This is a genomic window from Bradyrhizobium sp. 27S5 (assembly GCF_037217225.1).
Lineage (GTDB): Bacteria > Pseudomonadota > Alphaproteobacteria > Rhizobiales > Xanthobacteraceae > Bradyrhizobium > Bradyrhizobium septentrionale.
The window spans coordinates 1,767,558-1,998,243 of record NZ_CP147714.1; the positions used below are offsets into that span (position 1 = coordinate 1,767,558).

At 64.4% G+C, this 230,686-nt stretch carries 204 protein-coding genes, 1 tRNA gene and 3 pseudogenes (2 of these 208 only partly in view); 104 read left to right on the forward strand and 104 right to left on the reverse strand.

Annotation, left to right across the window (positions count from 1 at the left end; all coding sequences use genetic code 11):
- The 3 genes in view from WDM24_RS08425 to WDM24_RS08435 are tightly spaced (at most 38 nt apart) and all read left to right on the forward strand, a layout consistent with a single transcriptional unit that may run on beyond the window.
- Positions 1-397 carry the 3' portion of an acyl-homoserine-lactone synthase gene (locus WDM24_RS08425; protein WP_338830838.1) on the forward strand. The gene continues 260 nt to the left of window position 1, outside the view, so only the last 397 of its 657 coding nucleotides appear in the window; its start codon lies off the left edge, out of view; it ends in the stop codon at positions 395-397.
- Positions 357-1,721, forward strand: coding sequence for a cytochrome P450 (locus tag WDM24_RS08430; protein WP_338830839.1), 1,365 nt, complete (start codon positions 357-359; stop codon positions 1,719-1,721). Before WDM24_RS08425 ends, WDM24_RS08430 begins: the two co-directional genes overlap by 41 nt.
- Before the next feature lie 38 nt (positions 1,722-1,759).
- Positions 1,760-1,978, forward strand: a complete 219-nt coding sequence (locus WDM24_RS08435) for a hypothetical protein (RefSeq protein ID WP_338696560.1) — start codon at positions 1,760-1,762, stop codon at positions 1,976-1,978.
- A gap of 87 nt (positions 1,979-2,065) precedes the next feature.
- On the opposite strand, the gene ybaK is transcribed toward WDM24_RS08435, so the two are convergent.
- Positions 2,066-2,548 carry a Cys-tRNA(Pro) deacylase gene (ybaK, locus tag WDM24_RS08440; protein ID WP_338830840.1) on the reverse strand — a complete coding sequence of 161 codons (483 nt, stop codon included), beginning with the start codon at positions 2,546-2,548 and terminating at the stop codon, positions 2,066-2,068.
- A 37-nt stretch (positions 2,549-2,585) separates the two neighbouring features.
- On the opposite strand from ybaK, the gene WDM24_RS08445 reads away from it, so the two are divergent.
- The 6 genes from WDM24_RS08445 (at position 2,586) to WDM24_RS08470 (ending at position 7,932) form a co-directional block, all read left to right on the forward strand.
- Entirely contained in the window at positions 2,586-2,714 is a 129-nt protein-coding gene (locus tag WDM24_RS08445) for a hypothetical protein (RefSeq protein ID WP_338830841.1), read from the forward strand.
- 181 nt (positions 2,715-2,895) lie between these two features.
- The gene (locus WDM24_RS08450) at positions 2,896-4,188 is read left to right on the forward strand and encodes an adenylosuccinate synthase (protein ID WP_166303015.1); all 1,293 of its coding nucleotides are present in this window, start codon (positions 2,896-2,898) and stop codon (positions 4,186-4,188) included.
- Positions 4,189-4,223: 35 nt separating this feature from the next.
- On the forward strand, positions 4,224-5,801 hold the full coding sequence (locus WDM24_RS08455) for a hypothetical protein (RefSeq protein ID WP_338830842.1): 1,578 nt from the start codon (positions 4,224-4,226) through the stop codon (positions 5,799-5,801).
- Positions 5,802-6,003: 202 nt separating this feature from the next.
- Positions 6,004-6,438: a DUF5413 family protein gene (locus WDM24_RS08460; protein WP_166303019.1), complete on the forward strand. Its 435-nt coding sequence runs from the start codon at positions 6,004-6,006 to the stop codon at positions 6,436-6,438.
- Positions 6,439-6,888: 450 nt separating this feature from the next.
- Complete coding sequence (locus tag WDM24_RS08465) at positions 6,889-7,257, forward strand: cyclic nucleotide-binding domain-containing protein (RefSeq protein ID WP_338830843.1); 369 nt, start codon at positions 6,889-6,891, stop codon at positions 7,255-7,257.
- A gap of 138 nt (positions 7,258-7,395) precedes the next feature.
- Positions 7,396-7,932, forward strand: coding sequence for a DUF4112 domain-containing protein (locus WDM24_RS08470; protein WP_338696571.1), 537 nt, complete (start codon positions 7,396-7,398; stop codon positions 7,930-7,932).
- Between the two features lie 67 nt (positions 7,933-7,999).
- Here the strand turns inward: WDM24_RS08470 and WDM24_RS08475 are convergent, their stop codons facing one another.
- The 6 genes from WDM24_RS08475 to WDM24_RS08500 all read right to left on the reverse strand — a co-directional run bounded on the left by WDM24_RS08475 (position 8,000) and on the right by WDM24_RS08500 (position 12,127).
- Entirely contained in the window at positions 8,000-8,296 is a 297-nt protein-coding gene (locus WDM24_RS08475; RefSeq protein ID WP_166214135.1) for a hypothetical protein, read from the reverse strand.
- 221 nt (positions 8,297-8,517) lie between these two features.
- The gene (locus WDM24_RS08480) at positions 8,518-8,682 is read right to left on the reverse strand and encodes a DUF3309 family protein (RefSeq protein WP_016844323.1); all 165 of its coding nucleotides are present in this window, start codon (positions 8,680-8,682) and stop codon (positions 8,518-8,520) included.
- Positions 8,683-8,918: 236 nt separating this feature from the next.
- A complete protein-coding gene (locus WDM24_RS08485) occupies positions 8,919-9,224 on the reverse strand; it encodes a hypothetical protein (protein WP_051346089.1) in 306 nt (101 codons plus the stop codon).
- A gap of 305 nt (positions 9,225-9,529) precedes the next feature.
- Positions 9,530-9,943 carry a peptide-methionine (R)-S-oxide reductase MsrB gene (gene msrB, locus WDM24_RS08490; RefSeq protein ID WP_338830845.1) on the reverse strand — a complete coding sequence of 138 codons (414 nt, stop codon included), beginning with the start codon at positions 9,941-9,943 and terminating at the stop codon, positions 9,530-9,532.
- Positions 9,944-10,054: 111 nt separating this feature from the next.
- Complete coding sequence (msrA, locus tag WDM24_RS08495; protein WP_338830846.1) at positions 10,055-10,771, reverse strand: peptide-methionine (S)-S-oxide reductase MsrA; 717 nt, start codon at positions 10,769-10,771, stop codon at positions 10,055-10,057.
- A gap of 246 nt (positions 10,772-11,017) precedes the next feature.
- On the reverse strand, positions 11,018-12,127 hold the full coding sequence (locus tag WDM24_RS08500; RefSeq protein ID WP_166303031.1) for an ATP-dependent DNA helicase: 1,110 nt from the start codon (positions 12,125-12,127) through the stop codon (positions 11,018-11,020).
- A 219-nt stretch (positions 12,128-12,346) separates the two neighbouring features.
- Here WDM24_RS08500 and WDM24_RS08505 point away from each other — a divergent pair, with 219 nt between their 5' ends.
- From WDM24_RS08505 to WDM24_RS08535, 7 genes are all read left to right on the forward strand, one after another.
- A complete protein-coding gene (locus WDM24_RS08505) occupies positions 12,347-13,552 on the forward strand; it encodes an LLM class flavin-dependent oxidoreductase (RefSeq protein ID WP_338830847.1) in 1,206 nt (401 codons plus the stop codon).
- A gap of 315 nt (positions 13,553-13,867) precedes the next feature.
- On the forward strand, positions 13,868-14,818 hold the full coding sequence (locus tag WDM24_RS08510; RefSeq protein WP_338830848.1) for a sulfonate ABC transporter substrate-binding protein: 951 nt from the start codon (positions 13,868-13,870) through the stop codon (positions 14,816-14,818).
- Positions 14,819-14,866: 48 nt separating this feature from the next.
- Complete coding sequence (locus WDM24_RS08515) at positions 14,867-15,820, forward strand: sulfonate ABC transporter substrate-binding protein (protein WP_166303037.1); 954 nt, start codon at positions 14,867-14,869, stop codon at positions 15,818-15,820.
- Positions 15,802-16,983, forward strand: a complete 1,182-nt coding sequence (gene ssuD, locus WDM24_RS08520; RefSeq protein WP_338830849.1) for an FMNH2-dependent alkanesulfonate monooxygenase — start codon at positions 15,802-15,804, stop codon at positions 16,981-16,983. The genes WDM24_RS08515 and ssuD overlap by 19 nt, the downstream gene beginning before the upstream one ends.
- The gene (ssuC, locus tag WDM24_RS08525) at positions 16,980-17,786 is read left to right on the forward strand and encodes an aliphatic sulfonate ABC transporter permease SsuC (RefSeq protein ID WP_166303043.1); all 807 of its coding nucleotides are present in this window, start codon (positions 16,980-16,982) and stop codon (positions 17,784-17,786) included. Before ssuD ends, ssuC begins: the two co-directional genes overlap by 4 nt.
- Before the next feature lie 8 nt (positions 17,787-17,794).
- Positions 17,795-18,634 carry an ATP-binding cassette domain-containing protein gene (locus WDM24_RS08530; RefSeq protein WP_338832350.1) on the forward strand — a complete coding sequence of 280 codons (840 nt, stop codon included), beginning with the start codon at positions 17,795-17,797 and terminating at the stop codon, positions 18,632-18,634.
- 7 nt (positions 18,635-18,641) lie between these two features.
- Positions 18,642-19,232 (forward strand): flavin reductase family protein, encoded by a 591-nt coding sequence (locus tag WDM24_RS08535; protein ID WP_338830850.1) that lies wholly within the window; start codon positions 18,642-18,644, stop codon positions 19,230-19,232.
- A 17-nt stretch (positions 19,233-19,249) separates the two neighbouring features.
- Here the strand turns inward: WDM24_RS08535 and WDM24_RS08540 are convergent, their stop codons facing one another.
- Positions 19,250-19,630, reverse strand: a complete 381-nt coding sequence (locus tag WDM24_RS08540; protein WP_166303049.1) for a hypothetical protein — start codon at positions 19,628-19,630, stop codon at positions 19,250-19,252.
- Positions 19,631-19,799: 169 nt separating this feature from the next.
- Between WDM24_RS08540 and WDM24_RS08545 the strand changes: the two genes are divergently transcribed.
- Positions 19,800-19,955 (forward strand): hypothetical protein, encoded by a 156-nt coding sequence (locus WDM24_RS08545; protein ID WP_029079140.1) that lies wholly within the window; start codon positions 19,800-19,802, stop codon positions 19,953-19,955.
- A 42-nt stretch (positions 19,956-19,997) separates the two neighbouring features.
- On the opposite strand, the gene WDM24_RS08550 is transcribed toward WDM24_RS08545, so the two are convergent.
- The 6 genes from WDM24_RS08550 to WDM24_RS08575 form a co-directional block, all read right to left on the reverse strand.
- Positions 19,998-21,383 (reverse strand): sigma-54 interaction domain-containing protein, encoded by a 1,386-nt coding sequence (locus WDM24_RS08550; protein ID WP_166214148.1) that lies wholly within the window; start codon positions 21,381-21,383, stop codon positions 19,998-20,000.
- 55 nt (positions 21,384-21,438) lie between these two features.
- Positions 21,439-21,789, reverse strand: a complete 351-nt coding sequence (gene fliN / locus WDM24_RS08555) for a flagellar motor switch protein FliN (RefSeq protein ID WP_166303052.1) — start codon at positions 21,787-21,789, stop codon at positions 21,439-21,441.
- 20 nt (positions 21,790-21,809) lie between these two features.
- On the reverse strand, positions 21,810-22,433 hold the full coding sequence (locus tag WDM24_RS08560) for a FliH/SctL family protein (protein ID WP_166303055.1): 624 nt from the start codon (positions 22,431-22,433) through the stop codon (positions 21,810-21,812).
- Positions 22,433-23,518 carry a flagellar motor switch protein FliG gene (gene fliG, locus WDM24_RS08565; RefSeq protein ID WP_029079136.1) on the reverse strand — a complete coding sequence of 362 codons (1,086 nt, stop codon included), beginning with the start codon at positions 23,516-23,518 and terminating at the stop codon, positions 22,433-22,435. The genes WDM24_RS08560 and fliG overlap by 1 nt, the downstream gene beginning before the upstream one ends.
- 1 nt (position 23,519) lies before the next feature.
- Entirely contained in the window at positions 23,520-25,148 is a 1,629-nt protein-coding gene (gene fliF, locus WDM24_RS08570; RefSeq protein WP_338696596.1) for a flagellar basal-body MS-ring/collar protein FliF, read from the reverse strand.
- Between the two features lie 173 nt (positions 25,149-25,321).
- Positions 25,322-25,597: a DUF1153 domain-containing protein gene (locus WDM24_RS08575; protein WP_002714638.1), complete on the reverse strand. Its 276-nt coding sequence runs from the start codon at positions 25,595-25,597 to the stop codon at positions 25,322-25,324.
- Between the two features lie 561 nt (positions 25,598-26,158).
- Here WDM24_RS08575 and WDM24_RS08580 point away from each other — a divergent pair.
- On the forward strand, positions 26,159-26,938 hold the full coding sequence (locus tag WDM24_RS08580; protein ID WP_029079134.1) for an alpha/beta fold hydrolase: 780 nt from the start codon (positions 26,159-26,161) through the stop codon (positions 26,936-26,938).
- Between the two features lie 111 nt (positions 26,939-27,049).
- Here the strand turns inward: WDM24_RS08580 and WDM24_RS08585 are convergent, their stop codons facing one another.
- Positions 27,050-28,264, reverse strand: coding sequence for an OpgC domain-containing protein (locus WDM24_RS08585; RefSeq protein WP_338701080.1), 1,215 nt, complete (start codon positions 28,262-28,264; stop codon positions 27,050-27,052).
- A 124-nt stretch (positions 28,265-28,388) separates the two neighbouring features.
- A complete protein-coding gene (locus WDM24_RS08590; protein ID WP_166202918.1) occupies positions 28,389-28,568 on the reverse strand; it encodes a hypothetical protein in 180 nt (59 codons plus the stop codon).
- A gap of 544 nt (positions 28,569-29,112) precedes the next feature.
- Here WDM24_RS08590 and WDM24_RS08595 point away from each other — a divergent pair.
- Entirely contained in the window at positions 29,113-30,090 is a 978-nt protein-coding gene (locus WDM24_RS08595) for a helix-turn-helix transcriptional regulator (protein WP_166303070.1), read from the forward strand.
- Positions 30,091-30,131: 41 nt separating this feature from the next.
- On the opposite strand, the gene WDM24_RS08600 is transcribed toward WDM24_RS08595, so the two are convergent.
- The 4 genes from WDM24_RS08600 to WDM24_RS08615 form a co-directional block, all read right to left on the reverse strand.
- Positions 30,132-30,635, reverse strand: a complete 504-nt coding sequence (locus WDM24_RS08600) for a T6SS effector amidase Tae4 family protein (protein ID WP_166303072.1) — start codon at positions 30,633-30,635, stop codon at positions 30,132-30,134.
- A complete protein-coding gene (locus WDM24_RS08605) occupies positions 30,616-30,927 on the reverse strand; it encodes a hypothetical protein (RefSeq protein ID WP_338830851.1) in 312 nt (103 codons plus the stop codon). The genes WDM24_RS08600 and WDM24_RS08605 overlap by 20 nt, the downstream gene beginning before the upstream one ends.
- A 1,241-nt stretch (positions 30,928-32,168) precedes the next feature.
- The gene (locus WDM24_RS08610) at positions 32,169-32,891 is read right to left on the reverse strand and encodes a flagellar hook assembly protein FlgD (protein WP_166303078.1); all 723 of its coding nucleotides are present in this window, start codon (positions 32,889-32,891) and stop codon (positions 32,169-32,171) included.
- A gap of 10 nt (positions 32,892-32,901) precedes the next feature.
- The gene (locus WDM24_RS08615) at positions 32,902-34,491 is read right to left on the reverse strand and encodes a flagellar hook-length control protein FliK (RefSeq protein ID WP_338830852.1); all 1,590 of its coding nucleotides are present in this window, start codon (positions 34,489-34,491) and stop codon (positions 32,902-32,904) included.
- Between the two features lie 359 nt (positions 34,492-34,850).
- Here WDM24_RS08615 and mnmA point away from each other — a divergent pair, with 359 nt between their 5' ends.
- From mnmA to WDM24_RS08635, 4 genes are all read left to right on the forward strand, one after another.
- Entirely contained in the window at positions 34,851-36,047 is a 1,197-nt protein-coding gene (gene mnmA / locus WDM24_RS08620) for a tRNA 2-thiouridine(34) synthase MnmA (RefSeq protein ID WP_338830853.1), read from the forward strand.
- Positions 36,048-36,071: 24 nt separating this feature from the next.
- Positions 36,072-36,710, forward strand: a complete 639-nt coding sequence (locus WDM24_RS08625; protein ID WP_338830855.1) for a class I SAM-dependent methyltransferase — start codon at positions 36,072-36,074, stop codon at positions 36,708-36,710.
- Between the two features lie 53 nt (positions 36,711-36,763).
- Complete coding sequence (locus WDM24_RS08630) at positions 36,764-37,117, forward strand: hypothetical protein (RefSeq protein WP_338830856.1); 354 nt, start codon at positions 36,764-36,766, stop codon at positions 37,115-37,117.
- A gap of 115 nt (positions 37,118-37,232) precedes the next feature.
- Positions 37,233-37,309: transfer RNA gene (locus tag WDM24_RS08635), tRNA-Met, on the forward strand.
- 128 nt (positions 37,310-37,437) lie between these two features.
- Here WDM24_RS08635 and WDM24_RS08640 read toward each other — a convergent pair.
- From WDM24_RS08640 to mdcA, 7 genes are read right to left on the reverse strand one after another with little or no spacing between them, the layout of a single operon-like run.
- Positions 37,438-38,358 carry an acyltransferase domain-containing protein gene (locus WDM24_RS08640; RefSeq protein WP_338830857.1) on the reverse strand — a complete coding sequence of 307 codons (921 nt, stop codon included), beginning with the start codon at positions 38,356-38,358 and terminating at the stop codon, positions 37,438-37,440.
- A complete protein-coding gene (gene mdcB, locus WDM24_RS08645) occupies positions 38,358-39,206 on the reverse strand; it encodes a triphosphoribosyl-dephospho-CoA synthase MdcB (protein WP_338830859.1) in 849 nt (282 codons plus the stop codon). Before mdcB ends, WDM24_RS08640 begins: the two co-directional genes overlap by 1 nt.
- Entirely contained in the window at positions 39,203-39,850 is a 648-nt protein-coding gene (gene mdcG, locus WDM24_RS08650; RefSeq protein WP_338830860.1) for a malonate decarboxylase holo-[acyl-carrier-protein] synthase, read from the reverse strand. The genes mdcB and mdcG overlap by 4 nt, the downstream gene beginning before the upstream one ends.
- Entirely contained in the window at positions 39,843-40,580 is a 738-nt protein-coding gene (mdcE, locus tag WDM24_RS08655; RefSeq protein ID WP_338830861.1) for a biotin-independent malonate decarboxylase subunit gamma, read from the reverse strand. The genes mdcG and mdcE overlap by 8 nt, the downstream gene beginning before the upstream one ends.
- The gene (locus WDM24_RS08660) at positions 40,567-41,481 is read right to left on the reverse strand and encodes a biotin-independent malonate decarboxylase subunit beta (protein ID WP_338830862.1); all 915 of its coding nucleotides are present in this window, start codon (positions 41,479-41,481) and stop codon (positions 40,567-40,569) included. Before WDM24_RS08660 ends, mdcE begins: the two co-directional genes overlap by 14 nt.
- Complete coding sequence (gene mdcC / locus WDM24_RS08665; RefSeq protein WP_029085582.1) at positions 41,478-41,795, reverse strand: malonate decarboxylase acyl carrier protein; 318 nt, start codon at positions 41,793-41,795, stop codon at positions 41,478-41,480. The genes WDM24_RS08660 and mdcC overlap by 4 nt, the downstream gene beginning before the upstream one ends.
- A 10-nt stretch (positions 41,796-41,805) precedes the next feature.
- Entirely contained in the window at positions 41,806-43,452 is a 1,647-nt protein-coding gene (mdcA, locus tag WDM24_RS08670; RefSeq protein ID WP_338830863.1) for a malonate decarboxylase subunit alpha, read from the reverse strand.
- Positions 43,453-43,645: 193 nt separating this feature from the next.
- On the opposite strand from mdcA, the gene madL reads away from it, so the two are divergent.
- From madL to WDM24_RS08685, 3 genes are read left to right on the forward strand one after another with little or no spacing between them, the layout of a single operon-like run.
- Positions 43,646-44,086 (forward strand): malonate transporter subunit MadL, encoded by a 441-nt coding sequence (madL, locus tag WDM24_RS08675; RefSeq protein WP_338830864.1) that lies wholly within the window; start codon positions 43,646-43,648, stop codon positions 44,084-44,086.
- On the forward strand, positions 44,083-44,844 hold the full coding sequence (madM, locus tag WDM24_RS08680; protein WP_338830865.1) for a malonate transporter subunit MadM: 762 nt from the start codon (positions 44,083-44,085) through the stop codon (positions 44,842-44,844). Before madL ends, madM begins: the two co-directional genes overlap by 4 nt.
- Positions 44,845-44,850: 6 nt before the next feature.
- Positions 44,851-45,567: a GntR family transcriptional regulator gene (locus WDM24_RS08685; RefSeq protein ID WP_338830866.1), complete on the forward strand. Its 717-nt coding sequence runs from the start codon at positions 44,851-44,853 to the stop codon at positions 45,565-45,567.
- A gap of 65 nt (positions 45,568-45,632) precedes the next feature.
- Here the strand turns inward: WDM24_RS08685 and WDM24_RS08690 are convergent, their stop codons facing one another.
- Both WDM24_RS08690 and WDM24_RS08695 read right to left on the reverse strand, forming a co-directional pair.
- A complete protein-coding gene (locus WDM24_RS08690; protein ID WP_166303116.1) occupies positions 45,633-46,055 on the reverse strand; it encodes an SseB family protein in 423 nt (140 codons plus the stop codon).
- 95 nt (positions 46,056-46,150) lie between these two features.
- Complete coding sequence (locus WDM24_RS08695) at positions 46,151-48,028, reverse strand: sigma-54-dependent Fis family transcriptional regulator (RefSeq protein ID WP_338830868.1); 1,878 nt, start codon at positions 48,026-48,028, stop codon at positions 46,151-46,153.
- A gap of 338 nt (positions 48,029-48,366) precedes the next feature.
- On the opposite strand from WDM24_RS08695, the gene WDM24_RS08700 reads away from it, so the two are divergent.
- The 10 genes from WDM24_RS08700 (at position 48,367) to WDM24_RS08745 (ending at position 58,282) form a co-directional block, all read left to right on the forward strand.
- Positions 48,367-49,410: an NAD(P)-dependent alcohol dehydrogenase gene (locus WDM24_RS08700; RefSeq protein WP_338830870.1), complete on the forward strand. Its 1,044-nt coding sequence runs from the start codon at positions 48,367-48,369 to the stop codon at positions 49,408-49,410.
- Positions 49,411-49,467: 57 nt separating this feature from the next.
- Positions 49,468-49,839 (forward strand): hypothetical protein, encoded by a 372-nt coding sequence (locus WDM24_RS08705; RefSeq protein WP_338830871.1) that lies wholly within the window; start codon positions 49,468-49,470, stop codon positions 49,837-49,839.
- Positions 49,840-49,907: 68 nt separating this feature from the next.
- Complete coding sequence (locus WDM24_RS08710; protein WP_338830872.1) at positions 49,908-50,075, forward strand: hypothetical protein; 168 nt, start codon at positions 49,908-49,910, stop codon at positions 50,073-50,075.
- Positions 50,076-50,258: 183 nt separating this feature from the next.
- On the forward strand, positions 50,259-51,929 hold the full coding sequence (locus WDM24_RS08715; protein WP_166214176.1) for an aromatic/alkene/methane monooxygenase hydroxylase/oxygenase subunit alpha: 1,671 nt from the start codon (positions 50,259-50,261) through the stop codon (positions 51,927-51,929).
- A gap of 98 nt (positions 51,930-52,027) precedes the next feature.
- Entirely contained in the window at positions 52,028-53,071 is a 1,044-nt protein-coding gene (locus WDM24_RS08720; RefSeq protein WP_414645701.1) for a 2Fe-2S iron-sulfur cluster-binding protein, read from the forward strand.
- Between the two features lie 49 nt (positions 53,072-53,120).
- The gene (locus tag WDM24_RS08725) at positions 53,121-54,224 is read left to right on the forward strand and encodes an aromatic/alkene monooxygenase hydroxylase subunit beta (protein ID WP_338830873.1); all 1,104 of its coding nucleotides are present in this window, start codon (positions 53,121-53,123) and stop codon (positions 54,222-54,224) included.
- 45 nt (positions 54,225-54,269) lie between these two features.
- Positions 54,270-54,626 (forward strand): MmoB/DmpM family protein, encoded by a 357-nt coding sequence (locus WDM24_RS08730; RefSeq protein ID WP_029085595.1) that lies wholly within the window; start codon positions 54,270-54,272, stop codon positions 54,624-54,626.
- A gap of 112 nt (positions 54,627-54,738) precedes the next feature.
- Entirely contained in the window at positions 54,739-55,782 is a 1,044-nt protein-coding gene (locus WDM24_RS08735) for an amidohydrolase family protein (RefSeq protein WP_338696803.1), read from the forward strand.
- A gap of 95 nt (positions 55,783-55,877) precedes the next feature.
- On the forward strand, positions 55,878-56,576 hold the full coding sequence (locus WDM24_RS08740; protein ID WP_338830874.1) for an iron-sulfur cluster assembly protein: 699 nt from the start codon (positions 55,878-55,880) through the stop codon (positions 56,574-56,576).
- Positions 56,577-56,653: 77 nt separating this feature from the next.
- A complete protein-coding gene (locus WDM24_RS08745) occupies positions 56,654-58,282 on the forward strand; it encodes a molecular chaperone GroEL (protein ID WP_338830875.1) in 1,629 nt (542 codons plus the stop codon).
- Positions 58,283-58,378: 96 nt separating this feature from the next.
- On the opposite strand, the gene WDM24_RS08750 is transcribed toward WDM24_RS08745, so the two are convergent.
- Positions 58,379-60,304, reverse strand: coding sequence for a sigma-54-dependent Fis family transcriptional regulator (locus WDM24_RS08750; RefSeq protein ID WP_338830876.1), 1,926 nt, complete (start codon positions 60,302-60,304; stop codon positions 58,379-58,381).
- A 512-nt stretch (positions 60,305-60,816) separates the two neighbouring features.
- Positions 60,817-61,785, reverse strand: coding sequence for a lipoyl synthase (gene lipA, locus WDM24_RS08755; RefSeq protein ID WP_338830878.1), 969 nt, complete (start codon positions 61,783-61,785; stop codon positions 60,817-60,819).
- Positions 61,786-62,421: 636 nt separating this feature from the next.
- On the opposite strand from lipA, the pseudogene aceE reads away from it, so the two are divergent.
- The 12 genes and pseudogenes from aceE to WDM24_RS08815 all read left to right on the forward strand — a co-directional run bounded on the left by aceE (position 62,422) and on the right by WDM24_RS08815 (position 80,976).
- Positions 62,422-65,102 (forward strand): annotated as a pseudogene (gene aceE / locus WDM24_RS08760) (pyruvate dehydrogenase (acetyl-transferring), homodimeric type).
- Positions 65,103-65,126: 24 nt separating this feature from the next.
- Positions 65,127-66,692: a dihydrolipoyllysine-residue acetyltransferase gene (locus WDM24_RS08765; protein ID WP_338830879.1), complete on the forward strand. Its 1,566-nt coding sequence runs from the start codon at positions 65,127-65,129 to the stop codon at positions 66,690-66,692.
- 17 nt (positions 66,693-66,709) lie between these two features.
- Complete coding sequence (gene lpdA, locus WDM24_RS08770) at positions 66,710-68,455, forward strand: dihydrolipoyl dehydrogenase (RefSeq protein WP_338830880.1); 1,746 nt, start codon at positions 66,710-66,712, stop codon at positions 68,453-68,455.
- 48 nt (positions 68,456-68,503) lie between these two features.
- Positions 68,504-69,838, forward strand: a complete 1,335-nt coding sequence (locus tag WDM24_RS08775; protein ID WP_166303155.1) for a dicarboxylate/amino acid:cation symporter — start codon at positions 68,504-68,506, stop codon at positions 69,836-69,838.
- Between the two features lie 67 nt (positions 69,839-69,905).
- Positions 69,906-71,078: an acetyl-CoA C-acetyltransferase gene (locus tag WDM24_RS08780; protein WP_338830881.1), complete on the forward strand. Its 1,173-nt coding sequence runs from the start codon at positions 69,906-69,908 to the stop codon at positions 71,076-71,078.
- A gap of 64 nt (positions 71,079-71,142) precedes the next feature.
- Complete coding sequence (phbB, locus tag WDM24_RS08785; protein ID WP_338696818.1) at positions 71,143-71,868, forward strand: acetoacetyl-CoA reductase; 726 nt, start codon at positions 71,143-71,145, stop codon at positions 71,866-71,868.
- Positions 71,869-72,008: 140 nt separating this feature from the next.
- Complete coding sequence (locus WDM24_RS08790) at positions 72,009-74,285, forward strand: NADP-dependent malic enzyme (RefSeq protein WP_338830882.1); 2,277 nt, start codon at positions 72,009-72,011, stop codon at positions 74,283-74,285.
- A 49-nt stretch (positions 74,286-74,334) separates the two neighbouring features.
- Positions 74,335-75,657, forward strand: a complete 1,323-nt coding sequence (locus WDM24_RS08795) for an NAD(P)/FAD-dependent oxidoreductase (protein ID WP_338830884.1) — start codon at positions 74,335-74,337, stop codon at positions 75,655-75,657.
- A 29-nt stretch (positions 75,658-75,686) separates the two neighbouring features.
- Positions 75,687-75,842 (forward strand): hypothetical protein, encoded by a 156-nt coding sequence (locus WDM24_RS08800; protein WP_338830885.1) that lies wholly within the window; start codon positions 75,687-75,689, stop codon positions 75,840-75,842.
- Positions 75,835-77,733, forward strand: coding sequence for a sensor histidine kinase (locus tag WDM24_RS08805; RefSeq protein WP_338830886.1), 1,899 nt, complete (start codon positions 75,835-75,837; stop codon positions 77,731-77,733). Before WDM24_RS08800 ends, WDM24_RS08805 begins: the two co-directional genes overlap by 8 nt.
- Complete coding sequence (locus tag WDM24_RS08810; protein WP_338830887.1) at positions 77,723-79,096, forward strand: sigma-54 dependent transcriptional regulator; 1,374 nt, start codon at positions 77,723-77,725, stop codon at positions 79,094-79,096. The genes WDM24_RS08805 and WDM24_RS08810 overlap by 11 nt, the downstream gene beginning before the upstream one ends.
- Before the next feature lie 161 nt (positions 79,097-79,257).
- Complete coding sequence (locus WDM24_RS08815) at positions 79,258-80,976, forward strand: class I poly(R)-hydroxyalkanoic acid synthase (protein WP_338830888.1); 1,719 nt, start codon at positions 79,258-79,260, stop codon at positions 80,974-80,976.
- Between the two features lie 64 nt (positions 80,977-81,040).
- Here the strand turns inward: WDM24_RS08815 and WDM24_RS08820 are convergent, their stop codons facing one another.
- The 3 genes from WDM24_RS08820 to WDM24_RS08830 all read right to left on the reverse strand — a co-directional run bounded on the left by WDM24_RS08820 (position 81,041) and on the right by WDM24_RS08830 (position 84,130).
- Positions 81,041-81,859 (reverse strand): MetQ/NlpA family ABC transporter substrate-binding protein, encoded by an 819-nt coding sequence (locus WDM24_RS08820; RefSeq protein WP_338830889.1) that lies wholly within the window; start codon positions 81,857-81,859, stop codon positions 81,041-81,043.
- Positions 81,860-81,937: 78 nt separating this feature from the next.
- The gene (locus WDM24_RS08825; protein ID WP_338830891.1) at positions 81,938-83,278 is read right to left on the reverse strand and encodes an LLM class flavin-dependent oxidoreductase; all 1,341 of its coding nucleotides are present in this window, start codon (positions 83,276-83,278) and stop codon (positions 81,938-81,940) included.
- Positions 83,279-83,305: 27 nt separating this feature from the next.
- Complete coding sequence (locus tag WDM24_RS08830; RefSeq protein ID WP_338830892.1) at positions 83,306-84,130, reverse strand: class I SAM-dependent methyltransferase; 825 nt, start codon at positions 84,128-84,130, stop codon at positions 83,306-83,308.
- A 398-nt stretch (positions 84,131-84,528) separates the two neighbouring features.
- Here WDM24_RS08830 and WDM24_RS08835 point away from each other — a divergent pair, with 398 nt between their 5' ends.
- From WDM24_RS08835 to WDM24_RS08855, 5 genes are all read left to right on the forward strand, one after another.
- Entirely contained in the window at positions 84,529-85,965 is a 1,437-nt protein-coding gene (locus WDM24_RS08835; RefSeq protein ID WP_338830893.1) for an NAD(P)/FAD-dependent oxidoreductase, read from the forward strand.
- A gap of 101 nt (positions 85,966-86,066) precedes the next feature.
- On the forward strand, positions 86,067-86,996 hold the full coding sequence (locus WDM24_RS08840) for a TauD/TfdA family dioxygenase (RefSeq protein WP_338830894.1): 930 nt from the start codon (positions 86,067-86,069) through the stop codon (positions 86,994-86,996).
- A gap of 27 nt (positions 86,997-87,023) precedes the next feature.
- Complete coding sequence (locus WDM24_RS08845) at positions 87,024-88,079, forward strand: ABC transporter substrate-binding protein (RefSeq protein WP_338830896.1); 1,056 nt, start codon at positions 87,024-87,026, stop codon at positions 88,077-88,079.
- Positions 88,076-88,942: an ABC transporter ATP-binding protein gene (locus tag WDM24_RS08850; RefSeq protein WP_338830897.1), complete on the forward strand. Its 867-nt coding sequence runs from the start codon at positions 88,076-88,078 to the stop codon at positions 88,940-88,942. The genes WDM24_RS08845 and WDM24_RS08850 overlap by 4 nt, the downstream gene beginning before the upstream one ends.
- Positions 88,935-89,804, forward strand: a complete 870-nt coding sequence (locus tag WDM24_RS08855; RefSeq protein WP_175619822.1) for an ABC transporter permease subunit — start codon at positions 88,935-88,937, stop codon at positions 89,802-89,804. The genes WDM24_RS08850 and WDM24_RS08855 overlap by 8 nt, the downstream gene beginning before the upstream one ends.
- Positions 89,805-89,919: 115 nt before the next feature.
- On the opposite strand, the gene epsC is transcribed toward WDM24_RS08855, so the two are convergent.
- Genes epsC through WDM24_RS08870 form a run of 3 tightly spaced genes read right to left on the reverse strand, consistent with a single transcriptional unit; the run spans position 89,920 to position 92,735 of the window.
- Positions 89,920-90,861 carry a serine O-acetyltransferase EpsC gene (epsC, locus tag WDM24_RS08860; protein ID WP_338832352.1) on the reverse strand — a complete coding sequence of 314 codons (942 nt, stop codon included), beginning with the start codon at positions 90,859-90,861 and terminating at the stop codon, positions 89,920-89,922.
- Between the two features lie 30 nt (positions 90,862-90,891).
- On the reverse strand, positions 90,892-91,464 hold the full coding sequence (locus WDM24_RS08865; RefSeq protein WP_338696847.1) for a flavin reductase family protein: 573 nt from the start codon (positions 91,462-91,464) through the stop codon (positions 90,892-90,894).
- A gap of 41 nt (positions 91,465-91,505) precedes the next feature.
- Positions 91,506-92,735 carry an acyl-CoA dehydrogenase family protein gene (locus WDM24_RS08870; RefSeq protein ID WP_338830898.1) on the reverse strand — a complete coding sequence of 410 codons (1,230 nt, stop codon included), beginning with the start codon at positions 92,733-92,735 and terminating at the stop codon, positions 91,506-91,508.
- Here WDM24_RS08870 and WDM24_RS08875 point away from each other — a divergent pair.
- Together WDM24_RS08875 and WDM24_RS08880 are read left to right on the forward strand one after the other, a co-directional pair.
- Entirely contained in the window at positions 92,734-93,012 is a 279-nt protein-coding gene (locus tag WDM24_RS08875; protein WP_338830899.1) for a hypothetical protein, read from the forward strand. The genes WDM24_RS08870 and WDM24_RS08875 overlap by 2 nt on opposite strands.
- On the forward strand, positions 93,009-94,100 hold the full coding sequence (locus WDM24_RS08880; RefSeq protein ID WP_338830900.1) for an LLM class flavin-dependent oxidoreductase: 1,092 nt from the start codon (positions 93,009-93,011) through the stop codon (positions 94,098-94,100). The genes WDM24_RS08875 and WDM24_RS08880 overlap by 4 nt, the downstream gene beginning before the upstream one ends.
- A gap of 5 nt (positions 94,101-94,105) precedes the next feature.
- On the opposite strand, the gene WDM24_RS08885 is transcribed toward WDM24_RS08880, so the two are convergent.
- Positions 94,106-95,446, reverse strand: a complete 1,341-nt coding sequence (locus WDM24_RS08885; RefSeq protein WP_338830901.1) for an LLM class flavin-dependent oxidoreductase — start codon at positions 95,444-95,446, stop codon at positions 94,106-94,108.
- Between the two features lie 315 nt (positions 95,447-95,761).
- On the opposite strand from WDM24_RS08885, the gene WDM24_RS08890 reads away from it, so the two are divergent.
- The 6 genes from WDM24_RS08890 to WDM24_RS08915 all read left to right on the forward strand — a co-directional run bounded on the left by WDM24_RS08890 (position 95,762) and on the right by WDM24_RS08915 (position 101,247).
- Positions 95,762-97,390 carry an FAD-binding protein gene (locus tag WDM24_RS08890; protein WP_338830902.1) on the forward strand — a complete coding sequence of 543 codons (1,629 nt, stop codon included), beginning with the start codon at positions 95,762-95,764 and terminating at the stop codon, positions 97,388-97,390.
- Positions 97,387-97,707: a ferredoxin family protein gene (locus tag WDM24_RS08895; protein ID WP_338696855.1), complete on the forward strand. Its 321-nt coding sequence runs from the start codon at positions 97,387-97,389 to the stop codon at positions 97,705-97,707. Before WDM24_RS08890 ends, WDM24_RS08895 begins: the two co-directional genes overlap by 4 nt.
- 49 nt (positions 97,708-97,756) lie before the next feature.
- Positions 97,757-98,881 carry a methionine ABC transporter ATP-binding protein gene (locus tag WDM24_RS08900; protein WP_338830904.1) on the forward strand — a complete coding sequence of 375 codons (1,125 nt, stop codon included), beginning with the start codon at positions 97,757-97,759 and terminating at the stop codon, positions 98,879-98,881.
- Positions 98,871-99,536 (forward strand): methionine ABC transporter permease, encoded by a 666-nt coding sequence (locus WDM24_RS08905; RefSeq protein WP_338696859.1) that lies wholly within the window; start codon positions 98,871-98,873, stop codon positions 99,534-99,536. Before WDM24_RS08900 ends, WDM24_RS08905 begins: the two co-directional genes overlap by 11 nt.
- 64 nt (positions 99,537-99,600) lie before the next feature.
- Positions 99,601-100,383: a MetQ/NlpA family ABC transporter substrate-binding protein gene (locus WDM24_RS08910; protein ID WP_338830906.1), complete on the forward strand. Its 783-nt coding sequence runs from the start codon at positions 99,601-99,603 to the stop codon at positions 100,381-100,383.
- A gap of 90 nt (positions 100,384-100,473) precedes the next feature.
- Positions 100,474-101,247 carry a MetQ/NlpA family ABC transporter substrate-binding protein gene (locus WDM24_RS08915; RefSeq protein WP_338830908.1) on the forward strand — a complete coding sequence of 258 codons (774 nt, stop codon included), beginning with the start codon at positions 100,474-100,476 and terminating at the stop codon, positions 101,245-101,247.
- Between the two features lie 21 nt (positions 101,248-101,268).
- On the opposite strand, the gene WDM24_RS08920 is transcribed toward WDM24_RS08915, so the two are convergent.
- Positions 101,269-102,672, reverse strand: coding sequence for an LLM class flavin-dependent oxidoreductase (locus WDM24_RS08920; RefSeq protein WP_338830909.1), 1,404 nt, complete (start codon positions 102,670-102,672; stop codon positions 101,269-101,271).
- A gap of 412 nt (positions 102,673-103,084) precedes the next feature.
- Here WDM24_RS08920 and WDM24_RS08925 point away from each other — a divergent pair, with 412 nt between their 5' ends.
- The 8 genes from WDM24_RS08925 to WDM24_RS08960 all read left to right on the forward strand — a co-directional run bounded on the left by WDM24_RS08925 (position 103,085) and on the right by WDM24_RS08960 (position 113,916).
- Positions 103,085-104,410, forward strand: a complete 1,326-nt coding sequence (locus WDM24_RS08925) for an O-acetylhomoserine aminocarboxypropyltransferase/cysteine synthase family protein (protein WP_338830910.1) — start codon at positions 103,085-103,087, stop codon at positions 104,408-104,410.
- 34 nt (positions 104,411-104,444) lie between these two features.
- The gene (locus WDM24_RS08930) at positions 104,445-105,242 is read left to right on the forward strand and encodes a MetQ/NlpA family ABC transporter substrate-binding protein (RefSeq protein ID WP_338830911.1); all 798 of its coding nucleotides are present in this window, start codon (positions 104,445-104,447) and stop codon (positions 105,240-105,242) included.
- Between the two features lie 702 nt (positions 105,243-105,944).
- On the forward strand, positions 105,945-107,009 hold the full coding sequence (locus WDM24_RS08935) for a TAXI family TRAP transporter solute-binding subunit (RefSeq protein WP_338830912.1): 1,065 nt from the start codon (positions 105,945-105,947) through the stop codon (positions 107,007-107,009).
- Entirely contained in the window at positions 107,006-107,620 is a 615-nt protein-coding gene (locus tag WDM24_RS08940) for a hypothetical protein (RefSeq protein WP_338696870.1), read from the forward strand. Before WDM24_RS08935 ends, WDM24_RS08940 begins: the two co-directional genes overlap by 4 nt.
- A gap of 34 nt (positions 107,621-107,654) precedes the next feature.
- Entirely contained in the window at positions 107,655-108,260 is a 606-nt protein-coding gene (locus WDM24_RS08945; protein WP_338696873.1) for a hypothetical protein, read from the forward strand.
- A 100-nt stretch (positions 108,261-108,360) separates the two neighbouring features.
- Positions 108,361-110,694, forward strand: coding sequence for a hypothetical protein (locus tag WDM24_RS08950; protein ID WP_338830913.1), 2,334 nt, complete (start codon positions 108,361-108,363; stop codon positions 110,692-110,694).
- A 283-nt stretch (positions 110,695-110,977) separates the two neighbouring features.
- Positions 110,978-112,654: a polysaccharide biosynthesis/export family protein gene (locus tag WDM24_RS08955; protein WP_338830914.1), complete on the forward strand. Its 1,677-nt coding sequence runs from the start codon at positions 110,978-110,980 to the stop codon at positions 112,652-112,654.
- Positions 112,651-113,916, forward strand: a complete 1,266-nt coding sequence (locus WDM24_RS08960; protein ID WP_338696879.1) for a GNAT family N-acetyltransferase — start codon at positions 112,651-112,653, stop codon at positions 113,914-113,916. The genes WDM24_RS08955 and WDM24_RS08960 overlap by 4 nt, the downstream gene beginning before the upstream one ends.
- Before the next feature lie 134 nt (positions 113,917-114,050).
- Here the strand turns inward: WDM24_RS08960 and WDM24_RS08965 are convergent, their stop codons facing one another.
- The 8 genes from WDM24_RS08965 to WDM24_RS09000 form a co-directional block, all read right to left on the reverse strand.
- Positions 114,051-115,385 (reverse strand): hypothetical protein, encoded by a 1,335-nt coding sequence (locus WDM24_RS08965; protein ID WP_176422232.1) that lies wholly within the window; start codon positions 115,383-115,385, stop codon positions 114,051-114,053.
- Complete coding sequence (locus WDM24_RS08970) at positions 115,376-116,644, reverse strand: glycosyltransferase family 4 protein (RefSeq protein WP_338830915.1); 1,269 nt, start codon at positions 116,642-116,644, stop codon at positions 115,376-115,378. The genes WDM24_RS08965 and WDM24_RS08970 overlap by 10 nt, the downstream gene beginning before the upstream one ends.
- Positions 116,645-116,669: 25 nt before the next feature.
- Positions 116,670-117,428, reverse strand: a complete 759-nt coding sequence (locus WDM24_RS08975) for a hypothetical protein (RefSeq protein ID WP_338830916.1) — start codon at positions 117,426-117,428, stop codon at positions 116,670-116,672.
- A complete protein-coding gene (locus WDM24_RS08980; protein ID WP_338830917.1) occupies positions 117,415-119,379 on the reverse strand; it encodes a hypothetical protein in 1,965 nt (654 codons plus the stop codon). Before WDM24_RS08980 ends, WDM24_RS08975 begins: the two co-directional genes overlap by 14 nt.
- A complete protein-coding gene (locus WDM24_RS08985) occupies positions 119,376-120,530 on the reverse strand; it encodes a glycosyltransferase family 4 protein (RefSeq protein ID WP_338830918.1) in 1,155 nt (384 codons plus the stop codon). Before WDM24_RS08985 ends, WDM24_RS08980 begins: the two co-directional genes overlap by 4 nt.
- A 39-nt stretch (positions 120,531-120,569) precedes the next feature.
- Entirely contained in the window at positions 120,570-121,361 is a 792-nt protein-coding gene (locus WDM24_RS08990; protein WP_338696891.1) for a glycosyltransferase family 2 protein, read from the reverse strand.
- Entirely contained in the window at positions 121,358-122,614 is a 1,257-nt protein-coding gene (locus WDM24_RS08995) for an FAD-dependent oxidoreductase (RefSeq protein WP_338830919.1), read from the reverse strand. The genes WDM24_RS08990 and WDM24_RS08995 overlap by 4 nt, the downstream gene beginning before the upstream one ends.
- Positions 122,615-122,887: 273 nt before the next feature.
- On the reverse strand, positions 122,888-124,438 hold the full coding sequence (locus WDM24_RS09000) for a glucosamine inositolphosphorylceramide transferase family protein (RefSeq protein ID WP_166303249.1): 1,551 nt from the start codon (positions 124,436-124,438) through the stop codon (positions 122,888-122,890).
- Between the two features lie 214 nt (positions 124,439-124,652).
- Between WDM24_RS09000 and WDM24_RS09005 the strand changes: the two genes are divergently transcribed.
- The 8 genes and pseudogenes from WDM24_RS09005 to WDM24_RS09035 all read left to right on the forward strand — a co-directional run bounded on the left by WDM24_RS09005 (position 124,653) and on the right by WDM24_RS09035 (position 136,631).
- Positions 124,653-125,786: a GNAT family N-acetyltransferase gene (locus WDM24_RS09005; protein WP_166303252.1), complete on the forward strand. Its 1,134-nt coding sequence runs from the start codon at positions 124,653-124,655 to the stop codon at positions 125,784-125,786.
- A 338-nt stretch (positions 125,787-126,124) separates the two neighbouring features.
- A complete protein-coding gene (locus WDM24_RS09010; RefSeq protein WP_338830920.1) occupies positions 126,125-127,393 on the forward strand; it encodes a beta-mannosidase in 1,269 nt (422 codons plus the stop codon).
- On the forward strand, positions 127,390-128,394 hold the full coding sequence (locus WDM24_RS09015) for a glycosyltransferase family 2 protein (protein ID WP_338830921.1): 1,005 nt from the start codon (positions 127,390-127,392) through the stop codon (positions 128,392-128,394). The genes WDM24_RS09010 and WDM24_RS09015 overlap by 4 nt, the downstream gene beginning before the upstream one ends.
- Before the next feature lie 45 nt (positions 128,395-128,439).
- Positions 128,440-129,450: a UDP-glucose 4-epimerase GalE gene (gene galE, locus WDM24_RS09020; protein WP_338696901.1), complete on the forward strand. Its 1,011-nt coding sequence runs from the start codon at positions 128,440-128,442 to the stop codon at positions 129,448-129,450.
- Between the two features lie 383 nt (positions 129,451-129,833).
- Positions 129,834-132,356: a glycoside hydrolase family 16 protein gene (locus WDM24_RS09025; protein WP_338830922.1), complete on the forward strand. Its 2,523-nt coding sequence runs from the start codon at positions 129,834-129,836 to the stop codon at positions 132,354-132,356.
- Between the two features lie 163 nt (positions 132,357-132,519).
- Positions 132,520-132,840 (forward strand): annotated as a pseudogene (locus tag WDM24_RS44495) (cysteine peptidase family C39 domain-containing protein); the annotation flags it as partial.
- 201 nt (positions 132,841-133,041) lie between these two features.
- Positions 133,042-135,204: a type I secretion system permease/ATPase gene (locus WDM24_RS09030; RefSeq protein ID WP_414645751.1), complete on the forward strand. Its 2,163-nt coding sequence runs from the start codon at positions 133,042-133,044 to the stop codon at positions 135,202-135,204.
- Positions 135,201-136,631, forward strand: coding sequence for an HlyD family type I secretion periplasmic adaptor subunit (locus tag WDM24_RS09035; RefSeq protein ID WP_338696908.1), 1,431 nt, complete (start codon positions 135,201-135,203; stop codon positions 136,629-136,631). The genes WDM24_RS09030 and WDM24_RS09035 overlap by 4 nt, the downstream gene beginning before the upstream one ends.
- A 131-nt stretch (positions 136,632-136,762) precedes the next feature.
- Here WDM24_RS09035 and WDM24_RS09040 read toward each other — a convergent pair whose 3' ends face one another.
- Positions 136,763-137,680, reverse strand: coding sequence for a response regulator transcription factor (locus WDM24_RS09040; protein WP_338696910.1), 918 nt, complete (start codon positions 137,678-137,680; stop codon positions 136,763-136,765).
- A 419-nt stretch (positions 137,681-138,099) separates the two neighbouring features.
- Here WDM24_RS09040 and WDM24_RS09045 point away from each other — a divergent pair, with 419 nt between their 5' ends.
- A complete protein-coding gene (locus WDM24_RS09045; RefSeq protein WP_338696912.1) occupies positions 138,100-138,732 on the forward strand; it encodes a response regulator transcription factor in 633 nt (210 codons plus the stop codon).
- 119 nt (positions 138,733-138,851) lie between these two features.
- On the opposite strand, the gene pyk is transcribed toward WDM24_RS09045, so the two are convergent.
- From pyk to WDM24_RS09075, 6 genes are all read right to left on the reverse strand, one after another.
- Complete coding sequence (pyk, locus tag WDM24_RS09050) at positions 138,852-140,267, reverse strand: pyruvate kinase (RefSeq protein WP_338830924.1); 1,416 nt, start codon at positions 140,265-140,267, stop codon at positions 138,852-138,854.
- Between the two features lie 3 nt (positions 140,268-140,270).
- Positions 140,271-141,605: a glycerate kinase type-2 family protein gene (locus tag WDM24_RS09055; RefSeq protein WP_414645702.1), complete on the reverse strand. Its 1,335-nt coding sequence runs from the start codon at positions 141,603-141,605 to the stop codon at positions 140,271-140,273.
- Between the two features lie 72 nt (positions 141,606-141,677).
- Positions 141,678-143,039 carry an oxalate/formate MFS antiporter gene (gene oxlT, locus WDM24_RS09060; protein WP_338830925.1) on the reverse strand — a complete coding sequence of 454 codons (1,362 nt, stop codon included), beginning with the start codon at positions 143,037-143,039 and terminating at the stop codon, positions 141,678-141,680.
- Positions 143,040-143,115: 76 nt separating this feature from the next.
- A complete protein-coding gene (locus WDM24_RS09065) occupies positions 143,116-143,898 on the reverse strand; it encodes a fumarylacetoacetate hydrolase family protein (RefSeq protein WP_338830926.1) in 783 nt (260 codons plus the stop codon).
- A gap of 5 nt (positions 143,899-143,903) precedes the next feature.
- Complete coding sequence (locus WDM24_RS09070) at positions 143,904-144,923, reverse strand: 2-dehydropantoate 2-reductase (protein WP_166303278.1); 1,020 nt, start codon at positions 144,921-144,923, stop codon at positions 143,904-143,906.
- Positions 144,924-145,008: 85 nt separating this feature from the next.
- On the reverse strand, positions 145,009-145,425 hold the full coding sequence (locus WDM24_RS09075) for a CBS domain-containing protein (RefSeq protein ID WP_338830927.1): 417 nt from the start codon (positions 145,423-145,425) through the stop codon (positions 145,009-145,011).
- A gap of 238 nt (positions 145,426-145,663) precedes the next feature.
- Between WDM24_RS09075 and WDM24_RS09080 the strand changes: the two genes are divergently transcribed.
- From WDM24_RS09080 to WDM24_RS09100, 5 genes are all read left to right on the forward strand, one after another.
- On the forward strand, positions 145,664-146,512 hold the full coding sequence (locus tag WDM24_RS09080) for an IclR family transcriptional regulator (RefSeq protein WP_338830928.1): 849 nt from the start codon (positions 145,664-145,666) through the stop codon (positions 146,510-146,512).
- Between the two features lie 181 nt (positions 146,513-146,693).
- Positions 146,694-148,481, forward strand: a complete 1,788-nt coding sequence (gene gcl / locus WDM24_RS09085; RefSeq protein WP_029082730.1) for a glyoxylate carboligase — start codon at positions 146,694-146,696, stop codon at positions 148,479-148,481.
- Positions 148,482-148,519: 38 nt separating this feature from the next.
- Positions 148,520-149,305, forward strand: a complete 786-nt coding sequence (gene hyi, locus WDM24_RS09090; protein ID WP_338696927.1) for a hydroxypyruvate isomerase — start codon at positions 148,520-148,522, stop codon at positions 149,303-149,305.
- A 125-nt stretch (positions 149,306-149,430) separates the two neighbouring features.
- Complete coding sequence (locus WDM24_RS09095; RefSeq protein WP_166303287.1) at positions 149,431-150,318, forward strand: 2-hydroxy-3-oxopropionate reductase; 888 nt, start codon at positions 149,431-149,433, stop codon at positions 150,316-150,318.
- A gap of 303 nt (positions 150,319-150,621) precedes the next feature.
- Positions 150,622-151,281, forward strand: coding sequence for a TetR/AcrR family transcriptional regulator (locus tag WDM24_RS09100; RefSeq protein WP_166303289.1), 660 nt, complete (start codon positions 150,622-150,624; stop codon positions 151,279-151,281).
- A gap of 19 nt (positions 151,282-151,300) precedes the next feature.
- Here the strand turns inward: WDM24_RS09100 and paaZ are convergent, their stop codons facing one another.
- The gene (gene paaZ, locus WDM24_RS09105; protein WP_338830929.1) at positions 151,301-153,328 is read right to left on the reverse strand and encodes a phenylacetic acid degradation bifunctional protein PaaZ; all 2,028 of its coding nucleotides are present in this window, start codon (positions 153,326-153,328) and stop codon (positions 151,301-151,303) included.
- A 218-nt stretch (positions 153,329-153,546) separates the two neighbouring features.
- On the reverse strand, positions 153,547-154,338 hold the full coding sequence (gene paaG, locus WDM24_RS09110) for a 2-(1,2-epoxy-1,2-dihydrophenyl)acetyl-CoA isomerase PaaG (RefSeq protein ID WP_338830930.1): 792 nt from the start codon (positions 154,336-154,338) through the stop codon (positions 153,547-153,549).
- A 127-nt stretch (positions 154,339-154,465) separates the two neighbouring features.
- Between paaG and WDM24_RS09115 the strand changes: the two genes are divergently transcribed.
- Complete coding sequence (locus WDM24_RS09115) at positions 154,466-154,648, forward strand: helix-turn-helix domain-containing protein (protein WP_338832354.1); 183 nt, start codon at positions 154,466-154,468, stop codon at positions 154,646-154,648.
- A gap of 369 nt (positions 154,649-155,017) precedes the next feature.
- Positions 155,018-156,136, forward strand: coding sequence for a branched-chain amino acid ABC transporter substrate-binding protein (locus WDM24_RS09120; protein WP_166303297.1), 1,119 nt, complete (start codon positions 155,018-155,020; stop codon positions 156,134-156,136).
- A 98-nt stretch (positions 156,137-156,234) separates the two neighbouring features.
- Here WDM24_RS09120 and WDM24_RS09125 read toward each other — a convergent pair whose 3' ends face one another.
- Positions 156,235-156,642, reverse strand: coding sequence for a GFA family protein (locus tag WDM24_RS09125; protein ID WP_338830931.1), 408 nt, complete (start codon positions 156,640-156,642; stop codon positions 156,235-156,237).
- 44 nt (positions 156,643-156,686) lie between these two features.
- The gene (locus WDM24_RS09130) at positions 156,687-157,265 is read right to left on the reverse strand and encodes a TetR/AcrR family transcriptional regulator (RefSeq protein ID WP_166303300.1); all 579 of its coding nucleotides are present in this window, start codon (positions 157,263-157,265) and stop codon (positions 156,687-156,689) included.
- A gap of 80 nt (positions 157,266-157,345) precedes the next feature.
- Here WDM24_RS09130 and WDM24_RS09135 point away from each other — a divergent pair, with 80 nt between their 5' ends.
- The 4 genes from WDM24_RS09135 (at position 157,346) to WDM24_RS09150 (ending at position 162,171) form a co-directional block, all read left to right on the forward strand.
- The gene (locus WDM24_RS09135; RefSeq protein WP_338830932.1) at positions 157,346-157,660 is read left to right on the forward strand and encodes a monooxygenase; all 315 of its coding nucleotides are present in this window, start codon (positions 157,346-157,348) and stop codon (positions 157,658-157,660) included.
- Between the two features lie 160 nt (positions 157,661-157,820).
- Complete coding sequence (locus WDM24_RS09140; protein WP_338830933.1) at positions 157,821-158,870, forward strand: aldo/keto reductase; 1,050 nt, start codon at positions 157,821-157,823, stop codon at positions 158,868-158,870.
- Positions 158,867-159,721, forward strand: a complete 855-nt coding sequence (locus WDM24_RS09145) for an amidohydrolase family protein (RefSeq protein ID WP_338830934.1) — start codon at positions 158,867-158,869, stop codon at positions 159,719-159,721. Before WDM24_RS09140 ends, WDM24_RS09145 begins: the two co-directional genes overlap by 4 nt.
- 110 nt (positions 159,722-159,831) lie before the next feature.
- Positions 159,832-162,171, forward strand: a complete 2,340-nt coding sequence (locus tag WDM24_RS09150) for a Tex family protein (protein WP_338830935.1) — start codon at positions 159,832-159,834, stop codon at positions 162,169-162,171.
- A gap of 116 nt (positions 162,172-162,287) precedes the next feature.
- On the opposite strand, the gene WDM24_RS09155 is transcribed toward WDM24_RS09150, so the two are convergent.
- A complete protein-coding gene (locus WDM24_RS09155; RefSeq protein ID WP_338830936.1) occupies positions 162,288-162,698 on the reverse strand; it encodes a DUF1127 domain-containing protein in 411 nt (136 codons plus the stop codon).
- Between the two features lie 476 nt (positions 162,699-163,174).
- Between WDM24_RS09155 and WDM24_RS09160 the strand changes: the two genes are divergently transcribed.
- From WDM24_RS09160 to WDM24_RS09170, 3 genes and pseudogenes are all read left to right on the forward strand, one after another.
- Positions 163,175-163,696: a hypothetical protein gene (locus WDM24_RS09160; protein WP_338830937.1), complete on the forward strand. Its 522-nt coding sequence runs from the start codon at positions 163,175-163,177 to the stop codon at positions 163,694-163,696.
- A 147-nt stretch (positions 163,697-163,843) separates the two neighbouring features.
- Positions 163,844-164,536, forward strand: coding sequence for a response regulator transcription factor (locus tag WDM24_RS09165; RefSeq protein WP_338830938.1), 693 nt, complete (start codon positions 163,844-163,846; stop codon positions 164,534-164,536).
- A 427-nt stretch (positions 164,537-164,963) separates the two neighbouring features.
- Positions 164,964-165,899: pseudogene (locus WDM24_RS09170) on the forward strand (sensor histidine kinase); the annotation flags it as partial.
- A 997-nt stretch (positions 165,900-166,896) separates the two neighbouring features.
- Here the strand turns inward: WDM24_RS09170 and WDM24_RS09175 are convergent.
- The 22 genes from WDM24_RS09175 to WDM24_RS09280 form a co-directional block, all read right to left on the reverse strand.
- Positions 166,897-167,523 carry an FMN-dependent NADH-azoreductase gene (locus tag WDM24_RS09175; protein WP_338830940.1) on the reverse strand — a complete coding sequence of 209 codons (627 nt, stop codon included), beginning with the start codon at positions 167,521-167,523 and terminating at the stop codon, positions 166,897-166,899.
- 9 nt (positions 167,524-167,532) lie between these two features.
- Positions 167,533-169,107, reverse strand: a complete 1,575-nt coding sequence (locus WDM24_RS09180; RefSeq protein WP_338830941.1) for an isochorismatase family protein — start codon at positions 169,105-169,107, stop codon at positions 167,533-167,535.
- Positions 169,108-169,125: 18 nt separating this feature from the next.
- Positions 169,126-169,974, reverse strand: coding sequence for an MBL fold metallo-hydrolase (locus WDM24_RS09185; RefSeq protein WP_338696959.1), 849 nt, complete (start codon positions 169,972-169,974; stop codon positions 169,126-169,128).
- A 51-nt stretch (positions 169,975-170,025) separates the two neighbouring features.
- Positions 170,026-170,916, reverse strand: a complete 891-nt coding sequence (locus WDM24_RS09190) for an amidohydrolase family protein (protein WP_338830942.1) — start codon at positions 170,914-170,916, stop codon at positions 170,026-170,028.
- Positions 170,913-172,031, reverse strand: a complete 1,119-nt coding sequence (locus WDM24_RS09195) for a vWA domain-containing protein (RefSeq protein ID WP_338830943.1) — start codon at positions 172,029-172,031, stop codon at positions 170,913-170,915. Before WDM24_RS09195 ends, WDM24_RS09190 begins: the two co-directional genes overlap by 4 nt.
- On the reverse strand, positions 172,028-172,909 hold the full coding sequence (locus tag WDM24_RS09200) for a MoxR family ATPase (RefSeq protein ID WP_338830944.1): 882 nt from the start codon (positions 172,907-172,909) through the stop codon (positions 172,028-172,030). The genes WDM24_RS09195 and WDM24_RS09200 overlap by 4 nt, the downstream gene beginning before the upstream one ends.
- 9 nt (positions 172,910-172,918) lie before the next feature.
- On the reverse strand, positions 172,919-173,941 hold the full coding sequence (locus tag WDM24_RS09205) for a xanthine dehydrogenase family protein molybdopterin-binding subunit (RefSeq protein ID WP_028333322.1): 1,023 nt from the start codon (positions 173,939-173,941) through the stop codon (positions 172,919-172,921).
- 2 nt (positions 173,942-173,943) lie between these two features.
- Positions 173,944-175,536 (reverse strand): xanthine dehydrogenase family protein molybdopterin-binding subunit, encoded by a 1,593-nt coding sequence (locus tag WDM24_RS09210; RefSeq protein WP_338830945.1) that lies wholly within the window; start codon positions 175,534-175,536, stop codon positions 173,944-173,946.
- Between the two features lie 12 nt (positions 175,537-175,548).
- Entirely contained in the window at positions 175,549-176,028 is a 480-nt protein-coding gene (locus WDM24_RS09215; RefSeq protein ID WP_029082752.1) for a (2Fe-2S)-binding protein, read from the reverse strand.
- Between the two features lie 6 nt (positions 176,029-176,034).
- Entirely contained in the window at positions 176,035-176,853 is an 819-nt protein-coding gene (locus tag WDM24_RS09220; RefSeq protein ID WP_338830946.1) for an FAD binding domain-containing protein, read from the reverse strand.
- 15 nt (positions 176,854-176,868) lie between these two features.
- Positions 176,869-177,312, reverse strand: a complete 444-nt coding sequence (locus WDM24_RS09225) for an SRPBCC family protein (RefSeq protein WP_166303346.1) — start codon at positions 177,310-177,312, stop codon at positions 176,869-176,871.
- A 3-nt stretch (positions 177,313-177,315) separates the two neighbouring features.
- Complete coding sequence (locus WDM24_RS09230) at positions 177,316-177,753, reverse strand: SRPBCC family protein (protein WP_338830947.1); 438 nt, start codon at positions 177,751-177,753, stop codon at positions 177,316-177,318.
- A gap of 9 nt (positions 177,754-177,762) precedes the next feature.
- Positions 177,763-180,657 carry a flotillin family protein gene (locus tag WDM24_RS09235; RefSeq protein WP_338830948.1) on the reverse strand — a complete coding sequence of 965 codons (2,895 nt, stop codon included), beginning with the start codon at positions 180,655-180,657 and terminating at the stop codon, positions 177,763-177,765.
- Positions 180,658-180,682: 25 nt separating this feature from the next.
- Positions 180,683-181,516: a phosphoenolpyruvate hydrolase family protein gene (locus WDM24_RS09240; RefSeq protein ID WP_029082757.1), complete on the reverse strand. Its 834-nt coding sequence runs from the start codon at positions 181,514-181,516 to the stop codon at positions 180,683-180,685.
- Between the two features lie 3 nt (positions 181,517-181,519).
- Complete coding sequence (locus WDM24_RS09245) at positions 181,520-183,730, reverse strand: ABC transporter permease (RefSeq protein WP_338830949.1); 2,211 nt, start codon at positions 183,728-183,730, stop codon at positions 181,520-181,522.
- Entirely contained in the window at positions 183,723-184,505 is a 783-nt protein-coding gene (locus tag WDM24_RS09250; RefSeq protein WP_338830950.1) for an ABC transporter ATP-binding protein, read from the reverse strand. Before WDM24_RS09250 ends, WDM24_RS09245 begins: the two co-directional genes overlap by 8 nt.
- A complete protein-coding gene (locus WDM24_RS09255) occupies positions 184,498-185,583 on the reverse strand; it encodes a branched-chain amino acid ABC transporter permease (RefSeq protein ID WP_338830951.1) in 1,086 nt (361 codons plus the stop codon). Before WDM24_RS09255 ends, WDM24_RS09250 begins: the two co-directional genes overlap by 8 nt.
- 1 nt (position 185,584) lies before the next feature.
- Positions 185,585-186,595 carry a branched-chain amino acid ABC transporter permease gene (locus WDM24_RS09260; protein ID WP_338696993.1) on the reverse strand — a complete coding sequence of 337 codons (1,011 nt, stop codon included), beginning with the start codon at positions 186,593-186,595 and terminating at the stop codon, positions 185,585-185,587.
- A 118-nt stretch (positions 186,596-186,713) separates the two neighbouring features.
- On the reverse strand, positions 186,714-187,529 hold the full coding sequence (locus tag WDM24_RS09265; RefSeq protein ID WP_029082762.1) for a helix-turn-helix transcriptional regulator: 816 nt from the start codon (positions 187,527-187,529) through the stop codon (positions 186,714-186,716).
- A gap of 136 nt (positions 187,530-187,665) precedes the next feature.
- Positions 187,666-188,916, reverse strand: coding sequence for an ABC transporter substrate-binding protein (locus WDM24_RS09270; protein WP_338830952.1), 1,251 nt, complete (start codon positions 188,914-188,916; stop codon positions 187,666-187,668).
- Between the two features lie 516 nt (positions 188,917-189,432).
- Positions 189,433-189,702 (reverse strand): DUF1427 family protein, encoded by a 270-nt coding sequence (locus WDM24_RS09275; protein WP_338830953.1) that lies wholly within the window; start codon positions 189,700-189,702, stop codon positions 189,433-189,435.
- A gap of 10 nt (positions 189,703-189,712) precedes the next feature.
- On the reverse strand, positions 189,713-190,681 hold the full coding sequence (locus tag WDM24_RS09280; RefSeq protein ID WP_338830954.1) for a zinc-binding alcohol dehydrogenase family protein: 969 nt from the start codon (positions 190,679-190,681) through the stop codon (positions 189,713-189,715).
- 110 nt (positions 190,682-190,791) lie between these two features.
- Here WDM24_RS09280 and WDM24_RS09285 point away from each other — a divergent pair, with 110 nt between their 5' ends.
- Positions 190,792-191,691, forward strand: coding sequence for a LysR family transcriptional regulator (locus WDM24_RS09285; RefSeq protein WP_338830955.1), 900 nt, complete (start codon positions 190,792-190,794; stop codon positions 191,689-191,691).
- Between the two features lie 76 nt (positions 191,692-191,767).
- Here WDM24_RS09285 and WDM24_RS09290 read toward each other — a convergent pair whose 3' ends face one another.
- The 8 genes from WDM24_RS09290 to tuf form a co-directional block, all read right to left on the reverse strand.
- On the reverse strand, positions 191,768-193,531 hold the full coding sequence (locus WDM24_RS09290; protein ID WP_338830956.1) for an MOSC and FAD-binding oxidoreductase domain-containing protein: 1,764 nt from the start codon (positions 193,529-193,531) through the stop codon (positions 191,768-191,770).
- 71 nt (positions 193,532-193,602) lie between these two features.
- A complete protein-coding gene (locus tag WDM24_RS09295) occupies positions 193,603-194,466 on the reverse strand; it encodes a DUF427 domain-containing protein (RefSeq protein ID WP_338830957.1) in 864 nt (287 codons plus the stop codon).
- Positions 194,467-195,108: 642 nt separating this feature from the next.
- Entirely contained in the window at positions 195,109-195,831 is a 723-nt protein-coding gene (locus WDM24_RS09300) for an SDR family NAD(P)-dependent oxidoreductase (RefSeq protein WP_338830958.1), read from the reverse strand.
- Between the two features lie 109 nt (positions 195,832-195,940).
- Entirely contained in the window at positions 195,941-197,185 is a 1,245-nt protein-coding gene (locus tag WDM24_RS09305; RefSeq protein ID WP_338830959.1) for an acyl-CoA dehydrogenase family protein, read from the reverse strand.
- Between the two features lie 118 nt (positions 197,186-197,303).
- Positions 197,304-198,239: a helix-turn-helix domain-containing protein gene (locus WDM24_RS09310; RefSeq protein ID WP_338830960.1), complete on the reverse strand. Its 936-nt coding sequence runs from the start codon at positions 198,237-198,239 to the stop codon at positions 197,304-197,306.
- 166 nt (positions 198,240-198,405) lie between these two features.
- A complete protein-coding gene (locus tag WDM24_RS09315) occupies positions 198,406-200,679 on the reverse strand; it encodes a TonB-dependent receptor (RefSeq protein ID WP_338830961.1) in 2,274 nt (757 codons plus the stop codon).
- Positions 200,680-200,827: 148 nt separating this feature from the next.
- Positions 200,828-201,199, reverse strand: coding sequence for a DUF2946 family protein (locus WDM24_RS09320; protein WP_338830962.1), 372 nt, complete (start codon positions 201,197-201,199; stop codon positions 200,828-200,830).
- 229 nt (positions 201,200-201,428) lie between these two features.
- Entirely contained in the window at positions 201,429-202,634 is a 1,206-nt protein-coding gene (tuf, locus tag WDM24_RS09325) for an elongation factor Tu (RefSeq protein WP_338830963.1), read from the reverse strand.
- Between the two features lie 361 nt (positions 202,635-202,995).
- Between tuf and WDM24_RS09330 the strand changes: the two genes are divergently transcribed.
- Positions 202,996-203,616 carry a hypothetical protein gene (locus tag WDM24_RS09330; RefSeq protein WP_338832355.1) on the forward strand — a complete coding sequence of 207 codons (621 nt, stop codon included), beginning with the start codon at positions 202,996-202,998 and terminating at the stop codon, positions 203,614-203,616.
- Between the two features lie 88 nt (positions 203,617-203,704).
- Entirely contained in the window at positions 203,705-204,478 is a 774-nt protein-coding gene (locus WDM24_RS09335; RefSeq protein ID WP_338830964.1) for an SDR family NAD(P)-dependent oxidoreductase, read from the forward strand.
- Between the two features lie 237 nt (positions 204,479-204,715).
- On the opposite strand, the gene WDM24_RS09340 is transcribed toward WDM24_RS09335, so the two are convergent.
- The 6 genes from WDM24_RS09340 to WDM24_RS09365 all read right to left on the reverse strand — a co-directional run bounded on the left by WDM24_RS09340 (position 204,716) and on the right by WDM24_RS09365 (position 213,011).
- Positions 204,716-207,199 carry a TonB-dependent receptor gene (locus WDM24_RS09340; RefSeq protein ID WP_338830965.1) on the reverse strand — a complete coding sequence of 828 codons (2,484 nt, stop codon included), beginning with the start codon at positions 207,197-207,199 and terminating at the stop codon, positions 204,716-204,718.
- A 327-nt stretch (positions 207,200-207,526) separates the two neighbouring features.
- Positions 207,527-208,201 (reverse strand): RraA family protein, encoded by a 675-nt coding sequence (locus tag WDM24_RS09345; RefSeq protein WP_166303404.1) that lies wholly within the window; start codon positions 208,199-208,201, stop codon positions 207,527-207,529.
- A gap of 33 nt (positions 208,202-208,234) precedes the next feature.
- Positions 208,235-209,260, reverse strand: a complete 1,026-nt coding sequence (locus tag WDM24_RS09350; protein ID WP_338830966.1) for an amidohydrolase family protein — start codon at positions 209,258-209,260, stop codon at positions 208,235-208,237.
- Between the two features lie 22 nt (positions 209,261-209,282).
- On the reverse strand, positions 209,283-210,611 hold the full coding sequence (locus WDM24_RS09355; protein ID WP_338830967.1) for an MFS transporter: 1,329 nt from the start codon (positions 210,609-210,611) through the stop codon (positions 209,283-209,285).
- A 29-nt stretch (positions 210,612-210,640) separates the two neighbouring features.
- Positions 210,641-211,969, reverse strand: a complete 1,329-nt coding sequence (locus WDM24_RS09360) for an MFS transporter (RefSeq protein WP_166303413.1) — start codon at positions 211,967-211,969, stop codon at positions 210,641-210,643.
- Positions 211,970-212,024: 55 nt separating this feature from the next.
- Positions 212,025-213,011 carry a hydroxyacid dehydrogenase gene (locus WDM24_RS09365; protein WP_338830968.1) on the reverse strand — a complete coding sequence of 329 codons (987 nt, stop codon included), beginning with the start codon at positions 213,009-213,011 and terminating at the stop codon, positions 212,025-212,027.
- 195 nt (positions 213,012-213,206) lie between these two features.
- On the opposite strand from WDM24_RS09365, the gene WDM24_RS09370 reads away from it, so the two are divergent.
- On the forward strand, positions 213,207-214,142 hold the full coding sequence (locus WDM24_RS09370) for a LysR substrate-binding domain-containing protein (RefSeq protein WP_029082783.1): 936 nt from the start codon (positions 213,207-213,209) through the stop codon (positions 214,140-214,142).
- A gap of 233 nt (positions 214,143-214,375) precedes the next feature.
- Positions 214,376-214,726: a hypothetical protein gene (locus WDM24_RS09375; RefSeq protein ID WP_338830969.1), complete on the forward strand. Its 351-nt coding sequence runs from the start codon at positions 214,376-214,378 to the stop codon at positions 214,724-214,726.
- Positions 214,727-214,735: 9 nt separating this feature from the next.
- Here the strand turns inward: WDM24_RS09375 and WDM24_RS09380 are convergent, their stop codons facing one another.
- The 3 genes from WDM24_RS09380 to WDM24_RS09390 all read right to left on the reverse strand — a co-directional run bounded on the left by WDM24_RS09380 (position 214,736) and on the right by WDM24_RS09390 (position 217,193).
- Positions 214,736-215,449: a type 1 glutamine amidotransferase gene (locus WDM24_RS09380; protein ID WP_338830970.1), complete on the reverse strand. Its 714-nt coding sequence runs from the start codon at positions 215,447-215,449 to the stop codon at positions 214,736-214,738.
- 85 nt (positions 215,450-215,534) lie between these two features.
- Complete coding sequence (locus tag WDM24_RS09385; protein WP_338832356.1) at positions 215,535-216,494, reverse strand: hypothetical protein; 960 nt, start codon at positions 216,492-216,494, stop codon at positions 215,535-215,537.
- Between the two features lie 210 nt (positions 216,495-216,704).
- Positions 216,705-217,193, reverse strand: a complete 489-nt coding sequence (locus WDM24_RS09390) for an Lrp/AsnC family transcriptional regulator (protein ID WP_338830971.1) — start codon at positions 217,191-217,193, stop codon at positions 216,705-216,707.
- Positions 217,194-217,319: 126 nt separating this feature from the next.
- Here WDM24_RS09390 and ald point away from each other — a divergent pair, with 126 nt between their 5' ends.
- Complete coding sequence (gene ald / locus WDM24_RS09395; protein WP_338830972.1) at positions 217,320-218,435, forward strand: alanine dehydrogenase; 1,116 nt, start codon at positions 217,320-217,322, stop codon at positions 218,433-218,435.
- Positions 218,436-218,768: 333 nt separating this feature from the next.
- Here the strand turns inward: ald and WDM24_RS09400 are convergent, their stop codons facing one another.
- On the reverse strand, positions 218,769-219,512 hold the full coding sequence (locus WDM24_RS09400) for an IclR family transcriptional regulator (protein WP_338830974.1): 744 nt from the start codon (positions 219,510-219,512) through the stop codon (positions 218,769-218,771).
- Between the two features lie 145 nt (positions 219,513-219,657).
- On the opposite strand from WDM24_RS09400, the gene leuC reads away from it, so the two are divergent.
- The 6 genes from leuC to WDM24_RS09430 are packed head-to-tail and all read left to right on the forward strand — an operon-like array spanning position 219,658 to position 225,604.
- Positions 219,658-221,064 carry a 3-isopropylmalate dehydratase large subunit gene (gene leuC, locus WDM24_RS09405; RefSeq protein ID WP_166303436.1) on the forward strand — a complete coding sequence of 469 codons (1,407 nt, stop codon included), beginning with the start codon at positions 219,658-219,660 and terminating at the stop codon, positions 221,062-221,064.
- Positions 221,064-221,714, forward strand: coding sequence for a 3-isopropylmalate dehydratase small subunit (gene leuD / locus WDM24_RS09410; protein ID WP_338830975.1), 651 nt, complete (start codon positions 221,064-221,066; stop codon positions 221,712-221,714). The genes leuC and leuD overlap by 1 nt, the downstream gene beginning before the upstream one ends.
- On the forward strand, positions 221,711-222,844 hold the full coding sequence (gene leuB, locus WDM24_RS09415) for a 3-isopropylmalate dehydrogenase (RefSeq protein ID WP_338830976.1): 1,134 nt from the start codon (positions 221,711-221,713) through the stop codon (positions 222,842-222,844). The genes leuD and leuB overlap by 4 nt, the downstream gene beginning before the upstream one ends.
- On the forward strand, positions 222,844-223,905 hold the full coding sequence (locus WDM24_RS09420; RefSeq protein WP_338830977.1) for an ABC transporter substrate-binding protein: 1,062 nt from the start codon (positions 222,844-222,846) through the stop codon (positions 223,903-223,905). Before leuB ends, WDM24_RS09420 begins: the two co-directional genes overlap by 1 nt.
- On the forward strand, positions 223,902-224,735 hold the full coding sequence (locus tag WDM24_RS09425; protein ID WP_338830978.1) for an ABC transporter ATP-binding protein: 834 nt from the start codon (positions 223,902-223,904) through the stop codon (positions 224,733-224,735). The genes WDM24_RS09420 and WDM24_RS09425 overlap by 4 nt, the downstream gene beginning before the upstream one ends.
- On the forward strand, positions 224,732-225,604 hold the full coding sequence (locus WDM24_RS09430) for an ABC transporter permease (RefSeq protein WP_338830979.1): 873 nt from the start codon (positions 224,732-224,734) through the stop codon (positions 225,602-225,604). The genes WDM24_RS09425 and WDM24_RS09430 overlap by 4 nt, the downstream gene beginning before the upstream one ends.
- Positions 225,605-225,655: 51 nt before the next feature.
- Here WDM24_RS09430 and WDM24_RS09435 read toward each other — a convergent pair whose 3' ends face one another.
- The 5 genes from WDM24_RS09435 to kdgD all read right to left on the reverse strand — a co-directional run.
- Positions 225,656-225,832, reverse strand: a complete 177-nt coding sequence (locus tag WDM24_RS09435; protein ID WP_165126055.1) for a hypothetical protein — start codon at positions 225,830-225,832, stop codon at positions 225,656-225,658.
- A 131-nt stretch (positions 225,833-225,963) separates the two neighbouring features.
- Positions 225,964-227,505, reverse strand: coding sequence for a galactarate dehydratase (gene garD, locus WDM24_RS09440; RefSeq protein ID WP_338830980.1), 1,542 nt, complete (start codon positions 227,503-227,505; stop codon positions 225,964-225,966).
- Positions 227,506-227,695: 190 nt separating this feature from the next.
- Positions 227,696-229,144, reverse strand: coding sequence for an aldehyde dehydrogenase family protein (locus WDM24_RS09445; RefSeq protein WP_338830982.1), 1,449 nt, complete (start codon positions 229,142-229,144; stop codon positions 227,696-227,698).
- Positions 229,145-229,161: 17 nt separating this feature from the next.
- Complete coding sequence (gene gudD, locus WDM24_RS09450) at positions 229,162-230,517, reverse strand: glucarate dehydratase (protein WP_338830983.1); 1,356 nt, start codon at positions 230,515-230,517, stop codon at positions 229,162-229,164.
- A 58-nt stretch (positions 230,518-230,575) separates the two neighbouring features.
- Positions 230,576-230,686: the final stretch of a 5-dehydro-4-deoxyglucarate dehydratase gene (gene kdgD / locus WDM24_RS09455; protein ID WP_338830984.1), read on the reverse strand. Its footprint extends 831 nt past the window's final position; the window shows 111 of its 942 coding nt (coding positions 832-942); its start codon lies off the right edge, out of view — the gene reads right to left on this strand; the stop codon is at positions 230,576-230,578.

Below are 230,686 nucleotides of genomic sequence, written 5' to 3' on the forward strand. Positions count from 1 at the left end.
CCCGCAGCTTGCGGTGCGCCGCTTTCCGAGCCGCCGCGACGCTTGGGAGATCAGCCGTTTCGGCGTGCTGCCTGGTGTCGCGAGGTCGCAGACTGCACGCGTGAACTACGCGCTGATGTTCCGCTTCGCGGAGCTGCGCGGAGCGAAGGCGCTCGTGGCGCTGGCCGACCTCTCCTATGAGCGTTTTCTCACCCGCATGGACATCCGCACCCGCCGCTACGGCCGGCCGCAGGTGATCGGCAATGATCGCATGGGCCGCCCGCTGACGGCGCTCGCCGGAGAAATCCCGCTTGGTCTTGCCGACAATCCCGGCCTGACCAAATTCCTCGACCTTGGACGGCAATTGGAGATCCACGATGCTTCACATGTTCTCGGACGTTCGAGCATTCCAGCATGATCCGCTGCGTCTGTTGCTGACGCGCGGCAACGAGGCGGAGCGGGGGCTGGTGCCGTTGCGGCTCGGTCCTGCGCCGGTCTTCCTGGTGAACGATCCCGATCTGCTGCGCCCGATCCTCAAGGCGCCGGAGACCGACATCGGAAAGGGCAAGCTGATCAAGAAGCTGACGCCGGTGCTCGGCCGCAGCTCGCTGATGCTGAGCGGCGAGGAGCACAAACGGCGGCGGGTGGTGCTGCAGAAGCACATGGCCAAAGGCAGCGTCGAGAAATTCCTGCCGCATATGTGTGCCGAGATCCGCGCGGTCGGCGCCAGCCTGGCGCGGCTCGGATCGTTCGATCCGCACCACGTCACCGCGATGCTGGCGCTGCGGACGATCTGCGTCGCGATCTTCGGCTCCCAGGTGATGTCGTCTGGCGACGAGGAAGCCCTGGTTCAGGCCGTCGGCGCGATCGAGGACGATCTGGCGGAGGAGATGTTCCGCGCGTTGCCGTTCGGTCCGGTGGCGTGGTACCGCCGCCGCAAGAACCGGGTCTGCGCCAAGCTTGCCATGTCGACGGTGGTGCAGCGGCTGCGCCGCAAGGCGGGCTCGAGCAGCGCGCTGCGCGATCTCGAGGCGCTCGGTCTGAGTGATCGCGATCTCGAGGACGAGATCCTGACATTGCTGCTGGCCGGCCATCACACCACAGGTTCGACTGCGGCATGGATGTTCTACCACATGGCCGCCGATCCCGCGCTGATGGACGACATCGCCGACGAGGCCGCGGAGTGCCTGGGCGACGACGGCGAGCTGCGACTAGACGCGGTGAAGCGCGCCAATCTGAGCGCGACGCTGGTCAAGGAGGTTTGCCGGCTCTATCCCAGCGCCTGGTGGTTCTCGCGTGAGGTGATGCAGCCGGTGGCGATCGGCGGGCACGACCTCAAGGTCGGCACCTCGCTGTTGATCTGCCCCTGGCAATTGCAGCGCGATGGCAGGCATTTCGAGGATCCCCACCGCTTCCTGATGACGCGGCGCTACAACACCGATGCCTACATTCCGTTCGGTGCCGGTCCGCGCGCCTGCGCCGGGATGGGGGTTGCGATGCTGGAGCTGCAATTGCTCGCGCTCGAGATCGCCGCCGCCTATCGGTTCACCGCCGTCACGCCAAATCCGGCGCCGTGGCCGAAAGCGTCGGTGACGCTTATTCCGCCGCCCATGACGATCGACATCGAAGTCCGCGAAGTGCCCTCGCGCATCCTGCGCCTGGGCGAGGAAGCGCAGCACCTGCCCTACATTCCGTCCGCCGCCACGGCGTCCATCAGCACATTACAATCGGTATCCCAATGACAACACACATCACAACGGCCAGCATCGGGCAGAGGGCCATGGATCAAGTGCAAGTGCGCAGTTTGCGCGACGTCATCACGGTGTTGCTCGAGCAGCGCAGCATCGTGAGGGCGGCCGGCGCAACCTTTGCCGCACATTTGCTCGACCTCGCGATCATGCAGCTCCGGCTCAACGTCAACGATATTTCGGCGGAGGAATTGTCCGGCCTGTCCGACCTCGTTGGCGCCGAGTTCGGCAGGGACAAATCCCCGCATTGATCGCACAGAGCGTTTTCAACCGAAAACGATCATGCTCAGAACAAAGAGATAGAGCGGGACGACGTTTCGAAGAAAAGTCATCCCGCTCTAGTCTTGCGTCGCCACCAGCGCCTTCATCGTGGCGCCGGCGGCGAGCGCGGCGTCGTTCGGATCGATCTCGATCTGCAGGCCGCGCTGGCCGCCATTGACGAACACGGTGATGTGGGTGAGGGCGGTCTCGTCGATCGCGGTCGGCACCCGCTTCTTCTGGCCGAACGGGCTGATACCGCCGACATGGTAGCCGGTCAGCCGCTCGGCATCGGCCGGGCGCATCATTTTGGCCGACTTGCCGCCGAGCGCGGCGGCGAGCTTCTTCATGCTGACCTCGCAGTCGGACGGCACCACGGCGCACACCGGCTTGCCGTCGACCTCGGCCATCAGCGTCTTCAGCATCCGGCTCGGCTCGACACCGAGCGCCTCCGCCGCCTGCAGCCCGATGCTCTCAGCGCTGGAATCGTAGACATAGGTGTGGAGCTTGAAGGCAAGGCCTAGCTTCCGCAGCGCCATGGTTGCTGGTGTCGAATTGGGCATGGACCCTGCCGGTTAATCCAGCTGAATGATCGCCGCAATGGCGGCTGCGATCAATCGGCCGATCGTGTCGCACCGGGCCGCGCCAACATTAAATTCCGGCCAGGGCGGCGCCGCCGCGCACGGGGTGGAATTTTTAGGGGATATCAAAGGGTTGTCGTTCGTCTAAAAGGCATAAACGACCCCCTTCTTGCTTGCGAAGCCGGGCCGCTTCCGTTATCCGGTAGGCGCCTTGCGTGCGCACGGCCGGGCGCCGTGATTTGGGCTGGGCATATCATGCAGGATCGCTGTGGGCGGACGCGTTTTCGCCGCGATCATGGTCTGAAACACCTGAAGGGAACATCTTCGAAATGGCCAATGTTGTCGTCGTCGGCGCCCAGTGGGGTGACGAAGGGAAGGGCAAGATCGTCGACTGGTTGTCGGAACAGGCCGACATCGTCGTGCGCTTCCAGGGCGGCCACAATGCCGGCCATACGCTCGTGATCAATGGCGAGACCTACAAGCTGGCGCTGCTGCCGTCCGGCGTGCTGCGCCCGAACAAGCTGGCGGTGATCGGCAATGGCGTGGTGTTCGACCCGCAGGCCTTCCTCGACGAGGTCGCCAAGCTGAGGGGGCAGGGCGTTGCGGTCGGGCCGGACAATCTGCGCATCGCCGAGAACGTCACGCTGATCCTGCCGCTGCATCGCGAACTCGACTCCCTGCGCGAATCCGGCAACGCCATCACCTCGATCGGCACCACCCGCCGCGGCATCGGCCCGGCCTATGAGGACAAGGTCGGCCGCCGCGCCATCCGCCTGATGGACCTCGCCGACCTCGACACCCTGCCGCACAAGATCGAACGCCTGCTGGCGCATCACAATGCGCTGCGCCGCGGCCACAATCTGGAGGAGATCGACGGCAAGGGCATCCTGACCGAGCTGACGGCGATGGCGCCGAAGCTTTTGCCCTATGCCGAGACGGTGTGGCGGCTGCTCGACCTCAAGCGCCGCGAGGGCAAGCGGATCCTGTTCGAGGGCGCGCAGGGCGCGCTGCTCGACGTCGACCACGGCACCTATCCCTATGTGACGTCGTCCAACACGGTGGCGGCGCAGGCCGCGACCGGCACCGGCATGGGCCCGGGCGCGGTCGGCTATGTGCTGGGCATCTGCAAGGCCTACACCACCCGCGTCGGCCAGGGTCCGTTCCCGACCGAGCTGAACGACGAGATCGGCGAGGAAATCGGCCGCCGCGGCAAGGAATTCGGCGTCAATACCGGGCGCAAGCGCCGGGTCGGCTGGTTCGACGCCATGCTGGTGCGACAGACTGTCCGTACCTGCGGAATTGCCGGGCTGGCGCTGACCAAACTCGATATTCTGGACGGGTTCGACAGCATCAAGGTCTGCATCGGCTACAAGCTCGATGGCAGGGAGATCGACCATCTGCCGGCCGGCGAGGGCGCGCAGGCCCGGGTCGAGCCGATCTACGAGATCATCGAGGGCTGGAAGCAGCCGACCGCCAACGCGCGGTCCTGGGCGGACCTGCCGGCCCAGGCCATCAAATACGTTCGCCGGGTCGAGGAACTGGTGGGGTGCCCGGTCACCCTGCTGTCCACCAGCCCGGAGCGTGAAGATACTATTCTGGTACAGAATCCGTTCGAGGCTTAACGGGATATTACCTATATCCCACCAATTGTGTGGAAATGGCTGACTACTACCCGCTGATCGCCCGTGCCATCGCCGGACTGGACCCCAACGCTCCCGGCGAAGCCCGCCGCGCGCTGTACGCGCGGGCGCGGACGGCGTTGATCCAGCAACTCCGTGGCGTGCAGCCGCCGCTCTCGGAGTCCGAGATCACCCGCGAACGGCTGTCGCTGGAAGAGGCGGTTCGCAAGGTCGAGTCCGAGGCCGCGCAGCGCGCCCGCGAGGCCTCCCGCCCCGGTGGCGGTGCCTCCGCCCGCAGCAGCGATACGCTGCGCCGCGCCAATCCCAGGCCGCCCGAGGCCAATTCCGCCGACGCTGCCGCGCGCCCGCGGCCCCCGGCCGACCCCCGTCCGCCGCGCAATTTGCGCCCCGATGCGCCGCCGGCCTCGCCGCGGCCGCAGAACCCGCAGATTCCTCCTAACGTCCCGCCCGGCCTCGATACCCAGCCGCCACAGGCCCGGCCGGGTCCGCCGCGCCGCGGTCCGGAAGGCGCGCAGCCGCTGGTGCCGCCGGCCGCCCCGGGCGTGCGCGGTTTCCGCGACATCACCGCCGACGCCGACGATCTCGGCCGCGCCGCGGCGCAGGCCAGCCGCAACGCGCGCAAGACCTACGCCAACGTGCCGTCGCCCTCGCCGGAATTCGACCGGCTCGAGCCGAGCCTGGAGAACCGCGGCGCCGATCCCGACGCGCCGTATTCCTATGAGGAGTCGGTCGAGGAGCCGGAGCGTTACACCCCGCAGCCGCCGCAGGCGCCGCCGCCGCAACGGTCGCGCATTGGCAATGGCGAGCGCGAGCCGAGCAAGCCGCCGCGCGTCCGGTCGATGTTCCCGTTCAAGACCGCGATCGCGATCGGCATTCTGTTGATCCTGGTCGGCACCGGCATTCTGTTGCGGCAGCAGGTCACCACCTTCGTCAGCAGCCTGTTCAAGTCGTCCGCGCCCGTCGAGGCGCCGAAGGATGCCGCCGCGACGCCTGCGAGCAAGAAGATCACCGACCGCGTCGGCCAGCCCTCGTCGTCGGGCGAGCCGGTCGCTCCGGTGGCGCAGCGCGTGGTGCTCTATGACGAGGACCCGTCGGATCCGAAGGGCAAGCAATATGTCGGCTCGGTGGTCTGGCGCACCGAGCAGATCAAGGGCTCCGGCAACCAGAAGCCCGACATCGCCGTGCGCGCCGACATCGACATCCCCGACCGCAAGTTCAAGATGACGATGTCGTTCCGCCGCAACACCGATTCATCGCTGCCGGCCAGCCATACCGCGGAATTGACCTTCATCCTGCCGCAGGACTTCGCCAATGGCGGCGTCGGCAACGTGCCGGGCATCCTGATGAAGTCCAACGAGCAGGCGCGCGGCACGCCGCTGGCCGGGCTCGCGGTCAAAGTCACCGACGGCTTCTTCCTGGTCGGCCTCTCCAACGTCGACGCCGACCGCTCGCGCAATCTGCAGCTGCTCAAGGAGCGCTCCTGGTTCGACGTGCCGCTGGTCTACACCAACCAGCGCCGCGCCATCATCGCGATCGAAAAGGGCGCCCCCGGCGAGCGGGCCTTCAACGACGCCTTCGCGGCATGGGGTGAGTAGCGGCCTTCGCGCTCACCTCGCTGCTCACGATGTCATCGCCCGGCTCCGTCCGGGCGATTCCGTATCGCAGCGACATCGCGGCGGCCGTCTGTTGCAGCGCATTCGACGTGCAGAGCGCGGAACATTGCCGGGCGTTTTCGATTTTCTCTAGCACCGTCGCGCGACTGCGTTACACTCGCCTGACGTCGGGCAAGGGCACGCCATGAAACGCTATCTGATCTTCGCAGCCATCGGGCCGTTCATCGGCGGCTTCCTGCTGCTGCTCATGACCACCTATCAGTCCGGCTACTGGACCGAGACCAATGGCGGCGAGGTGGCGAAGCTGCTCGTCGTGTTCGTGAAGTCGCTGCAATATAATTATCTGTTCGGCATCGTGCCATCGCTGATGTTCGGCGCGATCGACGACATCCTGATGCATGTCAGGCGGATCGCGCCAACGGTGCGGATGCTGATTGTAGGCGCGGTGGCGTTCGTCGGCGCGGCGCTGATGTACGCCTCGCACGGCTCCGAAAGCGGTGCGGTGCAGTTCATCCTCTACGGGCTGGTCGGCTTCATCCCGGGCGTGATCACGTCCTGGCTGGCGCACAAATATGCCGAAGAGCTCTACCAGCCGGCGACGACGGCAGCCCAGCACTAGGCACGCACTCACAAGCGACAGTGTGCAACGGGAAGGCGGAAGTCGCCGGCTTCGGCGTGATCGACGGCTCGGGACCGAGCGGCGAAATGAGCGCGCCGCAATCGGACAAGGCAGCCGGGTTGAGCGCGCGGCGAGCAACAGATCGCACCGCTACGGTAATCTTATCGGTGCACCAGGCGCCGGTCGCGAGTCGGGCGCGTTGCCCTTCACATAACTGTCATACCGACGTCATCCAAGTGTAGTCCCAATGTCACACGCCCGCGTCGTCCTCATGAGCCGGCGGCTGTGGGGGCGATCGATGAGCGCGTCCATGGCCTCGGTCCTGACCTTGCCGATGGCGGTGCTGATCTCGGGCCTGCCGTACTTTGTTTTCTCGCATTCGTTTTAGCCGGAGCCGCAGACGACCGGGACGTATGAGACCTGCGTCCAGCTTCGGGGAAAGGGTTCATAGTGGTAGATGCAAGCTTTAGCCTTCTGACGGGCAACAATATCGAAACGCGCCTGGTCCGAGCCGGTGGCATCATTTTTCGCGAGGGCGAGCAAGCCAACGAGCTCTTCGTGGTCAAGAGCGGCTACGTGCGCATTCAGGTCGGCAACAAGACCGTCGCGGACCTCGCGGCTGATACGATCTTTGGCGAAATGGCATTGATCGACAACGAGCCAAGGAGCGCGACCGCCACAGCTCTCACCGATGTCGAGCTCGTCCCGGTCTCGGAAAAGCAGTTTCTCTTCCTCGTCAGCCAGACGCCGCATTTTGCCCTGAAGGTGATGAGGACGCTGGCCCACCGACTCAGAACCATGAACAAGGTCGTCGACTAAGCGAGGCGAGCGAAAACCGCTGCTTCCGCCGCCGTTTCGGCGCGCGGTGCTTGATGCGGCCGTGAACGTGACGGAGCCTCAAACGTGACACAGTGGTAATGTGACGCAACTTGAACCGCTTGCCTGCGTTACCATGTGATGGCCATGCCCGAGGACGACATTTTCATGCCCCACGCTGCGCGATCGCGGCCGCCTTTCGGCGGGGCGCAGGCGCGCGGCAAGGTCATCGACCAGGACGGGCGCGAATTCTCCGACGCCACGCTGCATCCGCAGTTCGAGGGTTTCCAGTTCGACTTCCGCAACGCCAGCGCCAATCCGTTCGGCAATCTGACGCGCGAAGAGCGGCTGGCGCGGCTCGAGATGATCGCAAAGCTGCTCGACGTCGCCTTCATCGTGCCGGGCACCAATGTCCGTTACGGCATCGACGGGCTGATCGGCCTGATCCCCGTGGTCGGCGACATCATCACCACCGCGATCTCGCTGTGGCTGGTGCGCGAGGCCCGCTTGCTGGGCGCGCCCTGGCACATCACGGCGCGGATGCTCGCCAATGTCGCGGTCGACGGCGTGATCGGCATGGTGCCGGTGGCGGGCGACGCGTTCGACGTCATGTTCCGCGCCAATATCCGCAATGTGCGGATGCTGCGGCGCTGGCTGGACAAGCAGCCGCGGATCTAACGAACTCCCCAAAACAAAAGCCCCCGGATCGGTCCGAGGGCTTTTCGTTTTAGGAGGAGCGGAAAGGTTACGCGGCGTCGGCGTCGGCGTCGGTCTGGCTGGCGGCGGGGCGCGGACGACGCGGCAGCGGGAAGCCTTCGCTCTCATACAGCGAGCGGATGCCGTTCTGGTCGAAACGGGCTTCCTCGACCTGCAGATAGGCGCCGTTCAGCGAATCCGCCGGCAGCTCTTCCATCGCAAAGCGCACGGCTTCGGCGGCAGTGCCGAAACGGCGATAGGCGAAACCAGCCCGCTTCTTCTTGCGGATGGCGGCAGGAAACAGCTCGGCAGACGTGTTGTAGTTGAACGGACGCAGGGGACGCATGGTCGACGACCTCTTGTGTTCTTGGCGCGATGCGGCGAAAGGGATTTTGGGGACGGCGGCCTACCATCGGCGGCGCGCCGTACGTGTCATTTCGACCCCTAATATAGGCCTCTTTGACAAAAATGCGACCCCAGAAGCGGCCCCGGCAAGGCACATGCTGAATCCGCGCATAGCACGCGATCGGGCTGAATAATCCCTTTCATTTCAGAGTCTTAAGGCTCTCATATCTTGTCGAGCCAGGCCAGGATCGCGACCACGATCAAAATCACCCCGAAAAGGCCCATTCCGGAGTGGCCGAGGCCATAGCCATAGCCGCGGATCCGGCCGCTATAGCCGCCTAGGAGGATAATCAGCAGGAGGATGATGAGGATCAGTCCGAGCGACATGGCGCCCTCCTCAGAATAGGCGGCAGCCGCACGGCGAGACGCCGACGGCCCCGCGAATTCGGAGCAAAGCACATTCCGGCCCGCGAGTCGTTAACTTCAGTCCTCATTCCGGGGCGATGCGCAGCATCGAACCTCAGGTGCGCAATTGCGCACCGGGGAATCTCGATATCCCCCGATGCGCGATTGCGCATCTGAGGTTCAGTCCTGCGGACTGCCCCGGGATGACGGCTTCGCCGTCACTTCTTGCTTTCGTCGATCGGCAGCACCTTCAGCGGGGTCGGATAGGGCTCGACCCGCAGAGAGTCGCTGGCGATCAGGCCGATCTTGTGCAGCGGCGCCTGTTCGAGATCGCCGGCGGCCGACTTGTGCACGGCGTATTGCCAGACGCTCATCGAGCCCTTGGCGACCAGCATCTTGGCGATGCCGCCGGCATTCTGGCCCTCGACCTGCGCGAGATCGGCATCGGTCAGGCCGATGACGATTTCGTCCTTTGAGGTGATGACCTTGAACAGCGAGATCTTGTCGGCGGCGAACGCTGGCATGCTTAAAGTGCTCCCCACGATCAGGCCGGCAAGACCGAGACCCAACAAAAGCTTTCCTGGAATCCGTGACATCAACATTTCCTCATGTTCAGGCGCGCCAAGGCCGCAGCGGCCAAAACAAACCCCGCGCGACCGGTTCTTGGTCGCGCGGGGCGAGGAAATTGTTCGACGTGAGGGCGGGATATTTGCCGAACCCGCTATTGCCATTGCCGGGCTTGACCCGGCAATCCATCGTGAGGAAGGACTCATCCCTTGATGGATGCGCGGGTCAAGCCCGCTCATGACGAGCGGTAGTGACTGACGCGTTACTTCTTCTCGTTCAGCTTCAGCGCCGCCGAGTTGATGCAGTAGCGCAGGCCGGTCGGGCCGGGGCCGTCGTTGAAGACATGGCCGAGATGGCCGTCGCATTTCGAGCACAGCACCTCGGTGCGGATCATGCCGTGGCTGACATCGCGCTCCTCGTCGACATGGCTCTCGATCGCGGGCCTGGAGAAGCTTGGCCAGCCGCAGCCGGAGTCGAACTTCTGGTCGGATTCGAACAGCGTCTGGCCGCAGCCGGCGCAGACATAGGTGCCCTTGCGGGGATCATGCTCGTATTCGCCGGTGAAGGGGCGCTCGGTCGCCTTTTCCCGCAGCACCGCATACTGCATCGGCGTCAATTCCTTGCGCCACTCGGCCTCGCTCTTGTGAACCTTGCCGTCGGTTTTGGTGTCGGACATGGAAACTCCCTTGTTGGTCGTCATTGCGAGCGCAGCGAAGCAATCCAGGGTGAGGGACGCACGATGGATTGCTTCGTCGCTTCGCTCCTCGCAATGACGGAGACTATTCCCTTAGTTGGTGGCCTTGGTGCTGCTTACCAGCGTCGGCTTCTCGATGTAGTTCTCCGCGAAGATCTTCTTCAGGTTCTCGACCTTCGGGATGTCGTTATAGGCAATATAAGGTTGGGTCGGGTGCAGCGTCAGATAGTCCTGATGGTAGCCCTCCGCCGGATAGAACGCCTCCAGCGCGCCGACCTTGGTGACGATCGGCTTCTTGTAGACCTTGGCCGCGTTGAGCTGGGCGATATAGGCGTCCGCGACCTGCTTCTGCTCGTCGCTGGTGGTGAAGATCGCCGAGCGATATTGCGTGCCGGAATCGGGGCCCTGCCGGTTCAACTGGGTCGGGTCGTGCACGACCGAGAAGAAGATCTGCAGGATCTTTCCGTAGGAGATCTTCTGCGGGTCGTATTTGATCTCGACCGATTCCGCGTGGCCGGTCGTGCCGGTCGACACCTTCTCGTAGTCGGCATTCGCCTTGCTGCCGCCGGAGTAGCCGGACACCGCACTGACGATTCCGGCGGTGTGCTGGAACACGCCCTGCACGCCCCAGAAGCAGCCGCCGGCCAGCACCGCGGTCTTGATGCCGGCCTCCGGCGCGCTTGCCGCGGGCGGCGGGATGATCACGGCGTCCTCGGCGGCAAGCGAGGGCGCAACGGCAAAAGCGGCGACGGCCAGCGCGCCGATCGTGGCGGCGCACAGCGAGAGGCGGCTGAGGGAGCTTTTGGGCATGGGTTCCTCGTGGGATCGCAATTGGGGGCCAGTCTAGAGCGGCAGCCGGCATTGGCAAATCGGGCCGGGCTGCTCCGACGCTTCAAAATACGGGTCAGCGCGCGTTTTGTTACGCCGCCGGCCACACGGTTTCGTGAGGGAAAGCTGGTCGAAGAGTGTCATTCCGGGGCGGTCCGCAGGGCCGAACCTCAGATGCGCAATTGCGCACCGCAATTCGATGCTCCGCATCGCCCCGGAATGACTCCGTCACACCACAATGCTCAGCCGCTTCGCAGCCCGCGTGATGCCCGTGTACAGCCACCGCGCGCGCGAATCCTGGAACGCAAAGCTCTCGTCGAACAGCACGACGTCGTCCCATTGCGAGCCCTGCGACTTGTGCACGGTCAGCACATAGCCGTAGTCGAACTCGTCATAGGGCTTGCGCTGCTCCCATGGAACGCCCTCGACGCCGCCGTCGAAGCATTCGCCGCGCACCGAGACTTTTGTGACCTTGTAGCCGAAATCCTCATCCGGCATCACGCGCATGGTGATGATCTTCGATTTCGACTGCGCGCGTGCCTTGACCCGCCACAGCCCGCCGTTGAACAGGCCCTTCTTGCGGTTGTTGCGCAGGCAGACCAGCTTGTCGCCGGCGACGGGGAGCGGGTCCTCGATGTTTTGCCGCTGCCGCACCCGCATGTTGTAGGCGCGGCGGGTGTTGTTGCGGCCGACCAGCACCTGGTCGGCGCGCATCACGCGGTCCGGATCGAGCTCCTTGCGCGACACCACCTCGCTCTCGCCGTGGCGGCCGATCTCGAGCTCGCGGCCCTCGCGGATATCCATCGACATCCGCACGATCGGATCGTCCTGCGCCTGGCGGTGCACCTCGGTCAGCATCGCGTCCGGCTCGGCATCGGTGAAGAAGCCGCCGCCCTGGATCGGCGGCAATTGCGCGGGATCGCCGAGCACCAGCAGTGGGCAGTCGAACGACATCAGATCGCGGCCGAGCTCGGCGTCGACCATCGAGCATTCGTCGATCACGATCAGCTTCGCTTTTGACGCGGGAGCGTCGTCCCAGAGCTCAAAACTCGGCTGCTCGACGCCGGATTCACGGGCGCGATAGATCAGCGAGTGGATCGTGGAGGCGCTGTCGCAGCCCTTGTTGCGCATGACCAGCGCCGCCTTGCCGGTGAAGGCCGCGAATTTCACCTCGCCGTCGACGCCTTCGGCGATGTGGCGGGCGAGCGTGGTCTTGCCGGTTCCGGCATAGCCGAACAGGCGGAACACCGGCGGCGTGGCGCCCTTGCCGGGCTTGGCCTTGAGCCAGTCGGCAACTGCTTTCAGCGCGGAGTCCTGGTGCGGCGTGAAGGTGGTCATGTGGCTTTCGGAGGAATGAGCGCGCGACCGATAGCGCCGCGACTCGTGCCAGCACAAGCTAAACATTCATGCGTTCCGATCAAGCTATCTCCCGCTGCACGGAATTGGAGTTTCGCCCCCGAGGCTGGACTCGGGTCGCGCCGCCACTAGACTGACTGAAAACAACAAGCGGTCGGGACCACAACAAGTGGTCGGGAGCGCGACCTTGGGAGTGACGCCATGAAATTCGGCATCTTTTACGAGCTGCAACTGCCGCGCCCCTGGAATGACGGCGACGAGCTCCGCCTCTACCAGAACGCGCTGACGCAACTCGAGACCGCCGACCGGCTCGGCTACGACTATGCCTGGGTCGTGGAGCATCATTTCCTCGAGGAATATTCGCATTCGCCGGCGCCGGAATCCTTCCTCGCCGCCGCGAGCCAGCGCACCAAAAACATCCGGCTCGGCCACGGCATCTTCCAGCTCACCACCAATCACCCCGCCCGCGTCGCCGAGCGGGTAGCGGTGCTCGATCTGCTCTCTAACGGCCGCTGCGAGTTCGGCATGGGCGAGAGCGCCTCGATCACCGAGCTGACGCCGTTCGGCCGCGACATGGAGACCAAGCGCGAGGTGTTCGAGGAGGCCGTGCAAGCGATCTTCCCGATGTTCACCAAGATCGGCACCGAGCATCACGGCAAGTATTTCGACATCCCGCTGCGCAACGTCGTGCCGAAGCCGATGCAGAAGCCGCATCCGCCGCTCTGGATGGCCTGTTCGCAATTGCCGACCATCGAGCGCGCCGGGCAGAACGGATTTGGCGCGCTCGGCTTCCAGTTCGTCAGCGCCGAGGCGGCGCATGCCTGGGTGCACGCCTATTACAACGCGATCACCAAGCGGCTGAAGAAGCTCGCCGACTACGAGATCAATCCGAACATGGCGCTGGTCTCGTTCTTCATGTGCGCCGAGACCGACGAGGAAGCACGCAAGCGCGCCGATGGCGCGACCTTCTTCCAGTTCGCGCTACGCTATTACGGCCAGGCGCAGAGCCGGCAGCGGCCGGCGCCCGGCACTGTCAACATGTGGGACGAGTACAACAAATGGAAGCGCGAGAACCCGGAGGCGCAGGAGGCCGCGTTGCGCGGCGGCCTGATCGGCTCGCCGGAAACGATCGCCAAGAAGCTGCGGCGCTTCCGCGCCTCGCATATCGATCAAGTGATCCTGCTCAACCAGGCCGGCAAGAACACCCATGAGCACATCTGCGAGTCGCTCGAGCTGTTCGGCAAGGAAGTGATGCCGGAGTTCCAGCACGATCCGGAGCACGATGCCTGGAAGAAGGGCGTGTTGAGTGGTGCGATCCAGCTCGAGGAGATCGACACCCAGGCGTTCTCGGATCGCTATGGCAAACTCGCGGTCAATGTCGCGCCGAAAACCGCCGCCGCGGGCTGATCGATTGCTAGAGCATCGGCTCTGATTGGATCAGAGCCGATGCTCCAGATTCTTGTTGACGCGCTTTCTTCACGCGAACCGGTACCCACTTCGCTCGAAAACGCTCCTGTGCAGCGACCTCGCGATCTCGTGAGGAAAATAATTCGCTACGCGCGCTCCGCGCCTTAAAAGAAACGACCCGCGCGATGCCTGCACCGAAGTGCTGGCATCGCTATTTTTGTGCGGTGCTCGACAGCTTCATTCGTGCGCCCCATCATCCTGACAACGCATGATCGCGCGCTCCGAAGCGCGCTTGATCGTCAGGAGAGTTTTGGAATGAAGCGTCGTGAGTTCCTCCAGCTGTCGCTCGTCACAGCTGCCGCTGCCGCGCTGTCACGGGGTGCGCAGGCCCAGGCGGACGCGAAGGAAATTCGTATCGGCTATCAGAAGAACGGCGTGCTGGTTATCACGCGCCAGCGCGAGGCCCTGGAAAATCATTTCAAGCCGCAGGGCATCAGCGTGAAATGGGTCGAGTTCTCCTCGGGCCCGCCGATGATGGAAGCGATGAATGTCGGCAGCGTCGATTACGGCGCCGTCGGCGATTCCCCGCCGATCTTCGCCCAGGCCGCGGGCGCGGCCATCGTCTATGCCGCGGCCCAGCCGATCATCAATGGTTCAGGCATCCTGGTGCCGCAGAATTCGGCAATCACAGGCATCGCCGATCTCAAGGGCAAGCGCGTCGGCTTCACCAAGGGATCCAGCGCGCATAACGTCGTGATCCAGACGCTGGAGAAAGCCGGGCTGACCTATAACGACATCACCCCGGTCTATCTGACGCCACCGGACGCCGGCCCGGCTTTTGCCAATGGCGGCATCGATGCCTGGGCGATCTGGGATCCGTATTTCGCGATCGCCGAGACCAAGCAGAACGGTCGCATTCTGGTCAAGACTCGCGACATCACCAAGACCAACTCGTTCTACATCGCCAACCGCGACTTCGCCCGAAATCACGGCGCCGTCCTGCAGCAGATCGTCGATGTCACGACGTCGTCGGCGGCGTGGGCGCAGGCGCATCCCGATGAGGTCGCGAAATCCCTGGCCGCCGTCACCGGCGTGCCGCTCGATATCCAGACCATCGCGGCGCGGCGAGCCGGCTTCTCGGTCGGGCCTGTGACTGACGACATCATCGTGACCCAGCAGGGCGTCGCCGACCGCTTCTTCAAGCTCGGCCTGATCCCGAAGCAGATCGCGATCCGCGACATCGTCTGGCGCAATCCCCAGACCTGATCGCTCCTTGGTCAATTCCTTGGTCAATTCAATGCAGAGGACATTCCCATGACGCGTTTATTTCGACGCTGGATTGCTCGCGCAGTGCTGTCGGTCGGCATCGTCGCAGCCAGCGTCGGCGTTTCCTACGGCCAGGACAAGGTCGTCCGCATCGGCTTCCAGAAATACGGCAAGCTGGTGCTGCTGAAGAGCAAGGGCTCGCTCGAGGAGAAGCTGAAATCGGTCGGCTACAAGGTCGTCTGGACCGAGTTTCCGTCGGGTCCGCCGCTGCTCGAAGCGCTCAATGTCGGCGCGATCGATTTCGGCAACACCGGCGAAGCGCCGCCGATCTTCGCGCAGGCCGCCGGTGCGCCGATCCAGTATGTCGCCTATGAGCCGCCGGCGCCGAAGGGTGAGGCGATCCTGGTGCCAAAGGACAGCCCGATCAAATCGGTGGCGGAGCTGAAGGGCAAGAAGGTCGCGCTGAACAAGGGCTCCAACGTCCACTATCTGCTGGTGAAGGCGCTGGAGAAAGCCGGCGTGAAATATTCCGACGTCGAGGTCGCCTATCTCGCGCCCGCCGATGCGCGCGCGGCGTTCGAGCGCGGCGCGGTCGATGCCTGGGTGATCTGGGATCCGTTCCAGGCCGCGGCAGAGGCTGCGACCGGCGCGCGCACGTTGGCCGATGGCACCGGCGTCGTCGCGAACTATCAGTTCTATTTCGCCTCGAAGCAGTTCCTGCACAGCGATCCGAAGATCGTCGAACTGGTGCTGGCGCAGCTCAGCGAGGTCGATGACTGGGCCAAGGGCGATATCCACGCCGTTGCCGAACAGCTGGCGCCGAGCATCGGCCTCTCGGTGCCGGTGGTGGAGGTCGCGCTGAAGCGCCAGTCCTACGGCATCAAGCCGGTCACCGACAGCGTGATCGCGGATCAGCAACAGGTCGCCGACGCGTTCTTCGCGCTCGGCCTGATCCCGAAGCAAATCAAGATTTCCGACGTCGCATGGAGACCGGGCACGTGAGCACCGCAACCAACGCCAATATCCTCTGGTTCCTGCCGACCCACGGCGACAGCCGCTACCTCGGCACGGCGATCGGCGGGCGCGAGGTGAACTTCAACTATCTGCGCCAGATCGCGCAGGCTGCGGATCAACTCGGCTACTACGGCGTGCTGCTGCCGACGGGGCGGAGCTGCGAGGATTCCTGGGTGGTGGCATCGGCCGTCGCGCCCTGGACCGAGCGGTTGCGTTATCTGGTGGCGGTCCGGCCCGGCCTGCAATCGCCGAGCGTCGCCGCCCGCATGACCGCGACGCTGGACCGGCTGTCGAACGGCCGTCTCCTGATCAATGTCGTCACCGGCGGCGATCCGATCGAGAACAAGGGCGACGGCATCTTCCTCGACCACGACGAACGCTACGCGGTGACGCGCGAGTTCCTCAACGTCTACAGCGATCTCTTGGCGGGCAAGACGGTCAATGTCGAGGGCAAGCACATCCGGATCGAGGACGGCCGCTTGCTGTTCAATCCGGTGCAGTCGCCGCGGCCGCCGTTGTATTTTGGCGGCTCGTCGGACGCCGGCATCGACGTCGCGGTCGACACCGTCGACAAATATTTGACCTGGGGCGAGCCGCCGGCGCAGGTCGCCGAGAAGATCGCCAAGGTGAAGGCGGTGGCGGCGCAGCGCGGCCGCAAGCTCTCGTTCGGCATCCGCCTGCATGTCATCGTGCGCGAGACCAATGCGGAGGCGTGGCGCGCCGCCGACGAGCTGATCCAGTACGTCACCGACGACACGGTCGCTGCCGCCCAGAAGATCTTTGCGCGGATGGACTCGGTCGGCCAGCAGCGCATGGCGCAGCTGCATGGCGGCCGCCGCGACCAGCTCGAGATCAGCCCGAACCTCTGGGCCGGCGTCGGCCTGGTGCGCGGCGGGGCCGGCACCGCGCTGGTCGGCGATCCCCAGACGGTCGCCGCGCGGATCAAGGAGTATCAGGACATCGGCGTCGATACCTTCATCATGTCGGGCTACCCGCATCTCGAGGAAGCCTATCGCTTCGCCGAGCTGGTGTTCCCGTTGCTGTCGCTGGCGCAACCCGGCAACGTGACGCCGATCCGCGTCAACACCGGGCCGTTCGGCGAGACTATCGGCAACGACTACCGTCCGCAGAAGCAGGCATCGCAATCATGAGTCTCATCGACAGTCTCCCGCGCGTCGGCGCGCCCAAGCTTCCGAAGGTCGACGGTCTGATCCCCTGGATCGTGCCGCTCGCCATCATCCTGATCTGGCAGCTGGCCTGCGTCACCGGTTTTGTTCCCTCGCGCGTGCTGCCGGCGCCGTCCGACGTCGCACTGGCGGGATGGAAGCTGCTGCTGTCAGGTGAGCTGATCCGCAACATCTGGGTCAGCTTCTGGCGCGCCTCGATCGGATTTGTGATCGGCGGCAGCATCGGCTTCGCCTTCGGGCTCGCCAATGGGCTGTCGCAGCTGTCGGCGAAGCTCACCGACACCACGCTGCAGATGGTGCGCAACATTCCGCATCTGGCGTTGATCCCGCTGGTCATCCTGTGGTTCGGCATCGACGAGTCGGCAAAGCTGTTCCTGGTCGCGCTCGGCGTGTTCTTCCCGATCTATCTCAACACGCTGCACGGCATCCGCACCGTCGACCCGCAGCTGATTGAGATGGGCCGCATCTACGGCATGAGCGACGGCGAGCTGTTCCGCCGGGTGATCTTCCCCGGCGCGCTGCCCTCGATCTTCGTCGGCCTGCGCTTTGCGCTCGGCATCATGTGGCTGACCCTGATCGTCGCCGAGACCATCGCGGCTTCGTCGGGCCTCGGCTACATGGCGATGCAGGCGCGCGAGTTCATGCTGATCGACGTCGTCGTGCTCTCGATCCTGATCTACGCCTTGCTCGGCAAGCTCGCCGACAGCGCCTCGCGGGCGCTGGAGCGGCTGACGCTGTCGTGGCACCCCGCCTTCCAGAAGAAGTGAGAATGAGAATGCAAGAAGCGCTTCGTTTCCAGCCCGTCGACGCCGAGCCGGTCGACCGCGCCGATATCGTCGTGCAGGCACGGCAGCTGCGGCGCGGATCGGAAGGTGCGACCCGCGGTCTGTCGCTGACCATTCGCGGCCTGCGCAAGGCATTCGGCGACAATGAGGTGCTGCGCGGCATCGACCTGCACATCCCGGCCGGCCAGTTCGTCGCGATCGTCGGCCGCAGCGGCTGCGGCAAGAGCACGCTGCTGCGCCTGATCGCCGGCCTCGAGGCGCCGACCGCGGGCAGCATCGCCTTCGGCGAGGAGCCGCGGGCGCAGGACGTCCGCGTCATGTTCCAGGAGCCGCGTCTGCTGCCCTGGGCGCGGGTGCTCTCCAATGTCGAGGTGGGTTTGGGGCGCGAGCGCTCCTCTGCGGACGCGCAGGCGCGCGCCGAGCAGGCGCTGGTCGAGGTCGGCCTCGGCGAGAAGCGCGGGCAGTGGCCGTCGGTGCTTTCGGGCGGCCAGAAGCAGCGCGTAGCGCTGGCTCGGGCGCTGGTCAGCCAGCCGCGCGTGCTGGCGTTCGACGAACCGCTCGGCGCGCTCGACGCGCTGACCCGGATCTCGATGCAGCAATTGCTGGAGCGCGTCTGGCGCGACCAGGGCTTTACCGCGATCCTGGTGACGCATGACGTCGCCGAGGCGGTCGCGCTCGCCGACCGCGTGCTGGTGATCGAGGACGGCCGGATAGCGCAGGACGTCACGATCGACCTGCCGCGGCCGCGCCGGCGGGGCTCGGCCGAACTCGCCGCGCTGGAGGGCGAGATCCTGAAGCATCTGCTCGAAGGCAGCGAAGACACCCTGTGAGGTCGCCATGAATTCCGTCGTCCGCAATGTTTCGATCGAGCCCGCGGTGGCGGCCGCTGAATTCCGCGGCGCGATGCGCCATCTCACCGGCGGCGTCAGCGTCATCACGGCCGGACGGGCTAAGGACATTTCGGGGATGACGGTGACCTCGGTGTCGTCGCTGTCGGTCGAGCCGCCGTCGCTGATCGTCAGCATCAACCGCGCTGCCTCGTCGTGGCCGCTGATCGCGCGCCATGGCGTGTTTGGCGTCAACATCCTCACCGCCGATCAGCTCGAGATCGCCGAGCGCTTCACCGGCAAGGGCGGCCTGAAGGGCGCGGACCGCTTCACTGGCGCCGAATGGACGACGCGCGCCTCCGGCGTTCCGCTGCTGGTCGGCGCGCTTGCCGCTGTTGATTGCGAGGTCGAGGAGATCATCGAACGGCATTCGCACGCGATCGTCATCGGTCGCGTGCTCGACGTGATTGCCTCTGAGCGCACCGCCGCGCTGGCGTACTGGCACGGCGAGTATGTCGCGATCGACAAGGAAGAAGACGCCGCCAGGCTGGCCGAAGTCAGCCTGCCGTCACGTCACGTCCATGCGAGGGGCGTGCGCTAGGGCCCCCAGATCAGGCTTTAGAGGATTGCGGTCAGCGTCGCCGGGCTGTCGATGATCACGGTGCTGCCGCGGACGCCGTACCAGACCGCCTGGACGGTCTGAGCCGCATTGCCGAGCGGGATGCCGACGACCAGCGTGGTCGGAATGCGGCCAAAGCTCGACGGAGTCCCTTCGTTATAGGTAAAGCTCGCGGTAACCGTGGAGACCGCGCCATTGAGGGCGATGCCGAACGTGCCGCCGGGAATATCAGTGCCGGTCGCGTAGGGCATCGGAACATTCAGGATGATGATGGCGGTGGTGCCGACGCCCTCGGGAATCGTCAGGGTGAGGCCTTGGATCGGCGTGAAGGTCGAGGAATTGGTGGACAGGGTGCCGGCGGTCTGCGCGTAAAGGGCCATATCTCTCTCCAGTTGTCAAAGGACGCTAAAACAATAGGAGATTGAGTAAGGCAAATGGCTGCTAGATACAAGAGATGACAGGCGGCGGGGCCGGCGCGGCATGTTGGCCGTGGCGCTTTCTTGATCAGCGCATTAAATGCCGGTCGGATTTCAGAGACGTGACGGTTCGATGAAGCGCGCAGGAACCTGGCTGTTCTATCTCGTCGGTGCAATAGCCGTCGGCTATCTTGCGCTATATGCGTATGCAACCTTTACCGGCCGCGACATCACGCCCGGCGATCCGATCCGAATCTTCCGTAAGCCCGACGCTCCAAGCTACTCGTGACGTGAGGCAATCGCGGCAGGAGGGCCCTGCCGCGTGCGGTCCTCAACCAGCGCTGGCCATCCGCTGATAGTCGGGAGCGCCATTGCCGGCCGGGGTGATCGGGATGCCGCCGTCGGCATATTCGTTGAGCTTGTTGCGCAGCGTGCGGATCGAGATGCCGAGGATGTTGGCGGCATGGGTGCGGTTGCCGAGGCAGTGCTTCAGCGTTTCCAGGATCAAATCGCGCTCGACGTCCGCGACGGTGCGGCCGACTAGCGCGCGGGTGACCTGCTCGGCGGCAAGCGTGGCGTGCGCGACCGCGGGCGCGGTCTTGGCGAGGTCGAGCCGGTCGCCGTCGGGGGTGAGGATCGCCTCAGCACCGATCTCGTCGCCCTGCGCCATCAGGACGGAGCGATGGATGGTGTTCTCGAGCTCGCGGACGTTGCCCTGCCAGCGGTTCGCGGTCAGGACGCGGCGGGCCTCGGTCGAGACCGGGCGGACCGGCAGGCCGTTGGCCTCGGCATATTTCTTGGCGAAGTGCTGCGCCAGTTCGAGGATGTCGGCCGGGCGGTCGCGCAGCGGCGGGATCTTCAAATTGACGACGTTGAGGCGGAACAGCAGGTCCTCGCGGAAAGAGCCTTCGCGCACCGCCTCCGACAGATTGCGGTTCGAGGTTGCGATGATGCGGATGTCGACCGGGACCGGCTTGGTGCCGCCGACGCGGTCGATCACGCGCTCCTGGATCGCGCGCAGCAGCTTCGACTGCAGGCGGACGTCCATCTCGGAGATTTCGTCGAGCAGCAGGGTGCCGCCGGTCGCTTCCTCGAACTTGCCGATGCGGCGCGCCACCGCGCCGGTGAAGGCGCCCTTCTCATGGCCGAACAGCTCGGATTCCAGGAGGTGCTCCGGGATCGCCGCGCAGTTGATCGAGATGAACGGCCGCTTGGCGCGGGCCGAGCGGGAGTGGACATAGCGCGCCAGCACCTCCTTGCCGGTACCGGATTCGCCGGTGATCATGACCGAAGCGTCCGAGCCCGCGATCTGCTGCGCGAGCTTGATCACCCGGCCCATCGCCTCGTCGCGCCAGATCAGGTCGCGGGCGTCGTTGGCGACCGCGGCGAGCACCGCTGCGATCAATTCGGGATCGGGCGGCAGCGGGATGTATTCCTTGGCGCCGGCATGGATCGCGGCGACCGCGGCGCGGGCGTCGTTGGAGATGCCGCAGGCGACGATCGGCACGTGGATGTGCTCGGCCTCGAGCCGCATCACGAGGTCGCGGATGTCGAGGCCGACGTCGACCAGCAGGAGGTCGGCACCCTTGCCGCCGCGCAGCACGTTCATCGCCTGTTCGATGGTTTCGGCGTGGGTCACGGAGGCGCCGTTGTCCATCGCGATCTTGGTCGCGGTCGTGAGCTGGCCCTTCAGGGTGCCAACGATGAGAAGCCGCATGATGATCTCCTGTTCGTCTGGTCGCGCAGGTTCCGCGCGCTACCGTTGGGTCCGTTTAAGAACGTTCAGTCTTGATGATTTCGGTCATGGTCACGCCGAGCTTGTCTTCCACCAGCACCACTTCGCCACGCGCCACCAAGCGGTTGTTGACGTAGATGTCGATCGCCTCGCCGACGCGGCGGTCGAGTTCGAGCACGGTGCCCGGTCCGAGCTTCAGGAGGTCGCCGACGTCCATCTTGGAGCGGCCGAGCACCGCCGAGACCTGCACCGGCACGTCGAACACGGCCTCGAGATCGGCCGCGATGCGCGCGGCATTTTCGTCCTCGTTGTAGCCGATGTCGTCGATCCCGGGCGCGTCGGCGGAATTGAGATCGGGAAGCGGGACGTGGGTGTCGGTGTCGCTCATGGTTCAGCCCTCAATCGCCGTCAGCCGGCCTGGCCGCGGGACGCCAGATAGCGCCCGACGAGTTCGTTGATCTTGCCTTCGATCGCGGCACGTTCCAGCACCACGCCGCCGTCAGCCCATTCTATCCGGCAGTCGCCGGTCGCAATCGTCGGCTCGGCCAGGATCACCAGCCGTCCCTGGAAGCCGCTCTGCGCCGCCATCCGCTCGATATTGTCGTGCGCCGCCTCGTAGAGCGCGTCATTGATGCGGACCACGAGATGCGGCGTCGCCACCAGATGCGAGAAGCAGTCAGAGACCAGCGCGGTGATCTCGCCGAGCGGCTCGCGCGCAACCAGTTCGGTGCAGAGCTTGCGGGCGACTGCGACCGCGACGTCCACGGCCTCGGTCTCCATCCGCGTCTCGATGCCGGCAAAGCGCGCCGCGATGCCCTTGATCGCGGTGCCGATCTCTTCCAGCGCCTGCGCCGCGCGGCGGTCGCTCTCGACCTTGGCCTCGCGTAGCGCAGCTTCATAGCCGGCACGATACGCCCGCGCCTCGGCGTCGGCGACCTTCTGCGCGACCTCGGCCGGGGTCGGCGCGCGCTCGCGGGCGCGGTCCGGCGCCGAGAAATCCGTGTCGAACAGGAATTTCGCGGGCGCGGCCATCAGTACACCAGTTCGTCGTCGGCGCGGTTCTTGGTCAGCGTGATCTCGCCGCGGGCGGCGAGATCCTTGGCGAGGTTGACCAAGAGCGCCTGCGCCTCGTCGACGTCGCGCAGGCGCACCGGACCCATCGCGGCCATGTCGTCCATCAGCATCTTGCCGGCGCGGGAGGACATGTTGCCGAGGAAGAAGCTGCGCACCTCCTCGTTGGCGCTCTTCAGCGCGACGCCGAGCTTGTCCTTGTCGATGTTGCGCATCAGCGTCTGGGCCGAGGCAGCATCGAGCTTGATCAGATCGTCGAAGGTGAACATCAGCGCCTTGATGCGCTCGGCGGATTCGCGGTTTTCCTCTTCCAGCGAGGTGATGAAGCGGGTCTCGGTCTGGCGGTCGAAATTGTTGAAGATCTCGGCCATCACCTCATGGGCGTCGCGGCGGCGGGTCTGCGACAGGTTCGACATGAACTCGGTGCGCAGCGTCTGCTCGACGCGCTCGATGACTTCCTTCTGCACCGCCTCCATCCGCAGCATGCGGCCGACCACGTCGAGCGCGATGTCCTCGGGCAGGATCGCCAGCACGCGGGCGGCGTGCTCCGGCTTCAGCTTCGACAGCACCACGGCGATGGTCTGCGGGTATTCGTTCTTGAGGTAGTTGGCGAGCACCTCTTCCTGCACGTTGGAGAGCTTCTCCCACATGTTGCGGCCGGCGGGGCCGCGGATCTCGTCCATGATGCCGGTGACGCGCTCGGCCGGCAGGTACTGCTGCAGCAGCCGTTCGGTGGCGTCGAAATTGCCCATCAGCGCGCCGGAGGCCGACATCCGCGAGACGAACTCCAGCATCAAATCCTCGACCACGTCGGCCTCGACGGTGCCGAGCGTCGACATGTGGACCGACAGCTCGCGGACCTCCTCGTCGTCGAGCATCGACCAGATCTTGCCGCCATACTGCTCGCCGAGCGCCAGCATCAGGATCGCCGCGCGCTTCGGGCCGGGCAGCGGCTTGCCCTTGGGCCGGGCACTCTGCCGGTTCGCCAGCGTCGACAGGACGGTGGCGATGTCGTTGGCGTTGGTGGTCTGGGGTACTGCGGCCATCTCAGCTCTCTACTGGCTCGCTCAGCCATTGACGGACAATGGAGACGGTTTCGTTCGGATTGCGTTCGGCGAGCTCGCCGACCCGGTGCACGGCCTGGGCGTGGACCTGGCCCTGGATCTGGGCGACGTCGATCAGTTGCGCTGCGCCGCTGCCGCTCGGGATCAGCGCCTGGCCGGTCGTACCGGCGCTCTCGGCATGGGCTTCGGCCATCGCCGGCACACCCGCGCCGATCAGCGCCGGAATGGCGTCGGCGGCGACGATGCGCTTGACCAGGGGGCGGACCACCATGAACAGCACGACGAGGCCCAGCATCATCATCACGCCGAGCTCGATGACGTACATCACGTCATCCTTGGTGAATTGCAACATGCCGAGCAGGCCGGTCGGCTCGGCGATCGGCTGTGTGGCGGGCGGTTCGGCGAAGCGCAGGTTGACGACCTCGACCTGGTCGCCGCGCTTCTGGTCGAAGCCGATCGCGGAGCGGACCAGGGTGGCGATGCGGTCGAGCTGCTCCTTGGTGCGGTCCTGATAGACCATCTCGCCTTTTTCGTTCTTGGAATAGGCGCCGTCGACCAGCACCGCGACCGAGATGCGGTTGACGCGGCCGGCCTCGGTCACCTCGGTCTTGGTGGTGCGGGAAATCTCGTAATTGTTGGTTTCCTCGCTCTTCTTGCTCTGGTCGCGGGCGCGGACGGCGTTGTCCTGGTTCTGGTTGCCCGGCAGCTCGTTGTTGACGGTGACCTGGCCGGAATTGTCGGCGGTGGCGCTGCTTTCCTCGCGGGTCTGGGTCGAGCGCAGCACGCGCCCCTCGGGGTCGAACTTGTCCGAGGTCTGGGTGATCTTGTTGTAGTCGAAGTCGGCGGAGAGCTGGACGCGGGCGCGGCCCGAGCCGACCACCGAGGAGACGATGTCCTCGACCTGCTTGCGCATCCGCTTCTCGAACGCGGCGCGGCGCTCGTCGCCGACCGTGGCGTCGGCATCGGATTGGGCGCCATCGGCCAGCAGCGAGCCGGCCTCGTCGACGATCGAGACCCGCTGCGGCTTCAACCCGTTGACCGCGGAGGCGACGACGTGGCGGATCGCCCGGATCTGCTGCGGCTCCAGCGCGCCGCGCACCCTGAGCACGATCGAGGCCGAGGGTTCCGGCGTTTCGCGCGAGAACAGCGGCTTTTCCGGCAGCACCAGGTGGACGCGCGCGGCCTGGACACGATCGATGGCGCGGATGGTGCGGGCGAGCTCGCCCTCCAGCGCGCGCAGATGATTGATGTTCTGGACGAAGCTCGTGGTGCCCAGGGCGTCCGACTTGTCGAAGATCTCGTAGCCGACGCCGCCGCCCTTGGGCATGCCGCCCTCGGCGAGCTTCATCCGGAGCCGCGTCACCTTGTCCTTCGGCACCATGATCGCGGCGCCGTCATTGCGCAGCTCGAACGGGATCGCCTGGCGCTCCAGCTCCTTGATGATTCCGGAGGAATCCTCGGTCGACAGGTCGGTGAACAGGGTGGTCATCTGCGGCGTGGTGACACGCATGATGACGAAAGCGAAGAAACCGATCAGGGCTGCGGTGACCGCAACCATGGCCCCGAGACGGGCCGCACCAAGACCTCTCAGGAAAGCAACCAGACTTTGCACCAACGGCCCCCAGGGATTCGGCCCAAGCGGGTCCGACTGGGCAAATATTGCCTAGGGTATGGTTTCCATATGGTTAACGAAGGTTAAGAACCGCGGCAAAATCGCGGACATGAAAAAAACCGGCTTCGAAAAGCGAAGCCGGTTTTCGTCAAATGCCACGAGTACGGGCGGATTTACTGCCGGTACTGCTGGATCCGGGTGGTGCGCAGCCCGGCCAGACCATGCTGGTCGATCGAGAACTGCCAGGAAAGGAATTCATCGACGGTCAATGTGTAGCGGCTGCAGGCCTCCTCAAGGGAGAGCAGGCCGCCGCGGACCGCAGCGACGACTTCGGCCTTGCGGCGGATGACCCACCGTTTGGTACCGGGGGCCGGCAAATCCGCAATCGTTAACGGGCTGCCGTCAGGCCCGATGACGTATTTCACCCTCGGGCGATGGGGTTCTGTCATGGCGTACTCACAAACTCTCAACCACTGAACTCGCAAGAGGTAACCTACGCCCACCGGTTTAAAATTTGCCTAAGCCCAAGCGTTCAATACGAATCTCGTTGGACCGGCCGGGAACTGGGGGCGGATCGGGTGCCCGGGGGCCGATTGTTGGCCTGTCATCAGGCTCCGGAGCGAGCGGCACCCCTCTCCCTAACCCTCCTCCACAAGGGGGCGGGAACCCTTCTGACGGTGCGTCCCTTACGTCGCTTACCCGCAATTCCCTCGCATCTCACACGCTGTGCAATGTGAGGTAAGCACACTGCTCAGGCTCCCTGTCCTCTTTGCGGGGGAGGGGTGGGGAGAGGGGGTCCCGGGCGAGATAATCGACGTGAGACTCGCTTCCGCAATCATCTCGCGTGTGACAACATGTGTCGAAAGATTGCCGGACGGCACCTTGGTCAATTTTCCTTGACCAACACGACAGCCCCGCGCCGTAACGACGCGCGACCGCCTGCGTAGGAGAGATTGTCCGTTCACCGCAGGTGGACGCGCCCCTCCACTCACTCGATCCGAGCACTTGTCATGATGATGAACAGACGCACTTTCTCGACCGCCTTGCTTGCCGGCGCCGCGGCTTCGCTGGTGTCCTCGCGCGGTATGGCCGCAACCACGCCGCCGGTGAAGGCGCGCAACGTCGTGCTGGTGCATGGCCTGTTCGCCGACGGCTCCTGCTGGACCGAGGTCATTGCGCGCTTGCAGGCCGCCGGGCTCAATGTGACGTCGGTGCAAAATCCGTTGACCACGCTGCCGGAAGCAGTCGCCTCGGCGCAGCGCGTGCTCGATCGCCAGGACGGCCCGACGGTGCTGGTCGGTCATTCCTTCTCCGGCATGATCGTCACCGAGGCCGGCGTGCATCCGAACGTCTCGGCGCTGGTCTATGTCGCCGCGCGCGCCCCCGATGCGGACGAGGACTATACCGCGTTGGCAAAAACCTATCCGACGCCGCCGGCCAGCGCCGGCATCGTGTTCGATGGCGACGAAGGCCGGCTGTCGGAAGAGGCCTTCCTGCGCGATTTCGCCGGCGACCTGCCGGAAGCGAAAGCAAAGGTGCTCTATGCCGTGCAGCAGCCGTTCCACAAGCAACTGCTGGCCGGCAAGGTCAGCCACGCGGCCTGGCGCAGCAAGCCGAGCTACTACGCCGTCTCGACCGAAGACCGCACCATCAATCCGGATCTCGAACGCTTCATGGCGAAGCGGATGGGCGCCACCACGATCGAGGTGAAGGCGAGCCATCTCGCACTGATCTCGCAGCCCGACGCGATCGCGCGGCTGATCCTCGACGCAGCGGGACAATCGAAGTGAGCGTGGGCGCTAACCGTCCTTCGGAGCGCGCCCGCTTCCCCCACGCGCGATAACGAAAGCAGCCCTGGGGTGTGGCGACGCTCCCAGGGCCGCTTTGCGACTCGGTGCCGCCTAGAGGATGTGCGCGCCATGGCTGTCGAGGATGCCGTGATGGCTCGCGCGTGGAATCAAATCATGCACGACGGCATCGACGTCGACCTGTCGCTTGCGCTTGGTGCTGAGCGCGTTCAGTAGCGTGGCGACGAGGATCATCACCAGGACGCCGGCAAGACTGAGCACGATCTGCATCGAAAGCCGGTTCGAGATGTCGAACAGATCAAACCGGCTGACGAGCGCCAGCAGGACGCCGAGACAATAAATCGGCAGCGAATTCTCGCCACAACACCGCGCGCTGCGTAGAATCGGTGTCGATAGCCCCCGCCAGCCCTCGGGAACCAGCCATAACGCCACGATCGCAAGCGCCAGAAAATGCAGCAGCCGCAACGGACTCAAATTCGATTTGTCCAATGGAAACAATAGATCCGTCAGGGTCGGCGGGACCAGCTTGATGTCCTGGCCCAGCGCAAGGACCAGGCTGAACGCCAGATAGAGAGCAGAAAGAACGAGCGCAGGGCGCGACGTCACCCATCCTCGGATCCTCTTCCTCTCGATGACGTACCACGCGCCCAGCACGACCGGCAGCTGCCACGCCAGCGGATTGAAGAACCAGACGCCATCGGGCCAGGCAGGAACGCTCCAGCCGAAGACGTGCACCAGCACATAAAGCAACAACGAGATGCCAAGCGTCACGTTTGGAGCTCGCAGCAGCAGCCACAACAGCGGCGCGAACAATACGTGACAGATCACAAAGACCGGCAAGACATCGGTATTGACGGGGCGGTACTGCAGGACCGCCGCGTGCGCAAGCGTTGCGCCCGGACGCTCGAACAGAACCCGCGTATTGCTCTCGTCGGCAAGACGATCGCTGCCCGTGAGGTAGACGAGGATGGCGCAAGCGAGCGTAAGCAGCAGAAAGGCGGCATAGATGTCCCATCCCCGCCGCAGCGAACGGCCGATCATGCCGCTCCAGCCGTCACGCTGACGCGCCCTGCCGTAGGCCAGTGCGCAGGTCACGCCCGAGATGAACATGAATATCTCGGCGGCATCGCAAAAGCCGTAGTTGCGCAGTGTCAGCCAACTTCCGACGTTATTTGGAATGTGATCGAGAAAGATCCACCATAACGCGATCCCGCGGCAGACGTCGATGCGCGGGTCGCGGCCGGTCGATCTGAACTCCGGCGGAGTTTCGCCGATCAATCGCTTCGAAGTGTGGGTTCGATCAAGCATTTGTTGATCTGTCTGGCGTGCGCGCACGGCCTGATCGGGCACAGGTCCGTGAGACGATCGGATGCTCCGAGGCGTGCGCGTGCCGGACTAGCCTCCGGTCAACCTATGGGATTGCGCGCTGCAGCTATCCGATGGTTGGCGGCGCTTTCGCCGGCCAGCCACGTTCGTCGGGGCCAGAAGGATCATCGTCCTCCGACGGCGCCAGCAAGGTTCCGCCGATGACCGGTATCAAAAGCTGTTTCCGCATTTCGGCGAGGCGGGCACGGCAGTATTCGTGATAAAGCATGTCGAATATGGTGGACATGATCGAACCCTTTCCTGATCACTAAGGCTGACTTCCCATGTGACAGATTTCGACCATTTCAACCGGGGCCAAAAAACCAACGGTGCCGCCGGCAGTCCAACGAATACTGATAGCGATTTGGCCGGAGCGACCAAACAAAATCGAAACCAGTAGTTCTACAAGGGAGCCTTAGTGCGGCTCCTTAAGCTGGATCAATCGCAAACAGGGTCGTAGGGCTGATTTGCGCTTGCACTCTGCCAGGAATGTTTGAACTGGATCCGATGGCAGCAATCATAAATTGAGCCGTCACGACCGTATCCTCTTAAAGGAGAAAAATCGGCTGCGACTTTCGCGGATATTATACACGTAATATTCTGGCCACTGAGTGAACCAGTTCACACTACTATCAATCACAGGCAAATCAGACTAGCAGACCGATAGCGTGGCTTCTTGGACTCATGCGCACGGATCAAGAGCAGGCCGGTGCGTGAATTGCAAAATGCAGATTCGACGTTGGTGTGCCGCAGTACTTCATTCTGATGTTCTGTGAAGGCTGGAGGTCCCCATGCCTACGGACGCAGCCAATTTCATATCGTATCGATTTTCAACGCGCGATCTTCCGGAGCGGATTCGCATCCCCGCATGGCGCGAGCACTTTGGGCGATGCGTCGTGCATGCAGATATCGAGCCTCTATCGAACGTTCCGTTCGAGGCCGATGCGTCCCTGTATGCGGTTCGGGGTTTGCGTACGCTCGCGCTGAAAGGCACTTCCATGCGTTTCAAGCGCTTGCAAGCGAACCTTGCCGATGGTGATGACTCAATCGGCGTGATCTTCTGCTCTTCCGGCGGAAGCCAGCTGTCGCAGCGCGGCGGGGAAGTTGAAGTTCGCGGCAGCGATGCAATCGCAATTCTGCATTCCGAGCCCGTCAGCGTTACTTATGTCGAGGGATTGCAATTTGGTCTGGCCGTGCCGCGCGAGGTGCTTGCGCAGCGCTTGACTGACGTCGAAAGCCTGGCTATGCGGCCGATTTGGCACCGAACCGAAGCATTCCGGCTGTTCACGGCGTATCTGAAGTCGGTCATTAGGACGAGGGCGCTGTCCGCCCCCAGGCTTCATGATACGGTCGTGACCCACATCCATGATCTCATCGCGCTCGCAATCGGCGAGGGGCCTGCCTTGGGCGAGAGCAGCGCGAGCGCCGTCGTGGCCGCTCGGCACAACGCAGTGCTCGACTACCTGGCCATACACTTTCAGGAGCCCGGGCTCAACGTTCAAACGGTCGCCCGTTGCCAGGGCATTTCACCTCGCTATCTGCAGCGCCTGATGGCGTCATCGGGGTCATCGTTCACCGAGCGCTTGAATGAATTGCGTCTGCAACGGGCGCTCAAATTGCTAACCGAGTCTCACGCCAGCCGTCAGCGAATTTCCGATATCGCGCTGGAGGTCGGTTTCTCGGATGTATCTTATTTCAATCGCCTGTTCCGAACGCGTTTCGGCGATTCGCCGCGTGGCGTCCGCCTCGCCCGAAAGGATTCTCACTGAGCCGATCCAGGCGATCGGCGTGCGGCGTGCGGCGTGCCACGCTACTTGTTCAGGTCCCAGAAAAATACCCTGTCGCTTGTCACTGCCGAATACCAACTGCCAAAGTACATGTCAGCATCGTGTATCTGGCCATTCACCCAGATGTCGGTATGACCGATGTTGCTGGTGTCAGTTGGTTCAAATATGATCACCCCGTTTCGGGCACCGATCTTTGATGTATTCGAAAACATTTCCCCTGAGCCGTACCGGTTATTGAGGTACTGCCGGAAATCGAGGGTGGAAAAAATATACTCCCAGCCATCCTTATCGATGAGAAACCGCACCTTTTTGACGAGTACGCCGCCCTTGCCGTAGTCGCCGTCGCAATTGATGTAGTGACCATCAACGTGGTTGAACGCCCAACACATTTTCGAGACGCACGTATTCTTGTGCCCGGGTTCGTCGTGAAACTTCTTTATGGGACCATTGATCATGGTCTTGAATTCGTCGGTCATGCTTGGGTGGTTAGCCAGCAAAGTGTTGAAGCTAATGTTGACGAAACCCATACTCTTTTCTCCGCAGCGCCGTTGCGCCCGAGCCTTGCAGCTCCGACGGGAAAAATTTGGCTTCTGGGACGACATCTGGAGGCGTCGTCGAAATGATGCATCCTAAAGCCGTGACCGTTACAGTGTCCACCGATGAGGGGCGCGACATCGGGACGCCGCGCCGCATGCCGACAGTCGTTTGGACGCTCAGCGGATAGTTGCCGAAGTCGGCTTCAGGTGAAAAGCAGATGGTGGGCAATGCCTGCCAGAGCACGATCCGGAAAAGTGCGAAGCGGCATTCCGAAAAGATCATGCTTAAACAACGAGCTACAGCGCGATGACGATCTCATAGCGCTGTAGAGGCCGACGGAAGAACTGGCGCCGCTATCGCTAGATCGTTCTTCATTGCGGACGCGGTGTCGGTCGCCAGGAAAGATCGTCGGACCACAGGTAGATCGCGATCGCTGCGAGGCACAGTGCGATGCCGATCCAGAAGATTGGCGAATGGTGGATCGGCCGTCGATGGCCCGGAGCTGGCTTCATTCGATCAACTCATCTCGCGCGGGAGCAGTGAGGTGGCAATCACCCGGAATTGAGAGTGTCGCTCAGGCAGGACGTCCTCCGCAAGACCTTCATCACAGGCACGCCGCCAGCGCGGCTTACATTTGCTGCAACATGCCAAAACGGACGCCAGGCGGCTCCTGCTCCCCGGGCGGCGTCAACCGGAGATGGATTCCGGGCTTCGCCGGTAGGATGAGTGGAGCGCAGCGATACCCAGCATTTTTATCCGCGCGGTGAGATGATGGGGTTTCGCTGCGCTCTACTCATCCTACGATGGACATCGTGATGGTAACCGGTGTTGCCAATTCGACACGACGGGCAACTCAGCAAAACCTGTCAATCCTCTGCAATAAAAATATTTCGGTTTTACGGAATGACAACTCGATGTATGGTTCGCCCGTCTCACCCGATCGAGGGGCGCTTCGCGGTCGTCACGAACGCGGTGTGGGATGCGGTGGACGCCGAGCGTGGTGCTGACGAGAGCGCGCGAAGCGGACGGTGAAGTCGTGTGGTCCTGACGCCCTAGCGGCAGGTGTCTCGTCGCAACACGCGATGGCGTGTTGCGGAGGCGGTGACAAGCAAGCCCGGTCTCGCCGGGGAGAGCACGAAGTAAGCCGTAACCCATCGCGCAGGGAAAGCCGGGTTGTTTCCGGTTACACCTGTGGTCCTACCCCCGAGCTTTCTACCCTTTGCTCGGGGCCCATGGGTGCGATCGGCACCCGGCTTTCCCTGCGCCCTCTGTTCAAGGAGAGGGCGGAACGAGAAGCAAAGGTCGGGCAAATCATGTCGCGAGAATGCGAAGCTGTGTCCCCACCCACACTGTCATCGCCCGGCTCGACCGGGCGATCCAGTACGCCGCGGCCATTCGGCTCAAGCACCGGCGTCTCCGGAATACTGGATCACCCGCTTTCGCGGGTGATGACACCGCGATGCTTGATCGTGAATCGAGAACAATCGCGTCCGTCGGCGCGGCGCAAGTCGGGACGACGTAGCTTAACTGCTGCCGCTCGACGTGCCGCGCACCACGCGCTTGATCTTGTCGGTGGTGTAGGTCTGCCCGCCGATCGAGAGCAGCGGTGGCGAGGCGGTCAGGTCGACGGAGTCGACGACGCCCTGCACTTCGGTGGAAATCGCGAGGTCCTTGCCACTGGAATCCTTGCCGGTGGCGGTCAGCGTGTAGGTGCCGGCCGGCCACTGCGTGCCGTCATTGCCCTTGCCGTCCCAGACGAAGCTGGCGTTGCCCTGCTTCAGGCTGAAATTGCCGGAATAGGCGGTCTGGCCGGTCGAGCTCGTGATCGTGATGGTGGCGCTGGTGGCTTGCGGGGACACCAGATTCCAGGTCGCCGATTTGTCGAACTGCGTCTTGCTGCCGTCGACCGCAACGGTGTTGCCGACATAGACCAGCGCCTGGGTCGACTGCGCGCTCTTCTCGATCTCGATCAGCGACTTCAGCTGGTCGTTGGATTTCAGCTGCTGCTCGACGCCGGCGAACTGCACGAGCTGCTGGGTGAACTGGTTGGTGTCGAGCGGATCGAGCGGGTTCTGGTTCTGCAACTGGGTCGTGAGCAACGTCAGGAAGGTCTGGAAATTGTCGGCAATGCCCTGCGACGACGTCGTCAAGCCGCTGCCGGAGCTGCTACTGCTTCCGGAGCTCGTTCCGTTGCTGGTGCCCGGTGCTGAGACGACGGGCGTCGGCATGGTTGCATCGACTGACATCGTGAACTCCTTACACTCTGATATCGACGCCGCCGAGGGCGCCGGTTGTGCGTCCGTAAGAGCGGCCCGCCACCGCGGCAGGAACGCTGTCCTCCTCGGCGACGATCAAACGGTGGGCGTTCGGATTGGACTGGCCATTGTTGTTCTGGCCCGACTGCGACTGGTCGCGCAGGCTGAACTGCAATCCGCCATTGCCGGTCGAGAGGCCGGCATTGTCGAGCGCGCGCTGCAGCTGGTTGGCGTCCTGGCGCAGCATCGACAGCGTCTCCGGGCGTTCGACGGTGAGATGCGATGTCACCTGCCCGTTGCGATCGACATCGATGCGGACGTCGATGCGGCCGAGCTCGGCGGGGTCGAGCCGGATCTCGAAGCGGCTCTTGCCGCTCTTGGCGGAGGCTGCGATCTGCATCGCAAGCCCGCTGAGCGGCACGGCGGCGCTTTGCGCGGCGTTGGTCGCCGTCAATTGCGCGGTCGCGGACGGCGTCGTCTGCGTGGTCGTCAGTTGCGGCTGGATTGCATTCGCCGCCTGCGCGGAGGGATCGGGCGTGGCGAGCTGGGTCGACGCAGCCGTGTGGCCGCCGACCGGCGGCGTTGGCGCGGCGCTGCCGTCGCCGCTCGCATCGGCCTTGATCGCATCGGCGGCACCGTCGGCAGCCGCCTTCGCCTTGCCGGCGACAGCGGCGGCCGGCGCGGCTGCAGGAACGATGGTCGTCGGCGCAGCCGGTGCGGCGCCGCTGCTGCCCGTGGCTGCGCTGTCCTGGTCCGCAGGTGCCGTGGCGGTCGCGTCCTTTGCGGCCACCTGGACCTTGGCCTGCGTCGTCGTCTTCGTCGGTGTTCCGGCGGCAATTGTTGCAGCGAGCGTCGCGTCGCCGGTCGCTGTCGCTGCGCCCTCGGCCGTTGTTGCATCGGCTGTGGTGATGACTGGAGCCTCGGTCTTGACGCCGGCCGCCTTGGCGACCTTGCCGGCATTCGCCGTCGTGGCCGCCGCCGTTGCGGTGTCGGCGTCGGCAGGCGCACCGCTGCTGCCCGGCGCTCCGGTGCCGGCGATGGCCGCGCTCGCCGCAATCGCCGCGGCCGCGATCGCAAGCGGTGCGGCCGGCTGGTCGGACGGCGTGGTGGCCGTCGCTGCCGGGTCAGCCGCCGGAGCAGCGGTAGCGGCAGCAATCACCGCGGCGGCCGTGGCAGCATTGGATGGATCGGGCTGCGCAACGGCTTGCGTCGTGGCCGGCGCGTCATCGGTGGATGGCGTATCGGTGCTCGCGTCATCCGACTTCGATTTCGACTTGGTCTTGCGCGGCGCGTCGCTGTCGCTGTCGACCTTCTTGTCGTCAGGCGAGCTGCTGGAATCCCGCGTCCCGTCGGGGGCCGTGCTGCTGTCGCGGGACCGCGCATCCGTCGTCGAGGACGAATCGTCGGAGCGGCGCGACGGCGCCGGTTGCGAGTCGTAGCGGCTCGAGTCGTTGCTGGACGAAGTGCTGCTGTCGACCAGCGCGGCAAAGCCGTCATTCCCCGCCTGCGCGGCGGGGTCGGGCCGCGACGACCGCGGCGTCGTGCCCTGAAAAGACCGGCTTGCCAATGCTTCCGACGTGACGCTGACCACTGCCAACCCTCGCAAATGAGACTTCCGGGCTTTTGTCAGCAAGGAGCGGGCCAATCACGGCGTGCAATAAATACTCAGCTATTTCAGATGGTTACGTGTCGCCTTCATGGACTGGAACAGGTTCCCGACGGGTCTCCTTTTTGCCCGGCGGCAAGATTTGCCGTCCGCGCGCGGCAACGCGTCGTTTCCGCCGGATTGCCTCACCGGAATACGGCCTATATTAAAGGTGGCCTCCGACGCGTCCTGAACCGACCGAAGCCGCCGTGGATGCGTTCTAAGGCATTCTGGATAAAAGGCTTTTCCAATTTCGTCTCGGAGTGCGTAAGCTCGCCGCGACACTGCTCAATGACCCCTTGAAGATGCTCAACAGTCTGGATCTCGAAAGCCGCCCTGAAGACACACGGATCGTCGTCGCCATGTCCGGCGGCGTCGACTCGTCGGTGACGGCTGCGCTGTTGAAGTCGCAAGGCTATGACGTGGTCGGGATCACGCTGCAGCTCTACGACCACGGCGCCGCGACCCATCGCAAGGGCGCCTGCTGCGCCGGCCGCGACATCCACGACGCGCGCAATGTCGCCGAGCGGATCGGCATCCCGCATTACGTGCTCGACTATGAAAGCCGGTTCAAGGAATCCGTGATCGACAATTTCGCCGACAGCTACGCGCTCGGCGAGACGCCGGTGCCGTGCATCGAGTGCAACCGTTCGGTCAAGTTCCGCGATCTGCTCGCAACCGCGCGCGAGCTCGGTGCGCAGGCGCTCGCCACCGGACACTATGTCGCCTCGCGCCGGCTGGCCGACGGATCGCGCTCGCTGACTTGCGCGGCGGATGCCGACCGCGACCAGAGCTATTTCCTGTTCGCCACCACGCGCGAGCAGCTCGACTTCCTGCGCTTCCCGCTCGGCGACATGACCAAGCCGCAGACCCGCGAGCTTGCGCGGCGCTTCGATCTCGAGGTCGCCGACAAGCAGGACAGCCAGGACATCTGCTTCGTGCCGACCGGCCGCTACACCGACATCATCGGACGGCTGAAGCCGAATGCGATCGCGCCGGGCGACATCGTCGATCTCGCCGGCAATGTCGTCGGCCAGCACCAGGGCATCGTTCATTTCACCGTCGGCCAGCGCAAGGGCCTCGGCATTGCCTCGGGCAGCCCGCTCTATGTGGTCAAACTCGATGCGGCGACGCGCCGTGTCGTGGTCGGGCCGCGCGAGGCGCTGCGGATGGATCGCATCGCGCTGCGCGACGTCAACTGGATCGGCGACGGCGCGCTGGATCGCGTGATCGGCGAGGGCATCGAGCTGTATGTCCGCGTGCGTTCGACGCGCGCGCCGCAGCCGGCGTGGTTGCGCGCCGCCGATGGCGGCTATGAGGTCGAGCTCGTCGCCGGCGAGGAGGGCGTGTCGCCCGGCCAGGCCTGCGTGTTCTACGACGCAGCCTCTGGGCAGGCGCGCGTGCTCGGCGGTGGCTTCATCAGGAGTGCGAGCGCGAGCCGCGTGGCGCGGGCGGCTGTGCGGGATGCGGCGGCGGCGCTCGCCGATGCGGTTCGCGGATAGACAGAAGAAACGTCGGGGCAGGGAATGGCTGGGGACATCGACCGCGAGGGGGTCGAAAAGGCGTATGGCCGCTGGGCACCGATCTACGATCTGGTGTTCGGCAAGGTGTTCGATCAGGGCCGTCAGTCGACGATTGCGGAAGCCGACCGGATCGGCGGGCGCGTGCTCGATGTCGGCGTCGGCACCGGGCTGTCGCTGTCGGAATATGCGCCCACCACAAAACTGTGCGGCGTCGATATTTCCGAGCCGATGCTGCGGCGGGCGCTTAAGCGCGTGCGCGCGCTGGGCCTCTCCAATGTCGAGACGCTGGCGGTGATGGACGCCAAGAACCTCGCATTCCCGGACTCGTTCTTCGATGCGGTGGTCGCGCAATACGTCATCACCGCGGTACCGGATCCCGAGGCGACGCTGGATGATTTTGTTCGCGTGCTGAAGCCGGGCGGCGAATTGATCCTGGTCAATCACATCGGCGCCGAGAGCGGCCCGCGCCGCATCTTCGAGCTCGCCTTTGCGCCGCTGGCGCGGCGGCTCGGCTGGCGTCCGGAATTCCCGTGGGAGCGGCTGACCGAATGGGCGGCCAAGCATGGCGGCGTCAGTCTCGCGGAGCGTCGGCCGATGCCGCCGATGGGGCACTTCTCGCTGATCCGATTCCGCAAATCGTGAGGCTGCGGCGATTTTCATAGGGAACATCGGCGCGTCGTCACGGTTCTCCCGTCATGAGGATTCGAACGCTCGCCTTATCCTGTGTGCTGATGACGGCACCCGTTGTGGCCGCCGCGCAGGCGCCGCCGACGCCTGCCACGCCGCCGGCGCGGACCGCGCCGCCGGCACCGTCGCGCGCTGCCGTGAATTGCGCGCCGCAACAGCCTTCGCATACCGGCGTGGTGGTTCCGGAGGGAACCACCACCGGCCAGGCGCTGGGCGACAAGCTCGCCAAATCCGACGGCGTGCTGTGCCCGCCGGCCGGCGTCGATCCCGAGATGCGTGCGCCGACCCCGCAAGGCGGCAACACGCCGGTGATTCCACCGCCCGGCAGCCCTGGCGGCGACCCATCGGTGCGGCCGAAATAGCCTCTGTCTGCAATAAGTTGCGACTCTGTCCGCCTTTGCTTGACAGGCGAGCATGCCACTCTTTATATGCCGCCCGTTCGCACCCGCGGCTGCACGCCGACGTTCGCGAGCCCATGGCGGGGTAGCTCAGCTGGTTAGAGCACGGGAATCATAATCCTGGGGTCGGGGGTTCAAGTCCCTCTCCCGCTACCACCTTTCTCCACACACCCGTTGCCCGGTTGGGGTAAGCGGCTTTGCCGAGCAGGGCATTTTGGGCGGCCGCTTCTGCGGCCTCTGCGTCGCCTGCTGTGAGACTCAGCGTCTAAAGTCATGCGTACCGGCTACCTGGAAGCAACCCAGCTTCGCAAGCCGTCGACCGTGTGAAATCCGTCCGTGGCGTAGCACCGAATGGATGGCAGGAAGGCCTGCGCCATCTCTGCAAGCGCATGTCCTGGGCCGAGGTCCAGCACCCTGCTGACTCCCAGCTCCGCGAGGGCTTCCAAGGTCGCTTCCCAGTCGATGGGGCACGCGACCTGACCCGCGAGCTTCGCTGTTGCACTCCCTGCAGAGAAGATGCGCTCGCCGTCGCCCCCGGAAAGCAGGATCAGCTCGCTTGCGACGGGGGCGCGTCTGCTGCCGTCGAGCGCCTGTTGCAGCGGCGCGCAGGCCTGCGCGAGGTGTGACGTGTGCGATGCGATTTTCACGGCGAGAAGGCCGGTGCGCACGGCGCCCTGTCTTGTCGCTTCCCGGCAGAGCTCGATGACGTCCCGCTCTGCGCCTCCGATCACGAACAGGAGGTCGGGGTTCTTGATCGCGATCTCGCAGCGGTGGTGTTCCAGCAGACGTTCGAGCGCGGCCCGGTCGAGCCCGCGGACGTAGCCGAGGCGGCCATCTGGTCCGGCCGCGCGGTCCATCTGGCGCGCGCGAACATCTGTCAGTCGGAGGGCTTCGTCGGCTGTCCATATTCCGGCGATGCTCCAGGCCGCCATCTCACCGACGCTGTAACCTGTGACGGCAGTCTGTTCAGGCAGGAGGTCGGCAATGCAGGCGTGGATCGCGAGCACCGACGTGACAGTCAGGATCTGGCTGACACGGTTGGTGGACAATACGTCCACGCTTTGTGTCCTGACGAGCTGTCGCGGATCCTCGCCGAGACAGGTGGTTGCTGCGTCGAAAACCGGCTTCGCGGCGGGCTGCTCCGCGACCAGATCGAAGATCTTGTCCGAGAGGGTGCCTTGTCCGCCGCAGAGCAGTGCAAGCATCAGCGTTCCAGTCGATCGACGAAGAGGGCCATGGCCAGCAGGTCCGCCGAGCCGCCCGGGCTCAGATTGCGCGCCACGAACGCGTGATGAATGTCGACCGCTCGTCTCCGCCAGCCGGCAGATCCGATGCCTCCTGCAGCCAGAAATGCGGATGCGCTGGCCTGCGCGAAGCTCAATCCCTCCGGTCCGCCCCGATGCAACAGGTTGGTGTCGGTGACGTCGGCGATGAGCGTCATGCATGTCTGAATGCGCACCGCTTCCTCATCATGAAGAACGAGCTTCCGCGCCGCATGCAGCGCGGGAAGGGCGATGTCATACACCGACGGAAAGCCATGGGCGGCTTCCGCCCTGGCGCCGCCGGCGCCGTAGCGCCGCGAGGCGACGGCGCCATGGCTGCGCAGCGATATGGGACCTGAAAGGATGTCTTTGTCCCAGCGCCGCGACACCAGGTCGCCGAGGGATTTGCGGACGCCGAGCGCGCCACGATATCCGGCCGCGGCGCAGAGCAGGCCCAATCCGAAGATCGCGCCACGATGCGTGTTGACGCCGCGGGTCGCAGCGAGCATGGCGCGCTCCGCCGCAACTCCGATCGCGCGCAACCGGTTCATGCCGGCGCCCTCGGCGCCTGCGGCTGCCAGATCGCTGAAGAACGGCTTCAGGGTCTCGGCGCTGCGGCGCAGGAGCTCGGCGTCCATGTCGCCATGCGCGCCATTGTCGACATGGCTGACCAACCCCGGCTTGGGATAGGTCTCGACTTCGAGCTTCAGGCAAGACGATGCCAGATGGCCGAGTTGCTCCGCATCAAGCGCAGATCCCGGCAGCGATTGCCATTTGAGTGCAACGTTCATGACACGTGACCTGCGAGAAAGGCTGCGCGCGTCGTGCTGGTGACCCCAGTCGGGCCTTTCACAAGCACTTCGTCCTGATCAGTGCCGGTCAGTTCGCGCCATTGAACCCCTCCTGCCGGACCGACGATCTCACCGTCCAGCCGCATCGGCGCCCGTTGTGCAATTCGGGCGATGTCGGACGGCAGGGTATCTCCTTGCCTGGCTGCCGACAGCGGCCAGAGCAGATCAAGGTCCGAACTGTTCGAAAGATAGGGAAGGCCGGTGAGATACTGCCAGGCCAGGCTGCCAAAGGTGCGGGTCTCCGGCAAAACTTGGAGGAGCTCGTCGATCGTCTCGCGCCAAGCTGCGGGCGCCGTCGCGGCCGCGTCGGCGAGCAATGGGGGCGGGGCGGATGCGACGATATCGGCCGCGGCGAGCGAGATCGCAATGCGCCGTTTGCCGTGGCTCGGCGGCAGTGGCAGACCGAGCGGAATCATGCCGGCAGTATCGCTGCAAGCCGGCCGGCGAACGATGAGGGGACGGCCGACGTGCGCCCAGCCTGCGACGATCGGCTCGCTGGCGAGTTCGGGATAACGGCTCATCACGGCGGTCCATCCGGATGCCGAGGCCTTCACCATGCTGTGGCGCGCGAGAGCTTCAACCATCTTGCGATCCCCGATGTAAGGCTGCCGCGACAGCAACTCGCCCAGCCAGTTCGGCCGCTTTCCGCCGTCCGCCGCGTTCGGCGCCGAGCCGGCCGCGATCATCGTGTCCTTGCGGCCGTTGCAGCACGGCCGCAAGCTGCGGCGCCAACGGGGCATTTTCGTCCCAGACGACGTGTATGCCGCCGGTCTGCACCATGTTCTCGAGGCCCGGAGCGAACACCGGTGTCGCTTCCGCCTTGGCCTTGAGCACATCGATCGGAAGTTTGGTGACCCGCGCCATCGACGGCAGATCCATCACCGCGGGATGCGCCCCGGGCAGCGCGACCAGCGTGTCGGCGGCAAGCGCCGTCGCGATGAACGCTCCGGCCGCGCTGCCGCCGTAGAGCAGGGCGACGGTGCGGTGGCCTTCCGCTTCCGCCAGCAGCAAGGCTTTGGCGAGATGCGACAGGTATTCGCTGAGGCCGAGCAATTCGTCGCGTCGGCTCATGCGCTGGCTTGAGGAATCCACCAGGAACAGGATCGGAGCCCGATCGCCTGATCTGACGATCTCGATCACGCGTCCTGCGAGCACAATCGCCTCGTCCACGCCGAGCGGCTTTCCCTGCGTGATGCCGAGCACGTGGACCGGCCCTGCACCGGGAAGGACCGCCGTTCCCGCGATCATCGCGGGGGTGACGTCAATATCCATGCCGCTGGGGAACAGGCTCGCCAGAATGTCATCGAGCGTCATCGGCATTCTCCCTGTTGTTTGCCGCGCGAAGGAACGCGTCGGTCGAAAGCGAGGGGATATCGGCCGGCTGACCGACGCCCAGCGCCTGCCAGACCTCGACGGCATCCTTGGACGCGCCGAAACGCTGCAGGCGCCGCTCGAGGCGCTTCTGCTCGGCCTCGAGAACCGCAACGCCGCAATCGCGCCTGATCTTGAGTGCATCGATCGCCGCCTGTCGAAACGCCAGCGCCTCGTCGTCAACGAACGTGTCGGCGCCGCCGATGAGGTAGCGGTGCTTGCCTCCCATCGTGCGCCAGACGAGGGCCCGATCGCGTGAGTCGAATTCCTCGACGCCCTTGTTGGTCTCGATCACCTCGGGGCCGCTGACGCTGATCCGCCCCTGCTCGGAGACGACGAGGCGCGAGCAGCTGCCGGCGATCAGGCTGCCGCCGCCATAGCATCCGGCGCGTCCGCCGATCAGTCCGATCACGCTGACGCCCGCGCGCCGCGCCTCGACCACAGCGCGGATGATTTCCGAGATCGCGAGCTCGCCAGCGTTGGCCTCCTGAAGGCGAACGCCGCCGGTGTCGAACAGGATCAGCACATCCTGGTTCAGTGCGCGTGCCGCGCGCAGCAGGCCCGTGAGCTTGGCGCCGTGGACCTCACCGAAGGCGCCGCCCATGAAGCGACCTTCCTGCGCTGCGACGAGCACCGGCGATCCTTCCAGGCGACCGCGTCCGACGACGATGCCGTCGTCGAACTGCTCCGGCAGGTCGAAGATCGCCAGATGCGGGCTCATCTCGCGCTGCTCGGGACCGATGAATTCGGCAAAGCTGCCGGTATCGACCAGCGCTTCTATGCGCTGCCGGGCGCTCGCCTCGTACCAGCTCAGCGAAACCGTATTGGCTGTGGCCGCTGTCATCGTTCCGGCTCCTCGATCTTGCGGATGCCTTGCGCGAGGCGCAGCGCGACCGTGTCGGGTCGGGCTCCGCCGTCATTGATGGAGATACGTAAGCCACCGGCAGGGCGGCGGGCGACGAAGTCGCGCACGACGGCGTCCCACACCGCGCCGAAGCCGTGGGCCGCGGTCGCGATGTCGATCACGCAGGTGTCGGCCGGCGAAGCGCGTTCCAACAGCACCTCGAGATTGCCGGAGGCGACGACGCCGACGATCGCCTGCATGCGGGTGCCGCCAGCGCGCGTCGGGGCAGATAGTCTGAAGCTGAGCGTTTCCATGCAAAACTCCTCACCAGTTCCGGAAGCGGCTGGGCGGACGGTAGAGGCCGCCGGAAGCCAGCATGAGATCCTTGATCGAGCGGGCCGCCAGCAGGCGCCGGTCCGCGTCGAGCGGATCGATGCCGAGATCTTCAGGGCGCCGGATCACGCCGCGCTGCCTGAGCTGCTCGACGAGGTTCGCATCACGCGCCCGGCCGATGTCGGTGTAGCCAGCAACGCCGCGGATGGCCTGCTCGCGCTCGTCCTTGTTGCGGCACATCAGGAGGTTGGCGATGCCTTCCTCGGTAACGATGTGCGTCACGTCGTCGGAGTAGACCATCACCGGCGCCAGATCGAGGTCGAGTTTGCGCGCCAGTTCAAGCGCATCCAGTTGCTCGACGAAGAGCGGGACATTGCGGTCACCAAAGGTCTCTCCAATCTGCACCACGAGCTTGCGGCCGCGGCGCAGCGCGGGGGAGGAGTCGGGCGCAGCCTCGGCGCCCGCCTTGAGCCAGGGTTCGCTCGGGTGGCGGCGGCCGCGAGGGTCGGAGCCCATGTTGGGCGCGCCGCCGAAGCCTGCGATGCGGCTGGTCGTCACCGTCGAGCTGTGGCCTTCGAGGTCGATTTGAAGCGTCGATCCGATGAACATGTCGCAGGCATAGAGGCCCGCCGTCTGGCAGAAGGCACGGTTGGAGCGCAGCGATCCGTCGGGCCCGGTGAAGAAGATATCGGAGCGCGCGGCGACGTAATCCTCCATGCCGACTTCCGATCCGAAGCAATGGATCTGCTCGACCCATCCGGCTTCGATCGCCGGAATCATCGTGGGATGCGGATTGAGCGCGAAGTGGGTGCAAACCTTGCCCTTGAGGCCGAGCTTCTCGCCATAGGTCGGCAGCAACAACTCGATCGCGGCGGTATTGAAGCCGATTCCGTGATTGAGCCGGCGCACGCCGTAGGGCGCGTAGATTCCCTTGATGGCCAGCATCGCCGTCAGGATCTGGGTTTCAGTGATGGCTGCCGGGTCGCGGGTGAAGAGCGGCTCGACGTAGAACGGTCGGCCAGCTTCGACCACGAAATGCACGAGGTCGCCGGGGATGTCGACGCGCGGGACCTTGTCGACGATCTCGGTGACCTGCGCCACGACGAGACCGTTCTTATAGCTGGTCGCCTCGACCACCGTCGGTGTGTCTTCGGTGTTCGGCCCCGTATAGAGATTGCCGTCCTTGTCGGCGCTTACCGCCGCGATCAAAGCGACGTTCGGCGTCAGATCGATGAAGTAGCGGGCGAACAGCTCGAGATAGGTATGCACGGCGCCGAGTTCGATCTTGCCCCCGAAAAGCATCCGCGCGATGCGGGCCGACTGCGGGCCTGAATAGGAAAAGTCGAGCCGCCGCGCGATTCCCTTTTCGAAGATGTCGAGGTGCGCGGGCAGGACCACGCCCGACTGCACCATGTGCAGGTCGTGGACATCCTGGGGATCGAGGTTCGCGAGCGCCGAGGCGAGGATGTCGGCCTGCTTCTGATTGTCGCCCTCCAGGCACACCCGGTCGCCTGACCGGATCACCGCCTTCAAAAACGCAGGCAGGCTCGGGATCGGGACAATCTTACCCTTTGCGTGCTGTTGACCGGCCGCCAGGCGTTCTCCGAGGGCGGCCTTTTGCATACCCCAATCGCTCATCTCGGCTCCTTGGCATGCGGGATTGGCTTCGATGGACTTCAATGTATGCGTATTGCATTATATTGTCAATCAATGTATACACAGATTTATAAGCGATCGATATTCGCATACATAGGAGGGAATTTAAGATGCGAATGGATACAAGGCGTCCAAGTCAGGGGCATCGCGCCTCATTCTCTGAGTGGAGGCGCCCGTGACCATTTCCGGCGTTGCACTGCTCGCGATTTGCACCCTGCTCGGAGGCCTGTTGGGCGACCTGCTCGGCGTTGCCCTCGGCGTTAAGGCCAATGTCGGCGGCGTCGGCATTGCGATGATGTTCCTGATCGCGGCCCGGCTCTGGCTGGTGCGGCGCGGCCTGCTCAGCCATGGGCTTAAGACCGGCGTCGAGTTCTGGGGCAGCTTCTACATTCCGATCGTGGTCGCGATGGCGGCGCAGCAGAACGTGGTCGCTGCTGCAAAAGGCGGTCCGATCGTCGTCATTGCGGGGATCGGGGCGGTCGCGGTGTGTTTCGCGATGGTGGCCCTGATCGGTCGGTTCAGCGGTCGTGTCGAGACGATGGACGAGATCGAGGCGCGAGAGGCTGAGGTGCTCGCCGCGCCGGTGCCTCACCTCAAGTCCGGGAGGATCGGATGAACATGATGTCTCACGTTCTCACCGCCAATTCGCTGGTGACCGCGTTCGCCGCTGTCGGAATCCTGATGTGGATATCCGGATCAATCTCGAAATATCTCACCTTCGGGCGCATTCACGGCTCGGCGATCGCGATCATGCTGGGTCTCGTGCTGGCCTTTTTCGGAGGCATTTCCACCGGCGGTGAGAAGGGTGTGGCCGACCTGCCGGCGCTCGCCGGGATCGGCCTGATGGGAGGCGCGATGCTCCGAGACTTTGCCATCGTCGCCACTGCCTTCGAGGTCGATGTCGACCAAGCGCGCAAGGCCGGCGTAATCGGTGCGATTGCACTCGGATTGGGAACCGTCGTTCCGTTCATTCTGGGCGTTATCGTCGCCGCGGCGTTTGGCTACACCGACGCCGAATCATTGACGACGATCGGTGCCGGCGCGGTCACCTATATCGTGGGGCCGGTCACGGGGGCGGCGATCGGCGCACCCTCACCGGTCATTGCGCTCTCGATCGCGACCGGTGTATTCAAGGCAGTGATCGTGATGATCGGTACGCCCTTCGTGGCGAAGATGATCGGCCTCGACAATCCGCGCAGCGCAATGGTGTTCGGCGGCTTGATGGGAACGGTCAGCGGCGTTTCCGGAGGGCTTGCGGCAACCGATCGGCGTCTGGTCCCGTATGGCGCGTTGACTGCGACATTTCATACCGGCTTGGGGTGTCTGGTTGCCCCCTCTGTCCTGTATTTCGCAGTGCGCGCGATCACGGGTTAACTGAAAATGGTGAGTTTCTTGAAAGTCGTAGCCGAAGCGGAAGACGATGGTGGCCTGCTTTCCGACCGCATCCGAAACGCGCTCACAGACGAGATAGCATCCGGCGCGCTCGTCGCCGGGGCGGCGTTGGAAGAACAGCAGCTTGCCGATCGCTTTGGGGCTTCCCGGACTCCGGTGCGGGAGGCTCTCCGGCAGCTCGCCGTCAGCGGGTTGGTGGAGGTCCGTGGGCGTCGTGGGGTCGTCGTTGCACGCATGACACCCGAGCGCATCATGGACATGTTCGAGACTAGCGCCGAGGTGGAGGCGATGTGCGTCAGGCTTGCGACCTTTCGCATGACGCCGCTCGAGCGCAGTCACCTGATCGAGCTCCACGACGGATCGCGTGCGATGGTCGAGGCGAACGACGTTGATGCCTATGATGCCTTCAACCGGCAATTCCACGAATGCATCTACCGGGCGACGCACAACTCGTTCCTTGCGGAGCAAGCGCAAGATGTCCGCGCCCGTCTCAGCGCCTTCCGTCGAACTCAATTGCGCCAGGGCGATCGTATTCGGCGGTCTCGCGAGGAGCATGAGGCCATCATGCAGGCGATCGCGGAGGGCGATGGCGATTCAGCATCGCGCAGGATGCGTGCGCACATGCTGAACGCGGCCGCGGCGCTCAGGCGCTACATCGATGATCGCCTCAGGCCCGTTGATCGGCCTGAGCCCGACAACGTCTGACAAGTCCGGCTGTGAACCGCAGTTGATGCAAACCGGATGGGCGCAATGTCGCACGAGCACCGGGCCTATCGCGCGGACTTCATCGCCATGCCAAAGATCTTGCCACTCATGAGGAGAGCGATTTCGGTGGCCGGCAGCGGCTTCTGACATTCGGACAACGGATTGAGCCAGAAATTAGAGTCAGGCAACATTTCGAACAGATTGCGCGCAGCGGCGCCAAGGCACACCTCAGGCTCCTTTATATAGTCGTAGATACGCTTCTTTGAGGTGAAGGTGGGGTGCCATGTCATGTTCTGGAATTCGACCGTTGCGACCTTGATCTCTTCCTGAAATTTGAGCGAGCGACGGCGTCCGGGTTTCATCGGCGCTTCCGGCGTCAGAATGTAAATCTCCGTCTCGAGCAAGGCGCGATAGAATGCGGGAACGATGCTGGCGTCCCTTGCGGCGGCCTGCATCAGGGCTTCGAGACTGTTTTCCGGTTCGAACATGGCGACACTCCCAATTGAACCCGACGAGGGGCTGGACTTCAGCGCCTCCAGTTACAGCCGGATCGAGTCGTCGCGGCGCCTTCGCCGCGATCGTGCTAGTCCTTGTTGCCGCGCAGGGCGCGATAGATCGTATTGCGCGACACGCCAAGGCGGCGCGCGGTCTTGCTGATGTTGTTGCCGGTTTCGGCGTACGCGGTCAGCACATGCGAGCGCTGAATCTCATGCAGATTGGCCTTGAGCCAACCACCCACCGCCTTGCCGGTCAGGCGCTCGCCGCCGGAATGCGCAAGTACGGACTCGACCGATGTCTCGTCGATCAGATCTCCCGGCTCGGCCAGCGACAATCGGGAAAGCACGTTGCGCAGTTCGCGGATGTTTCCATCCCAATCGAGTTCGGCCAAACGATCGATCGCCCCTTCGGTCAAATCCATCAAGGGATCGATCTTGTGGATCAAATGGCGCGCGATCTCGGCGAAATCGGAACGCTCGCGCAAAGGCGGCAACGTCACCTCCAGCGTGTTGAGGCGAAACAGCAAATCCGATCGGAATCGGCCCTTCGCTATCGAGTCGTCGAGATTGGCGTTGGTGGCAGACACCAGGAGAACGTCGACCTGACGTTTGGTGCCGCCGACCGGCCGGACAGTCCAATCGTCCAGAAAGCGCAGCAGCACGGCCTGCAGCGTCACCGGCATGTCGCCGATCTCGTCGAGGAAGAGCGTTCCGCCGTCCGCTTCCTTGAACAGTCCCGCAGCCCCGCCTTTTTTCGCTCCGGTGAAAGCCCCTTCGGCGTAGCCGAACAACTCCGCCTCGATCAGGCTGTCGGGGAGCGCTGCGCAATTCACCGGCACGAAAGCGCCGGTCCGTCCACTGGCGGCATGAGCATGGCGGGCGAGTTGCTCCTTGCCGGTGCCGGTTTCGCCACGGATCAGGATCGGCATCTTGCGGACCGCAGCGACCCCCACCCGTTGGACACCGGAAGCGATCGCCGGATCGGCGGAGACGAACTGGGTGGGGACGTCCTTGGGCGTCGGCGGCCGAGGCCGCGGGATGGCCTGCATCATCGAGAACTGGCGTGCGTTCTCGATTGTTGCGACGAACTGGCTACCGACCTCGTCCTCGAGGCGCTGGCGTTCCTTGCGCCGGCCTTCATCGACAAAGGCGCTGAATTTCGTACGAAAGACGTCGGCGAAGCGACGACCCGGCGAGGCTGGCAGGCCATGCAGCAGGACGCTTGCGGCCCTGTTGGCTGCAAGGATCCTGCCCTCGTTATCGACGGCCAGCAGGCCCGCGCTCAACGTATGCAGATACTCGCCGCGGTTATGGAAAGCGATCAGGATGTTTCCGCGGTGATGCTCGCGGAACAGACCATTCTCGATCTGGGTTGCGGCCATCGCGACGAGCGCCTGGGTATGCGCCTGCCTCGACATGCAATCCGATGACGCGTCCAGTATTCCGGCGAGTTCGCCATCCGGCGCGAAGATTGGCGCCGCGATGCAAGTAAGATTGTTGTAGCGCGAGAAGAAGTGCTCGCCCCCGTGAACGACGATGGCCCGCTTGAGATAGGCGGCGGTGCCGAGGCCGTTGGTGCCGCAGATGGCTTCGGTCCAGATGGTGCCGGGCCGAATGCTCGCGGCGTTCGAGGCATCACTGAAGCTCGAGTCCGAGATGATGTCGAGCAGCAGGCCGTCGGCATTTGCAAAGGCGATCATGAAATTGGAGCCGGCAATCTGCTGATGCAGTGTGTGCATCTCCGCGAGCGCGAGGCCGCGGATCAGTGAACAGCGCTGCTGCTCCTGACGCAGAACTGCGATGCTCACGAACTCGGGCGATGGAGGGCGCAATGTGTCGAGACCAAGCGAAATGCAGCGCATCCAGCTGTCGTAGATGTCGGCTGACAAAAGCTCTGCCGGCGGCGCACCGCGGTGATCGAGCGTCATCCAAGCATTGTCCATGCGTCGGCTGGCGGTCAGCATCCTAGCTCCTCCCGGAGTCGCTGCTTGGCGAATTCCTCTTGGTCGTAGCCCGGTTCGGGTCGTTCTCGCGCGTGGCGCGGTTCTCGCGATCATAGATCAAACAACTGAAAATCCAAATTTCTGCGCACGCGCTGTTGCAGCCGCCAAACTGTTCCGTCTCGGAACAGTCGCGCGCAAAGTCTGCTCCTAGGCGGATCGGCGCGAGCACTCCCGCGACGGCAAGAACAATAGAAAGATCAGGCCGTTGTGCGCTTGGCACAGCCCTTGCTGAACTATCTAGCGGGATGGCGATCGCGTCAGATCGACAGAATAAAAAATTTTGCCGGGGAGGCTGTTCAATGAAAGCGGCGGTGCTTCATGAGTTCGACGAGAAGCTGACGGCGAAGGAGTTCGTCAAATTCCAGGACGTGACTGACCCGAAGATCTCGCGCCCGATGGACGTGATCGTGCGCATCGGCGGTGCCGGTGTCTGTCGTACCGATCTGCACATCGTTGAAGGCATCTGGCGCAGCAAGGTCGACGTCAAGCTTCCATACATCATGGGCCACGAGAACGCCGGCTGGGTCGAAGCGATCGGCCCGGGTGTCGAAGGGGTCAAGGTCGGCGACAGCGTGATTTGCCATCCGCTGGTGACCAGCGGGCATTGTCTCGCATGCCGGCGCGGCGACGACATGCATGCGCTGGACAGCTCGTTTCCCGGTATCAATGCCAATGGCGGCTATGCGCAGTATCTGCTGACGGGGCAGCGCTCTCTGATCAAGCTGCCGAAGTCGCTCGCACCGAAGGATGTTGCTCCCTACACCGATGCCGGGCTGACGGCTTATCGCGCCGCGAAGAAGGCATCCCGCCATCTGCTGCCCGGCGAGTATGTCGCGGTGATCGGCGCCGGTGGGCTGGGTCATATCGGCATCCAGGTTCTCGCAGCGCTCTGCGCGGCAGAAATCATCGTGGTCGATCGCGCCGAACAGTCGCTCGAGCTCGCCAAGAAGTGCGGTGCGCATCATGTCGTGAAGGCAGACGGCAATGAAGTTGAGGCCGTGCTGGCGCTCACCGGCGGGCGCGGCGCGGAGGCAGTGATCGATTTTGTCGGCGAGGGTAACGCTATCGCCAAGGGCCTGTCGATGACGGCGAACGGCGGCTACTACTACATCGTCGGGTATGGCGGGAAGATCGATATCCCGACCATCGACATGATCACGTCGGAAAAGACCATCGTCGGCAACCTGGTCGGCACATATGCCGAGCTGGTCGAGTTGATGGCACTCGCGGATCGCGGCCTCGTCGAACTCCACACCAGGGAATACAGGCTGAGCGAGGCCAATGACGCGCTTCATGATCTGCATCATGGGCGCATTCACGGCCGTGCGGTCCTGATCCCGTAGGGCATGTACCGCGAGATGCGAAGCATCGGACCAGATCATCGAACGAGAGTGGCGCGAGTGACAAAGGACAGCCGACGCCAGCCGCCGATCACCGTCGAGGAAGCTGCTGAATTGCAGCGCGCCCGCGATCGGATGATCGCTCGGGACAGGCTGATCGACGAGATGGTCGATAACAACGAGATGCAAATCAAGAATGAGCATGCGCGCGGCGGAGCCGAAATCGAACTTGCCTGCGCCGTGCGTGGCGCGGCGCGCGCCGAGCCCGGAAGCGACGCGCATGCCGAACTGGAGCGCGCGATCGCGCGCCTGGAGATGCTCCGGGAGGAGCAACGACGCCTGGTGGCCGAGCGTGAATGGCTCAACACGTCCCTGCGTGAGATCGACAGCGGTCCTTCGTCCGGCGACCACCAACGTTCGGGGCACGCATGATGAGCAGGAACAACGCAACCATGATTGCATCAAAGGAACAGCCACACATGTCGTCTCCGCAACCGGACATGAGCGAGGAAGCCAGGTCGAAAGACGCTTTCTTCATTCGGCTGGCCGAGATCACGGAGGCCATGATCGCCGCGCACGGCAAGGATTTCGCCACCGGCGCACTGGTTCTCTCGGCGAAATTCGTCGCCGAAGGAAAACCTCTCATCAAACGAGCCAGCGGAGGGTGACGAGACCGTCAGCGCCGGGAAGCCGGGCTGACGTGAAACGACGAGTCAGCAGATCGATCAATCCATTTAACGGACTCAAAGTGAGTTTTGCGGCCGAGAATTTCAACAGTGCGAACCAGGGGTTTTGACCTGGGATTAAAAGCGAGAATGCCGGAAGCAACGCAACGTTCAAAGGAGCTGGAAATGACTGCAAGTCTGACACTGAACAAGATAACCGCGCAGAAGGGCATCAGCATCGCTGAAGCGGCCAACCGTGTCGCGGACCTTGGCTGGACGCCAAGCTACGTGCAGGAGGCGATGACCTTCCCGACCGACTACAAGATATCGAAGACACCGCGCGACCCGATGAAGCAGGTCCTGCGGTCGTATTTCCCGATGCAGGAAGAAAAGGACAACCGCGTCTATGGTGCGCTGGACGCGGCGTTGCGCGGCGACATGTTCCGCAACGTCGAGCCGCGATGGGTCGAGTGGATGAAGCTGTTCCTGGCGATCATCCCGTTCCCGGAGATCTCGGCGGCGCGTTCGATGGCGATGGTCGGGCGGCTGGCCCCCGGCGAGGAATTGCGCACCGGCTTCACCATGCAGATGGTCGATGAGTTCCGTCACTCGACGATCCAGATGAACCTCAAGAAGTGGTACATGGAGAACTACATCGACCCGGCGGGGTTCGATATCACGGAAGCCGCGTTCGGCAAGTGCTATGCGACCACGATCGGCCGCCAGTTCGCCGAGGGCTTCCTGACCGGTGACGCAATCACCGCGGCCAACGTCTATCTGACGGTCGTCGCGGAAACCGCCTTCACCAATACGCTGTTCGTGGCGATGCCGTCAGAAGCCGCCCGCAACGGCGACTACGCGCTGCCGACGGTGTTCCTGTCGGTTCAGTCGGACGAATCCCGCCATATCGGCAACGGTCACTCGATGCTGATGGCGATGATCAACGATCCGTCGAACCACCAGTTGCTGGAGCGCGACCTGAAATACGCCTTCTGGCAGAATCACGCGATTGTCGATGCCGCGATCGGGACGTTCATCGAGTACGGCACGACCAACCGCGACAAGAACAAGGAGTCCTATGCCGAGCTCTGGCATCGCTGGATCTACGAAGACTATTACCGGACCTACATGTTGCCGCTCGAGAAGTACGGCATCAAGATCCATCACGATGACGTCGCCGCCGCCTGGGATCGGATCGTCAAGAAGAACTATGTCCACAAGACCGCGCAGTTCTTCACGGTCGGCTGGTCGGTGAACTTCTGGCGCATCGAGGCTCAGACCGAGCGGGACTTCGAGTGGTTCGAGCACAAATATCCGGGCTGGTACGCCGAATTCGGCGACTTCTGGAAGTGGCACGCAAAGCTCAGTGTACCCGGCGAAACCAACATCCTCTTCAACAGCGAAGTGGGCTACTCGTACCCGCATCGGTGCTGGAGCTGCATGGTTCCGTGCCTGATCCGTGAAGACTTCGTCTGCGACGAGGTCGACGGCAAGATCTACACCTATTGCTCGGAAGGCTGCCGTTGGACCCACAAGGTGGCGTTCGCCGCTGAATACGAGGGGCGGGCGACGCCGGCCATGGGCCGCTTCAGCGGTCGCCGTGAATGGGAAGATTGCTATCACGGCTGGGATGTCGCCGATGCGATCAAGGATCTCGGTTTTGTCCGGCCTGACGGCAAGACCATGATCGCGCAACCGCATCTGCGCTTCGACGCCAAGGACATGTGGACGCTCGATCACGTGCGCGGACACACGCTCGGCAGTCCGCTGCGTGGCTTCAGGGCACTTTCGCCCGCCGAACGCGAGGTCGCGACGGCCGAGTATCGCAAGGGCTTCAAGATCAATCCCTGCAACTAAAAATGACGACGGGAGGGGCCGCTCCGCGCGGCCTCTCTTGCCGGGGGTCGGCAATCGCTTCGCCGATCGTTCTGTTCAACTGCCATGACAAGGCCGAGATGATGACGGACGTGCGGATTCACAAGGTTCGTTTCGAGCCAGTGGGTATCGAGATGGAAGTGGAGGAGGGCGAGACCGTCCTTGACGCCGCGTTTCGTCAGGGCATCTCGCTGATGCACGGCTGCAAGGAAGGCCAGTGCGGCAGCTGCAAATCGAAACTCGTCGACGGCGACATCGAGCTGCTGAAGTACTCGACCTTCGCCTTACCGGACTACGAGAGCGAGACCGGACATGTGCTGTTGTGCCGTACACACGTCTACAGCGATATCAGTGTCGAACTGCTCAACTATGACGAAGACCTGCTCAGCCGTTCGATCGCGGTGAAGGCATTTGCCGGGCGTGTGGCTGCGATCCACGCGCTGACGTCGGACATCAGGCTGCTGGAGATCGAGATCGAGCGGCCGATGAAGTTCTGGGCCGGTCAGTATGTCGATCTGACGCTTCAGGATGGCACCATTACCCGCGCCTTTTCGATGGCGAATCCGCCCAGCGAGAGCACCCGTCTCTGCTTCATTATCAAGAAATATCCGAACGGGGCGTTTTCGTCCCAGCTTGACGGGAAATTGGGCGTCGATGACGCCGTGACCGCCAAGGGGCCGTATGGCACCTGCTTCCGGCGTGAAGAGCGCCCGGGTCCGATGCTGCTGATCGGCGGCGGCTCGGGGATGTCGCCGCTGTGGTCGATCCTGGCCGATCACATCGGGAGCGGGGAGCAGAGGCCGGTGCGGTTTTTCTACGGAGCCCGCACGCGCGCCGATCTGTTCTACCTCGAGGAGCTGGCAGCTATCGCGGCGCGGCTCGACGACTTCAAATTCGTGCCGGCGCTGTCGCACGCGGAGGCGGATGACGGCTGGGACGGCGAGACCGGGCTGATCCACGAGGTCGTGCTGCGCCATCTGCGCAAGGAGAAATTCAGCGGCGCCATCGACGCGTACGCGTGCGGGCCGACTCCGATGATCGACGCCGTATTGCCCGTCCTTCAAATGAACGGGGTCGAGCCTGACCACATCTACTTCGACAAGTTTACGCCGGCGGTGCGATGACGGCGTTCAAAAGTTCGTCGCAGAACAGAATGGCAAAAGGGAGTGAGCAATGAGCGCGCAAGGAAGCAGAGCAGCAGCGACCAAGCCGGCAGCAATCGTCAAATCCGGGGCGGCGGGGGCCGCAGTGTTCCCGGGCTCCGACAGCCGCAAGTACAACTACTTCGAACCCAAGGGCCGCAAGGCGACCCACTACGAGGACATGACGGTCGACGTTCAGCCGGATCCGGAGCGTTATCTGCTGCAGGACTGGATCATCTCCTTCCCGGACGGAACGCCGACCTATTCCAAGGATTGGACGGCTGCGAAAAGTTCGAACTGGCACAAGTTCCGCGCCGTCGACCAGGAATGGGAGCGCACGCACTATCAGCGCCAGTCGACGATCTGCGGGATGGTGCAGAACACCATCGAGAATGGCCGGAAATCGGGAGCGCCAACCCGCTTCGATCCCGCCTGGGTGAAGATTTTGCAGAACCATCTGGGCGCCTACAAGCATGCCGAGTTCGGCCTCGGCACGTCCACGATGCAGGCGCAGCGTTATGGCTACACGCAGATGGTCAACAATGCGATCCTGACCAACTCGTCCTACAAGCTTCGCTTCGCGCAGGACATCACTCTCTATCTGAGCGAAATCGGCCTCGACCTTCCAGGCTTCGACATTGCCGCCGGCAAGAAGCACTGGCTGGAAGATCCGATCTGGCAGGGCGTGCGCAAGTCGGTTGAGTCGGTGATGGGTTCAAACGACTATCTGGAGCAATATTTTGCGACCAATGTGGTGTTCGAGCCGCTTCTCGGAGAACTCTTCCGCTCAGGCTTCCTGATGCAGGCGGCATCTGCGCAGAACGACTTCATCACTCCGGCTGTCGTCTCCGCCGCGGAAGCCGACTATGAGCGCAATCTCGCCAACACCGTCGAGCTGTTCCACATCCTCGGTACCGATCCCACCTACGGGGCGCAGAACCTCGCGTTGTTCAACAAATGGTTGGCCAAGCATGCCGATCTCGCGCTCGATGCGGCCAATCATCTGCAGCCGATCTGGTCGCAGCCGCGTGTCAAGGTCGCGGCTTTCGCCGACGCGCTGGCGCACGCGAAGAATCGCATCAGGGGCATCGCTGCCGAGCTTGGCCTGACGGTTCCGGCAAATCTCGCGTCGTAGCCAATACTGCTTCACATCTTCACTCAATTCTTCAGGAGCATCGACATGCTGCACGAGAATGACAACATCTTCAAATCGATGAAGGACATCACGTTCGAGGACACGGTGTCGCATCAATGCGGGGTCACCATGAACGACAGTGTCGAGGCGCGCGCCATTGCCGAGGTCATGAGCCGTCACGACCACATCAAGGTGACGTACATGCCGGCGATGATCCGCATCGATGGCGACGGCAAGATGGAATTCAAGATGGACGAGATTTCGGAAGAGCTCGGCCGGGTCATGACCCCGCATCTCTTCGAGATCTCGACCTCGACGCATTACGGCCGCATGGTGATGACGGATGACAACACCGTCATGCTGTTCGGCGACATGAACGAGATGATGAAATACATCGTCTGACGGCCGCCTGCGAACAAACCCTGGCCGGCGCGACGCCGGCCGGGCTCATTCGACGACATCAATCGCGCCGCCTCATAACAACACGCCATCCAGCGGGATCGGGAGAAACGCCATGTACAGGACAGCCAAGGGTGAAGAGATATTTGTCATCGATGGGCATACGCATTTCTGGGATGGAAGTCCGGCAAACCAGAAGAACATCCACGGCAAGCAGTTCATCGACTGCTTCTACGCCTACCACTCGAACCTGAGCCCGCCCTCGGAGAAATGGGAGAAGGAGAAGTTCGAGAAATACGATGCCAAGACAATGTTCGACGACCTGTTCGTCACCGGCTATGACGACATGGCGATCCTGCAACCGACCTACCTCACCGATTTCTACAAGAGTGGTTTCAACACCACCGAACGAAATTCGGCGATGAAGAAGAGCCATCCGGATCGCTTCATCCTGAATGGCGCGTTCGATCCGCGTGACGGCACCAAGGGCCTGGAAGCTCTTCATGCGCTGTCCGAGAAGCACAAACTCAAGGGCGTCAAGCTCTACACCGCGGAATGGCGCGGCGAATCGAAGGGCTACAAGCTGACCGACAAGGCGTCCTACCAGTATCTTGAGGCCGCGCAAAAGCTCGGCATCAAGAACATCCACGTCCACAAGGGGCCGACGATCATCCCGCTCAACCGGGATGCGTTCGATGTGGCCGACATCGATGACGTCGCGACCTCGTTCCAGGACCTGAATTTCATCGTCGAGCATTGCGGCTTGCCGCGGCTTGACGATTTCTGCTGGATCGCGACCCAGGAGACCAACGTTTATGCCGGTCTCGCGGTGGCGCTGCCCTTCATCCATTCGCGGCCGGGTTATTTCGCCCATGTGATTTCCGAACTGTTGTTCTGGGTTGGACCGGACAAGATCCTTTACGGCAGCGATTACGGCATCTGGACGCCGAAATGGCTGATCGACAAGTTCATGGCATTCGAGATCCCGGCCGACGTCACCAAGGAGACCGGTTCGGTGTTGTCGATGGAGGCCAAGACCAAGATTCTCGGCCTCAACGCCGCCCGCATCTACGGCATCGACGTCGAGGCGCAGAAGAAGAAGATCCGGGCCGGCGGCGGTTATGCCCATTTGCCCGAAGCCGTTCACGCGCCGAGGTGATGGTCATGAAGCGTGGCGTTGAGGGGAGGGAGCGGCCGAGAAGCCGCTCGTCGGATGACAGGCAGTCCCAGATATGGGCCTGCTTGCATGGCGTGATGGATCCGGAACTCGACGAGCCCGTCACCGAGTTGAATTTCGTGACCAGGGCCGACGTCGACTCGAAGGACCATGTCCACATCGAGTTTCGCCTGCCGACCTATTGGTGCGCTGCCAATTTCTCATTCCTGATGGCAGACGACATGCGCCGGGCCGTCAGTGCGTTGGACTGGGTCAAGGGCGTCAGCGTGGTCTTGGGTGAGCACATGTATGCCGACAAGATCAATGCGGGCCTCGCCCAGGGGCGCTCGTTCCAGGAAACGTTTGGCGCCGAGGCCGATGGCAGCCTCGATGACCTGCGTCAGACATTCCTCGTCAAGGCGTTCCAGCGCCGCCAGGTTGCACTGCTCAGCCACCTCGTTGCGCTGGGGCAGTCGCCAGCAGAGATCGTGAGCCTGACGTTGAGGGAGCTGGGTTGCCTGCCGCTCGACGATGCAGGTGAGAGGCTGATTCAGCGCTATCTCGAGCGGCGTGCCGTCGTGGGCCCGGCAAGCGGCGATGGGCCTGCCTTTGTCGATGCGAACGGGGCACGGCTAAGCGCCGACAGCCTTGCCGGATACGTATCGAATCTACGGCGCGTCGGCATCAACGCTGAATTCAACGGCGCGCTGTGCCGTGGCCTGCTCGCTGCTCGGTTCGACCTCGAGACACCGTTCGTACCGAAATCGAGGACGATGCCGGCGTCGCCGGGTACGTAACAGGGCCGTGATGCGGGCGCGCAGCATCGAAAACTCGTTCAGACCAGACGACCTCAAGGCAAAGTCGGGGATTTAGAATGCCGAAGATCATGTTGCACGATGAAGCTGCGCGGGCCGCGCTCGGCCGGGGCGTCGCCAAGCTCGCCAAGGCGGTACGCGGTACGCTGGGTCCGAAGGGCATGAACGCGATCATGGACCGACCGATCGGCACGCCTATCGTGTCGCGCGATGGCGTCAGCATTGCCAGCGAAATCGAACTTGAATGCCCGTTTGAGAATATGGGCGCGCAGGTGTTGCGCGAGGTTTCAGCGCGAACCAACGAGGTGGCGGGGGACGGCACCACCACGGCCACGGTGCTCGCCGATGTTCTTGTGCAGGAAGGCCTGAAATGTCTGGCGGCCGGCGCCAATCCGGTCGAGCTGGTTGAAGGGCTGGAACTGGCGGTTACTGAAACCATCACGGCGTTACGACGGTCGGCGAGACCGCTGCAGGGGCCTGCCGGCCTGCGGGCTGTTGCGAGCATTGCCGCCAACGACACAGCGCTTGGCGACATGGTGGGCGAAGCCTTCGAGCGCGCAGGCAATCACGGAATCGTCGCGGTGGAATTCGGCAACACGGTCGAGACGACGCTGGAAATCGTTGAAGGCATGGCCTTCGATCGCGGCTATCTTTCACACCACATGGTCACCGATGTCGAGAAAATGCAGGTGGTTCTCGACAATCCGTTCATCGTGATGACCGATCTCAAGATCCAGGCCGGGGAGCAACTCGCTGGAGTGATCTCGCTCATCGAGAAGAGCGGGCGACCTTTGCTGATCATCGCCGAGGAAGTGGCGCCATCGGTCATCATGCAATTGCTGGCGCGTCGGGAGAAATCCAATTTCAAGGTCGCCGCGATTCATCCGCCGGAGTTCGGCCATTGGCGCAAGGCGATGCTCGAGGATATTGCGATCACGACCGGAGGGCGCGTCATCTCGGCGGATCTGGGCGGAAGGCTCGAGAAGGCGGAGCTGCACGACCTTGGGTCTGCACGCCAGGTACGCATTTCCGCCTCGAAGACCCTGATCACGGCGGGAGGCGGCGATCAGAAGACCATCGCGGCGCGACGCGAGCAGGTGTTGCGCCAATACGATGCCGCTCCCGAAAATATCGAGCGGGACAAGTTCCAGGAGCGCATCGCGAAACTGTCCGGCGGCACGGCGATGATTCTCGCCGGCGGCGCGACGCCGGTCGAGCAAAAACGCCGGACCCAATTGATCGAGGATGCCATCAACGCGACCCGCGCCGCGCTCGAAGAAGGCATTGTGCCGGGCGGCGGAGTGGCCTTGCTCAGGGTCGCTGCAAGGCTCGACGAATTGATCAATCGTCTGGACGGAGGCGCCAGGCAGGGCGCCGAGCTGCTGCAACGCGCGCTCAGTCGGCCGCTGTTCTACATTGCCGCCAATGCCGGCCTGAACGGGGAGGCGGAGGTTGCGAAAGTTGCCAAGGCCAGGAATGGCCACGGGCTCGACGTGCGCAATGGCGCGGCGGTCGATCTTGTCGAAGCTGGCATCATCGACCCGGTCAAGGTTTGCTACAGCGCGGTTCGCAATGCGGCATCGGTGGCTGGACTGATCCTGACGACGCAGACCTTGATCGCCAAGAAGCCGGATGATTACGATCCGACCGCTGGCCCGGCCCGAGGTGGCGGTGCTGAGCTGCTTTGAACGGAACGGATCATCGGTTCGAAGCGACCGGCGCTCCGTCCATAGCCGGGCACGCTGCGATACTCGCAGCATCCGGTGGTTCGAGGCACTATGGCATCACTCGGGCTTCTTCTGCCCGAGAGCGCGATAGATGGTGTTTCTCGAGACGCCGAGACGGCGCGCGGTTTCGCTGACGTTTCCGGCGGTCTCGGTATAGACCACAAGGATTCGCGCGCGATGGATGTCGTGAAGTGATCCGGACTCAGTTCCGGCGGGGTGAACGATGTTCTCCGCGCTTGCTTCGTTGATGGATCCGTCCGCAGCGGCAAGGCTGAATCGCGCCAGAACGTTGCGGAGCTCGCGGACGTTGCCAGGCCAGGGACGTGCAGCGAGATGCGCAATGTCGGTCGGCGTGATCTCGCAAGCCGGGTCGATCGTATTGAGCAGATGGCGAACGATGGCATCAAAGTCGTTACGATCCCGGAGTCGCGGCAGAGTGACCTCGAGCGTATTGAGACGATAGAGCAGGTCGGATCGGAACCGGCCCTCGGCGATGGCCTTGTCCAACCTGGCGTTGGTAGCGGAGATCAGAAAGACATCGACCTTCGATCTGACGCCGCCGACGGGGCGCACGGTCCAGTCGTCGAGCAGGCGCAGAAGCACCGCCTGCAGCGCGACGGGCATGTCGCCGATTTCGTCAAGGAACAGCGTGCCGCCGTCGGCCTCCCTGACCAGTCCAATCGCGCCGCCGCGCCGCGCCCCGGTGAATGCTCCCTCGGCATAGCCAAACAGCTCGCTCTCGATCAGGCTTTCCGGCAGGGCGGCGCAATTCACGGGGATGAACGCGCCGGTTCGCCCACTTGCCATATGGGCGTGGCGGGCAAGCTGCTCCTTGCCGGTTCCGGTCTCGCCGCGGATTAGGATGGGCATCTTGCGTACTGCCGCGGTCTCGACTTGACGGACGATGGCCCGGACCGCGGGGTCGCGCGCAACGAAGCCGGCAGCCGGGCTCTGAAGAGACAGTGGTTCCGGCTTTGAATCCTTTCGGGCAGATGATGAGCTCGCGGTCTCGCGGCCTTCAGATTCGGATCTCGATTTCTGGACGTCGCGATGCGTGATCAACTGGCGTCGTCGCGCATGCAGCACCACAATGGCGCCGATGCCGGAGCGCTCGTTCTCGACGAAGTTGACGCCCGCATTGGGAAGCAACTCCTTCAACCTGCTCGGCCACTCATCGAACGGAACCGTCTTCAAAAAGCGGGTTGGCGCGTCGTTGCGAATGCCGTGGCGATCATGCTGTAGCGCGTTCAGGGCACGCTCGGTGGCGTGGAGGATCAGGCCACGGCGATCAAGCACGATGCATTCATCGTTCGCCCATTGCGATCTCTTGGCGAGAAAGCGGCAAAGCAACTCCTCATGTTCCTGTCGGACCGATTGGGCGAGGACGCTTTCCACGTGATGGCCGACCGCGACGGCCAAGGCCAGGCTCTGCGGATTGAAGGTGCTTGCAGGACCCGAGATATCGACCACGCCAAGCAGTTCGCCATCGGTCGGGTCATGAACCGGGACGGCAGCGCAGGTCCACCGTTGCACCTCCGAGCAGAAATGCTCGGTACCGTGAATTTGCACGGGTTTCGATTCCGCTATCGCGGCGCCAATCGCGTTGGTGCCGATGTCGGCCTCGCTCCAGCGACCTCCGTGTTCGAGATGGACTGCGCGGCCGGCGTCAATGACCCTGTCGTCACCCTGCGTATCGATGATCAGCCCACTCGGATCGGTGAGGATCATGATCGAGTTTGCATCGCGCAGGAATGTTCTTGAATTCTCGAGCGCGCAGCGGGCGGCATGACGGAGCGACGCGTACTTGGAGCGATGACGAAACAGCTCGGCGTCCGCGACGAGTGGCGCTCGCGCACGGTCGACGGTGACGTGATGGTTCCTGGATCGCTGCCACGACGCTGCTACCGATGATCTCAGGTCGGATGACAACGCTCCGCGCTCGACGAACTTCTCCCACGCCGCCAGCACTTCTCGTTGATCCATCCCGGCTCCTCCGACGTGAAAGATGCCGGACCCGCTCATGACGGGCCCTGCGATCATTCACCTGAATGCGGGGGGTGCCTGCCGCAACTGCCGGTTCGCTCACGCAAAGTCCGACGGTAAGACCCTTCCAGGCCGCCGTGACGGCGCCTGAATCGAATTCCCTACCCGTCGCACCCGCAGTGAAGACGATCGCGCCTTCCGATCAAACAACCCTTCAGCGTCCCACGTCCCCAACGTCCCAGGCTTTTCTCCCCAGCCCGTTGACCAGATCAGCCTATATGTTTTGAATGGTTCTAGCAAAGGTGGCGATCGAGGTTCCGCTGGGCCGCGGCTCGACGTGTTCGAAAGTCCGGGCTTAGGACCCGCTGTAGTGCGGCGCAGCATCCGGGAAAAGGCGGTAGCGCTCCCCCGCTGCCAAAAATGTGCGCAAAGGCGCGCTGGGACCTCGCCGCCGACCAGTTGGCGGGAATCCTCCCATCAAATGCGATGCGCCGTTCGATCGCAGCCAGTGGCTAGCGATGTCTGCGCTCACGCAATTTGCGGAAGTCGTCGCCTGCGTGGTGCGAGGAGCGCGTCAGCGGGGTGGCCGAGACCATCAGGAAGCCCTTGGCATACGCGGTCTTCTCATAGGCTTCGAATTCGTCAGGCGGCACGAAGCTGACGACGGGATGGTGCTTGCGCGTCGGTTGGAGATACTGGCCGATGGTCAGGAAATCGACGTCGGCGGAGCGCAGATCGTCCATCAGTTGCAGCACCTCGCTGCGGTCTTCGCCGAGGCCGACCATGATCCCCGACTTGGTGAAGATCCGTGCGTCGAGTTCCTTCACGCGCTGCAGCAGCCGGACCGAATGGAAATAGCGCGCGCCCGGGCGCACCGTCAGATACTTCGACGGCACCGTCTCCAGATTGTGGTTGAACACGTCAGGGCTCGCCGCAACAACGCTTTCGAGCGCGCAACTCTTGCGCAGAAAATCCGGGGTGAGGATTTCGATCGACGTGCCGGGACTGGTTGCGCGAATGGCGGCAATGGTCGCAGCGAAATGGGCGGCGCCGCCGTCGGCCAGATCGTCGCGATCGACCGAGGTGACGACCACGTGCTCCAGTCCCAACTTGGCCACTGCTTCGGCGACCTTGCTGGGCTCATCGGCGTCGAGCGGACCGGGCAGGCCGGTTCGCACATTGCAGAAGGCGCAGGCGCGCGTGCAGGTGTCGCCCATGATCATGAAGGTCGCGTGCTTCTTCGTCCAGCATTCGCCGATGTTGGGACAACCGGCTTCCTCGCAGACGGTCACGAGCTTGTTCTCGCGCACGATGCGCCGCGTCTCGGCCCATTGGGCCGAGCCGGGCGCCTTCACGCGGATCCATGCCGGCTTGCTCTGCAGCGGTGTGTCGGGGCGGTTGGCTTTTTCGGGATGGCGCGGCCTATCGGCCCGCAGCTTCGTGCGCGGATCGTTGTTGAGGAGATCGAGTATCACTGTCATGCGCCCCAACCTCGTGGTGTGCGAGAGCCGACCATGCCAGCGACCCCGCTCAAACCGTGCGACACGTTCCGAATTGCGCATGCCATCGCGCGGTGAGAACGCCGATGCGCGCTTGATCGCAGACATTCAGTCATCGAGGCGAAGCTCGTCAACTTGAATTTGTCGTTCCGCGCTGCTGTCGGTTGGTGACCGCGTGCGGCCTGTGCGGAGAAGCTCTCGCTCCGTGTGCGCAGGGCGGTTTGACGGCATCGTCCCCGATCTTCGGACGCCTCGACCAGCGCAATCCGAGATTTCGGATGACCGCTCCGCCCGGTTTCCCGGAGCGTCAGACGGATCCGACGCCGATGCAGCGGCGGGTGCGTTGGCCTACAGAGCAAAACCAAGCAAACTGAACGACATCCCCGCGATCGCTCGCGCATTTCGCGGTTTGGCACGAATGCTGCTTGGGTACCTGCCAAAAGGAGCAACAGCTCCAGAATATACAGTGCGAGGGGACGTTCAGATGCCAACCAACACTCAGCTCACCACCTAACGCGACCGGGACATCGCCAGTTTTGCATTGCGCGCTTCCGCATGAATGCGGGCCGCAATGAACGCGGGCGTGCGACTTCGGCTTGGCATGCAATGGAGAAGGCAATGACGATGGCGGACGCTCACGATCAGGATCCGCAGGAAACCCGGGACTGGCTTGATGCCTTGTCGGCGGTCCAGGGGCATCGCGGCAATGAACGCGCCGAGTTCGTCGTCAATGCGATGCTGGAGGCGGCGCGCCGCGGCGGCCTTCAGATCGAGCAGTCGCTGACGACGCCCTATTGCAACACAATCACCAGCAGCCGGCGCTGCCCGGCGACCGCGCGATCGAGCACAAGCTTCGCTCCATCATCCGCTGGAACGCCCTTGCGATCATTCTGCGCGCCAACAAGGAAAGCTCGGAGCTCGGCGGCCATATCGCGAGCTTCCAGTCGGCTGCCACACTCTATGACATCGGCTTTGGCCATTTCTGGCACGCGCCGACCGATGCTCATGGCGGCGACCTGATTTTTGTCCAGGGGCACTGCTCGCCCGGCATCTACGCGCGCGCCTTCCTCGAAGGACGATTGAGCGAGGAGCAGCTGCTCAGCTTCAGGCAGGAGACCAGCGGCAAGGGATTGTCGAGCTATCCGCATCCCTGGTTGATGCCGGACTTCTGGCAGTTCCCGACGGTGTCGATGGGGCTCGGGCCCTTGATGGCGATCTATCAGGCGCGCTTCCTGAAATATCTCGAGAACCGCAAGCTGGCCGATACGTCCAACCGCAAGGTCTGGGCGTTCATGGGCGACGGCGAAACCGACGAGCCGGAATCGCTCGGCGCGATCTCGCTCGCCGGCCGCGAGAACCTCGACAATCTGATCTTCGTCATCAATTGCAACCTTCAGCGGCTCGATGGACCCGTACGCGGCAACGGCAAGATTGTGCAGGAGCTCGAAAGCATCTTTCGCGGTGCGGGCTGGAACGTCATCAAGGTGCTGTGGGGCTCGGGGTGGGACCGCCTGCTGCAAAAGGACAAGAGCGGGCTGCTGCTCAGGCTCATGGAGGAATGCGTCGACGGCGAATACCAGGACTTCAAGAGCAAGAGCGGCGCTTACATTCGCGAACACTTCTTCGGCAAGTATGAGGAAACGAAGCAGCTCGTCGCTGATATGAGCGACGACGATATCTGGCAGCTCGCGCGCGGCGGCCATGATCCCGAGAAGGTCTTTGCCGCTTACACCGCGGCCGTGAACCACAAGGGCCAGCCGACGGTCATTCTGCCGAAGACCGTCAAGGGCTACGGCATGGGCGAATCCGGCGAAGGCCAGATGATCGCCCATCAGGCCAAGAAGATGACGCAGGACGCGCTGCGCGGTTTCCGTGACCGCTTCCAGGTGCCGGTCTCCGACGCCGATTTGGCCAAGGTGCCTTTCCTCCGGCTGCCGGAAGATAGCCCGGAAATGAAGTATTTCCGGGCACAGCGCGAAAAGCTCGGCGGCTACCTGCCGCAACGCCGGCGCAAATCCGCGTCCTTGCAAATTCCCCCGCTCTCGACGTTCCAGCGGCTGCTCGAAAACACCGGAGACCGCGAGATCTCGACCACGATGGCGTTCGTGCAGTTGCTCGGCGCCCTCGTGCGCGACAAGGCGATCGGCAAGCACATCGTGCCGATCGTGCCGGACGAATCCCGCACCTTCGGCATGGAGGGTATGTTCCGGCAACTCGGCATCTATTCGTCTGTCGGTCAGCTCTACAGGCCGCAGGATGCCGATCAGCTGATGTACTATCGCGAGGACAAGAGCGGGCAGGTCTTCCAGGAAGGCATCAACGAAGGCGGCGCGATGTCGAGCTGGATTGTCGCCGCGACGTCCTACTCGACCAACAACGTGCCGATGATCCCGTTCTACATCTACTACTCAATGTTTGGCTTGCAGCGGGTCGGCGACCTCGCCTGGCTCGCAGGCGACATGCGCGCCCGGGGCTTCCTGCTCGGCGGCACGGCCGGCCGTACCACGCTGAACGGCGAAGGCCTGCAGCATGAGGACGGCCACAGCCACGTGCTCGCCGCCACCATCCCGAACTGCATCTCCTACGATCCGACCTTCGCCTATGAAGTCGTGACCATCGTCCGCGAAGGCATGCGTCGCATGTATGAGGCGCAGGAGGACGTCTACTACTACATCACCCTGATGAACGAGAATTATCAGCACCCGGCGCTGGCTGACGCAGGCACGGGCGCCGAGGAGGGAATTCTCAAAGGCCTCTACCTCCTGAAGAACGGCGGCGAAACCGCGAAAAAGGGACTGCGCGTCCAGCTCGTCGGCTCGGGCACGATCCTGCGCGAGGTGATCGCGGCGGCCGATCTGCTCAAGGCGGACTTCGGTGTGACCGCGGACGTCTGGAGTGCAACCAGCTTCAACGAACTGCGTCGTGACGGTATGGCGGCGGAACGCTGGAACCTGCTGCATCCGACCGAGCCGCGCCGCAAGAGCTGGGTGGAAGCGCAGCTCGAAGGGCATCCGGGGCCGGTCGTGGCTTCGACCGACTACATGCGCAACTACCCCGACCAGATCCGGGAATATGTGCAGGCGGCCGGCCGCCGCTACGTCGTGCTCGGCACCGACGGGTTCGGCCGCAGCGACTATCGCGTCAAGCTCCGGAAATTCTTCGAGGTCGACCGCCACTATGTCGCCGTCGCGGCACTCAAGGCGCTCGCCGATGAGGGAACGATCAAGCCCGCAATCGTCGCCGAGGCCATCGCCAAATACCAGATCGATGCCGGGCGCGCCGCGCCGTGGACCGTGTGAGGCAGGGGAGCCGAGGGCAGAGCGATGAGTGGTCTGATCGACATCAAGGTTCCCGATATTGGTGACTTCAAGGACGTCCCGGTTATCGAGGTCTTCGTCAAGCCGGGCGACAAGGTGAAGGCCGAGGATCCGCTGGTCGCGCTGGAGTCCGACAAGGCGACCATGGAGGTGCCGTCGCCGCGCGATGGCGTGGTGAAGTCAGTGGTCGTCAAGGTTGGCGACAAGGTAAGCGAAGGCGTGGTGATCGTTAAGTTCGAAGGTGCGGGCGCCGAGCAGGCCGAAACGCGCCCCGTCGTCAGCGCGCCGCCTTCGCCCGTCAGCGCCCCGGCGGGTATCGCCGAGGTCCGTGTCCCCGACATCGGCGACTTCAAGGACGTTCCGGTCATCGAGATCTTCGTCAAGCCCGGCGACAGCGTCAAAGCCGAGGATCCGCTGATCGCGCTCGAGTCGGACAAGGCGACAATGGAAGTGCCGGCGCCGCTCTCGGGCACCGTGCGCGAGATCAGGGTGAAGACCGGTGACAAGGTCAGCGAAGGCGCGATCATTCTCGTGCTCGCGACCAGCGATGCATCCGCCGCGGCCAGCCCTGCCGCGGCTGCGCCGGCACCGGCAGCATCGGCACCCGCCGCTGCCGTGGCGCAGGCCGGCGGGGTCGACGAGAAGGCCTTTGCGCTTGCCTATGCCGGCCCCGCGGTCCGTAAGCTGGCGCGCGAGATGGGTGTCGATCTCGGCAAGGTAAAGGGCTCGGGCAATCATGGCCGCATCCTGCGCGAGGATGTCGAGACCTTTGCCAAGGGCGGAGCATCAGCCGCCAAGCCGCAGGCTGCGGCGGCAAGCGGAGGCGGCGTCGGTGGCATCGACCTGCTGCCCTGGCCCAAGGTCGATTTCGCGAAATTCGGGCCGGTCGAGCGCAAGGAGCTCGGCCGCATCAAGAAGATTTCGGCCGCTAATTTGCACCGCAACTGGGTCGTCATTCCGCACGTCACGACCCATGACGAGGCCGATATCACCGATCTCGAGCAATTCCGGGTGAAGATGAACAAGGAGCTGGAGAAGAGCGGCGTCAAGCTCTCGCTGCTGCCCTTCATGGTGAAGGCGGCGGTCGCGACGCTGCAGAAATTCCCGGAGTTCAATGCCAGTCTCGACGGCGACACGCTGGTCTACAAGAACTACTGGCACATCGGGTTCGCCGCGGACACGCCCAACGGCCTGATGGTGCCGGTGATCCGCGATGCCGACAAGAAATCGGTGCCGGAGATCGCCAACGAGATGAACGCGCTCGCCAAGCTGGCGCGCGAGGGCAAGATCAAGCCGGACCAGATGCAGGGCGGCACCTTCTCGATCTCGTCGCTGGGCGGCATCGGCGGCATCTACTTCACGCCGATCATCAACGCGCCGGAAGTCGCGATCATGGGCGTCTGCAAGGGATACTGGAAGCAGCATTCGCCTGACGGCAAGACCTGGACCTCGCGCCTCACTCTGCCGCTGTCGCTGTCCTGGGATCACCGCGTCATCGACGGTGCGGCCGCCGCACGCTTCAACGTCTACTTCGCCAATGTGCTCGCCGATCTGCGGCGCGTGTTGTTCTGAGATCGGGGGAGAGCAGCATGGCTCAGCAGATCGAAGTGAAGGTGCCCGATATCGGCGACTTCAAGGACGTCGCCGTCATCGAGGTCATGGTGAAGCCCGGCGAGACCGTCGCGGTCGATACCAGCCTGATCATGGTCGAGTCCGACAAGGCGTCGATGGAGATCCCGTCCTCGCACGCCGGCGTCGTCAAGGAGGTCAGGGTCAAGGTCGACGACAAGGTGAGCGAAGGGTCGACGATCCTCGTGCTGGAGACCGCAGGCGCCGCGGCTGCGCCGGCACCCGCGCCCACATCGCAGCCGGCCGCCGCGCCGCCGCCGGTTGCGCCCGCCGCGGCGTCCTATTCCGGCAAGGCTGAGATCGAATGTGACATGCTGGTGCTGGGCGCCGGTCCCGGCGGCTATTCGGCAGCCTTCCGCGCCGCCGATCTCGGCATGAAGACCGTGCTGGTCGAGCGTTACGACACGCTGGGAGGCGTGTGTCTCAATGTCGGCTGTATCCCGAGCAAGGCGCTGCTGCATACGGCGTCCGTCGTCGACGAGGTCAAGCATCTTCCCGACCATGGGATTTCGTTTGGCGCACCGCAGATCGACCTGGGCAAGCTGCTTGCGTTCAAGGACGGCGTGGTCAAGAAGCTGACGGGCGGGCTCGCCGGGATGGCCAAGGCCCGCAAGGTCGAAGTGGTGACCGGCGTCGGCGCGTTCCTCGATCCGCATCATCTCGAGGTCGCCGTGGCGGGCGGCAAGAAGACGATCAGGTTCGCCAAGGCGATCATCGCCGCCGGCAGTCAGGCCGCGAAGCTGCCGTTCCTGCCCGAGGATCCGCGCATCGTCGACTCGACCGGCGCGCTCCAGCTGAAGTCGATCCCGAAGCGCATGCTGGTGATCGGCGGCGGCATCATCGGGCTCGAAATGGCGACGGTCTATTCGACGCTCGGCGCGCGCATCGACGTCGTCGAGATGCTCGACGGACTGATGCAGGGCGCCGACCGGGACCTGGTCAAGGTCTGGGACAAGATGAACGTGGGTCGCTTCGACAAGGTGATGCTGAAGACCAAGACGGTCGGCGCGAAAGCGACCGAGGCCGGGATCGAGGTGAGCTTCGAAGGCGAGCAGGCACCTGCCGGGCCGCAGCTCTATGATCTCGTTCTGGTGTCGGTCGGCCGCAGCCCGAACGGCAAGAAGATCGGCGCCGAGAAGGCCAGTGTCGCGGTGACCGATCGAGGCTTCATCGACGTCGACAGGCAGATGCGCACCAACGTGGCGCACATTTTTGCGATTGGCGACGTCGTCGGGCAGCCGATGCTGGCGCACAAGGCTGTGCATGAGGGTCATGTGGCGGCCGAAGTGGCCCATGGCGAGAAGTCGTATTTCGATGCGCGGCAGATTCCGTCCGTTGCCTACACCGATCCCGAAGTCGCCTGGGCCGGCAGGACCGAGGAGCAGTGCAAGGCCGAGGGCATCAAGTTCGGCAAGGCGGTCTTTCCCTGGGCGGCCTCTGGCCGGGCCATCGCCAACGGACGCGACGAGGGCTTCACCAAGCTGCTGTTCGACACGGCGTCCCATCGGGTGATCGGCGGCGGGATCGTCGGCACGCATGCGGGCGATCTGATCAGCGAGGTCTGCCTTGCGATCGAGATGGGATGCGAGCCGGCGGATATCGGCAAGACCATTCATCCGCACCCGACGCTCGGCGAGTCCATCGGCATGGCGGCGGAGGTCTTTGAGGGCCATTGCACCGATCTGCCGCCACAGAAGAAGAAATGACGTTTGCCTGCCGATACGCAGGCACAGAGAGATCAGGGAGAAGACACAATGTCTGCAGCGACCACTGCGACGTCCGGAACGTTGCCTGTCACGCAGAAGAAGCCGTTTTACCGGATTCTGTACGTTCAGGTGCTCGCGGCGATCGTGCTCGGCGTGATTGTCGGCTGGCTCTGGCCTGATCTCGCCAAGAACGACTGGATCAAGGCGATGGGCGACGGCTTCGTCAAGCTCATCAAGATGGCGATTGCGCCGATCATCTTCTGCACGGTGGTTTCGGGGATCGCCCACATTTCCGAAGTGAAGAAAGTGGGTCGCGTCGCGATCAAGTCGCTGGTCTATTTCGAGGTCGTCTCGACCTTTGCGCTTGCGCTGGGCCTGATCGTCGCCAACGTGCTGCGGCCGGGCGCGGGCTTCCAGGGCCAGTCGAACGCCGCCGCGGTCGCCGGCTATGCCAAGCAGGCGAGCGAGATGAAGTCGGTGGACTTCGTCCTGCACATCATTCCGGACACCGTGGTCGGAGCGTTCGCCCAGGGCGAGATCCTGCAGGTGCTGCTGTTCGCCATCCTGTTCGGCTTCGCGCTGATGGGGCTCGGCGAACGGGCTCACACGGTCCGTTCGATGATCGACGACGTCGCGCATGCGATGTTCGGCGTCATTTCGATCGTCGTCAAGGTCGCGCCGATCGGCGCTTTTGGCGCCATGGCCTACACGATCGGCCGCTACGGTCCCCAGGCGCTCGGCAATCTCGCCGGTCTGATCGCGACCTTCTATCTCACCGCGCTGCTGTTCGTGGTCGTCGGGCTCGGCATCATCGCCCGCATCGCCGGCTTCTCCATCTTCAAGTTCCTCAAATACATCAAGGACGAGCTGCTGATCGTGCTCGGCACGTCATCCTCGGAAAGCGCGCTTCCGCAGCTGATGGAAAAGCTGGAGCGTCTCGGCTGCTCCAAGTCGGTCGTCGGCCTCGTCGTGCCCACCGGCTACTCCTTCAACCTCGACGGCACCAACATCTACATGACCTTGGCGACGCTGTTCATCGCCCAGGCGATGAATGTTGAGCTCAGCTTCGGCGAGCAGATGACGATCCTCATCGTTGCCATGCTGACGTCGAAGGGCGCCTCGGGAATCACGGGCGCCGGCTTCATCACGCTCGCAGGCACGCTTGCGGCAGTCAGGCCGGAGCTGCTTCCCGGCATGGCGATCGTACTCGGCATCGACAAGTTCATGAGCGAATGCCGGGCGCTGACCAATCTGTGCGGCAACGGCGTCGCTTGCGTCGTCGTGGCGTGGTGGGAAGGCGAACTCGACCGCGAGAAGCTGCGCGCCGGACTCGATCGCGACATCGATCCGAGCGACATCGAAGTCGCCGTAACGACAGGCTAGGCGAATACGGAAGGTGGTCGCCGACGATCACCGCCAGTTCATCAGAAATGTATCAAGGGAGTTGGTCATGACGGACGTGGTTGTGGTTTCCGCGGCGCGGACACCGGTGGGCTCCTTCAACGGAGCGTTCGGGGCGATACCCGCTCACGAACTCGGGGCGATCGCGATCAAGGGCGCCCTCGAACGCGCCAAAGTGTCGCCTGAAGACGTCGACGAGGTCATCCTGGGCCAAGTCTTGTCCGGCGGTGAGGGCCAGAACCCGGCGCGGCAGGCCGCGATGGCAGCCGGCATTCCGCAGGAGAAGACGGCGTGGGGCATGAACCAGCTGTGCGGCTCGGGCCTGCGGTCGGTGGCGCTTGGCCTGCAGCAGATCGCCAATGGCGACGCCAGGATCATCGTCGCCGGCGGCATGGAGTCGATGTCGATGGCGCCGCATCTGTCGCATATGCGCGGCGGCACCAAGATGGGCGACGTCAAGTTCGTCGACTCCATGTTGAAGGACGGCCTGCTCGATGCCTTCCACGGTTATCACATGGGAGTCACGGCAGAGAACATCGCCGCCAGATGGCAGATCACGCGGGAGGAGCAGGATGCGTTCGCGACCGGCTCGCAGAACAAGGCCGAGGACGCGCAGAAGGGCGGCCGGTTCAGGGACGAGATCGTTCCGGTCACGGTCAAGACCCGGAAGGGCGATGTCGTCGTCGACCAGGACGAATATATTCGCGTGGGCACGACGCTGGACGCGCTTGCAAAGCTGAAGCCCGCCTTCAACAAGGAAGGCACGGTGACCGCCGGCAACGCCTCGGGTCTCAATGACGGTGCAGCCGCGCTGGTGTTGATGAGCGCCGACGAAGCCAGCAAGCGCGGCCTGACGCCGCTTGCGAAGATCGTCTCGTGGGCCACCGCCGGCGTCGATCCGGCGGTGATGGGCTCGGGGCCAATTCCGGCATCGCGCAAGGCGCTGGAAAAGGCCGGCTGGAAAGTCAAAGACCTCGATCTTGTCGAAGCCAATGAGGCCTTTGCGGCGCAGGCGATCGCCGTCAACAAGGACATGGGCTGGGATCCGTCGATCGTGAACGTGAACGGTGGCGCCATTGCCATCGGCCATCCGATCGGCGCGTCCGGCGCGCGGGTTCTGACGACGCTCTTGTTCGAAATGCAGAAGCGTGGCGCGAAGAAGGGTCTCGCCACGCTGTGTATCGGCGGCGGCATGGGCGTCGCCCTGACGGTCGAGCGCTGAGCGAGGCCGGGCTCACCTCAACAAGGGCCGGCGGGTGCAAATCAATCAAGATCGGGAGGCAATCATGTCCAGAGTTGCAGTGGTGACCGGTGGAACGCGCGGTATCGGCGAGGCGATCTCGATCGCCCTCAAGGCAGCCGGATACAAGGTGGCGGCAAGCTATGCCGGCAATGATGAAGCGGCCGCGAAGTTCAAGACCGAGACCGGCATCAATGTCTACAAATGGGATGTCTCGAACTACGAGGCGTGCGTCGCCGGCCTGAAGCAGGTCGAGGCCGATCTCGGGCCGGTGGAGGTGCTGGTCAACAATGCCGGCATCACCAAGGACGGCATGTTCCACAAGATGACGGCGGAGCAATGGTACGCGGTCATCAACACCAATTTGAACTCGCTGTTCAACATGACGCGGCCGGTGTGGGAAGGGATGCGCGAGCGGAAGTTCGGCCGGGTGATTTGCATCTCCTCGATCAACGGCCAGAAGGGCCAGATGGGCCAGGTCAACTACTCCGCCGCCAAGGCAGGCGACATCGGCTTCGTGAAGGCGCTGGCCCAGGAAGGCGCGCGCGCCGGGATCACGGTGAACGCGATCTGTCCCGGCTATATCGCCACCGAGATGGTCAAGGCGATCAACCCGGAGATCGTGGCCAAGAACATCCTGCCTCAGATTCCGGTCGGCCGCTTGGGTGAACCGCACGAGATCGCGCGCGCGGTACTGTTCCTGGCGTCCGACGATGCCGGCTTCGTCACGGGCTCGACGATCTCGGCGAATGGCGGTCAGCACGTGGTCTGAGCTGTTCCGGCAACGCGCCGCAAGGGTGACGGCGCGTGCGCTCGACGCGGGCCCGCCTGGCGTCAGCCGAGGGCGAAAATGAAAGCGAGGGACAAGCCCATTGCGGCCCCTCGGACGAAGACATCAAGCCGGGGAACATGATGGACCAGGATCTGAAGGAAGCCGCACTCGAATATCATCGCTTGCCGACGCCGGGAAAGATTTCCGTGGTGCCGACCAAGGCGATGGCCACCCAGCGCGATCTGGCGCTGGCGTATTCACCGGGTGTGGCGGAGCCTTGCCTGGTCATCGCCAAGGACCCGCTACAGGCCGATGTGCTGACGGCACGCAGCAATCTCGTCGCCGTCATCACCAACGGCACCGCGGTGCTCGGCCTCGGCAATATCGGCGCGCTGGCCGGCAAACCGGTCATGGAAGGCAAGGCGTGCCTGTTCAAGAAGTTCGCCGGAATCGATGTCTTCGATATCGAGCTCGCCGAGGAAGACCCCGACGCGCTGATCGAGACCATCGCCAGGATGGAGCCGACCTTCGGCGGCATCAACCTGGAGGACATCAAGGCGCCGGAATGCTTCTACATCGAGAAGAAGCTCCGCGAGCGGATGAAGATACCGGTGTTCCACGACGATCAGCACGGCACCGCGATCATCGCGGCCGCAGCGATCCTCAATGGTCTGAAGCTGGTCAAGAAGGACATCGCGGACGTCAAGCTGGTTTGCTCCGGCGCCGGCGCCGCGGCGCTCGCTTGTCTTGATCTGATCGTGAGCCTTGGACTGCGCCGCGAGCGGATCATCGTGACCGATGCCAAGGGTGTCGTGTATGCCGGCCGCGTGGAAAGCATGGACGACAACAAGGCGCGCTATGCCGTGAAAACGGACGCGCGAAAGCTGGACGATATCATTGAAGACGCGGACATCTTCCTCGGCCTGTCGGCCGGCAAGGTGCTGACGCCTGATATGGTCAAGAAGATGGGCCGGGATCCGTTGATCTTCGCGATGGCCAATCCGATTCCCGAGATCATGCCGGAGGATGCGCTGGCGGTTCGTCCCGATGCGATCATCGGCACCGGGCGTTCGGACTACCCCAACCAGATCAACAATGTGCTTTGCTTCCCGTTCATCTTCCGCGGCGCGCTCGACTGCGGGGCGACCACCATCAATGAGGAGATGAAGCTTGCGACGGTCCGCGCGCTCGCGGACCTCGCCATGACGGAGGTTCCGGAAGTCGTTGCCGCCGCCTACAAGGGCGAGGGGCTTCGCTTCGGCCGCGATTACCTCATTCCGAAGCCGTTCGACCCGCGCCTGATCGAGATGATCGCGCCGGCGGTGGCCAGGGCCGCGGCCGACAGCGGCGTCGCCCGACGTCCGATCGCCGATATGGATGCCTATCGCCAGCAGCTGGGCCGGTTCGTCTATCAATCCGGCAACGCGATGCAGCCGGTCTTTTCCGTGGCCAAGGGAAGCGGAAAATCCCTCGTTCTCGCGGAGGGCGAGGATGAGCGCGTGCTGCGCGCGGCGCAGGTCATCGTCGACGAGGGGATCGCCAGGCCGCTGCTGCTTGGCCGGCCGGCGACGATCGACGATCGGATCACGGCATTCGGCCTCCGGCTCAAGCCCGGCACCGACTGCGAGATCATCGATCCGCACGATGCCGAGGTCTACGCCAAATGCGCCGATGTCTACCATCTGCGCAGGAAGCGCGATGGCGTGTCGGCCGCGCTGGCGCTCTCGGAGACGCGGAGCAACGCGACCGTGCTTGCGTCGATCCTGCTCGAACGGGGCATCGGCGACGCTATGCTGTGCGGCGTGATCGGACGGACCGCGGATCACCTGGCTGCGATCCGCAACGTGATCGGAACGCGGGAGAACGTGCGGACACTAGCCGTGATGCAGATGCTCATTCTCCCGCAGCATCAGCTTTTCATTTGCGATACCCACTGCAATCTCAACCCGTCTGCCGAGCAGGTTGCCGACATCGCCTTGCTGGTAGCCGAGGAGGTCAAGCGCTTCGGTATCACGCCGAGGGTGGCGCTGCTGTCGCATTCGAGTTTTGGGAGCTCGGCGGTGCCGGAAGCGCACAAGATGCGGGAGGCGCGTGCGATCATTCGCGGGCGATCGCCCGATCTGGCCGTGGAGGGCGAGATGCGCGGCGATGCGGCGCTTTCGCAGTCCGTGCTCGATCATGAATTCCCCGATTCCGGCTTCGTCGGTCCGGCCAACGTGCTGGTGATGCCCAATTTGGATGCCGCCAACATCTCCTACAATCTGTTGCGGATGGCCGCGGGGCAGGGGCTGACGGTCGGCGGGATTTTGCTTGGCGCGGCAAAGCCGGCGCATATTCTCACGCCATCATCCACTGTCCGCCGCATCGTGAACATGGCTGCAGTCGCCGTCGCGGATGCGGTTTCCGAGCGCGCCTGACCGGAAGGACATGATTGGGCGGACGTGAACGCGATCGGTCGAGGCCATCATGAGTGAGGTGCAATCGGGAAAGCGGCGGGTCGTGATCGTCGGCGGCGGCGCGGGCGGACTGGAGCTCGCGACCCGGCTCGGCGACAAATACGGCCGCAAGGGAAAGCTCGACGTTACGCTGATCGAGCGCAACCGCACCCATGTCTGGAAGCCGAAGCTGCACGAGATCGCGGCCGGCAGCATGGATATCGCCGCCCATGAGGTCGACTATCTCGCGCAATCCTATTGGCACGGCTTTCGCTACCGGATTGGCGAGATGATCGGGATCGACCGGGAGCGGCGCCAGGTGCAGGTGGCGCCGTATCTCGATGCCGAAGGTCGCGAGGTGACGCCGAAGCGCAGCTTCGACTATGACGTCCTTGTCATCGCCGTCGGCAGCCAGAACAACGACTTTGGCACGCCTGGTGTCGTGGATCACGCGATCAAGCTCGAATCGCAGGTCGATGCGAAGCGCTTCCACGAACGCATGGTCAATGCGTGCATCCGCGCCCACGCCCAATCGTCGGCTCTCGCGGAGCACCAGTTGAAAGTCGCAATCATCGGCGCCGGCGCGACCGGAGTCGAGCTTGCGGCGGAGCTGCACCGGACGACGCGGGAGGTGGTGGCCTATGGCCTCGATCAGGTCGATCCGCACAAGGACATCAGGATCACGCTGATTGAAGCCGCGGACCGGGTGCTTCCCGCGCTGCCGGAACGGGTTTCGCAAGAGACGGAGAAACTCCTCGTCAGGCTTGGCGTCGATCTCTTGGTCGGCGCCAAGGTTTCCGAGGTCGGTTGCGACCATGTCAGCCTGACCGACGGCCGGACGATTCCTGCCGAGCTGATCGTCTGGGCCACCGGAGTCAAGGCACCGGATTTCCTGAAGGATATTGCCGGCCTCGAAACCAACCGCATCAATCAGCTGGTGGTGCGGCCGACCCTGCAGACCACGCGCGACGACAACATCTTCGCGATCGGCGACTGTTCGGCCTGCTCATGGGGCGAACGGGGCAATGTGCCGCCCCGCGCCCAGGCGGCGCATCAGCAGGCCTCCCACCTCTATTCCCAGATCCCGCGGCTTCTGCAGGGCGAGGCGCTCAAGGATTATCGTTACCGGGACTTCGGGTCGCTGGTGTCGCTCGGCGAATTCAGCACGGTCGGCTCGATGATGGGCGCGCTGGTGGGTGGCAGCCTTGTCTTCGAGGGGCTGTTCGCGCGGATGATGTACCTATCGCTGTACAAGATGCACGAATACGCCCTGCACGGTCCGGCGAAGGTCGCGCTCGACACGCTGGCCCGCCTGATCACCCGGCGGACCGAACCGCACGTCAAGCTGCATTGATTGCGGTCGCGGAGGAGATCGACGTCGTGATGGACCAGCTCACCGTCTGGCAGGCCGCCAATAGTCCTGCCACGCTCAAGCTCATCCTGATCCAGGTGTGCATGACGCTGCCGGGCATCATCGCCCACACCGGATTTTCCTGTCGCGTATTCCGGGGCAAGACCATAGAGTTGGCCCATGCGTGAGTGGTCGTCCGCAGTGGCCGGCGCGCCCCGCTTTGTGCTGGTTCACAAGATGACGGAGCTTCCATCCCTGGTGAACATCAAGGGGCCTCCCAAAGTCGGTTTGGTGATGCCCATTTCCACGCGGTGGCTGGTTCGCGGCGCGCTTGCCCTTGCGCTGGTCACCGCGGCATCGTGGCTTGGATATGCGATCACGTTTCGCCGCGGGCTCGACCATTTGCACGCCGCGGCGCAGCAGCGGCTGGCGGTCGAGGCCGCCAGGCTCGACGGTTATCTTTCGAGATTCGAATATCTGCCGTCCCTGCTGGAGACGTCACCCAGTGTGTTCCGGCTGCTCGAGGCCCCCAGCGATCCTGCACTGCAGCAAACCGTCAGCCTTTATCTGAAGTCGATCAACCTGCTTGCGGGAGCCGACAACCTCTATGTCCTGGGCGTCTCCGGCGCGACGCTGGCCGCAGCCGATTTCGACCAGCCCGGGACACCCTTCGGCGAAAACCTGTCGTATCGCCCCTATGTGAGCGAAGCACTCGCGAGCGGCCGCGGGGCGTTCTTCGGTATCGGCATCACGACGGCGCGCGCCGGCTACTATCTGTCTTATGCGCTGAAGGTGGGCGGCACGACGAAAGGGGTCGCCACCGTCAAGGTCAATCTGGACTCGTTCGAGCGTGCGTGGCGCAACACCGAAAACGACATCCTTCTGGTCGACGAGCGCAAGGTGACGATCCTTGCCTCGCGCGACGAGTGGCGCTATCGCCCGATGGCGCCGCTGTCGGTCCAGACGCGCGATGACATTGCACGGTCCAAACCCTACGGAAACCACGACCTAGCGCCACTCGGATGGACCTTCGCCGCCCAGTCCGAGAGCGACGCCGCCCGGATCACCACGCAGAACGGAACCGCCTACACGGTCAGCGAGCTTCCGATCAACCGCGGCTTGTGGAACCTGGTCCTTCTCGATGACGAGGCGCCCACACGGCAGATCGCACTCATCATCGGGGGCATATCCGGGCTCGTCGCCATCGTTGCGCTGCTGGCGCTCGGCCTTGTCGAGCAACGCCGGAGAGAGATCAAGCACCGGCTGGCCAGCCAGGCCGCGTTGCAGACGGCCAACGACATGCTCGAAACGAGGGTGCAGGAGCGCACTGCCGAATTGCGGGCCGCGCAAGACGAACTCGTTCACGCCGGCAAGCTGGCCGCGCTCGGCCAGATGTCGGCCGGCATCGTGCACGAACTGAACCAGCCGCTGGCTGCGCTGCAGACTGCTGCCGACAATGCGGTCCTGCTGGTCGACCGCGGGTCGATCGGCGATGCCCGTGGAAACCTTACCCGAATTGGCGAGTTGGTACGCCGGCTCGGACGCCTGACCAGCCAATTGCGGGTTTTCGCATACAAGTCGAGCAGCCCGCTTGATGCGGTCTCCGTCGAACAGGCCGTCGCCGAGGCGCTCAAGATACTCGCCGGGCGCGTCAAGGACGGCGGGGTCGCCGTCGCGACCGATATCGACGCGAAGCTGGCCGTCGTCGCCGATCAAACGCGATTGGAGCAGCTGTTGTGCAACATCGTGGCGAATGCGCTGGATGCGGTGGAGAGCGTCGAACAGAAGTCGATCCTGATCCGGGCGAGCAGGGAGGAGGCGCAGACCGCGCGGTGCCGCATCGCGATCAGCAACAGCGGACCCGCGATCGCGTCCGACGTTCTGCAGCGCATGTTCGAGCCATTCGTGACGACCAAGCCCGCCGGCAAGGGATTGGGTCTCGGCCTGATGCTCTCCAACCACATCGCGCGCTCTTTTGGCGGCGAACTGCGTGCGCGAAACCTGATGCCTGATGGCGCCGAGTTTGTCGTGATTCTTCCATTGGCTGAGATAGCAGAGGCGGCTTCGCATGGGCGATGATCAATCGATCGGCGTGATCTATGTCGAAGACGACGACGACGTTCGGATCGGCGGCGTCCAGGCGCTCGAGCTCGCGGGATTTTCCGTTTCCGGATTTGCCTCGGTCGAGACCGCCAACGGATCCGTTCGTGCCGACATGCCCTTCGTCGTGGTCTGCGATGTACGCCTGCGCGGGCGGAGCGGCTTAGAATGGCTGTCCGATCTGCGTCGACTGGACCAGGATCTGCCGGTGATCCTGATCACCGGTCACGGCGATATTTCAATGGCCGTGCAAGCGATGCGGACCGGCGCCTACGACTTCATCGAGAAGCCGTGCTCCTCGGAGCAGCTGATCTCGGTGGTGCGCCGGGCGGCGGAAAAGCGGCGGCTGACGCTGGAGGTTCGTTCGCTGCGATCGGCCCTGGCCGATCGCCAGGGAATCGAGGCGAGCCTGCAGGGCCGATCGCCGCAGATCCAGGAAGTGCGCCGGCTCGTCTCCACCCTGGCTACGACCAATGTCGACGTCACGATCTATGGTGAAACCGGAACCGGCAAGGACGTGGTCGCGCGCTGCCTGCACAATCACAGCGGTCGCCGCGGCGGCAACTATGTCGCGGTGAATTGCGGCGGCCTTCCAGAATCGCTGGTCGAGAGCGAGCTGTTCGGCCACGAAGTGGGCGCGTTCACTGGTGCCACCCGGCAACGGATCGGAAAGATCGAATATGCCAATGGCGGGACGTTGTTTCTCGACGAGATCGAGAGCATGCCGCTGAGCGTCCAGGTCAAGTTGCTAAGGTCGCTGCAGGACAGATCCATCGAGCGCGTCGGAACCAACAAGCCGATCTCGGTGGATTGCCGGGTCGTGGCCGCGAGCAAGACGAATTTGTTCGAACTGAGCGAAAAGCGGCTGTTTCGTGCCGATCTCTACTATCGCCTCGGCGTCGCATTCATCGAGCTGCCACCGCTGCGCGAGCGGCGGGAGGATATCCCGCTGCTGTTCGAGCATTTCACCCTGGACGCGGCGCGGCGGTTCGAGCGTGATGCGCCGATCCTGGACGAGCAGACCACGTCGCATTTGCTGGCCTATTCATGGCCGGGAAATGTGCGGGAACTTCGCAACGTCGCCGATCGTTTCGTGCTTGGTGTGCTCGACCGCAAGACGATCAACAAGGCGGGCTTCGGTACGTCGGACGTGTCATTGCCGCGGCAATTGGAGAACATCGAGCGATCGATCATCGAGGACGCGCTACGGCGCAAGCAAGGCGACGTCCAGGCGACCGCCGCGCTTCTGAGCATCCCGAAGCAGACGCTGTACGACAAGATCAAGCGCCTTTCCGTCAGTGTCGACGGGATCAGGGAGGGCGCTGTGCGCTCCGGGGCCTGAGACTGCGGTGAGCAATTGCGGCGCCGGGAGCAGCGGAAGTCCGCACCGCGCGGGCGCCCGGATAGATAGCAGGCTCTCGGTGAACGCGAGAGCAAAGGGCGCCGGTAGAAGCTGCCCGAGATCGGAAGCGAACCAGTCAATCTTGGCTAGCGAGGGACGTCATGAATCGACCATTCAACATGCCCGACGAATTTGTCGAGGGTTTCATGAAAGCGGGGGAAAGCCTGTGGCGGTCGCTCGGGTGGGCGACGAACGTCGATCGCGAGGGGGCGAACCTCGGCTCAACCCTGAATTCGTCGGAACGCTTCGCCGAATTGCAGGCGGATCACCTCAGGCGCCTGTACCAGCTCACCGAGCACATCATCAGATCGGCATCCGGGGTGCCGAGCGAAGCGGGCATTGAGCCTGCGCGTGGCGATCGCAGGTTCAACGCCGAGGAATGGCGGGACAACGCGGCCTATAGCGTTTTGAAGCAATGCTATTTGCTGAACGCGCGCTATTGCGTCGACTTCGTCGAAGCGCTCGATCTCGATGAGAAGGAAAAGCATCGCTTGCGCTTCTTCACGCGCCAGCTTGTCGAGGCGATGAGCCCGACCAATTTCATCGCCACCAATCCTGACGTCATCAAGCTTGCGACGGACAGCGAGGGGCAGAGCCTCAAGGCCGGTCTCGACAATTTGATGACCGATCTGGGCAGAGGCAGCCTGACGATCACCGACGAGGAAGCTTTCGAAGTCGGAAAGGACGTCGCCACATCAAGGGGCGCGGTCGTCTTCGAGAACGAGCTGTTTCAGCTCATTCAATATGAACCGGCGACCGCGCAGGTGACGGCGCGTCCGCTGCTGATCGTGCCGCCCTGCATCAACAAGTTCTACATTCTCGACCTCCAGCCGGCCAATTCGTTCGTCCGCTTTGCGGTCGAGCATGGTCTGACTGTTTTCATGGTCTCCTGGCGTAATCCGGATGTCTCATGCGGGCACTTTGCCTGGGACGACTACGTCGAACAGGGCGCCATGCGCGCGATCGAGGTGGCTCGGTCGATCTCCGGTGCCGACAAGGTCAACGTGGTCGGCTGGTGCGTCGGCGGAACCATCCTGTCGTCTGCGCTGGCGATCCTGCGGACGCGGCGTGACGAATCGGTCGCCAGCGCGACATTGCTGACGACGATGCTCGACTTCCGCGAGCCGGGGGACCTCGGCGTGTTCGTGGACGAGGAGGGGGTGCGGCAGCGGGAGCAGACCATCGGCAATGGCGGCATCTACCGCGGCTCGGAGCTCGGCTTTGTATTCCAGACCCTGCGCTCGAAGGAGCTGATCTGGCCGAACGTGATCAACAACTATCTGAAGGGAAAATCGCCTGAGCGTTTCGATCTTCTGTTCTGGAACGCCGACGTGACGAACCTGCCGGGGCCGATGTATTGCTGGTACATCCGGAACATGTACCTGGAGAACAACCTTCGGGAGCCGAACCGCCTGACGATGTGCGGAACGCCAATCGATCTCGGACGGGTCGACCTGCCTGCCTACGTCCTTGCGACCGTTGAGGATCACATCGTGCCTTGGCGATCGGCCTATCGCACCACGGGCCTGTTCAGTGGCAACACCCGCTTTGTGCTGGGCGCGAGCGGGCATATTGCCGGCGTGATCAACCCCGCCTCGAAGAACAAGCGAAGCTATTGGCTGTCGGACGAGCGATGCGACGACCCGGCGGCATGGCTGGCGGGCGCGGCCGAAAAGCCGGGCAGCTGGTGGAACGACTGGATCGCATGGCTCAAGCCGTGGGCTGAAGACCAGGTGCCCGCCCGCCCGCAACTCGGCAGCAATCTCTATCCTCCAGGGGAATCCGCGCCAGGCCGATACGTGAAGGCCAAAGCGAACTGACAGCGATAGCGAGCCGTGTGAGCGCTGCTTCGGATGATTTCCGGCGCTCTGGACGGCTCGGCCATCACCTCAGGTAGTCCGGCAAGGTAAACCCGTCATAGAAGCGGTCGGAGAAGATCGCGGTCTTGAAGGTCTGCGATTTGTAGCCGGCAACGATGTCCTGCGCCCACGCCGCATCCGCATTGGCCTTCTTGACGGCGACCACGTTGATGTAGGGCGTCGTCATCCTTTCCAGCGCGAACGCATTGGTCAGCTTCAATCCGCTGTAGATCGCGAAATTGCCCTGGATCGCGGCGAAGTCGACGTCGTCGAGCGCGCGCGGCGCCTGGGCTGCTTCCAGCGGCACGATCTTGATGCCGCCGGGGTTCTTGATGACGTCGAGCTCGCTGACGTCGACCGGCATTGAGTCGCGGATCTCGACGAGGCCGAGGTCGCGCAGGATCCACAATGCGCGCTGCAGATTGACGGGGTCGTTGGGCACCGCGATCGTCGAGCCCGGCCTGATCGGGGTGCCCGGCAGGTGCTTCTTGGAATAGAGCCCCATCGGCGGCGTCGGCACGTGGACGATTCCGACGAGATCGGTGCTTTGCCGTACGTTATAGGAGTTCAGGAAGATCGTGTGCTGCATCACGTTGGCATCGATCTCGCCCTTGAACACCGCGTTGTTGGCCTCGAGCCCGGTGGAGAACTCGACATATCTGATGCGATAGCCCTTGTTCTGCAGCTCCGGCGCCACGCCGACCTTGAACTCGTCGATATAGGGGCCCGGGACAAAACCGACTTTCAACTCGGGCTTGGCAGGCGTCTCTGCGCGCACGGTGGCACCGATCACGGCGCCAAGAAGCAGGAGGGCGGAAAGCCAGGAGAAGCGCGCAGTCTGCATGGTCGTTATTGCATCCTGATGGGAGCCGTGCGGCAGCACTTGCCGCGGAAGGCCGAACGATTTGGGAATGGGAAGCGTTCAGGCGATCGCCTGAATCGAGCCGGAAAAGACGCTCGGCGGCCGATTCAGGTCGTAATGATCGCGCAATGTCGTGCCGGCGTAGTCGTCGCGGAACAGGCCGCGCTTGCGCAGGATCGGAACGACCTGCTCGGCAAAGACATCGAATCCGCCGTGCAGCCAGGGCGGCATGACGTTGAAGCCGTCGGCGGCGCCGTTCTCGAACCAGGTCTGGATATTGTCGGCGATCTTCTCCGGCGGGCCGGCAATCACCCAGTGTCCGCGCGCGCCGGCGAGGCGCTGGACGAGCTGGCGGATCGTCGGCTTCTCGCGGTCGACGATGTCGACCACGAGCTTGAAGCGGCTGGCCACGCCGCGTGCACCGTTGGTGTCGATCAGATGGCGCGGGAACGGGCCGTCGAGATGGAAACCGGAGAGGTCGAGCCCGATCATCTGGCGCAGCTGGGTCAGCGAATATTCCGGCTGGATTAGCTCATTGAATTCGTCCTGCAGCCGATCCGCCTCGGCTTGCGTGCTGGCGATGAAGGGGCTGATGCCCGGCAGGACCTTGATCTGATCGGGGCTGCGGTCGAAGAGGCGCGCCTGACGCTTGATGTCGGCGTAGAATTCCTGGGCGCTCGCCAGCGTCTGATGCGCGGTGAAGATCGCTTCCGCGAAGCGCGCGGCAAAGGCGCGGCCGTCGTCCGACGAGCCCGCCTGGATGTAGACCGGCCGTCCCTGCGGCGTCCGCGAGATGTTGAGCGGCCCGCGAACCCGAAAATGCTTCCCGACGTGGTCGATCGCGTGGATCTTGTCGGTATCGGCAAAGACCCCGGAGACGGGATCGTTGATCAGCGCATCGTCTTCCCAGCTGTCCCAGAGACGGGTGATGACGTCGAGATATTCCCGCGCCCGCTCATAGCGTTCGTGATGCGGCGGATGCTCCGGCAGGCCGAAATTCTGCGCCGCCTGCGCCGTGCTTGTCGTCACGATGTTCCAGCCGGCGCGGCCGCCGCTGAGATGATCGAGCGAGGCGAACAGGCGGGCGAGGTTATAAGGTTCGCTGTAGGTCGTCGACGCGGTTGCGATCAGGCCGATCCGCTTGGTGGCGACCGCGATTGCGGCGAGCCAGGTGATCGGCTCGAAGCGGAAGCGCTGCGCGTAGCGGACATTGTCGGCCAGGGCCGGTCCGTCGGCAAAGAAGATCGCGTCGAACTTGTGCGCTTCGGCCTTCTGCGCCAGCTCCTGATAAAAGGTGACGTCGAGGATGCGGTCCGCGGCGGAGCCCTTGTAGCGCCACGCCGCCTCGTGATGGCCGCCCGGATAGATGAAGAGATTGAGAGAAAGCCGTCGATCGCTCATGCCTGAAACTCGGGAATGTTGGTGGTGTCAGTTGCCGGCCGGCGCCTTGCGCGCAAACGCGAAACGCAAATAACGCTCCAGGATCAGCCCCTCCGGCGTTCTCTTGGTTTCGACCAGGCGGGCAAATGCGCTGCGGACCTGTTCACGTTCGGCCGGCGAGAATGCCTCCAGAAAGTTGCCGAAGGCGCTCGCTTCCGACCAGCGGAGCAGCGAATTTGCATCTGCATGGACGTCGGTCAGCGCGCGCAACTCGCTGCGGTAATCGGTGAAGCCGCCGGCGACAAACAGCGGCCTGAGCTCGCCATCGGTCAGGCCCAGCACCGGGTTGGAATCCTGGCGATGATCGGCGAGCCCTGCCTCGGCGATGGCCTGGTGCAGCAGTACGCGGGACTGATGCGGACGCGACGGGTCCTGCACGTTCAGCCCAAGCCGGCCCCCCGGCTTCAGCACCCGGTGGATCTCCCGCAAGGCGCCGCTCTTGTCGGCGATCCAATGGAACACGCTGTTGAGATAGACCGCATCGAACTGGCGGTCATCGAAGCGCGAGAGGTCCTCGGCCCGGCCGGTCTGGAATTGCAGATTGTCCGACTGGCGAAGCCGCGCGATCTCGATGCGGCCGGCGAGCGGATCGATGCCGATCACCTGACCGTTCGGTCCGACGAGACCTGCCACGAATTCGGCGAGGCGGCCGGTGCCGGTCCCGATGTCGAGGACATGCTCGCCGGATTTGATCGCCAACGGTCCGATCAGGAATTTGCCGTGACGGAACTGGACCAGCCCGGCTTCATCGTAGGAACGAGCCAGCTCCGGAGTATCGTGGTCGAGGCTGATGGCGCCACTCGTTTGCGGCATGTCCGATGATCCATGATTGCGGCGCTGCGCGCGCTTCGGCGTGCGAGCTGGACTTTGACTCTACGTCGGTGATCGCAAGCCTGTCGATGAAATGAACTTGCTTTGTTGCGTGGGAAGCAAGCATGAACCTTGTGAGTTGATCGGCGATGTTAGACGGGTGCAGCCGTCCCGACGAAATCAGCAGGCGATTAGCGCTGATCTCGCGCGTGAGACGGCGCAGTCTTGCGGTTTTTGCGCGCAGCCGGAGCAAGCAAGGCGACGATCGCCGCAAATATTTCAACGGCTGCGTCGACCGCGAAGCGATCGTTGCGCGCCGTCGAAAACAAAGCTGGTTTCGTTTCATTGACTGGCGATCGTTCGCTTTTACGATTTACAGCGTCAAAGCGAGGCCGATCAACATGCCGCAATCCGATCCCGACAGCGTTGCCCGCGAAGCCCTGCGCCTGATCGGACCCGATCCGCAAAACTGGGTGCCCGATCGCGACGGGATTGATCACAATGCGGTCGTCGTCGGCGGCGGACAATCCGGCTCGGCATTTGCGTTTGCACTGCGGCGGGCCGGGATCGGCAAGGTCTCCGTGATCGATGCCGCGGCCGACGGCAGTGCGTCGGGCGTCTGGCTGACGAGTGCGCGGATGCACAAGCTGCGCACGCCCAAGAGCTTGCCGGGCCCTGAGCTTGGTCTGCCCGGTCTCGGATTCCAGGCCTGGTACGAGGCGCGCTACGGCGCAGCCGCGTATGACGCGCTCGATCGCATTCTGCGGCTCGACTGGGCCGCCTATCTCGACTGGTATCGCAAGGTCACCGGCGTCGGCGTTCGTTACGGGACGCGGCTGGTTCGCATCGAGCCCGCGGGAGATCATCTGCGACTGCATCTCGCGCAGGGCGATCGCACGACAGTCGAAACCACGCGAAAGCTTGTGCTCGCGACCGGCTTTGCCGGCAGTGGTGGCGCCCTTGTTCCAGACGTGCTGCGCAATCTGCCGAAGCAATTTCATGCGCATACCTCGGAGAAGATCGACTTCAGGACCCTGCGGGGTCGGTCGGTCGCGGTGGTCGGAAGCGCCGCGTCGGCATTTGATGCCGCCGCCGTCGCGCTCGAAGCCGGCGCGCGCGACGTCCATCTCTATGCGCGGCGCGAAACACTGGCTTCGCTCCCGGTGATCCGGATTCGGGGCTATCCGGGTGCCTACGACAATTACGGAGCTCTGCCGGATGCGGTGCGCTGGCAACAGGCGATCCGCTTCCGTCGCGCCGGCTCGACGCCGCCACCGGATGCGATCTCGCGCGCCGTCGCGTTTCCCAATTTTCATCTCCATTTGGGCGCGCCATGGCAGGCGGTGAGGCTCGAAGGCGGGCGTGCCGTCGCGGTGACGCCGCAGGGTGAATTTGCGTTCGACTTTGCCATCGCCGGCACCGGATATTCGGTGGACCTCGGCGCGCAGACCGAGCTCCGCGACTTCGCGGACGAGATCCTGCTGTGGCGTGACCGGTTCGCTCCGCGTGACGATGATCGAGACGAGACGCTGGCGGCGTATCCCTATCTGGGATCGGGGCATGAATATCTGGAGCGGCGGCCCGGCCGTGCGCCCTTCCTGAAAAATATTCACGTCTTCAACCCGGCCGCCTTCGTCAGCTACGGCCTGCCGGTCGGCGATGTCCCGAGCTTCAGGCGCGACATTCCCGCCGTTGTGGCACGGATCAGCCGCGATCTGTTTCTGGACGATCTGCCGGCGCACGAGGCGCGCATCAACGGATCGATCGCCGATGATTTCGGCGCCGAGCTTTATGCGCCGGCGGTGTGGCGGCCACCGGAGTACGTGGCGGCCGAGTAGGGCATAGCAGCACAGTACTGAATTTGTTTGTCTCCGCCGTCGCTCCCGCGCGGCGCATGGCGGAGCCTTGTCTGGGAGATCGCGGTGGTGAGAGCACGATCATGAGCAATGCGACGACCATTGACAACGTCATTCCCCGCGCGGACATCGTCAAGCGCGCGGCGAGGCTTGGAGCGGAGATCAGGAACGTCAGGCTGTCGGGCGATCTGTCCGACGAGGTCATCCGCGCCGTCAACCAGGTGCTGCTCGAGCACAAGGTGATCTTCTTCCGCGGCCAGGGGCATCTCGACGATGCCGAGCAGGAGCGCTTTGCGGTGCGGCTCGGCAGGCTCGTGCCGCATCCGACGGTCGGGGCCATCAAGGGGACGTCGTCGATCCTCGAGCTGGATTCCGGCCGCGGCGGCGGCCGCGCCGACCAATGGCACACCGACGTGACCTTCGTCGACGCCTATCCGAAAATCTCGGTGCTGCGCGGGGTGGTGATCCCGCCCTATGGCGGCGACACCGTCTGGTCGAATACGGCGGCCGCCTATCTCGACCTGCCGGCACCGCTGCAACGGCTCGCCGACGAGCTGTGGGCGGTTCATAGCAACGCCTATGATTACGCCGTCAAGGCCCGTGCGAGCGAAGCCGACCGCAAGCATTTCGACGAAGTGTTCACCGGCACGGTCTACGAGACCGAGCACCCCGTGGTGCGCGTCCACCCCGAGACCGGCGAGCGGACGCTGGTGCTGGGCAATTTCGTCCAGCGTTTCGTCGGCCTGCCGAAATATGACGGCCAGAAGCTGTTCGACCTGTTCCAGTCGCACATCACGGCGCCCGAGAACACCGTGCGCTGGAGCTGGCAGGCCGGCGACGTCGCGATCTGGGACAACCGCGCCACCCAGCACTATGCGGTCAATGATTACGGCGATCAGCACCGCGTGGTGCGCCGTGCCACGATCGACGGCGAAGTGCCGGTGTCGATCGACGGCCGCCGGAGTGTGACGCGCATCAAGGCACCGAAGCAGCAGGCCGCGAAGGCGGCTTGATCTCTTTCGATTGAGGGAGTTGCGAACATGAATGCATTGATCCGAATTCTTCGCGCCCGGCGTTTCGCCGCGCGCGCGGCCGCGCGGCTCATCCTTGCCGGTGCCGTGGCGCTGGGGCTGGCGGCTTCGGCTTTCGCCGAGCCGCCGCTCGAAAAGACCGAGATCCGCTACCAGGGTTGGGCCGGCCAGGTGACGTTCACGGAGCTGGCCGAAGACCTCGGCTATCTCGCGCCGCTGAAGCTCAAATGGGTCGGCAACACGATCAGCGGGCCGCAGGACATCCAGACCGTCGTCACCGGCGACATCGACATCGGTGGTGCATTCTATGGCGCGATTCTCAAGCTGATCGCGGCGCGGGCGCCGATCAAGGCCGTGGTCGGTTACTACGGCTCCGATGCCAACACCTATCAGGGCTACTTCGTCAAGGAAGACAGCCCGATCAGGGCGGCGCGCGACCTGATCGGCAAGAAGGTTGCGGTCAACACGCTGGGCGCGCATCTGGAATTCGTGCTGCGCGAATATCTGGCCCGCAACGGCCTCAGCGCCGGCGAGGCCAAGCAGGTGACGCTGGTGGCGATCCCGCCGGTCAGCAGCGAGCAGGCCTTGCGGCAAGGTCAGGTCGAAGTCAGCGTGCTCAGCGGCGTGCTGCGCGACAAGGCATTGGAGCGTGGCGGCATCCGCTCGCTGTTCGCCGATACCGACCTGTTCGGCCAGTTCACCGGCGGCGCCTATGTCCTGCGCGACAAGTTCATCAAGGACAATCCCAACACGGCCCGCAAGCTGGTGGAAGGGATTTCGCGGGCGATCCAGTGGGCGCAGACGACGCCGCCAGAAGAGGTGCGGGCCCGGTTCGAGAAGATCATCGCGGAGCGCAAGCGCAACGAAGATGCATCCTCGATCAAGTACTGGAAGAGCACCGGGGTCGCGTCCAAGGGCGGCCCGATTTCGGATGGTGAGATCCAGGTGTGGATCGACTGGCTGGTCAAGGACGGGCTGTTCAAGCCGGGGCAGGTCAAGGCGTCCGATACCTACACCAACGAGTTCAACTATTTCCGTCCCGGCAAGACCGCGGAGGCACGATGAGCTCGGTCAAGATCCGCTTCGAGCAGGTCCGCAAGGAGTTTGTGACGCGAGGCGAAGGCGTCCGGCCCTCCGGTCGCTTCACCGCGCTGGAGGACATCACGCTGGATGTTCGTGCGGGTGAATTCCTCGCGCTGGTGGGTCCGAGCGGCTGTGGCAAATCCACATTGCTCGACCTTCTGGGCGGGCTCACCGCGCCGACCAGCGGCCGTATCCTGCTCGATGGCCGGCCGATCGCCGGACCTGCACGCGATCGCGGCATCGTGTTCCAGCAATACGCGCTGTTTCCGTGGCGAACTGCGGCGCAGAACGTCGAGTTCGGGCTCGACATCGCAGGCCTCAAGGCCAGGCAGCGGCGCGAGATTGCGGAGCATTTCCTCGACCTGGTCGGCTTGTCCGGCTTTGCCGACCGCTATCCGCACGAGCTTTCCGGCGGCATGAAGCAGCGTGTCGCAATTGCGCGAAGCCTCGCCTATGACCCGGAGGTGCTGCTGATGGACGAGCCGTTCGCCGCGCTCGACGCGCAGACGCGCGAGACGCTGCAGGGTGAATTGCTGCGGATCTGGCGCGCCACCGGCAAGACCATCGTCTTCATCACCCATGGCATCGACGAGGCCGTCGTGCTCGGCCAAAGGGTGGCGGTGATGACGTCGCGCCCGGGGCGGATCAAACAGGTGGTCGATATCCCCGAGCGCTTGCGCAGCGAATCCGAGGATGTGCGGTCGCTGCCGGAGTTCGGTCGCGTGAGGCACGAGGTCTGGAGCCTGCTTCGCGAGGAAGTGCGGAAGGCCCAGCAGGGCCAGTTGGCGGATGGTGCCGGCGCACGCCGTGCGGGCCCTGAAGCTGCGGAGGTTGCTCATGTCTAGTCTCGAAATGCTGACGTTGCTGGAACTGGCGCATGGGCGGCGCGAGCAGGCGGTGGAAGGCCGACTCCCGCCGATCACGAGTCGGTTGCGCGCAGGCATCCGCGGTCTGGCGGCGCGCGGGCGACGTTCGTTGTTACTGATTGTCCTGCTCGCCGCCTGGGAGGCCGCGCCGCGGCTTGGGCTGATCGATCCGGTGTTCCTGCCGCCGTTCTCGGAGGTGATCGCGGCCGGCTGGCAGCTCGCGCAAACCGGCGAACTCTATGACGATGTTTCTGCCAGCCTGCTGCGCGCCCTGAGCGGATTTCTGATCTCGGTTGCCTTGATCGTACCGCTTGGCCTTGTCGTTGGCTGGTACGCCCGGCTCGGCGATCTCCTGAACCAGTTCATCGAGATTTGCCGCAACACCGCGCCGCTGGCGCTGTTGCCGGTGTTCATTCTGCTGCTCGGGATCGGTGAGCTGTCGAAGGTCACGATGGTGATCTACAGCTGCGCCTGGCCGTTGTTGCTCAACACCATCGCCGCGGTGAAGCAGGTTGACCCCTTGCTCATCAAATCGGCGCGGACCATGGGAGCGACCCCGCAGCAACTGTTCCGCAAGGTGATCCTGCCGGCCGCGCTTCCCACGATCTTCGTCGGCATTCGCCTGGCCAGCGCATCGGCCATGCTGGTGCTGGTGGCTTCCGAAATGGTCGGGGCCAAGGCCGGTCTCGGCTATCTCATCATCAACAGCCAGTACAGCTTCCTGATCCCGCAGATGTATTTCGGCATTCTCGGAATCACCGTGATCGGCCTGGCGTTCAATGCCGTCCTCGAGGCGATCGAACGGCACTTCATGCGCTGGAAGGCGCCGGTGTCAGCCTGAGACAAGGAACGTCTAGAGCATTTTCGGTTCTGATTGAATCAGAACCGAAGCTCTAGATTCTTGTTTTGACGCGTTTTCTTCACGCGAACCGGTGTCCACTTCGCTCGAAAACGCTCTAGCCAGACGCCGGCGTGTTGCGCGCCGTGGCCTGGGTCACCACGCTGTTCGGCGGAACATCCCTGGTCAGCCAGACGTTGCCGCCGATGGTCGAGCCGCGGCCGATCGTGATCCTGCCAAGGATCGTCGCGCCGGCGTAGATCACGACATCGTCTTCGACGATTGGATGGCGTGCGTCGCCCTTGATTACATGTCCCTCGTCGTCGGTCGGGAAGTGCCGCGCGCCGAGCGTGACCGCCTGATAGACACGGACGTTGTTGCCGATGATGGCAGTCTCCCCGATCACGACGCCGGTGCCGTGATCGATGAAGAAGCCCGAGCCGATCTGGGCGCCGGGATGAATGTCGATGCCGGTCCGGGTTTGTGCGATCTCCGACATCAGGCGGGCCACCAGCCGTGCGCCGACCTGGTAGAGGAGATGGGCAAGGCGATGGTGAATGATGGCGGTCATCCCGGGATAGCCAATCAGGATCTCGGGAAAATTCCGCGCCGCCGGGTCTCCAACAAATGCCGCCCGCAGATCGTTGATCAGAAGTCCGCGGACCGACGGCAGCTGCGTAGCGAACGCCCGCGTCAGCTCGATCGCCTCTTCGTGCACAAAGCCCGGCTCCAGCTCGTCGCCAACGAACAATGCGCCGCGATGAATCTGCGCGCTGAGGGAATCCAGTGCCGTGCTTAGCGTGTTGCCGACGAAATAGTCGATGTTCTCGCCGTCGAGGTCAGATTGGCCGTAGTGTCGCGGGAATAGCGCCTCGGTGAGGCCGTCGAGGATCGCCTCCAGCGCGTCGCGAGAAGGGGCACGATGCGCCTCGCCGTCCCGCCGGATACTATGGTTCTCCTCGCGGGACGTGCGCAACTCGGCCACGATCCGGTCCAGCTGCCAGCGGCCCGGTACTCTGCTGACCGCGCCGGCCGATGCCGGAGGCGACGGTGGCGGCATTTCGCGTTTCATGCTTTGCCTTTCCCTGTCCTAACGGACATGTGCCAGGGGAATGCTGACCTCGGCCAGGAGATCGAGATCGGCTTCGTGATCGATCTGCACATATTGCCCATTCCAATAGGTAAGGCCGGACGGGCGATGCGATAGTTCCATGCTGGAGAGGCGACCCACGATGATGCCGTGCGAATGCCGCTCGATGATCTCCTCGACCTGGCATTCGACCATGGCCAGCGAGTGTTGCAGCAGCGGGACGCCGGAAGGGCCATATGTCCAGGCCGTTCCCTCGAAGCGCTGCTTGCCTTTCAGGATGCCGTCGCTGAAACGCTCCGCCAGCGCCTGCTGGTCGGAGCCGAGGATATTGACGCCAAACAGCCGATGACGTGCGATCGGGGCAAAGCACGAGGCCTGCCGGTTGATGCTGACCAGCAGCCGTGGCGGAGCGGCGCTGAGCGACGTCAGCGAGGTGACGGTCATCCCGGTGATGTCGTCGCCTTGCCCCGCGGTGATGATGGCAACTCCGCCGGCCAGGCGGCGCATCACCAGCCGAAACTGCTGCTCGATCTCATGGTCGGCATCGACCAAATGGAGGTCCGGCTTGCTCATCGAGTCTCTCCCCTCTCTTCGCTTCGCCGGATCGTTTCCGATCAGAAGAAGCCCTTGGCAGGCAGCGGCGTGCCGCTGATCTCATATTGCCCGATCGAACGGGCCTTGAAGCTGTTTGGATTGTGCGACGCCAGTGTCCGCGCGTTGCGCCAGTGGCGGTCGAAGTTGGTCGCCTTCTTGGTGGCGGACGCGCCGCCGACGTCAAACAGCAGGCTGCCGCTGCGGATCGCAAACTCGTCAGCGACGAGCTTTGCCTTTGCCGAGAGCAGCGCCGCCTTGTGGGCGGCATCGACGGCGCGGGCGTCGCCGGCGTCGAATGCATCGGTGGCGGCGTCGAGCGCCTCCGCCGCCGCGAGCACGACGGTCTCGGCCGCAAACGCCCCGCTCGCGATCTGACCGACCGTTTGCTGCAGCAACGGGTCATCCGCCGGAATTTCGCTCGGCGCATAGTAGAAGGTCCGCTTGCGCGATCGCACCAGCTCGGTGGCGTCCTGCAACACGGCGCGCGCAATGCCGGCGTTGATGGCGGTCAGGAACAATTGCGCGAATGTGTTGGAGTAGGGAATGCCGTATCCGGTATCGGGTGCATCGAACACCGTCTCCCGACGCTTGACGCGCACGTTGCGGAAATGCGTGGTGCCGGTCGCGGTCAGGCGCTGTCCGAGCCCGTCCCAATCGTCGATCAGTTCGATGCCTTCGCGAGCAACCGGGATCAGCACGGCCGCATTGGCGCCTGTCGTGTCGGCGGTGCGCACCAGAACATAGTCGGAATAGAGCGTGCCGGTGCTGTAGTATTTGGTGCCGTTGAGCAGATAGTCGTCGCCGTCGGCTGTCAGCGTCGTGTTCGGCGTGACATTGCCGACCTTCGGCGTATCGAGTTCGGTGGCCGCGAGCCCGATGATCGCTCCATCGGCGACGGCCTTTTGCCATTGCCGATGCTGCTCGTCCTTCGGCCGGCGCACCAGCCGCTCGACCACGCTGAAATGGTTGCGCAGGATATGCGCGACATTGGCGTCGGCTGCGCCGAGCCGGATGACGATCTCGAACAGGGCGCGGATCGACGCCCCCGCGCCGCCGACCTCGACCGGAAGCCGTAGCGCGCCGAGACGTGCCTTGCGGATGAGATCAATTTCAGTGAATGGCAGGATACGCTCGCGCTCGCGCTTGCTCGCACCCTCGGCGATGCGGCTCAGCAGCGCGTCGATGTCGGGGGGATGGCTATCCAGGCGGTCGGACGGTTGCAGTGAGGTGGCGGGCACGGGCTTGTTCATGGATGTCGACCTGGGATGGCGATGGTTGGTGATCTTGCTCGGTTGCTTGTTCGACCTGAGGTCGAATGCCGGCATCGTGCACATGTTGCAAACTGTCCCACGATTTTTCGCGGACAGAAATAGAGCGGTTTTTCAATTGTCGCGGGATTCGGAGTTTTCTGATTTGTCCGCGCGCGCCGAGCAGCAAGGAAAATCTTTTGATGCGCCGTTGCTTGATCTCGCGCCGCGATTTCCACACAAGCGGAGCGGCAAAACCCAATTCGGAGATCGCCAATGACGACACGACCGCTTCGCTTCGGCATCTGGGCGCTGGTGCACGGTTCGCGCGCCGCCTATCAGGATCCCGAAGAGCCCTATGATGCATCATGGGAACGTAACCGCGATCTCGTGCTCGCGGCAGAGGCGTTGGGTTACGACTCCACGCTGATTGCGCAGCACACGATCAACCCGCATCAGGAAGATCTCGATCAGCTCGAGGCCTGGAGCGCGGCGGCCGCACTGGCCGCGCTGACCAGCCGGATCGAGATCATCGCCGCGATCAAGCCCTATCTCTATCATCCGGTCGTGCTGGCGAAGCTTGCGCTCGGGATCGAGAACATCAGCCGCGGGCGGTTTGCGATCAATCTGGTCAATGCCTGGAACCGGCCCGAACTCGACAAGGCAGGCATCGGCTTTGCGGAGCATGACGCCCGCTATGCCTACGGCCGCGAGTGGGTCACCGTGGTGTCGCGCCTGATGCAGGGCGAGCGGCTGACCTACAAGGGCGATCATTTCGATATCAGGGACTATGTCTTGCGGCCCGGGAGTCTCTACCGGCCACGGCCGCTGATCTATGTCGGGGGTGAATCCGAACCGGCGCGCGCCTTGGTCGCCGATCATGGCGACGTCTGGTTCATCAATGGGCAGCCGCTCGACGACGTTGCCCGCCTGATCGCCGATGTCGCGGCCCGGCCGAGAACGGCGGCTCTACTTCGGTTTGGGCTGTCCGCCTTTGTGATCGCGCGCGAGACGCAGGCTGAGGCAGAGGGGGCCTATGAAAGGTTGCTCGATCTCTCAAGCAAGGATGCGCCGATCAAGGCGATCCAGAGGCAGAACACCGATCCCAAGGTCGTGATGATGCAGACGATGCAGAAATCGGCGCGGGTCGGCAGCAATGGTGGAACGGCTGCGGGGCTGGTGGGAAGCTATGACGAGGTGGCTGCGCGTATCCGGGCATTTCATGCCGCCGGCATTGAACTGTTCATGCTGCAGTTCCAACCGTTCGAAGCCGAGATGGAGCGCTTTGCAAAGGAGATCATCCCGCGCGTGCGTCGGGCTCCAGTCACGGCCGATGGCAAGCCGGGCCTTCTGGCCGGCTCGCGGTGACCGGATCAGGCGCTTGTCGCGGCCGCCGGCGCTTGCGTAAACCGGCTGACCGGCCGCGGCAATCCGAAGTGCTCGCGCAGCGTGGTGCCGGCATAGTCGGTGCGGAACAGGCCGCGGCGCTGCAGGATCGGCACCACCGTGTCGACGAAGATCGCCAAACCGGTGGGCAGCACATCCGGCATCAGGTTGAAGCCGTCGGCCGCACCTGCCTTGAACCAGGCCTCGATGTCGTCGGCGATCTGTTCGGGCGTACCGACGATGATCCTGTGGCCGACGCCGCCGCCGAGGGCGCGCAGCAACTCACGGACGGTGAGATTGCCGCGGCGCGCGATGTTCACCGTTCCCTGGAACATGGTGTGGTTGGCGTTGGCCGGCAGCGGCAACGGATCGGGCAGGGGCTTGTCGAGATCGAGACTATCAGGATCGACCTGCAATGTGCCGGCAAGCCGCGCAAGGCTGTATTCGATCGGGACCAACTCCCAAAGCTCGTCCTGGCGCCGTTTGGCCTCCGCTTCCGTGCTGCCGATGACGGTGGCCAGCCCCGGCAGGATCACGATAGACCCTCCTGCGCGGCCGTAGGCTGCGGCACGCGCACGCAGATCGTGCGCATAGGCGACGCCTTCATCGATCGTCTGTGCAAGCGTGAACACCGCTTCGGCCTGCGCGGCGGCGAGGTCGCGGCCGTCGCTCGATCCGCCGGCCTGAATGGTGACCGGACGTCCCTGCGGCGAACGCGGAACGTTGAGCGGTCCGGCCACGCTGTAGTGGGTGCCGCGATGTCCGATCGGGTGGACCTTCGTCGTGTCGACGAACCGCGCGCTCGACTTGTCGCCGACGAAGGCATCGTCTTCCCAGCTGTCCCACAGCGCATGCACGACCTCGGCGAACTCCTTGGCGCGGTCATAGCGCGCCTTGTGCTCGAGCACGTTGGGAAGACCGAAATTGCGGGCGGCTGACGCGTCGGCCGTGGTCACGGCATTCCAGCCGGCGCGGCCACCGCTCGCCAGGTCCAGCGTCGCGAAGCGGCGCGCGATGTTGTAGGGCTCGTTGTAGGTCGTCGAGGCCGTCGCGATCAGCCCGATATGGGTGGTCGCGGCGGCGACGGTCGCCAGCACGATGGTCGGCTCGAGCGACATGAACGAGCGGTAGTCGATGCGGTCGGTGATGGCTGGCGTATCGGCGAGGAAGATCGCGTCCAGTTTGCCACGCTCCGCGATCTCTGCGACGCGCACGTAATGGCCGACGTCGAAGCAGGCACGCGGGTCGCTGTCCGGCAGTCGCCAGGCGGATGCATAGACGCCGGAGTGCAGAAGATTGACGTTGAGATGAAGCTGACGATGAGACATGGCTGCCGTATCTGCGATGATGCTTGTCGCTAGATATCGGCCTGATGCGTGCGCGAGAATGCGTCGGGGGCGGGTGCGGACAAAAAGAAATATCCGTCCCCCCGCAGCGATCCTGTGCGCAAGTCCATGTCGCGTTGCCTGCCGGTGACGCAACATCCGGCACGCCGCAACATGAATCTTCTTCGTGCGGTGAGGCGGGTGAAAGCTTCGTCCAAGTCTCCGCGAATATCTGAAATTGCCAGGGCGGGCCTGCGCGGGCAACGATATCGCGACGCGCCGCATCATCGCGATCGATCCTGCCTGGAGCCGTGAATCATGCCGAACCAAACTCATCGCGCCGAGCGCGTGTCCGCGCCCGACGGCTCGGTCGAGTTCGAGGCCGACGTTTTGGTGATCGGCGGCGGACCCGCGGGGACCTTGGCTGCGGTCAACGCGGCGGAGCGCGGTGCGCGGGTGGTGCTTGCCGACAAGGGATTCTGCGGCACCTCGGGCGCAACCGCGGCGGCCGGAACAGGTGTCTGGTACATCGATCCCGATCCCGCCTTGCGCGAGGCCGCGATGGCCAACCGCGAGAAGATGGGCGGCCATCTGCAGGACCGCCGCTGGATGGCGCGCGTGCTCGACCGGACCTATCAGCAGAGCAATCGCCTGGCCGACTGGGGTTATCCCTATCCGGTGGACGACCGCTGCAGGCCGCAGCGCAACTCGCTGCAGGGGCCCGAGTATATGCGGCTGATGCGCAAGCGCACCAAGCAGGCCGGCGTCACCATTCTCGACCACAGCCCGGCGCTCGAACTGCTCGTGGACGACGACGGGGCTGTCGCCGGCGCCAGCGGCATCCGCCGGCAAAAGCAGGACCGCTGGACGGTGCGTGCCAGGGCGGTGGTGATCGCGACCGGGGGCTGCGCCTTCCTCAGCAAGACGCTCGGATCGAACGTGCTGACCGGCGACGGCTACCTGATGGCCGCGGAGGTCGGCGCCGAGTTCAGCAGCATGGAGTTCTCCAACGCTTACGCGATCTCACCGGCGTTCGGGTCGGTGACCAAGACATTGTTCTACGGCTGGGCCACCTTCAGCTATGACGACGGCAGCGTGGTGCCGGGCGCGGCGTCGAAGGGCGGACGATCGGCGATTGCGCGCGCGCTGCTCCAGGGGCCGGTCTATGCGCGGCTCGACAAGGCCGATGACGACGTGCAGCGTCACATGCGCGCATCGCAGCCGAATTTCTTCCTGCCATTCGATCGCACCGGGATCGATCCGTTCAAGGACCGCTTTCCGGTGACGTTACGGCTCGAGGGCACGGTCCGCGGCACCGGCGGCCTTCGTATCGTCGACGACAGTTGCGCCACCAGCGTGCCCGGCCTCTACGCGGCGGGCGACGCGGCGACGCGTGAATTGATCTGCGGTGGTTTCACCGGCGGCGGCAGCCACAACGCCGCCTGGGCAATGTCGTCGGGATCCTGGGCGGGGCAGGGCGCAGCCGACTACGCCAGGCAGGTTGGGCCGACCGCCAGGCATAAGTTATCGTCCGCCGGAGCCGTCGGCTTTCGGAGCCGGCAGCGCCGTGCGTTCGAGCCGGCCGCACTGGCGAAGACGGTTCAGGACGAGGTCTTCCCTTATGAGCTGAATTATTTCCGGGAAGCGTCGCGACTGCAGGGAGCGCTCGGACGTCTCGACGAGGCGTGGCGAGATGTGTCGGACGCCGACGCCGCCGGCAAGTCCGAGATATTGCGGGCGCGCGAGGCCGCGGCGATGCTGGCGACCGCACGATGGATGTACCGCAGCGCGCTCGCCCGTCAGGAAAGCCGCGGCATGCATCGCCGCGACGACTTCCCCAACCAGGACGACCGGCAGCGGCATTATGTAACGACCGGCGGCCTCGACGAGATATGGACCTCGGCCCGGCCCCATGCCGAGGCCAGCTATGCGGAGGCTGCGGAGTGATCGAAATTATCGATGCCGAGCGCTGCACGTCCTGTGACATCTGTGTCAGCGTCTGCCCGACCAACGTATTTGACAAGACCGATGGAATTCCGGTAATCGCCCGGCAAAGCGATTGCCAGACCTGCTTCCTCTGCGAACTCTATTGTCCCGAGGATGCGCTCTATGTCTCGCCCTTTGCGGATCAGGTGCAACCGATCGACCTCGTTGCGCTCAGGCAAACGGACAGGATGGGCAGCTACCGCCGGGCGGTGGGCTGGACCGACGACACCAGCGATCGCCGCGGCATCGACCGCAGCTATCTGCTCTTTGGTCATTGAAGCCCCGGCCGCGATGGCGGCGACCAAAGCGACCTAATGGACTGACTGAATGAACGTGCATCAATCCCTGACGGCGGTTCGGCCCGTCGAGCCGCTGCTACCCGCCGCGCATCCGCCGAGCGCGGTTGACACGATGGTCCGGTTCGAGCAGGTCTCGAAGGCCTATCCGGCCTACCGCGACAAGCCGAGCGTGCAGGCCTTGCAAGGCATCGACTTTGCGATTCCGCGCGGCTCGATCACCGGGGTGATCGGCCGTTCCGGCGCCGGCAAGTCCAGCCTGGTGCGGCTGATCAACGGGCTGGAGAAGCCATCGAGCGGCCGTGTCATTGTCGATGGGCGCGATATCTCCGGACTTGCGGGCCGCGAGCTGCGGCTGGCGCAGCGCTCGATCGGCATGATCTTCCAGCATTTCAACCTGCTGTCGTCGCGCACCGCCGCCGACAATATCGCCCTGCCGCTCGAGATCGCGGGTTGGTCGCGAGCTGATATCGCGGTTCGTGTCGCGGAGCTGCTCGAGCTCGTCGGCATCGCCGACAAATACGATCGCTACCCGTCCGAGCTGTCGGGCGGCCAGAAGCAGCGCATCGGCATCGCCCGCGCGCTGGCGACGCGGCCGAACGTGCTGCTGTCGGACGAGGCGACCTCGGCGCTCGATCCGCAAACCACCCGCTCAATCCTCGATCTGTTGGCCAATATCAACCGCGAGCTTGGCGTCACGATCATCCTGATCACCCACGAAATGTCGGTGGTCCGTCAGCTCGCCAAGGAAGTCGTGGTGATCGACGGTGGCCACATCGTCGAACGCGGCCATGTCGCGGATATCTTCACGCATCCCGGCCATCCGGTCACGCAGGCCTTTCTGTCGGAAGTGGTCGGCGACAGCGTTCCCGTGTCGCTGGCAAGCCGACTGCAGCGGCAGCCGGTCGCGGGCGGACATGCCGTTATCCGCGTGCAGGTTCGCGGCGCCGATGCCGGCGACACCATCGTCGCCCGCCTGGCGCGCGAGCTCTCGATCGATGTCGCGTTGCTGTCGGCCCGGATCGACGAGATCGGAGGCCAGCATGTCGGCTCATTGACGTTGGGCATTCCCGGCGGCGAGGCCGCGGCCGACAAGGCAGCGTCCTATCTCTCCCAGCATAACCTTCCGGAGGAGCGCCTCGGCTATGTCGCGTGAACTCATCAACCTGATCGTTCAGGCCACCGGCGAGAGCTTGTTCATGGTGTCGGTCGCTGCATTGATCGCCACCGCGTTCGGGCTTCCGATCGGCGTTTTCCTAGCCACCAGCCGCAAAGGGGAGCTGTTCGCGGCACCGGCGGTCAACAGCGTGCTGGGCATCATCGTGAATGCGACGCGCTCGACACCGTTCATCATCCTGGTGGTAGCCATCATCCCGTTCACGCGGCTGATCGCGGGCACCTCGATCGGCTCGGGCGCAGCGATCGTCCCGCTGACCATCGCGGCAACGCCGTTCATCGCGCGACTGGTCGAGGCCGCGATCCGCGAGGTCGATGCCGGACTGATCGAGACCGCATCGTCGTTCGGCGCCAGCCCGCTGCAGATCGTGCTGAAGGTGCTCATCCCCGAGGCGCTGCCCGGCCTGGTGCTCGCGCTGACGCTCGCGGTGGTCAGCCTGCTCGGCTATTCGGCGATGGTCGGGGCGGTCGGCGGCGGCGGGCTCGGGGACCTCGGAATCCGCTACGGCTACCAGCGCTTCATGCCGGAAATGATGCTGGCGGTGGTCGTCGTCCTGATCGCGCTGGTGCAGACGGTACAGACCGCCGGCGATTATCTCGCCCGCCGCGTCAACCGCCGCCTGCGCCACCGCTGAAACGGGAATCCGTCACGAGCCCTTCGGGGCTGTTTGTCATTGCTAAGTTCCTACGGAGACCAAAATGTCCTTTCGTCCCATTATTGTGCTTGCCGGCGTGCTGGCGATCTGGTCGGCCGCCGCTTCGGCGGAAACGATCAAGATCGGCGTGACGCCCGGGCCGCATGCGCAGATCCTCGAGGCGGTGAAGCCGATCGCGGCCAAGAACGGGCTCGATATCCAGCTTGTCGAGTTCTCCGATTATGTGGTGCCGAATGCGGCGCTTGATGCCGGCGACATCCAGGCCAATTCGTTTCAGAACCAGCCCTATCTCGACAATCAGAAGACCGATCGCGGCTACAAGATCGAGCCGGTCGGCCTGACGGTCAACTTTCCGATCGGCGTCTATTCCAAGAAGCACAAGAGCTGGGCCGACATTCCGGACGGCGGCAAGATCTCGATCCCGAACGATCCCACCAATGGCGGCCGGGCGTTGCTGCTCTTGCGCGACAAGGGTGCGATCAAGCTGAAGGACGGCGTTGGCTTCAAGCCAACGGTCCTCGATGTCGCGGACAATCCCAAGAAGTTCAAATTCGTCGAGGTCGATGCGGCGCAGGCGCCCCGTGCGCTCGACGATGTCGACGCGGCCGTGATCAACACGAACTACGCCACCCAGGCCGGCCTCGATCCGGTCAAGGATCCGATCCTGCGCGAGGATCCGAAGGGGCCCTATGTCAATTTGATCGCGGTTCGCGCCGCGGACAAGGACAAGCCGTGGGTCAAGATCCTCGTCGACAGCTATCACACGCCCGAGGTCAAGGAGTTTGTCCTGACCAAGTTCAAGGGCGCCGTGCTGCCGAGCTGGTAGCCGCAAATCCAGGAAAGTTGAGCGGGCAGGCGTTGCTTCCACGGGCTTGGCCACCGTGGAGCGCAGCTTGCCGCGATGTTGGGGAATTTTATGCGTATCCTGATGACCGTTGTTGCCGCCGTGCTTCTGATTGGCGGCGCCAAGGCCGAGACCATCCGCGTCGGAGTCACGGCAGGCCCCCATGCCGAGATCCTCGATGTGGTGAAAAAGGTGGCCGCCGGCCGCGGGCTCGACATCAAGGTCGTCGAGTTCACGGACTACGTGATTCCGAACCAGGCGTTGGCGCTCGGGGATCTCGAGGCCAACTCGTTTCAGCACGAGCCCTACCTCAAGAACCAGATCTCCAAGACCGGCTGGAAGATCGTCAAGGTCGCCAACACCATCGCCTCGCCGCAGGGCGTCTACTCGCTGAAGTACAAGAAGCTGGCTGACTTGCCCGAGGGCGCGCGGGTGGCGATCGCCAATGATCCCTCGAACGGTGCGCGTGGCCTGATGATCCTCGCGCTGCACGGCCTTATCAAGCTGAAGGACCCGGCCAACGTCGCGTCCACGATTGCCGACATCACCGACAATCCCCGGAAGCTCCGTTTCGTCGAACTGGACGCCGCGCAGCTGCCGCGCTCGTTGCAGGACGTCGACCTGGTGTCGATCAACAACAACTATGCGGTGCAGGCCGGCCTCAATCCCGCCGTCGATGCCATTGCCCGTGAGGCGGCCGACGGCCCCTGGGTCAACATCCTCGCGGTGCGCGAGGACGACAAGGCCAAGCCTTGGGTCAAGCAGTTCATCGAGGCCTATCATTCGGACGAGGTGAAGGCGTTCCTCGACACGCGGTTCAAGGGCACCTACATCGCGACTTGGTGAGCGGCGCAACCGGCAACGCGTCTATTCGGCAGCGTCGGGACGGACTGCATTCGACGGCGAGAGCCGATAGCTCGCGCCGGGATGCGTGGCGTGAAGCCGCGGCCCGCGACCGGGGAACAGCTTTTCCCGCAGCGTACCCTCGCGATAGGCCGTCTTGTAGACCCCGCGTGACTGCAACTCCGGAACCACGAGATCGACGAATGCGTCGAGCGATTCCGGTGCGACGAGGCGGAACAGGTTGAAGCCGTCGACATCGGTTTGATCCGCCCAGGCGATCAACTCGTCCGCGACATCCTGCGGCGAGCCGACCACGAAGGGCGAACGCGCGCCGACGCGGCTCAGCGTCGCAAGATCGCCGACCTTGACCGGGCGATCGCTTCGCAATGTGAAATTCTCGACCATCGACTGGATCGCGTTGCTCTCGACATATTGCACCGCCTGGTCGGGACGATAGGTCGAGAAATCGATGCCGGTCCAGCCCGAGAGCAGAGCCAGCTGACCGGTCCGGTCGACATGCGCGGCATAGTCCGCGAGCAGATCCTCAGCCTCTGCACGAGTCGGCGCGACGATCACGGTCGCGCCGGCAAACAGGCGGATATCGTAGGGATCGCGGCCAAACTCCTTTGCCGCGCTCCTGATGTCGTGGACGGCGCGGGCGAGAATCGGCCGGGTCTGGCCGTTGAGGAAGATCGCCTCTGCATGCCGTGCCGCAAAGGCGCGGCCGCGTTTCGAAGTGCCGGCCTGATACAATAGCGGCGTGCGTTGCGGAGAGGGTTCCGCGAGATGGATGCCGTCGACCTTGTAGTGCGGCCCTTGATGACGGACGGGATGGATCTTGGTCGGATCGGTGAAGATACGCGCCGCACGGTCCCGGCGCACCGCGCCGTCCGCCCAACTGCCCTCCCATAATTTGTAGCTCGCGGCGAGGAATTCTTCGGCCGCCTCGTAGCGCTCATCATGCGCGCGGTTCGCCTCGAGCCCCATGCCGCGGGCGCCGCTGTCGAGATAGCCGGTGACGATGTTCCAGCCGATCCGCCCGTTGGTGAGATGATCGAGCGTCGAGAAGCGACGGGCAAACTGGTAGGGATGTTCGTAGGTGAGGTTGGACGTGATGCCGAAGCCGAGATGCCTGGTGACCAGCGCCATGGCCGAGACCAGCAGGGTCGGTTCGGCGTTCGGCAATTGAACGGCCTGACTGAGCGCCGTGTCCGGGGTGTTGCCGTAGACGTCATAGATGCCGAACACGTCGGCCAGGAAGATGCCGTCGAGCAGCCCGCGCTCGGCGGTCTTGGCATATTCGACCCAGTAGTCGAGCGAGTTGTAGTTGAGCGAGGTGTCGCGCGGGTGGGACCACAGGCCGGCCCAGTTGTGGCTTGGCGCCATCATGTTGAACGCATTGAAGCGAAGTTCTTTTGATTTTGTCATCGACCTGTTCCGACAGAGACCGTGTCGGAACAACGTAACAGCTTGCCTGCGCGACTTTGTTTTGTATTCGGCGAGGAAGCGTGAAAATCCTGCTGTATCGGAAATCCCGGGTAGCAGGGTCGCGCTCATCGGCGCCTCCGGTCGAGCCGGAGGCTGCGGGAATCCGCGCGCGCGGGCGATCAACTGCGCGATCCGCGCTGTGTGACCCGCGATATCGCGCGCCGGCAATGGCCATCGGCACACGAAACAAATGCGTTGCGGCGGATGTGCCGTCTGAAAAATTCACGATGCCGTTCCGTGAGACGCCAGTACGTCCATCGCTATTTTCCTGGACATCTCGACAGCCGCAAAGTCGCTGCGCATCATTTCGCGACTTGCAACGCTTGGTTCACCGATCCCAGGAGATTTCGAAATGCCGGTCGAAACGAAAAATCTCGAGACGCTCGCCCTGCATGGCGGGTCCTACCGGTCGGATCCTGCGACCGGCGCAGTAGCGGTTCCGATCTATCAGACGACCTCGTTCCAGTTCGAGAGCACCGACCATGCGTCGCGGCTGTTCGCGCTGGAATCGATCGGGCAGATCTACACAAGGATCAAGAACCCGACGGCCGATGCCTTCGAGGAGCGGCTGGCCGCGCTGGAAGGCGGCGTCGGCGCGCTCGCGGTGGCGTCGGGCCAGACCGCATCGGCCTTTGCGATCTTCAACATCGCCCAGGCCGGCGACAACATCGTCTCCTCCACCGATCTCTATGGCGGCACATGGACGCTGCTGTCGCAGACCATGAAGCAGTTCGGCATCGAGGTGCGGTTCGTCGATCCGGCCGACCCCGAGAATTTCCGTCGCGCCACCGACGCGAAGACCCGTGCCTATTTTGCCGAGACCCTGCCCAATCCCAAGCTCAACGTGTTCCCGATCAGGGAAGTCGCTGACATCGGACGCTCGCTCGGTGTGCCGCTCATCCTCGACAACACGGCGGTGCCGCTGGTTGCGCGCCCGTTCGATCATGGCGCCGCGATCGTGGTCTATTCGACGACGAAATATATCGGCGGCCACGGCACGTCGATCGGTGGTGCGATCATCGATGGCGGCAATTTCGACTGGGCGGCGCATGCCGAGCGCTTTCCGCTGCTGACCCAGCCGGACGCCGCCTATCACGGCGCGATTTGGACGGAAGCGGCCAAACCGCTCGGTCCGATCGCCTACATCCTGCGCGCGCGCGTGAAGTTGTTGCGCGATCTCGGCGCCGCGATCGCGCCACAGAACGCCTTCCAGTTCATCCAGGGGCTCGAGACGCTGCCGTTGCGGCTGCGTCAGCACAACGAGAATGCGATCAAGGTAGCGGATTTCCTGGCCAAGCACCCCGCCGTCTCGCATGTGATCTTCCCGGGATTGCAGCAGGGGGAGAACCGGCGCCGCGCCGACACCTATCTGAAAGGGGGCTATGGCGCGCTCGTCGGCTTCGAGCTGAAAGGCGGCGTCGAGGCCGGCCGCCGCTTCATCGACGCGCTGAGGCTGTTCTATCACGTCGCCAATATCGGCGATGCGCGGTCGCTGGCGATCCATCCGGCCTCGACCACCCACCAGCAGCTCACCGGTGAGGAGCAGCTCGCGGCCGGCGTCACGCCTGGCTACGTGCGGCTCTCGGTCGGGATCGAGCACCCCGACGACATCATCGCAGACCTCGTTCAGGCCCTGGCGCAGGCCGAGGCCGGTGGCAGCGCCCGCAAGGCAGCGTGATCGCACTCGACAACATTGGAACAGGATTGAGATGATGACGACATTGTTGCGCCTGGCGCAAGCGGCAGGCGTCCTCCTTGCCTTGACGGCGAACGCCGTCGCCGACGAGCCCCTCAAGATCGCGACCAGCGCCGGTCCGGTTGGCCAGCTGGCGGCGTTCGCCGCCAAGCTCGCCAAGGACAAGGGACAGGACGTCAAGATCGTCGAGCTGTCCGATTGGGTCGCCTTGAACGAGGTGGTCAACAGCGGCGACGTTGACGCGAACCTATTCCAGCACGCCACCTATCTCGCGATCCAGAACAAGCAGCGCGGCTTCAATCTGGTCCAGGTTGACAAGGTCGGCGTGATCGCCCCGGTCGGGCTGTTCTCGAAGAAGATCAAGTCGCTCGACGAGATCAAGCCCGGCGACAGCGTTGCTATTCCGAACGAGCCGCTCAACGGCGCGCGGGGATTGATCCTGCTCGAGCGGGCCGGCCTGATCAAGCTGACGCCGGGCAAGGGCTTCTCGGTGAGCCGGTTCGACGTCATCGAGAACCCCAAGAACCTGAAGATCGTCGAACTCGATCCGGCCCAGACCTATCGCTCGCTCGACGACGTCACGCTCGCGCTCGTCAACATCACCTATCTGATCCCCGCGGGCGGCGATCCGAAATCGGCACTGCTCATCGATCGTACCGTGGACGACGGATTGGTGTTGCGCTTCACAGCGCGGCCGGACAAGAAGGACGATCCGCGCCTCAAGGCCTTTATCCAGGTCTTCAACTCGCCCGAGGTGAAGAAATTCATCGAGGACAAGCTGCCGGCGTTCATTCCCGCCGGCTTCAGCAGCTAGTACTTGTCAGTTCACGGCGGAGCGGGAGCTGCCCTGTCTCTTCGGCACGGGAGAGCAGGGCAGCAAGGAATTCGCGTCATAGCCGCTGGGTGTAGCCGAAGCCTGGAATGTCAGCCGCAGGTGTCGCGGGTCAGCCGAAGATGCAGGCATCTTGTGCGCACGGGCTCGACTAGCCGTGCGGCCCGAACAGGAAGATCTCACGGGAGTCGCGCTGTCCGTCGGGATTTGCGGCGCGCGCAAGCCTCCTGCGCCACCGCCGCACGCGCCGGGCCACACGACCAAGCGCGTGGAGCCAAGAAGACGCCGGATGCATAGAACCTCCACCGAAGTGTCGTTTCACTGCACGATAACACGTCCTTGTCCGGCTTGAGCGCGCACGCCGGCGGTATCGCAAGTTTGCAATCAATGGATCGGGTTGAGGCGATCTTGCAGAACGGTCGTTTGGTCGGCCGCGCGGACAAAGAAAGTTCATTCCCTGAGCAGCCGGCGATCGGCGTTGGCGTCTCGAGATGCCGGATCGCGCGCCGCCCGCGCAACCGAGGCCTCGACCGATACCGATCGATCCCTCGCTGCCGCGGCGCTAGGGGAGGCACGCGCATAATCCGGAAGGAGTAGGTGGGCACTCCATGCGGGAAGTGGCGCGCGCGGCCGAACTGCATGAGACTACAGCAAAATATCGGATCGGCGAGGGTGGAGCCCCCCATGAGACAGGTGATTTCAGGTGGGGCGCCGACCGCAAAGCGGGGAGTGCTCCGGTTGCTCGTGCTGGCGGCGCTGGTTCCGCTGCTCACGACCATTCCACCGTCCAGCACGGATGCGCAGGCGCAACGTGCTGCACCTCGTCAAGTGCGGCGTGATCCACCGCCGGAAAAGCCGCAGGTGACGATGAATGCCTGGACGGTCGGCCTCGCCGGAGGCCTGCTCGAAGGCGCGCCCATCCGCTTCGCGTCCGAAATCGCCCGCGTCGTGGACGATGGCGACAAGCTGCACGTTTTGCCGGTCGTGACGCGCGGACCGACCGAGAACGTGAACTCACTGCTCTATTTGCGTGGCATCGATGCAGCCATCATCAACTCCGACGCGCTCGAGGAGTACAAGAGCCAGGTGCCGGACATCCAGCAACGGCTGGCTTACGTGCTGAACCTGTTTCCGTCCGAACTGCATATCTTCGTTCGTCCCGAGATTCAGAGCCTGAGCGATCTCGCCGGCAAGAAGGTCAACTTCAACAATCTGGGGACCGCCGCGGCCTATTCGGGGCCCCTGATCTTCAGCCGCCTCGGCCTCGATGTGGAAAAAACCTTCATTCCGCATCAGGTCGCGCTTGAGCAGATGCGCAAGGGCGAAATGGCCGCGGTCGTCTTCATCACCTCGAAGCCGATTGACGCCTTCGTGCGCGGCCGCTGGGAGCCGGGGTTCAAGTTCCTGCCGGTGCCTTATGACAAGAAGTTCGAGGACTTCTATCTTCCCGCCTCGCTCGAGGCATCGGTGTATCCCAATCTCATCAAGCCGGGCGAGCGCGTCACGACAATCGCGGTACCGACCGCTCTGGTGGCCTTCAACTTCCCGGCCAAGTCGAACCGCTATGAACGCCTTGCGCGCTTCGTGGAGTATCTGTTCTCGCGCATTGACAAGCTGCAGCAGCCAGGCTTCGACCCGAAGTGGAAGGCGATCAATCTCGCAGCGACCGTTCCCGGCCTTGCGCGCTTCCCTGCGGCGCAGGCGTGGCTCGATCGCGAGCCGCGCGCCGCCGCAAATCGATCGCAATGAAACGCGCGGCGACCCGCGTGGTGGCTGGAATCATGCTTCTGGGCGGGATGTCCTGGGCGCAGGCGGCAGACGATCGTCGGATCGCGCAGCTTCGCGCATGTCCCGAAGGGATGGAGTGCCCCGAGAAATCGCCGCGCGCATCAGCGCCTCGCCCGGCGAACCCGACGGGCAACTGGATCGTCAGCCTGACGACGTCGCCGATCGACTATTCACCGGTCGCCACCGCCACGACATCGTCGCGCGATGCTGCCGGTGGGGCCGGGATGACGCTTTCGATTCGCTGCCACGGCGGACGAAGCGAACTGATCGTCGCCGGGCCGGGCGTATCCGGTCGCGGCGATGATTATGCGATCTCCTATCGCGTCAACGACGACCAGACGATGCAGATCGCGGCAGCCGTGCCGGCGTCGGGGATCGGCGTTGCGTTCGGCGGCGATGTCGTCCGCCTGCTGCAGTCCCTTCCGGGTAACGGCGGCCTCAATATTCACCTCACATCCCGCAAAGGCCCAGCCCTGGATGCAGCGTTTCCGCTCGGCGGGTTGGACGCGGTGCGCGTGAAGATCGCCGCCGCGTGCAAGTGGCCGCAGCCAGTCGCCAAGCCCAATGGGTAACAAGTAGCAACGTGTGTTCGACAGGAGAGGCATTATGCGCGTGTTTCAACATACTGCGAGAGTAGCCATCATCGGAGCCGTAACGGTCTTGCTCGCCACGTCGTTTGCAGCGGCGCAGCAAAGTGGCGGACGGTACTGGACACCGGGCACGACAAATCCCGCTGTCGACAGCAAGCAGATTGCAGAAAGCAAAACGCTCAAGCACAGGACGGCCAAACAGAAGAGGGAGCGGTCGCCGCTTTCCGCGAATGCCCGGTTGCAGCCCGACAGCAAGCCGCACCGCTTGATCCTGCAGGTGAACACCAATGATCCCGCCGCGATGAATCTCGCGCTCAACAATGCGACCAACGTCGCGCAATACTACAAGGATCTCGGCGAGAAGGTAAAAATCGAGGTGGTCACGTTCGGGCCCGGCCTGCACATGCTGCGCGATGACACCTCGCCGGTGAAGTCCCGTATCGAGGAGTTGGCGCTGAGCACGCCCGAGATCGCGTTCAAGGCCTGCGGCAACACCCAGGAAAAAATGCACAATGCAGAGAAAAAGGACATCCCGATCATTCGTCAGGCGGAGGTGGTGAAGTCGGGCGTCGTGCGGGTGATGGAACTGCAGGAGAAGGGCTGGTCCTATGTGAAGCCGTGACCGCCGCCTAACCCGAAAGGGGTGGATGGCTTCGCGCGGAGTTGGGGCGCATAATGCCGCACCTCAACAGATCGTGTCGCCTTGCGACGGGTGATTGCGGATGGGTCGCACGGTTCTTCTCAATGAAGTAGGTACTCTCTGCAACATCGCGGGCTCGCCGCGTCGGCACGCGCTCAAGCTCGGACGACCCGCGCTCTTGTGGACGACCGCGGTCGTGCTGGCGATGGCGTGGGCGCCGGAGACACGGGCGTCGCCCGATCCTGCGCGCTCCTCGGCATCCGAAGTCGTGCCACAGGGCCCAGGGGACACCGGCAAACCGGTGCAGGTTGCGCAGGGAGCGACCACCGAGACTGAGCAGCCTCCGGAACAGAAGTCCCAATTGGGGGAGAAGCTGTCCTGCGAACTCTCCAGTGCAAGGCTTGATATCAGCCTGATGCAGCGTATCGAGTACGAGCACGTGCGGGCGGAAGGGCTGGAGCGGGATCTCGCGGCGGCCCGACGCGAAACCCAGGCTGCGCTGGCGGCGAAAGCGGCCGAAGGCGCTGCCCAGACCAAGCAGACCGCGCAGGGCGGCGCGGAGTTGCAGGACGCCCTGCAACAGGCGCGCGAGCGGGCAGGGAAGCTGGAACAGGATCTCGCGACAGCGCGGCGTGATGTCGAGAACCAGACTGCGCGCGCGACACAGGCAGGCGAGGAGGTGTCCCGGCTGAAGCAAGCAGGCGAGCGTGGCGCGCCGGACCTGCAAAAGGAACGTGAGCGGTCCGCGCGGCTGGAACAGGATCTTGCGGCGGCACGGCGTGATGTCGAGGCCCAGACGGCGGCGGCGGCAAAGGCGGGCGAGGATGTCCTGCGCCAGAAGCGGGTGGTAGAAGCCGGGGCCGCCGAGCTGAAGCAATCGCGCGAGAAAGCGGACATGCTCGCACAGGACCTCTCCCGGGCGCGCAGTTCGATCTTCGCCTATGAGGCGCAGGCCCGCAAAGCTACGGAAGATGCGGCGGAGCTCAGGCAGGCGGCTGAAAAGGCCGCGGCTTCGCCTCGCAAATCCATGCCCGACGACTCTGGACGATTAGCGCGGCTGGAGCAGGACCTTGCGGCGGCGCGACGTGATGTCGAGACCAAGACTGCGCTGGTCACGCAAGCAGGCGAGGAAACATCCCGCCTGCAAGCGGCGGGGAAGAGCGCCGCCGCGGACCTGCAAAAGGAGCGTGAGCGGTCCGCGCGGCTGGAGCAGGATCTGGCGGCGGCACGACGCGATATCGAGAGCAAGACCGCGCTCGCGACCAAGGCAGGGGAGGAATCCTCCCGGCTGCAAGCGGCGGGGAAGAGCACCGCCACGGACCTCCAAAAGGAGCAAGAGCGGTCCGCCCGGCTGGAGCAGGATCTGGCGGCGGCGCGACGCGATATCGAGAGCAAGACCGCACTCGCGACCAAGGCAGGGGAGGAAGCGTCCCGGCTGCAAGCGGCGGGGAAGAGCGCCGCCACGGACCTTCAAAAGGAGCAAGAGCGGTCCGCCCGGCTGGAGCAGGATCTGGCGACAGTGCGACGCGACGTCGAGAGCAAGACTGCGCTCGCGACCAAGGCAAGTGAGGAATTCTCCCGGCTGAAAGCGGGGGAGAAGAGCGGCGCGACGGACCTGCAAAAGGAGCGTGAGCGGTCGGCCCGGCTGGAACAGGATCTGGCGGCGACGCGGCGTGATGTTGAGGCCAAGACGGCGCTGGTCGCCAAAGAAGCCGAGGAAACGTCCCGGCTGCAAGCGGCGGGGAAGGGCGCCGCGGCGGATCTGCAAAAAGAGCGTGAGCGGTCTGCCCGGCTGGAGCAGGATCTGGCGGCAGCGCGTCGCGATGGTGAGGCCCAGACGGCGCGGGCGGCAAAGGCAAGCGAGCAAGTCTCGCTGCAGAGGCAGGCAGCGGAAGCCGGTGCTTCCGAGTTGAGGCAATTGCGCGCAAGGATGGATCAGGCACAGAGCTCCTCCCTGTGGCTGAGCACGGTCCATGCGTATGAGGCCCAGGTTCGCAACGCGCGTAGCGCTGCGCCGGAAGCCCTGACGACCGGTTCGATCCCGCGGGACAAGCCCAAGTCCATCGAGGTGACCGCTCATCCAGTCGCCCAGCAAACCCTGCCAGCACCTGCTCGTGCCGCTGCTCCGCCTGCTCCCGAGCAAGCCGCGGAAGCTGCAGGGCTGGTCGCGCGAGCGAGCTCGCTGCTCCGGCAGGGGGATATTGGCGCGGCGCGGCTCGTACTGGAGCGGGCCATCGAAATGGGCAGCGCCCAGGCGAGCTTCGCGCTGGCAGAGACCTACGATCCGCTGATTCTTGCGAAATGGGGGACCTACGGCACGCGCGGTGACGCCCGCAGAGCGCAAGACCTCTATGTCAATGCCGACGCCGCGGGAGTCCGGGAGGCCAAATCGCGGCTGGAAGCGCTGCGCCAGTAGCGCATGCGCAAATTAACCGGGCGATCTCATTGACTTAACGACCAACAGCCGTCTGCGCGGGGCTTGCCGCGGTTTACTCAAAAGGGGTGCCCACAATGGGATAGTTGTGCGTCCTCCTCCCAGGGGTCACGATGGCTAAGCCCTGCTTGTCGTAGTGCCGCTTTTGGAGCCACGGTCGCGTTCGGCGACGTGGTAGCCATCATCGAACGCGAAAGTCGCGTCTATGGTTGTCGAACATCAGTCCAAGCCCGCTCGGCCTAATCCATTCCGAGCTCGCGGAGGAATGAGCACTATCCTTGCAATCGCCAGTCTTGCCGTCGTCGGTGTGGCAGCGGTCTGGAACTGGGGTGCAGTCGAGATACTGTCCCACGCGGTGGTGGAAAAGGCGTTTGCCACGCTAGGTGCCCAGTACGACAGGCCGGCTCAGGCCGTGCCACAAGCCGCTGCTGCAGCAAAGCCGGCTTCGTCGGGCGGGCCGTCGATGACGCCGGTCGTATCAAACGGCACGCCTGCCTCCGCAATCGCCGAACGCTCCAAGATCGCCGGCCCGGCGCGGGCGGCGCCGGCCGGAGAGTTGTGCGGCATCGGCGACAAACTCACGATCGCCTTCTACGAGCGCGTCGAACTCGAAGAGGACAAATGGGGGCGCGGCTCAGGCTCGGCCTTGCGCGGTCTCGTGCAGCGTCCGGAACTGAGCGGCCCATACACTGTTCAGGACGACGGCACGATTTCGGTCCCCTTGCTTGGCGCCATTCGGGTTGCCGAGCGGTCAACACTGCAGGTTCGTACCGATTTGGCAGAGGCCTTCGATCAGTTGCTCGGCCACAAGGGCGTGGTCAATATTCTGTCGGTGGAGCACGCACCCATCTACGTGCTGGGGCCGGTCAAGAGCCCCGGCTCATTCAAGTATGTGTCGGGCATGACCGTGCTGCACGCGATGGCGCTTGCCGGTGGGCTCGACCGGGCCGCCTCTGAGCCGTGGCAGAAGATCGAAGCGGTGCGGGAATCCCTGAGGCGGAGCGGCTCGGCTGATGCCATGCTCAAGCTGTTGGCACGGGCAGCGGTGCTGAAGGCCGAACGGGACGGCGCCGAGCCCAAGATTCCGCTCCGGTTGATCGATCTGGCGGGAGCGGCTGAAGCGGCCAACCTTGTCCGCGAACAGGCGGATCGGCGTAAGGTTATCGCCACTGCCCGCATCAACCGCGAGCGCACGCTTCAGAGCTCGCTGGAAGCGGCCAAGCAGGATGTTGCCGTGTATGGCCGCACGGAAGCGCTCGACGACCTGGTCAAGCTGCGTCAGGAGCGTGCCAACAGCATGCGCGCGCTCGCGGACCGCAATGTCATCAGCGCAACGGTGATGAATCAGGTTCAGATCGAGTTGACCGATGCCGAGCAGCGTAAGCGAGAGGCGCTCAATCAGTACGCGACGGCCAAACAGCGCCTTGCCACGCTCGAGGCCGAAGGATTTCGAATCCAGGCCGATATCAGGAACGACCTGGAGGTCGAGATCGAGGCCATCGAACGCCAAATCGCGGATAATGAGCGCGAGTACAATATCAGTGACGGGGTCCTCAACACATTACCTGCGGTCCGTGCCCAGAAAGAGGCAAACCGGACAACCTACCAGGTGGTGCGGCAAACGGCGACCGGGCCGGTCGCTATCGAGTCTAACGGGATGACCGTGTTGCAGCCGGGCGATCTCGTGAACATCATTGTGAACGAGGGCGACGCGAAGACCCAAGCCAATTCGAACCAAGCCAATTCGAGCCAGGTTAACTCGAGCCAGGCTAACTCGAGCCAAGTTAACCCGAGCCAAGTCAATTCGAGTCAGGTCAATTCGAACCAGGCCGGTTCGCCGGCCCCTGCTGCGTCACCGACCGACCGACCGCCCGTTGGGCGAACTTCCGACCGAAAGGAGATTGGCCGAGCGGTCGCGGATCAGACGACTGCTCCAAAATGATGCCCGGCAGGACGTCATCCCGTCTGAAATCCTCGCCGGATGTCGATCGCGCGGCTTCGGTCGAGCAGGCCAGTTGCCATGAGCCGATCGATGTCCGCATTGAGCCCTTGGGGGACATTGCAGAACTTGAGGTCTCCTGGAAGGAGCTGGAGCGGCGAGCGGCAGGTTCGTTCTATCTGTCCTGGCTCTGGGTCGGCACGTGGCTCGCGCACCTCCCGCGCGGCGCACGACCACATGTGCTGGTCGCGCGGATGTCCGGGAGAACCGTCGGCCTGGCGATCGTGTGCCGGCGGACGGTGTGGAGCTTCGGACCGCAGGGGCGGGCGCGCTGGCTGCTCAACGAAACCGGAGACGCTCGCTTCGACCGGCTGTTCATCGAATATAACGGCATCCTTGCCGAGCAAGCTTCGGCTGCTCCCGTCATGGCGGCATGCCTCGACGCTCTTGCGGGCAGCCTAAGTGTCTCCGACGAGCTTGTCCTCTCCGGAATTGATCTGGACTTTGGGGCGCTCGCCTCTCGCGCGGCTCACCGGGTTGGGCTTTTGAATGAAGTGAGGGAAGCTGACGTTGCGCGGTGGGTCGACTTCACCAAGATCGGTGAGAAGAGCGGGGACTACCGAGCCTCATTGGGTCGCAACACCCGCCAGGCCATCAACCGCGCCATCAGGCTCTATGCCGAACGCGGCCCCGTCGAGTTCCGGATCATGGAGACGACGTCGGAGGCGCTCGCCGCGTTCGATGTGCTGGCCGGCTTTCATCAATCGCGATGGGGAGCCAAGGGATCCTTTGCCAACCCCGGCTTCCGCACTTTTCATGAAGACCTGATTGCACGCGGGGTCCCCAGCGGCGCCATCCGTATCTCACGGACGCTGGTTGGAGGGCAGACGGTCGGAGTGTTGTATAATTTCGTGCACGACGGCCATGTCCTGAACTACCAAAGCGGGCTTCTCTACGAGCAGGATGGCCGGGTGAAGCCTGGCCTGGTCAGCCATGTGCTGTCGATCGAGGACAGCATGTCGCGCGGCGAGCGCGGCTACGATTTCCTGGCCGGCTTCGCCCGCCACAAGTCCCAGCTTGCCAATGCCGAGCACGCGATGACGTGGAGCATCATAGGCGGGGACACCCTGGAGCGCCGCGTCGAGGCAAGGCTACGGCGCGCCAGGCAAGCGCTGGGACAGTTCGTGCGAAAGCAAATGAGCGTGCGAACGGCCCCGACCGGACACGCCGAGGGCAGTTCGCCTCAAGCCATCGAAGGGCCATGAACGGCCTCGCCGGTCGTGCGCAGCCTGGCTCAAACTTGCAGCCTGACGATCCCGGCCTTACTCCCGTTGATGCTGCGCTAGGGGCTGCTGCTCAATCCGTCGCCGGCGCGCCGGTTACCATCAGGAGCGTTTTCTCAGGTCTGGACCGGTGATGAGGTCGGGCTTTGGAGTACGGGATCGGTGTCGGAAGCTAACTTCGTAGCCGATGCCAACCAGAGAGCCGCGCATGCTCCCTCGATGCTGACGGCGAGCGTCCAGCACAGTACCAGACCCTGAAGTCCGTCGAGCTTCGCTCCCAGGACCGCACCGCACAGCTCCAGCAGCCCGCCGAGCGCAAACCAGGGCGCTGCCTTGAGCATCCTGTCTGCCACCCGCACGAGCGTGCAGGCATGGAATTTCAATGTTGATCCGAGCAGGCTGAAGCCGAGCAAGCTCAGGCTCGAACCGGCGATCTTGGGATAGGCCGGATTGAAGATTGCCAGGATCTGCTGTGAGTAGGTGAAGATGAAGACGGCGCACGCCAGCGAGAACAGCAGTGATACCGTCAGCGACACCAGGATGTTGTGTCGGGATTGTTTCGGGTTTGCTCGGACAACCGGGAACAGGACCATCGCCATGGCTGACGGAATCAGGGAGGCGACGGAGACCATCATCCATACCGCCACAAACGTGGCGTTGAGGGCCGGCGTCAGGAGCACCAGAACGAGATAGGGCATGACGAAGACCGGTGCCATTGATGCGACATCGAGTGCATAATGGTCGAGGACCCGGCGGCGATGGACGTGCAGCAGTCGGAAATCCGGGGGCCCAACGAGGCGACGCGCGCCTCCCCTCGTCAAAAGATCGACGCCGATCCAGGACACGAGCATTCCCGCCACCCAGGTCAAAAGGAGCGCGGTAGGAGAGGTAAACCCGAGGGCGGCCGCCGCAGCAACCAGCAGCAACTTGAATATAGAGAACAGGACCAGTCGGATCATTTTGCTGCTGCTACGCAGAATGCCGACAAATGCCTGATCGCCTACTACTGTCAGATTGTTCAGGCCGCAGCCGATGACGAAGACGAGGGCCAGGAACCAACCGTCGATCGGCCCGGTCGAACTGTTGAAGAGCGTCTCCCCGACGACAAACAACAGGGCCAATCCGACCGTCAGTGCCACGCCGGCGGAGGCTGCGGCCGCGACGAGCCCGGGTTCCTTGCCGGGATGCCGAACCAGCTCGCCGGTGAGCAAGGTCGTGAGCCCGCCCTCGCCGAGCAGGGTGACGAGGCTCATCATGGCCAGAAGGCCGGAAGCAACGCCGATCACATCAGGCGGAAACAGCCGGGCTGCGAGCCACCAATAGGCAAAGCCAAGACCAGCCGTTACCACCGTTCCGGTCGCCAGCGCGCCGGAATTCATGACGAGGGTGGCGCTCTTTTGCAGTGCCTGGCGCAGCCGCATGATGGCCGTTCGGGCGAAGTCTATCGGCACGATGGTTCTCCCGTGTCCCGGTATGCGGCCATCGCGACCTCGGCGGGAGCCGCGAGCTGGACATCCCGGTAGACCTGTTCGATCCGGGCCACGACCGCTTTGGCCTTGAGGCGCCCCACGCGGGCCAGGCCTGTCGCCTCGAGACGGCCCAGCAAGGCGCGGTCGTCCAGCAGCGCCTGCATGGCGTCGGCGAGCGCCGGCGTGTCGCCGGGCGGTACGAGAAATCCTGTCTCGCCGTGATCGACCAGATCCGGCATGCCGCCGATATCGGTTGCGACGATGGCCTTGCCGCACGCCATCGCTTCCATGATGACCGTTGCACACGCCTCCGGGCCGGTCGACGGCAACACTCCGAACAGGGATCGCCGCCAAGCGTGCATGATGGCGGAATGCGGCCATGCGCTGAAGGTGTGCACGTTTGGCGGGAACTCGGTCGGCGTATCGGCGAGCCGGCGTCCGATCAGGACAAGCGGCGGCGCCCGTTCCAGCCTGGCATAGGCCTTCAGAAGGACGTCGATGCCCTTGAGACGCATCATGTCGCCGACGAAAAGAATGAAGCCGTCGTCAGGTAGTTCGTGCAGGCAAGGGTCCTCCGGGCCAGGCACCTCGACATCGTCGGGCACGAAGTTGGGGATCACCTCGTAGGGCGCGCTGCCGTGGGTGAGCCCGGTGTGACGGGCCACTGCGTGGCTCACCGCGATGAACCGGTCCACGATGCGTCGGGCAGCGAAGCTCGAGGCCCAGTTGCCGAAGGTGGTCGCGGTCGCCTTCGCTGCGCCATAATGCCGGGCCGCGCACGGCAGGCACTTCGTCAGCGCCGGACCGCTGCACAATTGAGTCCCGAGATGCATCAGGTTCTTCTTGGCGCAGACAAGCCCGTAATCGTGCTGGGTAACCACGAAGCGGGCCCCACTCAGGGCTCTGAGCGGCAGCAGGGATGCGTAGATCCAGTTGTGGGCGTGGACGACATCAGGTCTTTCCCGGTCAATCAGCCGCTTCAAGCCGAGCGCAAGTTCGGGATCGGGGAAGGGCGGGGCGTGCTGACGCTCTGGATCGGCATGGAGTCCCGACAGGCGCTGCAGCGTGCCGCGCAACCGGTGGACGCGGACCGCTCCGTCCAGCTCGGTCTCCGGTGATCCGGGATGCATCAATGTCCCAACGCTCACGTCGTGGCCCCGCTGCGCCAGCGCCGCGCCGAGATTGCGGACATGGCGTTCCTCGCCCCCGATCACCGGGGGATAGAATTGCGACAGCAGCAAGATGCGCATGACCGAGCCCTCCGCCTCAGGTACCCGGCACCAAGGCCGAGACCCTGCGATAAAGCCGGTTGTCGTCCGGCCGGTAGAGCCGGGCCTCGGCGTTCTGCTGGGCGGCCAGGACGGGCACGAAGAACTTCCGCACCCAGGTGTCGCCCGGCGCGATCGTCAGCGAGCGGAAGACGGCGAACGGTTGGCCGTTGAGGGTGATTTCCAGGTCGTATCGCCGAGCCTCGGTCTCTGCACTGCGAACGCCGACGACGAGTTGGCCCGGAATTCCTTTGGCCGGTGGCAACATCCATAGCTCGGTGTATTTGAACTGCCGGTCGCTGGCCTCATCGCGGACGGCGAGAGCGTAGGCTCCCGTTGCCAAAAGCATCGCCAATGCGACCGCAGCTCCCTGCCTGGAGCGGATTCGCACTGAACCAGGCCAGGCGCTCGGAATCGAGACATCGCTGCCGCTGGCAGGCAGTAGCATCGCCCCCGTTGTCACCGCCAGGTACCAGAACGCCCAGCCAAGCGGAGTGAGCGAGCCGATCGCGTTCAGCACAAAGCCTCCGGCGATGGTGACGGCGAGACTCGCACCGATCGAACAGACAAGATGTTCGGACAGCGACGAGTTCCTTACGCCGATAACGCGCAGCACGACATGACCGGAGATGAGGAGAACCATCGGCACGCCCAGGATGAAGCGCAGGAACGTGCTGTCACTGGCCGCGACCAGGGCCACCGTGGCTCCTGCCCACAAGCAGGCACCGAAAAGGTCGCGCTTGTCAGGGCTCGGCATGCAGTCCTCTTATGTCGTAGATGATGATCGAGCCGTTGTCGTAGGTGCGTGTGACACCTTTGACGTCATTGAACTTCAGCAACTCGGCAGCCGAGAGCCGCTTTCCTTGCTGCGTTTCCCACGGTTCGAAGTAGAAGCCTAGGACCGGCGACCCGGTGGTCAGGCGGAGATCCACCAGCAGGAAATCAAGCTCGCTCCTGGCGAGAGCGTAGAAATCGTCTGAACTGAGTTTTTCGTTCCTGAACGCGCGGGCAGCATAGACGGCATCATTGAGCTTGGTTCTCACGTCCTGCCGGCCGTAGCCGGCAAGCAGCAGACGATTGACCCGATCGCCGATGAAGCGGTTGCCGGGTCCAAGCCACTCCTTGGTCCAGAGCGCCGTTTCGATTCCGAGGTGCTCGATGGATTGCGCGTCCGAAGCCACCCTGTAGCGGCCACGGATCGGATCGACCGATGCCGCAGTGACCCCGCTCATGACGATCACCGCCAGCGCAGTGGATGGCACGATCCGGCGCCAACCGCGGGCGGCGCGACCCTGCCAGAAATGGACGATACCCACCCCGACGACCAGTCCGACGCCGATAAAGACAAACGTTCCCATCCGGTTGCCGATTTGCCATCCGTTCACGGTCAAGCGGAACGCAACCGAGATAGGAAAGCCGCAGGCCAGCACGGTGAGCAGTACGACGCGGCTGTCGGTCCAGCGTCGTTTCAGAATGCCGTAGATTGCAAGCCAGCCTGAGCGCAGATTGCCCGGCGCTGTCATGGCCAACGATCGAAAGAAGCCCGTCGCCAACCCGAGGGCCACGAACAGGATACCGAACAAGGTGGTCAGGCGCATGAAGAGGGGCTGGGACGGCGCGGCCACCTGCTCTGACTGTGGGGTGCTGGTGCCCAGGACCTTTGCCAGCAGTGCCTTGAAGCCGGATTCGACCACGGGGCCGACGTAACCAGTGAAGGGATTGCCGTGCGCCATCACCCATACGAGCGGTATAACGATGGCAAGCACCGCGGTGACGCCCATGGCGATCCTTGCCTCGAACCGGAGTGAGACGTCCCGCCGCAATGCCTCCAGGGCCGCCACCATTCCAAGGTAGACAGCGACAAAGGCCGCCGTGACATGATGGGTGACCGCCAGGCTCGCCAACAGAAGAGCAATCAGACCGAGCGCGCTTAATTTTGGTCGCCCGGCAAGATCCTTCGATCCAGCCTCGACCGCGAGGATCAACATGCACAGCACGAAGCCGAGGCTCTCGTAGGAGAACATCGACTCGAACACCACGAAAGTCGAGCAGCCCATGTATGTCAGGCAGCCGATGGCCGCGATGCGCGGAGACCCGGTAATCCTCTCGTAGAACAGAAACATGGCTGCGACGAGGGTGCCTTTCAGGACCGCCAACAGCAGGGTCGCAGTCGCAAATAAAGGCAGGCCGGTGAGATTCATGATCGCCGTCGTCACGATCTCGAGGGCGGGATACGCCGACGCGATCGGTAACAATGGATTGGGCAGGAAGAGCCGGCGGGCGGTCACAAGGTCATCAGCTGCGGCCCAATGCAGGAATTCGTCGTGGTACCCGAGACCCGTGGGCGAATAGACGCTCTTGTGGAAGAACAGGGCTCCGGCAAGGAGAACCAGGAGGAAGAGACGCTCGCTGCGGGCCACACCCGGCCAAGCGATGCGAAAGCTGGTCGGAGCGATCACCAGGATGGTGCCCGACCAGAACAGCAGCGATGCCATTTCAGCGCCGCGACGACCGGCTCCCTGTCCGGCCACAACCAGCAGCAGGCCCGTGGCGACGATGAGGCACAGCGTCGCAATCCAGTTCGCGTTCGCAGGCTCCGACGTCGTATCGTCGCCGCGCAGGTCGGGGCCGATAATGGCAAGGATGGAATGCACCCAAGCCCGCGCCGGTGCGATCGCGATTTCGGCGTTGAAATGGGCTCGTATCATCCGCCCCGAACCCTCGTGGCGGATCGCAAGTCCAGTGCGCCGTCGTGCGGAAGACTGACAGTCGACCGGTTGCCCGCCACATCACGATAGACGTCACTCAGCGCTTGCGCGCAGGCATCCCAATCCGGCAAGGCCAGGTCGGGGATCTCTCGCTGCGCCGCGAGTTCCTCGGCCATGGCGGCTGCGGTCTCGCCCGGGTTCGCATTGAGCGGAAGCGCGCGGCACAGGCCGTTGGTCGCAAGCTCGCTCAGCCCTGACGTGTCGCTGACGAGGACAGGCCGGCGCAGCGACAACGCTTCCATCACGGCAACGGGGTGAGCTTCGTATTCACTGAGCAGCACGAACAGACCGGCGCTCGCCAGCAGGTCGGTCATTCTCTGCCGCTCGGATCCCGGGATGGCCGTGATGGTGACGCGATCTTCAAGACCAAGCGTACTGACGAGACGGCGCAGCGCGCCCTCGTGAGGCCCAGTCCCGACGATGTGCAGGCGCGCGTTCGGCACCTTGCGGATCAACTCCGGCATGGCCGCAATCACCCGGTGATGGCCCTTGTAGTGCTCAAGCCTGCCGCTCGAGACGATCAGGCTGGGATCGACATTGACGCCGGGGCTGGCGGCCGGCATCGCGGCGCCATTCGGGATGACCACAAACCGCTCCCGCGGGATGCCCATTTTGGTGCTGAAGAAACTGGCCTCGAATTCAGAGACCCCGATCAGCCGCGCGGCTTTCGCCACCAGCGGACGGAGCACCGCGCGCTGGGTGCCGCGCACGGCATTGCGCAGCCGCGAGGAATGCCCGCCGCTATGGAAGGTCAGGACGAACGGGACTTGAGTGCGGACGGCAGCAAGCAATCCGATCGGCACCACAAAAGTGCTGTAGCCTTGGAAATGGATCAGGTCCCATGTGCCGCGCCGGATCGCGCTATAGACCTCTGGTGCGATATAGAGATCCAATTCCTTCGGCCAGGCCGGCACGCGCCGCACGCTCATGCCACGGACGTTCTCCTCAACCGGCAACTTTCCCGACGGATCGGTTGTAAGCACGTCGACCGAATAGCCGCGCGCCACCAGGCGAGGACCCACCTCCTGGATGTGGGTTTCGATACCGCCGACGAAGGGGTGGCAGCGAGCGGCAACCATCAGGATACGCATTCGGCTCACCCACCTGGACTTGCGATCCGCCCGTGCCGCCTATGGATAGCCATAGGCAACAAGAGAGGCGGGAGACCGCACCCGCTCGCGCAGGATCGTCTTGAGGACGCGCCAGCCGTCCGGAATGGCGCGCAGATTGCTCAGGCCGCTGATGCGTGGAGCCTCGAAGCTCGGGACTTCAACGATGTTCAGCTGGTTCTTCAAGGCCCGTACGTTGATGAGGGTCTCGATCTCGAACCCGTCGCAGTCGCAATTGAGTGTGGGGACGTGCTTGGTCCAGAATGCCATGTATCCGTAGCAGAGGTCGGAGAACGAGCCGCCATAGAGCAGCCGCACCATCAGGGTGAGCCCCCAATTGCCGAGCATCCGGAACAACGACATGTCGTCGGTCCCTGCGCCCTGGAGAAAGCGCGAGCCCTTGACCATATCCGCGCCCGCAATCAGCGCGCCGACAAAGACGATGGCTTCCTCCGGCACCATCGAGCCGTCGGCATCGATCATGACGATGATATCGCCGGTGGCGGCGCGGAAACCGGCCTGCAGGGCGGCGCCCTTGCCGCGCCGTGGCTCCATCACAACCTTCACGTCCTCGCGCAGGCTGCGCGCCACCGCAACCGTGTCGTCGGTCGAACGTCCGTCGACGATGATCACTTCGTGTGCCCATGCCGGGATACGCGGCAGCAGCCAAGGCAGGTTCTTGGCCTCATTGAGTGTCGGGACCACGAAGCTCACCCGCGGCATCGCCAGCGAGTGTGCCAGCGCGAGATTGACCGGGTCAGGCACCCATACGGTACTGACGTAGGAGAGATTGTTGGGGACAGGAGCGTTCATGGCAGCACCGTACGATCAAATGGCCGGACCTGCACCGCAGGCCGCGACCGGACAAGGATACTTGATAGGTGTTGGGCAAGAGTCCGCGCAGGATGATAGGTCCCGTATACGAAGCGACACACCGGGCCGAAGCTGTTTGCTGCGGCGGGACCGATAAAATGCAAGCCTGGCACCGACGTCTCGTAATGCGACGAAAGCTGCGGCGCACCCTCTTCAAGACGGATGTTGCGAAGCAGCGCCTGGTTCACAAAGCCGAGCCGGCTGACATCGATCTTGTACCCGGTCGCGAAGATCACATGATCGGCCTGCAGCGATTGCTTGGCATGGCCAGCGTCGACCAGATTGAGCACGGCCTTGCCGTTGCGGGTCTCGGTGCTCTGGAGGGAAGTGGCGAGTAGCGTCGGCACCTTTCCGACAACGCGGTCCCTCACGAAGGCGCCGCCCAGCGGGCCAAGCGCCTCGTGGTTGGCGATCTTGATACGCCGCTCTTTCGACAGCAGCCGGATGAGCTGAGGATACTTTGCGTAGGCCCCCAGTGTCCAACCCGGGCCGATGCCGCTCAACGGCGCCATCGCACGCTCGATGGAAGAGCGGTTATGGGGACGGTTGGCGAAACGCAGTTGCCGTGCGCGCGCGACGAGCGCAACTGAAATCCCTCGTTCATGGAGCAGCGCGGCGAGGTCTGTCGCGGACGATCCGGATCCGACCACGACGACTTCCTTGCCGTCCAATGCTTCGAGCGAACCGTACTTGCCGCTGTGCGAGCACAACTCGGCAGGCAAATGCGCGGCGTCCTGCGGCAGGTGCTCGAAGGGCTGCAGGCCGACTGCCACCACGATGCGCCGCGCGTTGATCGTCTCGCCGTCGTCAAAACTGGCGCGAAGGCCGCCATCGGCGGTCTCCAACGCGGTGAGGACCTTGCTTTCCACGGCGGGCACGTACCGCATCCGGAACGCCTCGCCGTACTCGATGAATCGGTCGAGCGTCAGCGGCGTCAGCACGTCATGATACGGCATGGCGCGTTCGGTGCAGAACGATTTCACCGTGAATTCCGATCCGGGATCGGAGAGACTTGTTGCCCAAGGATATGATTTCAGCAGCATGCCGCGTGGCATGTTGTGCTTCCAGGGCCCCATGGGTTCACCGAAAATCCGGTGCTCCACACCGCGTGCGCGCAGATGCGCAGCCAGCGACAAGCCGTAGGGGCCGGCGCCTATGACGGCCACATCTACGGATGTGCTTAATCGGCCCATATGTGCACCTCCCGCACTAAATAAAAACAGAAGTTGAAATGAAAAAGAGATCGGGAGATTACCAACGCTGAAGTCTCTCCTTGCGGCCCTCTTCCGGCTACCCTCGACGCCAAGGATCGCTGATGCCGCTTCACAGTGGAAGCACGATAGGTGGTTAGCTCTTTGTAGTTATCCGTTCAGATCGCTTCCGATGCCGACGAAATAGTCCTGCATCAGCAACCACTTCGCCGGTGATGATTTCTATCGTGCGGGAGAGCAACCGCCCGTCCTTCTTCAAGCGACATCAGCCGGAATTGAAGACAGGACGGATTGTCGGTTCACCGCGGCCGACACCTCAGGTGACAGCGGCTCGTAGGAGGCCGTGACCTCTCGCAATCGCCTGACGCGACCGAACATGTCGATCACCTCGAGGCCAGACCCGCGATTGTAGGTGTGGCAGCCGAAGCTTGCCGCTCGGATGACCCCAACCGGGGTTTGAGCAAATTCCGACGGTCCGAGCGCATCGATCCGGCATAGCGTTATCGCATCGCCATAACCGCGGGAGCAGTTCTGGACCGGGCGCAGGATTTGCCCGCCGTGCTCGATGAAGGCGCCGGCAGGACGGCTGAGCGAGGCGTCGATCAGGATTGGGTTTGCGGCATGAGGTACCCAGGTCCCGGTCAGGCCCTCCGCGTGGTAGACCTCGAGCACGTCCCATGCCGAGGATCTCCACCGTCTCGGGGTGACAAAGAACCACGAGCGGCCGTTGCGAAACAGCGGCGTGCAGTCGTAGGCCTCGACGCGGTCGATCGGGCACGCTTCCCGGGTCCACCGGTAGGGGAATTCGATGGCCCGATAGAGGCAGACATTGCTCGCTTCCCCGGATTCCGGGATCATCCAGATCTGTCCGTCCCGCTCGAACACGAACGGATAGGAGAGATGGTGCGGCTCCTCCAGGACGATCCGCGGCGCGCTGGTAGTGCCGTCGGGGTTCACTCTCGCGACCGCGATGCATCCCCGCTTTTTCCGGTAGGAGTACTGCTCGACAAAGATGAAATCCTGCCCGTGGTGGCTGAACGGAAACGGGTCGGCAAGATAGCTGTCGGCATCCGCAGCGAGCACCTTGAAGACGGCTTTGCCCTTGTCGAGCAGGCTTGTCCCTTCGTTGCGGCGCCAGCCGACGGCCCACATCTTTCCGCCTTTTGCAATGATATTCAGGAGACGAATGGCCTTCGATGCCACCGTGCGACTCGCCCAAATGAGGGCCGCAGCGCTGCCTGGAGGGCTGGTCATCCGTGGACGGGCGGCATCGGATGCAGCTGCCCGCTTGTCCCCGCGTACCGCCTTGAGGATCAGAAGGATAGCGCATGAGAGGGTGCCATCAAGGCTCACCGCGAACACGTCGCGGTCTGCGCTGGCGGGGCGCGCCGTCCACGGACCCCAGGGGCAAGTCGTATCGTGCAGCTCGACGAGCAGGTCCTCACCGTTCGTCAGCGCTGCCATCACTCCGATTTCGCCGGGGACGCCGTTGAAGAGTGGTGTCAGCACGCGCCGTGCGCGCGTGACGGGTGTCTCGCCGCTGAGATTGATCACGACATCCGGCGTGGTGGTCGGGGGCGGCAGCGCTCGGAGTGCGGCCGGGATGGAATCGGTGGCACAATCTCCGCGAACGCCGTAGACGAGCCGCTCCAGCTCGAGCAGCCAGCGGCAAATCTGCGGCATCGGGTGGCGATCGGAGCCGAAGGTGCACGAGACCTCGTTGCGAGGATTCTTGGCAAGCGCCTCCGCGAGCCACAGATGCCAGCGCAGCAGCCGCGACGGATCAAGATGCAGGCAAACGCGCATTCACTCCCCGAGCCCGTTCGGTTTCTTCGCCCGCCGTGACCGCGTGCCTTGCCGATGAGGAAAGGCAGCACCTTTTTCGGTCTGACGGCACACGGTCACGCCAGGGCGATCGGCTGCAAAACTATGGCCCAAACAGCGCTGGGATGCGTGATGTCAGACGGGGTAATCCCTCGGGGAGGTTGCGCTCGGCCGGCCGGGAAGGTCATTTGGACGCATGAATGTCGGCTGGCAACGGGCCAAGAATGGATTGATTGCAGCGTACCGCTGCTCGCCGAGTGCAGAACTCTGCGAACCGTGGAACGATCTCGTTGCGCGCGTCGACGGCAATGCGTTCATGCATCCTGCGGCGCTGCTTGCCACTGCCGAGACCGGCTTTGCCGAGATCCACGTCCTGATCGCGTGGGACGAGGGGGTGGAGCCTCGCTGTCCGGTTGGCTTCTGGGCCTTGTGCGAAAGGCGCAATTTGCCGACCACGCCCGCTTTTTTGGAAGCGATCCCGATTTACGCGTCCACCTCGAATGCCGTGATCGACCGTGCTCGCGCTGACGAGGTGATGGCAGCGTTTTTTGACGTGATCAGGCACGACCTCCGCCTGCCCAAGATCATCCGATTGCGGTCGTTCGAAGCTGACCCCGTTGTCTACCCGGCGATGCTCCGGCAGCTCGAGGGCGTGGGCCGGCACCGCGAGCTTGTGCGCGTCGAACGCCCGTTTGCCGATCGGTGCTCAGGGACCAAGAAATCGGGATCGACCCGCAAGAAGCTGCGTCAGGACTGGAATCGGCTCTCCGCGACAGGAAAGGCGGAGATTGTGAACGGCCGGACACCGGCCGAAACGGAAGCCGCGTTCGAGGTCTTTCTCGCGCTCGAGGCGGCGAGCTGGAAGGGTGAGGAGGGTACAGCGCTGCTGTGCGACGCCGGCGACGCACAATTTGCCCGGCAGCTGATCCGAAACCTCGCCGCGCACAACCTGGCCTCGGTCGCCCTGCTGCGCGTCGATGACGTTGCGATCGCTGGCCAAGTCCTGATCTACAGCGGCCGCCAGGCCTATACGTGGAAGACCGCATTCGATGCGTCCTTCGCGCGCTTTTCCCCAGGGGCTCTGCTGATCAGCAGGATTACGGACGAGCTGCTTGAATCCGGTCAGATCGCCGCGATCGACTCGTGTTCGTTGGCGGATGGAATCATGTCGCAGCTGTGGACCGGCCGACGCACCATGGTCGATGCCCTGATCGATGTTCATATGCGCAGCTCGCAGGCGTTCGCGATGGAAGTGGCGCAGCACGAGGGCCGTCTGCAATTTGGCGGCGAGCGTAGCCGAATGTGGCACACGATCCAGCATTCCGGGTAAGGCGCGCGCAGAGCGCGTCACAGTTTCCGAACTTGGTCACATGCTGGCCGCATCACTGTCATGTGCTTGCCTTGTGACAGGCGATCCCGCGGGCGCTGCGCCGATCCTTCAAGCACAAACTGATCTCTGTCTGAGGTCATGCCGATCCGCAAGCGGCGGCGATTTGCCGCGCCGATGAAGACGCGCAGCCTGCGCTGGATACTCCAGCCAATGCCTTCCTCGCCTGCCGGTTAATCACCTTCACTTGATCGGAAGCCGGCCCTTCGGGGGCGCGGCGCCGAAGGGAGTAACCCTTCGGGGAAGTTGCGCTCGGCCGCGTGCGATAGTCACGTGGAGGCATGATTGTTGGCTGGAAATGGGCGAGAGACAGGCTACGCAACACCGGACTGCGTGTACTGGTGTGTGCTCTGCTATCTACCCCAACAATTGCCAGCGCGGCGGAGGGGCAAGCGGCAGACGGTCCGCCGGCAACACCCTTCGTCAAGGCTCAGGGAACGCGCTTTGCGCTTGACGGCAGACCGTTCTTTGTGACCGGCGTGAACAACCACTATCTCACCTTCGGTTCGGAGAACGAAGTCACCCGCGTTCTCGACGACGCGGTGGCGATGGGCGCCAACGTGGTCCGCACCTTTCTTCAGCCGGTCATCGGATCGCTTGACGGCAGCATGGCGACAGTCTGGCAGTGGAAGCTGCAAGCCGACGCGAGCGATCTCGGCGTCAAGGGGACGTACCTGCTCTATTGGGACGATCGCGAAGGCGGGATGGCCATCAATGATGGCGCGAACGGAATGCAGAAGATTGATTTCCTGATCGCCGAAGCCAGCAAGCGACACCTGAGACTGATCATCGCCTTCCTCGACTTCTGGGACTATACGGGCGGCGCTCAGCAAATGCGGGCCTGGTATGGAAGCCAGGACAAGTCCGGGTTCTTCTTTCGCGACCGGCGCACCAGGCGCGATTACATGACCTGGGTTCGCCATGTCGTGGAGCGCGTCAACTCGTTCACCGGGATCACCTACCGCGACGATCCGATCATCATGGCCTGGGAGTTGATGAACGAAGGCAATGCGAATCCGGAGAGCCTGCGATTGGCCTGGACCAGAGAGATGTCTGCCTACGTCAAGTTCCTCGATCCCAATCATCTCGTCAGTTCAGGAAATGCCGGAAATATCAGCGCCTCCGACAAGCTGTCCGATCTGACGATTCCCACCCTCGATTACGGGACCTGGCACGGTTACCCGCTCTTTTTCAACCAGACGGTTCAGCAGTTCGGCGACACCATCACCGAGTTTTGCCAGTTGGGTGTTCGCGCCAACAAGCCCGTTTTGCTCGAGGAGTTCGGCTACGCCCGCTCCAATCCGGACGCTGCCGCTGCCTACGCCATGTGGCTCGACAAGCTTGGCCGCGACCCCGATTGCGCGGGGTGGCTGGTGTGGCGGCTGGTGTCGCGTCAGGACAGCGGGCGCTTTCCCGTCGACGAGCATGATCAGTTTGATATCCGCAATGACGGAAGCGCGATCTGGAATGCCTTCAAGGCGGCGACAGCGCGGGCGACGCGGTCCCAGGAAACGAACCGGGCCCCGGACAACGGACGGAAGCTGCCATGATCGACGCATCTGTGGTGATTTGCGCGCACACGCTCGACCGCTGGGGCGAGCTGCAACGCGCCGTCGCGTCAGTCCGCGCCCAAACCCGCGCGCCCCGGGAAATCATCGTGGTGATCGACAACAACGAAGCCCTGCGAGCGCGGGCCGCGCAGGAATTCGCCGGCGTCACCGTTCTCGCGAATGCCGGGAAACCCGGCTTGTCGGGTGGCCGCATGACAGGAACGGAGCACGCCACGGCGTCGGTTATCTGTTTCCTGGATGACGATGCCGCTGCCGACCCGTGCTGGCTTGAGGATCTGCTGGAGGCCTATCGGGATCCGGCGGTGTTGGGAGCGGGTGGACCGGTGGTGCCAATGTGGCAGGCGCCGCCGCCGTCCTGGTTTCCTGCCGAATTCGCTTGGGTCGTCGGCTGCACCTATGCCGGCATGGATGTGCAGGACGGGCGCATTCGCAACCCGATCGGCGCCAACATGTCAGTGCGCGCCGATGTGTTGCGCCGCGCCGGTGGCTTCGCCTCGGATCTCGGCCGCCGCAAGCTTGGATTTTCCGTCAGCGGTCGCGCGCGGATCGGCGGCAAGGCCGAAAGCTGCGAAGAGACCGAACTCTGCATCCGCGCCTCTCGTCTGTTTCCCGGCGGCTACTTTGCCTATCGCCAGCGAGCGCGGGTGCACCATGTCGTGCCGGCGCAGCGGGCGACGTGGGCGTATTTCGTCAATCGCTGCTTGATCGAGGGCACCGCCAAGGCGGTCTTGAGGAATCTCGCGGGCTCCGGCGACGGACTCAAGACCGAACAGCGCTATGTTCGCGAAGTATTGCCGCGCGCCGTGGCGAGCGAGCTCAAGGCCGCGATGCTTGGCAAATTCAGCTCCGCCCGGCGGGCCGGGGCGATTGTAGCCGGCTTTTGCCTGACCGCCTTTGCCTACACCGCGACGCGTCTCGGCGGAATGGCCGAAGATTTCTCGCAGAATCTGTCGTCGCGGGCCCAGATCTGGAGATCCTAGAGCGGCGTTGCACGGAAGGCCTGTTGGACTGACACGGTGATCGACATGATCTTGTTGACGGGAGGCGCTGGCTATATCGGGTCCCATGTCTGCATCGCATTGCTGGACGCGGGGTTCGATGTCGTGGCGATCGACAATCTCTGCAACAGCAACCGGGCCTCTCTCGATCGGGTCGAAGCGATCTGCGGGCGAGCGCCTGTTTTCCGACACGTCGACATCCGGGATGAGGAGGCCGTCTTTGAGGTGCTTCGTGCATGTGGCGTGACCGCGGTCATCCACCTTGCGGGGCTGAAGGCCGTTGGCGAGTCCAGCGCTGATCCCATGACCTATTACGACAACAATGTCGTGGGGACGATGCGGCTGGTGTCGGCAATGAAGCGGGCGAAGGTCAAGACGCTTGTCTTCAGCTCGTCCGCCACCGTTTACGGCATGCCAACCTATCTGCCGCTTGACGAGAGGCATCCGCTCGCGCCGACCAATCCATACGGTCGCACCAAGCTGATCGTCGAGGAAATGCTGAAGGATCTTTATCGCGCCGAGGACGATTGGCGCATCGGCATCCTGCGCTATTTCAATCCGGCCGGCGCGCACGAGAGCGGGCTTGTCGGAGAAGACCCGATCGGCGTTCCGAACAATCTGGTGCCGCTCGTGGCGCAGGTGGCGATTGGAAGGCGTGCGAAGCTGCGGATCTGGGGCAACGACTACGACACTCCGGATGGCACCGGTATCCGGGATTTCATTCATGTCGTCGACCTTGCTGCCGGCCATCTCAGTGTCTTGCGCCACCTCGAGCAGCCCGGCGTGTTCACGGTCAATCTGGGAACGGGAAGCGGCAGCAGCGTCCTGGAGGTCGTTCGCGCTTTCGAGGCCGCGAGCGGCAGGTCAATTCCGTACGAGATCGCAGATCGCCGCACCGGCGATGTCGCGATCTGCTGTGCCGATCCGAGCTTTGCGAAACGAACGCTGGATTGGAAATCGGCGCGGTCGCTGGCGCAGATGTGCGCCGATCATTGGCACTGGCAGCTGAAGAATCCCGACGGTTACCGCCACATCTAGCACGTGAGTGGTCCACACACGCCTGCGTGATCGCGACGTCTTGGCGGATGGCACCCTTGCCACTTTGTCAACGCGGCCTCCACGTAACGGCTTTTTCGCATAGCCGCCGCAGAGAATTAAATCCTAGCCAATGTTAAAATTGAGCGCCAACGCACCGTCCGAATGGGGCGCGCTGCGGCAAAAAACGCCTGTGAGAAGATCATTTTGAAACGATTTTTCGCCATACTTGATCTTTAGCCAACCGACCTAGCAGTCGAAGGGGCGTACTACCGAATCGCTACTGGACTGAAATCTGCCCGCGGCGCCATGCGCTGCGAGCATGCGGTACGTCGCGCGGTTCGCGACGGTGGAATTCTTAGTTCAATCCTTGGAAGGAACATGGAATGGCCCTTGCCGCACCAGCAGGCTTTACGTCAAGCAATCTCGTCTATCAGGACAGCTTTTCCAGTTCGCTAGACAGCGACTGGCACACCTACATCACGAGTCGCGCCGCCAACGGTTGGGCGTGGAACAGCTATGGATCGGGTGGAAGCGGGCCGGGCGGCGCGTACGATGCCGATTACGACATGCCGAGCCAGGTGACCGTGAGCAACGGTCTGCTGAATCTCACGGCGGCCAAGCAGACCGTCACCGGCATGAATCAGGGCTCGGTGCAGTCATTTCCGATTACGTCGGGCGCCGTCAGCAGCTACGGCAACTTCGAGTTTAACGGCGGTTACCTTCAGATCAGCATGAAGGCGCCGAGCGGCAATGGTGCATGGCCAGGGCTTTGGCTGATGCCCGGCGCAGGCTCGAACAGCGGCGACAATTTCGAGATCGATATCCAGGAGGGGGGATATACCGGCTCGGGACCGGCAAACCAGGCCTTCTCCTGGCATCTTCACTCGCCGTCAGGGACGGTCGGCGGTGTTGTCGACACCGGCGTCGATCTCACGGCCGGCTTCCATACCTACGGCATCAATTGGGTGCCCGGCCAATCGATCACCTGGTACCTCGACGGAAGACAGATCGCGACGGTGACCAGCGCGCAGGTGCAGATTCCGAACCAGCCGATGCAGCTGATCATGAGCAATCAGGTCGCGAATTCAAACGCGGCCGGCTGGCATACTGCACTTGATGGCTCTACCCCCTCGACGATGCAGATGCAGATCGACGAGATCCAGCTCTATCGATTGCCCGGCAGCGCCGGCTCCGTCACCGGAGCGAACGTCAGTTCGACGAGCCCCCCGCCACCGACCCAGCCGACCACGCCAGCGGTTACGCCGACGGTGACGTCGGTTGCTGCTTCACCGGGGACGGGTATCGAGCATGTTGGCGATTCCGTTACATTGACGCTCGCCTTCAACGAGGCCGTGAACGTGGTTGGCAAGCCGACGCTGACGCTCAATGACGGAAGCACCGCTACCTATGTCAGCGGTTCGGGGACCAGCGCGCTCACCTTCCGAACGACCGTTGCGTCGACCAATACAGCGACGTCGGCCCTTGCCGTCACCGGGGTCAGCCTTGCGGGCGGTGCGAGCATCCGTGATGCCAGCGGCGTCGCCGCGAATCTTGCCGGTGCGGTGAAGACGTTCGCCGGTCTCCAGATCGATCCGACGAGCCCCACGCTACCGTCTCAGCCGACCACGCCAGCGGTTACGCCGGCGGTGACGCAGGTTGTCGCCTCGCCGGGGACGGGGGTCGAGCATGTTGGCGATTCCGTTACATTGTCGCTCGCCTTCAACGAGGCCGTGAACGTGGTTGGCAAGCCGACGCTGACGCTCAATGACGGAAGCACCGCTACCTATGTCGGCGGTTCGGGGACCAGCACGCTCACCTTCCGAACGACGGTTGCGTCGACCAATACAGCGACGTCGGCCCTTGCCGTCACCGGGGTCAGCCTTGCGGGCGGTGCGAGCATCCGTGACGCCAGCGGCGTCGCCGCGAATCTTGCCGGTGCGGTGAAGACGTTCGCCGGTCTCCAGATCGATCCGACGAGCCCCACGCTACCGTCTCAGCCGACCACGCCAGCGGTTACGCCGACGGTGACGCAGGTTGTCGCCTCGCCGGGGACGGGGGTCGAGCATGTTGGCGATGCCGTGACATTTACGCTCGGGTTCAACGAGGCCGTGAATGTGGCCGGCAAACCGACGCTGTCGCTCAATGATGGCAGCACCGCTACCTATGTCAGCGGTTCGGGGACCAGCGCGCTCACCTTCCGAACGACCGTTGCGTCGACCGATCTTCAGACGTCCGCCCTTGCCATCACCGGGGTCAACCTGCCCAGCGGTGCGAGCATCAGCGACGCCGGCGGTGCCGCGGCGAATCTTGCCGGCGCAGTGAAGACGTTCGCCGGTCTGCAGATCTCTCCGAGCGTCACGGCGCCGTCAACGCCGACGTCGTCCGTCGCGCCGGTGCTCATGATCGCGGATACCTCGCTGTCGGTGGACGGAAGAGGCGGGACCGTCGACCTGGGTGTCAAGGTGGCGACCACCGACCCGAATGATGCTGTGACCGTGACCATCAAGGGGTTGCCGAGGTACGAGACCATCACCGACAACCTCGATGGCCGCACCTACAAGGGCGGGAGAGACATCACGCTGACCGCCGCGCAGGTCGAAAGTGGATTGACGCTGCAGTCGAACTACCGGGGCAGCGACCATCCGGTTGCTACGCTCTCGATCACGGCGACTGCAACGGACCCGTCGACCGGCTCCGTCACGAGGTCTGCGTCGCAGAGCATCACGGTGACGGACCCGCCGCCAGCGTCTTCCACCATGAGCGCATCGGCGAATCTGAACTTTGCGGTGCTGAGCCAGTATCTGGCAACCCATCACGGCAGCAGTGGTGTGGGGCAGCTCCTCACGGCCGTTGCGCAGGGAGGGAGCTGGAACGAACAATCGTATCTGAGCAAGCCGCAGCATTGATGCTGCGGCCTATCCGGCAGCGTTTCCGCGCCGTCGATCGGCGGCGCGGAAACGAGATTTGACCGGTTCGGCAGTTGCGTTCGATACTGCCTCGTTTTTTGCGAATGCATAATAAGGAATTGTTGAAGCCGGTCGCGTGACCGCAGAACAATCGAGTTGATAAATGGCGATCCAGAATGGAAATGCCGATGCCGCAGACCTTGGGCTCCGGGCCCTGGTTCTGTTCTTGCGACTTCATGGTGTGAGCACTGACTTCGACAAGATCCGTGATCTTTGCGGAGGCCGGGCGATCGATATCCGCGCAATGCTCCGCTGCGCCGGCGAATTTGATCTCAAGGCCTGCTCGTGGACGACGGATTGGACGCGGCTTGCCAATATCCGGTTGCCCGGAATCGCGGCGCTGCGGGATGGTGGATTTCTGCTGCTCGGCAAAGTCGACGGCAACGAAGCGCTTGTGCTGCATCCGTCGTCGTCGCATCCGCGGCGCGTCACGCGCGCCGAATTCGAGGAAATCTGGGACGGCCGTCTGATCTCGGCCGATTCGCGTCCGGTCGCGCGCCAGGCGCTTGATCTGCTCGCTGGTTTGAGCGCGCGCGGGCGCAATCTGATGCGGCAGCTGGGCGAGAGCCTGCCGCGACTGCGGCAGCTGCGCGAGAGCCTGCTGCGACGCGTCCGCGAGCTTCCAATGTGGTCCGCGCGCCGCGATGTCGCGGTTGAGACCAGCGCAATCGAACCTGACAGCGGCGACGACTCGGGGCCGATGGCTCTGGCGGTCATGCTGCGTTGCCATGGGATCGCGGCCGACCCGGACCAGATTCGACACCGGACCGGTGCGGCCCGCCTCGGCGTCACCGACATCGTCCGCTGCGCCAGGAGTTTCGGGCTGAAGGCCCGGTTGCAGAAAACCAGCTGGAATCGGCTTGCTGTAACGCCGCTCCCGGGGATCGCCGTGTTGCGCGACGGCGGATTCCTGGTTCTCGGCAAGGTCGTCGACGACAAGCTCCTCGTTCAGCGTCCATCGCATCCCCAGCCTCAGATGATGACCCAGGCCGAGCTTGAGGCCGTGTGGAATGGCGACGTCATCTTGATGACGCGGCGCGCGGCGTTGACGGATACCTCCCGGCGCTTTGACATCAGCTGGTTCTTCGGCGCAATCCACAAGTATCGCCGCCTGCTTAGCGAGGTCCTGGTCGCATCGTTCTTCCTCCAGGTCTTCGCGGTCGTCTCGCCGCTGTTCTTCCAGGTGGTCATCGACAAGGTGCTCGTGCATCGCGGCATGAGCACGCTCGACGTGCTGGTCGCAGGCCTTGTCGCGCTCACGGTCTTCGAGACCATCCTCGGGACGCTGCGCGTCTATTTGTTCGCGCACACGACCAATCGTATCGACGTGGAGCTTGGCGCCCGGCTGTTCCATCACTTGATGGCGTTGCCGATTGCATATTTCCAGACCCGCCGTGTCGGCGATTCCGTGGCGCGCGTCCGCGAGTTGGAGAATATCCGTCAGTTCCTGACCAGCTCGGCGCTCACGCTCGTGATCGATCTGCTGTTCACCGTCGTGTTCCTCGCAGTGATGTTCTACTACTCCACGACGCTGACGTTCATCGTATTGGCGTCGTTCCCGTTGTATATTGGCATTTCGGCGGGCGCCGCGCCGCTGTTTCGCCGGCGCCTCGACGAGAAATTCGATCGCGGTTCCGAGAACCAGGCCTTCCTGGTCGAGAGCGTCTCCGGCGTCGAAACGCTGAAGGCCATGGCGGTCGAGCCGCAAATGCAGCGTCGCTGGGAGGAGCAGCTCGCCGCCTATGTAGCCGCGAGCTTTCGCGTGCTGAGCTTGAACAATACGGCGAGCCAGTCGGTCCAGATGATCAACAAGCTGGTCGTGGCGGCAACCCTGTATTTCGGCGCCCGGCTCGTGATCGACGGCGCGCTGACGGTCGGTGAACTCGTCGCATTCAACATGCTGGCGTCACGCGTGAGCATGCCGGTGCTGCGGCTTTCGCAGATCTGGCAGGATTTCCATCAGGCGCGGCTGTCGATCGATCGGCTTGGCGACATCCTCAACACCATTCCCGAGCCGAGCTCCAGTCCCGGCCGCGCTGCGCTGCCGGCGATCCGTGGCCAGGTCTCATTCGAGCACGCCACGTTCCGCTATCGCCTCGACGGTCCCGAGGTGCTGCACAACGTATCCTTCAGTGTCGATCCCGGGCAAGTTATTGGAATTGTTGGGTCTTCCGGTTCGGGTAAAAGCACCATCGCGAAGCTGATCCAGCGCCTCTACGTGCCGGAAAGCGGGCGCGTGCTTATCGACGGCGTCGATCTTGCGATGGTCGATCTCGCCTGGCTTCGGCGTCAGATCGGCGTCGTGCTGCAGGAGAACGTGCTTTTCAATCGCTCCATTCGCGAGAACATCGCGCTCGCTGACCCGGCCATGCCAATGGAGCGTGTCATCGCGGCGGCCTCGCTCGCCGGCGCCCACGATTTCATCCTGGAGCTGTCCGAGGGGTATGACACTGTCGTGGGTGAACGCGGCAGCAGTCTTTCCGGCGGACAGCGCCAGCGCATCGCGATTGCCAGGGCGCTGGTCACCGATCCACGCATCCTCATTTTTGACGAGGCGACCAGTGCGCTGGACTACGAAAGCGAGCGCGCGATCCAGCAGAACATGAAGCGGATTTCTGCCGGTCGGACCGTCTTCGTGATCGCGCATCGGCTTTCCACCGTACGTCACGCAAACCGGATCATCTCGGTCGAACATGGCCGCATCGTCGAGGACGGCAACCATGATGAGTTGATCCGCTCGAATGGACGCTACGCGAGACTGCACCAGCTGCAGGCAGGTATCCAATGACGCTCGCTAGCCGGAACATCATTCCGTTTCCAAAAGCCGAGGTTCGCCGCCGCGAGCAGGAGATAGCGTTTCTTCCGGCGGCCCTTGAGATCACAGAATCGCCGCCGTCACCGATCGGGCGCGCGATTGGGGCGAGCATTATCGCGGCATTTTGCGTCGCGCTGCTATGGGCATCGCTCGGTCACGTCGATATCGTCGCAACGGCGACCGGCAAGATCGTGCCGGGTGGGCGCACCAAGCTCATTCAGCCGTTCGAGTCGGGCGTCGTGCGTGCGATCCATGTGCGAGACGGACAGCGCGTAAAGGCTGGTGATGTCCTGATCGAGTTGGATCCCACGATGACGGGAGCCGATCAGGAGCGTTACCGCAGCGATCTGCTGGCCGCCGAATTGGAAGTTGCGCGGCTTCGCGCGGCGCTCGCGGACGATCCGCTCGCGGCTTTCCAGCCGCCGCGCGGCGCAAGCGCCGCGGATATCGATCTGCATCGTCAGTTTCTGATCAGCCAGCGCGCGGAGCAGCAGGCCAAGCTTGCCGAGATCGAGCGGCAGCAAGGCCAGAAGGACGCCGAACGGTCGACCATTTCTGCGAACGTCGGGAAGATCCAGGCCACGATACCGGTGCTCACCGAGCGGGTCGAAATCCGGAAAACGCTGCTCGACAAGGCGCTCGGCTCCAAGGTTACCTATCTCTCCGAGTATCAGGACCTGGTCGGCCTTCAGCAGGATCTCATCCTGCAGCAGAGCCGGCTGCACGAGTCCGACGCCGCCATTGCCTTGCTGAAGGAAACGAGGGAAAGGTCCGCCGCCGAATATCGGCGTACGACCTATGATGCTCTTGCGAAAGCGGAGCAGAAGGCTGCGGGCGTTGCGCAAGAGGTGGTGAAGGCGGAGCAGCGTACAAAGCTGCAGCAGTTGACGGCGCCGGTCGATGGCGTGGTGCAGCAACTTGCCGTTCACACTGTGGGAGGCGTGGTCGCGCAGGCGCAGGCGCTGGCCGTGGTGGTTCCCAGCGAGAGCCATCTCGAGATCGAAGCCATGCTCTCCAATCGCGATATCGGATTTGTTCATCCGGGACAGCAGGTGGAGATCAAGGTCGATACATTCAATTTCACCCGTTACGGGCTCCTCCACGGCGAAGTCCTCAGCGTATCGTCGGACGCGATCACGCGCGACAGACCGCAGGGCGCGTCGAATGATCGGGCGCAGGGGAGCGTGCAGAGTGGCAGCAGCGAGTCGAGAGGCCAGGAGCTGGAATATGCTGCGCGTGTCTCCCTCGACCGCACGCAGATGCAGGTCGAGGACAAGCAAGTCAAGCTCGGTCCTGGCATGGCGGTGACGGTTGAGATCAAGACGGGTACCCGCAGGATCATCAGCTATCTGCTCTCGCCGTTGGCAAGACACCAGCAGGAATCGTTGCGGGAACGATAAGCAAACCGCCGACGTTTGCGCGAACCGCCGTGTTGGCCGTCGCGCATCGCATCGATCTGTGCGGCATATAGTCGAAGCCCAGCATCCCGCCGAAGGTTACCCGGCGGGATACCGAACTGGACGGGTTTCGGCTATTTACGTAGCCGGATCGCCCCGTCGATTTTTGAGTCCTTGCGGACGTGGCCGTTTGCGAGCGACACGTCAAAATAGTTCGCCGCGTGGTCGATTGCGCCAAGTGGTGCCGGTCGACCCGCCAGCGCGATCTTGGGAAGTTCTCTCTGAGGAGGGAGAGGCCGCTCAGCTCCATCAGCGGCCTGATGCGTGGCCCTGTTGTTGTTCGCCCACGCCGCAGACCGATGGTTCAACCCCCAGATCGCTGCCTGGGTTCTGTTCTGAACCCGGATCTTCCGAAGGATCGCCTTGATGTGAACCTTCACCGTGGCTTCGGCAATGCTGATCTTGCGCGCGATGCACTTGTTGGAATCGCCTTCGATCAGGCACTGCAGAATTGAAATTTCCCGCGGCGAAAGTTGCTGGGCAAGCTTGTCATCCGGCTTTGCGACGACATGATTGGCATCGGCGGGTGCGGGAGCATCGTCCACGTCGCGCTTCTCGGCGTCGAGGGCGGAGGTGAGGAATGCCGGCGGGAATGCCGTCCCGCCCATCATGACGAGCTCGATGGACTTGATGAACGCGTCACAGTTCATCACGTCGATGAAGTATCCGGTGGCACCGGCCCGGAATGCGGCCGCCAGATCGCTCAGTCGATATTGATCTGCGACGACCGCCACGCGTCCGTCGGCGTGACGGCGCTTGAGGGAGTCGATTTGCTCGATTGTCGGGCGAAAATCATCGCCATTGTGAACAATCAGAAACAATGCTGAAGCAACGGGCACCTTCTGAAGCGCGTCATCGCCTAGCAAATCGTTGGCATCGGATATTGAAGTAAGGACTTGAAAATTCTCGGAATTCAGAATTCTGGCAAGACCTTCTTTGCGAAGACTATTTTCACCAACAAGCACAGCAGTAAAAGGATATCGCCGTCTCATGGAAACTCTCCCGGACGCTACAATGATACAGGGGGCGGGTCAGTTGAATCCGGCTCATTCTTCTTGATGGACCGCCCAGCTAAAAAAACGCAACAAAACCACTCTTCAGACTTGGTAGATTTGGACACAAATTTGGGACGAAAAATCCCGAGTCCAGTCTCTCAATATTTAGGAATTTTAAATGCTAATCCCCAATATCCCTATATACCGTTGGTTATAGGCATTTTGGACGCTCGCTTGGGGTTAGTTGGGTCCGCGTTGCAATCAAACGTTGCGCAAATCGCATGTGCTTGGCGCTCGGCCAGTAGATTCACGGGGCGCCGCAACAACAAAAGCTTACTGAAAAGCCTCATATTGGAGTAGCTTCTTAATGAAATGGGCGCGTTGCTGAATTGGAGGGACTGAGGGATTGGACGTAAATGAATTTCAGTCGTGTGGTAATTGCTAGCAGATATCCGGTCGTTTTATTGGGTCTGAATTGTCTGCTCGAAGCAGAGCGTGATTTCAAAGTTGTTGCTCGTTGCAATGATGGAGCGAGCTGTTTCAAGGCAATCCGGAGCCTCGCGCCCGACATCGCCATTTTGGACATGTCGATGCCTGACATCTTTGCGCAGGCCACGCCAGATATCGCAAATTCCGGGACGCCTGGTGTGCGGCTCGTTTTCCTCGCCACCTCTGTTGAGGATCGCGATCTCGCCCTGTTGGCGGCAGCGGGGGCTTACGGCGTCATCCTGAGCGAGGAGGAGCCTGAAACCCTTATTCAGATGTTGCGGCAGGTCGCCGACGGCCAGCGAATGTTGCCGCCGCCCGCGTCCGAGGAAGTCATCTCTCGTGCACCGACGGCGATTCCGGAGAAGTATCTTGCGGTGCTGACGGAGCGCGAGCGTCAGATCATGCGTTTGGTGTCGGAAGGCTTGTCGAACAAGGAGATTGGCCGCCGTCTGAAGGTGGCCGACGGAACCATCAAGGTTCATCTCCACCACATCTTCCGCAAACTCGAGATCAGCAACAGGACCGTTCTTGCCACGCTCGCGATCTCATCCTCTACCTGACGGACGAGATACCGGCTGATCTTGGGAAGAACGGCAGCGCCTCCTCGCTAGCATGGCCCACGCGATGCTCCGGCAAACCACGACCTTGGCGATGGGCTGATGACGCAATCCTGGTTCTGTCACGGGAGCGAAACGACGCGCAGATTGTTTGTTGTACCCGCTTGTCCAAACGGAATGCCGGCGACGACAACCAGCAGATCCCGGCTTGATGCGAATTGCTCCGCAAGCGCGAATGCAGTCGCGCGTTCGACCATCTCCTCATAGCTGCGAACGTCGTCGGACAGCACGCTGTGAGCGCCCCACAGCAGACACAGGCGGCGGGACACTTCGCGGCTCGGGGTGATGACGAGGATCGGCAAGCTCGGCCGCTTGCGCGCCACGCGCGCGGCGGTCGTTCCGCTCGACGTATAGGCCACGATGGCCTTGGCGTGAACGACGGAAGCGAGGTCGGCCGCGGCCGTTGCCACAGCATGGGGCGCGGTCTGCTCTTCGCCCGGCTGGGTGGCCTCGACGATGGAGCGGTACATCTTGTGCTGCTCGGTGCTGCGAATGATGCGGTCCATCATCTCGACCGCCTCCTGCGGATAGCGGCCGGTGGCAGATTCCGCCGACAGCATCACCGCATCGGCGCCATCATAGATGGCGGTCGCAACGTCGGAGACTTCGGCGCGGGTCGGCGTGGGGGCGGCGACCATGGAGTCCAGCATTTGCGTGGCGACGATCACGGGCTTCACGGCAAGCCGGCAGGCCCGCACCAATTCCTTCTGACGGCCCGGCACGTCTTCGTGTGGAATTTCGACGCCGAGGTCGCCCCGCGCAACCATGATGGCGTCGCACAGCTGGATGATATCGTCGATCCGCTCAAGCGCTGCGGGCTTCTCGATCTTGGCCATCAGACCGGCGCGGTCGCCGATCAGGCTTCTCGCCTCGATGATATCGGAGGGCTTTTGCACGAACGACAAGGCGACCCAGTCGACGCCGAGTTTCAGGCCGAACTCCAGATCGAGACGGTCCTTTGTCGTCAGTGGTGAAAGATCAAGCACCGTCCCCGGTAGATTGACGCCCTTGTGGTTCGAGATCGTGCCACCGACGATCACCTTGGCTTCGATGAAATCGTCACCCAGCCCGGTGACGCGAACGCGGACCCTGCCGTCGTCGATCAAGAGATCGTGACCGGGAGCGACGGCCGCAAAGATTTCCCGATGCGGGAGCGGAATCGCGCCACGATCCCCATCCGACCCGGACAGCACGAAGCGGATGGTCTCTCCGGCCGCGACGATGATCTTGCCATCGCGCAAGGTGCCGACGCGGATCTTCGGGCCCTGCAGGTCCAGCAGAATGCCGATGGGCCGGTTGACTTCCTGTTCCAGCTTTCGGATCGCGGCGTGAATCCTGGCGTGGTCGCTCTGGGTTCCGTGGCTGAAATTCAGGCGGAACGTATCGACGCCCGCCTCCAGCAGCGCCTTGAGCATGTCGGGAGAACTGCTGGCGGGGCCGACGGTTGCAACGATCTTGGCCCGTCGATGACGACGCATGGGTCACCTCATCCTTAACTTGATTCCCGGCTTGCCGGCTCCGATCAGCACGGCGCGGATATCGTTGACGTTGGTCAGTGTCGGCCCGGTGCGCACGAGGTCTCCAAGGCGATCGAAGAACGTGTAGCTGTCATGGGCCGCCAGACAAGCCCGTGCGTCGAGGAGTTTCGCGGCGGCGCGCTGCAGTGTATCCGGACCGATCAAAGCACCAGCCGCATCTTCCGTTCCATCGATGCCGTCACTGTCTCCCGCAATGGCCCAGATATCGGCCGCGCCCGACAGGGCGATGACAAGTCCCAGCAAGAATTCGGTGTTGCGGCCGCCGCGGCCCGCCGGCCCGCGTCCGATTGTGACCGTTGTCTCTCCCCCCGACAGCAGAACCGCGGGGGCCTGGCCTGGCTGAGCATGTATCGCGACCGACCGCGCGACGCCGGCCATCACGGTTCCGAGTTCCCGTGCCTCGCCCTCGATCGCATCTCCAAGGAGGATCGGCGTGAGGCCCTCGTCGCGGGCCACATTGGCCGCAGCGTCGAGCGCCTGGAACGGCGCGGCAAGGATGCGGACATCCGCGTCGATCTCGCCCGGCTTGGGTGTCTCGTCGGCCTGCTCGAGTGCAACTCGCGCCGCTGCCGGCAAGTCGATTGCAAACCGGTCAACGATCTCTTGCGCATCGGCTCTTGTGCTGCTGTCCGGGAGTGAGGGACCGGAACCGATCGCCGCCGGATCGTCGCCGGGAATGTCCGATATCACCAGGGTCGTGACGCGGGCGGGACGCGCGGCCAGCGCCAGCTTTCCGCCTTTGATCGCCGACAAATGCTTGCGGACGACATTCATCTCGGCAATCGTCGCGCCGCTTGCAAGCAGTGCCCGGTTGACCGCCTGCTTGTCGACGAGCGTCATCGGGGATGCAGGAAGCGTCATCAGCGCCGAGCCGCCGCCGGACATCAGCACGACCACAAGATCATCCGATGAAAGTCCTTCAACGGCACGCAGCATGCGAAGGGCGGCCGCCTTGCTCGTGTCGTCGGGTACGGGGTGAGATGCCTCCAGTACCTCGATGCGGCCCGCGGGAACCGAATGGCCGTGGCGCGTGACCACGACGCCCGAAAGGTCGACGTCAGGCCATGCCGCGTCGAGGCCGGCTGCCATCGCCGCCGAGGCCTTGCCTGCGCCGATGACGATGCATCTGCCCCTGGGCTTTGCCGGCAAGGCAGATGCGATCGTGATCCTTGGATCGGCGCTGGCGATTGCGGCGTCGAAGATTCGTCGCAGCGCAGTGCGGGCTCGCCGGTCGGTCCAGTTCGTGTTCAATCGCTGCACTCCGGCCAATTGGTCCAACGGTCAATGGCTCTCTCGAACGACGCGGCCGTCTCAAATCGAGCGCAGCTCCGGGCCGGGAGAAGTCCTCCGTCAGGGGGCCTTCTCGAGGCTGTCATAGGATAGCGGTCCCTTTGGCAGATCACTTTCGCTGTGAGCTGCCGTCGCACGAGCAACCACGGCACGTGCCGTGCTTTCACTGCCGAGAATGAACGCGCGGCGCAGCGGCTTGATCACGAACACGGCCATGAGGGCCGCGGTGGCATTGAGCGCGACTGCGACGATGAACACGGCCTGCCAGCCAAACTGGGAGGAGATGATGCTCGCCAGCGGCACGAGCAGCGCCGCAGTCCCCTTCGCGGTGTAGAGCATGCCGTTGTTGGTGGTCGCGTATTTGGCGCCGAACGTGTCGCCCGATGTTGCCGGAAACAGGCTGTAGATTTCCCCGAAAACGCCGAAATAAACGGCCGTCGCCAACACGAAGACAACCGGAATGTGGCCGTAGACCGACAGCGTCAGCAACATCAGCGCCGCCGTCGCGAACGCAATGAACATGGTGTGCTCACGGCCGATATTGTCGGAGATCCAGCCGAAGAACGGGCGACCGAAACCATCGAACACGCGATCGAGCGAGATGGCGAACGTCAACGCCGCCATCTGGAAGCCGGCCAACGTAACCGGAGTATCGGCGATCTTGAAGTCATGGGCGATTGGCCCGATCTGGGCGGCGGTCATCAGCCCGCCGGAAGCCACCATCACGAACACCAGGTACATCATCCAGAAGATCGGGGCGCGCAACACCTGAACCGGCGTGTAATCGACGGCGGTCTGCGGCAGATTGAGCTGCTTCCTTCTGGCGGACACGGTGATATCAGGCGGACGGACGAACGTGGCGAGCAGGATAACAGTCAGGCCTTGCCCGATGCCGAACGTCAGGAAGGCGCTCTGGTAGCCGCTTGCGGCAATCATGTTGGCAATCGGCACGACGGTCAGCGCCGCGCCGGCCCCGAACCCGGCGGCGGTCGCGCCCGCGGCCAGGCCGCGGCGGTCCGGAAACCATTTCAGCGCGTTGCCGACGCACGTGCCGTAGACGGCGCCTGCGCCGATGCCGGCGACGACAGCTGCCGCATAGAGCGTGACGAGCGAGGAGGCATATGCGTTCAGCACCCAGGCGAGGGCGATCATCAGCCCGCCGAACATGATGACGATACGCGGGCCGTATTTGTCGACAAACCAGGCTTCCACCGGCACCAGCCAGGTCTCCGTCATCACGAAGATCGTGAAGGCGAGCTGGATCGCGGCGCGGCCCCAATGATATTGCGCGTCGATAGGGTCGACGAACAGCGTCCACCCGTATTGCAGGTTGGCGATCATCGCCATGCAGACGATGCCGATCGCCAGCTGAAGCCAGCGGAAGCCGCCGGGCGATGATACCGGTTTCGTGCTGGAGTTCATGAGTCTCCCCAAAGCAGGAGTTTGTGGTTTTAATGGCTGATGGTCCGGCGGCGTCGGGCTCTCGTCCCGCGGCCGCTTACTGGCAAAATTCGTTGGTCAGTTCGCCGATTCCGTCGATCGCGACGGTGACCGTATTGATCGGCTCTTTCATCACGCCGACACCGATCGATGTCCCGCAGCAGATCAGGTCGCCCGGCAACAGCGTCATGTCGTGTGAAATCTTGCTGACCAACGCCTGCGCGCTGAAGATCATGTCCGCAATCGGATAATTCTGGCGCTCCACGCCGTTGAGGATGGTGCGCACCACAAGGCTTGCGGGATCGAGGCCCGAGGCAACAACGGGACCGAAGGGGCCATAGCCATCGAAGCCCTTGGCCCGGGCCCATTGCGGGAAAGTCGGATCGCGATTGAGAACGTCTGCGGCGGTGACGTCGTTTGTGCAGGTGTACCCGAAGATGAAGGCGTCGGCCTGTTCGGGAGCGACCGCGGTGCAGGTCTTGCCGATGACAATGCCGAGCTCGCCCTCGTAGGTCGTCTTGCCATCGTAACCCGCGGGACGCCTGATCACGGCGCCGGGCGCGGTGACGCTGGTCGGCGCCTTCAGCAGGTACAACGGTTCGGCCGGCTCGGGTGATTTCAGCTTGGCGGCAAGTGCGTGAAAATTGTTCCAGAGCGCGATGATCTTGCTTGGTTGCGTCGGTGCGAGCAGCTCGACGGCGTCGAGTGCCAGCGTTCGTCCAGTCGGCCGCGCGTCGCCGAACATGTCGCCGACGTGCACCGAGATGCCGGATGGTGTGAGTTGCCCGAAGCCGATGTCGGCATGGTGGCGGAAGCGGACCCAGCGTGTGACGTTGCTCATCAGGATCACGCCACCGCAAGCGATTTTGTTTCGGCAACGCCGGCCGCCCCGTCGTAGAGGCCCGCCAGCCTGGTACGCTGCGCGACCAGGGCCAGCACCGCATCGAGGGCGGGCGTTGCAATCCCCGTCATCCGGCCCATCTCCTGGACGACGGTGATCAGCGGATCGATTTCGACCGGACGTCCGCGCTCGAGATCCTGCAGCATCGAGGTCTTGTGCGCGCCGACCTTGCGCGCACCTTCGATGCGGCGTTCGACATCGACCCGGAACTTGACGCCAAGATTTTCCGCGATCGCCTGGGCTTCCAGCATGATCGCTTTCGACAGCGCGCGCGTGCCGGGGTTGCTGCAGATCACGTCGAGGGTCGCATGGGTCAGGGCGCTGATCGGGTTGAAGCAGACATTGCCCCACAGCTTGAGCCAGATCTCGTCGCGGATGCGATCGAGAACCGGCGCCTTCATGCCGGCTGCCGCGAACAGGGCGGAAAGGTTCTCGACCTCGGGGGTGATCTCGCCGGAGGGTTCGCCCAGCGGAAAGTTGTTGCCGTAGACGTGGCGGATCACGCCGGGCGCTTCGATTTCGGTGGCGGGATACACCACGCAGCCGATCGCGCGCTCGGGGCCGAGTTCCTTCCATTGCCGTCCGCCGGGATCGATGCTCTCGAGCGCCGATCCTTCGTGCCGTCCGCCGTGCTTGTAGAAATACCAATAGGGAATGCCGTTGACGGCGGTGACAATGCGGGTGCGCTGACCGAGCAGGGGCTGCATGCGTTCAATGACGCCGGTGATCGAGTGCGCCTTGAGGCAGACGATGACGAAATCCTGCTCGCCGAGCTCGGCGGGATCGTCGGTACAGCGCGGATGTACCACGCGCTCCTCGTCGCCGATCAGGAGCTTCAGACCGTTCTGTCGCATCGCGGCAAGGTGCGCGCCGCGCGCGACCAGGCTAACATCCGCGCCAGCGCGCATGAATTCGACACCGAGATAACCGCCGATGGCGCCGGCGCCGTAGATGCAGATCCTCATGAAATCCTCGCGAGCAGAGTGGGGACACAGTTCGAGCCGCTGCGGCTCGAACCGGGTTGCGTGGCAGTTGTCTTGGAAAATTCTGTCAGGCCGCCTGCACTGCGCAGGTGGCCTCGTCGTAAGCAGTGGTGATGTCCCGCATGCTGACGACGCCGACGAGCCGGCCGTTGTCGATGACCGGGACATGGCGGATGCCGTGACGGCCCATGAGATGCTCGGCATCCGCGAGCGTGTCCTGCGAATTGCAGGACACCAGCGGCCGCGAGATGAACTGCGCGACTTTCATGGCAAGCCCACCGGTGCCGTGCTCGGCGATCACAGCGACAACGTCGCGCTCGCTGAACATTCCGATCACCGCGGCGTCCTTGCTGCGCGAGACGTTCCTGACCACGACTGCGCCGACATTGCTCGCGTACATCAGGTTCGCCGCAATGCTCACGGTTTCGTTCGAGCCGATCGTCACGAGGTGCGGGCTGTTGCGAAGGATGTCCCCGACGTACATGGCAGCGTTCTCCCGTTTGTCTGATCAGGTCGTTGTAAAATAATCGTGGTATACATTATCCCAGTTGTCAAACGAAAGAATCAGAAAGATTTTGAAGAAAACGGCAAATATACTGACCTATCTGGTGATCTCTGCAGCTTGACTCCTGATGTAATTGGCATGCCATATACCAAACCTGACGCTCGTCCTTCGGACGCAATACCGTTCTGAATCGCAACTGGTTAGGGGCAGGGTCGTGATGAAAAGAGAGCCGATCCGGCGCAAGCCGACCGAACCCGATTTTCGCGCGCAGCCGGATCCGGACGCACGAGACGGCGGCGTTCAATCTGTCGATCGTGCGCTGCAGATCCTGGAGACGCTTGCAGAGGACGACGAAGGCTATCGGCTGACCGATCTCGCGATCCGCACCGGCTTGTCGCCGTCGACCGTTCATCGGCTGCTGACGACGCTCGAGAACCGCAGATTCGTGCAATTCGACCGCGACGAATCCAAATGGCACATCGGCGCGCAAAGCTTCGTGGTCGGCTCGACCTTCATGCGCCGGCGCAATTTCGCCGCGCAGGCCTTGCCTTATCTGCGCAAGCTGCGCGACCAGACCAGGGAAACCGCCAACCTGGCTGTGGTCGATGATGAGTCCATCATCGTCGTGTCCCGCATTGAAAGCCGGGAGATCATGCGTTCGCTGACCAAGGTGGGTGGACGCGTCGCAATGATCGCCTCGGGCGTGGGCAAAGCGGTGTTGGCGACCTATTCCGATGCCGACGTCAACGCGATCATCCGCCGCCAGGGCATGCCGCGGCTGACGGAAAAGTCGATCGTGCGGCCAGGCGAGCTGTTCAAGGAACTGGAGAACGTACGGCGTCAGGGTTATGCGGTGGATGATGAAGAGGCCCGCCTCGGCCTGCGCTGCGTGGCTGCGGTCGTCTTCAACGACTGCAGCGAGCCATTTGCCGCGGTTTCGGTATCGGGCACGGCGGACCGGCTGACGAACGAACGCTTGCCGGACATCGGTACGATCGTGCACCAGATCGCAGCCGAGCTCACGGCCGAGCTTCGCGGGAGCCGCGCGCAGCAAGGGCAGGCGTGAGGCTTTCCGCATTTTCGTCTATCACGATTTCCATTTCTCCGCCGACGTTAATCGCTTGAAGCCGCGCAAGAAATCGCGTGCGCTGCCATAGCGTGGAAAATCCCATCGATTGCGTTGAGATCGACGCTCGCGGGTCTGATGATCATGCTCAGGCCAACTCCTAGCGAAGCGGGATCATCAAATGAAAATGCGAGCAATCGATGCAGCAGTGCGCATTCTCGAACGCGAAGGGATCACGTGCGCGTTCGGCGTTCCCGGCGCCGCGATCAACCCGCTTTACTCCGCGCTGAAGCGGAACGGCTCGATCCGGCACATTCTGGCGCGGCACGTCGAAGGCGCCTCGCACATGGCGGAAGGCTATACAAGGGCGGAGGCGGGCAATATCGGCGTTTGCATCGGCACTTCGGGACCCGCCGGAACCGACATGATCACCGGCCTCTACTCGGCGATCGCGGATTCGATCCCGATCCTCTGCATCACCGGTCAGGCGCCGCGGGCGCGGCTCTACAAGGAGGATTTCCAGGCCGTCGACATCGAGGCGATCGCAAAGCCGGTGACGAAATGGGCCGTCACCGTGCGCGAGCCGGCGCTGGTGCCGCGCGTGTTCAGCCAGGCCTTCCACGTCATGCGGTCGGGACGGCCGGGACCGGTGTTGATCGATCTTCCGCTCGACGTGCAACTGGCCGAAATCGAATTCGACGACGAGACCTATTCGCCGCTGCCGGTCTACAAGCCGACGGCGACCCGCAAGCAGATCGAGAAGGCGCTCGAGATGCTCAACGCCGCGGAGCGGCCGCTGATCGTGGCCGGCGGCGGCGTGATCAACGCCGATGCATCCGAGCTGCTGGTCGCCTTCGCGGAAGCGGTTAACGTCCCGGTGGTTCCGACGCTGATGGCGTGGGGCGCCATTCCCGACGATCACGCGCTGATGGCGGGGATGGTCGGCCTGCAGACCAGTCATCGCTACGCCAACGCCACGATGCTGGAATCCGACTTCGTGCTCGGCATCGGAAATCGCTGGGCCAACCGGCACACCGGTTCGATCGAGACCTACACGAAGGGGCGCAAATTCGTCCATGTCGACATCGAGCCGACCCAGATCGGACGCGTTTTCAATCCGGATCTCGGCATTGTGTCGGACGCCAAGGCCGCGCTGGAGATGTTCGTGAGCGTCGCCAAGGAGTGGCGCAAGTCAGGGAAGCTCCGCGATCGGCAGGCCTGGCCCGCCGCATGCCGCGACCGCAAGCGTTCGATGCTGCGCAAGAGCCACTTCGACAACATCCCGATCAAGCCGCAGCGCGTCTACGAGGAGATGAACAAGGCCTTCGGTCGCGACACCTGCTACGTGACGGTGATCGGATTGTCGCAGATCGCGGGCGCCCAGTTCCTCAACGTCTATCGTCCGCGCAACTGGATCAATGCTGGCCAAGCCGGTCCGCTCGGCTGGACCCTGCCGGCCGCCCTCGGTGTGCGCGCCGCCGACCCCGACCGCGACATCGTCGCGCTGTCGGGTGACTACGACTTCCAGTTCCTGATCGAGGAACTCGCGGTCGGGGCGCAGTTCAATCTGCCCTACATCCACGTCGTCGTGAACAATTCATATCTCGGCTTGATCCGGCAGGCCCAGCGCGGCTTCGACATGGACTATCACGTGCAGCTCTCGTTCGAGAACATCAACGCGCCCGAGATCGGCGTCTACGGTGTCGACCACGTCACCGTCGCGGAGGGCCTGGGCTGCAAGGCGATCCGGGTGACCGACCCGAACGACGCCCAGGCGGCGTTCGCGACCGCGCGCGAATTGATGGCCAAGCACCGCGTGCCCGTGGTGGTGGAGTTCATCCTCGAGCGGGTCACCAACATCGCGATGGGAACGGAGATCGACAACATCGTCGAATTCGAAGAGGTGCTCGACCTTCCGCTCGATGAGGTGCCGAGCGCAGCACGATCCGGCACGCTGTTGCCGGCCTGACGACATCATTAGCGCTGCCTCAAGCGGAGATACCAACCGTGCCTCAATTTGCTGCCAACCTCACCATGCTCTTCAACGAGCTGCCGTTCCTCGATCGGTTCGCGGCCGCCAAGGCCGCCGGCTTCAACGCGGTCGAGTATCTTTTTCCCTATGACTACGACAAGAGCGAATTGCGGGAGGAGTTGGCGCGGTCTGAGCTGACCCAGGTGCTGCACAATCTTCCGGCCGGCAATTGGGCCGCGGGCGAGCGCGGCATTGCGATCCTGCGCGATCGAACCGATGAATTTCGCGACGGCGTCGCGCGCGCGATCGACTATGCGAAGGCACTGGATTGCCGGCAGCTGAACTGCCTGGTCGGCATCGCCCCCACTGGCGCGGATGCGGCAGAGCTGCACGAAGTCCTGGTGTCCAATCTGCGCTTCGCCGCCGGCGCGCTCGCCCAGCATGGCATCAAGCTTCTGGTCGAGCCGATCAACACGCTGGATATTCCGGGCTTCTTCCTGAGCGGGACGGAACAGGCGGTGCAGCTGATCTCCGACGTGCGGTCGCCCAACCTGTTCATCCAATACGATATCTATCACATGCAGATCATGGAGGGCGATCTGGCGCGAACCGTCGAGAGGCATCTCGGCCGGATCGCGCATGTCCAGCTCGCCGACAACCCGGGCCGTCATGAGCCGGGGACCGGCGAGATCAACTATTCATATCTGTTCAAGCATCTCGACAGCATCGGCTATCGCGGCTGGATCGGATGCGAATACAAGCCGCGGACGACCACGCTCGAGAGCCTTGCCTGGCATGCCGCGCAGACTTTCGTGACCTAGAGCGTTTCCGTTCCGATTGAACCGGAACGGAGCTCTCAATTTTATGTTTTGACGCGTTTTCTTCACGCGAACCGGTATCCGTTTCGCTAGAAAACGCCCTCATCGGGCTGACAGGAGCGACGACAATGAAAGACATTGGATTCATCGGGCTGGGCACCATGGGACGTCCGATGGCCGGCCATCTCCTGGCTACCGGCTATCGCCTGTTCCTGCACGACGTCGCGCCTCTGCCGCCCGACCTGATCGCGAACGGCGCCGTCGCGTGCGAGTCCGGCAAGCAGGTCGCGCAGGAAGCCGATGCCGTCATCATCATGGTGCCGGACACGCCGCATGTCGAAGCCGTGCTGTTTGGCAAAGGCGGCGTCGCCGAGGGCGTCTCCAAGGGCATGATCGTGGTGGATATGAGCTCGATTTCGCCGCTGGCGACCAAGGAGTTCGCGCGGAAGATCGATGCGCTCGGGGCCGACTATCTCGACGCGCCGGTCTCCGGCGGCGAGGTTGGTGCAAAGGCGGCAAGCCTGACCATCATGGTTGGCGGGCGGGAGCGGGCGTTCAACGCGATGAAGCCCGTGTTTGATACCATGGGCAAGAACGTCACGCATGTCGGCGCCAACGGTGACGGCCAGACCACCAAGGTCGCCAACCAGATCATCGTGGCGCTGACCATCGAGGCGGTGAGCGAGGCGCTGCTGTTCGCGTCCAAGGCGGGCGCCGATCCTGCGCTGGTGCGCCAGGCGCTGATGGGCGGCTTTGCGTCGTCCCGGATCCTTGAAGTGCACGGCGAGCGCATGCTGAAGCGCAATTTCGATCCGGGCTTCCGCATCGAGCTTCATCAGAAGGATCTCAACCTCGCGCTGGAAGGCGCGCGGGCCCTTGGGCTGTCGCTGCCGGGCACTGCCGCAGCCCAGCAGCTGTTCAACGCCTGCACCGCGCTCGGCGGCAAGGCCTGGGACCATTCCGGCATCCTGAGAGCGCTGGAAGTGATGGCCGGCCACGAGGTCGCAGCCGCCTGAGCTTCATGCGAAGGAGTTGATGAGACATCGCAGGCCCGGTTGGTGCCATGCCAGCTGGGCGGACGATGGGTGGCGTCGATGGGGGCCCGGCTGGCGCCGGATCCGGCCGACGCCCTGCGCTGAGCATTGCAACGCAGGGGTCCATTCCATATAGGTCATGGAATTGTCCGACCGGATGGTCAATAAATGGCGCTCAGACCGGCCCTGGCAATGGACAGGGCCGGACTGGTCTGAGAAATTTGCCGTTGTTGATTCACGTCTGACGACGACGGCTGAACGGCCGGCTGGTGGAACGGACGAGACATGGCCCGATCGCGCGCCAAGGACTATGACGACAAGCGCCTCTCGATGCTGCATCGTGCGGCCGAGCTGTTTGCCGCATCGGGATATGTCGGCACGTCGATGAATACGATCGCCGACGCGTGCGGTGTCTCGAAAGCGCTGCTCTATCACTATTATCCCGACAAGGAGGCGATCCTCTTCGATCTCCTGTCGTCGCATCTCGAGCGGCTGGTGGCGTCGGTTCGCAAGGCGAGCGCCTCGGCCGGCGATCCGGTCGAGCGCCTCGGGACGATCGTCACGACCCTGCTCGAGCTCTACCGGCATGCCGACGCCGAGCATCAGGTCCAGATCGCAAGCCTCAGGCTGCTGCCGGAGCAAAAGCAGCAGCCGCTGCTCGCAAGCGAGCGGATACTGGTCGGGATCATGTCGGATGCGCTGGCCGCCGCCGTGCCGGCGGCGAAGCAGAAGCGCGTGCTCAAGCCGCTGACGATGAGCGTGTTCGGCATGCTGAACTGGCACTATATGTGGTTTCGCGAGGGCGGGCCGATGACCCGCGCCGATTATGCCGACTTCGTCGTGCAGTTGGTGCTGGCCGGTGCGGAGGAAGCGGCTGCCGCCGTTGCCCGGCCGCGCAGCAAGGCGAAGCCCGCCGGCCGGAGCCGGCAGGCTGCGCTGCTCTGAAGCGGGCCCTCGGCGGATCCTAGGTTCGCATCGCATTCATGGTCAGCAGTTCATAGGTCGCCGCGGTCTCACCTGTACCGGTCGTGATCTCGACGTCCCAGCGCACCTCGCCATATTGCTTATTGCGCGGCGTTTTCTCCTTCGCGGTCAGCCGCACCTGGATCTGTTCACCCGGTTGGACGGGTTTCACGAAGCGCAGCGAGTCCAGCCCGTAATTCGCCAGCACCGGGCCGTAGTCGGGATCGACGAACAGGCCGGCCGCGAACGACAGCAGCAGATAGCCATGCGCGACGCGGCCGGGGAAGAACGGATGTCCCTTGGTCGCTTCCTCATTCATGTGGGCGTAGAAGGTGTCGCCGGTGAAATGCGCGAAATGCTCGATGTCGTCGAGCGTGATCTGCCGAGCCTTCGAGACCAGCGTGCGGCCGATCTCGAGATCGTCATAGTGATAGCGGAACGGGTGAAGGTCACCCTCGAGCACCGGGCTGCCCTTGAACCAGCGGCCGGTGACGCCTGACACCATCGCGGGCGAGCCCTGCAGCGCGGTGCGCTGCATGTAGTGCTGCAGGCTGCGGACGCCGCCGAGTTCCTCGCCGCCGCCGGCGCGGCCCGGGCCGCCGTGAACCATCTGCGGCATCGGCGAGCCGTGGCCGGTGTGTTCCGTCGCGCAGTCGCGGTCGATGATCGCGACGCGGCCGTGAAAACTGCCGATGCCGAAGGCGAGCTCGGTCGCGACGGGGATATCGTGCGTGTAGACCGATGCGACGAGGCTGCCGCCGCCGCGGTTGATGAGCGCGATGGCCTGGTCGAGATCGTCATACCCCATCACGGTGCTGACAGGCCCGAACGCCTCGATCTCGTGTACCGCGCTTGCGGCAACCGGGTTGGCGCAGTGCAGCAGCAGCGGCGGGACGAAGGCGCCGCGCTTGGCGTCGGCGTCGACCAGCGGGAAATTGCCGGGATCGCCGGCCACCAGCTCGGCCTCGGTGCGAAGCCTGGCCACATGGGCAAGCACATCGCTGCGCTGGCCGAGGCCAACCAGCGGCCCCATCCTGACCTTCTCGTTTTCGGGATTGCCGATCACAACCTTGGCAAGACGCTCGCGCAGCGCCGTGATGACCGCGTCGATCTGCGCCGACGGCGCCAGTGCGCGGCGGATTGCCGTGCATTTCTGCCCGGCCTTGACCGTCATCTCGTTGGCCACTTCCTTGATGAAGAGGTCGAACTCCGGGCTTCCCGGCGCGGCGTCGGGCGCGAGGATCGCGGCGTTCAGCGAATCGCGTTCCGCGATGAACCTGACGGCTTCGCGCGCGATCACCGGATGGCGCTGCAGTTTTTGCGACGTGTCGGCCGAGCCGGTGAAGGACACCACGTCCTGGCAGGTCAGGTGATCGAACAGGTCGCCGGTCGATCCGACGATGAACTGCAGCGCGCCTTCCGGCAGCGCCCTGGATTCGGCGATCAGCCGGGCCAGTTCGTAGGCGACATAGGAGGTGACGGTTGCGGGCTTGGTGACGACGGGAACGCCGGCGAGCAGCGCCGGTGCCAGCTTCTCCAGCATGCCCCAGCACGGGAAATTGAACGCGTTGATGTGCACGGCAACGCCGTGCAAGGACGTCACGATGTGCTGGCCGGCGAATGCGCCGCCCTTGGAGAGCCCCTCGACATTGCCGTCGAGCAGGAATTTGGTGTTCGGAAGCTCGCGGCGGCCCTTGCTGGCATAGGCGAACAACGTGCCGATGCCGCCATCGACGTCAATCATCGCGTCGGTGCGCGTGCAACCCGCCTGGAACGACAATTTGTAGAGCCGGTCCTTGTGCTGGCTCAGATAGTCGGCCAGCGCCTTCAGCAGGCCCGCGCGCTGATGAAACGTCAGCTTGCGGAGATTGTTGCCGCCGACCGTGCGGCCATAGGCGAGGATCTCCCGCATGTCGAGATCGCTCCGGGTCGTGAGCGCCACCACGTCGCCGGTCACGGCACTGTGAATCTCGGCCGCGGGTTCGCCGGAGCCGGTCCATTTTCCGCGGACGAAGCTGTCGAGTTTCATGATGGTATCCGCGCTCCGCGCGCCACTGGATTGAGGCTGTGTCATCGAAGTTGATTCCTCTGAACTGTGATCAAGTGATGCGTCTCGCCTTGCCGGCGGAACGTTCAATTTGCGCCTAGAGCATGATCCGGAAAAGTGTGGAGCGGTTTTCCGAAAAGATCATGCTCAGAAACAAAGAGCTGGAGCGGGATGATGATTCGAAGAATCTTCATCCCGCTCTAGGCTCTGCCGGCGAACCGCGGCGCGCGCTTCTCGAGGAACGCAGTGACGCCTTCGGCATAGTCCGCCGATCGGCCTGCGCGTCCCTGCAGGTCGCGCTCGAGCGTGAGTTGCGCGTCGAGCGTGTTGGTCTCGGAGGCATCAAGTGCCTGCTTGATCAACGCAAGACCGTCGGTCGGCTGCGTCGCGAGGGAGGCGGCGAGGGCGTGGGCCTCAGTCATCAGGTCGGTATCCTCGACCACCTTCCAGATCATGCCCCATGATTCCGCCCGTTCCGCGGAGATCGGCTCGGCGAGCATCGCCAACGCACGCGCCCGCGCTCCACCGACGAGCCGCGGCAGAAACCAGGTGCCGCCGGAATCCGGAACGAGGCCCAGCTTCGCGAAGGCCTGAATGAACTTGGCCGACCGCGCGGCGATCACGATATCGCAGGCAAGGGCCACGTTCGCGCCGGCGCCCGCGGCCACGCCGTTGACGGCGCACAGCACAGGCATCGGAATGCTGCGCAGTTTGCGCACGAGCGGATTGTAGTATTTGTCGATCGGCGCGGAGAGATCGGGCGTCTCGTCCGGCGTGAAGACGCCGTCCGAAAGATCCTGCCCGGCGCAGAATCCGCGTCCCGCTCCGGTCAGGATCACAGCGCGGCAGGACTTGTCCTGTTCTGCCGCAATCAGGCCGGCCATCAATGCGGAGTGCAGATCGGCGCTGAATGAATTCAGGCGATCGGGCCTGTTGAGCGTCAGGACGCGATATCCGGCGCGGATATCGGTCAACACCAGATTGCTGACCATGATTTCCTCCCGTTGCGGCTTCTACGGCCGAAGGTCGCATGACCTGCAACCGGATTACTATTGACCAACCGGTTGGTCAATTATAATTATCCGCGCAACGGTGTTTGAAAGCGCCGGCTTGGAAGTCGTGCTCGGCCAGCGCCTGGCGCGCGCGCATCATTTGCTGACCGATCCGCGCCACAGCGGCAGCACCATCGGCACGATTGCCTTTGAGGTCGGGTTCGGCGATCTCTCCTACTTCAATCGCACCTTCCGCCGGCACTACGGCGCGACGCCGTCGGACATCCGCGCGGTACCGCGGCGGTACTGATCCGAACGACTCAATCTTCTTGGTGCAGCGGCCGCGCTGCTGCTTACGGCTCGCCGCAGCCCGGCACCCGCCGGACCTGTTCGATCCGCCGGAAGAGCCCAAGCCGCTGGTGCGACCGTGATCGCAGGCTCTGTGCTATCACGCATACAAGGGGCGGCCTGCCATTCGCGCGAATCATTTTAGCAGCAATGCACGGCAACGTGTTTTCACATTGTTGCGCGATGTCGCATATGTCCAATCCCCCGTCGCCCCAGTCCGAGCCTGCCAACCATCTCGCGCCTAAAAGGCAGCCCCCTGTGATCGTCGCAGCCGGCAAGATTCGTCGAGTGCGATGCATTGAGGCGACTTAACACCATCGAGGAGAATGTGATGAAGTTTGCACTTCGAGGATATTTTCTTGCGCTCGGCACGAGCCTGGCTTTGTCCGGCGCGGCCATGGCGCAGGATATCAGTGTTGCTGTGGTCGGCCCGATGACCGGTTCGGAGGCGAGCTTCGGCCAGCAGTTCAAGAACGGCGCTGATCTCGCCATTGCCGACATCAATGCGGCGGGCGGTGTGCTCGGCAAGAAGCTGAAGCTGGAGGTCGGCGATGACGCCTGCGATCCGAAGCAGGCGGTGTCGGTTGCCGAGAAGATGGCAGGCGCGAACATTCCGTTCGTCGTTGGGCACTTCTGCTCGTCGACCTCGATCCCCGCGTCGGATGCCTATGCCGAGGGCAACGTGCTGGAGATCACGCCTGGCTCGACCAACCCGCTGTTCACCGAGCGCGGGTTGTGGAACACGTTCCGCGTCTGCGGCCGGGACGACCAGCAGGGCATGGTCGCGGCCGCCTATATCATCAAGAACTACAAGACCAGGAACGTCGCGATCATCCACGACAAGACGACCTACGGCAAAGGCCTGGCCGACGAGACGCGCAACGCCATCAACGCGGCGGGCGTGAAGGAAAAGCTCTATGAGGCCTACACCAAGGGCGACAAGGACTTTGCCGCGCTGGTGTCCCGCTTCAAGAAGGAGGGAATCGATTTCGTCTATGTCGGCGGCTACTACGCGGAAGCTGCATTGATCCTGCGCCAGATGCGCGAGCAGGGCGTCAATGCCGTGCTGATGGGCGGCGACGCCCTGGTCGACAAGCAGTTCGCGGCGATCGCGGGCCCGCTTGCCGAGGGCTCGCTGTTCACCTTCTCGCCCGATCCGCGCAAGAAGCTGACCGCGGCCGCGACCCTGAAGAAGTTCAAGGACAAGGGCATCGATCCCGACGGTTACACCCTCTACAGCTATGCCGCGTTCCAGATCTGGAGCCAGGCCGTGGCGCGCGCCCAGACCACGGATGCCAAGAAGGTCGCCACGACCATCAAGGCGGGAAACTGGGACACCGTGCTCGGCAACATCAGCTACACGCCGAAGGGTGACATCACGCTGATCGACTATGTCGTGTACCGCCGCGACAAGGACGGCAACTACGCCGAACTGGCGGCTGGTCAATGATCGCAAGCCGCGACATCGGCACTCGTCCCTGACCGATGTCGCGGCAACTCCTGTCCGGCTGCGCCGGCTTGCGCAGTGCCTGCGGCCGGCGCGGCCGGTCACACGTTCTGGGCAAAGCGTGCCGCGCCCGGGACCGGCGTGAGCCACGTCATCGCATGATCGGTATAGATCTCGACTTGCGGCTGCAGCCCCTCCAGCTCGTCGAGCGTGCCGGCCTTCACCACGACCTTCCCCGGCATCAATGCGGTCTTTGCAAGGAGAGGGGAGCCGCAGCGTCCGCAGAAATGGCGGTAGACCGGATGGCCGCTATCGCCCTGGTCGACGAACACCGCGGTCTCGCCCGTTTGCTGGTAGTCGGTTTCGCGGACGACGAGGTTGAACGAGAACAGGCTTCCGCTTTGCCGCTGGCAGTGCGTGCAATGGCATAGGGCGATGCTCCGCGGCTCGCTCTTCAGCGCGTAGCGCACCGCGCCGCAGAGGCAACCACCTTTCCGATCCTGCATCATGTTGTCTCCCATATGATATCGATCGCCACGACGGAGATGCCGCCTCAGACATCGTCGACCACCGCATCGATGAAGGTCGCGGCGGTCTCCTTCAGCTGCTTGCGGCTGTATCCGGCGCGCTCCATCACGGCCAACCCTCGCGTGAAGGTCACGATGACCCGCGCCAGCCGGTTGGCATCGGCCGCGCTGCGCTTGCCCGGGGCCGCGCTGAGGGCCTTGCCGATCAATTGCTCGAGCCGGCCCAGCACGCCCTGCACGCGCTGACGGACGTCGGTGCTCGAGATCGCCGCGTCGAGCGCGGTGCGCGTGGTCAGGCAGCCGCGCGGCGGCGAACCGTCCGTCATATTGACGATGATCATGTCGAAGAAATTTCTGAAGCCCGCCGCTGTGTCGCCCTGGGCCAGCGCGGTGCCGGCCGCGTCCAGGAACTCCTCGGCATAACGATCGAAGGCGCGCAGGAAGATCGCTTCCTTGTCGCCATAGGCGTTGTAGAGGCTGCCGCGCTGGACGCCTGTCGCGGCGGCCAGGTCCTGCATGGTCGCGTCGTGCAGGCCCTTGCGCCAGAACACGTCGAGCGCGTTCGCGATCATCTCGTCCTCGTCAAACTGACGCATGCCGACCATTCGGTTCGCTCCGCTGATTCATTCTTGACATTATCGTCAAGTTTGATAATTGTGTCAAGATTGATGCCCAGGAGGTCCGGATGATTACCGCCGTCACGACGTTCAGATTGCCGAAGCCGGTCACGCCCGAGGAAGCGCGCAGCATCTTCCTGAGCACGGCCCCGATCTATCGCGACGTACCTGGGCTGTTTCGAAAGACCTATGTGCTGTCCGAGGACGGGATGACGGCCGGCGGCATCTATTTCTGGAACTCGAGGGCAGAGGCGGAAGCGCTGTACACCGAAGCGTGGCGCGCCCGCGCCCGGGAGAAATATGGCGCCGATCCGACGGTCACCTATTTCGAGAGCCCCGTCGTGGTCGATAACGTCGCGCAGCAGGTGTTTTCCGACGCGTAACGAGCGCCACGACCGTCGGCCTCTCCGCTGATCGGAACCCTGGATTGTCCGCTCGGCCGCGCATTGTCCGCGTGCCGGTCGCCATGCGCGTCGGCTTGTGTTCAGCACGGCCGCAGGGCTAGTCTGCCTGCAAGCAAGAAGACTGCAGGGAGCCCTCGCGATGAACCAACCTCAATCCTCACATGCGGCCCCTGTGTCAGCGCTGCCGCGCCGCAGGCTCGGCCGCACCGGGCTCGATGTCTCCATCCTCGGTTTCGGCACCGCGCCGCTCGGCGATCTCTTTGCGCGGCTCGATGACACCACCGCGATTGCGGCGGCGGAGCGGGCGTTTGCGCTTGGCGTCAATTTGCTGGATTCCTCGCCGCTGTATGGGCATGGCCTCGCCGAGCATCGCTGCGGCACCGCGCTGCGCCGGGTGGCGCGTGACGACGTCGTCGTTTGCACCAAGGTCGGGCGCTGGATGGACCCGTTCCACGGCCGCGGCGACGGCTCGAATTTCGCCGGCGGCCAGCCGCATCGCGCGGTGGTCGATTATTCCTATGACGGCACGATGCGCGCGGTCGAGCAATCGTTGCTGCGGCTTGGGACCGATCGCATCGACCTGCTCTTGATCCACGACGTCGACGTCTGGACCCATGGCGCTGACGCGATCGAGGCGCGGTTTCGCGAGGCGATGGAAGGCGCCTATGTCGCGCTCGACAAATTGCGCAGTGAGCGCGTGGTCAAGGGCATCGGGATCGGCGTCAACGAGGCCGAGATGTGCGTGCGCTTCGCCAAGGCGGGTACGTTCGACACCATGCTGCTCGCCGGCCGCTACTCGCTGCTGGAGCAGCCGGCGCTCGCCGAGTTCCTGCCGCTGGCGGAGAAGCAGGGCATCGGCATGATGCTTGGCGGCGTGTTCAATTCCGGCATCCTGGCGACCGGCGCGGTTGCCGGCGCCAAGTATAATTACAAGGACGCGCCACCCGACGTGATGCGGAAGGTCGCTGCGATCGAGCGCGTTTGCCGCGCCCACGGCGTTGCGCTGGCGACCGCCGCGCTGCATTTCGCGCTGGGTCATCCGGCGGTCGCAAGCCTCGTGCTCGGCGCGCAGACACCGCAGGAGGTCGAGCGCAATGTCGCCGCGCTGTCGGCCTCTGTCCCCGCCGCGTTGTGGCGTGACCTGAAAGCCGAGAGGCTGCTCGATCCGAATGCGCCGGTGCCGGCATGATGCGGATCGACGCTCATCATCATGTCTGGACCCTGGCACGCGCCGATTACGGCTGGCTGACACCCGAACGCGGACCGATTTACCGCGACTTCGGGCTATCAGATCTGATGCCGCATCTCGCCGCAGCCGAGATCGATGGCACCATCCTGGTGCAGGCCGCGCCGACCGAGGCGGAAACTGCGTTCATGCTCGACGTTGCCAAAGGCTCCGATCTGGTGCGGGGCGTGGTGGGCTGGATCGACTTCGATGCCGACGACGCGGCGACGCGGATCGATGCGATTGCCGGGCGCGAGTTGCTGGTCGGCCTGCGGCCAATGGTGCAGGACATCGCCGACGACGACTGGCTGCTGCGCCCGGAACTGGCGGCGCCGCTCGAGGCCATGGCCCAGTACGGCCTGGTGTTCGACGCGCTGGTGCTGCCGCGCCATCTGCCAAGGCTCGTCCAGGTGGTCGATCGCCATCCGGACCTGCAATTCGTGCTCGATCATTTCGGCAAGCCAAATCTCGCAACCGGCGACATCGCGGCCTGGAAGGACGACATCGCAAGCCTTGCCGCGCGCGCCAACGTCGTCTGCAAGCTGTCGGGCCTCGCGACCGAGGCGGCGCCGAACTGGCAGGTCGCCGATCTCCGCGAGGCCGTGGACCATGCGCTCGCATCTTTCGGGCCGCAGCGCATGCTGTGGGGCAGCGACTGGCCGGTCGTCAATCTCGCCGGCGGCTATGCGCGCTGGTTCGCTGCTGCGGAGAGCCTGCTGGCTGATTTGTCAAGTGAGGCAAGAGCTGCGATTTTCGGCGGCAATGCGGCGCGGGTCTATTTGTCAAGCCGCGGGCGGCGCACATCCCGGAAATAGATTGCGCGAGGTGCCAAATTTGATCCACAGCGCGCCTTGATGAATCATTCCGGGATGGTTCATAAGCGGCGTCCGCGCCATCAGCGGCGCGACGATTCAGAGAGACGAGCGTGGCAAAGATTCATCATCAGATTGCGCAGGAGCTGGGGGTTCGCGACGAGCAGGTCGAGGCGGCGGTGACGCTGCTCGACGGCGGCGCCACGGTGCCGTTCATCGCGCGATACCGCAAGGAGCTTACCGGCGCGCTCGATGACACGCAGCTGCGCACGCTGGAAGAGCGGCTGACCTATCTGCGCGAGCTCGAGGAGCGCCGCACCGCGGTGCTCAATTCGATCCGCGAGCAGGGCAAGCTCGACGCCGCACTCGAAGCCCAGATCATGGCCGCCGACAGCAAGGGCCGCCTCGAAGACATCTATCTGCCGTACAAGCCGAAGCGCCGCACCAAGGCCGAGATCGCCAAGGAGGCCGGGCTCGAGCCGCTCGCCGATCTCCTGCTGACGCAGCCGCAAAACGATCCCAACGAGGCCGCTTCTCCCTTCGTCGATGCCGAGAAGCAGGTCGCCGACGTCGCCGCCGCGCTGGACGGCGCGCGCGCCATCCTGGTCGAGCGCTTCGCCGAGGACGCCGATCTGATCGGCGCGCTGCGCGAGGAGATGTGGTCGAACGGCATCATGGCTTCGACCGTCCGCACCGGCAAGAAGATCGAAGGCGAGAAGTTCAAGGACTATTTCGATTTCTCCGAGCCGCTGCCGAAACTGCCGTCGCACCGCATCCTGGCGCTGTTCCGCGGTGAGAAGGAAGAGATCCTCGACCTCGCGATCAAGCCGGAGGCCGAGGCGCCGGCTGTCGGCGTGCCCGGCATCTACGAGCTGAAGATCATGAACCGCTTTGCGGTCTCCAACCAGGGCCGCAAGGGCGACAAGTGGTTGACGGAGACGGTGCGCTGGGCCTGGCGCACCAAGATCCAGATCCATCTCAACATCGATCTGCGGATGCGGCTGTGGACCGCGGCCGAAACCGAGGCGGTGCGCGTGTTCGCCTCGAATTTGCGCGATCTGCTGCTCGCCGCGCCGGCCGGCGCGCGCGCCACCATGGGCCTCGACCCCGGCTATCGCACCGGCGTCAAGGTCGCGGTGATCGATGCGACCGGCAAGGTGGTGGCGCATACGGCGATCTTTCCGCACGAGCCGCAGCGGCGCTGGGACGAGGCGCTCGCCATTCTCGGCAAGCTCGCGATCGAGCACGGCGTCGAGCTGATCGCGATCGGCAACGGCACCGCCTCGCGCGAGACCGACAAGCTTGCCGCTGAGCTGGTGAAGCGGCTGCCCGAGCGCAAGATGACCAAGATCGTGGTCTCCGAGGCCGGCGCGTCGGTCTACTCGGCCTCTGCCTTCGCCTCGAACGAATTGCCCGACCTCGACGTCACCATTCGCGGCGCCGTCTCGATCGCGCGGCGGCTGCAGGATCCGCTGGCCGAGCTCGTCAAGATCGATCCGAAGGCGATCGGCGTCGGCCAGTACCAGCATGATCTCGGCGAAGCCAAGCTCGCGCGCTCGCTCGATGCCGTGGTGGAAGACTGCGTGAACGCGGTCGGCGTCGATGCCAACACCGCCTCGGTGCCGCTGCTCTCGCGGGTGTCGGGCATCGGCGCGGGGCTGGCGCAAAGCATCGTGCAGCACCGCGACGCCAACGGCCCGTTCAAATCGCGCAAGGCGCTGAAGGAGGTGCCCCGGCTCGGGCCGAAGGCGTTCGAGCAATGCGCCGGCTTCCTGCGCATCAGCAGTGGTGAGGACCCGCTCGATTCATCCGGCGTGCATCCGGAAGCCTATCCGGTGGTGCGCCGCATCCTCGAGGCGACCAAGAGCGACATCAAGGCGCTGATCGGCAACGCCGACATGGTGCGCGGGCTCAGGCCGCAATCGTTCGTCGACGACACGTTTGGTCTGCCGACCGTCACTGACATTCTGCGCGAACTGGAAAAGCCCGGCCGCGACCCGCGCCCGGCGTTCAAGGCGGCGGTGTTCAAGGAAGGCGTCGAGGAGGTCAAGGACCTCAAGAAGGGCATGATCCTCGAAGGCACCGTGACCAACGTCGCGGCCTTCGGCGCCTTCGTCGACATCGGGGTGCACCAGGACGGGCTGGTGCATATCTCGGCGATGTCGAAGACCTTCATCAAGGACCCGCGCGAGGTGGTGAAGCCCGGCGACATCGTCAAGGTCAAGGTCCTGGACGTCGAGGTTGCGCGCAAACGCATCGCGCTGACGCTGCGGCTTGACGACGAGATCGGGCCGAAGAAGGACAATGCAGGACCGTCCCGCGATTTTTCGCGCGGCTCGGCCAAGATGACGTCTGCGGCTCCGCGCAAGCCGGCCGAGCAGTCCGGCGGCGGCGCGCTCGCAGAAGCGCTACGCCGCGCCGCCGAGAAGAGCGGGCGCGGCAAGCCGACCTGAGCCGCGTTGGCGTCATCCGCCACGTCACGGCGATAGAAAAGGGGCGGATCACGCTTCGTTGATCCGCCCGGCGGCCAGCCACTCAATGTGCAGAGCTGGTGGTGACTTGCCATCAGTTACATCACACCACGAGACAGCCATAGATATGTCGTGCCTTCTCTGAGCCTTTCAATGGCTCGGCCGACAACGATGCAGTCGATCTCACCTTGTGTCAGGCCGATATCCATCAGCTCCCTGTCGCTGAGATCGCGCAAACTGACTCGCGACCTCGCGCGTTGGCGCCAATTTCGGAAGGCGCGCCAATATCCCTGGAGCAAACCCAGGAGGCGCCGCGTCGATGCCACCGGTGGTCCAGCCGCTTCCTTTTCCGAGAAAGCGTCTCTTAGCGCTGCGATGGAGGCATCGGGGCACGCCTCGGTCAAGGCATCGCCGGTGGTGTCTTTCACCAAAGCGATGGCGGGGTCGAGGCGCAGCCCTGCGGCATCGCGCCCGGTCTCGGGGGTGAGGTTCGTCTGTTGGGGTGGCATCGAATGCTCCTGCTGTTGTGCCGGCAGGGAGCATGGCCAAACAAAAGGCCCCGTCCGATGCCGGCGGGGCCTGGTGAAAAGATCGCGTCGTCGAATTCCTAGCGCACGACTCCTTCCACGGCCCAGCGAGAGTGGGTCATGTTTTTACGGTTCGCGATGCGCACGACGTTGATCATGAAGCCCAGTTACCACGGAGATCGCACATAATCAAGGGGTGTGCCGGTGCCGCGCGCATCCTCAAGGCGAGCGCGCCTGACGTGAACGCGAAGTCCGCCCTGGCTCCGAGATCGTCTGGTGGTTTGATTCGGACACTTGAAGGTCGCCTTGCGCAGAGAGCTCGCGTGCCAATCCTAAATCCGGCGTCAGAATCTGGCGCATTTGTCAGTTGAAGTCGGGCATCGGCTTGCGTCTTCTGAGCGTCCTCTGCTTGCGGCGATGAGAGGTTCGCCGCGGTCCCAATCAGGGAGGATATCTCGATGAAGAACAGGCTGTTCACGTTTCTCACGGCGGTGACGCTCGCTGCCAGCGTTGCGCTTGCACCGGTCGCCTTCGCCAGAGGCGGCGGTGGACATGGCGGTGGCGGCGGTGGTCACGGCGGTGGCTTCGGTGGCGGCCATGGCGGTGGCTTTGCTGGCGCCATGGGCGGCGGCATGCGTGGCGGCGGAATGGGCGGAATGCATGGCGGTGGTTTCGGCGGCGGTATGCGCGGTGGTGGCGCGGCGTTCGCCGCGATGGGCGGCGGCGGGCATTTTGCCGGCGGGCGCGTTGGTGGCCCCCGGTTCGTCGGTGCGCCCGCAATCGGCCCGCGATTTGCCGGCGCCGGAGTCCACGGCGCGCGCTTCTTCCATCATGGCGGCTTCCGCCACCACCGCTTCCATCGCTTCGCGGTCTTCGGCGCGCCCTACGTTTACGCCGGCGGCTATTACGATGGCTGCTGGCGCAGGTCGTGGACGCCGTACGGGTTGCAATGGGTCAATGTGTGCGGGGACTATTGGTGATCGCCCAACCAACCGCACCGTTGTCGCGGTCGTCGCCAGGCGTTCCATCCAGCCCCGGAATGGGATAGTCTGGCGGCGGCCGTCGCGGGGCGGGCGCCCGGAGAGTTGAGAACTCCAAGAGTTCAAGAAGACTCGGAGTTCAAGATAATGACCGGAGCACACCGCCGCATTCTCGTCGTCGAGGACGATCCTGAGACCGCCGGTCAGCTCGTCGAGGAGCTCACCACCAGCGGCTACGATGTCGACCTGGCGGCGAACGGCCGCGAAGCGCTGAGCCAGGGTGCGGCGCGCGATTATGCCGTGATCACGATCGATCGCATGCTGCCCGACATCGACGGTGTCACGGTGATGCGCCAGATGCGCGACGACGGCATCGCGGTGCCGTTCCTGATCATCAGCGCGCTCGGCGAAGTCGACGACCGCGTGCGGGGCTTGCGCGCCGGTGGCGACGACTATCTGGTCAAACCGTTCTCCTTTGTCGAGTTGCTGGCGCGGCTGGAGGCGCTGGGCCGCCGAAGCGAGACCGTTGCCAAGGAGACCATCCTGCGGGTCGGCGACCTCGCGGTCGATCTGATCGCGCGGACGGCGAGCCGGCGCGGCCGCAAGATTCCGCTGCTGCCGAAGGAGTTCCAGCTGCTCGAATATCTCGTGCGCAACGAAGGCCGCGTGGTGTCGCGCGCGATGCTGCTGCAGCATGTCTGGGACCTGCACTTCGATCCCTCGACCAACATCATCGACGTCTATGTCGGACGGGTGCGCCGCAAGGTCGACGATCAGCAAGCCTACCCGTTGATCCATACGATCCGCGGCATCGGGTACTGCCTCCGTGCTCCTGGCTAAGACCCTCAAGTCGTCGACCTTCCGCCTGGCGCTAATCGCGATCGGCGCGTTCGGCCTGATCGTCTCGGCGATCTTTGCCTATGTCTACTGGTCGACGCTGTCCTATGCGCGCGATCGGGCCGATCGCGCCATCACCGTCGAACGGGCCAGCCTGCACGATGCCTATGTGCGATCCGGGCGCGACGGCCTGGCCGCGTTGATCGCGCAGCGGATCGCGGACAGGGGTTTTGCCGATCACGTCTACCTGCTGGCCGGTCCCGGCTCCGCGGTGCTCGCCGGAAATCTCAGCCAATGGCCCGAGGGCACTGCGCAGCGGGGATGGGTGGAATTTCGCGCGCCGCCGCCGCCGTCGCTCGCTGCGGGAACCACGCTGGTGCGAGCCGTGACGGAAACCTTGCCAAACGGCGATCGCCTGCTGGTCGGCCGCGACATCGGTGATCTCGACGGCTTCATGGCCCAGATCAGGGCCGCCGGCATCGCCGTTGTCCTGCTCATCATCGTGCTCGCGGCCGTCGCCAGTATCGGGGTGACGCGGCGAACCGTCGGCCGGATCGAGTCGATCAATGCGACCAGCCGCGCCATCATGCTCTCCGGGCTCGACCAGCGCATCCCGCTGCATGGCAGCCACGACGAATGGGATCGCGTCGCCGAGAATCTCAACCTGATGCTAGATCGGATCCAGACCCTGATGGGAGACGTCAAGCAGGTCGGCGAGAACATCGCGCACGATTTGCGCACGCCGCTGACCCGGATGCGCGGCCGGCTCGAGAAGGCCTACCACGCTCCGCGCAACGGCGAAGGCGATGCGGCGCTGATCGGCGATACCATCGCCGATCTCGATGCGGTGCTCGGAATGTTCGCGTCGATCACGCGGATTTCCGAGATCGAGACGCGGGCCCGCAAGGACGCCTTCCGCACCGTCAATCTCGTCGAGATCGCAGGCGAAGTGGTCGAGCTCTACGATGCCGCGGCCGAGGAGGTCACCACGCATCTCGAGCTTGCCGGCGATGCCGCGGTGCTGGTCACCGGCGACCGCGACCTTTTGTTCGACGCGATCGCCAATCTCGTCGACAACGCCATCAAGCATGGCCGCCCCGGCGGACAGGTGACCGTGACCTGCGACAACGACGAGGGCGGCGCGGTGATTGCGGTGGCCGATGACGGCCCCGGCATTCCACCCGGCCAGCACGACCGCGTCTTCAAACGCTTCTACCGGCTCGAGCAGAGCCGCTACACGCCGGGCAACGGCCTCGGCCTAAGCCTGGTCGCGGCGGTCGCCAGCCTGCACGGCGCGCGGATCGAATTGCGCGACAACGCACCGGGACTGTTGTGCAGGCTGTGTTTTGCCGCTGCAGAAACGTAGGGTGAGTGCGGAGTATCGTACGTGAGGTGAGCACGCCCCCAAGGCTCCCTCTCCACGCAACCGGGGTCTACCCCGGTTGCGCATTGTAAATTTGCGCAGGTCGGGCAGGCCCGACTTGCGGCGGGAGAGGGTGGGGAGAGGGGTGGCCCCGGGCGAACTGATCGATGAGTGCGACGCTTTCGTAACCTGTTCGCTTGTTGCCGTGACGGACACGGAGAGAGCACGTCGTGTGGCACCCCTCTCCCTAACCCTCCCCCGCAAGGGGGGAGGGAACCCTGCCGTTGGTGGCTCCCTCACGCGCGCGTGCCACTGAGTTGCCCGACGGCGCAAGCCCCCGCAACAAAAATATTTCGCTTTATCAGAAATACAACTCGGTGTATGGTTCGCCCGTCTCACCCGATCGAGGGGCGCTGCGCATCGTCACGAGCGTTGCGGTGAGATGCGGTGGACGCTGATTGCGCAGTCGACGAATGCGCGTGACGCGGACGGTGAAGTCGTGTGGTCCTGACGCCCTAGTGGCCGGTATCCTCTCGCAAAACGCGTAAGCGTTTTTGCGAAAGCGGTGACAAACAAGCCAAGTCTCGCCGGGGAGAGCACGAAGTAAGCCGTAACCCATCGCGCAGGGAAAGCCGGGTTGTTCCCGGTTACACCTGTGGTCCTACCCCCGAGCTTTCTACCTTTTGCTCGGGGCCCATGGGTGCGATCGGCACCCGGCTTTCCCTGCGCCCTCTGCTTGAGGAGGGCGGAACGAAGAGCAAAGCTCGGACGATTCATGTCGCGAGAATGCGAAGCTGCGTCCCCATCCACACTGTCATCGCCCGGCTCGACCGGGCGATCCAGTACGCCGCGGCCTCCCGGCTCAAACACCGGCGTCTCTGGAATACTGGATCACCCGCTTTCGCGGGTGATGACACCGCGATGCTTGATAGTGAATCGGATAATCACGCCGGCGTCATTGCCGCATTCGTCGGATTGACGCTGCGATCGGTCTCGTTGATCAAAACCGCCCCGCCATCTCCGCGAGTCTCCGGTGCGCGGCTTCACGGGCCACGCGGATCGGCTCGGTGGGGCCGGTGGTCGGGCCGATCGGCACGAAGCGCACGTCGCCGATGCCGATGAAGCGCAGCGCCTCGCGCAGATAGGGCGTCGCCATGTCGATGCGGCCGCGGTTCATGCCGGTGACGAAGTCGCTGCCGCTGGCGATGATCACGATGGTCGGGCGATCCTTGAGCAGTGGCAGATAACCTAACGCCGGATCGAAGCTGAAGGTCAGCCCGGGCTGGATGATGACATCGAGCCATTGCTTGAGCTTGTAGGGAATGCCGAAATTCCACATCGGCGTCGAGATCAGCACGCGATCGGCGAGCGACAGCCGCAGCGCGAGGCGCTCGGCAACTGCGAAAGCGTCGTGCTGCGAATTGGTGAAGCTCTTGCCGCCGGTCCGGGCGTACTTAGCCTCGAGCAGATAGCCCTCGAACTCCGGCAACGGCTCGCGCCAGAGGTTCATCGCGTCGATCTCCCAGTCCGGCCGCGCCTGGCGGAAATGGTCGAGAAAGACGCGCGCACCATCAGCCGATTCCGAATCGGCCCGGGGGGAGCAGGCGAGGTGCAGCAGTTTTGGCACCGCGCCTCCTCAGCCGAGCGCCTTGATGACGGTGTCGGCGTTGGTCACGACGGAGACGTTCTGCAAGGCAAAATTGATCGCGGCGTTGTGCCAGTCGGCATTCATGGTCGAGCAGCAATCCTCCGGCACGATCATGAAATAGCCCTTGTCGGCGCCGGTGCGCGCGGTGTGCTCGACCGACATGTTGGTCCAGGCGCCGGTGTTGATGATCATGTCGCGGCCGGTCGCCTTCAGGATGGTTTCGAGCCGCGTGCCTTCCCAGGCGCTCATCCGCATCTTCTCGACCACGAAGTCACCCGGGCGCGGCTCGAGCCCCGAGACCGGCGCTGCGCCCCAGCTGCCGCGCACCATCGCCTTGCTGTCGACCAGTCCCTCGAACAGCGGCGCGTTGAGTGTCACACCTGGCGCGCCCGGCTCGACCACGAACCAGACGTGGATGATGGCGACGCCGCGGGCCCGCGCGGCCTCGGCCACGCGGCGGACATTCTCGACGACATGCTGCTGGCGGGCATGCGCGGGCGCGCCGGACTCGGCGAACGCGCCGCCGTCCATGATGACGTCGTTCTGCATGTCCTGGATGATCATCGCGCAGCGCTTCGGATCGAGCTGCATCTCGCCGGCCGCGAGATTGGGCGCGGGCGTCGTGGACGATGCCGCGCCCGGCCCGCCACGCCTGCCGCTCATATAGGGCTCATGCCGTGGGCCGACCTTGGTCGGAATCGCATAGACCGAATGGGTCGCGGTCAGATACAGCGTGCGGAAATCGGCGCCGCCCCAGGCGAGGTTGGCGACCAACTCGGGCAGGCGGACCTTGCCGAGCAGATTGCCGTCAGGCGAATAGACCCAGACGCCGCCCGGCGCGGTGACCCAGACATTGCCGCGCTGGTCGCACTTCATGCCGTCGGGCAGGCCGGGCTCGAGCTCGGAGCGGATGCCGCTCGCGAACACGCGCGGATTGGCGAGCGAGCCGTCGGCGCTGACGTCGAAGGCGCGGATCACAGCTTGCACGGTGTCATTGACGTAAAGGATGCGCTCGTCGGGCGAGAAGCACAGCCCGTTCGGCTGCTCGAACAGAGTGCGGTCGATCAGCAATTTCGGCGCACCACCGCCGGGGGGCACGCGATAAACGCCCTGGAAGCCGAGCTGGCGCGGCCGTTCGACGCCATAGACCGGCATCCGGCCGTACCATGGATCGGAGAAATAGATCGCGCCCGAGGAATGCACGCAGACGTCGTTCGGACTGTTGAGCTCCTGGTTCTCATAATGCGAGGCCAGCACCTCGCGCCGGCCGTCCGGCCGCTCGCGGATCAGCGACGACGTCGCGTGCTCGCAGACGATCAGGTTGAGCTCGGCGTCATAGGTCATGCCGTTGCACTTGTTCGACGGACGCTTGACCTCGACGACACCGCGCCGCGCATCCCAGCGCCTGCGCACATCGCCGGGCATGTCGGAGAACAGCAGGAAGTGCTCGACCGGATGCCAGATCGGGCCCTCCGTGAAATCGAAGCCGGTGCCGACCTGGCCGACCGGCGCATAGGGATCGATCAGTTCGTCGAACTCGGCGCGCAGCGTGACATGCGTCATCGTGACAGGCCTCTTTGCCTATGCCGGGAACCAGTTGCGCTGCGGCAGGCTCTGCACCACAGGCCCGGGCACCTGGTCGTGCAGCCGGCCGACCACTGCGCCGCCCTCGATCTTGGCCGGGCGATCATGCACCGGCAGCAGATAGCGCGAGCTACTCAGCAGCTTCTTGATCGCAGCCTTCTCGGCGCGCTTGCTGGTGCCGTGGTTGCCGGTGGTGCGCGGCTCGGCGTCGTGGATCTCGTTGAAGGGGGTGACGATCTGGTCGTTGAAGTCGTAGATCACGTCGCCGCAGATCGTCGCGATGCCGTCGGCGGTGTGGACGTGGATGTTCATCGAGCCTTCGGTGTGGGCGTTGGCGGCGTCGCAATAGACGCCCGGCATCAGCTCGACCGGACCGGTGATCTCGAGGTCGAGGAAGCGCAGCGCGCTCTTGGTGTGCAGGCGATCGATCAGATGCTTGATGTCGGGCGCCGGATATTGCGGGTGCATCAGGCCGGAGACGGAATATTCCAGCTCCTTGCGGTTGACGACGACGGTCGTGTTCATCGGGAACAGGTCGTCCTTGCCGGCATGGTCGATGTGCAGATGGGTGTGACAGACGAAACGGACGTCGCCCATCCGCACCCCGTGGCGGGCGAGCTGGTTCTCGATCATGTTCTCGTGAAACTGGAGGCCGCGCATGCCGAGCGTCTCCATGATCTGGTTGGAACGGTAGCCGGTGTCGACCAGCACAGGGTAGGGGCCGCCGAGGATCAAAAAGCCAAGCGTCAGCACGCGGCGGGTGCGGCCGCAATTGTGCCCGAGCACGAGGAAGCTCGATTCCAGCTCGATATCGCCATAGTCCAGGATCTTGATCTCCAACGGCATCTCGCTCCCTCCCAATTCGTGTTCATCGTTATGTCCGTGCTCGCAGCGCGCCTATGGCCCGAGCCGATAGACCCGCGCCGCCGTTGTGCTGAAGATCGCCTCGCGCTGCTCGTCGCTGAGCCGTGCGGCCGCCGCCTTGAAGGCGTCGACGAGATCGCGGTAGGTGGTCCACAGCTTCTCGATCGGAAAGTTCGAACCGAACAGGCAACGGTCCGCGCCGAAGATCGCGACGGTGTCGATCACGATGCCGGCGATATGCGCGGCATCGTTGCGATGGATGAAGGTGCCGAGCCCCGACAGTTTCGAAACCACGTTCGGGCAGCGCGCCAGCCGCGCCATGCCGGCGCGCCAGGCGGCGCGTCCCTGCGGCGACAGATCCTCCAGCATGCCGGCGTGCTGCAGGATGAACGTCACGTCAGGGCAGGCCGCGGCGAGGCCGGCGGCATCGGCCATCTGCGACGCGAACACCTGCAGGTCAAAACTCCAGCTATAGTCGGCGAGGTGTGCGACATTGCGCCGGATCACGGGATCGGTGCAGAGATCGGGGCGCGCGGCGAAGCGATAGAGCGGGTTGTCGTGCCAGTGCAGCTGCATGCGCACGCCGCGCACCAGCGGATAACGCTTCAGGCGATCCAGTTGCGGACGGACGTCGTCGACGGAAAAATCGGCATAGGCGACGAGGGCATGCGGCCAGCCGTGCCGGTCGGCGGTCTGCTGCACCCAGGCCGCCTCATCCTCGAACTTTCCGTTCGGCCAGTTGGTCTGGACATAGACCGAGCGGGTGACGCCGGTGTCTTTGAGATCGTCGAGATATTCTTCGATCGGATAGTCGCGGCGGATCGGCTCGTAGGGGCCGAAGATGCGCGGCTGCATCGGGCCGGACAGCCAGGCGAGATCGGCCTGGCGCCAGATGTGATGATGTCCGTCGACAATGCCAGTCACGCAGCTCTCCTTGTTCCGAGCGACAGCAGATGCGCGACCACCGCCGCGCTCGATCCGCCGTCCACGAGATCGTCGACAAAGCGCTGGATCGCAATCAGCGCCTCGGTTTGCGGCGTGAAGCCGGGCGAGGTCGCGAGCGGCGTCAGCCAGCTGATGCGCCAGGCCCGGCGCGACAGCTTTGCGACGGCATCGCGTAGCGCGGCCGGATCGCCGCGCTCCAGGCCGTCGGAGACGATCACGACCGCCGCGCCGCGGGCATATCCGCCGAACCGCGGCACGGCGAGGAAGGCCTGTAGCGCGTCGCCGATGCGGGTGCCGCCGTCCCAGTCGCTGACCAGGAACGAGGCCGCATTCAGCGCCTGCTCGCGGCGCTTCAGCCGCAGTGCCGGGGTGACGCGGGTCAGTCTTGTGCCGAAGGTGAAGACCTCGACATTGCCGGCCGATTGCACCAGCGCATGCGCGAGCCTCATGTTCTCTTCGGTGCGCGCCTTCATCGAGCCGGAGACGTCGATCAGCAACAGCATCTTGCGCGGGCGCTGGCGGCGGCGCATGCGGCCGAGCCGCAGCACCTCGCCGTCATTGCGGATGCTTTCACGTAGAGTGCGGCGCAGATCGGCGAACGGGCCGCTGCGTGCGCGCCGCCGCCGGTGGCCACGCCGCCGCGGCAGCCGCTTTGCCGCCTCGCGCGACAGCTTTCGCAGCGGATCGCTCGTCGCGGTCTGGGCAAAGCGGCGTTCGACCAGCGCCTCGGCGCGCGCCGCGGCAAGGCCTGACTCATTGCCCTCGTCGGCGAGCGGCGGCTCGTCCTCGCCGCGGCCTTCCTCCTGCAGGCGGACGGTTTCGTCGTCCTCGCCCTCGGCCTGCTCGATCGCCTCGGCGCCGCGGAAGTGGATGTCGAACAGCCGGTCGTATGTCGCGCGGCGCTCCGGCGGTGGCGCCAGCGTCGCAAGCCCGGCCTGGCGGATGTGCTCGAGGCTCCTTGGCCCGAGCAGTTCGATCGCAGCGAGGAAACTCGTCGTCTGCTCCGGCGCGACCAGGAAGCCATTGGCGCGCAGCAACGCGACAAAGGACACGAAGATCTGCGCGGCGCGCGGCAGCCTGAGATCGTCGCTCACGCGGCTGCCTCCGCGATCAATGCATCGAGCCGCGGTGAGATGAAATGAAGATCCTCCTCGTCCTTCAGCGCAACGCCGATCGAACGCCTGAAGGCATCCGGCCAGCGCGCGCCGCCCTTGTGCAGCAGGGTCGCAGCCTCCGCCCAGTCGACCGCCTCGGCAATGCCCGGCGCCTTGCTCAGCGGTTCGCGGCGCAGCCGGCCGACGGCGGCGACCACAGCGCGGGCGGTAGCTTCGGCGACGCTGGAGGCGCGCATCATCACGATCCGCGCCTCGCGCTCGGCGTTCGGATAGTGGATCCAGTGATAGACGCAGCGCCGCCGCAGCGCCTCGTGCAGGTCGCGGGTTCGGTTCGAGGTCAGCACGACGACGGGATGCTCGGCGGCGCGGATGGTGCCGCGCTCGGGGATCGAGATCTGGAAGTCAGAGAGGAATTCGAGCAGGAAAGCCTCGAACTCCTGGTCGGCGCGGTCGATTTCGTCGATCAAGAGCACGGTTGCGTCGGGGGCCCGCAGCGCGGCCAGCATCGGACGTTCGATCAGGAAAGAATCGCCATAGATGTCGATGCTCTCTTCGCCGGCCTGCCGGATCGCCAGCATCTGGCGCGGATAATTCCACTCGTAGAGCGCGGCGGCGGCGTCGATGCCCTCGTAGCATTGCAGGCGGATCAGCCGGCGGCCGAGCACGGCGGCGATCGCTTTCGCGGCCTCGGTCTTGCCGACGCCCGGCGCACCCTCGAGCAGCAGCGGCTTGCCGAGCGCGAGCGAGAGATAGGAGGCGGTCGCGATGCCGTCGTCTGCGAGGTAATAGGCCGCGCGCAACGCCTTCTCCAGCGCCTCGGGGCTGTCGATGCCGACGATGTTGCTGCGGACCGGCATGGAGCGACCTCAGCGCCGCGGCTGCGGCCGCGCGCCGCCCTGCGCCTTGATCGCGCGCAGCACCTTCTCCGGCGTGATCGGCAGATCGTCGATCCGCACGCCGACGGCGTTGAAGATCGCGTTGGCGACGGCCGGCAGCACCGGATTGGCGCACATCTCGCCCGGACCCTTGGCACCGAACGGGCCGTCGGGCGCCGGGCGTTCCAGCACCGCGATGTCGTGCGGGCAGATGTCGCCCGGTCCCGGCATCAGATATTCGACGAAGTCGCGCGGGCCGTGCACCGGCTCCGGGTAATAGGGTTCCGGCGTTTCGTAGAGCGCATGGCTGACGCCCATCCAGGCGCCGCCGACCAGCTGCTGCTCGACCAGCCGCGGATTGAGCGCGCGGCCAAGCTCATAGGCACTGTCCATCCGGACCATGTCGACCTCGCCGGTCTCGTCGTCGACCTCGACCTCGGCGACGAGGCAGGCATGCGCGTAGCATGTCGCCGGCGACATCTCGCCGGTCTCGGGGTCGACGTCGGACAGCGGCACCAGGAAGATGCCGCGGCCCGAGATCGTCTTGCCCTGCTTGAACTGCGCGGCGATCGCGACGTCCTTGGTCGAGATCGAGCGATGCGGCGCGCCCTTGACATGGATGTTGCCGCGGCCGTCGGTCTCGAGATCGGCGGCATTCACCTCCAGCTCCTCGGCCGCCGCCTCCATCATCACGCCGCGCGCCTCCCGCGCCGCCGCCATCACGGCGTTGCCGACCCGATGGGTGCCGCGCGAGGCGAACGAGCCCATGCAGTGCGGACCGGTGTCGGAATCCGCGGTGTCGACATAGACGTCTTCGACTGGCACGCCCAGCGTCTCGGCGCAGATCTGCCGCGTCACCGACTTCATGCCCTGGCCGAGATCGATCGAGGACAGCGCCACGGTGAACTTGCCGCTCGGATTGGAATGCACCAACGCCTGGCTCGGATCGCCGCCGAGATTCATGCCGATGGGATAATTGACCGACGCGATGCCGCGTCCGCGATGCCGGGTCATGGTCAGCGCCTCCTGGTGCCGAAGACGGATGAGAAGCGGGTGGCGCCATGCGACGGCGCGGTCGGCCGCGGTGACGGAGGTGATGGTGGCGTCGAAGAGGGAGGCGGAGGCGGCGGCTCGCGGGTTGCAGCCGGGGCGCGATCATACGTCGTGCGCTGCTGCGACGATGCGGGCGCCGGCGCACGCGCTTCACGTGGCGTCAGCGTCACGGCGGCACGGAGACCGCCACCATCCTTGCGCGACGACATGCGCTTGAATTCCTCGCGGAGCGGCCATTTGGCCTTCTCCGCGGCAACCTGCACGCATTCGATCAGCGCCGTGTTCTTGGCCTCGCGACGGTGCGCCTTCATGTCGCCATCGCGATACGCATTGAGGATCCGGAACTCCATCGGATCCATGCCGACGAGATGGGCGAGCTTGTCCATCTGGCATTCGATGGCGAAATCCATCGCCGTGACGCCGAAGCCGCGCATCGCTGTCGCTGGCGTCCGGTTGGTGAAGACGCAGTAGACGTCGCCATGGACGTTCGGGATGGTGTAGGGACCAGGCAGATGCGCCGCACATTTCACCGCCGCATAGCTCGACAGCCGTGTATAGGCGCCGCTGTCGAAATAGGCGCGCACCTTGCGGGCGACGACGCGGCCGTCCCGCATCACGCCATCCTTGATGTAGATGCGCTCGGCGCCGCGCGGCGGACCGTATTGCATCTCTTCCTCGCGTCCGAACACGTAGCGCACCGGGCGTCCGGTCAGCATCGCGCCGAGGATGCAGAGCGGCTCGGTCAGCGTGTCGACCTTGCCTCCGAACCCGCCGCCCACCGTGCCCCCGATGAAGTGGAAGGTGTTGGAGGGCACGTCGAGGATTTTTGCACAGGTGTCGACCGAGAAGAACAGCGCCTGCGTCGAGGTGTAGACGATGTAGCGGCCATTGGTGTCGGGTGCGGCGATCGAGCCGTTGGTTTCGGTCGGCGCATGCTCGATCGGCGACATCTGGTAGCGCTGTTCCAGCACATGGTCGGCCGAGGCCAGCGCGCGATCGGCATCGCCGAAGCGCAGCTGCTGGCGATCGTAGGTCTCGTGATAGGTGAAGGTGTTCTTCGGATAGACCTCGTTCACGACCGGCGCGCCCGGCTTCAACGCGTCCTCGACGTCGAACACCGCCGGCAGCGGCTCATAGTCGATCTTCACCTTGGCTTTCGCCTCGAAGGCCTCGCGCGGGCTGTCGGCGACGATCGCGACGATCGGCTCGCCCTTGTAGCGCACCTTGTGGACCGCGAGCGACGGCTCGTCGTCCTTGCCGAAATTGATCAGGCTGAGCAGCGTGTTCAGATTGCGCGGCACGTCGGAGGCGCGGATCACGCGCCGCACCCCCTGCGACCGCTCGGCCTCCGTAGTGTCGATGCGGCGGAGTCTTGCATGAGGATGTTCGCTGCGCACCACCTTCAGATGCAGCATGCCCTGCAGCTTGTGGTCGTCGAAATAGGGCGAGGTGCCGGTGACATGGCCGAGCATGTCCTGGCGCTGCGTGCCCTTTCCGATTTCCTTCAGATTGTCGTCGCGCTCGTCGGCGAAGAGGTCCTTGCGCAATTCCAGCATGACACTGTTCCCTTACGCGCGGGCCCGGCCGCCGGATGCGGCAGCCAGCACGGCGTTGATGATCGGCTCATAGCCGGTGCAGCGGCAGATATTGCCGGAGATCGCCTCGACCACCTCGGCACGGCTCGGTTGTGGATTGCGATCGAGCAGCGCCTTGGCGGCCATCAGCATGCCCGGCGTGCAGTAGCCGCATTGCGCGGCGAAATTGTCGGCGAAGGCGCGCTGCAGCGGGTGCAGATTGGGGCCGTCCTTGATGCCGTCGAGCGTCTCGACGGAGCGTCCGGCGACGGTCTCGGCGAGCGTCAGGCAGGAGAGGTGCAATTCCCCGTCGATCAGCACGCTACAGGTGCCGCAGCCGCCCTGGCCGCAGCCGAATTTCGGCGTCATGTCGCCGATCAGCTCGCGCAAAGCCACCAGCAAATTGGTGCCGCCGTCGACGAAGATCGCAACGTCACGGCCGTTGTGCTGAAATTGCAGAGGGGTCTTGGCCATGACGATCTATTCCTGACCGGACAACAGGCGCCTGAGATGCACGCCGACGATCTCGCGGCGATACCAGGCGCTGGCGAGCGCATTGTCGCCCGGCGAAGTTCCTTCGACGGCTGCCGCGGCCGCCGCATTGATCGTGGACGTATCGAGCGCGCGGCCTTCCAGCGCACGCTCGGTGGCGCGGGCGCGGATCGGCGTCGGCGCCATCGAGCCGAGCGCGACGCGGGCACCGACGATCCGGCTGCCGTTGACCGGCAGATGCGCGGCGAGCGTGATCACCGCGCCCCCCTTGGGCTTGATGCGCGCGATCTTGCGGTAGCGGAAGGCCTCAGTGCTGCCCGGCTTGGCAAAGGAGATCGCCAGCACCAGCGTGCCGGTCTGCCGGTCGCGCGATTGCAGGAATTCCTCGATTCCGATCTCGCGGCCGCCGAGGCCACCCTGCACCGACAACACCGCGTCGAGCGCGAGCATCGCGACCGTGAAGTCGCCATACGGCACCGGCGCAAACAGATTGCCGCCCACCGTGCCCATGTTGCGCACCGCCGGTCCGCCGATCGAGCGGGCAGGGGCGTGCAGGAAGGCGAGATCGCGCTCGGCCAGAATGCGCGCGAAGGTGACGCCGGCGCCGAGCGTGATTCGCGCGCCCGACGTGTCGATCCGGGTCATCGCCTGGTCGCTGGCGCGCACCACGGTCGAGATCGAGATGTCGCCTTCGTTCAGCGCCCGCATCACCAGCGTGCCGCCGCCGAGGTAACGCGCGCTGCGATCCGACGACAGCGCGGCCGCCGCCTCGTTGGTGCTGGTGAAGGTCTTCACCGTGACTGGCATGATGTCCCTCTCCGCTTACGCGGCCTCCTTCAGGTGCCGGCGGATGGCTTCGAAGCCGGCCTGGTAGATGTCTTCCGAAACCATCTGCGTGATGCGATCCCGGTCGTCGGTCCGCGTCGTGAAGCGCGATTCCCAGTGCCAGAAGGTGCGGTCGCCATCGGTGACCGGCAGCAGCCGGACATGCGCCACGTAGTTGAACATCGGGATCGGCGTATCGAGCAGGCAGTAGCTGAACGATTGTTCGAGGTCGGACAGCGCCAGCAGCTGTTCGCGCAGCTCGGCGCCGTCCTTCAGCTTGAAGCGCCTGACGCAGCCGATCTTGTCGGAGGGCTGCGCGCGCTCGATGCCGCTGGTCGCGACCGCCGGGTGCCAGCGGTCATGGCCGTTGAAATCGCGCAGCACGGCCCAGACCGTATCGGTCGGTGCATCCAGGATCGTGCTTTTGACGATGTGCGGCACTGCCTATCCTCCGAACGCCCGCTTCAGCGCGTCGAACCCGCCCTGGAACACGCCGCCGCCGATATTGTTGACGAGCTCGGTCTCGCGCTCCGGCGCGCAGTCGAACTCGGCGGTCCATTCCAGGAAGGTCTGGTCGCCATCGGTGACCGGCGTGAGCCGCAGGGTGGCCACGTAGTTCTCGACGCCCATCGGCGATTCCAGGATCGAATAGGTGCAGAACATGTCGTAGTCGGACAGCCCGAGCAGCTTCTCCCTGATGCGATCGCCGTTGCGCAGCCGGAAATCCCTGATACAGCCGATCTTGTCGGCGGGCTCGCCGCCCTCGATCCGGCTCTCCGCAATCGCGGGGTGCCAGTTCGGCAAGCCGTTGAAATCGCGTACACGGGTCCAGACCCGGTCGTTGCGGGCATTGACGACAGTGGAGACGTAAACCCGTGCCATGGCGTGAGCTCAGTCCTTCTTGCGCGGCGTGCGCTCAGGGCGCGGTGGTTCGCCGCCGCCCTCGGGCGCCGCCGGCTTGGCCTCGCCGCCGCTCTTGCGTGCAGAGTCCTTGATGCCCTGCATGTCGCGCGCCTCGCGGATCAGGCCGGGCATTTTTGCCAGGCTGCCGCCCTCGACGCCGATATCCGACAGGATCGAGTCGATCAGCGGCGCCTGCACGCGATAGCGCAGCGCCGAATCGATCACCTCGTCGGTGGCGCTGCGGCCACCGCTGCCGCCCTGGCCGTTGCCGTTGAGGCCATCGACCTGGAGGATACGGATGCCCTCGATCTTCTCCATCGGCTTGACGCTCTCGCGCACGATGCCCTCGATCCGGTCGAGCAGCTTGCGGCGGAACAGCGAGTAGCGTGCCTGATCGGTCAGCACATTTTCAGCCTCGTTGAGCAGGCGCTGCGCCTCGGCCTCGACCGTGGCGCGAACCCGTTCGGCTCCGGCCGCGATCCTGGTTTCCTCGGCCTGTTTCTCGGCGAGCAGAACCTCGACGGTCTTGCGCCGCTTCGCGATTTCGCTCTCACGCGCGGTAACCACGCGCTCGGCCGCTTCGGTGGCGTGCACCCTCGCGTCTTCAGCCGCCGCGCGCGCCGCGGATTCCTCCAGCGACTTCTGATGCAGCGCGATCGCCTTCTCCATCAGCGCGGTCTCGACGTCCTTCTCACGGTTCACCTCGAGCTTGCGCAGCTCGCGCTCGCGGCCGATCCGGGCCTCGTCGAGGCCGCGGTCCGACGCAATGCGCGCGCGTTCGACCTCCTCGCGCGCAGCGATCTCGGCCTCCTGCAGCGACTGGTTGCGGGCGACCTCGAGCTGCTCGATGGAGCGGCGCCGAGCGATCCGCGCGGCCTCCAGCGCCTGCTCGCGGGTCACGTCGGTGGTCTCGACCTCCTTGCGGGCCGTGATCTCGGCCTGCTTGACCAGCCGGTCGGCATCGATGCGCTCGGAGCGCTTGGCGGCGAGCGCGATCACGCGTTCCTCGTCGGCGAGCTCGATCGCCCGCTTCTGGTCGATGTTGAGCACCTCGCGGGTCCTGGAGGAGGTGATCCGCTCGCTCTCCAGCGCCAGCTCGACGTCGATCCGCTGCCGCTCGACCGCGTCACGGCGCTTCAGCTCGGCGGCCTCGATCGCCCCGGTGCGCTCGATCTCGAGCGCGCGGGTCTCGCGTTCGGCGCGGATGCGCTGTGCGGCGACCGACTTTTCCTGCGAAATGCGCGCCGCCTCGATCGATTCGCGCGAGGCGATGTCGGCTTCCTCGATCGCGCGGGTGCGCGCGATTTCGAGCGCGCGGACGTGTTCTTCCTGCGCGATCCGCGACTCCTCGGTGGCGTCGCGCGCGGTGATCCCGGCGATCTCGATCGCCTGGTTGCGCTCGATCTCGAGCTTGCGCGTGGTGTGATCGGCGGCGATGCGTTCGGCGGCCAGCGTCTTCTCTCTGATGATGCGGGCGGCCTCGACCGATTTTTGCGCCTCGATCTCGGCTTCCTGGATGGTTCGGACCTGCTGGATCTCCAGCGCGCGGGTGCGTTCGTCGGAGGAGATGCGCTCGACATTGATCGTCATGGTCTGGGCGATGCGCGCCTTCTCGGTGGCCTCGCGGGCTGCGATTTCAGCTTCCTCGACCGCGCGGGTCCGCTCGATCTCGCGGCGGCGGGTCTCTTCCTCATTGGCGATGCGGGCGTCGGTGACGACGCGGTCCTGCTGGATGCGGGCCTTTTCGATCGACTCGCGGGCGGCAATCTCGGCCTCCTCGACCGTGCGCATCCGCTCGATCTCGCGCTGGCGGACCTCGCGCTCGGAGGCGATGCGGGTGGTGTCGACGGAGCGCTGGTTGGCGATCCTGGCCTTCTCGATCTCCTCGCGCGCCAGCAATTCCCGTTCTTCAACTGCGCGGGTGCGCTCGATCTCGCGGTGCCGGGTCTCGCGTTCGGAGGCGATGCGGGCCTCGGTGATGGCCTGCTCATTGGCGATGCGCGCCTTTTCGATGGCTTCGCGTGCGGTGATCTGGGCCTGCTCGGCTTCGGTCTCGCGCAGCGCGCGCTCGCGGGCGACCTCGGTGCGCTGCAGGGCGCGGCGCATCTCGATGTCGCGTTCCTGCTCGAGGCGGGCGGTCTCGCTCTCGCGCTCGATGTCCAGCGCCTGCCGCTCGGCCTCGAGGTTGCGGGAGCGGATCTTGATCATCGAGTCCTGCTCGATGTCGTTGCGCAGCTTGCGCTTGGCTTCGATGTCCTCCATCAGGCGGGTCAGGCCTTCGGCGTCGAAGCGGTTCGAGGGGTTGAAATATTCGAGGTCGGTCTGGTCGAGATCGGTGATCGCGACCGACTCCAGTTCGAGGCCGTTCTGCGCCAGCGCCTCGGCGGCATTGGCCTTGACGCGCGCGACATATTCGCCGCGCTGCTCGTGCATCTGCTCCATCGTCATCTCGGAGGCGACCGAGCGGATCGCGGAGATGAACTTGCCGGAGAGCAGGGTGTGCAGCTGCTCCGGCTCCATGGTGCGGCGGCCGAGGGTGGCGGCGGCGATCGAGACGGCTTCGCGGGTCGCCTGCACCCGGACGTAGAAGTCGGCCTCGATATCGACGCGCATGCGGTCGCGGGTGATCACGGCGTCCTGCTTGGAGCGCACGATCCCCATCGGCAGCACGTTCATGTTGACCGGCGTGTAGTCGTGGATGAACGGCAGCACGAAGGCGCCGCCATTGATCACCACCCGTTCGCCGAGGAAGCCGGTCCGGACGAAGGAGGTTTCCTTCGACGAGCGGTGGTAGAGCCAGTTCACCACATAGACGATGATGACGATCGCGACGATTGCGACGATGAGCCAGAGGATCAATTCACCGACCAGCATCCCCGACATCTCTTCCTCCCTTGGTCACGGCGCGTTAGCGTGCGCCGATCGCCTTGAATTTGCGAACCTGATCCGTCAGCGCCCGCTCGACCGGCAGGCGCTCCATCGAGGAGGCGCCATAGAAGCCGTGACAGTTGCGGGTCTGCTTCATGATGAAATCGGCATCCGCGGGGTCGGCGATCGGACCGCCATGCGCGAGCACGATGATGTCGGAATTGACGCTGAGCGCGGCTTCCGCCCAGGCCTCGATGCGGGCAGGGCAGTCGGCAAGTTTTGGCGCAGTCTGCGCGCCGATCGTGCCGCCCGTGGTCAACCCCATATGGCAGACGATGATGTCGGCGCCCGCGATCGCCATCGCGGCGGCCTCCTGCTCGCTGAACACATAGGGCGTGGTCAGCATGTCCTTCTCATGCGCCTTCGAGATCATGTCGATCTCGAGCGCGTAGGACATCCCGGTCTCTTCGAGATTGGCGCGGAAGGTGCCGTCGATCAGGCCGACGGTCGGAAAATTCTGCACGCCGGCAAAGCCGATCGCCTTGAGCTGGTCGAGGAACACATCCATGTCGCGGAACGGATCGGTGCCGTTGACGCCGGCGAGCACCGGCGTCCTGGTCACGACCGGCAGCACCTCGCCGGCCATCTCGACGACGATGGCGTTGGCATCGCCATAGGGCATCAGTCCGGCGAGCGAGCCGCGGCCGGCCATGCGATAGCGGCCGGAATTGTAGATCACGATCAGGTCGACGCCGCCGGCCTCCTCGCATTTCGCGGACAGTCCGGTGCCGGCGCCGCCGCCGACGATCGGCTCGCCGCGCGCGATCATCGCGTGAAACTTCTTCAACAGCGCCGTGCGTTCAAACCTGGGCATGGGTCACCTCGCCACTCTCCGCCTGCTACCGGCGCGTCCGAGCAGCGGACGGAACGCGCTGACGATGGCGGCGGTGAACTCGGGATCGTTGATGTTGCGCTTGATGCGAATGATCTGCCGGTTGCCGGTCCGGCGCACGGTGCGCTCCAGCGCGCCAAACAGCGCAACGTCCGCATCGGGGTCCCAGAACGGCTGGCCCGGTGCATCGAGCGCGGAGACGCCGCCTTCGGGCAGGAAGAAGCGCACCGGTCCATCCATCTGGTTGAGACGTTCGCCGATCCAGCGGCCCATGCGCTCGTTCTCTTCTGGCGTGGTCCGCATCAAGGTGACCTGCGGATTGTGGATGTGGAACTTGCGCTGCCGGTAGCGCTCCGGAATGGTGTCGGGTGCGCCGAAGTTCACCATATCAAGCGCGCCGACCGAACCGACATAGGGCACGCGGCTGCGGATGATTGTGCCGAAGCGATCGTCGGTCGCCGGGAATACGCCGCCCATCAGGAGGTCGCAGACCTCGGTCGTGGTGAGATCGATGACCCCGGCGATCTGGCCGGACTCGACCAGCTTCTCCATCGAGCGGCCGCCGACGCCGGTGGCGTGGAAGACCAGGCACTCGAAATCCTCGCGCAGGTCGGCCGCGATCTTCTGCACCGCCGGCGTGGTCACGCCGAACATGGTGATGCCGATCGCGGGAAGGCTGGCAGCGGTGTCGCGCTGCTTACTGGTTTGCTGGTCGAGCCGCGCCTTGACCATGCCGACCAGCGCATTGGCGCCGTTGCCGAGTACCGCGCGCGAGATCGAATTGAGACCCTGCACGTCGGTCACCGAATACATCATGGTGATGTCGGCAGGACCGACATAGGGGCCGACGTCGCCGGAGGCGACCGAGGAGATGATGAGCTTGGGCACCCCGATCGGAAGCGCGCGCATGCCGGGTGCGACCAGCGAGGCACCGCCCGAGCCGCCGGCGGAAATGATGCCGGCGATATTGCCCTGGCGGCGCAGCCAGCGCTCGAATGCCTCCGCCATCGCCGTCACCGAGGCGCCGCGATCGGCGCCGAATACGCCGGAGCCGCCACGGCCGTGGTTCAGCGCGATCTCCTGCGCGGTGACGTCGCAGCTCGCCGCCTTGCCGCTGGTCGAGACGTCGACCAGACGGGTGCGCAGGCCGCTGTCAGCAATGATGTCGCGAATGAAGCGCAGCTCCGCACCCTTGGTGTCGAGCGTGCCGACGACCAGCACGACCGGTGGCCCCGAGGTCCTGGATGTTGCCGGCTCGCGCCGCGTGCGGGTTGTCTCTTCAAGCCTCGTGACGGCGGCGGACTGCGTCCGTGCCGCTGCCTCGATGCGGGCGATCGGCACCGGCTGCGACCAGCGCGTCGGCAGTACGGGATTGGAGACGTAGATGCGAGCCGGTCCCTTTCGTTCCGGCAGCGGTGCGCCGGCCGCTTCGGCCTTTGCTGGCGCGGCCTCGGCCTCAGTCACATCCGCGCCGTGGGTGCCGACGCCGAGCAGCCGCTGCTGCAGCTCGCGATCGGTCGCGAGGCGCGCGGAGTCGATGATGCGGTTGATCCGGCCGTTGACCATGATGGCGACGTTGCGCGACACCGCCGTCGCGACGCCGATGTTCTGCTCGATGACCAGGACGGAGATGTCGCCTTCGTCGCCGAGCCGCAGCAGCATCTCCTCGACCTGCGCGACAATCACGGGCGCAAGGCCCTCGGTCGGCTCGTCCATGATCAGGAGTTGCGGGTTGGTCAGCAACGCGCGCGCAATCGCCAGCATCTGCTGCTCGCCGCCGGAGAGCTGGTTGCCACCGTTGTTCTTGCGCTCGGCGAGGCGCGGAAAGGTGTCGTAGATGCGCTCGATGGTCCAGGCGCCGCGGCGCAGGCCGCCGGCGAGCGCGAGATGTTCGTCGACGGTCAGCGATCGCCACAGTCGGCGGCCTTGCGGCACATAGCCGACGCCGAGTCGGGCGATCCGCGCCGGGTTGAGCCGCGTGACTTCCTCGCCGCGAATCCGGATCGAGCCGGCGCTAAGGCGCACCAGGCCCATGATCGCCTTGCACAGCGTGGTCTTGCCCATGCCGTTGCGGCCGACCACCGAGAACACGCCGGTATCGAGCGTGAGATCGACGCCCTGCAACGCATGCGAATGGCCGTAATAGACGTCGAGGCCCTTGACCTCGAGGGCAGGAGCGGCGCGGCGGTCACTCATGGCCGCCTCCGAGATAAAGCTGCTGCACCTCAGGATCGGATTCGATCTCGCGCGGCAGACCTTCCTTGAAGATGCGGCCGTTGTGCATCATCGTCACGCTCTCGACGACGCGCAGCGCGACGTCCATGTCGTGCTCGATGATGATGTAGCCGATATGGGCCGGCAGCGAGGTCAGGATCTCGATCAGCTCGCGCCGCTCGGTCGGCGACAGTCCCGCCGCCGGCTCATCGAACAGGATGAAGCGCGGCGCGCCGGCCAGCGCCAGCGCAATCTCGAGCTGGCGCTGCTGGCCATGCGCGAGTTCGGCGACGCGCTGGTCCTTGACGCCGGCGAGGTGCACCGCCTGCACCAGTGTTTCGGTCGAATGCATCAGCGCATCGTTCTGCCCCGGGCGCAGCAACGAGAAGCGGCCGCGCGAGACGCCGCGGCAGGCGAGGTAGACGTTGTCCTGCACGGTGAGGCCGGGGAACAGCGCCGAGATCTGGTAGGTGCGGCGCAAACCGCGGCGGATGCGCTCATAGGGCGGGAACTGGGTGATGTCCTCGCCGAAGAAGCGGATCGTGCCGGAGGAGGGCGGGAAGTCGCCAGTGATGCAGTTGAACAGCGTCGTCTTGCCGGCGCCGTTCGAGCCGAGCACCGCGCGGCGCTCGCCGGGACGCACGGTGATGGTGACGTCGGTCAGCGCCGCCAGCGCGCCGAACAGCCGCGTTACGCCGCGCAGCTCCAGCGCTGCACCGGCGCCGACCACGGACAGCCGCTGCGCGACGCTATCCATGGCGGCCTCCGCCTGGACGTTGCGTCGAGGATGTGGTGCGGCGCCGCCAGCGTTCCCAGAGGCCGATCACGCCGTCGGACGACCAGAACACGATGGCGAGGAAGCCGAGCCCGATCAGCAGCCGGAAGCGGTTGCCGTCGAGCCCGAATTTGATCAACACGTCGAGCGCGAAGGTGCGCAGCAGCACGAAAATGAGTGCGCCGATGAACGGGCCGATCGGCCGGGTGATACCGCCGACTATCGCGATGATCAGCACGTCGATGCAGGCGCCGACGCTGACCGAGCCGGGCGAGATCTGCCGGTAGTTCCAGACCTGCAGCACGCCGCCGAGCGCGGCGATGAAGGCCGCGAAGGCATAGGCCGCGATGCGATGGGCATTGGGATTGAAGCCGAGTGCGGCCATGCGGCGGGAATTGTCGCGCACGCCCTGCAGCGCGAGGCCGAACGGCGCGCGCGAGACATACTGGACGGCGAAGTAGCAGATCGCGGCGACGCCGAGCGTCACATAGTAGAAGGCGATGTCGGCGCGCCAGTCGACGCCCCAGAAATGCGGCGTCGCGACGGTGTTGATGCCGGTGTGGCCGTTGAAGATCGCCCAGTTCTGGTTGGTGAAGTAGTAGAACGCCGCGCCGATCGCCAGCGTGATCATGATGGTGTAGATGCCCTCGGTGCGCACCGCGAGCGCGCCGCCGAGCGTGCCGAACAGCGTCGCCAGCGCCAGCGCCATCGGCGTTGCGAGCCACCACGGCCAGCCCAGGCTGATATTGGCGTTGCCGCTCATGCCGAACACCGCGACCATGTAGCCGGCGAAGCCCGCGATCGTCAGCTGCATCAGGCTGACCATGCCGCCATAGCCGGCGAGGAACATCAGGCTGAGCGCGATGATGCCGAGGATCAGGGTGGTCGCGAAGATCTCGATCAGGAAGAAGCCGTTGGCGATCAGCGGCATGATCACGAGGATCAGCGCGACCAGCCACGCCGCCGGGTTCTGCAGTTCGGGCCAGGCGCGGATCAATGCGCGTCGCGTCGCGTTGGCGGACGGGTCGGGGCGGAACTGGGTGCTCTGGAGCAACGACATTTCATCGCCTCGCGAGCAGGCCCTGCGGCCGCAGCGCCAGCACCACGACCATGATCAGGAAGGTGACGACGATGGCGTAGGTCGGGATGTAGACCGATCCGAGCTGCTCGGCGAGCCCGATGATGACGGCGCCGAGCGCGGCCCCCGGGATCGAGCCCATGCCGCCGACGATCACGACGACGAGGGAAGCGAGCAGGAAGCGGGTGTCCTCGCCGGGCGACAGCGACTGGAAGGTGCCGCCGACGACGCCGGCGATGCCGGCAAGCCCGGCGCCAAGCGCGAACACCAGCACGAACACGAGTTGGATCCGCACGCCGGTCGCGGCCAGGATGTCGCGGTCGTCGACTCCGGCACGCACGATCATGCCGATCCGCGTACGATTCAGCGCCAGCCACATCGCGATCCCGATCACGACGGACGCCGCGAAGATCACGAGCCGCACCAGCGGGTATTGCAGATAGACCGGCTCGCCCGAAGATTTGATCGCGGTGAGCAGCGGCAGCTGCACCGGGCCGATCAGCCAGCTCGGGGTCTGGACCTGATAGAAGTCGCCGCCGAACACCCAGAGCATCAAATCGGCGAACACGATCGAGAGCCCGATCGTCACCATGGTCTGCCTGAGGTCCTGACCCTCCATGCGGCGGAACACGGCGAGCTGCAGGATCACCCCGACCAGCGCCACCGCGATGAAGGCCACGATGAAGCTGAGGATCCACGATCCCGTCCAGGTGCTGACGGCGTAGCCGATATAGCCGCCGAACAGATAGAGCGAGCCGTGCGCGAGGTTGACGTTGCGCATCAGGCCGAAGATCAGCGTGAAGCCGCTGGCCACCAGGAAATATAGCCCGCCGAGCGTGATGCCGTTCAGCACGGCATTGAGGAACACGCGCTTGCGGCCGATCGCGGCCTCTAGTCCCGGCGGCCAGATCGCGAACACGAGCCACAGCAACACCGCGACCGCGATGATCACGATCAGCGCCCAGGCCGGATGGCGTTCGATGAACCTGGCCATCTCCGTCGCGTTCCCTCAGCTGGCCGCGACCGTCTGCCGGGCCGCGTGTCCTGTCATCCTATCGAGGGCGAAAGCTTCGGATTTGATCGAGAGTATCTTTTATCGTTGCGGAACTCCCTTACGGCCGCAACACCTTGGCGGCACGGCGATAGTCGGTCGGGGCCATGCCGACATTGGCGGCGAAGAAGCGGGTGAAGCCGCTCTGCGAGGAGAAGCCGAGATCGAAGCCGATATCGGCGATCGGCGTCTCGGTCGCGACCAGCGCGTCCAGCGCCTGCTCCATGATCAGCGTGTTCATGTAGAGGTGAGGGGTGACGCCGGTTTGCGTCCGGAACAGCCGGTAGAAATGCGGCCGCGACAGGCCCGCCTCGCGCGCGATCGCATCGAGCTCGATCTCGGCGCCGGGGCTTTCCGACATCAGCTTGATCGATTTGCGGACCCGGAAATCGGTCACCGCGGCCGCCGCGGGCGCGTCCTGCGCCGCCTGCCAGCTCTCCTCGTAGCAGGAATCGATCAATTGCCGGAGTTCGCAATCGAGGGTGCGCAGCGACGGCGCGCCGCACACCAGTGCTGCGGTGCGGCGGATCAGCCGGTCGAGCGTCTCGGTGCGGGGAAAGAAGGTGCGGCCGAACCGCAGGCCCTGCGCATTCGCCGTTGGCGCGAACCATTCGGCGTTGACATAGAGCACGAAGAAGATCGCGCCGTGGTCCATGTCGGTCGGCAGAAAATTGTGCGGTTCCCACGGGTTGACCGCGACGACGGTGTCGTCCTTGAGCAGCAGGCGCTGCTCGGAGACATCGATCTGCGCCGGCGTCCCGCCGACGTGAAAGATCAGATGCCCTTCGCGGTGCGCATGCACGTTGAAGGGACGGTTCAACTGATAGACCGTCGCGCGACCGAACCGGCCGTGGAAGACGGCAAGCGCCCTGCTCATGCCTCCCCTCCCGCGGGATGTTCTTGTCTTTTCGACAAGCGTTCATCATCCGCCCGCGGAAAGCAAGGGCGAGCAGGGCTGTTGGTGCAACCGCACGCCATGCCGCGGCCGCTCTGCCTGCACTGCAACAAATACGTCAGTACTTCTTGCACTCCGGGATCGTGCGGCCGGGCAGGCCGATCTTGGCGAACACCGCCGGATCGTAGCCCAGCGTCTGGTTGACGTTCGGGATCACCTTCACGACCTTGGAGAACAGCGCACCCTTGCCGTCATCGACCACCTCGGTGACGAAATTGGTGCCGATCGCCTGGCGGTTGGAATCGAGCTTGATCTTGCCGTTCGGCGCGTCGATCTCGATCTTGGCCAGCGCCTCCTTGAGCTTGGCCTGGTTGTTGGAGAGATCGCCGTTGACCTGGCGCAGCGCCAGGATCAGCGCCATGGTCGAGCCGTAATAATTGGTGGCGAGCAGCGACGGGCTCGGGAAACGTTTGGCCGGCGGGAAGGCGTCCTGGTAGGCCTTGACGAATTTCTGCCAGCCCGGATCCTCCCAGGTATCGGCCTGGCCGCTCGCGGCGATGGTGCCGATCAGCGCGTTCTTGGCGCTGCCCTTCGACGACAGGATGGTCTGGTCGATCATGATCGAGCCGCCCATCAGATGCGCCTTGCCGCCGGCCTGCTGATACTGGTTGAGGAAGTTGACCGCGTCGGCGCCGCCAAGGCCGAGATAGATCGCGTCGACATCGTCGGGCAGGGCTGCGATGACCGAGGCAAAGTCCTTGGTGCCGAGCGGCACCCATTGCCGGTTGGTGACCTGGCCGCCGGCGCCGCAGAATTCAAGCACCAGGCCGAACACCTGGGTGTAGATGAAGGAGTAGTCCTCGCCGACGGTCGCGATCTTGCGATAGCCCTTGGTCTCATAGGCGTATTTGCCGAGACCGACCTGCCACTGCGCGCCGTCCATGTTGAAGCGGAAGAAGTTCGGCGCCGGGTCGACATAGGTCGTCTCCTGCGCGCCGGAGGCGGCGTTGACGAAGGTCAGCTCCGGATGGGTCTTTGCAAAGTTCTTCACCGCGATGCCTTCGTCGCCCGATAGCGGCGACAGCAGGATCTGCACCTTGTCCTGCTCGATCAGCTTGCGCACCGCGCGCACCGCGGAGTCCGGCGTCGCGTCGGTCGAGGCGACGACGAATTCGAGTTCCTTGTCGCCGATCTTCTTACCGAGCACGTTGAGCGCGGTCTGGTGGCCGCGCATGCCATCCTCGCCGAGCACCGTATAGGTGCCCTCGAGCGTCGCGGTGACGCCGACCTTGATCTTCTCCTGAGCGAACGCCGTGCCCGAAAGCAACAGGCTGCTCAACGCAATCAGTCCCAAACTGCCCTTCAACATCGCTCTCCTCCCTCTGTGTTGTCGCCGGCGTCCACGTGGCGCGAGGGCGTCCGGTTGTTGCTGATAAAGCTAGCCGAAGGCGGGCACAGCGCGGATGTCGTCGCCGCGCAATCGCTTAACGGGCAGTCTCATTTTGATTGTTGCGCCGCAACGAGGTTCGCGGCGCAATGTCGCGGTTGTTTGGTGTCATCACCCGCGCATGCGGGTGATCCAGTATTCCAGAGACGTCAGTGCTTGGACCGAGGGGCCGCGGCGTACTGGATCGCCCGGTCGAGCCGGGCGATGACAGTGTGTGTGCCACACACACGACCGTCGTCCTGGCGAAAGCCAGGACCCATAGCCACCGCACTTGATGATGAACGGGATCGTGCCCCGAGCTTCGCGTAACGATTAAGATTTGGGGTAATGGGTCCTGGCTTTCGCCAGGACGACACCGAATGTGTTGCATTAGCCGTGAGTCATACTTCCGCATTCTCGCAACATGAATCGTCCGAGCTTTTGCTCTTCGTTCCGCCCTCACGGAGACCGTGCCGCACCGTCGATGCGGTTCGGCCTTTGCCTGGCGACAAGGCCGTTCGGATCCGGACGTGCGTCGTCGGCCTGCGCGATCGGTGCTGAAGCGGGTGCGAAATGATGCCGCGCCGTATTGATCATCTGTTCTCCGACCACCATGCCCAACAGGCCAACCAGCGCGATCAGCGGCGGGGCTGGAGAGCGAACCTGGACGAGGCCGTAAGCGACCCCGGCGGCAACGCCCATCAGCAGGGACAGCACATAGCCGATCATCGTCGTCCTCCTATTGCTGCGGCTTGATCACGATGCGGCCGGCCGTGCCGGCTGCGACGTTGCGATAGCCGTGCTCGGCGTCAGCCAGCCCGCAGGTTTCCGCGATCGAGGCCGCGCGATAATCGCCGGCGATGAAGCCGGGCGTGAGCGCGTCAAGCACATCCGCCGAGGCCGCAAGATCGCGCTTCAAGGTATCGACACCGAGCAGCCGGCTTTCATTGTGGTAGAAATCGGCGAGATCGAAGCTCACCTCGCGCTGGCCGGTTGCGGAAATTTCCACCAGCCGTCCACGCAGCGCGAGGCTGTTGACGGCGCTGCGGAACATCACGCCGCCAACGAGGTCGAACACGACATCGGCGCCGTTGCCGCGGGTCAACGCGCGGATTTCCGCCGGCACGTCCTCCGCTCCGATGATCAGATGCTCCGCGATCGCATGAATCGGCGCGTCGGCATGCGGCGGGTGGCGGTCGACGCCGATCACCCGCGCGCCGATGCGGCGAGCGATCTGGGCCGCGGCGCCGCCGACCCCGCCGCCGGCGCCGATCAGGACCATGGTCTCGCCAGCCTTGAGACCGGCGGCCTCGATGCCGCACCAGGCGGCCACATAGTTGACGCCGACCGACGCCGCCTGTTCGAAGCTGAGATTGTCCGGCTTCCGCCGCAGGCTCGTGACCGGCACCGCGAGCAGTTCGGCATGGGTGCCGTCGCGGGTGAAGCCGGTATCGCCGCCGGTGCCCCAGACCGCGGCGCCGCGCCATTCGGCCGGTCCCGCCTCGACGATGCCGGCGTAATCCCGGCCGGGGATGCGCGGCAGCGTGGTCTGGCTCATCGCGCCAGCCACGTTCTTGACGTCGCTGGGGTTGATGGAGGCGGCGACGACGCGCACCAGCGCCGTCGCCGCGTCCACGGTCGGCGCTGGGACCTCGGTCAGTTTCAGTACCGAGGGGTCTCCGAAGGTCTCGAACCGGATTGCGCGCATGAATCTTGCTCCTCATCTTTCCTGGGCAGGAAAATGGACCGGCCTGAGAGGACCGGAAAGATGCCGGGAAGGATGCTATGCTTCCATTAAATGGAAACATGGGGGCTGAAATGCCGGACAGCATCGGGGACATCGAGCTCTTCTGCGGCGTCGTTGAAGCCGGCGGAATCTCCGCCGGTGCCGCGGCGCTGCGCTCGTCGCCGCCCGCCACCAGCCGGCGGTTTGCCGCCCTCGAGGCCCGGCTCGGCGTCAAGCTTGCGGAACGCAATGCGCGGCGGTTTCGACTGACGGAAGAGGGGGCGCTCTTCTACGAACATTGCCGAAAGCTGCTTGCGGCGATGCGCGACGTCGAAGCGGAGGTATCCGCCCGGGGTGCGACGGCACGTGGATTGTTGAAGGTCGGCGCGCCAATGGAGCTCGGCCGGCGGCGGATCGCGCCGTTGCTGGCGGAATTCGCCGACCAGCATCCGGGACTGGACGTCCATCTGGTGCTGTCCGATGCCGGCCTCGAGGTCGGACAGGATGGCATCGACGTTGCCCTTCGCGTTGACCGGCCCGACGATCCGGCGGTCATGACGCGCAAGATCGCGACCACGCCGCGCGTGCTCTGCGCTGCGCCATCCTATTTCGCCAAACGCGGGATGCCCGAGCGGCCAGCCGATCTGATCGATCACGAATGCCTGCGTCTGGCGCGCCGGCATCATCTGCACGATCGCTGGCGGTTCCGGACGGAGCACGGCGTCGAGGAGATCGTTGTGAAGGGTCACCTGTCCAGCAGCAGCGGCGACGTGCTTCACGGCTGGGCCCTTGAAGGTCGGGGCCTCTCGTCGGAAGCGCTATGGGACGTGTCCGAGGACCTGCAGGCCGGGCGCCTGGTGGCCTGTCTTGCCGATCATGCGTGCGATGAAATCGAACTGTTCGCCACGTTTCAGCCGGGCCATCCCGTGCCGCCACGCGTCCGCCTGTTCGTTGATTTCATCGCAGCGTCGCGCTTGAACCAGTCGTCGTAGCGAACTCTCGGATCAGCTATCTCACAGCCGCGCGCGGATGGCGCCGGTTCGGTCTGATGCGTGTTGCGCTTGCCGTTCAGAGATCGATGACGAGATCACCAACCGGCCGTGAGCAGCAAATCAGAAGATTGCCGTCCGCGGGCCGGTCGAGCGGCTTTGGCTCATAGGCGACCGTGCCTGAAACCAGGCCGCTTTCGCAGTTGTGACAAACGCCACTCCGGCACGCCCAGCGCACCGGGACATCGCATGCCTCGGCGAGCTCGAGGATGCTTTGGTAGGCTGACGCTTTCCAGTGTGCGGCAACGCCGCTTCTGGCGAAGGAGATCAATGGACCGGTGTCCGCATCCTCGCTCGGCGGATGTGGAGCTCGGGCCGCGGCGCCGACGACACCCGGCGTCATCGATTCGCTGCCGTTGAAGATTTCGAGATGAATTCGCTGCGGCGCCACGCCGAAGGCCGTCAGCGCGTCTTTCATGTCTGCCATGAAGCGCGTGGGCCCGCAGAGGTAGACGTCCGCCTCCCCGGGAATGCCGACCTCGCCGAACACCTGTCGCGACAGATGACCGCTGCCGTCGAAATCTATGCCCTTCCGATCGCGTGCGGCCGGCCTGCTGTAACAAACATAGCTGCGACCGTGGGTGAGAGCGGGCAGCAGGCGGCGGACTTCGGCGGCGAACGGATGATGTTGCCCGTCGCGAGCGGTGTGCAGCCACAACACCTGCCGTGTCGAACCGGTCTTCGCCAGGGCGTGCAGCATTGACAGCACGGGTGTTGCGCCAATTCCCGCGCTGAGCAACACGACGGGCCGCTCTCCGGACTGCAGCACGAAGCTTCCGCGCGGCGAGCTGACGTCGAGACGATTGCCGGGCCGGATCTGCTCCCGCAGGTAGGTTCCGGCAGCGCCGTTCGGTTCGAGCTTCACGCTGATCCGGTAGCGCTCCGTCGAAGCCGGGCCCGAGAGCGAGTAGCTGCGAAACAGCTGCGGCCCGTTGCCGGCGGGTCGAAGGCGCAGCACGACATACTGACCGGGCAGGGCCGAAGGCAGCGGCTGTCCGTCCGGATCCTGCATCGACAGCGAGAGGACGTCCGCGGCCTCGTGATCGATCGCGGCGACCACGAGCGGACGAAATCCCGGCGCAGCGGGATACGCAGCCGCTTCCGGCGCGAGCCCCGCGTTGCCGGTGCCCGCGCCACTCGCCTGGTTCTGCAGCAAAGCCTGGAACGACGCCCGCCATCCCGGCGAGAGTTGCTCGATGCGCAAGGCGCGCTCCAGCCGATCACGCGGATGGTTCGGCGAATAGAGCAGCGCGTTGATCTCCGCAACGGTCATTCGCTCCTTCGCCTCGCCCACCTTCAGGATGTCGTCGCCGGCGCCGACATCGCCTTCGCTGAGGACGCGGAAGTAGAAGCCCGGCCGTCCGCTTGAGGTCAGCAATGCCGGCATCAGCGGCTCGTTGACGCGAATGCCGACGCGGTAGCACGTCACGCGAGGCTGGGTGATCTCGAACAGCGCGCTGCCGATCTGGTAACGGTCGCCGATGCACACGGTATCGTCGGGCAACCCCTCGATCGTGAAGTTCTCGCCGAACTGGCCGTGGACGAAGTCGTTTCGCTTCAGCTCTTCCTGCCAGTGGCGATACGATTCGATCTGGTAGACGAACACGACGCGATGCTCGCCGCCGTGGCCGCCGAGGTCGCCCTGGCCGTCTCCATCCAGATTCAGCCGACCGACCCGGCACCGGCCAGGCACCGGGCTTTTCCAGACCGCGGTGTGAACAATGCGGCCCTTCCACTCAATGTCGCGCGGAAGCCCGACGTTCACGGATAGCAGTCGCGCCATGTTCTGCTCCGCCTTGAATGAGAATCGGAGGCCTTCCTCGCGGCTCGCAATGGCAGCAAGTCGCCGGAGGCTTACTCGCGAATGACCTCGGCGACGTCGAGGTTGCGGTCCGGGCCGTGCGGCACGACGGTCTGGCCCGGCTCGAGATGCAGCTGGACGCCGTCGAGATGGACGGTGACGATATCGGGTTCGAACGACACCAGGCCGGAGATGCGGCGCACCTCGGGATAGGCGTCCGGATAGGACCACGCCGCCTGGCGTGCCTCACCGATCGCGTAGTAGCTGCATAATCCCTTGTAGGGGCAGAAGGTCTGGAGCTTGACCGGAGCGAGGGCGGACTCGTCGATATCGGCGCGCGGAACATACCAGCGTGGCGCGAAGCCGGACTCGTAGAGCACCAGCGGCCGCCTGGTGTCGGCGACGACGCGCTCGCCGTGGCGGACCACGAGATGACGGGAGGCCTGGCGGATGTCGATGCGATGGTAGGGGTCGGCGGCGTGGCCGACGATCCGCTCGTCCTCCTCGTAGAAGGCGTCCATCGCCCGCCAGGCGAACGCGACCCGTCCCTGCAGTTCGCTCGCGTGGGCCGGCAGGCCGGTGTGCTGCCATGCGCCCCGCGCTGCGATGTGCTGCTCGTCGGCGCGGACGCTGTACCAGGACGTGGACCCGAGATCGGCGTGCTGGGTGACGTGCTCGGTGCGTTCCAGGACACCCGGCGCGACATCGCTCTCCGGAAAGTAGGCGACGGGATAGCGAGCCGGTTCGAACAGCAGGAGGACCTGCTCGCTGTCGGCGATCCAGCGTTCGGCGAAGCGCACGCGCATGCGCCGGCGCAGCCGCTCGACGAACAATAACCTCTTGGGCAGCGGTTCGGGTACGAGGAACCGGCCGAGTGCTCCCGCCGAGAGCGGACCTTGTTGCCAGGACAGTCCCATTGTTGCCTCCCGCAAACATTTGACGATCGAGGCTGGTACGATATCCGCGGAGCATTTGTTACGCCGAACGCGAATTCGACAGCAATAACGCGGATCCGACCGCAAGTTTTCACAACAACGATGGCAACTTTCGGGCCTGTCTGGCGCTTGCCCGCCGCACCCGGGTTCCGCGCAATGCGCGGCCGGCGCGGAGGCTCATGCCCGCGGGGGAAGGACGAGGCGAGCATCGCGGAGATCGCAGCGCAGGCGAGGCGCTACTCGTTCACCGCCATCGGCGATACGACAAATCCAGGCACTGCCGGACCCAGAAGCCATTCACATGGATGAGCTGGCACGGGCTCGGAGGTGGCTCCTTGATGATCGGGTAGCCGTGGATGTCGATGTTCGTCGGGGCGGTGACGCCGCGCCAAAACACCGCGTTGGCGGTTCGGGGACTGAAGGCGGCGGCGAATGCCGCGACTGCAAGGCAGCTCAAAAGAAGTTTGCGTGCGCACACCATGCTTTCCGCTCCTTCCCCTAAATCGACCGGAGAAGCTTCCCGCAGCCGGCAGCGGAGTGCAAGCGGGGTTTTTACGGAGCGAGTGCCTGTTCCTCGTCGTCAAAGACGACGGACAGCTCCTCGCGCAGTGCCTCTTGCATACATCAGCCAGGCATGTGGTGGCCGGCCGCCTGTCCGCCGTCGACGTGGAGCACTTCGCCGGTCACAAAGCCTGCGCCGTCGAGATAGAGCACTGCGTCGACGATATCGGAGATCTCTCCCATCCGGCCGACCGGGTGAAGCGCCGCCAGCGCCTGATGCGCCTCGCTCGGGTGCATCGGGGTCTGGATGATCCCGGGCGACACCGCGTTGACGCGGATTCCGGTCCTTGCGTATTCGATGGCGAGTGCGCGGGTTGCGGCGTTCAGGGCGCCCTTTGTCAGCGAGGCGAGGGCGGCCGGAACGCTGCTCATCGGCTGGTCGACCAGACTTGTCGTGATGGTGACGACGTGACCGTGTCCCTGTTTGCTCATCAGCTCCAGCGCGCGCCGGGTCATGTTAAAAAAGCCCGTGACGTTGGTGGAGATGTAAGTGGCGTAGTCATCCTGCGTGTAGGCCGCGAACGGTTTGGCCATGAAGATGCCGGCATTGTTGACCAGCGTGTCGACGCGGCCGAAACGCTCGATCGCCGCCTTGAACACGCTCGCAGCCGTATCAGCTGCGCCGACGTCGCCTGGCACCGTGAAAAAATCCGCATCGGCAGCTGGCTTGATCGAGCGCGACGTCGCAACGACCCGGCAGTTGCGATCCCTGAAGGCCTGAACGATGCCGGCGCCGATGCCCTGCGATGCGCCGGTGACAACAGCCACTTTCCGCTCTGTGCTCATGATCGCACTCCTTCAAAACTCGATTCTTGTTTTGACGCGTTTTCCTTGCGTGAACCGGTATCCACCCCGCATCACGTGCGGGGCAGGCTTCGCTCGAAAACGCTCTGGCCTACGCCGCGCCGCTTGCAGCAAGCGGGCTGTAGTCGCGGCTCTTGAACATCGTGTGCAGTTGCCGCCGGCGGATGCCCAGATTGCCGCCGTCGAAGATCGGCAGCGCGAGCGCGTCCTGCAGCAGGCCGCCGAATGGCGCTTCATGGTCATAGCTGTCGATGCCGACCACCCGCATCAGATCGGTGATGACGCGCACGGCGGCTTCGGAGCCGAAGATCTTGGCCTGCACCGCGAGTTCCTCGGCCGCCGGCGACTGGGTGTCTAGGGCATGGCAGGCGCGCCAGCTGAGATAGCGCGCCGCCTCGATCGTGGTCTTGGCATCGGCGAGTGCGTATCCAACCGCCTGATGCTCGATGATGGGGTGAACGCCGCCGCGCTTTTCGGTGCGGGCAAAATCAAGCGCGAACGCGAACGCCGCCCGCATCAGCGCGACGCCGAAGATTCCGACCAGCGCCGCGGTGCCGGTGAACGCCGCCGCCGTCAGCGCCAGACCTGAGCCCTGCTGTCCGAGCAGATTGCGCTGCGGCGCCGTGACATTCTGCAAGCCAAACTGGGGGACGAGGTGCGCGCGATGGCCGATGCTGTCGATCGCGCGTTCGAACACCAGACCGGTCACCGGTCCTTGCACGGCAATGATCGAGATGGCCGCGTCGGGTGCCGCCGCCGGATCGGTTCGGCACACGACGGTCAGGAGATCGGCGCCCTCGCGATTCCAGCCGGTGGCCGAGGACACCCATTTCTTGCGGCCGTTGATCACCCAATTGTCGCCCTCGCGCCGGGCCGTGGTGCGGACGCCCTCACCGGGCGGCGGCGAGGCGGCGTTGGCGCTGCCGCCCGGTTCGCTGGAGCAGAAGGCCGCGAGCGGCGCGCCGCTGGTCTTCAGGAACGGCGCGAGCAGCCGCTGGCATTGCTCGGCCGTGCCGCCGAGCAGCAGCGGCAGCAGGCCGAGCACGCTGCCGAGCATCGTGAGCGTCACGCTGGGGTTCACGCTGTAGAATTCCTCGGCCAGGATCGCCATGTCGATCATGCCGGCATTGTCGCCGCCTGCCGGCGCCGGAATGCACTTGCGCATGTAGCCGGCCGCCACCATCGCCTCGTAGGTCGGTTTGGTGGCGAGAAAGCGCTGCTCCGGCGTTGCCAGTTTCTCGGCCGCCCTGGCCTCGGCCAGCACCTCCCTGGCAAATTTGCGGGAGGCGAGTTGCAACTCGCGCTGCTGCGCCGTGAGCGTGAAATCGATCGCCATGCCAATGTCCTCCGTGTCGGGCTATCGCTATCCCGGCATGGTCAGGAAATCTTGGACGGCAGTGCCCGATTTCTTGGCGTGGGGTGAACCGGGTCTTGAACCCGGTCTCGTCGCGCTTTCAATGCGCGGCTGAGCGACGGAACTCGCGCGGGGCGAGGCCATTGTGGCGCTTGAACAGGCGGTTGAAATGCGAGATGTCGCGGAAGCCCGCGGCAAAGGCGATCTCGGCAATGGTCCTGTGGGCAGCGCTGCGATCGAGCAGGGCGCGCGTGCACGCGGCGATCCGCTGCTCGTTGACGTGTTCGCCGACGGAGCGGCCGGTGGTCGCAAACAGGCGATGCACATAGCGCTCGGAGCAGCGGAATTTCGTGGCCAGCGCCGGGGCACCGAGCTCGGGATCGTCGCTGTGACGGGCGATGTGGTCAAGCATCATCGACAGCAGCACCGGCGTATGCACGCGCTCCGGCGACATGTCGGCGAGGATGTCGGGTGCGTGCGCGATCAGCTCGGCGATATGCGCGCCGAGCATCGCCGAGGTTGTCGCGAGCTGACGGCCGCTCAGGCAGAGCTCGGCATAGCTCGCCAGCGTCCGCGAGAGCGCGCGGCCGGTTTCGGTCGCCGACAGGCCGAGCCGCGGGCGATCGAACAGCGCGTCCGGCAACAGACGTCGCGGCACCGCAAAGCAAAAGAGCTTGAAGTTGTGGCGGTGGGCGATCTCGAACGGCTGCGTCGTATCGGCAACCGCGAGATCGCCGGGCGCGCTGATCTGCTCATGGCCGCGCTGCGAGGTGCGTCCAAGCCCTTCGAGCTGGAGGTTGACGAAGCAAAGGTCGTCGGTGCTCGCAACGATGTGCGACGGCAGCCGCAGCACGGTGTGTCCGCTCGCCGTGACCCGCGAGATCTGCAGCGGCGCGGCATCGACCTTGCAGATCGTGCCGGCAAAGGACTCCTCGGCAATCCTGCGCGGCTCCAACCGCACGAACGCAGCCGCGAGGTCATCAGCCCAACTGCCGAAGGGCTGATCCGGACGGGCCGGCCTGGTCGACCATTCCATGTGCGCCTCGAATAGACTGTCACTGCGAAGGGCCCAGCGGTCGAAAGATATCGCCGGCCAAACCGGCGGTCAAATAGTGCCAGCCCGCGGGTCCCAGGACATCCGCGGACTGGAGCAATGACGATGCCGTCGGCATCGTCATCCCCCGGTTGACGTGGGACTTTCGTCAAAACTTCTGGATGATGCCGGCATAGACGCCGCGCCGCGGTCCGTATTGCGGCGCGAACACGCCGATGCCGGAGCCGTCGCGGATCTGGTAGACGGTATCGAACAGATTGACGACGTCGAGACGCAGCGTGGTCGGCTTGTTCGGTGCGACAAGGTAGAAATCGTGCGAGACGCCGAGATTGACCTGGGTGTAGGGCGGCACCGTGCCGATGTTGGCAAAGCCGTCGCGCAGGCCTGAGCCGTAGATCAGCGAGGCGCTGAACTTGGTGTCGTGCCACTGATACCAGCCGCCCACCGATGCCGTCAGGGTCTGGGCATGATCGGTGTTGACGTAATTGTTGGCGATGTAGGCCAGTTCGTCCGGATCGAACAGATACTGGTTCGAGACGACGTTGGTCGCGACCTGTCTTGCGATGGCGACGTTGCCGTAGAGGTGCAAATTGTCGTGGTCGTATCTCGCCGTCAGCTCGACGCCTTCGTTGGTGCCTTTCGCGTAGTTGAAAGCGGTCAGGACGTAGGCCGCGCCGAACTGGCCGTCGTCGAGCAGATCGGTCGCGATCTTGTAATAGGCGTCCATGCCGACTTCGAGGCCCGGGATCGCATAGACTTTCTGCGTGACGCCGACGTCGAACACGTGCGAGCGCTCTGGCAGCACGGGGTCGTTGGCGGTGACCGCCGGCTGCGCCGTGGTGTTCTGCACCAGTCCCAGATTGGTCGGCGCCGCCAGCACCTGCTCGGGCGGCGTGAAGTTGCGGGCATAGCCGGCATGGAAGGTCGTGCCTTCGAGAGGCTTCCAGGTCAGGCTGATCCGGGGGCTGAGCTGGTTGGCATCGACATATTGCCACATCTGGTCGAAGCGCAGCCCGGCGTTGAGCGTCAGCTGGTTGGTGATCTTCCACTCGTCGCTGATGTAGGTGGAGAACAGGTACCCGGTCTTGGCGCTGGAATCGAACACTGAGAGCGGCGCGTCGATGGGGTTGCCGGTATCGTCCAGCGGCAGCACGGTCGAGCCGTTGTTGACCAGCGACCGCTCGGCGCTGAACGACACACCGAACTTCAGCGTGTGGGCGAAGCCTACTCTGTAGGACGTGTCTTCCTGAATTCCGTTGATGAAGCTCTGACGATAGACGTCGGACGCGACCCCGTTGAAGACGAGATCGCCGACCGGATCGGGCGTGAAATGCAGCTGGCTGTAGCGGTTGAAATAGGCGATCTGGTAGTCGAGCCCGTCGGCCGATTTCTGATAGGCGACGACGTTGAACTGGTTGAACTCCTGCTGCCGCTCGTTGAGCAGCGCGGAATCGAAATTGGAGACGCCGTAGGCGGTGAAGGCCGGCGACTGACCGGGATTGTTGGGGATCTGATAGGCGCCGTTGGAGACGCCGCCGATATAGGTCAGCCGGCTGGTCGGATCGAGCGCTGTCGAGATATAGGCAAAGCCCTTCTCTTGATCGGTCCGGTCGTGGATCGCGTTGTAGGCCGGCGTCGGATTCTCGATGCCGACATCGCTGCCGAAATAGCGTCCCGAGACGTAATACTGCGTCTGTCCGATGGTGCCGCCATAGTCGATGCTGGTCGTGAAATTGCCGTGGCTGCCGCCATAGACACTGACGCTGCCGGAATTGTTGAAGGCATCGGTCTTGGTCTGAATGTCGAGCACGCCGGCGGTGCGCAGGCCGTATTGCGCGGGCAGCGCGCCTGTGAACAGTGCCATGCTGCCGACGATGCCGGTGTCGATGATCTGGCCGAAGGCGCCGACGCCGTCCGGCAGCATGATCCCGTTGATGCGGTATTGCAGATTGGCGTGCTCGTTGCGCACGTGCAGCTCGCCGCTTGCGGCCGAGTCCTGCGAGACCCCGGGCGCCTGCAGCAGCGCCTTGTCCAGGGTGGTGTTGGTGCCCTGCGGCAGCGACTCCAGAAATTGCCGGCTCATCTCGTAGGTATTGGCGCCGGTCGGCGCGAGCAGGGCGGCGCGGGCCTGGTCGAGCCGCGCGTTCTGGCCTGCGATCCCTCGCGCCTGAACCTGCTCGGCGGATTCGGGCGCAGCCGATACCGCACCGGTTCGCCGCGCGCGTCGACCGCCGCCGGCCGCAACGCGTGTCTTCGGCTTGTTCGGCGCAGACGGCGCGCTGTGATGCAGCGGCGCCGTCACCGTGATATCCGGAAGTTCTGTGGTCGGCGCGGTCGTCTGCGCGTATGCAGCGCCATTCATCCCGCAGACCAAAAGCGATGCCGCGCCGGCGGCGGCGTGTCGTCTGATATGTCCTGACATGTTGGTTTCCGATCTCACCAGGCCGCGATCCGGATCCTTCCGATGAGGACGCGGTCGAGCCCGCCGTCGATGCGCGACGGCCAGATTCCCCATTGATCAAACGGCAGCCGATGCGTGGCCGCGTTCGAAGTTCAGTTGTGCCTGGAGGTCAGGAGATCGGAGGTGCGCGCGGCTGAAAGTGCGGCCGGCCGAATTCGACCGGGGCCGCATAATTGTCGATGCGCCAACGCAGCAGACCGACGGCATCGGGCAACTGCAGCGGCGGCAGCGCCGGTGCCGGCGTCGCCGTATTGACCATCGCCACGACGGCGCAGACCGCGCAAAGGTCCGCGGCCTGATCGGAATCAGGCGTAGAACGAGGTTCATCGCGCGAGGCGTTCTCGACATGCGCAGCGAGCGACGCCGTCGCCTGTGCCGATGCGATGGCATGAAAATGCCCGAACGACAGCGCGAACTGGATCGCCAGCGCCAAAAGCGCCAGCCCAGCCCCGTGCCTGATGTTCGAACGAAACCACTTCATGACGACGCCATTCCGCGTCGATGGTCACAACACCGATGGACGGTGCCTGCGACGCGGTGTCGCACATTTTCGAAAACGTGCCAGCCTGTCAATCCGCATTGCTGGGCAATGCGATCAATTTCCAGCCGTCTGGGGCGATTGGGCAACGTCGCGACTTGCGGTGCTTTTTCGTGGTGACCGTGAAGCACTCGTGAAAATGGGGGCCCGGCTCGCGCCAAGCCCCCATCCCTCACTCCACGATCGCGGTGACGACGCCGGCACCGACGGTGCGGTTGCCTTCACGGATCGCAAAGCGCGACCGCTCCTCGAGCGCGATCGGCTTGTTGAGCTCGATCGTGAACTCGGCGCTGTCGCCCGGCATCACCATCTCGGCGCCACTGGCGAGCTGGACGGTGCCGGTGACGTCGGCGGTCCGGAAGTAGAACTGCGGACGATAATTGGCGAAGAACGGCGTGTGCCGTCCGCCTTCGTCCTTTGTCAGCACATACACTTCCGCGCGGAAGGTCCGGTGCGGCGACGCACCGCCCGGGTGCGACAGCACCTGACCGCGCTGCACGAGAGCCTTGTCGATCCCGCGCAGCAGGCAGCCGACATTGTCGCCGGCCTGCCCCTGGTCGAGGATCTTCCGGTAGCTCTCGATGCTGGTCACGACCGACTTGCGGGTCTCGCCGAGGCCGACGATCTCGACCTCGTCGCCGAGCCTGATCGTGCCGCGCTCGACCAGCCCGGTCACCACAGTGCCGCGTCCTGCGATCGACTGCACGCCCTCGATCGGCATCAGGAACGGACGATCCTTCGGCCGCTCGGGCAGCTCGATAGTGCTGTCGAGCGCCTCGAACAGTTTCAGGATCGCCTGATCCGCCAGCGGACCGCGCTCGCCGCGCAGCGCCGCCATCGCCGCACCGCGCACGACCGGCGCGTTGTCGCCGTCATACTGGTACTTCGACAGCAGATCGCGCACCTCGATCTCGACGAGATCGACGAGCTCCGGATCGTCAGCGACATCGCACTTGTTCAGGAACACCACGATGCGCGGCACGCCGATCTGGCGCGCGAGCAGGATGTGCTCGCGCGTCTGCGGCATCGGTCCGTCGACGGCGGAGACGACCAGGATCGCACCGTCCATCTGCGCTGCGCCCGTGATCATGTTCTTCACATAATCGGCGTGGCCCGGGCAGTCGACGTGCGAGTAGTGACGCGCCGCTGTCGAGAACTCGACGTGGCTCGTCGCAATGGTCAGGATCTTCGTGTCGTCACGCGTACCTTGCGCTGCCGACGCCCTGGCAACGTCCTGATAGGAGACGAACGCGCCCCAGCCGTGATCGGCTGAAACCTTCGTCATCGCTGCCGTCAGCGTCGTCTTGCCATGATCCACGTGGCCGATCGTGCCAACATTGCAGTTGGGCTTGAGGCGGATGAACTTCTCTTTGGCCATGGGACACCTGTGGTGTTCGAGCTCCCGTGCTGGGTTTGCACGACTCGAGGCACCGCGAGAGCTCGTTCGGCGCCCGGAGCCGCTTCCGCTCCGGGCTGCCTTCCAATGTCAGGTGTGACGTGAGGTCAGGTCCAAAGCAGAATAGCGGCGGCTGAGGGCAGTAGCCCTCCCGTCATCAGCATCGATGCTTGCTGTGATCGCCGCATGTGGAAACCTGGGTCGCTCGCTCAAGAAAAGGAGGCGTGTACATAAGGGGTGGCCGCGCGATTGGCAAGAGGCGGTCGTGTTGCCGGGGAGCGGTACGCTGGCATTGTCGGCCTCCGGCGCGTATAGTTTGCGGGCACAAATGACGGTCTCCGGAATGTCGATCTTCGCAAGCAAAACCGGTCTCGCAATCATCGCGGCGGCGCTGTGTCTCGGCAGCCAGCAGGCTCATGCCCAGGCCGGCCCGGTGCGCTACTGGACGCCGGGGTCGCTGTTCGGCTTCGGCGGCAGCCTGGCCGATGGCCAGAAGGCGGACACCTACGGCAACTTTCCTGGCTTCGACGCCGCCGGCGCGCAGGGCGGTGACTTCGCGTATCTGAATGGCCGTCCGGACGGCTGGTTCATCGGCAGCGAAGGCGGACGCGCCGGCTGGAGCGGGCTCGGCCAATCGGCGGCGTTCGGCTCGCTCGAATATCAGGGCGCGCAGTTCGGCTACAACTTCAAGGGCGTCGGCAATACACCCGTGACGTTCTTCGCCGGCTTCGACACGTTGAAATACAATCCGCCCGGCGCCGGCGGGCCGTTGGCGCCGTTCAGCGGCAATCCCGGCGTCAACGCCGGCTATTCGGCGCGCGCGGGCCTGGAGTTCCGCCCGACCTCGAATGTCACCCTGTCGTTCGGGGCCGGTTTCACCCAGCAAGGGTCGGAGCGGATGGACAGCGATATTCATTCGCAGCTGCTGCCCGGCCAGTCTCCGGTTCTGTTCGGCGGCCGCTAGCGCGTCAGCGCAAGACGGCCGCGCTGCGGTCCTGATCCAACCAGAGCCGAGAAGGCTCGAGGTCAAGAGCACAGCCGGGATCGAAAACATGGACATGCAGGGCAAGATCGCGCTCGTCACCGCCGCAGCGTCGGGCGCCGGCCGCGCCGGGGCGCGCATCCTCGCGCGCGAGGGTGCGGCGGTCGCGGTGGTTGACCAGAACGAGGCCGGCGCGAAGGCGGTGGTCGACGAGATCAGGAAGGGCGGCGGCCGCGCGCTGGCGCTGACCGGCGATCTCCGCGACGACGGCTTTTCGCGCGAGATCGTCGCTGCGACCGTGAAGGAATTCGGCGCGCTCGACTGCGTCTGGAACCATCTCGGCATTCCCGGTCCGTCCGTGATCGACGACATGGAGGGCTGGGACCTCAGCGTCGATCTCAATCTGCGCTCGCAGCTGATCACGACCAACGCGGCGCTCGGCCACATGACCGCGCGGCGCAAGGGCAGCATCCTGTTCACGGCATCGACCTCGGGGCTGACAGGCTCGCCGTGGAGCCCGACCTATTCGGCGGCGAAGGCCGGCGTGATCGGCCTCGCACGCGCGCTCGCCAAGCGCCACGCCAAGGACGGCGTGCGCGTCAATGCGATCTGCCCCGGTGCGATCGACACGCCGATGCTGCGGGTGTTCGTCAACCGGCCGGACCAGCCGGGGCACAACGAGGCCGATCCGGAGGAACTGATCAAGGCCGCGGTGACTCGCAATCCGATGGGCCGCGCCGCGCGCCCCGAGGAGATCGCGGAGGTCGCGGTGTTCCTGCTGTCGGACAAGGCGTCGTTCGTCACCGGCATCGCGATGCCGGTCGACGGCGGGACGCTGGCGTAGGATCCCGCATCGCTCGTCAGGGCCACGATAGGTTGAATAGTTTCCGCGAAGGAAGTGCGCTCCCTCTCCCGCTTGCGGGGGAGGGCGGGGGTGGGGGTGTTTCCGCGATCGATGCTCTCTATGGGGAGAGAACCCCCACTCGGATCGCATCTGTCGATGCGATCCGACCTCCCCCGCAAGCGGGAGAGGTGCAGCGAGTTCGCGTCGCCACGCCGCTTGACCAGACTTTCATAATACTCAGAACTTCGCCCTGATGCCGGCATAGGCGGCGAGTGGCATGCCGGGCACGAAGGTGCGCGGATCGCTCAGTTGCGCCATCAGGTTGGTGACTCCAGGCGTGGCGCTGGCAAAGCCGCCGGTCTGATAGAACGCGCCACTCAGATAGTAGTGCTGGTTGAACACGTTGTTGATCAGGCCGAACACCTCGATGTTCTTTGTGATCTGATATGAGGTGTGCAGATTGACGACCGAATAGGCCGGCACTTTCGGGCTCTGGTTGGTGTCATCATGAATGATCCACTGACTGCCCACGACGTTGAGGTCGGCGCCGATCTTCCACGCGTCAGTGACGTTGTACTCGACGCCGGCCTTGAAGCGGTGCGCGGGAATGCCCGGGATGTGGTCGCCCGGCTTGACGTTGACAAACGAGACGTCGTCGTTGTTCGGGTCGGTCTGGGCGTTCGGATTGTTCGGCGAGAACAGCGTGATCGCGCTTTGATAGGTCGCGTCGACATAGGTGTAGTTGGCGTAAGCATTCCAGCTGTTGTAGCGGTATTCGAGCTTGGCCTCGATACCCTGCCGCAGGGTTTGGCCGGCATTCTGGAAGAAGCCGAAATTGTTGACGCCGAGCGGGCTCGCCACCTGGATGATGTCGTCGTCGGACAGCGTGCGGAACACGCCGAGGCCCCAACTCAACACGCCGGTCCTGACGTCGCGGCCCCAGCCGCCGCGCAGGCCGGCTTCGACGGTGTGCGCCACTACCTGCTTGAGCGGAGGATCGGCCACCAGGAATGTGTCGATCATGCAGGGATGGTTCGGATCGGAGCAGCCGAGCTCCAGCGGCGTCGGCGCGCGGTTGGCTTCCGAATAGCCGGCATAGGCCGTGAGATTCGGGGTGATCTTGTAGGTGCCGCCGATCACCGGGTTGAATCGCTGGAAGCGGTTGCTGCTGTTGAGCAGGTCGTTGGTGCCGGTCTGGTCCTGCAGGTCGATCTGGGCATAGTTGAATCGTCCACCGGCGGTGACCGAGAACTTGTTCGTCACATCGAATGTGTCGGTGAGGTAGACGCCGGTATAGGTGTTGGTGGCGCGCAGGTCGACCGGGCTGAGACCGGCGTCGGGCTGGTTGATGAAGACACCGGTGCCCGTCACGAATAGATTCTGGTCGACCGTACCGAGTTCGCTGGTCGCCGTGAATTTTGTATTGCCGTGGTCGACGCTGACGCCCATCACGACGTGGTTGTCATGGCCGAACAGTCTGTCCGTATTGGTGAGCTGGGCTGTACCGCCGAAGCTGTTGGTGGCGACCCGGTTGCGGTCGATTTCGCCAAGGAAAGCGGTGCCCAGCGTGTTCGGAACAGTACCGTCCGCCGGGCCGAAAATCGGAAGGCCGTCGCCGATGCACAAATTGGTGGGATCGTCGCACGGCGCGACGTCGGTGCCATTGCCGTCGACATGGGACTGCCGGAAGCCGCGGAAGTAGGCGTTGCCCTGGAACGACCAGGTGTCCGAAAAATTGTGGTTCAACGTCGCGTTGACGAAGGCGAGCTGAAGATGCGTCGACTGCGGCCAGGTGTAGACGCTCGACCAGCGCTGATTGAGCATCTCGACCGGCGTGGCCGCGACGTTGCCGAGCAGATTGTTGGCACCGGTGAAGTTGACGTGGAATTCGGTGTCATCGTTGCGCGCGCCGATGTCGACATACATGCGGTTGACGTGCGACGAATTGGCGTAGTCGCGCCAGCCGCGGTCATAGGCGGATTCGAAGGCCGCATAGGCGGAGATGTTGTCCTTCTGGCCGCCGGCCTGCACGCTGCCTTGCACACGGCCGTAGGAGCCACCGAACGCTTCACCCTCGACGCCCTGATAGGTGAAGCCGTTCTTCATCTGGATGCTGAGCGCGCCGCCGATCGCGTTGAGGCCGAATATGGGGCTGTTAGGAACCAACGACAACCGGTCGATGGCCTTTTCCGGGATGAAATCCCAGTTGATCACGTCGCCCCAGGATTCGTTGATGCGGACGCCGTTCTGATAGACCGCGATCCCCTGTGGCGTTCCCTGAACCGGTGAGGCGACGAAGCCGCGATAGTCGAGCGTGCGCTGGAACGGATTGCCGGTCTGGTCGGTCAGCGTGACGCCGGGCAGCTTGCGGTTCACCGCATCGAGGAAGTTGGTCGAATAGTTGTGGCTGAAATCCGCCGCCGTCATCACCGCGGTGTTGGACGGGACCTTGTCGCGATCGATCAGGGTGGAGTCGCGCTCGGAGGGGCCGGGGACGCCGGTGCCACCTTCGGGCGCCGCCGCGGTTTGCGCCGGCGCGGCCCGTGTTCGTGTGGTTCGCGATGTCTGCACCGCCGGCCGTGCCGCCGGCTTGGGGCTGCGCGTGCCCGCCAACGGCGAGGGAGCAATTACGGTGACCGGCGGCAACTCGGTCGGGGCGGGTGCGGGGGTCTGGGCGTAAACAACGGTCAGCGGCGCCGCGGCGCCGATCGCCGTGAGCACGGCCGCGGCGCCACGCGTGTGAACCGAAGAAGACAAAAATCGTGTTGCCGTACGCAACAACGCACCAGCCATGACGCCCACCCCAAAGTCGCGGTTCGACTTTTATCCCCGACGAACCTTGGTTTTAAGACTGCGGGAGCGCTAAGGCTTTGGCAAACAAGATGTGTCCCGGAGGACCGGGATTCTTTTCCAGATATGTTCGGGAAAAATTCCCGATGCTGGTGGACGGACGCGCGAATCCGATACGGGGCGGTGATTCTGGGCGGCTTTACGCAGGTTTGTGCCTAAGAGACGGGCATTCCCGCCTCTTAGGCAACGGTATCGTGTCTAGTCCTTGAACTCGCAGCCGAGGCGCTGCAAGGCCTCGTCGACCCAGCGGCGGTCGCTGGTGCCGGCCAGGATTTGCTGGATCGCCTTCTCCTCGGTGGCCTTCTTGGCCTCGGTCAGCTTGCAGATGGCCTCGGCGTCGTCATAGGGCACGCAGAGCACGCCGTCGTCGTCGGCCACGATGAGGTCGCCGGGCTCGACGATCATGCCGTCGATCGAGATGGCACAATTGATCTCGCCCGGGCCGTCCTTGTAGGGGCCGCGATGCGCGACGCCGGCGGCGAACACCGGGAAGGCTCCGGCGCGGATCGCGCCGGCATCGCGGATCGAGCCGTCGATCACGAAGCCCGCGACGCCCTTCTTCTCGGCCAAGGTCGACATGATCTCGCCGATGATGGCGTTGACCAGGACGCCGCCGGCGTCGACGACGATGACGTCGCCCGGCTGGGCGAGATCGATCGCCTTGTGCACCATCAGATTGTCGCCGGGCCGGGTCTTGACGGTGAGTGCCGGGCCGCCGAGCCAGCCGCCGGCATGCATCGGCCGCAGCCGGTTGGTGCCCGCGATCCGCGACATCGAATCGCTGATATTGGCGACCGGCAGCGGGCGGTAGCGCGCGACGAGGTCAGGCGAGACTTTCCGCTTCGCCTTGTGAATTGCAAATCCTATGGCCATGGGTGTTCTCCGGTTTGTTGTCGGCGCGGTCGTTTAATGCGCGCGGCGGTCGAGATGGGCGTTGAGGCGGGGATAGACGCGGCGGGCATTGCCTTCAAAGATCTTGGCCTTGTCCGCTGCGCTCAAGGGCAGCGCGTCGATATAGCGGCGGGTGTCGTCGAAGTGATGCCCGGTCTCGGGATCGATGCCGCGGACCGCGCCGACCATCTCCGACGCAAACAGGATGTTCTCGGCCGGGATCACCCGGGTCAACAGCTCGATGCCGGGGAGATGATAGACGCAGGTGTCGAAGAACACGTTCTTCAGAAGATGCTCCGACAGCGGCGGCAGCTTCATGTCCTGCGCGAGGCCGCGGTAGCGGCCCCAGTGATAGGGCACCGCGCCGCCGCCATGCGGGATGATGAACCGCAGGGTCGGGAAGCGCTTGAAGATGTCCGAGGTCAGGAACTGCATGAAGGCAGTGGTGTCGCCGTTGAGGTAATGCGCGCCGGTGCCGTGGAAGCAGGGATTGCAGGACGAAGAGACATGGACCATGGCCGGCACGTCGAGCTCGACCATCTTCTCATACAGCGGATACCACCATTCATCTGATAGCGGCGGATCGCACCAGTAGCCGCCGGCGGGATCGGGATTGAGGTTGCAGCCGACGAAGCCGAGCTGCGTCACGCAGCGCTCCAGCTCCTCGATGCAGTTCGCAGGCTTGACGCCCGGGCTTTGCGGCAGCTGGCACACGGGAACGAAGTTCTGCGGGAACAGCGTACAGACCCGGTGCACCAGGTCGTTGCAGATCGTGGTCCATTCGCGGCTGGTCGCTTCCTTGCCGACATGATGCGCCATGCCGGCGGCGCGCGGCGAGAAGATGGTGACGTCGGTGCCGCGCTCCTTCTGGAGGCGAAGCTGGGCGCCCTCGACGCTGGTGCGGATCTCGTCGTCGGTGATGCCGAGATTGGTGGTGAGGGGACGGCGCGATCTGTCGGCGAGGCCGGCGAGCTGCTTGTCGCGGAATATCTGCAGCTTGGCCGGCTCGGTGGTGTAGTGGCCGTGACAGTCGATGATCATGGTTGCTTCCTCAACAGGGTTATCAGTGGGCGACGGATGACGGGATGGCGCCCGTCAATTCCGTCTCGCGCGGCTTGACGCGCATGGTGGCGGCGATGGCGGAGGCGATGAGCAGGAAGCCGGCGATGCCGACCAGCGCCCAGGAGAAGCTTCCGGTGGAGTCCTTGATTAGGCCGATGCACCACGGGCCGATCAGGCCGCCGAACTGCGCCAGGGTGTTGACCATGGCGATCGAGGCGGCGCCGGCCGCGCCGGTCAGCAGCGAGGCGTTGATGCTCCAGAACAGCGGATTGCCGGCATTCAGGCTGAAGCCGACGATACAAAGGAACACGAAGGCCAGCACCGGGCTCGAGACATAGGCGGTGCCGAGCATCGCGACGGCGGCAAGCAGATAGACCGCCGCGAGATGAAACTTGCGGTCGCCGGTCTTGTCCGAGCTGCGGCTGACCACGATGGTGCCGATGACGCCGAGCAGCGGCGGGATCGCGGAGAGAAAGCCGACCTCGATATTGCTGAGATTGCCCATGCCCTTGATGATCTGCGGCAGCCACAGCAGCAGGCCATAGATGCCGACCAGCGCGCAGCCGAACAGCGCCGCCAGCAGCCAGATCCTGATATCGATGATACATTCGATCAACCTGTGCTGCCCTTGTTGTTCGATCTCGGCCCGCTCGGCGGCGAGCTCGCCCTCCAGCCAGGCGGCCTGCTCCTTGCTCAGCCAGCTCGCCTTGGCCGGGCGGTCGGTCAGATAATAGAGCGTGAAGAGGCCGAGCAGAATGGTCGGCACGCCCTCGGCGATGAACATCCATTGCCAGCCATGCAGGCCGGCGGCGCCGTCGAAGAAGGTCATGATGTTGGTCGAGATCGGCCCGCCCAAGACCGCCGAGAACGAGCCGGCGATGATGTATCCGGCCACGGCGCGGGCGCGATAGCGCGGGGGGAACCAGTAGGTCAGATAGAGCACCACGCCGGGCATGAAGCCGGCTTCCGCGACGCCGAGGCCGAACCGCATCACATAGAGGCTGAGCGGATTCCAGACAAAGGCGGTCAGCGTCGCAACAAGGCCCCAGCTGATCAGGATGCGCGCCAGCCAGATCCGCGCCCCGAGCCAGTGCAGCATCAGGTTGCTCGGGACCTCGAGCACCATGTAGCCGAGGAAGAAGATGCTGGCGGCGAAGCCGAAGATCGCGGGACTGAGACCGAGATCCTTGTTCATCGTCAGCCCGGCGTAGCCGAGATTGATACGGTCGAGATAGTTGAAGAACATCATCACGAACAGGATCGGGATCAGCCGCCAGTAGACGCGGCGGATGGTTTGCTGTTCGAGTTCTTTGACGGATGCTCCGGCCATAAAAATCCTCCCGTTCGTTGTGATGGCGTTCATTGGGTCGCGACGCCATTTCGGATGTTGTTGGGGACGGCCTCTCGTTCGGGAGGCAGCCGTTCGGCTCCGTCCGGAGCCGGGCCTGCCGCCATCGTTCTGAGGTCGATGCCCTGCTGTTCGGGCAGCATCAATGCCGCGCAAAAGGCGGCCGCGTAGCCGCAGATGGCGCAGATCGCCATTGCGTCGCCGAGATGCATCCGCGTCGACAGGATGCCGACGCTCGCCGGCACGATCGAGCCGAGGCCGCGTCCAGCGCTGAGCGCAAAGCCGGCGCCGTTGGCGCGGATGTTGGTCGGAAACAGCTCGGCAAAGGTCGGCATCAGGCCGGAGGCGAGGCCGGCCTGCAGCGCGCCGAGGAAAAATCCGAGGATGATGGTGATGCCCTGGCCGATCGGCGCCTGGGTATAGACCGTGACGTTCAGCGCCTGGCAGAGCAGGAACAGCATGAAGCCCTTGCGGCGGCCGATGCGGTCGGCGATCAGGCCGAAGGCGATCGGTCCGACGAACGATCCGAAGATGTTGACGGCGAGATAGCCGGCGGTGTGCATGACGGGCAGATGCAGCCCGGTCTGCAGATAGGTCGGCAGCCAGGTGATCATCACATAGGCCGCACCTAACGTGCCCGTGGTGAAGAAGGTCGCGACCAGCGTCTTGAACAGATGCTCGCCGGTGAAGATGGTCCAGAAGCTGTGCGTCGACGAGGCGCCGCGTTGCGCCTTCTCCTCGACGAAGATTGCGGATTCCGGCACGAAGCGGCGGACGAAGAAGACGAGCAACGCGGGGAGGATTCCGATCGCGAAGAACACGCGCCAGGCCATGTCCTGCGACAGCCAGCCGAAGATGACGGGAAATGCCGCTACCGACAGCGCGTTGCCGACGGCATATCCGCTCTGGATCGCGGCGGCGACGCGGCCGCGCATCCCGGCCGAGACCACTTCGGCTACCAGCACAGCGCCGACCGCGGCCTCGCCGCCATAGCCCATGCCCTGGACGGCGCGCGCGACCAGCAGATACCAGAAGCCGTCGGCGAAGGCGGCGGCAAATGTCGAGATTGCGACCAGCAGGATGGTGAATTGCAGCACCCGCACCCGGCCGAACCGGTCGGCGGCAATGCCGGCGATCCAGCCGCCCGCGGCAGTGCCGATCAGCGAGCTTGATGCAAGAATCCCGGCGTCCGGCCGCGACAGGCTCAGCGTCGCGATCAGTGCCGGCGTCACCAGCGCGTAGATCGTCGTGTCCATCGAATCGAGCGCAAGTCCGCCGAAGGCGGCGAAGAATGTCTTGCGTTCGACGGCGGACAGCTTGGACAGCCACCCCAGATTCATGTTCGCTTCCCCCTGATGATCTCGGCCTCTTGTTGTAGGGCCGTTGCTGCGAGATTTAAGGCGGATCGAGCGCCGCCGGATTGACGACGTTGGCGCGATCGATGTCGCCGCGCGTTAGCACCGCTGCGATGTTGCGCGCGGCCTCGACGCCGGTCCGTGTGATCGACGCGCCGGTTTGGGCTGCGATATGCGGCGTCACGATCAGGTTCGGCGCCTGCAGGATCGGCCTGTCCTTGGCCGGCGGCTCTTGCGCCAGCGTGTCGAGGCCGGCGCCGGCGAGATGTCCGCTGCTGAGTGCCGCGCATAGTGCGTCCTCGTCGACCAGCGCGCCGCGCGCGGTGTTGATCAGGATGGCGCCGGACTTCATGGCGTTGAGGCGCGCGGCATCGATCATGCCGCGGGTCGCATCGGTCAGCGGCGCGTGCAGACTCACGATATCGGAGACCGCGAGCAGCTCAGTGAGATCGGCGGCCTCGCGCGCCAGCGCTGGGTCGACCCGGCCCTTGCTCCGGCCGAGCGCGACGACGGTCATGCCGAGCGCCGCCGCTGTACGCGCGACGTGGCGGGCGATGCGGCCGAAGCCGACAAGGCCGAGGGTGCGCCCACGGATTTCGCGGCCGCGATAGGTGGCGCGGTCCCAGGCGCCGGAATGGGTTCGTTCGTTGAGGCTGACGACGTCGCGCCCGAGCGCGAGGATCAGCGCGATGGTGTGCTCGGCGACCGCGGGCGCGTTGGCATCGCCCGCCACCATCACCAGCACGCGCTGCCTGGTTGCGGCATCGATGTCGACGCTGTCGACGCCGGCGCCGTGCTTTGCGATCACGCGCAGATGCGGATTGCTGGCGATGACGGTGGAGGAGAATACGGGATTGCCGCGCATCAGGATCGCCTGCGTCGGCGCTGTTGCCATCTCGTGCGTGAGGCGTTCAGGCGTGACGGCATCGCGCATCAGCACGACATCCGCGCCGATCTCGCTGAGGATTTTGACGGCTGCGGGGGCGAGGTTGTCGCCGGTGACCAGGACACGAAACGAAGCGGTCATGGCCTATCGCCTGCTGCGATATTGCATGGCTGCCCCGCTACGTGCGCCGCGCCATCGTGCCTGAACCTGACGCATTATCACGCTTCTCCCTTCTTCTCCCTTGGAGCATTGCTGATTTCGCGCGAAGATCGGGAAACGGCCCCGTGAGGTCAAATACCTTGTTGACCCCCCACTTATAGGGAAACGGAATAAGCGATGGATTACAGGCAGCTTCGTTACTTCATCGCGGTGGCTGAAGAACTCAGCTTCAGCCGCGCCGCGAAGCGTTTGCATGTCAGCCAGCCGCCGCTTAGCACGCAGATCAAGGCAATGGAGGCGGAGCTCGGGACGCGCCTGCTGGCGCGGACGCGGCGCGCTGTGGAACTCACGCAGGCCGGGCAATTGCTGCTGGAACATGCGCGGCGCGCCGTCAGCGAGCTCGATCTGGCGTCGGAGACGGTTCGCCGTGCAGCGCGCGGCGAGGCCGGCATGATCCGCGTCGGCTTCACCGGTTCGGTGCCGATGCTCGACATGTTCGCCGAGCTGTTCCGCAGCTTTCGCGCCAGCTATCCGCGGGTGAAGATCGAGCTCCGGCACATGTCGACGGCGACGCAGCTGCGGGCGCTCGCCGACGCCGAGCTCGATGTCGCGATCATGCGGCCGCCGCTCGATTTCAGGCCGGCGGCCGATTTGCAGGTCCATGTGGTGTGGCGCGACCGGCTGATGGTGTTCCTGCCGCTGGATCATCCGCTGGCCGGCGCCAAAGGTGCGCTCGAGATGGCCGATCTCGCCGATCACGAATTCGTCGGCATGGCCGAGAGCGGCTGCGGCGTCGGCGATCAGGCCGCGATGCTGTGCCGGCGGGCAGGCTTTGCCCCGCGCGTGGTGCAGGAGGCGCATGAATTGCGCACCGTGCTCAGCCTGGTCGCGGCCGGGATCGGGCTTTCGATCCTGCCGTCCTGCTACCAGCAGGCCGGCGTCATGAATGTGGTGGCGAAGCCGCTGGACACGCCGGATGCGGAGAGCCGCATGCTGGTGGCGATGCGCGCGAACGCCTCGCTACTGCCGCGCCGCTTCGTCGAATGCGCATTGCAGGCGGCGTCGCGCAGCGCACCGCCGCTCGTTCCCGAGGTCGCCGCAGCGAGCCGCTGATCGCGCTCCGGCGAGCGCGTGCGCTGCTTCCCGCGTGAGGTTGCGGCGGCGTGCGGACCCCATACTTTCGTCGGCAGTAGTCTCCCGGAATCCAGTCTGGCGCCGCTCTTGCATAGCTGAATGGCAGGAGCTGGGGCGCCGATTCGTTGCGTGCTCGCCTGCGACGGCAAAGTCGCGGACGAACTGGAGTGATGCGCGCCCGCAGCGGGATCGAAATCTGCGGAGACGACACCATGCACGCCATCACGCGTGCGGCACTGCTGCTTGGGACGATGTGGTTGACATCGCCGACCCTGGCGCGCGACGACGGCCGCTACGCCAATTCACCATTAAAACCCTGGTTTGAAAGCCTGCACAGTGGTTACGGACAATGCTGCTCGGATGCCGACGGCTATGTGGTCGCCGATCCCGATTGGGAGTCGGATCACGGCCATTATCGCGTGCACATCGACGACGAATGGGTCGTGGTGCCGAACGAGGCCGTGATCACCGAGCCGAACAAGATCGGGCGCACCATGGTGTGGAAGCACTATATCGACGGCCACCCGCGGGTGCGCTGCTTCATGCCGAGCAGCATGACCTGAGCGATCGCCTCACGCGGGCGCGCGGCCGGTGAGAAAGCGCGTGATCACGCCGCCGAGCCGGGCGTGCTCGAGCGGCGCGGCGAGTGACGCCTTGGCGGTTTCGACCACGGCATCCGGCGCGAGGCCGCGGCGCAGGTCGCACAGCGCATCGGCGTAATCGGTGGTGAATTCCGGATGCGGCTGCACCGACAGCGTGGTGCCGTTGGCATAGAGCAGCCCGGCATGCGGCGTGAAGTCTGATGACATGATAGTGCGTGCGGAGGCCGGCGGGGTGATCACCTGATCCTGATGCGAGCAGGCCGCGGCGATCGTCTCGCCCGCGATCAGCCCGTTGTTCGGTGCCAGCCGATAGACGTGGCGGCCGATGCCCCAGCCCTTCTCCGACTTGCGCACGGTGCCGCCGAGCGCCTGTGCGATGAGCTGATGGCCGAAGCAGACGCCGACCATCGGAACGCGCTGGTCGTGCGCCGCACGCACAAAGGATTCGAGCGGCGCGATCCAGTCGACATCGTCATAGACGCCGGCCGACGATCCCGTGATCAGGATCGCATCCAGCGCCGCCGGCTCCGGCAGCGCCTCGCCGTTGGCGACGCTCACGACGTCGCAGGCAACAGAGGGATCGGCGGCAGCGACCATCCGCTGGAACATCTGCGGATAGCTGCCGTGGCGCTCGCGGAATTGCGGACTGACGAGCCCGGTTTCGATGATGGTGATGCGGGGCATGGGATGCGCGAATGAATAAGCGGGGACGCCCCAGCCTTTACTCCGAAAGCGCTGTTGGCCACAAGCTGCGGCCGGCGGCCACCGATCAATTGCGGGGCGTCGCCGCAGCTTCGATCGTGGCGGTGCGCTGCGCCGCCGGCGTCGTGCTCACGGTCGCCGGCGTCACACTCGTGCTGACGATCACGGGCTCGGTGCGGTAGCGCGGCAGCTGGTCCTCGAGCGAATAGCCGACGCAGAGCGCGAGGCTCGACCACACCGCCATACTGAAATACAGCGACATCCAGGCGATCTCCTCGCGCCACTCGGCGATGTCGTGGGTCACGACCCAGCGCCGGCTGACGTCGCGCAGCCCCTCGAGCGGGTGCAGCAGCGTGCCGCCGGCGGCGAGATTGGCGCGCCAGCGGTTCAGATACATCGGGACGTCGACGGTCATCAGGAAGGCGAGGAAGGCGGCGATGCCGACGATCGCGACGATGAAGGCCCAGCGCACCGGGCCATGAAACTCGGGCAGCAGTCGGCACAGCGCAATCCCGACCAGGAAGAACACCACGGCCCAGATCGAGTTCTCGATCGCGTTGCAGAGATAATGGGTGGTCAGCACCGCATACCAGGAGAAGCATTCCGCGATCACGATCAGCGGCACGATGATCCAGGCGATGGTCACGGTGGTCTCGGCGCCGGTCATGGTGCCGAGCTGATACAGCACGATCGCCCATTGCGCGGCGAAGCAGACCTCGGCGACGGTGGCGACGGTGCGGCCGACCACGACGCTCGACAGCCAGGTGTCGACCAGGCAGATGCGCTGCACGTCGGCGCGCGGCAGCACCGAGCGGAACGCGCAGCCGAACACGTAGGCGGCGCAGAGCAGCAGCATCAACCCGATGCCGGAGGTGTTGCTCAGGCTGCCATTGGCCTGCTCGTGGAACTGACGGTAAAGCGCGAACCACACCGCGATGTTGGCGGCGCTGACGAGGCTCAACAGGCCCCACCACCGGATCACTGGATTCGACCAAGCCAGCGAAACCGGCCGTGCCCGCCACTCCATGCTCATTCACCGCTCCGCGTTTAACCGAATTGACATTTGGATGTATTAATTCTGTCACAGGCGGCCGGGAATCACGACTAAAAAATGCGTGTGGCGCGGGCAGACTCCAATTGTGACAGCGCGATTTGTGACAGTGAGATTTGTGACAGCGGGGCGTGGTGCGCGCCGCGGAATGACGATGCAGAAAGTGCTCGCTGCCTTGCCTAGCGCTCAACCGCGCAGCGCGGTCTCTGGAATGGTGCGGCGGACCACTTCGCGCATCGCGAAGCTGGAATGGATGCGCGCCACACCGGGCATCCGCGACAGATGCTGCTTGTGGATGCGCTCGAAGTCGGCGATGTCGCGGGCGATGACCTGCAGATGATAGTCATCGCTGCCCGACATCAGATGGCATGACACGACGTCGGGGCACCGCGCGATCGCGGCCTCGAATGCCGCCAGATAGTCCTCGCTCTGCTTCTCCAGCGTGATGGTCACGACGACGGTTGTCACAAGTCCCAGCGCGCTCGGCTCGAGATCAACGCGGTAGCCGCGGATCACGCCGATCTCCTCGAGATGGCGGATGCGCCGCGCGCAGGCGGTCGGCGACAGCCCGACCTTTTCCGCAAGCTCGATCTGGCTCGCGCGGGCGTCAGCGACCAGCTCGCCGAGGATTCTGAGGTCGATACGATCGAAACCGTCCACGCAGTTTTCCTTCAAGAGCTGAGCCTGTGACGAAGGATATGAGCGTATCTGGATGTGCACAAGCCGGAATTCGCTGAGAAACGCCGCGTGACGGGGAATACGCTCGAGGCTGGCGGAAGCGAACCATTCAAGGAGCGGACCATGCGCATCGGCGTGCCCAAGGAGATCAAGGTCGAGGAATATCGGGTCGGGCTCACGCCCGCCTCGGTGCGGGAATATGTGGCGCATGGACATGAGGTGGTGGTGCAGCGTGGCGCCGGCGACGGCATCGGTGCCGGCGACGACGTCTACACGCAGGCCGGCGCGCGGATCGCCGATACCGCCGATGAGGTGTTTGCCGTCGCCGACATGATCGTGAAGGTGAAAGAGCCGCAGCCGGCCGAATGGGCCCGGCTGCGCGATGGACAGATCCTCTTCACCTATCTGCATCTTGCGCCCGACGTTCCGCAGACCAAGGGCCTGCTCGCTTCCGGCTGCACGGCGGTCGCCTATGAGACCGTGACGGATGCGCATGGCGGGCTGCCGCTGCTGGCGCCGATGAGCGAGGTCGCCGGCCGGCTCGCGATCGAGGCCGCGGGCGCTGCGCTGCGCAAATCCGCCGACGGCATGGGCAAGCTGCTTGGCGGCGTGCCGGGTGTTCCGCCGGCAAGGGTTGCGATCATCGGCGGCGGCGTCGTCGGTACCCATGCGGCGCGGATGGCGGCTGGGCTCGGCAGCGACGTCACCATCCTAGACCGCTCATTGCCGCGGCTCCGCGCGCTCGACGATCTCTTCATCGGCCGTGTCCGCACCCGCTACGCCACGCTGGAGGCGATCGAGCAGGAGATCATCGCCGCCGACGTCGTGATCGGCGCGGTGCTGGTCCCTGGCGCCAGCGCGCCCAAGCTCGTCTCGCGCGCGCAGCTCGCCAGCATGAAGCGCCGGGCCGTGCTGGTCGACGTCGCGATCGACCAGGGCGGCTGCTTCGAGACCTCGAAGCCGACCACGCACCAGGCGCCGACCTATCTGGTCGACGACATCGTGCATTACTGCGTCGCCAACATGCCGGGCGCGGTGCCGGTCACCTCGAGCCACGCGCTCAACCACGCCACTTTGCCGTTCGGCCTGGCGCTGGCGTCGAAGGGATTGCGCGCGCTGGTCGAGGATCCGCATCTGCGCGCCGGCCTCAACGTCCATCGCGGCCGCATCACCAACCGCGCCGTGGCCGAAAGCCAGCATCTCGCGGTCGTGATGCCGGAGGAAGCACTGGCGTCGTAGGAATTCAGTAGCCCGGATGAAGCTAACCTCCCCTTGAAAAGGGGAGGTCGCTTTGCTCGCCAGAGCAAAGCGGGTGGGGATCGGCGCTCTCCTCATAGAGAGTCGCCTGCGGCTGACCCCCATCCCGACCTTCCCCCTTTCAGGGGGAAGGAGAGGATGGATCCTTCGCGCGGATGCGGCTGACTCCCCGGATTGCGCGGAGCCTGTCATCGGGCGCTCGTAAGCGCGACCCGTTCGCTTCATCCGGGCTACGGTTCTGTCACCCGCACGCGTTTAGCGTCCTGAGAGGTCATTTCTCAACGAATCCTGGCCTGGCTTCATCTGCCAGTTTCTTCAGCCGGCTCTGCATGACTTCAATGATGCGCGCGCGCTTTGCCGCGATTCGTTCGATTGGTCCGCCGATGCCGATCGCGAGCGGAGCGCGTTCTTGGGTAGAGGTACAAGCATGCCTATTGTGTTTGCGCCCGGCGTCGTGCGGCCGCTCGACTCGGAAAAGCCGCGGCGGCGAATGCGCTCGACCTCTTCGAGAAAGGCCGACTCGCGAACGCGCGCCGACTGACTCGGCTCCTCAGCGTTATTGCGACGGATGATGCCGCGAATTTTGGTGTTTGGCATTTGGCTCAGCAGCACGTGTCCGAGCGCGGTACGAACCATCGGTCGTATTTGACCAGCATGTGCAATGAACTGAAGCTGATAGCCGCCGCGTACGACGTGTAGATACTGCATCCCGGCGGCGCCTGCCTGTTGTCCAAGCATCACGGTTTCGCCGCCAGTCGCGGTCCAGAGTTCCTCCATCAGATCGGTGAGCTTTGTATCACGGAACGGAGAACGACGGATCCAATCACCAAGCAGATTTACCCGGTAGCTAGGGATGAAACGCCGGGTCTGTCGGTCGTATTCAAGGTAGTTCAATTCAACGAGACTGCTAAGCAACACCGATGTGCTCGATTGGGGCATCTCCAACGCGGAAGATATTTCAGTCACGGAAGCAGCCCGCTTTGTTTCCCGAAAGAATTCCAGAACTGCAAACGTCCGCATGGCCGATTTGACAATGGCCGTCTTATTCGAGTTCGGCATGGCTGTCTCCGCGGCGGGTCAACTACCGCACCTCCATCACATATGTGATGTTAGGACGAAACTGCTTCACTTGACGACAACTTTGGCACAGATTGGCGCCAATAAGATCAAGCCGTATGGAAACGCAAAGAGCAGGGGAAGGCGGATGCCCGGACGAAGTTTGCTCGAGAAGATCTGGGACCAGCATGTCATTGCCCGCCTCAGCGAGGACACCGATCTCCTGCATATCGACCGCCATCTGCTGCACGATCTCGGCGGCTCGCGCGGCCTGCTCGACCTGAAGAGCAGGGGGCTCAAGGTTCACAATCCCGAACTGGTCTTCGCGACGCCGGACCATGCGCTGTCGACGGCGCCCGGCCGCACTGGGACCAGCAAGATCGGCATGGAATTGCTGGCCGCGCTTCGCCTCGAGACCGCGGCGAGCGGCATCACGCTGTTCGATGTCGACCAGCCCGGCCAGGGCATCGTCCATGTCATCGGGCCGGAACTCGGCTTGAGCCTGCCGGGCGCGACGATCGTCTGCGGCGACAGCCACACCTGTACCCATGGCGGCCTCGGCGCACTCGCCTTCGGCATTGGATCGAGCGAGCTCACCCATGTGCTGGCGACGCAGGCGCTGATCCAGAAGCGTCCGAAAACGATGCGCGCGCGCTTCGAAGGCAAGCTGCCGCTCGGCGTCACCGCCAAGGACATGATCCTGGCGCTGATCGGGCATATCGGCGCCGCCGGCGGCACCGGCTACGCGGTCGAATATGCCGGCAGCGCGATCCGGGCACTGCCGATCGAGGGCCGGCTCACGATCTGCAACCTCTCGATCGAGCTCGGCGCCAAGATGGGCATGGTGGCGCCCGACGAAAAGACCTTCGAATTCCTGCGCGGCCGCCCCTATGCGCCGCAGGGCGAGATGTGGGATCTCGCGGTGAAGGCGTGGCGCGAGCTGCCGAGCGATCCGGACGCGGTGTTCGACCGCGAGGTCGTGATCGATGTCGAAAAGATCATCCCGCAGGTGACGTGGGGCATCAGCCCAGAGCACGTCGTCGGCGTCGATGGCGTCATTCCCGATCCGAAGACGGTCGACGATCCGGCGCGGCGCGCCGCGATCGAGACCGCGCTCGACTATATGGGCCTGCAAGGCGGCGCACCGATTGCCGGCACGCCGATCGACTGGGTGTTCATCGGCTCCTGCACCAACAGCCGGCTGAGCGATCTGCGCGCCGCGGCCGAGGTCGCGCGTGGCCGCAAGGTCGCGGCCGGCGTGCGGGCCTGGGTGGTGCCGGGCTCGGAAAACGTCAAGCGCGAGGCGGTGGCCGAGGGGCTCGACAAGATCTTCATCGACGCCGGCTTCGAGTGGCGCGAGCCGGGCTGCTCGATGTGCCTTGCCGCCAATGGCGAGGTGGTGGCGCCCGGGCAGCGCTCGGTCTCGACCTCGAACCGCAATTTCGTCGGCCGCCAGGGGCCGCGCGCCCGCACGCATCTGGCGAGCCCCGCGAGCGCGGCGGCCTCAGCCATTGCCGGCGCGATCGCCGATGTCAGGATGATGGGACGCCAGTGATGCCGAAACCGTTCGACAAGCTCACCGCAACCGCTGCGCCGATCATGCGCGCCAATATCGACACCGACGTCATCATCCGCATCGAGCGCCTGGTCGGCAATTCGATCCGCGGCACGCTCGGCAAATGGGCGTTCGGCTCGCTGCGCTATCTGGCCGACGGCTCGGAGAATCCGGATTTCATTCTCAACCGCGAGCCGTACCGGGACGCGGAGATCCTGGTGACGGGGCCGAATTTCGGCTGCGGCTCGTCGCGCGAAGGCGCGGTGTGGTCGCTGCAGGAGCGCGGCATCCGCGCCATCATCGGCTCCGGCTTCGGCGACATCTTCTTCGCCAACTGCTTCCAGAACGGAATCCTCCCCGTCATCGTCGACAAGGCGGTGGTGGATTCGCTTGCCGCCGACATCGAGGCGACGCAGGGCGCAGGCAAGGTCTCGATCGATCTCGAGGCCCAGACCATCGTCTCGCCGTCGGGCGCGCGGCATTCGTTCGAGATCGACCCGCGGCGGCGCGACGGGCTCCTGAAGGGGCTCGACGAGGTGGCGCTGACGCTGCAGCGCGACGACGAGATCCACGCCTTCCAGGCCGCCGACCGCGCGGCGCGGCCCTGGATTCATTCTACAAGGACACCCGCTTCAAGGACACCTGCATGAGCACGCAATCCAACATGGTCAAGGTCGCCGTCGTCGGCGGCGAGGGCATCGGCCCCGAGGTCACCGCGCAGTCCCGCCGCGTGCTCGACTGGTTCGCGGCCAAACGTAACGTGCCGATGACGCTGCGCGAGGCGCAATACGGCCTGATCCCGTATCTGGCGACCGGCAAGGTGCTGCCCGAGGACACGGCCGAGGCGATGGACGAGGCCGACGCGATCCTGTGGGGCGCGACCGGCGGGCCGGAGACGACCGAAGTGCCCGCGGCCGCGCGCAAGGCCGGCAGTCTGCTGGGCCTGCGCAGCAAATACGATCTCTACGCCAATTTGCGGCCGATCGTGGCGAGCCCGGCGCTGTCGGCGTCGGCGCCGCTCAAGGCCGAGGTGCTCGACGGCGTCGATTTCGTCATCATCCGCGAATTGACCAGCGGCATTTATTTCGGCGAGCCGCGCGGCATTGAGACATTGCCCGATGGCCAGCGCCGCGGTTTCAACACCGAGCAATACACCACCAACCAGATCCGCCGCGTGGCGCGCTCGGCGTTCGAGCTGGCGCGGACCCGGCGCAACAAGGTCTGCTCGGTCGACAAGGCCAATGTGCTGGAGACCAGCGTGGTCTGGCGCGAGGAGGTGATCAGGCTGCACAAGGAGGAGTTCTCCGACGTCGAGCTGACCCACCTCTATGTCGACAACGCCGCGATGCAGATCGTGCGCGAGCCGCGGCAGTTCGACGTGATGGTGACCGGCAATATCTTCGGCGACATCCTGTCCGACTGCGCGGCGATGGCCTCGGGCTCGCTCGGCATGCTGCCATCGGCCTCGCTCGGCCCGGTCGATCGCTTCGGCCGGCGCAAGGCGCTGTATGAGCCGGTGCATGGCAGCGCGCCCGACATCGCGGGCAAGGGCATCGCCAACCCGCTCGGCTCGATCCTCAGCGTCGCGATGCTGCTGCGCCTGACGCTGAACCGCCCTGAGGATGCCGATTTGCTGGAGAAGGCGGTGCAGACTGCGCTTGCGTCCGGCGCGCGGACCGCCGACATTGCGGAAGCCGGTGCGAGGAAGCTGTCGACCGTCCAGATGGGCGACGCGGTGCTCGTCGCGCTGGACAGGATCTCGGCCAAGGAGCACGCCTGATGGCCGATGTCGCCATGCCCCACGTTTCGAGGCGATCGGCCCTGACGGTGATCGCCGCCGGCGGCGCGGCGCTGGCTACGGGGCGTGCGTGGGCGCAGGCGGCCACCGGCCGCGCGATCTATCCGGTCGCGGTGCCGGTCTATCAGACGCAATTTGTTGCGGATCGCATCGGCTTCTTCAAGGAAGCCGGGCTCGACTGCAAGCTGCTGCAGGGCGGCAGCGGCGTGAAGACCCGCGAGATCATCGCCTCGTCGCAGGGCGATATCGGCATCGGCGACGTCACCCATCCGATGCAGCTGACCAATCACGGCCGCGCCGCGCGCGTGCTGCTGCCGGTCGACACACGATCGAACTCGGTGATGTTCATCATCCGCAAGGATCTGAAGGACCAAGGCATCAACTCGCTGGAGGCCTTCACCCAATGGAAGCGACCCGACGGCCGCAAGCCGATCGTCTCGGTGTCCTCGCTCGGCGGCACCAACCATGTCTGGGCGTCCTACTACATGGAAACCGTGGGTCTCGACGACAAGGTGACCTGGATCGGCACCGGCAATGTCGACACCATGCTGGGGTCGCTGAAATCGAAGCAGGTCGATATCCTGGTCAGCTCGCTGTCGCTGCTCAACGAGGCACAGCAGCAGGGCTGGGGTGAACTGCTGTTCGACGGCACCGACGAGGCGATCTGGAACAAGCATATCGGCGGCAAGGTGCCGGTGACCGCGCATTTCACGCTGCAGGCAACCATCGACAAGGACCCTGCCAAAATGCAGGCCTTCGTCACCGCGCTGTGGCGTGCGTCGCAGTGGATCAAGACGCACAAGCCGACGGAGGTTTATGACGCGATCGAGCCCTATGTCGGCAGCACCTCGCGTGACGCCAATCTGCTCGAGATCACGGCGATCCAGAAGGTCGCGGACTATGAGGGCACGATCGACGCCGCAAGCTTTGCGCGCGGCGAGAAGGTCTGGTTCCGCGAGATGACCGGCATCAAGCCGCTCAAGATCGCCGACGTGGTCAACTCCAACCTGATCGACGCGGCGCGAAAGGCCTATCCGGGTTGAGCGCGCTCGAGACGAGCGTCACTCTGTCACCGCGCGCCTCGGCCGACCGCCGCGTCGAGGTCAACGGCCTGTGCAAGTCGTTCCAGCTTGCCAAAACCACGATCGAGGCGGTGCGCGACGTCACTTTCGACGTCCGGCGCGGCGAGTTCGTCGCGCTGCTCGGGCCGTCGGGCTCGGGCAAGAGCACCGTGCTCAACATGATCGCCTCGCTGATCCGCCCCACCGGCGGCGAGATCCTGATCGACGGCAAGCGCGTCGTCGCCGGCAAGGCGACGCCCGATGTCGGCTACGTCTTCCAGCGCGATACGCTGTTCCCCTGGCGGACGGTGGCCGACAATATCGGCTATGGGCTGGAGCTCGCGGGCGTGGCCGTGAGCGAACGGAAAGCGCGCATCGCGGAATGCGTCGCGCAGGCCGGGCTGAAGGGATTTGAGAACGCCTATCCGTCGGCGCTGTCGGGCGGCATGCGGCAGCGCGCGGCGTTGATGCGGACCCTGATCGTCGAGCCGCAGATCCTGTTGATGGACGAGCCGTTCGGCGCGCTCGATACCCACACCAAGATCGACATGCACGAGGTGCTGCTCCGGATCTGGGAACGCGAGCAGCAGACCGTGCTGTTCGTGACCCACGATCGCGGCGAGGCGCTGACGCTCGCCGACCGCATCATCCTGTTCTCGGCGCGGCCGGGCCGGATCAAGGACATGTTCGAGGTCGACTTCGCCCGCCCGCGCGATGCGGTGAAGGTGCGCGAGACCCCGCATTATGCCGAGCTGTTCCAGCACATCTGGCATTCGCTCGGCGAGGAATTCGTCAAGGGCCGCAGCCCATGAAGCGGTACAGCATGATGAACACGATCGGCTGGCAGGTCCTGATCTGCGCAATCGTGCTGTCGGTGTGGCAATGGGGCTACGACCTGCGGGCGAAACTGCCGTGGCTGGTGCCGGATCTGCTCGACCCGTACTTCATCTCGAAGCCGTCGATGATCTACGAGAATTTCCTGATCCAGAGCTGCCTCAAATCGAAGCTCGGCGTCTTCAACGGCTGGTTCAACGGCGACTTCGCAAAGTGCCTGGCGCGCAACGAGAACAATCTCTGGGCGGCGACCGCCATCACGCTGAAGAATACCTTCTTCGGCTTCGTCACCGGCGTGGTCAGCGGTTTCGTCGCCGGGCTGATCCTGGGGCGATCCGACCGCCTCAGCGCGATTTTCCAGCCCTTCATCACCGCGGTGAATTCGATCCCGCGGATTGCGCTGGCGCCGATCATCGTGCTGGCGTTCGGGATCGGCGACATGTCGAAGATCGTGACCTCCTGGATCGTCGTGGTGTTCCTGGTGTTCTTCAACACCTTCGAGGGCGCGCGCTCGATCGACGAGGGTTTTACCAATGCTGCGCGTCTGCTCGGCGCCAGCGAGTGGCAGATCACCCGCACCGTGGTGATCCCCTCGACGATGGCCTGGGTGTTTGCCTCGCTGACGCCCGCCATTTCCTTTGCGCTGATCGGCGTGATCGTCGGCGAATTCATCGGCGCCGAGCGCGGCATCGGCCGTCTCATCATCGAGTCGGAGGCGCGCGGCGAGGCCTCGGGCATGATGGTCGCGGTCGTGGTGCTGATGCTGGTTGGTGTCGTGCTGTCGGCGATCATCTGGCGGCTGCAGGCCTATCTGCTGCGCTGGCAGCGGCAGCGCAGCGCCGAATAGAAAGCGGCCCGCGGCGACATTTGATTTATCGCGCACGGACCACCTTCGGATTCAGGCTGCCGTTTCCGACGGCGAGCTCTCGCCGTCGAGCCAATCCTGCTCCTTGGCCAGCGCGCGCCAGGCCGCTTCCATACGCTTGAAGCGATTGTAGGTCGGCTCGTCGTCGGCGCGCTCGGCAAGCTGCGCGCAGTTCTCCGCATTGTCGAGGAAGTGCTGCGATTGTTTCATGGAACGTCCTCCTGTTGCTGAGGACGTGGGACATCAATTCGGGCGATTCAACGCGCGGAACATGAGCATTTCGCCACGCTGGTGAATGTCTGTTCAGCGAGTTCCATGCGCGTTGATGATCGGCGCCGGTCCTAGGTCACCGGCGCCGGGTTGAACAGCGTCAGATCGTTGTGGATGCCCCAGCGATCCGACCACGGTTTTGTCCGCCCGCTCGCGACGTCGAGGATCAGCCGGAACAGGTCCCAGCCGGTCTCCTCGATGGTCTTCTCGCCGGTCGCGATGCAGCCGGCGTCGAAATCGATCAGATCCTTCCAGCGCCGCGCCAGCTCGCTGCGGGTCGCGACCTTGATGACGGGCGCGGCGGCGAGGCCATAGGGCGTGCCGCGGCCGGTGGTGAACACCTGCAAGGTCATGCCGGAGGCGAGCTGCAGCGTGCCGCAGATGAAGTCGCTTGCAGGAGTAGCCGCAAACAGCATGCCTTTCTGCCGCGCCTTCTCGCCGGGCGACAGCACGCCCGCGATCGGGCCGGAGCCCGACTTGACGATCGAGCCCAAGGATTTTTCGACGATGTTGGCGAGCCCGCCTTTCTTGTTGCCCGGCGTGGTGTTGGCACTGCGGTCGGCGCCGCCGCGGGCGAGATAGGCGTCGTACCATGCCATCTCGCGGATCAGCGCGCGCCCGACATCCTCGTTGACGGCGCGGCGGGTCAGAAGCTGGATCGCGTCGCGCACCTCGGTCACTTCCGAGAACATCACGGTGGCGCCGGCACGCACCAGCAGGTCCGCGGCGAAGCCGACCGCGGGATTCGCGGTGACGCCGGAGAACGCATCGCTGCCGCCGCATTGCAGGCCGATCACGAGATCGGCGGCCGGGCAGGTCTCGCGCGTGCGGGCGTTGAGCACCTTCAGCCTGGCCTCGGCCTGGGTCATGATCGCGTCGACGATGGCGCCGAAGCCGTCAAAGGCTTCGTCCTGCATCCGCACGATGGCGTCGCTGATGCCTTCCGGCACCAGCCGTTCCGGCGCGAGCTTCTCGCAGCCGAGCCCGACCACGAGGATCTCGCCGCCGAAATTCGGATTGAGCGCGAGATTTTGCAGGGTGCGGATCGGCACCACGGCGTCGGGCGCCGTGATCGCGACGCCGCAGCCATAGGCGTGGGTCAGCGGCACGACGTCGTCGACATTGGGATATTTCGGCAAGAGCTCAGTACGGATGCGCTTGACGGCATATTCCATCGTGCCCTTGACGCATTGCACGGAGGAGGAGATGCCGAGGATGTTCTTGGTGCCGACCGAGCCGTCGGGATTGCGATAGCCTTCGAAGGTAAAACCTTCGAGCGGCGGCAGGACGGGCGGCACCGCGGTTGCGATCTCGAGCTGATCGAGCGGCGGCGCCTCGGGCATGCGGATGCGCGCCTCGTCGACCCATTCGCCGGCCAGGATCGGCTTAAGCGCGTGGCCGATCACCTCGCCATAGCGGATGATCGGCGCGCCTTCGGCGATGTCTTCCAGCGCGGTCTTGTGGCCCTGCGGCACGAAGGCGCGCAGCGTCAGGCCCGAGGCGAAGCGGGAGCCGGCGGGCAGGCCGAAATCATTCACGACGATCGCGACATTGTCGCGCTCGTTGAGCTTGATGTAACGGGGCTGCTCCTGCGCGCCGATCGACTGGTCCATGCGGGCTCTCCTGAGGTTTCGGCGCCAACGGCTTTCTTGCTTTACCTCTCCCGCTTGCGGGGGAGGTCGGCACGCGTAGCGTGACGGGTGGGGGCTCTCTCCACAGTGTGACTCGTGGAGAGAGCCCCCACCCCAACCCACCCCCGCAAGCGGGAGAGGCGGCGAAGCACCTACGAGGTGCGATCTAATTTCACCCCGGGAACGTATAAGCCGTCTTCACCGTGGTGTAGAACTCGCGGGCATAGGCGCCCTGTTCGCGCGCGCCGTAGCTCGAGCCTTTGCGGCCGCCGAATGGCACGTGATAGTCGACGCCGGCGGTCGGCAGATTGACCATCACCATGCCGGCCTCGCTGTTGCGCTTGTAATGCGAGGCGTATTTCAGGCTTGACGTGCAGATGCCCGAGGCGAGGCCGAACTCGGTGTCGTTGGAGATCGCGAGCGCCTCCTCATAATCCTTGGCGCGGATCACGCAGGCGACCGGGCCGAAGATCTCCTCGCGGGCGATGCGCATGGTGTTGGTGGCTTCGGTGAACAGCGCCGGCTGCAGATAGAAGCCGGGCGTCTCGCGGTTCAACAACTCGCCGCCCCAATGCAGGCGGGCGCCCTCATCCTGGCCGATCTTGATATAACGGAGGTCCTGGTCGAGCTGGCTCTGGTCGACGACCGGGCCGACATGCACGCCGCTCTTCAGCGCGTCATCCACCGAGAGCCCCTTCATCCGCTCGGTCATCGCGGCGACGAAGCGGTCGTGAATCCCTGCGGTGACGATCAGGCGCGAGGACGCGGTGCAGCGCTGGCCGGTCGAGAAATAGGCGCCGTTGACGGCGACCTCGACCGCGACCTTGAGGTCGGCGTCGTCAAGCACGACCAGCGGGTTCTTGCCGCCCATCTCGAGCTGGAACTTCTTCATGGGGTTGGAGACCACGCAGGCCTGCGCGATCTTGCGGCCGGTCTGAACCGAGCCGGTGAATGAGATCGCGGCGACGTCGGGATGTTCGAGCAGGGTCTGGCCGACCACCGAGCCCGAGCCGACCACGAGGTTGAAGACCCCTGCCGGAATGCCGGAGCGCGCGATGATCTCGGACAGCGCATGCGCCGAGCCCGGCACCAGCTCGGCCGGCTTGAACACTACGCTGTTGCCGTAGGAGAGCGCGGGCGCGATCTTCCAGGCCGGGATCGCGATCGGAAAATTCCACGGTGTGATCATGCCGACGACGCCGACCGGTTCGCGGGTGATCTCGACGTCGAGGCCCGGACGAACCGATGCGCCCTTCTCGCCGATCAGCCGCAGCGCTTCGCCGGCGAAGAACGCAAAGATCTGCCCGGCGCGTGCCACCTCGCCGATGCCTTCCGGCAGCGTCTTGCCTTCCTCGCGCGCGAGCAGGCGGCCGAGCTCTTCCTTGCGGGCGAGGATTTCGACCGAGATCCTGGTCAGCGCGTCAAAGCGCTCCTGCGGTGTCGAGCGCGCCCAGGCCGGGAAGGCGGCCTTTGCCGCGGCGATCGCCTTTTCGGTCTGCGCCTTGTCGGCCTTGGCGTATTCGCCGACCACATCGCCGGTGTTGGAGGGATTGATGTCCCGCGTGATGCCTGTTCCGTCGACCCATTCGCCGGCGATGAAGTTCTTCTGGTGAGCGGCCATGCTTCCAACCTTTCTTTTTAGCGCACGAGGCAGGGACGCTTGTCGTCGAAGGCCCAGCCGGGGATCAGGAACTGCATGGCCAGCGCGTCGTCGCGGGCGCCGAGGCCATGCTGCTTGTATAGCGCGTTCGCAGCTTCAATGGCACCGCGATCGACCTCGATGCCGAGACCCGGCCGATCCGGGATCGCGATCTTGCCGCCCTTGATCTGAAGGGGCTCTTTGGTCAACGCCTGGCCATCTTGCCAGATCCAGTGGGTGTCGATCGCGGTCACCTTGCCGGGCGCGGCGGCGCCGACATGGGTGAACATCGCCAGCGAAATGTCGAAATGGTTGTTGGAGTGCGAGCCCCAGGTCAGGCCGTTGTCGCGGCAGGTCTGCGCCACCCGCACCGAGCCCTGCATGGTCCAGAAATGCGGATCGGCCAGCGGAATGTCGACTGCGCCGAGGCGCAGCGCGTGGGAGAGCTGGCGCCAGTCGGTCGCGATCATGTTGGTTGCGGTTGGCAGCCCGGTGGCGCGGCGGAACTCGGCCATGATCTCACGGCCGGAGAAACCGGCCTCGGCGCCGCAGGGATCCTCGGCATAGGCGAGCACGCCACCCATGTTGCTGCAGAGCCCGATCGCCTCGTCGAGCGACCAGGCGCCGTTCGGGTCGAGCGTGACGCGCGCGTTCGGAAAGCGTTTTGCGATCGCGGTGACGGCCTCGATCTCCTCTTCGCCGGCGAGCACGCCGCCCTTGAGCTTGAAATCGGCGAAGCCGTAATGCGCCTGCGTGGCCTCGGCGAGGCGCACGATCGCGTCCGGCGTCAGCGCAACCTGGTGGCGCAGGTTGAACCAATCCGCCTTGCCGGTCTCGCCTTCGACGTAAGGCAGGTTGGTCTTGCTGCGATCGCCGACAAAGAAGAGATAGCCGAGCGTCTCGACGCTCTTGCGCTGCTGGCCTTCGCCGAGCAGCGCCGCGACCGGGAGATTGAGATGCTGGCCGAGCAGATCGAGCAACGCGGATTCCACCGCGGTGACCGCGTGAATGGTGATGCGCAGGTCAAACGTCTGCTTGCCGCGGCCGCCGGCGTCGCGGTCGGCAAAGGTCTGGCGCATCGACGCCAGGATGTTGTTGCAGGCGCCGATGGTCTGGCCGACGACGAGGTCGCGTGCGTCCTCGAGCGTCTTGCGGATCTTCTCGCCGCCCGGCACCTCGCCGACGCCGGTGTGGCCGGAGTTGTCAGTGAGGATGACGAGGTTGCGGGTGAAGAACGGCGCATGCGCGCCGCTCAGATTGAGGAGCATGCCGTCGCGGCCGGCAACCGGGATCACCTCCATCGCCGTGACGACGGGGGCGCCGGCAAAGCCGGTGCGGATCGTGTCTTGAATCATCTGCTCCTCCCTTTGTGTTCTTTCCGCTGTCTTGTTCCGGTTTCTTGGGCCGTTCGGCCTACTCTGCTGCCTGCTGGGTCGCGGCCTGCGGCAGCTTGGCCACCAGCGCCGCGAGCTCGGCGACCTCCTGCTCGGTGAGATCGGTGAGCGGCGGCCGCACCGGGCCGGA

Coding starts and splice junctions, on each gene's coding strand:
- WDM24_RS08485 (WP_051346089.1), bottom strand. CDS start 9,224: ATGCCAGCGTTCGCCGCCGACAAGATCTCGCTGTTCAAGGTCATCACC.
- WDM24_RS08550 (WP_166214148.1), bottom strand. CDS start 21,383: ATGCGGCTTCTCATCGTTGGCACCCTGAAGGGCCAGCTCACGACCGCG.
- WDM24_RS09385 (WP_338832356.1), bottom strand. CDS start 216,494: ATGGAGTGGCGGGCACGGCCGGTTTCGCTGGCTTGGTCGAATCCAGTG.
- WDM24_RS08470 (WP_338696571.1), top strand. CDS start 7,396: ATGGCCATGCCCGAGGACGACATTTTCATGCCCCACGCTGCGCGATCG.
- WDM24_RS09155 (WP_338830936.1), bottom strand. CDS start 162,698: ATGCCACCCCAACAGACGAACCTCACCCCCGAGACCGGGCGCGATGCC.
- lpdA (WP_338830880.1), top strand. CDS start 66,710: ATGGCTCAGCAGATCGAAGTGAAGGTGCCCGATATCGGCGACTTCAAG.
- WDM24_RS08880 (WP_338830900.1), top strand. CDS start 93,009: ATGACGACACGACCGCTTCGCTTCGGCATCTGGGCGCTGGTGCACGGT.
- ybaK (WP_338830840.1), bottom strand. CDS start 2,548: ATGCCCAATTCGACACCAGCAACCATGGCGCTGCGGAAGCTAGGCCTT.
- WDM24_RS09370 (WP_029082783.1), top strand. CDS start 213,207: ATGGATTACAGGCAGCTTCGTTACTTCATCGCGGTGGCTGAAGAACTC.
- msrA (WP_338830846.1), bottom strand. CDS start 10,771: ATGCCCAAAAGCTCCCTCAGCCGCCTCTCGCTGTGCGCCGCCACGATC.
- WDM24_RS08595 (WP_166303070.1), top strand. CDS start 29,113: ATGCCTACGGACGCAGCCAATTTCATATCGTATCGATTTTCAACGCGC.
- WDM24_RS09210 (WP_338830945.1), bottom strand. CDS start 175,536: ATGCTGGAATTGCGCAAGGACCTCTTCGCCGACGAGCGCGACGACAAT.
- WDM24_RS08455 (WP_338830842.1), top strand. CDS start 4,224: ATGGCTGACTACTACCCGCTGATCGCCCGTGCCATCGCCGGACTGGAC.
- WDM24_RS09030 (WP_414645751.1), top strand. CDS start 133,042: ATGTGGTCCGCGCGCCGCGATGTCGCGGTTGAGACCAGCGCAATCGAA.
- WDM24_RS09245 (WP_338830949.1), bottom strand. CDS start 183,730: ATGAGTGACCGCCGCGCCGCTCCTGCCCTCGAGGTCAAGGGCCTCGAC.
- WDM24_RS09130 (WP_166303300.1), bottom strand. CDS start 157,265: ATGGTCGGCATGCGTCAGTTTGACGAGGACGAGATGATCGCGAACGCG.
- WDM24_RS08955 (WP_338830914.1), top strand. CDS start 110,978: ATGAGCACTATCCTTGCAATCGCCAGTCTTGCCGTCGTCGGTGTGGCA.
- mdcC (WP_029085582.1), bottom strand. CDS start 41,795: ATGGAAACGCTCAGCTTCAGACTATCTGCCCCGACGCGCGCTGGCGGC.
- fliG (WP_029079136.1), bottom strand. CDS start 23,518: ATGGCCGCAGTACCCCAGACCACCAACGCCAACGACATCGCCACCGTC.
- WDM24_RS09435 (WP_165126055.1), bottom strand. CDS start 225,832: ATGAAACAATCGCAGCACTTCCTCGACAATGCGGAGAACTGCGCGCAG.
- WDM24_RS08500 (WP_166303031.1), bottom strand. CDS start 12,127: ATGACCACCTTCACGCCGCACCAGGACTCCGCGCTGAAAGCAGTTGCC.
- fliN (WP_166303052.1), bottom strand. CDS start 21,789: ATGAGCGACACCGACACCCACGTCCCGCTTCCCGATCTCAATTCCGCC.
- galE (WP_338696901.1), top strand. CDS start 128,440: ATGATCTTGTTGACGGGAGGCGCTGGCTATATCGGGTCCCATGTCTGC.
- WDM24_RS08710 (WP_338830872.1), top strand. CDS start 49,908: ATGAGCGAGGAAGCCAGGTCGAAAGACGCTTTCTTCATTCGGCTGGCC.
- leuD (WP_338830975.1), top strand. CDS start 221,064: ATGCCGAAACCGTTCGACAAGCTCACCGCAACCGCTGCGCCGATCATG.
- WDM24_RS09280 (WP_338830954.1), bottom strand. CDS start 190,681: ATGCGCGCAATCCGGTTCGAGACCTTCGGAGACCCCTCGGTACTGAAA.
- WDM24_RS08740 (WP_338830874.1), top strand. CDS start 55,878: ATGGATCCGGAACTCGACGAGCCCGTCACCGAGTTGAATTTCGTGACC.
- WDM24_RS08510 (WP_338830848.1), top strand. CDS start 13,868: ATGAAGCGTCGTGAGTTCCTCCAGCTGTCGCTCGTCACAGCTGCCGCT.
- madM (WP_338830865.1), top strand. CDS start 44,083: ATGAACATGATGTCTCACGTTCTCACCGCCAATTCGCTGGTGACCGCG.
- WDM24_RS09335 (WP_338830964.1), top strand. CDS start 203,705: ATGGACATGCAGGGCAAGATCGCGCTCGTCACCGCCGCAGCGTCGGGC.
- WDM24_RS08905 (WP_338696859.1), top strand. CDS start 98,871: ATGTCGCGTGAACTCATCAACCTGATCGTTCAGGCCACCGGCGAGAGC.
- WDM24_RS08930 (WP_338830911.1), top strand. CDS start 104,445: ATGACGACATTGTTGCGCCTGGCGCAAGCGGCAGGCGTCCTCCTTGCC.
- WDM24_RS09445 (WP_338830982.1), bottom strand. CDS start 229,144: ATGGCCGCTCACCAGAAGAACTTCATCGCCGGCGAATGGGTCGACGGA.
- WDM24_RS09000 (WP_166303249.1), bottom strand. CDS start 124,438: ATGCGCGTTTGCCTGCATCTTGATCCGTCGCGGCTGCTGCGCTGGCAT.
- tuf (WP_338830963.1), bottom strand. CDS start 202,634: ATGGCCAAAGAGAAGTTCATCCGCCTCAAGCCCAACTGCAATGTTGGC.
- WDM24_RS09260 (WP_338696993.1), bottom strand. CDS start 186,595: ATGGCCAGGTTCATCGAACGCCATCCGGCCTGGGCGCTGATCGTGATC.
- WDM24_RS09255 (WP_338830951.1), bottom strand. CDS start 185,583: ATGTCGTTGCTCCAGAGCACCCAGTTCCGCCCCGACCCGTCCGCCAAC.
- WDM24_RS08745 (WP_338830875.1), top strand. CDS start 56,654: ATGCCGAAGATCATGTTGCACGATGAAGCTGCGCGGGCCGCGCTCGGC.
- WDM24_RS09270 (WP_338830952.1), bottom strand. CDS start 188,916: ATGTTGAAGGGCAGTTTGGGACTGATTGCGTTGAGCAGCCTGTTGCTT.
- epsC (WP_338832352.1), bottom strand. CDS start 90,861: ATGCCGCCACCGTCGCCTCCGGCATCGGCCGGCGCGGTCAGCAGAGTA.
- WDM24_RS08850 (WP_338830897.1), top strand. CDS start 88,076: ATGAGCTCGGTCAAGATCCGCTTCGAGCAGGTCCGCAAGGAGTTTGTG.
- leuB (WP_338830976.1), top strand. CDS start 221,711: ATGAGCACGCAATCCAACATGGTCAAGGTCGCCGTCGTCGGCGGCGAG.
- WDM24_RS09215 (WP_029082752.1), bottom strand. CDS start 176,028: ATGGCCAAGACCCCTCTGCAATTTCAGCACAACGGCCGTGACGTTGCG.
- WDM24_RS09290 (WP_338830956.1), bottom strand. CDS start 193,531: ATGGCGCGACTGCTATCCGTGAACGTCGGGCTTCCGCGCGACATTGAG.
- mdcE (WP_338830861.1), bottom strand. CDS start 40,580: ATGACGCTCGATGACATTCTGGCGAGCCTGTTCCCCAGCGGCATGGAT.
- WDM24_RS09355 (WP_338830967.1), bottom strand. CDS start 210,611: ATGGCCGGAGCATCCGTCAAAGAACTCGAACAGCAAACCATCCGCCGC.
- WDM24_RS08640 (WP_338830857.1), bottom strand. CDS start 38,358: ATGCTTGCACTGCTCTGCGGCGGACAAGGCACCCTCTCGGACAAGATC.
- WDM24_RS08625 (WP_338830855.1), top strand. CDS start 36,072: ATGGCTGGGGACATCGACCGCGAGGGGGTCGAAAAGGCGTATGGCCGC.
- WDM24_RS08515 (WP_166303037.1), top strand. CDS start 14,867: ATGACGCGTTTATTTCGACGCTGGATTGCTCGCGCAGTGCTGTCGGTC.
- WDM24_RS09005 (WP_166303252.1), top strand. CDS start 124,653: ATGAATGTCGGCTGGCAACGGGCCAAGAATGGATTGATTGCAGCGTAC.
- ald (WP_338830972.1), top strand. CDS start 217,320: ATGCGCATCGGCGTGCCCAAGGAGATCAAGGTCGAGGAATATCGGGTC.
- ssuC (WP_166303043.1), top strand. CDS start 16,980: ATGAGTCTCATCGACAGTCTCCCGCGCGTCGGCGCGCCCAAGCTTCCG.
- WDM24_RS09065 (WP_338830926.1), bottom strand. CDS start 143,898: ATGAGCAACGTCACACGCTGGGTCCGCTTCCGCCACCATGCCGACATC.
- WDM24_RS08855 (WP_175619822.1), top strand. CDS start 88,935: ATGTCTAGTCTCGAAATGCTGACGTTGCTGGAACTGGCGCATGGGCGG.
- WDM24_RS08460 (WP_166303019.1), top strand. CDS start 6,004: ATGAAACGCTATCTGATCTTCGCAGCCATCGGGCCGTTCATCGGCGGC.
- phbB (WP_338696818.1), top strand. CDS start 71,143: ATGTCCAGAGTTGCAGTGGTGACCGGTGGAACGCGCGGTATCGGCGAG.
- WDM24_RS08820 (WP_338830889.1), bottom strand. CDS start 81,859: ATGCAGACTGCGCGCTTCTCCTGGCTTTCCGCCCTCCTGCTTCTTGGC.
- WDM24_RS09420 (WP_338830977.1), top strand. CDS start 222,844: ATGGCCGATGTCGCCATGCCCCACGTTTCGAGGCGATCGGCCCTGACG.
- WDM24_RS08875 (WP_338830899.1), top strand. CDS start 92,734: ATGGATGTCGACCTGGGATGGCGATGGTTGGTGATCTTGCTCGGTTGC.
- WDM24_RS08810 (WP_338830887.1), top strand. CDS start 77,723: ATGGGCGATGATCAATCGATCGGCGTGATCTATGTCGAAGACGACGAC.
- WDM24_RS09305 (WP_338830959.1), bottom strand. CDS start 197,185: ATGGCGATCGATTTCACGCTCACGGCGCAGCAGCGCGAGTTGCAACTC.
- WDM24_RS08610 (WP_166303078.1), bottom strand. CDS start 32,891: ATGTCAGTCGATGCAACCATGCCGACGCCCGTCGTCTCAGCACCGGGC.
- ssuD (WP_338830849.1), top strand. CDS start 15,802: ATGGAGACCGGGCACGTGAGCACCGCAACCAACGCCAATATCCTCTGG.
- WDM24_RS09035 (WP_338696908.1), top strand. CDS start 135,201: ATGACGCTCGCTAGCCGGAACATCATTCCGTTTCCAAAAGCCGAGGTT.
- WDM24_RS09250 (WP_338830950.1), bottom strand. CDS start 184,505: ATGGATAGCGTCGCGCAGCGGCTGTCCGTGGTCGGCGCCGGTGCAGCG.
- WDM24_RS09095 (WP_166303287.1), top strand. CDS start 149,431: ATGAAAGACATTGGATTCATCGGGCTGGGCACCATGGGACGTCCGATG.
- WDM24_RS08925 (WP_338830910.1), top strand. CDS start 103,085: ATGCCGGTCGAAACGAAAAATCTCGAGACGCTCGCCCTGCATGGCGGG.
- WDM24_RS08775 (WP_166303155.1), top strand. CDS start 68,504: ATGTCTGCAGCGACCACTGCGACGTCCGGAACGTTGCCTGTCACGCAG.
- WDM24_RS08685 (WP_338830866.1), top strand. CDS start 44,851: ATGGTGAGTTTCTTGAAAGTCGTAGCCGAAGCGGAAGACGATGGTGGC.
- WDM24_RS09300 (WP_338830958.1), bottom strand. CDS start 195,831: ATGAGCACAGAGCGGAAAGTGGCTGTTGTCACCGGCGCATCGCAGGGC.
- WDM24_RS09315 (WP_338830961.1), bottom strand. CDS start 200,679: ATGTCAGGACATATCAGACGACACGCCGCCGCCGGCGCGGCATCGCTT.
- WDM24_RS09375 (WP_338830969.1), top strand. CDS start 214,376: ATGCACGCCATCACGCGTGCGGCACTGCTGCTTGGGACGATGTGGTTG.
- WDM24_RS08800 (WP_338830885.1), top strand. CDS start 75,687: ATGGACCAGCTCACCGTCTGGCAGGCCGCCAATAGTCCTGCCACGCTC.
- WDM24_RS08985 (WP_338830918.1), bottom strand. CDS start 120,530: ATGCGTATCCTGATGGTTGCCGCTCGCTGCCACCCCTTCGTCGGCGGT.
- mdcA (WP_338830863.1), bottom strand. CDS start 43,452: ATGAGCGATTGGGGTATGCAAAAGGCCGCCCTCGGAGAACGCCTGGCG.
- lipA (WP_338830878.1), bottom strand. CDS start 61,785: ATGACAGTGATACTCGATCTCCTCAACAACGATCCGCGCACGAAGCTG.
- WDM24_RS08915 (WP_338830908.1), top strand. CDS start 100,474: ATGCGTATCCTGATGACCGTTGTTGCCGCCGTGCTTCTGATTGGCGGC.
- WDM24_RS09025 (WP_338830922.1), top strand. CDS start 129,834: ATGGCCCTTGCCGCACCAGCAGGCTTTACGTCAAGCAATCTCGTCTAT.
- WDM24_RS08845 (WP_338830896.1), top strand. CDS start 87,024: ATGAATGCATTGATCCGAATTCTTCGCGCCCGGCGTTTCGCCGCGCGC.
- WDM24_RS08885 (WP_338830901.1), bottom strand. CDS start 95,446: ATGTCTCATCGTCAGCTTCATCTCAACGTCAATCTTCTGCACTCCGGC.
- WDM24_RS08730 (WP_029085595.1), top strand. CDS start 54,270: ATGCTGCACGAGAATGACAACATCTTCAAATCGATGAAGGACATCACG.
- WDM24_RS09145 (WP_338830934.1), top strand. CDS start 158,867: ATGATGCGGATCGACGCTCATCATCATGTCTGGACCCTGGCACGCGCC.
- WDM24_RS09265 (WP_029082762.1), bottom strand. CDS start 187,529: ATGAGCAGGGCGCTTGCCGTCTTCCACGGCCGGTTCGGTCGCGCGACG.
- WDM24_RS09040 (WP_338696910.1), bottom strand. CDS start 137,680: ATGAGACGGCGATATCCTTTTACTGCTGTGCTTGTTGGTGAAAATAGT.
- WDM24_RS09285 (WP_338830955.1), top strand. CDS start 190,792: ATGCCGGACAGCATCGGGGACATCGAGCTCTTCTGCGGCGTCGTTGAA.
- WDM24_RS09345 (WP_166303404.1), bottom strand. CDS start 208,201: ATGGCCATAGGATTTGCAATTCACAAGGCGAAGCGGAAAGTCTCGCCT.
- WDM24_RS09100 (WP_166303289.1), top strand. CDS start 150,622: ATGGCCCGATCGCGCGCCAAGGACTATGACGACAAGCGCCTCTCGATG.
- WDM24_RS08660 (WP_338830862.1), bottom strand. CDS start 41,481: ATGACAGCGGCCACAGCCAATACGGTTTCGCTGAGCTGGTACGAGGCG.
- WDM24_RS09400 (WP_338830974.1), bottom strand. CDS start 219,512: ATGCCGAACTCGAATAAGACGGCCATTGTCAAATCGGCCATGCGGACG.
- WDM24_RS09140 (WP_338830933.1), top strand. CDS start 157,821: ATGAACCAACCTCAATCCTCACATGCGGCCCCTGTGTCAGCGCTGCCG.
- WDM24_RS08990 (WP_338696891.1), bottom strand. CDS start 121,361: ATGAACGCTCCTGTCCCCAACAATCTCTCCTACGTCAGTACCGTATGG.
- WDM24_RS08910 (WP_338830906.1), top strand. CDS start 99,601: ATGTCCTTTCGTCCCATTATTGTGCTTGCCGGCGTGCTGGCGATCTGG.
- WDM24_RS09160 (WP_338830937.1), top strand. CDS start 163,175: ATGAAGAACAGGCTGTTCACGTTTCTCACGGCGGTGACGCTCGCTGCC.
- msrB (WP_338830845.1), bottom strand. CDS start 9,943: ATGTCCGACACCAAAACCGACGGCAAGGTTCACAAGAGCGAGGCCGAG.
- WDM24_RS08735 (WP_338696803.1), top strand. CDS start 54,739: ATGTACAGGACAGCCAAGGGTGAAGAGATATTTGTCATCGATGGGCAT.
- WDM24_RS09185 (WP_338696959.1), bottom strand. CDS start 169,974: ATGCCGTTGGAGATCAAGATCCTGGACTATGGCGATATCGAGCTGGAA.
- WDM24_RS08795 (WP_338830884.1), top strand. CDS start 74,335: ATGAGTGAGGTGCAATCGGGAAAGCGGCGGGTCGTGATCGTCGGCGGC.
- gudD (WP_338830983.1), bottom strand. CDS start 230,517: ATGATTCAAGACACGATCCGCACCGGCTTTGCCGGCGCCCCCGTCGTC.
- WDM24_RS08750 (WP_338830876.1), bottom strand. CDS start 60,304: ATGGATCAACGAGAAGTGCTGGCGGCGTGGGAGAAGTTCGTCGAGCGC.
- garD (WP_338830980.1), bottom strand. CDS start 227,505: ATGGACCAGTCGATCGGCGCGCAGGAGCAGCCCCGTTACATCAAGCTC.
- WDM24_RS08825 (WP_338830891.1), bottom strand. CDS start 83,278: ATGAGCGATCGACGGCTTTCTCTCAATCTCTTCATCTATCCGGGCGGC.
- WDM24_RS08530 (WP_338832350.1), top strand. CDS start 17,795: ATGCAAGAAGCGCTTCGTTTCCAGCCCGTCGACGCCGAGCCGGTCGAC.
- WDM24_RS09205 (WP_028333322.1), bottom strand. CDS start 173,941: ATGACCCGGCATCGCGGACGCGGCATCGCGTCGGTCAATTATCCCATC.
- WDM24_RS08830 (WP_338830892.1), bottom strand. CDS start 84,130: ATGCCGCAAACGAGTGGCGCCATCAGCCTCGACCACGATACTCCGGAG.
- WDM24_RS08540 (WP_166303049.1), bottom strand. CDS start 19,630: ATGGCCCTTTACGCGCAGACCGCCGGCACCCTGTCCACCAATTCCTCG.
- mdcG (WP_338830860.1), bottom strand. CDS start 39,850: ATGGTTGAAGCTCTCGCGCGCCACAGCATGGTGAAGGCCTCGGCATCC.
- WDM24_RS08960 (WP_338696879.1), top strand. CDS start 112,651: ATGATGCCCGGCAGGACGTCATCCCGTCTGAAATCCTCGCCGGATGTC.
- WDM24_RS08835 (WP_338830893.1), top strand. CDS start 84,529: ATGCCGCAATCCGATCCCGACAGCGTTGCCCGCGAAGCCCTGCGCCTG.
- WDM24_RS08535 (WP_338830850.1), top strand. CDS start 18,642: ATGAATTCCGTCGTCCGCAATGTTTCGATCGAGCCCGCGGTGGCGGCC.
- WDM24_RS08580 (WP_029079134.1), top strand. CDS start 26,159: ATGATGATGAACAGACGCACTTTCTCGACCGCCTTGCTTGCCGGCGCC.
- WDM24_RS09070 (WP_166303278.1), bottom strand. CDS start 144,923: ATGAGGATCTGCATCTACGGCGCCGGCGCCATCGGCGGTTATCTCGGT.
- mnmA (WP_338830853.1), top strand. CDS start 34,851: ATGCTCAACAGTCTGGATCTCGAAAGCCGCCCTGAAGACACACGGATC.
- WDM24_RS09430 (WP_338830979.1), top strand. CDS start 224,732: ATGAAGCGGTACAGCATGATGAACACGATCGGCTGGCAGGTCCTGATC.
- WDM24_RS08975 (WP_338830916.1), bottom strand. CDS start 117,428: ATGCCGAGCCCTGACAAGCGCGACCTTTTCGGTGCCTGCTTGTGGGCA.
- WDM24_RS09080 (WP_338830928.1), top strand. CDS start 145,664: ATGAAAAGAGAGCCGATCCGGCGCAAGCCGACCGAACCCGATTTTCGC.
- WDM24_RS08945 (WP_338696873.1), top strand. CDS start 107,655: ATGCGCGTGTTTCAACATACTGCGAGAGTAGCCATCATCGGAGCCGTA.
- WDM24_RS08590 (WP_166202918.1), bottom strand. CDS start 28,568: ATGTCCACCATATTCGACATGCTTTATCACGAATACTGCCGTGCCCGC.
- paaG (WP_338830930.1), bottom strand. CDS start 154,338: ATGGTCAGCAATCTGGTGTTGACCGATATCCGCGCCGGATATCGCGTC.
- WDM24_RS08805 (WP_338830886.1), top strand. CDS start 75,835: ATGCGTGAGTGGTCGTCCGCAGTGGCCGGCGCGCCCCGCTTTGTGCTG.
- WDM24_RS09365 (WP_338830968.1), bottom strand. CDS start 213,011: ATGACCGCTTCGTTTCGTGTCCTGGTCACCGGCGACAACCTCGCCCCC.
- oxlT (WP_338830925.1), bottom strand. CDS start 143,039: ATGAACTCCAGCACGAAACCGGTATCATCGCCCGGCGGCTTCCGCTGG.
- WDM24_RS09330 (WP_338832355.1), top strand. CDS start 202,996: ATGTCGATCTTCGCAAGCAAAACCGGTCTCGCAATCATCGCGGCGGCG.
- WDM24_RS09135 (WP_338830932.1), top strand. CDS start 157,346: ATGATTACCGCCGTCACGACGTTCAGATTGCCGAAGCCGGTCACGCCC.
- WDM24_RS08790 (WP_338830882.1), top strand. CDS start 72,009: ATGGACCAGGATCTGAAGGAAGCCGCACTCGAATATCATCGCTTGCCG.
- WDM24_RS08900 (WP_338830904.1), top strand. CDS start 97,757: ATGAACGTGCATCAATCCCTGACGGCGGTTCGGCCCGTCGAGCCGCTG.
- WDM24_RS08430 (WP_338830839.1), top strand. CDS start 357: ATGCTTCACATGTTCTCGGACGTTCGAGCATTCCAGCATGATCCGCTG.
- WDM24_RS08545 (WP_029079140.1), top strand. CDS start 19,800: ATGAAGCGCGCAGGAACCTGGCTGTTCTATCTCGTCGGTGCAATAGCC.
- WDM24_RS08920 (WP_338830909.1), bottom strand. CDS start 102,672: ATGACAAAATCAAAAGAACTTCGCTTCAATGCGTTCAACATGATGGCG.
- WDM24_RS08980 (WP_338830917.1), bottom strand. CDS start 119,379: ATGATACGAGCCCATTTCAACGCCGAAATCGCGATCGCACCGGCGCGG.
- WDM24_RS08475 (WP_166214135.1), bottom strand. CDS start 8,296: ATGCGTCCCCTGCGTCCGTTCAACTACAACACGTCTGCCGAGCTGTTT.
- WDM24_RS09075 (WP_338830927.1), bottom strand. CDS start 145,425: ATGTACGTCGGGGACATCCTTCGCAACAGCCCGCACCTCGTGACGATC.
- WDM24_RS08445 (WP_338830841.1), top strand. CDS start 2,586: ATGGCGGCTGCGATCAATCGGCCGATCGTGTCGCACCGGGCCGCGCCA.
- WDM24_RS09010 (WP_338830920.1), top strand. CDS start 126,125: ATGATTGTTGGCTGGAAATGGGCGAGAGACAGGCTACGCAACACCGGA.
- WDM24_RS08695 (WP_338830868.1), bottom strand. CDS start 48,028: ATGCTGACCGCCAGCCGACGCATGGACAATGCTTGGATGACGCTCGAT.
- WDM24_RS09230 (WP_338830947.1), bottom strand. CDS start 177,753: ATGGCACGGGTTTACGTCTCCACTGTCGTCAATGCCCGCAACGACCGG.
- WDM24_RS09320 (WP_338830962.1), bottom strand. CDS start 201,199: ATGAAGTGGTTTCGTTCGAACATCAGGCACGGGGCTGGGCTGGCGCTT.
- WDM24_RS09120 (WP_166303297.1), top strand. CDS start 155,018: ATGAAGTTTGCACTTCGAGGATATTTTCTTGCGCTCGGCACGAGCCTG.
- WDM24_RS09235 (WP_338830948.1), bottom strand. CDS start 180,657: ATGTCGGGGATGCTGGTCGGTGAATTGATCCTCTGGCTCATCGTCGCA.
- WDM24_RS09200 (WP_338830944.1), bottom strand. CDS start 172,909: ATGCCGGTCCGCAGCAACATCGTCGGCATCGACAGCCCCGAGGCGCTG.
- WDM24_RS08865 (WP_338696847.1), bottom strand. CDS start 91,464: ATGAGCAAGCCGGACCTCCATTTGGTCGATGCCGACCATGAGATCGAG.
- WDM24_RS09240 (WP_029082757.1), bottom strand. CDS start 181,516: ATGCCCAGGTTTGAACGCACGGCGCTGTTGAAGAAGTTTCACGCGATG.
- WDM24_RS08840 (WP_338830894.1), top strand. CDS start 86,067: ATGAGCAATGCGACGACCATTGACAACGTCATTCCCCGCGCGGACATC.
- WDM24_RS08935 (WP_338830912.1), top strand. CDS start 105,945: ATGAGACAGGTGATTTCAGGTGGGGCGCCGACCGCAAAGCGGGGAGTG.
- WDM24_RS08720 (WP_414645701.1), top strand. CDS start 52,028: ATGATGACGGACGTGCGGATTCACAAGGTTCGTTTCGAGCCAGTGGGT.
- WDM24_RS09310 (WP_338830960.1), bottom strand. CDS start 198,239: ATGGAATGGTCGACCAGGCCGGCCCGTCCGGATCAGCCCTTCGGCAGT.
- gcl (WP_029082730.1), top strand. CDS start 146,694: ATGAAAATGCGAGCAATCGATGCAGCAGTGCGCATTCTCGAACGCGAA.
- WDM24_RS08575 (WP_002714638.1), bottom strand. CDS start 25,597: ATGACAGAACCCCATCGCCCGAGGGTGAAATACGTCATCGGGCCTGAC.
- WDM24_RS09360 (WP_166303413.1), bottom strand. CDS start 211,969: ATGAATCTGGGGTGGCTGTCCAAGCTGTCCGCCGTCGAACGCAAGACA.
- WDM24_RS08630 (WP_338830856.1), top strand. CDS start 36,764: ATGAGGATTCGAACGCTCGCCTTATCCTGTGTGCTGATGACGGCACCC.
- WDM24_RS08890 (WP_338830902.1), top strand. CDS start 95,762: ATGCCGAACCAAACTCATCGCGCCGAGCGCGTGTCCGCGCCCGACGGC.
- WDM24_RS09350 (WP_338830966.1), bottom strand. CDS start 209,260: ATGATCATCGACTGTCACGGCCACTACACCACCGAGCCGGCCAAGCTG.
- paaZ (WP_338830929.1), bottom strand. CDS start 153,328: ATGAAACTCGACAGCTTCGTCCGCGGAAAATGGACCGGCTCCGGCGAA.
- WDM24_RS08995 (WP_338830919.1), bottom strand. CDS start 122,614: ATGGGCCGATTAAGCACATCCGTAGATGTGGCCGTCATAGGCGCCGGC.
- mdcB (WP_338830859.1), bottom strand. CDS start 39,206: ATGAACGTTGCACTCAAATGGCAATCGCTGCCGGGATCTGCGCTTGAT.
- WDM24_RS08435 (WP_338696560.1), top strand. CDS start 1,760: ATGGATCAAGTGCAAGTGCGCAGTTTGCGCGACGTCATCACGGTGTTG.
- WDM24_RS08780 (WP_338830881.1), top strand. CDS start 69,906: ATGACGGACGTGGTTGTGGTTTCCGCGGCGCGGACACCGGTGGGCTCC.
- WDM24_RS09380 (WP_338830970.1), bottom strand. CDS start 215,449: ATGCCCCGCATCACCATCATCGAAACCGGGCTCGTCAGTCCGCAATTC.
- WDM24_RS08815 (WP_338830888.1), top strand. CDS start 79,258: ATGAATCGACCATTCAACATGCCCGACGAATTTGTCGAGGGTTTCATG.
- WDM24_RS09045 (WP_338696912.1), top strand. CDS start 138,100: ATGAATTTCAGTCGTGTGGTAATTGCTAGCAGATATCCGGTCGTTTTA.
- WDM24_RS08585 (WP_338701080.1), bottom strand. CDS start 28,264: ATGCTTGATCGAACCCACACTTCGAAGCGATTGATCGGCGAAACTCCG.
- WDM24_RS08725 (WP_338830873.1), top strand. CDS start 53,121: ATGAGCGCGCAAGGAAGCAGAGCAGCAGCGACCAAGCCGGCAGCAATC.
- WDM24_RS09165 (WP_338830938.1), top strand. CDS start 163,844: ATGACCGGAGCACACCGCCGCATTCTCGTCGTCGAGGACGATCCTGAG.
- WDM24_RS09015 (WP_338830921.1), top strand. CDS start 127,390: ATGATCGACGCATCTGTGGTGATTTGCGCGCACACGCTCGACCGCTGG.
- WDM24_RS08605 (WP_338830851.1), bottom strand. CDS start 30,927: ATGATCTTTTCGGAATGCCGCTTCGCACTTTTCCGGATCGTGCTCTGG.
- WDM24_RS08940 (WP_338696870.1), top strand. CDS start 107,006: ATGAAACGCGCGGCGACCCGCGTGGTGGCTGGAATCATGCTTCTGGGC.
- WDM24_RS08480 (WP_016844323.1), bottom strand. CDS start 8,682: ATGTCGCTCGGACTGATCCTCATCATCCTCCTGCTGATTATCCTCCTA.
- WDM24_RS09295 (WP_338830957.1), bottom strand. CDS start 194,466: ATGGGACTGTCCTGGCAACAAGGTCCGCTCTCGGCGGGAGCACTCGGC.
- WDM24_RS08950 (WP_338830913.1), top strand. CDS start 108,361: ATGGGTCGCACGGTTCTTCTCAATGAAGTAGGTACTCTCTGCAACATC.
- WDM24_RS09125 (WP_338830931.1), bottom strand. CDS start 156,642: ATGATGCAGGATCGGAAAGGTGGTTGCCTCTGCGGCGCGGTGCGCTAC.
- WDM24_RS08505 (WP_338830847.1), top strand. CDS start 12,347: ATGAAATTCGGCATCTTTTACGAGCTGCAACTGCCGCGCCCCTGGAAT.
- WDM24_RS09220 (WP_338830946.1), bottom strand. CDS start 176,853: ATGCCAGTCACGGTGAAGACCTTCACCAGCACCAACGAGGCGGCGGCC.
- WDM24_RS08600 (WP_166303072.1), bottom strand. CDS start 30,635: ATGGGTTTCGTCAACATTAGCTTCAACACTTTGCTGGCTAACCACCCA.
- pyk (WP_338830924.1), bottom strand. CDS start 140,267: ATGCGTCGTCATCGACGGGCCAAGATCGTTGCAACCGTCGGCCCCGCC.
- WDM24_RS08715 (WP_166214176.1), top strand. CDS start 50,259: ATGACTGCAAGTCTGACACTGAACAAGATAACCGCGCAGAAGGGCATC.
- WDM24_RS08560 (WP_166303055.1), bottom strand. CDS start 22,433: ATGGCCGCGCCCGCGAAATTCCTGTTCGACACGGATTTCTCGGCGCCG.
- WDM24_RS08870 (WP_338830898.1), bottom strand. CDS start 92,735: ATGAACAAGCCCGTGCCCGCCACCTCACTGCAACCGTCCGACCGCCTG.
- WDM24_RS08690 (WP_166303116.1), bottom strand. CDS start 46,055: ATGTTCGAACCGGAAAACAGTCTCGAAGCCCTGATGCAGGCCGCCGCA.
- WDM24_RS08450 (WP_166303015.1), top strand. CDS start 2,896: ATGGCCAATGTTGTCGTCGTCGGCGCCCAGTGGGGTGACGAAGGGAAG.
- leuC (WP_166303436.1), top strand. CDS start 219,658: ATGCCCGGACGAAGTTTGCTCGAGAAGATCTGGGACCAGCATGTCATT.
- WDM24_RS09180 (WP_338830941.1), bottom strand. CDS start 169,107: ATGACGCATGTCACGCTGCGCGCCGAGTTCGACGAACTGATCGATCCC.
- WDM24_RS08700 (WP_338830870.1), top strand. CDS start 48,367: ATGAAAGCGGCGGTGCTTCATGAGTTCGACGAGAAGCTGACGGCGAAG.
- WDM24_RS09275 (WP_338830953.1), bottom strand. CDS start 189,702: ATGATCGGCTATGTGCTGTCCCTGCTGATGGGCGTTGCCGCCGGGGTC.
- WDM24_RS08765 (WP_338830879.1), top strand. CDS start 65,127: ATGAGTGGTCTGATCGACATCAAGGTTCCCGATATTGGTGACTTCAAG.